Consider the following 230,686-nt stretch of genomic DNA (forward strand, 5'->3'; position numbering starts at 1 on the left):
ATACGGTTTATTATGGTTTTTTACTGCTGATGGCCGGCATACCTTTTTATGTATGGAGCGTATATAAAAAAAATACCGTCGCTGATCGCCAATAACCACAAACCGAGTTTTAACCCGGCAATTTACACCTCTGCATCAATGTTAAAATTGTTACACAATTAACATTTTACAAATAATGATTTTGGATGTTTAACTGATAATATTAAATCAAAACAGCCATGAAAAATCTAACTTTTATCACAATTTTACTGCTGCTTTCAACCATAGCTGCTAAGGCCCAGGAAGTAAAAAAAGCGCAACCCGACAGCATAATCAGGGTTATCCCTGTTGGCGATCCCCGGCATTCATCTTATTTGTATACTATCGGCGATAAATTGCGCACCAGCGATGAGGTAGCCGTCAGGCTGATGGCTTACGCACCATCGGCCACCGAATATCATGCTGCTAAAAATAATATTACATGGGTTTATGTCTCGGGCGCAGGGTTTGCGGTTTCGGGGCTTGCGGCTGTTATTGAATTTGCCAATAACAATAAAAACGCGGGCGCTGCATCCGCCATTGTAAACGGCCAGGCTGCTATCGTTTACCAGCACCATAGTTTAACAGGGGCTTATGTTTTTACCGGAATGGCAACGGCTTTTTTGGTTTCGTCTATAATCAACCTTAGTAAAGCTGCGTTTCATAGTAATAAAGCCATTAAGTTGTATAACCAGCGTTTTGAGTAGGTTGAAACACGAAGATTAAGTTTAAACTGGTATAGTTAAACATGTTTGAAAAACTATGTTCTACCGTAAATTCTTATATTTGTGTATAAAACTTAATAATTATAGTGATGACAACGTTGATTATTGAAATTCCTGAAGCTGAAGTAACTGATATATCAAACTTTGTAAAATCAAGAGGTGGTAATATTTTTAATGCGAATGCCGGCGATGAAAATTCAACTATTGATGAGTTGGAATCGCTAAAAAGAGGCTTAAAGGAAGCACTTTTAATAAAAGATGGGAAATTAAAATCTATTCCATATTCCGAACTTTGGAATGAATAATAGAGTTGAAGTATCCCCTGAATTTATTCGTGACATCAAGCCTCTCGCGAAAAAATATCATTCGCTGAAAGAATCTGTTGATAATTTGCAAAGGCAATTGATCGAAAATCCTTTCCTCGGAGATTCCTATGGAAGCGGTATATTTAAAGTTCGTTTGGCTGATAAGAGTAAGGGAGGTGGCAAAAGTGGTGGGGTTAGAGTATTGTACTATCATCTGGAAAAAACCAGTACCGGCATTGTTATCCTGTTAACCAATATTTATACTAAATCTGAGTTAGGAACAATCAGCAAAAAGGATGCAGTTAAGCAATTGGACGATATTATAAGAGAATACAAATCGGATAATGTGGTCAAAAATGGTTGGTAAAATCATTGTAACTAACAGGCTATCAAATAAATACATTGAGTTAATTGAAAATGGTTTCAATTGACTTTTTTCGTTTATGAAAAGTGTTAAAAAAACGCGTGTTGGGCCTGCGGTAGCCTGACAGTTATTGGCTGGGGTAAACGCAATGACAGGCAGCGGTTTAAGTGCAAATCCTGCGGCATGATGTTTACCCGATCGAACTCCGGGGTCGCTTACAGCAATCAATTTATTTGGTTTGAGAAGTGGGTCAGCGAGCGGCAGGTTTATAAATACCTGGTTCGTGACAGTGGATTATCGCAAAGCAGCATACAGCGCTTGTTCCATTATTACCTGGAGCAGGCACCTGAAGTACGGATTAAAAGCAAGGTAAAGGCACACCTGCTGATTGATGCAACTTACTTTCCAAACGATCTTTGTCTTGTGCTTTACTACGATCATGATATCCGTTATACCCAGCTTTACCGGATGACTGATCAGGAGCGCTATGAACAAATGCAGGAGGATCTGGAGAATCTAAAGAAGCTTGGTGTTAATATAGCTAGTATCACCTGCGACGGGCACAAAGCACTATTAAAAGCTATCCGTAAAGTCTATCCAAATGTATTGATCCAGCGATGCCTGGTACACATTAAACGCCAAAGCCAAACCTGGCTTACAAAGAATCCTAAGGCTCCGGTTGCACAGCAACTGTTATACTTATCCAAACAAATCACTTATTTAAGGACCTATGAACAAAGCAATCAATGGCTGGCAGATATTTACCACTGGTATGAAAGAAGTAAGTTCTATGTTAATGAGAAAGCATTTAACCCGGATACCGGCAGATATTGGTACAGGCATAAGATGCTGCGTCAAACGGCAAGCCTGATTATTAAAGCGATACCCAATATGTTTCACTACCTGGATGATCCGCAAATTCCTTATACTACCAATCGCCTTGAATCATTCTTCGGACATCTGAAAGAAAAGCTCGACGTTCATCGCGGCCTGCGGCCAAAAGCCAAACGAAACTTCATCAAATGGTATCTGCATTTTAAGAATAACGGTAAATGAGTTTTCTTAGCCATTGGAGGAACCAGCCAATAAAAAAAGCCGGTCCGATGCTTCGGAGCGGCTCTGGCTTTATTCCTGTAAATCATATTGCTGACAAGTTGCCCTCCGGCAGCGCCTGTTTCCTCTTCTGATCTACAAGGCCTATTTAATACTTTTTCTGCAAATTATCACCAACCATTTTTGACCACATTACCACAAATCGAGAAAATAATATCTACCCAAACACTTCCGTTTCTTCATCATGCAATGCCCAAACCATATAGGGGTGGGTATCAGCATGGTAAATTTCGCCCCTGGCGGAGATGCCTATAATGCCTGCAAAGCCGTCAAATGGCTTTAATTCATTTAGTGTTTTTTCAGCAGCCAAGGCAATTGGCATCCCATCGGTAACACGGGTTACAATAGTTGACGCGACAGCGCCACTCACAATATCTTCACCTACGCCGGTGCATGATACCCCCGCCGATGCGTTTGCATAGTTGCCTGCTGTGGTTGCAGAGTCGCTTACCCTGCCGGGGATCTCGAAGCCCTTGCCGCCGGTTGAGGTGGCCGCTGCTATATTGCCAAAAACATCAAGCGCCACACAACCTACGGTACCTAAACGGATAGAATCACTAAGCTTTTTATCATATTCCTTTCGGCGCTGGGGTGTTTCGGGGTTATAATGTTCAAAGCCGTTTTCGCGGGCAAAGTCTTTTGCGCCTTTTCCGCTTAAAACACGGTCGTCATAATGCAATAGCTTTTCGGCAATACAAATAGGGTTTTTTACATCCTCCACATTGATCACCCCCGAAAAACGCATGGTTTTTCCATCCATTAAAGATGCACTGAGCCGGATCTTGCCATCGCTTTGTATTTGTGAGCCCGTACCCGCATTAAACAATTCATTATCCTCCAGTAAAGCCACTGTATAAACGGCAGTTTCAACGGCAGTATGGTTTTGAAGGTGTTTATAGCCCAGTTTTACAATTTCAGACAGCGCTTCCTGTTTCGCTTTTTTTATTTCCTGGTTAGTTTGCGATTCGCTAAAAAAACCTCCGTGGATGATTAGTTTCATTGTTGTATAGATGTGAGATATGAGACGTGAGATATGAGATGAAAAAACGCAGGGTATATCATATCTCACGTCTATAAATTATTTTATTCGATAGATTGGAGATAAAAAACGCAGGGTAATCTCATATCTCACGTCTCACATCTCACATCTATTAATTGTCGTCAGGCGCAAGCGCACCATCAACTTTAACGGATTTTTTGATTATTAATTGGTATTCCGCCAGATCGAATTTATCATAAATTGACATAACGCTTACACGCATGTTTTTGATGGATACGGGCGAGCCCATTTCCACATCATAAATATTGGTTTCGGCCATTTTACGGCCGTTAACCAGGATAGTAAGGCCCGAGCCGATGGCTTCCATCATCGTACCTCCGGTAATCAGCAACCCGGCGTCTTCACCCAAGCCAATGCCCAGCATGCCCGGGTTACTGGCCACTGCGTACAGCAGCCTGCCAATGCGGCCGCGTTGCACAAAATGGGTATCAATAATTACCGAATCAATAAAACCTAAGCCGGCGGTCATTTGTACTTCGCCTTTTATCAGCGCTTTATGGCTTTGGCCGCGATAGATCATATTGGTTGATGCTGCCGCCGCTCCGGCAGACGTGCCTGCCACCACAAAATTTTCATTGTGATAACGGGTTTTCATGATCTGCAAAAACTCGGTCCCCCCAAATATCGAACTTAACCTCAATTGGTCGCCGCCGCTAAACATCACCACATCCGCTACCCTTATCCGTTCCAGGAAATCTTCACGCTTTGCGTCCTCGCGGCTGCGGATATCCAGCACGCCCACATTACGAACATGTAACTGATTAAAGGCCTCGATATATTCAATACCCACTAATTCAGGGATCTGCGATGCCGTAGTGATCACCTCCACCACCGAATCATGTTGCTTTGCCGATTCGGTAATAATGCGTTTTAATATTCCCTGCTCAAAAAACTTAAGATAATTCGGTTTAATAATATTTTCCTGCGAACCCAGGTTAGTACCCATATCCACCGCTCCGCCTATAATTATCAGTTTACCTTTAGGGATGATCATTATTTAAGTTGATTAAGTTAGATTAGGTTGATTAAGTTAGATTGAGTTGAGGAGGATAAATATTTTGTATAAAAAACAACCACTCACTCAGTCAACTATTCACTTAATCAACTTAACACAATACAAATTAAAATAAAAAGTGGCACAAAGGCAGGCTATTATAAATAATAATACCTTTTTTATGCCAAAAATTTTATTAGATTGTTAAGTTGTTTAGTTTTAAAAGAAAATTGACCCATCTATTAATTAGCACGATATCCATGAAGATTGAAAATATACAAGTACTGCGCGGCCCGAATATCTGGAGTGTAAACCGTAAAAAATTGATCCAGATGCGTTTGAACCTCGAAGAGTTGGAGCACAAACCTTCCAATGCCATCGAAGGTTTTTACGAACGGCTGGATAAACTGATGCCGAGCTTGTACGAGCACCGCTGTTCGCCGGGAGTGCCCGGTGGTTTTTACCAGCGGCTTATTGCAGGTACCTGGATGGGGCATGTGGTGGAGCATGTGGCGCTGGAGATCCAATCACTGGCCGGCATGGAGACCGGCTTTGGCCGAACCCGCGAAACCAAAACACCCGGGGTTTATAATGTGGTGTTTACTTATGTTGAAGAAAAGGTAGGCGTATACGCTGCAGAAGCTGCAGTGAAGATAGTGGAGGCCGTTATTAAAGGAGAAGATTATAACCTGGAGCACGATGTGCAGCAAATGCGCGAGATCCGCGAAAATACCCGCCTCGGCCCGAGTACAGGCTCTATCGTGGAAGAAGCTATCGCCCGCGATATCCCCTGGATCAGGTTGAATAACCAGTCGCTGGTGCAGTTAGGCTATGGCAAAAACCAGGTTAGGTTCCGTGCCACCATGACGGAGAAGACCAGCAGCATTGCCGTTGATATTGCCAGCAATAAGGATGAAACCAAACGCATGTTACTGGAGCAGGCCATTCCGGTGGCCAAAGGCATTACCATTTCTTCCATTGAGGGCGTTGAGGAGGCGATCCGCAAAGTAGGCTTCCCGCTGGTATTTAAACCACTGGATGGCAACCATGGCCGTGGTATCTCCATCAATATCCGCGACCGGGAAGCAGCTGTAGCCGCCTATGAATTTGCATCGAAGATCTCCCGGCGGGTTATTGTTGAACGCTTTGTTACCGGTTATGATTTCAGGGTATTGGTGATTGATAATAAAATGGTTGCCGCCGCCCTGCGCGACCCAGCCCATGTAAAAGGTGATGGCATATCGACCATTAAACAACTGATAGACAAAGAAAATGAAGACCCGCGCCGCGGCTATGGGCACGAAAAGGTTTTAACGCTGATCAGTATCGACCGGGATACACTCGACCTGATCGAGAAAAAAGGTTATACATTGGATACCATCCCAGCAAAAGGCGAAAAGGTTTTTGTAAAGTCAACCGCTAACCTGAGTACAGGTGGCACTTCTGTTGACGTAACCGACCATGTACACCCGCATAACGTTTTTATCTGCGAACGGATCAGCAAGATCATCGGCCTTGATATTTGCGGCATTGATATTATGGCCGAAAACCTTAGCGAGCCGCTTACAGAAACCGGCGGGGTGATCCTGGAAGTGAACGCTGCCCCCGGCTTCAGGATGCATATAGCGCCCAGCGAGGGCCTGCCCCGCAACGTAGCCGGGCATGTGATTGACATGCTGTACCCTCCGGGCAAATCGGCCAGGATCCCTATTATAGCGGTTACCGGCACCAATGGTAAAACCACCACTACGCGTTTGATAGCACATATCGTCAAAAACAATGGCTACCGTGTTGGCTTTACCACCTCCGACGGGATCTACGTACAAAACAACATGCTGCTGAAAGGCGACACCACCGGCCCCGTAAGCGCCGAATTTATTTTGAAGGACCCCACCGTGGAATTCGCGGTGCTGGAAAGTGCCCGCGGCGGGATATTAAGAGCCGGCCTGGGCTTTAGCTTTTGCGATATAGGCGTGGTAACCAATATACAGGAGGACCACCTGGGCCTTGCAGATATCCACACCCTGGACGACCTTACCCGGGTAAAAAATGTAGTGGTCGACTCCATAAAAAAAGATGGCTGGGCGGTTTTAAATGCCGACAATGAATATTGTGTGCGCATGGGCAAAAAGGCGCATTGCAAAGTGGCCTATTTCAGCATGAACGAGGAAAACCCGGTTATCAAATCGCATTGTAAAAAAGGCGGTATTGCCTGTATTTACGAAAATGGTTTTGTAACCATACAAAAAGGCGACTGGAAGATCCGCGTGGAGCGCACCAGCCTCATCCCGGTTACTTTTGGCGGCACCGTACCTTTTATGATCGAGAATGTGCTGGCAGCGACGCTGGCTACCTTCCTGCATGATTTTAAAACAGAAGATATCAAGATCTCGCTGGAAACCTTTATCCCTTCGGCAGCGCAAACACCGGGCAGGATGAACATCTTCAACTTTAAAAACTTCCGCTTTATGATAGACTTTGCCCATAACCCGGCAGGTTTTAAAGGCATCAAAGCGTTCTTACAGCATATCGATTCCCCGCTGAAGATCGGCATCATTGCCGGCACAGGCGACCGGCGCGATGAAGATATCCGCGAACTGGGCAAACTCTCCGCCGAAATGTTTGACTACATCATCCTGCGCCAGGAAAAGCACCTGCGCGGCCGCACTGCCGAAAATATATTGACTTTACTGATAGAAGGCATTGAATCTGTTGAGATAGATAAGAAATTTGAGATCGTACCGAATGAGGTAGACGCTATCAAACATTCCATGAGCATTGCCGTGCCGGGAGCTTTTATTGTTGCACTGAGCGATGTAATTGACAACGCCATCGAAACCGTACAAAACTACCAGGAGCAGGAGAGGAACGGAACGTTTGAGGTGTGATTTTTGATTTCGAAATCCGAAATTCCCTTGCCGTCCGTCCGGTTTTGAATAGCGACAGGCTGGAATTAATACGGACATAGGTAGATTTTAACGATAAGCTTAATGTTATAAGAAACCAGCATCCCGGTTTGTTGGTGACAGCGCCATCAAAGGCAAAAGAAAATAAATATGGAAACTAAAGATTGGATTACTATAATAACAGTTATTGCAGCAATAGCCGGTTGGTTTATTAATGGGGTGTTGAATAGAAGAAATGAAATTGCAAAGAAAAGACTTGATTATGGAGTGAATGCTCTCCTTTTGTATGTTAAAGTAAAGCTTTTAATCGACTTTAACCCCGCACCATTTACTGATCCATCTTTTCTTCCTCTTTTGCAAGAAACCCGGCTTAATTTTCAACTTTATTGTGATCGCAATGAAATAGCTCAACTCGAAAACTTTATACAATGTGTCGAACAACAAAACGTACAAGGAGCCAAGGATGCCTTAGGTTAAACTTAACCAATTAGTGCCAAAAGGAATTAGACGAAAGTTAAATATAAAAAACTAAAAGAGTCGTTTCTGACCTCGTTTGTATTGTCAAATAGCGCAGGAAAACAAGCGGGCGGACGATAATTAAAGGCCCGATTTTAATTATTTAAGGGAGAAATTCAGATAGATCAATCCTGTTGATTATCAATTGCTTCACTGATGGTTTGTATTTTTTCCTTCAGTTCGGGCAAGTCGTTTTTGGCTATTTCCCATACCAATTGAAGGTTTACCCCGAAATATTCGTGTATTGAAATATTTCTAAAACCAATAATAGGCTTCCAAGGAATGGTGGGATATGAGGATTTTAATTCATCCGTCATTGCATTGCATGCCTCTCCAATAATTTCTATTTGTTTGATGGTAGCAAAGCGTTTCTCAGAATTCCCTGAAAACTGTTCAAATGAAACATCTGACAGATATACCTCAATTTCGCTAATAGCATCAAGTACATGCTGCAACCTAACCTTATCGCCCAGCCTACCTTTCATAAATTAGCACCTTGTCCTTGTCAATAAATGGTTTAACGTATTTGGATAGACCTTCATAACTCACTACCTCTACTTTTTTATTCAATAGGTTTTGAAGTTCATCACTATAGGTAAAAAACTGCATTCCGATAGGTTTGGAATGATCGAGTTCTACCAATATATCAATATCACTATTTTCATCAGCTTCGTTTCGGGAATAAGAGCCAAATAGGTAAGCTTTTTTAACAGGGAGACCGGAAAAAAAGCTACGGATTGTTTTTAAATGCTTTGACGATAGTTTCATTTAAACAAATATAACTTTTTCACAACGAATTAAATTATGGAACTTGAGTTACTATAAAATATAAACTAAGGAATTACCTTAGCCCCCGCTATGCCCCAACTCGATATTATTTACCAGGACGATCACCTGGTTGCCATTAACAAACCGCATGGTTTACTGGTGCACCGCTCGCCCATTGCCAGCGATGCTACTGAATTTGCCCTGCAATTACTGCGTGACCAGTTGGAACGGCACGTATTCCCGGCCCACCGGCTCGACCGTAAAACCGGCGGGGTATTGTTGTTTGCTTTAAGTAAAGACGTAGAGAAACTGATGCAGCAGCAGTTCCAGGAGAATAGAGTGGATAAAAAATACCTGGCCATTGTTCGCGGGTTTACAGATGATGAAGGAGAAATTGATTACGCGCTGCGCAAAGAAAACGGCACCCTGCAGGAAGCTTTTACCCGCTATAAAACCCTTGCCCGCGCCGAACTGGATGTACCGCTGGGCAATCACCCTACATCACGTTATTCATTATTAGAGGCTAACCCGGCTACCGGGCGCATGCACCAGCTGCGCAAACATTTCAGCCATATCTTTCACCCTATCATCGGCGACCGTACCCACGGCTGCAACAAACAAAACAAATTATTTAAGGAGCGCTGGCAGCTGGATACCATGCTGCTGCATGCTTCGCAATTAAGTTTTGATCACCCGGTTACCAAAGCGCCAATATATATTAAAGCGCCCTTGCAGGAGGAGTTTTTGCGGGTGATGGGGATTATGGGGTGGGATTTATTAAGATGTAAATAAAAGTGTTAAATTTGTGTTGGACAATTAACCGGGTTTGATTATGACAACTTTAACCATTGATATTCCTGACAATAACAAAGAAGAAATTATAGCGCAATTGAAGAAACTCGGTGTCAAAATAAGGGAATCAAAATTGGCTAAATTGGATCAACTTACAAAAGAAGATTACCAAAAACATTTTACTCATCAGTCAAAAACAAATCGTAACAATGTTTTAAAATATCTATGAACATTCGTCAACGGGATATCATAGAAATAGCTTTTTATACCGGTAAAAAACCCGAAGCACATCCTGCAATAGTTGTTTCAACTGATGCCATTTATGAAATTGAAGGCTTCTTTTGCGCTATACTTCTTTCCACTAAAAATATCTTTCCTGAGTTTACTTACGAAGTCAAACCGGAAATGATCAATAGTCCGCGCAATCAGCGAACCGGATATGCTGTATGCCACATGGTTCAGCAGTTCTATCCTGAAGATGTTATTACAAGAACGGGAGCATCCTTAAAAACCGAAACTTTTTTAAAGGTAATTGCCAAAGTTCAGGCAGTAGTTTTCGGCATTGGCGAATAACATCAAATATCCTCTGTCCAATTTCACATTTTTTTGGTTTTTAGCTTTACGAAAACCAAAAATGCCCGGAATTACCCGGGCTTTAATACAAAAACAAAACTATTCCGTCAATTAAATTTCACATCTATATAACCTTCGGCATGTGCATTAACCGGTATGCCGCCGCCATTTACGCTGCCGTTGATGTGGTGTTTATCCCAGTTACCGGTAAAACCACTTATATTTTGCGGGTGCTGGTTGATACCTTCGCCCCTGATCTCCAGGTCAAGGCCTTGTTTTACAGGCAAACTTAACCTGATACCGCCGGAGCTTGCATTCAATTTAACGTATTTACCTACTGCATCCATCTGGGCGGTCAGGTCTCCGGCACTGGTGCCGGCCTCCAAACTGCAGCGCATGTGTTTCAGGTCGATGCCGCCGCCTGATGTGCCGGTTACCAGTTCACCCTCAATATTACTGCCTTCAATGCCTCCGCCGCTGGTATGTGCGTTAATATCGCCTTTTAGCCCTTCCAGGATCAAACCGCCACCCGATGTAACCAGCCTGATCTTTCCGCTGCAATTTTTGGCGATGATGCCGCCGCCGCTGGTGCTCAGGTCAATATCTTCGCCGGAGTTGGAAACATCAATGCCACCGCCCGAAGTATGCCCATGCACCGAGCCGCTTAGGCTTCGTAGTTCTAAGCCACCTCCGCTGGTTACAAAATTTTCATTCCCTTGTAAATGGTCCAGGCTAATGCCACCGCCACTGGTCTTCAAGTCGGTTGAAACATGCTCAGGCACAAATATCTTAAAGGAGATACTTAGCGATTCGCGCCAGTTGGTAAAATTATGTTTGTTTTTTACCATAGCGCTTAATTCGTGCCCGTTAACTAAAATATCCATATCATAATCTTTCTCAAGCCGTTTGGCTATCTCTTCCTTCGATAGCTGATGGCCGTTATTTCCCCGGATGTAAACTTCCACCCTTGGCTCCTGCCCGGTTGCGCCGCTAACGGATATACCACCCGCCGAAGTAGATACGATTACGCTGTTGATGGCATCGCCGGCCAGTGATTTGGTTAAATACGGGGTTTTGTTGTCGCCATCCTGGGCCAGGGCAACCATGCTCTGGCAGGCAACGATGAATAAGGTTAAAAAAGTCTTCATAATTTGTGTGATTTAATTAAAAGACTTTGGTTTGTGCCGCTGCGTTGCATTAACAACCATTTTTTATTTTAGGCACGCTGGCAAATAGGTTTAATCCTAATAATATTATACTTTTAAAAACCGATTATGATTAACCCCTTTTTTAAACCGCCATGGATAAAGTTACCGAACTCGCCAAAATGATCGACCACTCACTGCTTCACCCTACCATGACGGATGAAGATCTGTACCAGGGCTGCCTGCTGGCCAAAAAATACAATGTGGCAACGGTTTGTATAAAACCTTATGCTATCAAGGAGGCATTGGAATGGCTGCGGGGATCGGATGTGCTGGTATGTGCCGTTATCGGTTTCCCGCAGGGCAACAGCACCACGGCGGTAAAAGTGTTTGAAACAGAACAGGCCTGTATAGATGGCGCGCAGGAAATTGACATGGTAGTAAACATCGGCAAGGTTTTGGGCGAAGACTGGGCTTATGTGGAGGAGGAGATTGCCGCAATTGTGGCCGTCACCAAAAAGCACAAAGCTGCTTTAAAGGTTATTTTTGAAAATGATTTTCTGCCGGATGATCAATTCAAGATCAAACTGTGCGAAATATGCAGCAAGCTGAAAGTGGAATTTGTAAAAACCAGCACTGGTTACGGCTTTGTTAAAGGCGGGGATGGTAAATACTCCTACGAGGGTGCAACTGAACATGACCTGGTGCTGATGCGCATACACGCTGCGCCCGAAGTGCAGATAAAAGCTGCCGGTGGCGTTCGCACGCTGGACGACCTGCTAAAAGTAAAAGCACTGGGTGTTACACGTGTTGGCGCAACGGCTACTGCCGCCATGCTGGAAGAAGCGAAAAAACGTTTCGGCGGTGAAACGCCGGATACTGCATTTTTGAATACGCAGGTTAAAGGAGGGTATTGATTTACGATTTTAGATTTACGAATTACGATTTTGAAGGATTCGATCTATCTAAAATCACACAGCCTTTTGCTGTCCGTCCGGTTTTAGGTAAGGACAAGTAAATCTATATTCGGACGCTGCAACATACTGACAAAACAGTGTCAGTACTTTTATCAATTTAACGCCGTATCTTTGTATTAAACATCATCCCAAAGGTTAAACAGCTTTAAAAACGTCCGCTTCTGTTTTCAACTGTCGCTACTCCAAACCGGACGGACGACAAAAAGAGTTTACGGTTTACGAATTTGGAATTACGATTGGCCTTATCAACCAAATCTAACATCTTAAATCAACTGGTTTTTCCCGCAAAAGAAAAGTCAAAGTCTATTATACTATTAGTAGGCTATTGGGGAAGTATTTTCTAAAATACTCATTTCTTTTTTTTCGCAATCAAATAGTTAAAGTTGATGACTGCGGGATTAAAGCATATCGCACAAAAAAGCGTTCCGTATCTCACCCCGGAACGCCTCCAACATTTTTTGATATTTTAATGCCGATACAACTAAACCTCAGATACCATTTTTAAGGGCACCCAAATCCTTTATTTATGCAATTGATTTTTGCGAATCAATTGTTAAAACATCATTTATAAACCCCACTGGTATTATTGCAATTTAAGCCAACCGGCGATTTCCTATTTGCCGGTAAATCAACACTATTTGCAGTATAATATTTATAAAATAAACGCAATTGCATTAGAGTTGCTAATTGTTTAATGAATATTTAAAATAAAAAGGTTGTTATATTACTTAAAAACTTGTTTATCAATATATTAAAAAAAGTAAGCGTTAAATAAATATAATACTTATTTAACGCTTGATAGTATTTATTTAACATTTTAGGGTTGTGTGATAAAACAATAGCAAAGCATATTAATTGTCGTCCGTCCGGTTTGGGGTATCAGGGCAAGCGAACATGTGCGGACAAGCAGCAGGTTGTATGGAAGCCGGCTTACAGAAAAATGAAAACCCAAATAATAAAAGGCGTAAATTTATTTAGGGATGATCGGATCAATCGTCCGGTGCGTTTTAACCCTACCGGTATCTAAAACCGGACGGACGGGAATTAATCCTTTACTTCTATCGCCGGGTTTATCTCTTTAAGGCAGCTGATCAATTCATCCGTATTTAAGGGCGATATCAATAACTCATCCCATTTATTGTATTTGATCACAATGCCTTTTAGGGCGATGGAGGCTTTCATCCCCACGTAACCACGACTGGTTTTATCAACTTCGCGGATTGCGGCGATGGGGATACTTCCCCTGATGAATGCCGATCTGTAATACAGCTTTTCTTCTTTAATTACATAAAAGGTATCAAACCAAAGCCATAAAAAAATGGCAATTACCGCAAAACAAATGATCGCACCGGCGTTAATAGCCGGCGTAAAAGCTTTAATATGTTTGTCGTACATAGCGATGCCCGACACCAGCAGTAAAAAAATAATGATATAAATAATAAATGCTCCCTTTTTGGCAGGATATTTCATATGGGTTGGAAAAGATTTTCGGAAAGATAATAAAATATTCTGCCAATGGCTATTGGCCCCCAAAACCGATTATTAATTGAACCCGGATAAACATGCCGGATCATATCTACACGCTGAAGACGGCCCTAAATTAAATCCTTCAGGTGTTTGTAATTGGATTTAACCGTGTCGAGCACCTCATCCATGCGGCCATTCAGCATCATTTTAGCCATGGATAAGGTCATCCCTTTCACCTGTTCAAATTCAACTTTTGGCGGCATCGCAAGCGCGTTAGGGTCGGTCATGATGTTAACCAACGCGGGCCCCTTATACATAAAGGCCTCTTTAAGTGCCTGCTTTACATCATCCGGATCGCTGGCTGTGATGCCTTTCATCCCCATTGCCTGGGCAACCAGGGCAAAATCCGGGTCAAACATATCAGTTTGCCAATCGGGTATGCCTGCTACTTCCATCTCAAGTTTTACCATTCCCAGCGAGCGGTTATTGAAAACGACAATTTTTACGGGCAGTTTGTATTGGGTGATGGTAGCCAGATCGCCCAGCAGCATAGATAAGCCGCCATCGCCGCATAAGGCGATCACCTGCCTGCCCGGGCAAGCCAGCGCAGCACCTATAGCCTGCGGCATAGCATTCGCCATAGACCCGTGATTAAATGACCCAAGCATTTTGCGCTTACCCGTCGCCTGGATATACCGGGAACCCCATACGCACGACATGCCCGTATCCACCGTAAATATGGCATCGTTTGCCGCAAGTTCGTTTACCAGGCTGGCCACAAATTCAGGATGGATATTTCCTTTTTTGCCCCGGTCATCCACATAAGTCTGCATTTTTTTCTTTACCTCGTCATATACCCTTAATTGAGCTTTTAAAAAACTGTCGTCTTTTTTCTGCCCAATCATTGGCAACAACGCTTTTAAGGTATCTTTTACCGATCCACACAGTCCCATGCTCACTTTTGCCCTGCGGCCTATGCGTTCAGGGCGGATCTCGATCTGCACAATTTGGCAATCCGTTGGCATAAACTGGGTGTATGGAAAATCTGTCCCCAATAAAATCAACAGGTCAGATTCATGCATACTATTGTAAGCTGCCGGCAAACCCAGCAAACCTGTCATCCCTATTTCGTTGGGGTTATCATACTGGAGATCCATTTTCGCCCTGAATGAGTAGCCTACCGGCGCATTTAGTTTTTGCGAAAATGCTACCACCTCGTCATGCGCATCAGCAGCGCCAATACCGCAAAAAATGGTTATTTTATGATGACGGGCAACTAACGCGGCCAGCTGATCAAGGTCTGCAGCGGATGGTTTTATTTCTGCAACGGGATTAAATAACTGCATGGCGGTGGATGATTCTTCCGCATCAACTCCCGTCAGATCGCCGGGTAATGCTATTACCGCCACCCCTTTTTGATTCAGCGCCGCCTGGATTGCCCCCTGCATCATTCGTGGAAACTGCTTTGGCGTGGTAGCCACCTGGTTGTAAACACTGCAATCGTCAAATAATTTGATGGTATTGGTCTCCTGGAAATATGCTGTACCATATTCAAAGCTGGAAATGGTTGAAGCGATGGCGATCACTGCAGCCCCTGAGCGGTTGGCATCATACAACCCGTTGATGAGATGTACATGGCCGGGGCCGCTGCTTCCCGCGCAGCAGGCAAAACCATTTAACTGGGCCTCGGCGCCCGCGGCATAGGCGCCGGCTTCCTCATGCCGCACATGGATCCATTGGATACTGCCTTCGCGCCTTACCGCATCGTTTACATTATTTAAGCTATCGCCCGTTACGGCATAAATTCTTTTTACCCCTGCATTTACCAGCATTTCAACCAATTGATCAGCTACACTCTTTGCCATAATTATATTATATTTACGTATCCATTATCCTAACCAAATAAATTGACATGGGTTTTAAATATTGAAATTTATGGGGCAAATAGTTATTGTGGCTTACAAACCAAAGCATGGCAAGGCCGAAGCATTAAAAGCTTTAACCAAAACCCATGTACCGCGCCTTAAAAAAGAGGGCCTGGTGACAAATCGTAAGCCAATAATAATGGAAGCCGCAGACGGCACCGTTATAGAGGTTTTTGAATGGCTATCACAGGAGGCCATTAACAATGCCCACCATAACCAGGCGGTCATACAAATATGGGCGGAGTATGCGGAGGTTTGTGAATATGTGCCTTTAAATACTTTACCGGAGGCAAATAATATTTTTGCAGGATTTATTTCAATAGATTGATGATGAGCGAACCGATAAAAAATATCAACCTGAAATTTAACTGCCCGGTCGACTGGAACAGCATGGAGGCTTTGGCCGACGGCAGATATTGCTCCCACTGCCATAAAAAGGTTTATGATTTAACCAATTCAAAACAGGATGAGTTTTTAAAACTGCTTGCCGAAAACAGTAACAATATCTGCGGCAGGTTCAGGCAGGAACAAATGGCCTCAAAACATCCCGTTTTGCCTGGCTGGAAAAAATGGCTTTCGGCCGCCATGGTTTTGATCGGCATTAATGTTTTCAATAACAAGGCCTTTGCACAAGGATCACCGGTAAAAATAACACATCAAAACACAAAAGCTAAAGAACCTGAAATTGTTGTTGGTGGTGTGGGCCCGGCATCGCCGATGCCAGAATTTCCGGGAGGGGATGCGGCTTTTGCAGCTTTCCTTACCAAAAATATCCATTACACAAAAAATATGAAAAACGGGCGGGTGATCATTTCTTTTACGGTGTCAGCAAAAGGCGTTTTGACGGATTTCAAGATTGAGAGAGGCGTAAGCCCGATTAATGATAATGCGGCCATAAATGCGCTAAAATTATCGCCGAAATGGACACCGGGGAAGCTAAATGGCAAACCTGTAGACGTAAAGTATATGATACCGGTAAATTTTCAAAAATAATATCAAATGTCTATCCAGTTGCCATCTTCAACAATAATGCCGATCAGTTCGTCAAGCGCATTTGTTGAGGATATGTTTTTCTTCACGGCTTCTTTACCCCTATACAAGGTTACTTTTCCCGGGCCGGAACCTACATAACCATAGTCAGCATCGGCCATTTCGCCGGGGCCATTTACAATACAACCCATAATGCCGATTTTTAAACCTTTAAGGTGACTTGTACGGCTGCGGATCATCTGCGTGGTTTCCATCAGGTCGAACAATGTACGGCCGCAGCTGGGGCAACTGATGTATTCGGTTTTTGAGATACGTGAACGGGTGGCCTGTAAAATACCGAAGGCTGTTGAGGTGATCACTTTGGTTTCAACCTCCGGGGCATCAATCCAGATCCCGTCGCCAAAACCATCAACCAGCAAAGCGCCGAGATCGGTGGCGGAGTAGAGTTGTAGCCTGGTAGCAGCCCCCTCTAAATCTCCCCCGCCCATCGGCGGAGAGACTTTTTTATCGTCTTGTACCTCTAAACTTTCGGACTTTCGGACTTTCGGACTTTCGGACTCAAAAGAATAATCTCTTTTAATGATAACCGGTACATCCAGCCCCAACTCCTCCATCTTAAAAAAGAAAGCGCGCTGGTCGGCCATGCCATGCAGCTCATCAGTCTCCAAAACAAATATCAGCGAGGTGTCAAATGGCAAGGCGCCAAAATCATCCGAATCAATATCGGCGTGTTTTAGCTTTACCAGGTTTAAGGCTGATGAACGATCGGCTGCGTTTACAAATTCGTTCAGTGTAAATACCGGGTGGCACATGGTTTTATCCGCCAGTTTTAACCAGGTGGCATAATTGTATAACTGTTTTAAATTGCCGGGAAAATTAAATGACGGCAAACTATCTGCCAGGTAAACAAAATCAACCGATTGGTCGGCCATGTTGTATTTATCCAGCAAAGGAGCGTACAGGTAACCTGCATCATTCAGCACAGCAGGGTCTTTTAAATTTTTATTTGACAGATCAATAACCACCCTCGGCACCATATGCCCGCCAATAAAAGTGTTGGCTTCGTAAGTTGCACGGCGCTTATATTCGTAGGGATTGTGCGCCTGAGGTGTATTTTGACCATGGTCCATGGTCCATGGTCCATGGTCTTTTGTTCCACGGCTTCTCGCAACGTATCGATTAACAAGGGCAATCGCCACCGGCGCTTCTGCTTCAGGTTCTTCCGTAAGGGATACACGTACAGTATCACCCAGGCCATCTTCCAGCAGGGTACCGATCCCAACTGCTGATTTAATGCGGCCGTCTTCGCCGTCGCCGGCTTCGGTAACGCCCAGGTGCAGCGGGTAGTTCATTCCTTCGGCAACCATGGTTTCTACCAGCAGGCGGTAAGCCTGCACCATTACCTGCGGGTTGCTCGATTTCATGCTGATCACCAGGTTATAGTAATTCAGCGTTTCACAAATCCGCATAAATTCCATCGCCGACTCTACCATGCCCTGCGGGGTGTCGCCATAACGGCTCATGATCCTGTCGCTCAGCGAGCCATGGTTGGTGCCGATGCGCATAGCCGTGCCATATTCCTTGCAGATTTTTACCAATGGGGCAAACTTCTGGTAAATGCGTTCCAGTTCGCCCTGGTATTCAACATCGGTATAATCTATCTGGTCGAATTTCTTTTTGTCGGCATAATTGCCGGGGTTTACGCGCACTTTTTCCACTATCCTTGCGGCAACTTCGGCAGCGTTTGGGGTGAAGTGGATATCAGCCACCAAAGGCGCTGTATAACCCCTTGCCCGCAGTTGTTTTTTGATCTCGGCCAGGTTTTTTGCTTCCTTAATACTTGGCGCGGTGATGCGCACATATTCACAACCCGCTTCAATCATCCTGATCGACTGCTCCACCGTACCGATGGTATCCATGGTATCGGTGGTGGTCATGCTTTGGATGCGGATGGGGTTATTGCCGCCCATCGGCACATCGCCAATGGCCACCTCGCGCGTTACAAAACGCGAATATTCGGTTAGCGAATTACAATAACGGCCCGGCAGCGTTTTGATGGAAGCAGTATTCATAGTACAAAAATACTAATTTGGTTTGTTGTTTGGTTTGTTGGAAGGTTGGAAAGTTGTAAGGTTGTGATGTTGGACATTTCCCAGACTTGCGGAGTTTTAAAACTTTAAGTCTGATACATTATTTTTATAGTGAAGACCACAATGCAGATTCAACCAAATTGCTGCGGGGCAAACTTAAATACAAACTGGTTAGGCAGAAGTAAATTTTAATAGTGGCCTTTTAGAGAAAGAATGTAGATTATTTCATCTTCTACTTCATATACCAATCTGTGCTCTGATGTGATCCTTCTTGACCAAGCGCCGGAAAGACTATATTTTAATGGTTCAGGTTGTCCAATGCCCTTAAATGGATCTTCGCTAATAGATTCGAGCAATTCTTTTATCTTTTTTACGGCTTGCCTATTGCCGGATCTTCTGAAGTAATCCAGGTCAACATCTGCCTGTTTGGTAAACCTGATGATCACAGATCGGCAATATTAACCTCTCTCGTTTCACCTCTCTTAACCTGTTCGCGGCTTTCTTGTATTTTAGCCACAAATTCAGGGTCGTAAGGCGATTTCGCTTCTTCAAAAGAAATTTTAAAAGCTTTCATAAAAGTCTTTATGATTGTTAGCTGCTCCTTGTCTTTGGGGTGGACGATCAATGTTGCCATATACAAATTTATATATTTTTTATCAAAGTGATGATTTACGCCGATACCTATTTTCATTTCACCCCAACCCATTCTTCTTAAAATACCTTTTTACCAGCAAGTTAATAAACCGCTTTAAATACATTTCATTTAAAAACGTATTCGACCAATTATCAAACCTGCGGCACTGGATGCCCAGGTAAAAAAAGTATAATGCCACACCCAGGTGGGGGATGATGCGCCTCTCTTCGGCAGTTAGCCCGGTAACCGATTCATAGCCATTTAAAAAAGCTTCGGTTTTTAATTTGCATTCGGCATCATCTTTTTCGGTGCTGTTTAATTGCAAAATATAATAGGCCACGTCATAACACAGCCAGCCGTTGCCGCAAAAATCAAAGTCAAAAAGAGTGATACCCGCTTCCTGGTCGATACTGATATTATCAAACCAGATATCCATATGTACGGCGCCTTTTCTCAGTTGGCTTTCATCAAAGTGCGCAAATTCATCAAGCAGGTATTTTTGGGCCGATACCATAAAATCCATCTCGGCCGTGCCGGAAGGCAAAAACTTTTTTAGCTGCTCAAATGAATCTTCCATGATCTCCTCTGCCGAATAGCTTACCCTTCCAAGTTTAATACCATTGGTTAACCGGTGCATCCCTGCCATAATTACACCGGTTTGGTAATGCAGTTCAATCGGGAAATTGAGCAGTTTTTCGCCTTTTGCGAAAGTGAACAATACCCCAAAGCGCAGCCCTTCAGGTGCTTTAAGTTCTTCGATATATTCTCCGTGTATATTCAGCAGGGGATACGATACCGGCACATGATTTGAATGCAGCAAATTCAATAACCGGATCTCTTCCAGAATTTCTGATCTGGTTCTCCAATTCAGGCTATAAACCCGGTATACAAATTTACTGGCGCCATCGTTTATTAAAAAAGAATCGTTGATGCCCGTTTTTAAAAGTGTACAAACAGTATCCGGCCTTAAATTATATTGTTGCCTGATAAATGAGCCGAGGTGAAATGGAGAAAAGGTAGAATTAATAACAGACAGCATATTTAATCAGGCACAAAAAACTTTCTAAATCCGGCATTCCGGACTCCGCATTAAACAATTCTAAAAAATCCGGCATCGAACATCCGACATCCGAAATACCTTAAGATTGAATATAACTCTTCAGGTGTTCAATGGTTTCCTCATGCGAAAGGATGGTTTCCGTTACCACGTCGCTGATGGAGACAATACCGCAGAGTTTGTCGTCTTTGGTAAAAACAGGCAGGTAGCGGATATTATTTTCGCTCATTACGTGCATGCAGGTTTCAACCGAATTTTCGGGGATCATACGGGGGAAATGGGTACTCATGATCTCCCTTACCTGGGTTTCCAATGAAGATTTTCCCTGGAGGATCACTTTGCGGGCGTAATCGCGCTCGGTGAGCAAGCCGGCATATGCGCCATCCTCAGTAATCACAACCGAGCCAATATTTTTGTCGGACATTAATTTCAATGCGTCTAACACCGTGGTACTGCCATCAATGGCGACAACGCTGCTCCCCTTACGGGTAAGGATATTGGAAACTTTTTTCATGATACTGAGGTGCTAAATTGGTGAATTGCCTTTATCAAATATAAAAGAAAATAAAACACAAAACATTAAAATGATGTTGAATTGTTTCAGAAATTATAGGAGAGGGACTCGCTGGCAAGTTGTTGCGTTTTCAATTGTTAAGGCAAACTGCATTTTTCATATTAAATTAATATTTTAATCAGAATGAAATTTTATAATTGGAAATGTAACATTTGTATTTGTTTTTTTGGTATTGATGAAAATGAATTTACATTCGAATTTCATGCCCCCCTCATGATTTGATATTTTACTTTCCTGATGCAAAAAAAGATACTTAAATGCTCTAAGTGTAATGCTCCGTTACACTATCAGAAACCAAGAAATTGGTTTGGCCGTAACCTCCTGTTTTTTTTACCTGTTAAACGTTATTTTTGCGCCAGGTGCCTGAAAGACCGCTATATGCTGATTTCAAAAGAAAAGTTAAAAGAATACAGGCGGGTGTAATTCAGGCAGAAAAGACTGAAATTATAAGGTATAATTATAAAAATAAACTTGTTATACGCCAACAATTGCTGTTACGCTATGTTATAATATGGGTTTAGCCTTTATTATATAAATATGCGTATGATTAAAAAGATAACCTTTCTCTTCCCTTTTTATTTTTTTTATATGTACACGGCCGGAGCTTCACCGGTCAAATGCTATTTGAAAGCTATGGACGACTCCTCGGCATTCAAAAAAGCCGATTCAGGTTTAACAAAAGCACGGCGGATAAAAAACCGCGAATTTAATGCCATATTCGAGCAAAACCTGGCTGTATCTTCTGCCGGCCAGGAGTTTTTTACCCCAAAAAAAACATTGCTGGTGGCCGACCTTTCACCAAATTTTGTTCTTGTTAACACCCCTAAATTACCTTTTTTCTTTGTGGCCGATGCGCGGATAAACCTTCGCCTCTTTGCATCGCATGGCGACCCGGTAAAATCGCCGAGCTATATGCCAGGTGGCACATTATATTTCAGAATCAACCGCGACTATTATAACCCGCGCTTCATATCAATATCTTACACCCACCATTCTAACGGTATTGAGGGGCCTACATCAAACTCCAACGGTACTATTAATACTGACAGCGGAAAATTCACAACTAATTTTTATACCCTTACCTACCACACTGGTAAACGACTGGATATCGGCAACCTCATCATTACACGCTATGATGCGCTGGGGATAGAATTGCATGCCTATCTTATCGGTTTAGGCTATACCTATCCACTGAAAAACAAATATGGGTTTGTGCGAATTAATGGCAATTGGCGCTATAATATTGCACGTGCGAATAGTGATCCGGTTGATCCGATAAAAAAAATTTACAGCAACTGGCAGCGGTTTGACTTCCAGTTCACCTATATCGCAGATAAAATCTACAACTATACTACCCTCGACGTAAAAAAAAGACTGAATGTTTCGCTAAAATACTACTACCAGTTCCCCTTTATGCAAAACGTTTCTTTCCTGGCGGGACTAGGATATCGAGGACAGGATGAATACAATATTTTTTTCAGAACAGCTATGCCTATGCTACTTTTGGTATTGCCGCAGGTTTGTCATTCAATATGCACCCTAAGGAGTAGTTTTGGGTGGGTTGAGTTGATTATTTGTCTTTCGTTAATCAGGCAATTGCGTTGTCTGTAAATTCCCGTGCAGGCGTTGTTTTATGTGTTAACCCATTCAACCACTCACTTAACCAACACCGCCATCCCACACCCCACGTAACACTTCTATTATAATTGCGATAAAAATTGTAAGTTTTGCAATCCAAAAAAAAATTATACTAATTTTACTATCCGTCGTAGCCCTTTATTTGGCTGCCTTTATTTTTCAAAACCAACAAAAAAATGAAAAGACTCTTGTTAGTTATCCCGGCGTTAATTGCCGTAAATTCACTGAAAGCACAAACGGTTAGCTTGTTTGATGGAAAAACCACCACCGGCTGGCATAGCTATTTAAAAACCGGGGCCGGTGCATGGAAAGTTGTTGACGGCGCCCTTCAGCTTGACCCGAAAGCACCTGACCAGGGCGACCTGGTCACCGATAAAGAATATGAGAATTACGAACTATCATTAGCGTGGAAGATTGCAGAGGGCGGCAACAGTGGTATCATTTTCGGTGTTCATGAAGATCCTTCTTTAGATGCTACTTACCTTTCCGGTATTGAGATGCAGGTATTGGATGATCAGAAAGCGGAAGATAACAAACTCGCTACGCACCGCGCCGGCGCTTTGTATGACATGAAGGCCCCGGCTTATCCGGCAAAACCTGCCGGCAACTGGAATAAGGTAACCATCAAAAAACTGAACGGGCACCTTACCTTTTGGCTGAACGGTAAAAAAGTAATTGATACCCAGATCGGCAGCGCCGAATGGCAGGAAATGATTAATAAAAGCAAATTTAAAACCTGGAAAGATTTTGCCGCCTATCCCAAAGGCCATATTGCTTTGCAGGACCATGGCGCCGTAGTTTCATTTAAGGATATAAAAATTAAAGAATTGTAATTTAGAGATTTGAGACTGGAGATTAGACGTTTGGCAGGAACAAAATACTGCCGGCTTTTTCTAATCTCCAGTCTCTAATCTCCAGTCTCTATCATCACATGAACGATATTCAGATTAAAAAATCAGCTACGCTGTATGACGCCATTGTTGTTGGCTCAGGGGCGGGTGGCGGTATGGCCGGCTATGTTTTGGCGCATGCCGGTTTAAAAGTATTAATGTTAGAAGCCGGCCCTTTTTTCGATCCGGCCAAAGATTCAATGCAGCTAAAATGGCCCTATGAATCGCCACGCCGGGGGGCAAGTACCAACACCCGTAATTTTGGCGATTTTGACGGCGCTTTCGGCGGCTGGGACCTGGAAGGTGAACCCTATACAACAAAAGACAAAACTGAATTTTACTGGTTCCGCTCGCGGATGCTGGGCGGCCGTACCAACCACTGGGGGCGCATTTCGCTGCGGATGGGCCCTAATGATTTTAAAGGACATCACATAGATGGTTTAACGGACGACTGGCCGATTACCTATGATGAGGTTAAACCTTTTTACGACAAGGTTGACCGAATGATAGGCGTTTACGGCACCGTTGAGAATTTACCCAATGAACCTGACGGCATTTTCCTGCCACCGCCAAAACCGCGGTTAAACGAGCTTTATATTAAAAAAGGCGCTGCAAAGGCAGGCGTAAAAGTAATCGCCGGGCGTGGATCGGTACTTACTGAAGCGCTCCCAAACAATAAGGACCGCGGCGCTTGCTTCTTTTGCGGGCAATGCGGCCGAAGTTGTAAAGTTTATGGCGATTTTTCGGCTTCATCGTGCCTGGTGATCCCTGCCATAAAAACAGGAAACCTGAAGGTGATCCCGAATGCCATGGTACGCGAGGTGCTAACCGATATTAACGGCCTTGCCACCGGTGTTTCGTATATCAATAAAGATGATATGCAGGAATACCAGGTATCGGCCAAAATAGTGATCCTTGGCGCCAGCGCGGGCGAATCGGCCAGGTTGTTGCTTAACTCCAAATCAGCTGCTCACCCCGGTGGTTTAGCCAATAGCAGCGGCGTGGTGGGTAAATACCTGCACGATTCAACCGGCTCAAGCGCCGGCGGCTGGCTGCCGCAATTGCTGGACCGTAAACGGTACAATGAAGACGGCACCGGCAGTATCCACATCTACGGCCCCTGGATGAGTGATAATAAGAAACTTGATTTCCCCCGCGGCTACCACATTGAATTTGGCGGCGGCATGGGTATGCCCGAATATGGTTTTGGCTTTGGCATGCAGGATATGAACGGTAAGGTACCGGGGCGTGATGGGAAACCGAAAGAAGCGGGCGGTTTCGGCGCTTCCTTAAAGGATGATTACCGTCGTTTTTATGGCACCGGTTTCGGCATGGCCGGCCGTGGTATGGCTATTGCCCGCGAGGATAACTATTGCGAGATTGACCCTAACGTGGTAGATAAATTTGGCATCCCGGTTTTGCGCTTCCATTACAAATGGAGCGATTATGAAATTAAACAGGCCAAACACATGCAGGAAACATTCCAATCCATTATGCATGAGATGGGGGCGATTTACAGCCCGATGGAAGGCCCTGAAACTAATTATGGCCTGGAGGCGCCCGGCCGCATCATCCACGAAGTGGGTACAGTGCGTATGGGCGACGACCCCAAAAAATCGGCATTGAATAAATGGTGCCAGGCGCATGATTGCAAGAATTTGTTTGTGGTTGACGCCTCACCATTTGTGCAGCAGGGTGACAAAAATGCAACCTGGACCATCCTTGCGCTGTCAATGCGTACGGCAGAGTACATCCTGGAGCAAAGAAAAAAATTGAATGTTTAATTTGTTTTAAATATTATTGACACAATGAACAGACGCGATTCTCTTAAATTTTTAGGTATTGGTACGCTTGCGGCTGCCAGCCTGGTTGAGGCCTGTAAACCTAAAAATGAAAAATTAGCAGAAGATACAACCAACAAGGCTGCCGGGGCCGATGAAGCCGGCCGCCTGCCTAACGAAATAGCCCGGGATAAAAAATTAAACGAAGCCAAATTCTTTAATGAGCACGAGATGGCGACGATTACCATTTTGGCTGATATCATCATTCCAAAGGATGCCCGGTCAGGTAGTGCCTCGGATGCAAAAGTGCCCGATTTTATTGAGTTTATAGTTAAGGATATGCCCGAGAACCAAACGCCAATGCGCGGCGGTTTGCGCTGGCTCGACCTGCAATGCCTTAACAGGTACAGTAAAACCTTTGCCGAAGCAGCTTCGGCACAGCAACTGGAGATCGTTACTGCCATTGCCTATCCCAAAAAAGCAAAACCCGAAATGCAGCAGGGGGTATCGTTTTTTAACCTGATGCGCGATTTAACAGCTACCGGTTTCTATACCAGCAAAATAGGGATAGAAGACCTGGGCTATGTGGGTAACTCGCCCAATAAGTGGACAGGCGTTCCGGCCGATGTGCTTAAACAGTACGGCATGGAGGATGTTTAATCGGATAAAGAATATCTTTTATAATAACACAAAGCTGGTTCCTATTGATAACCAGCTTTTTTTGTTTATTTTTGGTTGATAAGACCAATTATATTACTGTGAGAAAAACTTTAGCATTCCTTTTTTGCGGGGCCGCCGCATTTTTTTTGGTATCGTGCTCCAAAAGCAACACCGTGAAACCAGGGCCACTGGTAATTACACCCCCGCCTGCCCCGGTAGATTCAAACTGGTCGTTTGAAACAACCCCGGTATTCTCTGATGAATTTAATTATTCAGGCACGCCTGATACCACCAAGTGGGGATACGACCTTGGCGGCGGCGGATGGGGTAACCAGGAAATGGAGAATTATACCAATTCTCTTAAAAATGCATATGTTAGTAACGGCGTGCTGCATATCAGTGCGCTTAACGAGACGGTTGGCACCAGCAACTATTCGTCGGCCCGGATGGTTTCAAAAAACAATGGCTGGCTGAAATATGGCCGTATCGAGGCCCTTGCAAAGCTGCCCGCAAGCCCGAAAGGCGCATGGCCCGCTATCTGGATGCTGCCTAACGATTACGTTTATGGCAACTGGCCAAACTCCGGCGAGATCGACATTATGGAGCAGGTGAGTTTCGACCCCTTAAATGTGCATTTTACAGTGCACGACCAGGCAGCCTATGGCGCCAACGGACATTCCGCAACAACAACCATCGCTACAGACACTTCGGCTTTCCATAAATACCGGGTAGACTGGACACCTTATGCGATCAGGGGTTATTATGATGATGTAGCGATGTTCACCTACGTGAACCAGGGAGCGGGTTCAGCCTCGTGGCCATTTGATCAAAAATTCCATTTGCTGATGAATATAGCGATAGGCGGAAGCTGGGGTGGGTCAAACGGCGTGGCAACAAACGTTTGCCCGGCAACCATGCAGGTTGATTATGTGCGTTTTTATAAAATGATCCATAAGTAATACTATTTTCTCGAACCTTTAAAGGTCAAATTATAAATAAAATTATAGCTACCCTCTTTAACGCCTGCGTTAGAGAGGGTGGTCGAGCGAAGCAATGACCGGGTGAGTCTACCCCGCGGACATTACCGCCAATGCATGGCGGCGAAAACTCACCCCGGATTCGCTCCGCCTGCCGGCAGGCTCTCCGACCCTGTCTACGGCAAGCCGTAAAGAAGGTGAATAAATCCTTATATTTTTTACCTTTTCTGCCGCTGTCTTTATTTTCTCCAAATAAAAACTTTTTAAAATATTTTAAAAAGTTTTTATTGTTTACTATTTCAATTATATTTACCATTCATTATAACCTGATAATTAAGCTATGAAGCATTGTATCGTCTTTCTTTTAACGGCATTAAGCTGCATTAACCTTGCTGCCAAACCCAAAGATGCACCGGCATTTAACGCGCATGATTTGAGCATCACCTGGGAGCCGGTTCAAAACAATTATAAAACACCCGACCAATCCTTAAACGCCATTACCATTACCAATAATGGTAAAAACACTTTCCCGGCAACAGGCTGGAAAATGTATTTTAATTGTGCAAGGCTGATTGCCACGGCTACGATAAGCGGCAATGCCAAAATTGATTTTGTGAACGGCGACTTGTTTAGCCTAACCCCTACCGCTACCTTCACCGAAATTAAGCCGGGGCAATCCCTGCGGATCGAGTATATCGCAGATGAGCCCGTAGTAAATATTACCGATGGCCCGGATGGCTTTTATGTGGTTTGGGACAGCCAGCCCGATAAAGGATACAATACGGGTGCATGGAGCTTAAAACCTTTTAAACCCAATTATGTAGGTTTGATAACCCCTGCTATTATTTATGATCAGAATAAAAATATTCAGGATATACCGGAGCAACAGTTAACTAAGGTGTTTCCTACGCCGGTGAGTTACAAGGAGACTGGAGGTTTTTTTACAATGATAGCGATTCATCACATTGTTACTTCGGTAAGTCCTAATGAATTCAAAAATGAAGCGGACTATGCTGAAAAATTATTAATCAAGTTATTTGATAAAACCGATCATCAAAAGCCAACATTATCAATCATAAAAGGGGAAATTGACTTTGAAAAAGACCCAAGTCTCCCAGCTGAGGGGTATTATTTAAAGGTTGCCCCTGATGCGATTTATATCGCAGCTTCGACGCCAACAGGGGCATTCTACGGTATCCAATCTTTACTGTCACTTATCCCGGCATCCGCCTACGCCCGTCCTCAAAAAGAAATACAAATCCCCTGTGTTGAAATAAAAGACGAACCCCGTTTTTCCTACCGCGCCTTTATGCTGGATGTCGGTCGTAATTTTCAGCCCAAAAGCGAAGTTTTCCGGATACTGGATGTGATGGCCTTATACAAGCTGAATGTATTTCATATGCATTTAACAGAGGATGAAGGCTGGCGGCTGCAGATCCCGTCGCTGCCGGAACTAACGGAAGTTGGCGCCAAACGAGGGCATACGCTGGATAGCAAGCATTTTTTGCCGCCGTCGCATGGTTCCGGCGGTGAAATTGAAAACAAAACAGGTACCGGCTTTTATACGGTTGCTGATTTTATGGAGATCTTAAAATATGCCGATAAACTGCATATCCAGGTGATCCCTGAATTTGAAGCGCCGGGCCATGCCAGGGGCGCCATCAAATCAATGGATGCACGCTATGACCGCCTGATGGCCGAAGGAAAAAAAGAAGAAGCCTGGAAATACCGCCTGAGCGACCCCGACGATAAATCGCAATACAGCACCGCGCAATACTGGACGGACAATGTGATCAACGTTTCGCTGCCGTCTACCTACAACTTTGTGGAAACCGTGATGGATGACGTAGTGAAAATGTACAACGAAGCCGGTGTACCGCTCAAAACCATCAACTGGGGTGGCGATGAGGTGCCAAAAGGCGTTTGGGAGCAATCTCCGGCTTATCTGAAGCTGAAAGCAACCCATCCCGAGATACAAAACACCGGCGACCTGTGGTATTATTTTTATGGCCGGGTGAACCAGTTAATGAAAGCAAGGGGCCTGTACACTTCCGGCTGGGAAGAAATGGCACTGCGGAAAACCAAGCTCGACGGTAACCCGTTTTATATACCCAACCCTGATTTTATGCCCGAGCATTTGCAGGCCGAAGTATGGAACAACACCCTGGGCGGTGGCAACGAAGACCTGGCTTACAAACTGGCCAATGCCGGTTACAAAACCGTGTTAACGCCGGTTACAAATTTGTATTTTGATATGGCGCATTATAAATCCTTCGATGAGCCGGGCTACTACTGGGGCGCTTTTGCGGATATCGACAAACCTTTCTCCTTTATCCCTTTTGATTATTTTAAAAACGCAAAAGTCGACCGGGATGGGTTGCCCCTTAACCGGAATATCTTTATCGGTAAACAACGCCTTACCGACTATGGCAAAACCAATATTTTAGGCCTGCAATGCGCCGTTTGGGGCGAGAACATCAAAAGCACCGAGCGCCTGGAGTATATGCTGCTGCCCCGCCTGTTAGGCTTTGCCGAGCGTGCCTGGAGCAAGGACCCTGACTGGGCAACCGAACCAAATACCGCAAAAAGCGACTCGCTGTACCAAATTGCCTGGGTAAACTTTGTTAATGTTTTGGGTAAAAGGGAACTGCCGCGCCTGAGTTATCTGGATGGCGGCTACAACTACCGCGTGCCGAAACCGGGCGTTGTGTTGCAGGATGGCAGGTATGCAGCCAATATCCAGTTCCCCGGGTTAACCATCAGGTACACTACCGACGGCACGGACCCGGATGCTAAAAGCAAGATCTATAACGATGCTGTTACAATAACAGGAAACGCCGTAAAGTTCCGCGCCTTTGATACTAAAGGCCGTGGGGGCAACGTTTCAGAACCAGTTACTCCATAAAAACAAGCAGTAGGAGCGTTTTGTGGGCGCTTCTACTGCTTACCAAAAAAGCTAATTCAAAATTTGTCATTTCGACGAGGAACGAGGAGAAACTATCTCTTGAGCGGGATGAGCCTGGGCTATGCGAGCGAAAAATCTATACACATGCTACTCCAGCTGTGCATGGCGGACAAGCGCGTGTATAGATTTCTCCCTACGGTCGAAATGACAATTTTATTATTCCCCCTAAAACACCACGTTAAACCCAATATAATAATTGCGCGGTGCTGCTGCATTATAATAGCGGCTGCCAACGGCATTAAGGTCGTCGCCCAGGCTGTATTTCTGGTTTAACATATTTTCGGCCCCGGCATACAGTTCAAAGCGGCTTTTAGTATTGAATTTATGCTGCCAGCCTACTTTTGCGGCCACTAAGTTATAATGCGGGGCGTATACGGTATTGCCGTCATTCAGCGGGATACGGGCAGTGTAGTTGTGTTCGATAAATAAATATAAATACCGCGGGAATTTAACCTGAAAACTGGTCACCACCACCTGTTCAGGCACGCCGGTTAACTGGTTGCCGGCGTAGCTGTTGCTGGCATCATGATAATCACTGCTGAATTTAAAATGATCAAGCGTAACAGACTCATTAAACTGCAGCCCCCGGATAAAGTCCGAATTGTTTGGGCGGATGATCCAGTCGGTAAAATATACCTCAAGCCCCGGCTGGTTAGTACCGCCCGCGTTGATGTAATAGGTTGTTTCATCCGCGTTAAAGCGCGGAACAATGGCGTTATTAATACGGTAATAAAATACCGATGCATCCAGGAACATCGTTTCATCGGTATTGCGGAGCCGGAAACCGGTTTCATAGTTCCATCCATCTTCGGCACCCAGGTTAGGGTTAATGGCATGGTCAGTCGGGCGGATTTCCGCTGTGGTCGGCGTTGAATACCCCCGGCTAACGGAGGCCCGCCAAACAAAATCATTGGTGATCTGGTAGGCCAGCGCTACTCTCGGCATTAACTGGGGTTTAAAATAGCGGTCGGTATAAGCGGTTTCAATATTCGGGAATACGTTCAGGAACTTGTAATCATAAAAATTGAGGCTCAGGGCCATTTCAAGATGAAAGCGTTTGGCGATGTCAGCCACATAACGCCCAAAGAAAAAATGCTGGTTGGTGTTGATCTTGTCCAAAGTCTGGGCCGTGTCTCTTACCCCGTTCCTGTTCCCATAATTGTTGATATCCGAATTGGTTTGCTGCCATTCCACCCCGAAATTGGTTTTCCATTTATAATTCTTCAGCGTATCGCCGGTGTATTCAAAATAGGTGCGAAAACCAAAAGTGCCCTCGTAACGCTGGCCGTAATTGGTGATAAACGGGTTGGCAAAATCAACATAAGTGCCAAAAACCGACAGCACATTCCGAAGATGTTCATTAAAATGATATTCATTAACCGCGCCGCCAAAAAGCACTTTCTGGTAGATCCCTGCTTTTTGCTGAATGGCCCCGGGCGTAAATTTTGTGGGGATGCGGGCCTGCCGCGGATCGGCTTCAAACTGGGTGAGGGTGAGACCGCCCGGTGTTTCATAATTCAGATCCGAATAAAAGCCCAGCAGCCTGAACTGGTCGTTCTTGTTATAGGTCCAGTTATTAACCGCCTGGATATAATGGCGCTGCATATAACTGTGCTGCCTGTAGCCGCCATAGCTTTCATAAGCCTGGTTTAAATTCAGCTGGGAATTTCCCGATTTATTTTGCAAGGCGGTGTTCTCATGCAAAAGGCCATATGACCCGCCATTTAAACCTGCTGAAAGATAATTACCATCAGCATGATGATTAACGGGGCTCAGCAAAACTACCCCGCCCGAATTGGCGCCAAACAGGCTTCCGTCCGGGCCTTTTAACACTTCCATGTTATGGATACTGTTAAAATCAATGGCGTTCAGGTAGGTATTGCCACCGGCATCGGTAAGGGGGATGTCATCATAATAAATCTTCACATCGCGCACCCCGAATGGCGAACGCAGTAAGCTGCCCCTGATGGATAAACGGTAACTGCCGGGCGAACGTTCTTCGGCCCTTACCCCCGGCTGGCTGTTGAGCACCGAAATAAATGAATTATCAGGCTGTACATTTAACTGTTGCTGGCTGATCACACTTACAGAAGCCGGAACAGTTAAAACAGGCTGTTCAGACAGGTAGGCTTTTATAGTTACCGCCTGCAGATTCCGCGAAGTATCGTTTTTTGCAGTATCCTTTTTGGTTTGGCCGGCAACGCCGGTCGCGACAGCAAAAATTAAAAACAAGGAGGTGTATATTTTTACCATAGGCTAAATTGAGGGGAGCAAAAATAACTTTTTAATGATATAAAAGTAATTGAAAGAAAGCATTTTAATTGTAACCACACTGATACGTTTTATTCAAAAAAACCAGCCTTAACATAGGTTAAAAGTGCTAATTTTGAAATATTACTATATGAGGTAGTTACTTCCTGATGCGACCAATTACTTTTAGGATACTTTTAATTTTAATTTCGGTATTGCTTTCCTTTCATACTTATGGCCAAACTTGCACCGGCAGTTTAGGTGACCCGATAATTAAGGTTGATTTTGGAGCAGGACCCAACCCCGGCCCGGCACTATCGGGGCAGCAAACCAACATGACTTATTTAAATACCAGTTGCCCGAATGACGGGCAATATACCATTGCAAACAGTTCGGGTAATTGCTTTGGAGATGCCTGGGTTTTTTTGAACCAGGATCATACCGGGAACCCAAACGGCTATATGATGATAATAAACGCATCAAATTTGCCGAGCATTTTTTTTACACAGCAAACCAATGTGGGCGACCTGTGCCCGAATACCAAATATTATTTTGAAGCCTATATTACCAATCTTAACCTCCCCACGATTTGTAGCGGCAATCCTATACTGCCAAACATTACTTTTACTATAGAAACAACCGGCGGAGTTTTACTTGCACCCCCTTATAATACGGGAGATATACCGGCAACAGGCAAAGTTGATTGGAAACCGTACGGCACTTTTTTTACCACCCCGGCAAATAGTAACGAAGCGATTGTAGTGAAAATGCAAAACAACGCGCCAGGTGGTTGCGGCAATGATTTTGCCCTGGATGATATCACGTTCAGGGCATGCGGCCCGGTAATAGTGGCAGGCATTGGCTCAACCGGCGGCCCGCAACAAAGCTCGCTATGCCAGGGGGATAATGGTTTGTTTAACTTTAACACCACAGTTGTTGGTGATGACAGCCCTGTTTACCAATGGCAATCGAACGTTAACAACGCCGGATGGACTGATATTACAGGCGAAACAACGGCTTCTCTCCAGGTTCCCTTTAGCAATGCAGTTACGGGAGTTTATCAATACCGGGTTGGTATTGCCAATGGCTCCAATATCACGTCTCCCACTTGCCGGGTTTATGGCTCCCCTTTAACTGTAACGGTGAACCCGTATCCGGTTGTCCCGGCAATTGCCAACCAAACCGTGTGCGAAACGTATCCGGTCACTTTAACGGCATCCGGCGGGGCGTCCTATACCTGGACGGGGCCTGGCATGCAGCCAACGGCGCAAAACCCGCTGGTCATCAACAGTGCAACCCCTGCCAATACCGGAACTTATACGGTTGTTGCTCTGTCAGACAAAGGATGCAGTGCGCCGCCTGTGCAAACATACGTAAATGTAATACCCAAAATAGTGCCGGGTGTTAGCCCTGATGTAACCATTTGCGCCGGTGAAACCACCCAGCTTTCCTCATCAGGCGGCAAATATTATAAATGGGTACCTTCTAACGGCCTCGACCATCCGGACACCCCAAACCCGGTAGCATCCCCCCTGCAAACAACCACCTATACGGTTCATATAAGTAATGATGGCTGTGCCGACAGCTCCAAAACGGTAACCGTAACCGTGAATCAAAACCCGGTGGCAAATGCCGGGAATAACAGGGCGATATTTGAGGGCCAGTCAGTTAAATTAGATGGTGTTATAAAGGGAGATAATATTACAGGCTTTTTCTGGTCGCCGTCAACGTTTCTTGATGACCCCAAATCATTAACTCCCGTTGCTACCCCAACAGATGATATTACCTATACATTAAACCTCACGTCCTTGTCCTGTGGTACCTCAAGCAGCAATGTTTTTGTAAGAGTGTATAAAAAAATAACTATCCCCAATGCCTTTTCGCCCAATAACGACGGCACAAATGATTACTGGAATATTAATGCGCTGATAACTTATCCGGATTGTTCGCTTGTTGTTTATAACCGCTACGGCCAGCAGGTTTACCAAAGTACAGGTTACTCAAAACCATGGGATGGTACCTATAACGGTTCGCTGCTACCTCCCGGCACCTATTATTACATCCTCGACCTGAAAAACAACACCCCCAAAATCTCCGGGTGGGTGGTTGTCGTGCGGTAAAAAGCCTGTTCGCCCGAACAAATTGATACAATATGCCGCCGCATGTTAAACCAACCGCTTAAATAGTTATTTTTGAACTCCAGCTGTTCAAAGCTTTAAAACCAATACGGCCAATTTTGTGAAACCACTTTTGCTGTTTATATTCCTGGCATTTACATTACAGGTAAATGCGCAAAGTGAAACCTGTACCGGCAGTTTAGGCGACCCGGTTATTAACCAGGATTTCGGCTCGGGCACAAACCCCGGCGCCAGGTTGCCATTTGGGGTAACCGATATGACTTATACGGCAAATAACTGCCCGACGGACGGTTCCTACACCATCGCAAGCAGCCTTACCGCCGCCAACAATACGCATCCATACACCTGGTATAATGTGCCGCATGACCATACCTGGTATACCAATGGCAACAAGCCCGACGGCTATATGATGATCGTTAATGCATCCTATGCGCCCAGTATCTTTTTTACGCAAACAGCCAACGGGCTTTGCCCCAATACGAAGTATTTTTTTTCGGCCTATATCCTTAATTTAATGATTCCCGGCCCGATTACGGCCAGTTATAACCATCCCGATATCACCTTTTCCATTGAAACCACTGACGGGGTAGTGCAGAAAACCATCAATACCGGGCCCATTCCTGCCAGCGGTCAAAATGTTGGCTCAACAAATTGGGTGCAATATGGCGCATTTGTTACTACACCTGCCAATGCTACGTCACTGGTGGTTAAGATGGTGAATAATGCACCCGGCGGTAACGGGAACGACTTTGTACTGGATGACATTACTTTTCGCGCCTGCGGCCCCATCATCCTTTCAGGGATCGGATCGATAACGGGCGGCAGCAATACGGCCATTTGCCAGGGCACCCAAACAAAATATAATTTACAGGCATCCGTTATAGGCGACAATAGCCCGGTTTACCAGTGGCAAACAAGTTATAACAACGGGACCTGGAGCGATGTTACCGGCAGTAATTCGGATGCCCTTACTGTTAACTTTACCGGCGCCGAGCCGCCTGGCATCTATCAATACCGCATGGGCGTGGCAAACGGCTCGCTGATTACCGACGCGGGTTGCAGGGTATATTCAACACCGGTAACCGTTACGATAAACCCGATGCCGGTTGTCCCGCCAATACCCGACCAAACGGTGTGCGAGACTTACCCGCTCACACTGACGGCATCCGGGGGCGCTTCCTACACCTGGACCGGCCCCAATATGCAGCCAACTTCGCAAAACCCGCTGGTGATCGACAATATCACCCCCGCAAATGCCGGCACCTATACGGTAGTCGCCGTGTCCGACAAAGGCTGTCCGGCACCGCCGGTACATACCGTAGTTACCGTAACACCCAAAATAGTGCCGTCAATAAGCCCGGATGAAAGCATTTGTGCGGGAGAAACCACGCAGTTATCCTCATCGGGCGGCAAGTATTATAAATGGAAACCCTCAACAGGGCTTGACCACGATGATACACCGAATCCCGTGGCATCGCCGCTGCAAACTACTACCTATACGGTTCATATCAGTAACGATGGTTGCGCCGATAGCACAAAAACAGTAACGGTAACGGTAAACCAGAACCCAGTGGCAAATGCCGGAAATGATATCGTGCTCTTTGAAGGACAGTCGGCAAAATTAAACGGGACAATAAAAGGTGATAACATCACCGGCTTTTCGTGGAGCCCGGCTACCTTTTTGAGCGACCCAAATTCACTGAACCCGGTCGCATCGCCGACAGACAATATTACCTATACGCTTACCGCAGTATCCTTAACCTGCGGCAGTTCAAGCAGCAAAGTTTTTGTAAGGGTGTACAAAAAAATTGTAATACCCAACACTTTTTCGCCAAACAATGACGGCATCAACGATTACTGGAACATTGGCGGCCTGGTAACCTATCCCCAAAGCGCCCTCCTGGTTTACAACCGTTACGGGCAGCTGGTATACCAAAGTACCGGCTATGCAAAACCCTGGGATGGCTCAGTCGATGGCTCGCCGCTGCCCGCAGGCACGTACTATTACATCATCGACCTTAAAAACAATACACCAAAGCTATCCGGCTGGGTATTAATCGTGAGGTAAAAGTGCCTAAAACATTTAATACCGAAAAGGCATCTATTTACCAAAAAAATAACTAACGCCGGCTTGTTTAAGTACATTGTTTAAACCGAAATACCCGCCTTTTGTAGCCGCTGTTGATGTATAATAATTGAAATATATTTCCCAGTTCCTTTGTATCCTGAATCCGGCTTTAAATAGAAAAGCATTATTAAGCGTATTAAAGTAAAAGGACTCCTGCGGAAAGCCAGGATCGGGCGATGATGTGTTTTGACTTTGAAAATAGGGCTTACTGAAGTTAAAATAGGTTAGTGCAAAACCAACACCGAGATAAAATTTAAAGTTTGGCGCATTGTAAAAATTATACATGGCTTGCGGTGTTAAAAAAACGCCCAACTGGTTATAGGATGCCCTGGCATCAACATAAGGGCTAACCCTTAATTTATAAAGGGCATTAAATTGCGAAGGGTTAACAGACAGATCAACCCTAAACTCGGCCCTTCCATTTGGATCGGGGATAAAATCCAGCCCGAAGGCCACTGCCGGCTGATACGAATTGTATGGGATGCCGCCGGCAATAGAGTAGGAAGACTGAGGCGAAGACGTGGTATTTGACATGCTCAGGGCGGCGCTAATATAAAACGCCACCTTTCCATGATCGGTATATTTCTTTTCAAAATCTACTTTTGACACCTGGTTTATCCGGCTTACAATAGTCAGCAAGTCGCCTTTTTCATAATTTGCCGTTTGCAGGCGGGCTGTTGTTTTATCATCCAGCATGTTGTATTTGTTCGCCAGTGCAAATAATTGTTTCTGGTAGGTGTTTTCATTCACCGTTCTGCCGCCGGGGTTAGCCATATCATAATAGATACGATAAACCAATTCGGCTGGTGTAAAAGCAGGTGTTTCGCCTATGTAAAAGCGCGTTTTCAGTCCGTCTGTATAGGAATAAAGCGCCAGGTTTTTGCCCTGCTGCAATACCCTTAAAAAAACTGTTGCAACTTTAACGCTGGTGTCACGACCTTCGCCCAGGTGCAGCGTATTGGTAACATCGGTACTTATGGAGCAGGTGTACTTTTTATAGGCTGCCAGCCCTGTTATGCTGAAATAATTAATGTCATTTAACATGTAGGTTTTCCGCTCTTTGTCACCGGGTGATGTTTTAAACGAGATTTCTTCGGGGTTTGAGTCCCAGTCCTGGTAATCAATAAATCCGCGCAGGGTATCGCCTTTTGCTACCACCACAAAGCCGGGTTTATAATTGCTTTGTGCATCCGAAAAAAACGGGACTAAAATAAAAATCAATAAAATTTTGCTGAGGTATTTCATGGGGTTAGGGTTAGGGGTTAATTTGTGATATAATAAACAGTTTGGTGCGCGTGTTAGTGGCTGTTATGTACAGCCAGGTCGTGAACAAACCAAATAATAACTACTATTCCTCCAATAACGGCAATTGCCTTTAAAAAGCCGCTTGGTTTACGGGGATTATTTTTGGTTTGATCGGCTGCCGAAATACTGTTAATTAAACCGGCTGTATTTTGCAGGGCAGCCTCTTTGTAATCGGTTGCCTGTATTTGCTTTTTTAAAGCCTGATTCATTACACCGGCTTTAACAGCCTGGTTATAGAGCTGCGATTTAAAAATGTTTTCGTACGATGTTCGGTCCCAGCCGTTTTCTTCTATACTGTTGTAATAAATCCGGTATACCAGTTCGGCGGGTTTTTCAGCATAGTTTCCGGCGATAAAAAATCGGGTCTTCAGGTTGTCGGCGTACGAAAACAACAACAGGTTTTTACCTTCCTGCAATACCTTTAAAAATATCTTATCCATACGGTAGCCCGAATCGCGCCCTATAGCAAGGCGTGTAATGTCGGTGATGTCCGTTGAAACAGGCCCGCCATAGGCTACGAATTTGGCCAAATGGCCCACCGCAGCGCTAAAAAACCTGATACTATCGGGCGTCAGCGCCACTGCAGTTCCTGATGTGCTGGTTTTAAACAGTATCTTATCGGGGTTATTGTCCCACTCCGCATACTGGATATATCCGCGAACGGTATCACCCTTCGTATTGACAATGAGGCCAGGCTGGTAATTGTCCTGGGCATGCAAAAAATAGGGGATCGCAAAAAAGATCCATGACAGGTTTAATAAAAGGCGCATTAATTTAGGTGGTTATGATGTAAAGATAATTTTTTTATCATCGTTCAAATAATCAAGACTAAAAATAAATTGAAATTTCAGCTCAAAAACTATTTTAATACTGCTACTTTTAACCATGCATCATGAACAACATTTAAAAAGCTCAGACACTATACGCGATATTGTAATCGGCATGTCCGACGGGTTAACTGTACCTTTTGCCCTGGCGGCAGGGTTAAGCGGCGCTGTAAATTCATCGGGAATTGTTATTACCGCCGGCATAGCCGAGATTGTAGCCGGGTCCATCGCGATGGGCCTGGGTGGCTTTTTAGCGGGCCGCACCGAAGCTGATCATTATCATTCGGAATTAAAGCGCGAATATGATGAAGTGGAGCGCGTACCTGAACAGGAAAAAGCGGAGGTTAAAGAAGTATTTGCTGATTTTGGATTGTCGCCGGCATTGCAGGACCAGATTGCCGATGAAATGGCAAAAGACAAAGATAAATGGGTTGATTTTATGATGCGCTATGAACTCGGCCTTGAAAAACCCGAAGCAAACAGGGCATCGCAAAGTGCCATTACCATTGGTATTTCCTATATCGTAGGGGGATAATCCCGCTGTCACCTTACTTTTTTGTAAGCGAATCGCAAATAGCATTATACTATTCGTGCGCCATTACCATGGTTTGCTTGTTTGTTTTTGGCTATTTTAAGAGCAAAGTAACCGGGCAGCCGGTGTTTGCCGGGGCTTTAAAAGTATTAATTATAGGCGCAATTGCCGCCGCCGCCGCTTTTATAATGGCAAAATTGATAAATGGAAAATAGTCCGAAAGTCGGGAAAGACCGAAAGTCCGAAAGAAGAAAGGAGACGGACCTGAAGACCAATAGCATCGCGGGAAATGGAATATGCTAACGTCAAAAAATCAATAAGCAATGAATTTATCCAGCTGTTCTTCGGTAAACTGAAGGGTATCTTTTTTAAACAGATCGTTATTTGCATCGAATTCCTGTTTGATGGAAGAGATGTGGATTTTTAAGGGCATCACATGCAAATTCAAATAGTGGCAAACCCCTGTAAAATGATCAATGCCCCTGATATTGCCGTACTTACCCGACGAAAGGCCTGTTAATGCTGCTTTTTTGTCGTAAAAACTTTGCGGGAAATCGCAGGCATCAATAAATGTTTTTAAAACTCCGGGGAAGCTGCCATTGTATTCCGGGATGATAAATAAAAACTTTTGGGTATTGGTAACTATTTCCTGGATGGCGGCAAATGCTTCGCTCCGTTTTCCGTACAGATCGGTTTCAATAATATTGGCGGGCAGCTGATCCATAGACAAAATGCCGGCCTCCAAACCTTTTTCTCGAAGTCTTTTCTGATAATATTTAGCCAGTTTAAATGTTGAACTCCCCGGTCGGTTAGTGGCGGATATAATAGTAACCATGTATTAATTAGTGAATTAGCAAATTAGTGAATTAGTGATTAGTTCAGTTTTTTACCCGTCAACCGAATATTGTCCAAAAATCTCACCAAAAACAAAAGTAAATCATTAATTCACTAACTCACTAATTCATCCATATTTTCTCATTCACTAATTCACTAAATCAATAATTCAGTAATTAATTTTGTTTGTAAATAAGCAAAACCTGTGGATTTCCGAATTATTTAAAACCGTATCTTTATCGCGGATAAAATACGATACGAGGGAAGAATCATTCATTCGAATTTTCGTTCACCAGTGAACCTTTTTATAAAAATTGTTTAAATATAAAATGAGTAAAATTATTGCTTTAGCCAACCAAAAAGGGGGTGTTGGAAAAACTACTTCGTCTATCAACCTGGCTGCAAGTTTGGCCGTGTTAGAATATAAAACGCTATTGGTTGATGCCGATCCGCAGGCCAATTCAACCTCGGGCATTGGCTTCGATCCGCGCAATATAAAGGATAGTATTTACGAGTGTATCATCAATAATATTGATCCGCGTGATGCCATTCAAAAAACGGAAACACCGAACCTCGACCTGCTGCCCGCGCATATCGACCTGGTTGGCGCCGAGATAGAGATGATCAACCTGGTTGACCGGGAATATAAAATGAAGGCCGTATTGGACGTAGTTAAGGACAATTACGATTTCATTATTATTGATTGTTCGCCATCGCTGGGTTTGATCACCATCAATGCATTAACTGCTGCCGATTCGGTGATTATCCCCGTACAGTGCGAGTATTTTGCATTGGAGGGATTAGGCAAATTGCTTAATACCATCAAGATCGTTCAATCCCGCCTGAATACTAACCTGGAAATTGAAGGCATCCTGCTTACCATGTATGACGTGAGGCTCCGGCTATCAAACCAGGTGGTTGAAGAGGTAAGGACCCATTTTGAAGATATGGTATTTGACACCATTATACAGCGTAACACCCGCTTAAGCGAGGCGCCAAGTTTTGGCATATCTGTAATTATGCACGATGCAACCAGCAAGGGCGCCATCAATTACCTGAACCTGGCCCGCGAAATTATCCGAAAAAACGGTTTGGTGAAAGCTGAACCCGAAGTTAACATAGAAACAGTGTAAATAATGAGTACAGAGAAAAGAAACGCTTTGGGAAGAGGGTTAAGCGCACTGCTGAATGATTCTGAAAATGTACAACAAAATAAAAGTCATGTTTCAAACGCACCTGAGGTAAATAACCCGGGGTCGGTAAATGAGATAAAATTAGCTGAAATTGAAACCAACCCTTTTCAGCCACGTACTGATTTTGATCAACAGGCTTTAGCCGAACTTGCCGACTCAATAAAACTGCAGGGCCTGATACAGCCTATCACTGTTAGGCGCATGAGCGCGCACAGTTACCAGCTCATCTCAGGCGAGCGCCGGTTCCGGGCATCAAAACTTGCCGGTTTAACCCAGGTACCGGCTTATATCCGCACGGCAAACGACCAGCAAATGCTGGAAATGGCGCTTATTGAAAACATTCAGCGTGAAAACCTGAACGCGATAGAGGTAGCCCTCAGCTTTCAGCGGATGATTGAGGAGTGTAACCTTAAACAGGAGGAACTGGGCGATCGCGTAAGCAAAAACAGGTCGACCGTAACCAATTACCTGCGCTTGTTAAGATTACCTCCCGCAGTACAAGCATCTGTACGCGACGGGCAGATCAGCATGGGCCATGCAAAAGCCTTGTTAACGCTAGAAGACCCAACCCAACAAATATTTTACCACCAGCATATTATAAAGCAGGGCTTATCCGTTCGTATGACAGAAGATCTGGTACGGAATGCGCAACGGCCGCCCGTTAAAAAGGACGATAAAAAGCCGGAGCCAGTTTCCTTTCAGGTGCAAAAGATACAGGACGACCTGGCATCCAAGTTTAGCACACGTGTTAAGCTAAAGGTGAGCAGCCAGGGAAAGGGAACCATCGAGATCCCCTTTTTATCGCAGGAAGACCTGGGTCGTATCCTCGAAATTATGGATTGGTAATACGCCTATCGCATTTAGCGAATGGTTTTTTAATGTAAAACATGCTTAAACATTTGTCAGTAGTCTGCTTTTTGGTGCTGTTCGCTTTTAGCGCGATGGCTCAAAAACCAGATACCATATCAAAAGCTGCCAAAAAAGCCGGCAGCAAGGATACCCTGATATCAACCCGGAAGGACACAATAGCCGAAAAGGAATCTATCCCCAAAATAAAAAAGGAAAAAGTTTTTCACCCGGATAGTACCCATAGCCCGCACCTTGCAGTGATGCATTCGCTGATGGTACCGGGATGGGGGCAGGTATATAATCACCAATGGTGGAAAGTGCCCCTTGTTTATGCCGGGCTGGGGCTGTTGGTTGATGCGATCATTTTTAATAATACCAATTACAACGAATTTTTAGCCTTATCAAAATACAGGGAATTCGGCACCACACCCAAAGTGGGGGATAAATATTATGCCGATGCGATTTTATATTCGCAGGTATCCAGCCAGGCGCTGTACGATGCAACGGATGGCTACCGCCGTAACCGCGACCTTTGTATATTAGGTTTTGTGGGCGCATGGGCCATCAATGCCATTGATGCCTATATCGACGCCAAATTCATTCACAGCTTTACAGTAGACAATAACCTGTCAATGCAGGTAAGCCCTACCCTAATTAACCAAAACATGTTTGCCCAAAATTTTTCAGGTTCAAATATTCCCGCTTTAAAAGTTACCTTTACATTTTAATACAGCCATTCCAGGGAAATTGAATTTCTTTGCCGGCCATAAAGTATTTATTGAGAATGAAGATAGCATTATTAGGGTACGGAAAAATGGGCAAGATCATTGAAAAAATTGCCACCGACCGTAAACACGAGATCGTATTAAAAATCGATTACAATAACCTGGACGAACTAACTACCGAAAACCTGGCCAAAGCTGATGTCGCCATAGAGTTCAGCACGCCCGGAACCGTGCTGGGCAATATCAAACAATGTTTTAATGCCGGTGTTCCTGTTGTGGTGGGTACAACGGGTTGGTACAACCAGTTGCCGCAGGTAAAACAAATATGCGAAGACGGCGGCCATACGCTGCTGTATGCTTCCAATTTCAGCATCGGGGTAAATGTATTTTTTCATGTAAATAAGGTGTTGGCAAAACTGATGAACAATTATCCTTATTATGATGTACAGGTGGAAGAAATACACCATGTGCAAAAACTGGATTCGCCCAGCGGAACAGGCATTACTATTGCTGAGGGCATTATTGAAAACCTGGACCGTAAAAAAGAATGGGTAAACGTACTTACCACCGATGGCGACGAAACAGCGGACGATAATATTGCCGCTGATCAACTGCTGATAGAATCGTTCAGGATCGACAGCGTACCGGGCACCCATACCGTGCTTTATGATTCGGAAGTTGACACCATTGAATTTAAGCACACAGCGCATAACCGCAACGGTTTTGCCGTGGGTGCAGTAATGGCTGCGGAATGGATAAGTGATAAAAAAGGCTTTCATTCAATAGAAGACATGTTTAATTTTTAGAGAAAGAATCAGGAATCAAGAGTCAAGAACCAAGTTAAAAAAGAGGATTATATATAAGCTCCAAATTTTGTCTTGATTCCTGACTCTTGGCTCATGGTTCTTTTTATTCATAAATAATCCCCAATATTGTAAAATGAACTGGAAATTCTGGAATAAGAAAAATACGCCAAAAAACACAAATAAGAAGAAGAAAAGCGCTACCCGCGAGTGGGTTGACGCGATAGTTTTCGCGGTAATAGCGGCTACGCTGATCCGCACTTTTTTTATTGAGGCATATGTTATCCCTACCCCATCAATGGAGAGATCACTGCTTGTCGGCGATTTTTTATTTGTAAGCAAAGTTAATTATGGCGCACGCACGCCCATGACACCAATCGCTTTCCCCTTCGCCCATCACACGATGCCATTAACCGGCACCAAAGCATACTGGGATGGGTGGGAACTTTCCTATCACCGCCTGCCCGGCTTTAGCAGCGTAAAACGGGGCGATGTGGTCGTATTTAATTACCCCGCCGATACCATCAACAACCGGCCCGTGGATAAACGCGAGAATTATATTAAACGCTGCCAGGGCATATCGGGCGATACCGTTAGTGTGGTTGACGGGCAGGTATATGTAAACCGCAAGGCTGCTCCAAACCCGCCTGGCGAACAGATGGAATATACTTATCATACTGTCGGAGAAGATTTGAACCCTCAGATCGAAGACGACCTGCAAATTACACTATATGAAGGGCATTCAGCCAAGGCAATGACACAGGCTTCGGCCAATGTTTTGAAAAGTTATTCCAATGTAAAAGACTTTGCGCCGATTATTGCAAAAAAAGGGATTCCCGACCTACAATATCCGGTTTTTCCGAAGAGCAGTACTAGCATCATTGATGTAAAACTTACTCAAAATCCGCCGGAATATCATTGGAATGCAGATAATTATGGTCCGATCATCATACCTAAAAAAGGCTGGACAGTAAAACTGGACAGCATGACCTTCCCGATCTATGAGCGTGCTATTAAGGTTTATGAAAACAATAAACTGGAAGTTAAGGGGACGGATATTTATATCAACGGTGTAAAAACCGATAGCTATACCTTTAAAATGAATTACTACTGGATGATGGGCGATAACCGCCACGATTCGGAAGATTCACGTTACTGGGGCTTCGTTCCGGAGGACCATATTGTGGGGAAAGCCTTGTTTGTATGGATGAGCTGGGATGATAACGCCTCTTTCTTCCACAAAATACGCTGGAGCAGGCTGTTTATGGGGATCCATTAATTGGTTGATTAAGTGAGTGGTTGATTGGGTTGGAAATGGTAAATTTAATGACTATTTTATTGAACTTAATCAATTTGACAGGCTCTATAATGAATTATTCGGGTGATTACATAAATATGAACCGGCAATTCTTGAATTGCGGAGAAAATATCCCGTTAGGGATAACCCCTTTGTAGAAAAATAAGAATAGATGTTATTGCATCGCCGCACGGTAAATTCACGACAAAAACACCGGGATAAGCATGATGATGATTTATCAAAGGATTTGACAATTTGAACCTATTTGTTAATACATTTTAATTGCCTGACAGATTATAAGGGTAGCCCGCCAACTGGCGGACAAAACATAGCGATGAATGTTGTTCCTACAAAGCGGTAGACCCTACGGGTTATAGAATTAGGTCACACGTGTAAAGCATCATTGAACTATCTGATCTAACCCAATCAACTAACAAAATGCAAATCGGCAGCTACATCGGCGTACTCATTCTTGCCTCTCCAATTCTCTTGCTTGCCCTCGCCGGGTATTGGAAATTATTCCAAAAAGCGGGACGCAAAGGTTGGGAGGCGCTGATCCCCTTTTATTCAGGCTACGTGATGCTAAAGATCAGCGGGCGACCTGTTTGGTGGTTGATCTGGCTTTTTCTGCCATTGGCCAGCACTATTGTCGGGGCCGGTATCCTGGTTGATTTTATCAAGTGTTATGGAAAATATACCGCAAAGGACCGCGCCAAAGCTATACTTTTAGGTTTTATTTACCTGCCTAAATGGGGCTTCGAAAATAAAACGGTCTATCTTGGCCCCTCAGCATCGCCAGGTTTCAGGAAGGGGCACCCTAAAAGCAGGGCGGTATCCTCCGTTATCGCCTGGGGACAAGCCGTGTTTTTCGCGGTGTTCGCCGCCATGTTCATCCGTACGTTTTTTATCGAAGCTTATGTGATCCCAACAGCCTCTATGGAAAGGACGCTCCTGGTGGGCGACAATATTTTTGTAAGCAAGTTAAACTACGGGGCAAGGATCCCGATGACCCCCATCAGCTTTCCTTTTGCTAATCATACCCTGCCAAATACTAATTTCAAATCGTATTGGGATGGATTGGAATTACCTTATTTGCGTCTGCCGGGTTTCAGCAGCATAAAACGCGGCGACGTAATTGTATTCAATTACCCCCAGGACACCATTGATAACCGCCCGGTGGACAAACGCGAATTTTATATTAAACGTTGTGTGGCTATTGCAGGTGATACGTTGAATATAATCAACGAACAAGTATTTGTAAATGGCAAAGCACAGGCCGGCCCGCCAGAAGAACAGCTGGAATATTCTTACAAGCTCCACGGCAGGGAGGTTTCCCCTGATGTTTTGGAGGAGTTGCACGTTATTACCTACGATGGGCACCAATATCCGTCTATGACCAAACAATCGGCAAGGCTACTGCGGGGATATTCCAACATCGAGTCCCTCAAACCTGTTTTTTCACCGAAAGGTTTTTCAGAAGATGTTTTCCCGCGCAGCAGTACCAGCTCGATGCATGTGTTGCTTACCAAAACCATCCCCGATTATCATTGGAACGTAGACAATTTTGGACCCATCATCATCCCAAAAAAAGGCTGGACCGTAAAACTGGACAGCATGACCTTTCCGCTTTATGAGCGGGTGATTGAAGTTTACGAGCACAACAAGCTGGAAGTAAAGGGAACGGATATTTTTATCAACGGCAAAAAGATAAATACCTATACCTTTAAAATGAACTATTACTGGGTTTTGGGTGATAACCGCCACGACTCGGAAGATTCGCGCTACTGGGGTTTTGTGCCCGAGGATCATATATCAGGCAAAGCCATATTTATCTGGATGAGCTGGGACAGCGATGCGCCGCTATTTAAAAAGATAAGATGGGAGAGGATACTCGGGGGGATCAAGTGATTTGTTTGATAAAAAGCAATGTCGAATAATGAATTTTGAATATCAAACACCGAAGTTTCTTACTTCATTATTCGATATTCAGCATTCGATGTTCGATATTAATCCTTCGCAGATTTAAATTCCCCCTTTAGGGGGTTAGGGGGCTGTCGAACTTTACCGCCAATCCCTTTAAATCATTCCATACGGCGTCCACAATCGGGATGCCGTTTTTCTTTCTATCCGCTTCCGCTTCCAGTTCCGGTTCGCCGGGGATGATCACTTTTTGATTTGGGTCGACAGTGGAGGCTGATTTAAACCGCGCGATCCAGTTATCCATATTAGCTTTAAATTCATCCAGGGGACGAAACCCATCCACGCGCATGGCGCCCACAAAATGGCCTATACCTAAGCCGACCGGGTCATTTGGTGGCTCTAAAAATGCCACAAATGGCGGCACCCATGGACCGTAGTTGGCACCGGATAATACTGCTGAAAGAATGTCGACCGTAGCACTCAGCCCAAAACCTTTGTGGCTGCCATGTTCCTTGTTGCCGCCCAGGGGTAAAAGCGAGCCACCTTTTTTTAAAGCATGGGGGTCTGTGGTAATATCTCCGTTGGCATCCTGGATCCATCCTTCGGGCACCTGTTTGCCTGATCGCTGGGCGATCTCGAGCTTGCCATTGGCTGCCGCAGAGGTCGCCATATCTACCACTACCGGGGGATAATTTCCTGCCGGGAAAGCGTAACAGATGGGGTTGGTGCCCAATAAACGTTCGTTGCTGAATGTGGGGGCCACCAAAGGGCTGGCGTTGGTCATCGCGAAGCCGATCATATTTTTTTCAACCGCCATTAAGGAATGGTAACCGGCAATCCCAAAATGATTGGAATTTCGAACCGATACCCATCCCGAGCCATATTTTTCTGCTTTTTCAATGGCGAGGCGCATCGCAAAAGGTGCAACCACCAGCCCAAGGCCGGCATCGCCGTCAACCGTGGCCGTGGTAGGCGTTTGATGCACAATGGTGATATTGGGATTGGGATTGATCCGTTTCTTCTCCCACAGGCGCACATAACCCACCAGGCGCGCAACGCCATGCGAGTCGATGCCGCGCAGGTCGGCCTGTATCAACACATCTGCGGCAAGCCCCGCGTGTTCATCGCTACAGCCCATGGCAAGGAAAACGTTTTGGGTAAAAGTACGGAGGGCCGATTCAGAAATTAGCATACCGCAAATATAGTATGTTTTGAATTATACAATCCCCCATGCCGTCCGCCCATCAGGGAAATCGCGTTTAAAACTTGTCGCTTAAAATGTGGCTAAAGCCTTTGTCTTTTTGTTGACTTTTTCCGTTCCTTAAAAGGAACGGAAATGAATTTTAGAAGTATCGTTTTTCATTCATTGCCGTTGGCTTTAGCCAACTGGTAAACTGAAGCAATAAAAATGGCTTTAGCCTCAATTAAATATGCCCGTCTTTTTTAAACGCGATTTCCCTGGTCCGCCCATTGGCGGATCGGCACCTCACTTGCTATGTATACGCCGTGCATGTGTCCGCCATACGGGCTACCTGTCATGCGCCCACCTGTCTTGCGTAAACCTGTCCGTGGGGTCCTGAAACAAGTCCAGGATGACATGGAGGTTTATATTTCTACCTGTTTTAAAAACGTCAACCCTTCATCCCACTCCCCATAGCCGGATGATACATTGATGTGCCCCGCATTACCTACATTTATAAATGCACTTCCCCAGCTATCGGCAAATAATTTTGCGCGCTCAGCGGTTACATAAAAATCATTGGTACTTGAAACAACAATGGACGGGAAAGGTAGTTTTAAAAGCGGCATCGGCGAAAAGCCATTAGTTACGGTTGGAAAACTTTCCGCTTCGGAATCGGCCGGTGCCGCCAGTAAAGCGCCTTTTATTTTAACATTGAATTTTTGCGCCCAATAAGCAACGGCAGCGCAAGCAAGGCTGTGGCTTACCAGGATCACGCCGGCCGGGTCATACCTATTTACCGCAATGTTAATATTTTCTATCCAATCGGCACAAACAGGCGTTTCCCAATCCGATTGTTCAACGCGGGTAAAATTATATTGTTTTTCCCAAATGGATTGCCAATGCTGCGGCCCTGAACCGCCCAGGCCAGGGATGGTGAGGATGGTGGAGTTAAAATGCATAAATAATAATAATAACGTGTTTAGCGATTGAAAACCCGATACTAAAAGTATCAACTAATTGAAAACATGAGCGTTATTGTAACTCCCCTCTCGAGAGGGGGTGTGCTGGCCTGTGTTGTGGCGGGGGTGTGTTGGCAGCATACTCGCTAACACACCCCTCCACCCCTCTCAAGAGGGGAATCGCACAGGCCCGGCTTTAAACCCCTCCTTTTTCTCTATTTTTAATCTCTAAACACGTTAATAATAGCGTTTTTATTCTGTCAGCACCGTAAACTTAAAGTCCAGCGGTTCAAAATTACGAATGAGCTCATCGATAAAGCTTTGCCCCCATTTAACATAAAACAGGCCGAAATTTTCGTTACGTTCCTGCAGGCTGTCATGTGGGAAAAGATCAGCTTTGATATGTTCCACCTGTTCAAGCCGGGTATGGTAGTTTATTTTTTCGGCTTTTACCAGTTTCTTTTCCAGGTTCTCCATGGCATGTTTCAGCCGGGCCTGAACGGCGGCAGCAGAATTGGCCAGTGTTGGGTCGATTTTATGTGCGCGGAGTTTTATCTTCTCAAAAATGCAGGATAACTCCCTCCATTCTTCGGTTAAATTCAAAGTGTGTTCGCTATGTTTTTTAACCCAGTTGTTTTTGATGAGATCGGCGCTTTTAAACAACTCGGCAGGCGCCAGATCCATGCGGGTTATCTTTGCCGCAGTTTCCTTTGAGATGACGAGGCCGGAATTCCGCAGGATCAGTATCGGGAAGTCAACTTTATAATGATCAAAATTCGATTTCAGCTCCAGCCAGTAAACCACTTCGGCACCCCCGCCTACGTAGGCAATATTGGGTAAAATACATTCCTGGTATAAAGGGCGCATCACCACGTTAGGGCTAAACCTTTCGGGGAATTCGCTGATCTCCTTCTTTAATTCCGCTTCTGTAAAACTGATCGCGCTGTTCAAAACCTGGTAGCGGTCGTTTTCAAAAACCAACCTTTCGCGCAACCCGTCCTGTAAATAAAAAAGTTTATTTCGCGCGGGTTTACCTGTATGTGTACGCCCAACTCCTGCAGTTTATCGTTGGTGGCGCTGATATTTTTAAAACTGTTTTGCTCGATTATATCGCGCTCCATTACCGGCGCGAACTGCTGCTTAAAACGGTGATCGTCAGCATCGATGATTACTAATCCGTATTGCCCGAATAGCGCATTAACCAAATAACGGGTGGCATCAGCCAGTTTATCAAAACCGGCATAGGCATGTTCAACAATATCGGCCAGTTCACCGGCATGATGATCGATCCCTAAAGCGCCTTTGTACTGGTTAAGCGCCTGCCGCATCGTATCTGGATTGATCCGCCCGGTAGCACCGGAGGCCTCGTACCACCAATGCACTTTTTTACCGCCGATATGGGTATAATTGATCTCCGCAAAATCATGATCTTCGGACGCCATCCAATAAACCGGCACAAAGTTTTTAGCGGGGAATTTTTCTTTTAGCTGCCGCGATAACTTGATGGCGGTTACAATTTTGTAGATAAAATATAATGGGCCGGCAAAAATATTGAGCTGATGACCGGTGGTAATGGTGTAAGTGTCAGGCGATTTCAGCAGGGAAATATTATCCAGCACCTCAACCGGGTAATTATCCTGGTGTTGGTATTGTTCCAAAAGGATATCATGCAATAACTGGCGGTCGGCAACAACTGTTTTGTTTTTCAATAGCGCTGCAAAGCCATCCAAATCAGGCCGGTAACTATAAAATGGACGTAATTCCGGAAGATCTTCCAGGTAATCAATAACCGTTTGTGAAAAATAACCGGTGTCTTTATAGTTTATACAGGCTGAGTCCATCTTTTGATTTCGGAGTTCGGATGTTCGAATTCGGATTGAAGCCAGAGGATATTCGAAACATTTTTCACCCTCTTTACGCGAAGCGAAGAGAGGGTGAACGAGCGCAGCGATGTTCGGGTGAGTCAACCCAGGCGGACATTACCGCCAATGCATATCGGCGAGTCTACTCACCCCGACGGCGCTACGCTGGTCGGGCCTCTATTCCGCAAGCGGTAAAGAGGGTTGTTGTTATGGTCTTATATTTCGAATACTCAGGGCTTAAAAACACTTACTCGTTTTATCCTTTATGTTAATGCAAAGCCCGAATTTAGATTTTTAAAATGCTAAAACAGAAACCGGGCAGCTAAAAATGGTTTATTTTACAATATGTCCATAAAGGTCGAAGTCCTGGGCGGTATCTATCTTTACGTTTACAAAGCTGCCGATGGTGGCGTAATCAACTGTGGCGTCAATTAAAACTTCGTTATCCACCTCCGGCGAATCATACTCGGTACGGCCAACAAAATAGTTTCCGTCTTTCTTATCCACCAACACTTTGTAGGTATTGCCTATCTTTTCCTGGTTTTTATCGAACGAAATGCCCTGCTGGATTTCCATAATGGCATCAGCACGCTGCTGTTTCACTTCGTCAGGCACATCATCAACCAGCGCATAAGCATGCGTTTTTTCTTCATGTGAATAGGTAAAGCAACCCAGTCGGTCAAATTGGGTTTCTTCCACCCATTGCTGCATTTCTTCAAAATCCTGCTCTGTTTCGCCGGGGTAACCGGTGATCAGCGTGGTACGCATGGCAATGCCGGGTACTTTATCACGGATCTCGTTGACCAGGTCGATTGTTTTTTGTTTGGTGATGCCGCGGCGCATGGATTTCAGCATTGTATCGCTGATGTGCTGTAATGGCATATCCATGTATTTGCAGATGTTGTCGCGTTCATTCATCACCTCCAGGATCTCCATCGGGAAACCTGAGGGATACGCGTATTGCAGCCTGATCCATTCAATGCCATTCACATCCGAAAGTTTGCGCAGCAATTCGTCCAGGTTACGTTTGCCGTACAGGTCGAGGCCGTAATAGGTAAGGTCCTGGGCAATTAATATCAGTTCTTTAGTGCCGTTCTTGGCCAGATTTTGGGCGTCCTTCACCAATTGGTCAATCGGCTGGCTCAAATGCTTGCCACGCATCAATGGTATGGCGCAAAACGAGCAGGGGCGGTTACAACCTTCAGCTATTTTAAAATAGGCGAAATGCTTTGGCGTAGTTAACAGGCGTTCGCCAATCAGTTCATGCTTATAATCAGCGCCGACAGAAATTAACAGGTTTTGCAGGTCATTGGTACCAAACCAGCCATCAACGTTTGTGATTTCGGCTTCCAGTTCGGGCTTGTACCGTTCAGACAGGCAGCCGGTAACAATCACCTTCCCTACCTTGCCCTGGTCTTTTAACTCGCTGTATTGTAATATGGTATCGATAGATTCCTGTTTGGCATTATCAATAAAACCACAGGTGTTGATGACAATGATATCATCGCTTCCGGCTGTTTCCGATTCATGCACCACGTCAAAATGGTTGCCTTTCAGCTGCCCCATCAGGATCTCGGAGTCGTATATGTTTTTTGAGCAGCCCAACGTCACCACGTTGATACGTGGTTTGCTTTTGGGTATTGGCTCGATGATTGATTTTGTTCTCATTGTTTCTCGGCAGCCCCCTCTAAATCTCCCCCGGTAGGGGAGACTTTAGCTGCACTCCTTTTTTAAGCCCTCCCTACCGGGGAGGGTTGGGTGGGGCTTATTGCTTAAACAGGCTATCCACAAACGCCTGCCGGTCAAACAACTGCAGATCATTCATGCCTTCGCCAACCCCGATATATTTTACAGGAATTTTAAATTGATCAGAGATGCCTATCACTACACCGCCTTTTGCCGTGCCGTCAAGCTTGGTTAAAGCAAGTGCATTTACGGCAGTGGCTTCGGTAAATTGTTTGCATTGCTCGATGGCGTTTTGCCCGGTTGAAGCATCCAGTACCAGCAAGATCTCATGCGGCGCGCCGGGTACCACCTTTTGCATCACGTTTTTGATCTTGGTGAGCTCGTTCATCAGGCCCACTTTATTGTGCAAACGACCTGCAGTATCTATTATCGCCACATCATCGCCATTGGCCACCGCCGAGCGCAAAGTATCGTATGCTACAGAGGCCGGATCGGAACCCATGTCCTGCGCCACTACTTTTACGCCTACACGCTCGCCCCAAAGCTGGATCTGTGAAACAGCTGCCGCACGGAAGGTATCCGCCGCGCCCAATACCACTTTACTGCCTGCCTGTTTTAATTTATGCGCCAGTTTGCCAATAGTAGTAGTTTTACCCACGCCATTTACGCCCACCACCATAATTACATAGGGCTTATGACTGCCATATTCAAAATTATGAAAATCGTTGCTGTTATTTTCGGCCAGGAGTTGCTGAATTTCATCCTTCAGCAATTTATTCAGTTCACCGGTACTTACATATTTATCGCGTAATACACGTGCCTGGATACGCTCAATGATCTTAAGGGTAGTTTTAACGCCTACGTCCGAAGTTACCAGCACTTCTTCCAGTTCGTCTAAAACGTCGTCGTCAACGGTTGATTTACCGGCGATAACTTTAGTGATCTTTGAAAAAAAGTTATCCTTGGTTTTTTCCAAACCGGTATCCAGCGCCTCCTGTTCCTGTGGCGTGCTTTCCTTTTTTTTGAAAAAATCGAATAATCCCATGTTTTTGATGTGCGGATATGCGGATGTGCAAATGTGCAGATTTTAAATGGGCAGATGAATGGATGCGTTATTTTTATTCATTTGCACATCCGCACATTTGCATATCTGCACATAAAAAAAGCCTTCTCGTAAAACAAGATGGCTTTTATATTTTGATCAAAATTACCGGATTATAATTTCCCGGCAATCGCGTCTTTCACAAAATCGTTAGCAACGATCTGCTCTTTGAACGAGTAAGCACCTGTACGTGGTGATTTCACCATGGTGATTACTTTTGAATAATCTTTGCCTTTACCTGCTACTTTCAGTGTTGCAACTACTTTCTTTGCCATGTCTTTTTAATTATTGAGTTAGTGAACCTGCCTGTCGGCAGGCAGGTTAGTGAGGTGGTGATTTTATTGAACTTATTCAACCCAATCAACCATTCAACTTAATCAACCAAATTATTTAATTTCCTTATGAACTGTTACTTTACGCAAAACCGGGTTGAATTTTTTCATTTCAAGCCTTTCGGTTGTGTTTTTCTTGTTCTTGGTGGTAATATAGCGGGACATACCAGGCATGCCGCTTGTTTTATGCTCGGTGCATTCTAAAATTACCTGAACCCTGTTGCCTTTCTTAGCCATCTTTTTATTTATTGAATTAGTGATTTATTGAATTAGTGATTTGGGGCGTGGTTAAAATCTTAACTACTCACCATTCACCGCTCACAACTCACCTACTAAATATACCCTTTTTTTACAAATTTATTGATACAGGCAGTGATCCCATTTTTGCTGATGGTTTTTACTGCTGATGTGGAAACCTTTAAGGTAATCCATTTATCTTCCTCAGGAATATAAAACTTCTTAAGTTTCAGGTTCGGATGGAATCTTCTTTTGGTCTTAACGTTTGAGTTAGAAACGTTATTTCCTACTAAAGATGCTTTTCCTGTTAAATCACAAATTCTTGACATGACAAATCTTTTTTAGCTCCTTTTCTCAAAAGAGTTTGCAAATATCAGGATTTTAAGTTGAATAGGCAATAGTGATTTGAAAAATATTTTTAAAAAAGTCCGGAAGTTGGAAAAGTCCGGAAGTCCGGGAGAAACTACAGGTCACGTTTTTTGGAAAAACAGCCTTATTTATACAGAAATTGGATATGGTTCCAGATCTGGCTGACCGAAAATATACCGATCAGCTTAATTATTGTATACCGTGATTTGTTGTAAATTTTAAGAGTTCGCTATAATTGAACAATGTCATTTTTTCAAATGCTCTGGTAAGGGATGTTTACGCAAAAACGCAGCAGCCTTTTCTTCTTTTTTTATGAAAAAAGGTTCATCCGCATAACTCCTGACTTTATCGGTTACGATAATATTATATTCCTTTTCTTTAATGGATGCTTTCTTGACTGTGGACATAATAACCCCTTTCCTTTATCTCAAATATACCTCATTATTTTCTTTTCACCAAAAATGCTTCATAATTTACGTTGATCCTGAAATCCTGCCAGGAGTCGTCCTTATAACCCCAGACATCAAAATCCAGGCTGATTGCTTCCCATAATCGAGCAATTCCCATTTGATAAAGCCTTGTTCTGGCAGCAGTGCTGCTTTCAGCATAAATAAAATGATTGCCATAATGATCACAAAATGCATTAATAGTGTTAGCAACGGTGAAAGCTTAAGCTCAATCGGTGTGATCGTTGACCCATTGGATGAAGATGCGGTTACCTTTTACAAAAAATTCGGATTTATCCTGCCGCCCTACTGCGGGAAGATGTTACTGCCAATAGCGGATGTGGCGTTATTGGGGTTGTGATTTGCAGCTTGTTTTGGCATTGGCCAGGGCATTTAAATATTCAAACTAACTACCTGGCATACTTGGCATTGATAAGCCCCTTTATGAATGCCATTAACGGAATATTGGATAATAGCACACCGTCCTTGTAAAAATGACCAAACTGGTCAAAGCAATATTCAGTTTGCTTTTCCTTATAATTCAGGGTGATAACACCCCTGACATCGATGTTTTTGTACAGTTTTTCCTTCGTGAAGTATTTAAGCAGGCTATTTATTTCAAAAACAGCGTCAAAATTATCCAATGATTTAGTTTGCTTTGTACTTTTGAAAGTATCCTTAAATTGATCACAGCCAACATCTACAATTGTTTCCGTATTAAAATCCTCCCATTCAATTTTAACTGAAATCAGCTTTTTTGTTTGAGAGAAAGCTTTGCCGGTTATTAACGACAAGACTAATGGGAAGATGAAAAATAAGGTTTTGGCTTTCATTTATTCGATATGAAACATTATATCGAATATAGCGTCTTTTTTTTACAATCTGGAATATTGCCCAGAAAAACACAAAAAACCACTCACAAAATATTGTCAGCACTCAAATTGCTAATTATCAATATTTTATATCTTTGCTGCAGGGTGTTGTACGTGTTGCGCAAGGCAACAAATTTCTACTCCAACCCCTGATATTCCATAGGCTGAAAAGGCAATCGTCTATGAACTTTTGCCTATAGTAATTACACTGGATTATTTTTAGACGGGTATCCGGAGAAAAGCAACCGGTGGACTTTTTAAATTATTTTAAAAAGTATTGTTTTATTGCCCTGTTAATACAAAAATTACTAATTTACGCCCACCAATTATTGTATAAAATGAAGACCCCGTTAAAAGTTACCTCCTTTGAAGAATACCAGGACGTTTACCGCAAAAGCGTAGAGCAACCCGAAGAATTTTGGGCAGAGATCGCTGAAAATTTTTTGTGGCGAAAAAAATGGGATAAAGTACTGGAGTGGAACTTTAAAGACCCCAGCATTAAATGGTTCCGCGGTGCGAAGCTGAACATTACCGAAAACTGCCTCGACCGTAACCTGAATGCCCTGGGCGATAAACCGGCCATCGTATGGGAATCAAATGATCCTCACGAAGATCACCGCATTTTAACCTACCGCCAGCTTTATGATAAAGTTTGCCAGTTTGCCAACGTGCTAAAAAATAACGGCGCCAAAAAAGGCGACCGGATCTGTATTTATATGCCGATGGTGCCCGAACTGGCCATTGCGGTTTTAGCCTGCGCCCGTATCGGTGCGGTGCACTCCGTAGTATTTGGCGGTTTTTCATCGCAGTCCATTGCTGACAGGATAAAAGATGCAGAATGTAATATCGTGATCACCAGCGACGGCGGCTACCGCGGCACCAAGGAAATCCCCCTTAAAAATATTATAGACGACGCATTGGTACAATGCCCGTCGATCAAACGCTGCATCGTACTTACCCGCAGCCGCACCCCGGTATCCATGATCAAAGGCCGCGATGTTTGGTGGGAAGACGAAGTTAAAAAGGTAGAAACACAGGGAAACCCTGATTGCCCGGCCGAAGAAATGGATGCCGAAGATATGCTGTTCATCCTGTACACTTCCGGTTCAACCGGCAAGCCAAAGGGAGTGGTGCATACCTGCGGCGGCTATATGGTTTACACCGGCTATACTTTTGCCAACGCGTTCCAGTACAACCAGGGCGAGGTTTATTTTTGTACCGCCGACATTGGCTGGATCACCGGGCACTCTTACATTGCCTACGGTCCGCTTACACAGGGTGCAACCGTGGTAATGTTTGAAGGTATCCCATCATGGCCTACCCCCGGTCGTTTCTGGGATATTGTAGAAAAATTCAAAGTAAACATATTATATACTGCGCCAACCGCCATCCGCTCGCTGATGAGTTTTGGGGATGAGGTATTAAAAGGAAAAGATTTTAGTTCGATCAAAAAACTGGGGTCCGTTGGCGAACCCATCAACGAAGAAGCGTGGCACTGGTTTGATGAAAAGATAGGCCTGGGCCATTGCCCGATCGTTGATACCTGGTGGCAAACTGAAACCGGCGGATTTATGATCTCGCCGATTGCCGGGATCACCAAAACCAAACCTGGCTACGCCACCCTGCCGCTGCCGGGTATACAACCTGTTTTGGTTGATGAAAACGGAAAAATTATTGAAGGCAATGAGGTAAGCGGCAACCTGTGTATCCGTTTCCCATGGCCTGGCATGCTGCGCACCACTTATGGCGATCATGAACGCTGCCGCACTACTTATTTTGCAACGTACCCCGACCTGTATTTTACAGGCGACGGCTGCCTTCGTGATGCCGATGGCTATTACCGCATTACCGGCCGCGTGGACGACGTGCTGAATGTTTCCGGTCACCGGATTGGTACGGCCGAAGTGGAGAACGCCATCAACATGCATAGCAGCGTAGTGGAATCTGCCGTAGTAGGTTACCCGCATGATATCAAAGGCCAGGGCGTTTACGCTTTTGTGGTTTGCCCCAATAAACATGGAGACGATGAACTGGCCCGTAAAGATATTATGATGACGGTTACCCGCATCATCGGCGCTATTGCCAGGCCGGATAAGATCCAGTTTGTATCAGGCTTACCAAAAACACGTTCGGGCAAGATCATGCGCCGCATCCTGCGCAAAATTGCCGAAGGAGATACCAGCAATTTAGGGGATACCTCTACCTTGCTTGATCCGGCTGTGGTGGAGGAGATAAAGGAAGGGGCGTTGTAAGGAAGATTTTAAATAACGGAGTGAAATCCTTAAATTCGAAAATAGGAAATCAACATTATTCAAAATGTCTATATTAACCATCCACCCGAAAGACGAAGCCCAGGAAACGGCATTAAAAACAATTCTTGATGGTTTTGCTGTCCGTTACGAGATAGAACCTGATGAGACCGAGTACCTGATGTCAAGCAAAGCAAATGAAATTGCACTGGACAAAAGTATAAAGCAGGCTGAAGAGGGCGATGTAGTAAAAATAGCCCTCGATGATTTATGGAAATAACTTTTACCAGAGAAGCCAGAGAACACTTGGAATACTGGAAGAAAAGCGGGAACATATAGATAAAAGAGAAAATAACAAGCCTGCTGAATGAAATTCAAGTCACGCCGTTTGAAGGTACAGGCAAACCAGAAGCTCTGAAATATAAATAGAGCGGATATTGGTCACGGCGGATAACGAATGAACATCGAATGGTTTACAAAGTTGAAAATGAAACTATAACGATTGTTCAATTGCGTTTTCATTATTAATAAATCGAAGATTATTTTAAACAAATGATGTTTAGAGGTGTTTTATGTTTACATCTTAAATAAAAAACATCATGGATAAGTTAGAATTAAAGGGCGGCTGGAACCAGGTAAAAGGGAAAATAAAACAGGCATATGGCGATCTCACCGATGATGACCTGATCCACGAAGAAGGGAAAGACGATGAAACACTCGGGAAACTCCAGGCCAAAACGGGCAAATCCCGCGATGAGTTGGTCAAATGGATAAACAGCTTATAATATTTGAAAGGCTCCGGTAAAACGGGGCTTTTTTTATTTGAAAATATAACTTAAATCAAAGCTAAATCCGGGAATGACTAATGAATGAAGCATTTCGTTCTGCTGGGCCTTTTGGTGTAAATAATAAATGCCATCCTTTAATGCATATAAGCTGGCATTTTTTGCAATGGGATCAAAAATGATATATTCTTTGACACCATATTTTTCATACACTTCTTTTTTCTGGATAAGGTCATAATAGGCATTTGAAGGGGATAATATCTCAATGGCCATATCCGGAGCCCCTTCAACACGGTTCTTTATAATTTCACCCACGCGTTCCTCAGATACATACAAAAAGTCCGGTTGAAATATATTATTTTCATCAAACACCACATCCATCGATCCGGCGGTATAAGCCTCTTTTTGTTGGCTCTCTAAAAAAATGAGCATTATTTTAGAAAGTCGGGCAACAATGGCCTGGTGAAAAGGGTTTGGTGAGGGTGACATAATGAGTTCATTATTGATCAATTGAAAAGGGGCACCTTCTTCCAGTTGCATATAATCATCAGCGGTGTATTTCTTTTTTCTTTCACCCTTAAGCATAAATCAAATATGACTAATTTTGCGTCAAATGACAAAAATACATCCAACCATATTGGTGGTGAACGACGACGGCATTACCGCCCCCGGCATTAAATGCCTGATGGAGGCCATGCAGGAACTGGGCCGCGTAGTGGTAGTTGCGCCGGATAGCCCGCAGTCGGGTATGGGGCATGCCATTACCGTCGGCAAGCCATTGCGTTTTGATAAGGTAGATATTTACGAAGGGATTGAAATGTACAGTTGCTCGGGCACCCCGGTTGACTGTGTAAAACTCGCTGTTAATAAAGTATTCAAGGGCCGTAAACCCGACCTTTGCGTTTCGGGCATCAATCACGGTTTAAATAACTCTATCAATGTTCTCTATTCCGGCACCATGTCGGCGGCAGTGGAGGGGGCTATTGAAAGCATCCCTTCCATTGGTTTTTCTTTGGACGACTACACGCTGCAGGCTGATTTCTCGCATTCCATCAAATATGTTAAGGAGATCGCGGCACAGGTTTTAAAAAACGGCTTGCCCGCAGGAACATTGCTGAATGTAAACTTCCCGGCTACCCCTCATATTAAAGGCATCAAGATATCACGCCAGGCAAACGCCAAATGGGCCGAAGAGTTTGACGAGCGCATGGATCCGCATAAGCGCCCTTATTACTGGCTTACCGGTGTTTTCCAGTTAAACGACGGCGGCGAGGATACTGATGTTTGGGCGTTGGAAAATGGTTATGTATCTGTCGTACCCGTTCAGTTTGATATGACGGCGCACCATGCCATACCTTTACTGCACAGCTGGACTTTTAATGTATGATGGAAGAAAACAATATGTTCAGCAAAAATAGTTACCTGGCCGGCGCCCTGATAGCCCTGGTATTTCCGGCAATATCTTTAGTGGCAGCCTACCTGTTAAAAGATAGCATGTTGCTCTTTAATAAACCTGCACTGCCCTACCTGGTAGCCATAGTTTTAAACCTCATCATTATGCGTCTTTTGTCAAAAAAAGAAACGGTGAAAACTGTTAAAGGCATCATGATCGTTACTTTTATATTTATAATCGTCCTTTTTATCTTAAAACAGCACCTTTTTAGATGAAATATTACCTGGTAGCCGGCGAGGCCTCGGGCGACTTACACGGCGCCAATTTAATGAAGGCCCTGAAAGCGCAGGACCAACAGGCGGAGTTCCGCTTTTTTGGCGGCGACCTGATGCAGGCCGAGGGCGGCACCATTGTAAAAAACTACGCCGATATGGCCTTCATGGGCTTTATTGAGGTAGCTTTAAATCTACGTGAGATCTTTAAAAATATAAAAACCTGCAAGGATGATATTATATCCTGGCAACCGGATGTATTGGTACTGATAGATTTTCCGGGCTTTAATTTAAGGATTGCTGAATTTGCCAAAAAGAACGGCATTTTGGTTTGCTTCTACATTTCGCCAAAGGTTTGGGCATGGAACCAGAAACGGGTTCTTAAAATAAAGCGCGTTATCGACCACCTGTTTTGTATCCTGCCTTTTGAGGTCGATTTTTATAAAAAATGGGGCATGGAAGTAGATTATGTAGGCAACCCGCTGCTGGATGCCATCGATGCCTTTAAACCCTCAACGGTTTTCGCAAAAGAATACAACCCGGCGGGCAAAAAAATCATTGCCCTGCTTCCCGGCAGCCGCCGGCAGGAGATCAGCCGGTTATTGCCTGAAATGCTGGGGGTAACGGAGCAGTTCCCCGATCACCAGTTTATTATTGCCGGGGCGCCGTCGTTTAAAAAAGAATATTACGACCAGTTTACCCACCAAAAAAACATTCCGGTCGTTTTTAACGCCACTTACGACCTGTTAAATAATGCCGATGCAGCGATTGTCGCATCGGGTACCGCTGTGCTGGAAACCGCTTTATTTCATGTTCCTGAAATGCTGGTTTACCGGGGGCACCCTATTTCTATCGGTATTGCCCGGGCGGTAGTGAAAATACGGTATATCGGGCTCGTTAACCTGATTATGGATAGCGATGTGATCAAAGAATTCATACAAGAGGATTGTAATGCACAAACCATCAAAGCCGAGCTTGATAAGCTGCTGAATAATAAAGCTTACCGCCAAAAAATGATGGACAACTATAACCTGCTGGATGAAAAAATGGGGCAACCCGGCGCATCATCCCGAACCGCGGGCCTAATCATCAAATATGCCTCAAAAAATAGCGCCCTGCAATTTGCAAAGCGCTATCGTTTTGATAGATGATGTAAAATATATGTAGTTAACGGTATATGATGATCAGGCCGCCGATAAATTTGAATTTACCATTGCCTGTTGTTTGCTTAGTAAAAATGATTTCAGATCATTTGTCAACAAATTCTTCAGTTCGTTATCAAAACGAATTAATAATTTTTTTGCTGATGGTTTTTTAATCGTTTTCATAGGCTTGTAATTTAATTTTGGTGTTCTGTTAAATTAGTTTCTATTATCAGTTTTAGTTTCTTCTGTTGTCAAATTATCTTTCCTGCGTTTGGCCTCCTTATACTGACGCAACAATTGCTCCTTGTCCCTTTCATCGGTAGTCATGGCAGGGTTCACAGGGTTTTCCCATTCTTTCTCTTCACTATCGCGATGTTTTTTATCTTCAGGGGCCATAATTTATCGTATTTGAAATGATTTATTCCAATTCAGTGCCAAAAAACAGGACAAACAACAAACAAACTGAAAAAAATTACCCATACGGCTTTTTTCTGTAAAAAAACGCGCTTTCTATAAAGCAATAGCCCCCGGCCGCCCGGTTATTACGCAACTATGGTGTACAAAATTTTAGTACACCTGTTGTGTACAATAGTCACTCCATAGGTGGCTCAGGCTGTTTTTGGTTGATTAATGAAATGGATAAGCAGTGTAATTAAAGAAAGAATGGCCCCAATGGCGCATACACCGTTCCACTGATAATTTTTCCAAAGCTGGGTAGCTAAAAAGGTACCTGCAGAACCTCCCAGGAAATAGGTAACCATATAAATAGTATTGATCCGGTTGCGCGCTTCGGGCCTTAAAGCAAAAATGATGGATTGGTTGGAAATGTGGGTAGCCTGCACGCCCATATCCATCACGATAACTCCAATGATCAACCCAACAATACTGTGTGCAGAGAAATAAAATATAATAAAGGAAACGATGATGAGCAGGATGGTAAAGCCCGACAATTTGTAAGCATTCATTTTGTCGCTCAGCCGCCCCATTAATCCCGCAGCGACAGCCCCGGCAGCGCCAACCAGGCCAAATTCACCGGCAACACCGCTGCCCATATTGAAGTTAGCCTTCAGTAAAAAGACAATGGTTGACCAAAAAGCGCTGAAACAGGCAAAGCATAAAGCACCGCGCAAAGCTGCAATTCTCAACTGCGGTTCGTCCCTCACCAGTTCAACCAGCGAACTCATTAACTTTCCGTAGCCGTCTTTATGCCCGGGCTCCACTTCGGGTAAAAACAAACCGATCATCAGCCACATCACCAGCATAATGCCGGCCGCTACATAAAATACCGCCCGCCATCCAAAATGGTCGCTTATTACCCCGCTGAACGTTCGGGATAGCAGTATGCCTATTAACAGGCCTGCCATAATAGTGCCTATCTTTTTGCCTCGTTCCTCCGGTTTGGCCAGGTGGGCCGCCATTGGCACCAACAGCTGCGGGATCATAGATGACGCTCCTAAAAAAAAACTGGTGCAAACCAGCAGGTTAATACTCTGGGCAGTGGCCGTTAAAACGAGGGATAATACGATGAAAGCAAAGATCACCATCATCATCCGTTTACGTTTGAGCATATCGGCCAGCGGAGCCAAAAAAAACATCCCGGCAGCGTAGCCCAATTGAGTAAGCATGGATACCTGCCCGGCTTTTGCACGGGTGGTATGAAAAGTCCGGGCTATATCTTCAAGCAGGGGCTGGTTATAGTACAGGTTGGCCACAATTAAACCGGTGGCTACCGTCATTATCCATAATGTTAAAGCAGTTAGCTCAGGATTTTTTTTTACAGGGGCAGCAATTGACATGAATTTTTGCGAATCTTCCCGCAAAAATGTTAAAGCATTTTTAGAATGATGTTTGATTTAAGCAATTTTTTTGGCCTGCACTTAAATTTTTAACTTCTTTTAACAGCTTAACGAATATTAAATGGATCGTTCTGCCGTTTTTTTATCAGAAATTGCGCAGGCAAAGCGATCATGTTATTTTTTAATTGCAGTTGATAACTCTTAATTGTTTTAATAAAAGCATCACTTTTTTGAAAAAAATAGCGAAAAGTTGCATTAAATCACAATAAAAAGGCAAAAAAATGGTTAATAATTCAAAGTTTAGCGTTAAATTTTAGCTTTACTTGAGTTTTTTTATATTTTATTTGAAATAATTGAAAATAAAAATGATGAAAAATCAATAAATATTAAAATTAACAACCAAAAATTGACACAAAGCAGCATTTTTTTACCCACATTCATTTTTTTTAAAAAATTATGATATTTCTAACAAAATGTTTGTATTTTTGACAATCAAATAGGAGCAACAAGCATTTTTACAAAAATATTACAAAAAAAATTGCTCTTATTTTAAATGTTAGTGTTACATTTACACCGTAATACAAATACATAAAAAAGTCTTCTCATAATTTAGGTTTATAATTGGTTAGTAAAGGCCCCTGCCCATCAGGGGCTTTACTTGTTTTATAGGGTTTTTGTAAGCATCCGCTAATTTTAAAGGATCATGACGAAAAGTTGGGGGATAAGTACTTTTAGGCATATATTTTAGCGAGTCTAAACAGAAAGAAAGTAGTATCTCTTACGCCCCTTGAAGTAGCCCTGAAAGCTTTGACTTTTGCATTGAAGGATTCGGCAGAAGCATTTGTACTTCTGTTATCGAAGAAGTTTAAGATGGATTCATAATGCTGATGAACGGATCTCGCTACCGTTTTAAAGGCATCAATACCTGCAGCCTCCACATCGTTATACCAGATTGCCAGCCTTTTAAAGGCGACCTGCTTACTTTTGCAGATCGTAAATATTTTACCCAGTCTGATAGCAAGGTTATAAGCTTTCAACAGTTCCGGATACCGTGGAAAAAGCAAATCGGCCCTTTCCTTTTGAGAAGCAGTCCATTTAGACTCATGTTTGAATAACAGATACCGGCTTCGGGCCAGTAATTGCTTTAACGTATCTCCATTGCTGAATACTTCGGGCTGAAAGGATTGTTTGTTTTTCCGGGCTTCCTCAATCGACTGGCTTTCTGCGTCAAGGGCTTCCCAGCGGTATTTTATTCTTGCTTCCTGTACAGCATCATAGGCTAATTTTTGTACATGGAAACGGTCAATTACACGGATGGCGTTATTAAAGCATCTCCTGACAGCTTTGATCATATTTGCCGCCATGTCCATTGTCACCTCTTTTACCCGGTTTCTTTTTCGGACAGGTATGCGTTCCAATACAGCTATGATCTGCTCTGCCTGTGTACCTTTCAGCATCGCTACAATAGCTTTTTTACCACCTTTAGCTTCCTTATTGGTTACAATGGTATATAGCTCACCATTGCTAAGGGCTGTTTCATCTATACTAAGCGAGGGACCGATGTTATCTTCAAACAACATCCATTCATCCGCATGGTCTTTCTGCCCCCAGCTATGGAAGTCACTCAGGAAATCTTTGTATTGCTGCTGCAACTGTTTGCCGTCAACTGTATATAAACGGCCTAATAAATGGCAGCTGATCGGGTTATTATCCAAATATACCTTTTAAAAAAGTGCCGAATTCCGTTGTCATTCGCGCCCCTTTTCTTACTAAATTCCAGTCTCTTGTAATAATCTCACCGCTTGCTTTTACTTCCCACCTCCGCCTTTTAATGCATAGCGCTACTTTATGCCCGCGGATAGGAAAGTCCTGAATGCTCACTTCAGGCAAAAAACCTTTTGATTCCAATTGCGATTTTTCGTAACCCGCTGGCGGAAGGTTCTTTTCTTCCAGGTATATATTCAATTGTCCGCTATCTGATGAACGGACATCATTAAGTTCAAAGTATTCTAAAAGCCCTTCGGGAAGAATCAGACGGACTAGCGTTTCGTATGCAGTTGACAAGTGTTATTGTTTTTTATTCTTCCTGCAAAACAAATACTTTTTAATCAATCCCCCAATTATTCTGCTTGACCCATTTTAAATCCAAAGCCATTCCCCTGATCTTCCGCAAAAATCGTCCCGGCCGATACAGATATAAATTGTGATTTAGGGTGCTGATTTATCTCAAAAGGTAATAGCTTTACCGTGTATTAAATTATTTAACAAAAATTTGTTTCTACTTTAAATAGCTACCTCTGTTTATGTATTTAAAAATTACACGCCTCGCGTTAACCTTCCTTTCGGGTTTAATTTTACCGGCCGCCGCTATGGCACAATCATCAAAAAAGGATATAACCATTAATGCGTCCGGCATACAAATGGTGCTAAATTACGACCACCAGGCCAGCATCACTTCGCTAACTGTTGGCGGGCAAACGGTCATCAGTGGCGCGGGTGGCGTTTTCACTTCGGTAACTATGGATGGTACTGTTTATTCTTCGCAACATTTAAATACATCGCCTGTACTCCTAAAAACAAAAAACACCATTAAACTCAACGGCATTCAATACGGACCGGTCACTGAAAACTGGACTTTTACTATTTCAAGTCAAAACATCAAATGGCGTATTGAAAGAAGCAATACAAAAGCATTGAAGGTAGACGAAGCTGCTTTTCCGGCTTTCAATTTCGATAACATCAATACCTGGGAAGGCGCTTACCAGGGTTATGGCGGGCTGGCCTGGTTTTACCTGTTTAATGAAAAATTGTGCACTTATGGGATCCACACACGTTCATCGGATTTCTGGAACAGCAAAAACAACACTGGGCTTAATATAACTGTTGATGCCCCGGGCAAAAATGTTTGTATGAAATACAGCCGCACCAACGGAGATAAGCTGGCCTATACCATTGGCGTTTCAGACAAAGAGATGCAATATAAAATGGACACTGGCACCAACAGGAGAAGATTTATCAGGCAACGGACAGACGTATGGGCACCTTATATCATCCCGGCAGGAAAAAGTTATCAAACCATAAAACTAAGCTATTTTAATTTTAACCAAAAATACGGCCGCGGAAAATTAAAGGGCATTGACAGCACAGCGGTGAGCGCGGTTTTAAATACTATTGCCAGGATAGGCGTTATTGACTCGCTGCATTTTGGCGGCAACAGCTGGCATACCCCTTACGGCCCGATCTGCCTGCATGAACAATATATTGGCCAGCTGGGCCTCGGCATAAATGACCCCAAGTATCTGAAAGGCTACCAAAGCTGCCTGGATTTTTACCGCGATCATGCCATTAAGCCGGACGGCCGCGTTTACCCGCGCTGGGCCTATACCAATGAAGATGCTATGCCGGGAAAATTTAATCAATATGGTTTTTACGAGGCCCAATGGGGTATTTTGATGGACTCCAACCCCGACCTGGTGACTAATGTTGCCGAACTGTATGATATGTCGGGCGATAAAACCTGGGTAAAAACGCACCAGTTATCCTGCGAAAAAGCTTTGGACTGGATCCTGAAACGCGACAGCAACCATAACGGGCTGGTAGAAATGATGACTAATGATCAAAGCGAAAAAAAGAGCAGCGACTGGATAGACATCATTTGGGCTTCCTACGAAAATGCTTTTGTGAATGCGAAACTATACCACGCATTGGTAAAATGGGCAGCTATTGAGCGGTTATTAAATAACAATACCAAAGCAGGCTATTACGAAGACTTTGCTGCCCGGCTGAAAACCAGTTTCAATAAATCGACTAAAGATGGCGGTTTTTGGGATGAAGAAAAAGGATGCTATGTGCACTGGATAGCTAAAGATAAAACGGTACACGGTACCAACATGGTTACGCCGGTAAACTTTATGGCGATTGCTTACGGCATTTGCGATGATGGTGCGCGGAGAAAGACCATCCTGGATAATATAGAAACACAGATGCAGCAGGAGAAACTCTTTTTTTGGCCCATAGCTATGACTACTTACGCCCCGGGCGAAGGAAACGGGTGGCAGTTCCCTTTCCCTAATTACGAAAACGGGGACTTGTTTCTATCATGGGGTTCCATCGGCGTAAAAGCCTATGCGGCATATAGCCCTGCACTGGCCCTTAAATATGTAAAAAATGTATTGAACCAGTATAGCAAAGACGGCCTTGCGTTTCAGCGTTATGGCAGGCTGAAACAGGATGGTTTGGGTGACGATATCCTGTCGGGCAATAGTTTGGCAATAGTGGGCCTGTACCAGGCGATATATGGCATCAACCCCGAGTATAACCGCCTTTACCTTGACCCGCATATTACGCCTGAACTGGAGGGCACCAGTTTAAATTACAGATTCAGGAACGAACGCCTTGTTGTTAACCTTGAGCATGATAAATATGCGGTTAGTAATAGCAGATTTAAAATGGTTGCCCAAACGGATTTTGGATTTTTTGCCACCAAAACCCGATTGAGCTATTTTAATGGCAACAATGCTAATGCTGCTTTACAAATTACCTCGGCAAAACCGTTAACCATTGAAATAAAAAACTGGGATGCAAGTAAAATGGAATGGCTGCAAACATCAGCCCCTTCATCATCGCCGGTAACATATACCGTCCATCAATTAAAACCCAATTCAGCTTATACTTATAGTGTAGATGGCAACTTTGTTAAAAGCATACAGAGTAACACATCGGGGGATCTGGTTATTAGCCGGAAAAGCTCCGCGGGAACTAAATTAATAACCATCTCGTCCAAAAAATAGACTCATTAACTATATTTAATTAAAATTAACTCCGTATTTGTGGAAACTATTGATAACGCCCAAAAGCTAAAACAGGCCCGAATGATCTTTTGGTTAAATCTTTTATTATCAGTGTTCGCGCTGGCTATTTTTATAAAATCGCTGGGCGGTAATGAAGTCTGGAAGATGATAAGTTCGGGAGTCGGTTTCGCGCTCATATTTGGTTTAACAGTTATCTTATTTCTCAGGATACTTCAGTTAAAAAAGCAGGTAAATAATTGAATCTGCGGACACCTGGCTGTTGCTGCAATTTGAGTAAAATCCAAAAGCGTTTTTTTGCCGTTGTAATTACTAATTTAGTGCTGTTTAAAGCTTAACTGACATTACAGGCAATATCATGCGAAAAACGATACTTACAACGCTCAGTATTTTTATGCTGACAGGCCAGCTCATGGCGCAAAACGTTACCAGGGAATCTATAAAGTCGGCTGAAAAAATGCTCGACCTTAATTTTACTGATGCGAAGCGCGATTCAATGACCGACATCCTGTCGAAGAACATCAAGACATACGCCTTTCTGCACAGCCAGAATTTTAAAAATGATGTACCGCTGCCATTGGCTTTTAATGTCGACCTGCCCGGTTTGGTTGTGCCCAAAAAGCAATTGCCGGTTTATTTTAATATCCCGGCAAATGTGGAGCTGCCGAAAAACAGCAACGATCTTGCTTTCTACAGCATTCCGCAGCTGGCATCCTTAATTAAAAATAAAAAGATCAGCTCCGAAAAGCTTACCCGCTTTTACCTTGACCGTTTGAGAAAATACGGCCCGGTACTGCATTGTGTTATCGAACTGACAGATACCATCGCCATTGCCCAGGCAAAAAAGGCTGATGCCGACCTTGCCAAAGGCATTTACCATGGCCCGCTGCATGGCATCCCTTATGGCATAAAAGACTTGTTTGCCGTTAAAGGCACCCATACCACCTGGGGAACACCTCCCTATAAAGATCAAATTATTGATGAAACATGTTTCGTGGCCCAAAAACTGCAGGCTGCCGGCGCGGTGCTGGTTGCCAAACTCTCCCTTGGCGAGCTGGCCGAAGACGACGTGTGGTTTGGTGGCTTAACCCGCAATCCGTGGGATATCAGTAAAGGCTCCGGCGGCTCATCTGCAGGCTCATCATCCGCGACCGCTGCAGGCCTCGTGCCATTTGCAATCGGCACCGAAACCTATGGTTCTATTGTTGACCCATCGATGCGCTGCGGAGTTACCGGCTTAAGGCCCACCTACGGCAGTATTGCCCGCACCGGCGCTATGGCACTTTGCTGGACATCGGACAAAGTAGGCCCCATCTGCCGCTCGGCCGAAGAGGATGCTATTGTGTTTAATTACATCCATGGCACCGATAAAAAGGATGCTTCGGCTATTGATTTTGCTTTTAACTATACCGGCTCTGTCGATATTAAAAAATTAAAGATCGCCTATGTAAAAAACTATATCGACACCCTGCCGGAGAACAGCACCGAAAAGCAAACGCTGGCCACACTCAAAAAAATGGGTGCAACCGTAACCGGCATCAATTTCCCGGATAATTTGCATGGAGATGAGACATTGTCGTTAATTATCGGTGTTGAGTCTGCTGCAGCATTTGACGAACTTACCCGCACCAACCAGGATGACCTGATGGTACAGCAGGGTAAAGATCGCTGGCCGAATACTTTCCGCACGTCGCGTTTTGTACCTGCGGTGGAATACCTGAATGCCTGCCGTTACCGGTACCAGCTGATGGCGCAACTAGATCCGCTGCTGGATAAGTATGATGTGATCATTACCCCGCCGGAAACCGGCGACCAACTGGCTATTACTAACCTAACCGGCAACCCCTCTGTCACTTTACCCAATGGCATGTTAAAAAACAATATGCCTGCCAGCATCAGTTTTATTGGCAAACATTTTGGTGAAGCAAAGCTGCTGGCCTTTGCCAAAGCTTACCAGGAATATACCGGGTATAATTTAAAACACCCGGCAATGTTTAAATAAAACAGTTTATTAAGGGTTTAGTCAGTAATTTTATCAAAACAAGTAAATTTTATGAAAGCATTTTTGGGTATGGGCCTTTTAGGCTCAAATTTTGTTAAAGCGATGATCAATAAAGGCGAACAGGTACAGGTTTGGAACCGTACCGCCAGCCGTGCAAAAGTATTGGAAGCATTTGGCGCAAAAGCTTTTGACAGTGCCGCTGATGCTGTTAAAGGCGCGGATGTAGTACACCTTTGTGTGAAGGATGACGCGGCTGTTGACCAGGTTTTGGAACAAGCAGCTCCCGGCTTTTATAAAGGTGTTTATATTATCGACCATACCACTACCTCAGCCAAAGGCGCTGTTGAGCGCACCAAAGCATGGAAGGCACGCGGCTTTATTTACCTGCATGCCCCGGTGTTTATGGGCCCGCCAAACGCATTGGCAAGTACAGGCACGATGCTGGTTTCGGGCGACCAAACCGTGATCGCCAAAATGGAACCTGAACTTTCCAAAATGACAGGCAAACTGCTTAACCTTGGCGATGTGGAAGGCAAAGCGGCAGGCATGAAACTGATAGGCAACCTGTTTTTAATTGCGCTTACCGGTGCGCTGTCGGATACGCTTGCAATGGGCAAGGCGCAGGGGATCACCGGTGATGATATTTTAGGACTGTTTGATACCTGGAACCCAGGCGCCATGACAGTTGCCCGCCTAAAAAGAATAATGGCCGGCGGTTTTGATGACCCTTCGTGGGAGTTAAGTATGGCCCGCAAGGATGCCGGCCTGATGATGTCAGCAGCTAACGAAGGCGGGACAGATCTGCTGGTGATCCCGGCCATTGCTGCTGAAATGGATAAATGGATTGAGCAGGGACATGGCGATAAAGACTGGACCGTGTTTACCAGCCCCAATATTTAAGAATTTTATTTTTTATCTATCCATAGCCCCGGTAATTTCCGGGGCTTTTTGCATTCAAAAGTTCAAATTATACAAGCTTTATTTTTGTTTTAATAAGTGAATTTTTTATGTATTTTTAGAAATATCAATTATAACCACCAATGGATAGCTTTTTCTGCGAATGAGGTATTTATTTCTTATTCTATTTTCCTGGTTGCAAATTAATCATACAGGGCAGGACCTATACCTCTGTAAAAATGCCCGGATCGCTATTTTTTCCGGCGCTCTTATCGAAGATATTAATGCAGTAACATCATCAGGACTTTCGATTTATAATGCTGCCAGCGGCGAACTGGATTTTAGTGTAGCCATTAGTTCTCTGCAGTTTGAAAAGTCATTCATGCAGCAACATTTCAATTCAGACTATATGGAAAGCGATAAATACCCGCGGGCCATTTTTAAAGGAAAAATGCTGGAACATATTGACGTAACCAAAGATGGCGACTATCCCGTAACGGTAAACGGCAGGCTATCGGTTCACAATATCACGCAAAACCGCACCATTCAAGGCAACGTTGCTGTAAAGAACGGCGTAATTACCATGACATCGGAATTTATTGTAAAATGTGCTGACCATCATATAGATATACCACAGATTTTATTTTACCATATTGCGGAAAACATCAAGGTTACCGTATCGGCTACATATAGCCCATACAACAATAACCCACCAAAATAAATTTAAACCATGAAAACGTTTATTATAACAGCAGCCTTTTTAATGACGTGTACCGGGTTAATAGGCCAGGCAACTGACACTTCTAAAGCCACGTCGTTAACTGATTCGTTATTCAACATGATGGACAAGCCAGCAAAAAACGAGCGTGTTATTGTATTTGATGCTTCAAGGCTAATTTTATCGCAAAGCAGCGAAACCGTAAAAAAAAATAATTTTAATTTTTTGGTAATACACCGGTTTGGCGATTTTGCCGGACATTTGGGTGGCGGAAAATATTTTTACGGTATTGATGCAGTGGCCGACGTATATATAGGCTTCGAATATGGGCTGAGTAACGATCTGAATATCGACTTCGGCAGGTCAACCGTACCCCTGGTTGGTGGATTGGTTGACGTTGAGTTGAAATATGCCTTACTGCATCAAAACACCGGCGGCGGTTCGCCCATTGCGATCACCGTGCTTGGACAAACCGGCATTCGCACATATAATTCATTTAATAGTTTTGGCGACAGGCTTTCGTATTTCGCCCAGGCTATTTTTGCGCGCAGGTTTTCGCCCGATTTTTCTTTACAGGTAGCGCCTTCAATCCTACAAAACAACCTCCCGATCCCCGATCTGACCGGAAATTCGCAGGCATTTGTATCATTATCCGCAACGGCGCACCTAAAAGTGAGTAAGCTGATGAGTATCATTGTGGACTATGCACACCCTTTTTCATCATTCAGGAACGGAACCAACGGCTTTAGCGACCCGCTTGGTTTGGGTCTGCAGGTGGTAACCGGCGGGCACGTTTTTACCGTTAACGTCACTAATGCCCGGGCCGTGTCTGAAATTAACTATTTGAGCAATACAACTTCTGATCTTTCGAGGGGACAATACCGGCTGGGGTTTACCATATCAAGAATGTTTGATTTCAGCCACAAAGAGAAATACAACCCGCACAGGTAGCGCCGGCTAAAACTCTGTCACTCAACAGTAACCATATCCATTTCGTTCACTTTTTCATTGTTTTTCATCAAAACCTGGTCGAGCTCGGTGGATGATATTTCGAGCATCCTCAAAAACTCTTCCCGCTCCTGCTCATTGGCTTCCTTAAGCAGATCTATCAGCGCAAGTATTGAACAAAGCGGTTTGCGTAACTCGTGTGAGTTGGACCAGGCGATATGTAAAAGCACTTCGTTTGACGTTTTGATCTTTTGATACGCATCTTCCAGTTTCCTTTCCTTTTCAATCAGTTCCGTAATATCAGTGGCCATTACCAGGTGACAAGGCTCGTTGTTAAACATTACAGGGTACGAGACAATGGATACCATAAATGTTTCGCCTGATGCCTTTACATGCTGCCAGATACCCGCTAAGCGTAACTTATCCATTTCGTCGTCCAAGTCTTCTGTCAGCAACTCATCTGGGATCTTATAATGAATATCGTCGATGTTCATTTTTAAAAACTTGCGGCGGGTATGCTGATATTTTTCAACGGCAGCATTATTTACCTTCACAAAACGCATTTGGCCATTATAAATCCATAGCGGGTTGGGGTTACTTTCAAACAACTGCCTGTATTCCTCTTCTGATTTAGTGATCTTATGCTGCTGTCTTTTAATTTTGACATATAAAACATAACTGATAATAACGACGAACACCAGGTCGTTCAGGCTCCTGAATGAATCCTGTTCGGTAGGCGCCAGGTGCCTGTAAAAAAAAGTAATAATCGGGTTGCTGAACAGTGCCCAGCAAACACCAATGACCAAAAACGTCAGAGGGATTTTTACCGAATTAAATGTTTTCAATGTATACGCTATGTTTTTCTGTCCCTAATACGCAAAACGGCTTGTTTAAGTTTAGTTTCAAATACCCGCTCCCATCATTCAACGGCCAACTTGTTACAACCTATTGATGTTACGGTTTGTTGAATAGCATTGGTTGCCACGTGGTTAAAAAAAAGTGAATATTTTCCTTTTGAGAAACCCGCAAACATCCTTTACCCGGTTGCATTAGCTTATTCGCTGTTGTTATTACCCAAATACCAGTTAACCCCGTTATATAACCCTAATTCAACCACCAATGAGCTAATGACATTCCCATTGCCGTTTTTGCTATGAGTTAAAATATCTATATTAGCCCAAAACAAGCTGCTGATGATATGAAAATAGCCACCTATAACGTAAATAGTATCAATGCAAGGCTCCCGGTGGTGCTGCGCTGGCTGAGTGAAACCGCACCTGATGTGGTATGCCTGCAGGAACTGAAGGCGCCGCAGGACAACTTCCCTGAAAAAGCATTGGCGGATGCCGGCTATAACGCGCTTTGGCACGGCCAGAAAAGCTGGAACGGGGTAGCTATATTGGCGCGAAATGCGGATATTACCGAAGTGAGGCGTGCGCTGCCGGGCGACCCCGAAGATGAACACAGCCGCTATATTGAAGCCGTAGTAAACGGCATTACCGTTGGCTGCCTTTATTTGCCCAATGGTAACCCGGCACCGGGCCCTAAATTTGATTATAAGCTGCGCTGGTTTGAAAGGCTTACGCTGCATGCGGCCGATCTGCTGGCAGCAGGCAAACCAGCGGTACTAACCGGCGACTATAATGTGATGCCCACTGAACTGGATGTTTACAAGCCCGAAAAATGGGTAGATGATGCATTATTCCGCCCGGAGACCCGGGCTGCATTTAAAAAGCTGGTAGACCTGGGCTGGACGGATGCTGTGCGGAAACTTTACCCCAATGATAAAATCTATACTTTTTGGGATTATTTCAGGAATGCTTATGGCCGTGATGCCGGTTTAAGGATAGATCACTTTTTATTGACCCCTGACCTGGCCGAACGCCTTACAGGAGCGGGCGTTAACCGGGATGTAAGAGGCTGGGAAAAAAGCAGCGACCATGCCCCGGTTTGGATCGAGCTGGCTTAAATTCCATATTCTGGAATTTAAATTCTAAAAATGGGATTCTATTGCAACCAGGTTGGCGCATTATGCTATATATCAGCCTATTGTCAACATGGCATCCGTTTAGCTCCGGCCTTGCAAAATAATATATAATGCAAGAATCATCAAACATCAGCAAATCCACAACGAATAATACTTCGTTGTGGGAAACGGAAAAAATGGAGTATATCAACTCAATAAGTTGCCTGAACCAAAAAATGAAAGATCTTTCCTGGATCCAGTCGAATTTCATCCGCGATCCGCTTTTCAGGATCAAATGTATTCTTCGTTTGATGCAGGAAAAAAATACAGACATGGAATATGTAGGTTCGATGCTGCAATGTTTAAGTATGTCGGTGAAAGAATTGGACTCATCGCTCAGATACCTGAAAGAAATTACCGAGTTAGACGGAAATAAATATTAAATGCCGTACATTCAAAAAAAGGCAGGCACTTTTTTTTGAAAATTTCATTTTATTGAAATTTTAATAACTTGCGGTTCATAAATCTAAATGACTGCAATCGTACCCGCACGCAATTATGGCCTTGATATTTTAAGGGTTCTGTCCTGTTATATGGTTATCCAGGCACATGCGGGCGAATTTTATTATATCGGCAATGGCGAAGCAGTTTTAAATACAGCTGACGCCCACCTGGGGGGCTGGTTGAATTCATTATGTATTTCATCGGTACCAATGTTTGTGATGCTTTCCGGCTTTTTCCTTTTCCCGGTAAAAGACACTCCCTCCTTTTTTAAAAAACGGCTGAGCAGGGTGGCCATTCCATTTGTTTTATGGTGCGTATTTTATGCCCTTTACGCTTACTTAAGGGGATATACTACCTTAAATGCATCTATTATCAATGTCATCCAGATCCCTGTAAATTATGGGGCAAAGGTTGGGCACCTTTGGTTTGTTTATATGCTTATCGGTATTTACCTGTTTGCCCCTGTTATTTCGCCCTGGGTACAAACCGCCAGCCGCAAAAGCATGGAGTTATACCTTATTTTATGGACGATCTCCCTCACCCTTCCGTACCTCCATTTAATTTTCCCTGAGATCTGGGGCGAAGCTTTCTGGAACCATACGCCGATGCTGTACTATTTCTCGGGATTTTTGGGATATGTTATGCTGGCCAATTATATCAAGCGGTTCCATATGGATTCGCGGCGCTGGCATTATGTTGCCGGGATCGCCCTTTTAATTATTGGTTACCTGGTTACCACCCTGGTTTTTTTACACCGCTTGGATACCGAAAAATGGGTAAAGAACCTTATCCTTTCCTGGAGCTTTGATACCATTAACATCGCCATGATGGCGGCAGGGCTGTTCCTGCTGTTTAAAAATGTCCACTTCAAAAACACAAATTCATTTCCGGTAAAATTATTGGGCGACATGGCTGCAAAAAGCTATGGTATTTACCTCGCCCATATCATTGTTTTAAATGCTGTGCACTCAATTTTGGCCAGCCGTTTAACCCATTGTGCTGTTAAAATTCCAATTATTGGGATATGCGCCTTTATCATTACCTATTTTATCATCAAGGCGCTGTCGTATCTTCCCTACAGCAAATGGATAACAGGCTAACGTTACCACTTAAAATTATTACCATCTTATTCCAAATTTCTTTAAATTGATCACCTCTAATAATTTAACGAAATGACCGATACAACCGTTACGCGCAACTATGGACTGGATATTTTGAGGGTGATAGCCTGTTACATGGTGATCCAGATACATACCGGCGAGTTTTATTATATTGGCGACAGGGGTAACGTACTAAATACCCTTGATGCCAATTGGGTTTGCTGGTATAATTCGCTATGCCGCATTTGCGTGCCGCTATTCGTCATGATCTCGGGATTTTTTCTTTTTCCCGTAAAAGATGCCTCTGTCTTTTTTAAAAAGCGATTCAGCCGGGTAGCCATACCATTTATATTGTGGTGCGTGCTGTACGCCTTCTATTTTTATTTTAGGGGCGATGCAACTTTAAATGCCACGGTCACCAATATCGTGCATATCCCGGTAAATTACGGAGTAGAGATCGGGCACCTTTGGTTTGTTTATATGCTTTTGGGGATCTACCTCTTTGCTCCCGTGCTGTCGCCCTGGATACAAACCGCCAGCCGCAAAAGCATGGAGTTTTACCTGTTGCTTTGGTGCATTGCTTTTTGTATCCCATATATCCATTTGATATTTCCTGCAATTTGGGGCGAGGCATTCTGGAACCATACCCCCATGCTGTATTATTTTTCGGGCTTTATGGGTTATGTAGTGCTGGCCAATTATATTAAAAGATTCCATATGGAGCCGGCACGATGGAACTATGTTGCAGGTATTGCGCTGCTTGTCGTGGGATACGGTATCACGGCCGTTGGATTTTCAATGCGGCTTCCGACCGAAAAATTTGTAAACACCCTTGAGCTTACGTGGAGTTTCGAAACCATCAATATTGCGATGATGACTGCCGGGGTTTTCCTGATGGTGAAGAACATTCAAATAAAAAATACCGGTTCGGCTATTTTAAAGCTGGTAGCTGATATATCCGCTAAGAGCTATGGTATTTACCTGGCCCATATTATGGTGTTAAATGTGGTACATGCTTTTTGGGATGGCCGCCTCGCCAGCGCCGCCGTCAAACTGCCCGTTATTGCTGCGTGTACCTTCGCAATTACTTTTATAGTTATTAAAATACTGTCGTTTATACCTAAAAGCAAATGGCTGATCGGCTAAATAAGGCAATTTTTTTCGGGAAACTATCGGATATCAAATTTGCAATGGCCAAATTTACGCGTTAAAAGCTTGCACCGGAATATTAAAAGTAAATAGCGCATGGCGTTTTATTTATTAGAAAAAACTTTTAATTTCACAGTTGCCATAAAGCTTTTATCAACAGCATGAAATACCTGGTTTACATTTTACTATTTTACGTTACAATTTCTGAAACGGCCTCCGGTCAAAAGATTGAACTGATCAATTCAGGCGAAACCATCAAACGCGGCGCAGTGCTATATGATTCGGGGCAATATAAAAGCGCACTCATCGAACTAAATAAAGTAAACCGGAGTGACACCAACTATGTGTGGTCGGTTTATGAGAAAGCGCTCACTTGTGAAGCCGACAGTCAATACAGCCAGGCTATAAAATACTGTGAAGAAGGTTTGGCGCTGAAAGAGCAGCGCGAATATGAAGCTGAACTTTATAACACTTATGGCAACACCCTGAACGAAATGGGCCAGCCTGAAAAAGCATTAAAGATTTTTGATGCGGCGCTTGCCCGGTATCCTGTTTACTCCCTGTTTTATTATAACAAAGGAGTAGTCATGCTTGGCTTGAATAAATTGGAGGAAGCTGAACATTTGTTTCAGCAATCGCTGGTTATTAACCCCTATATGTATAGCGCCCATTTCCAGTTGGGCGTGGCTGCTTTAAAGCAGGGCAAAATTATCCCTGCTTTTTTGAGTTTAACCGGCTACCTGCTGGTGAACCCCCAGGGCAGGTTCTGGCAAAAATCTGTTAATTTGCTTAACCAGATTTCAAAAGGCACGGATGAGATCCTTCAGCTTAAAAACAAACGGACGATCAGCCAATCTGAAAATTACCAGGAGGCGGAGGATATTTTGCTGTCGAAAATAGCGCTTGACAATGCTTATAAACCCGTTACGTCACTGGATGATCCTATTTGCAGGCAAATACAGGCCATGTTTGAAAAGTTGGAATTTAAGGATGACGATGGAGATTTCTGGATCCAATATTACCTCCCCTATTATAAAAAGGTGTTTAACGAGGGAAAGTTTGAACCCTTTATTTATGAAATATTTTCGAACGTCAAACTTCAGGTAATACAGGATTACACTAAAAAGAACAAAAAAACACTGGAAGCTTTTACAAATGATGCCGCAGATTACTTCAACAACATACGTGCAACAAGGGTTTTGAAGAAAAAAGACAGGGATACGGTTAGCCGCCAGTACTATTATGAAAACGGCTTGCTATTTGGAAAAGGCTTATTGGTAAATAACGGGAAAACACTGAACGGCTATTGGGAGTTTTACTACCCGCAGGGCACCATAAAGAGCAAGGGTATTTTTGATGCCAGGGGCGAACGTGATGGCACCTGGCTGATCTATTTCCGATCAGGAAAATTGAAAGCAAAGGAAACTTCCGCCAACGGGAAGCTGGAGGGCTTGCAGGAGTATTATTTTGAAAACGGCAACCCATCCTCGACAGAAAACTACACCCACGGCGACCCTGACGGCCTTGTTACTACTTATTATTATGGCGGCTATACCCGGTCAGTTACCAGGTATAAAGCCGGGAAGAAGGACGGCGAAGTGAAAAAATATTTTTCTAACGGTAACCTCGAATCAACAGATACCTATTTAAACGGTGTGCAAAACGGTACCTCAAAGGCTTATTTTAAAAGCGGCGCACTGAAAGAAGTTGAACAATACAGCAATGGCAAAGCAGAAGGCCCTTACAAAGCATACCATGAAAACGGGACTACTGCTACCGAAGGGCAAAACATAAAGGACAATGCCGAAGGTGAATGGAAATATTATTATGACAATGGAAAATTGCAGGAAAAGCGCAATTATGTAAACGGCCTGGAGGATGGCATTCATGAAGAATATTACGAGGGCGGACAATTATCCGCCAGCTATCAAAGCAAAAAAGGCAAAGAAAATGGCGAATCGGACCTGGTTGATAAAGACGGGAAGGTTTTTGGAAAATATATTTATGATAACGGGATCGTTAAGTCAGCCAAATACTTTGACAAATCAGGCGCCCAGCTAAGCACCGCCGAAAAGATTGACGATATATTTAATATCATTACCTATACACCTGATGGCCATAAAAAGGCGCACTTATATTATAATAAAAAGGGCGACCTGGACGGCCCCGATACAACTTTTTATACTTCGGGTAAGATTGCTGCAGTAACTTATTACAAAAACGGGAAAGAAAATGGCATCGCAGTATCCTACTATTTAAACGGGACGAAAAAATCCGAAGTAGGCATGACGGACGGCAAAGAAAATGGCCTGTACACGGGTTATTATTTAAACGGCCGGCCCGAAACCTCAGGGTGGTTTACTGACGGTGAATGGCAGGGAGAATGGCAATTTTACGATGAAGCAGGCCGGATAACCACAAAGTCCTATTACCTGGATGGCGACCTGGATGGCTACAAAGAGCTTTTTCATCCTGATGGAAAAAAATATACCGAAGAAAAATATAAAACCGGCTGGCTTGAAAAATTAACACAATTTGATGATGCGGGCCACGTTATGGCTGTTGATTCCCTTCCAAAATCATCAGGTAAATATACGCTGGTTTACCCCGGCGGGAAAACAATGGAACAAGGCAGTTATGTAAACGGCGAATTTGAAGGTCCGTATAAAACGTATTATTTTGACGGCAGTTTAGAAAGTAGTTACTTTTATAAAAAGGGCGTTCGCGACAGTTCCTTCGTGAGTTATTATTACGGGGGAATAAAAAAATCGGAAGGCTTGTATAAAAACGGCAGCAAAACCGGTGTATGGCGGGAATACGACGATGCCGGCAAATTAGCCAGCACTTTGCAGTATGAAAATGATGCATTGAATGGCGCAAAAACATACTATTTACCCAATGGAAGCAGGTATATTGTTTCCGTGTATAAAGATGACCTGCTTGAAGGGACTGAACAGCGCTTCGACCCTGATGGAACGCTGGCCTACGAGGTTTATTTTGAGGGCGACAGGGCAAAGGCCTATTCGTACCTGGATAAGGATGGCAAATTACTTCCGCCAATCCCCATCTCCAGTGTAAATGGGGTGATGAAATCCTATTATCCGAATGGTAAACCGTCAAGGGACTGTATCTACGATGACGGGAAGAAGAACGGGCTCGAACTGGTATATTACAATAATGGCCAGCTGTTATCAGCAGACACTGCCTCGTACGGGTTGTCAAATGGTGTTTACAGGGAATATTATAAAAATGGGAAACCAAAATCTGCATACCGGTATACCATTGATAACGCTGATGGCGTTTGCAGCGACTTTGATGAAAATGGCGTATTGAAAATGGAAAAAACTTATAATGTGGGGATGAGTGATGGCCCGGCAAAATATTATGAAAACGGCAAACTGGTGAAAACGATGATCTACCGGGACGGTACACTTATATCTTCTAAAAATGAAAAATAAAAAAAAACTATTCATATTTTTTACCGCAGTTGCCGGACTTACAGCATGTTCAACTGTTTTAAAGGCCCAGAATTTTGAAACGATACGAAAGCAATTCCCCGACGAAAAAGCGGTGATGTTAAACAGGACGCTGGAATATAATATCGACCTGAAAAACGGGCGGCCCAATGTTGAAAGCCACGAACAGCAGCAAATAGAATATTTGCTTGGCACGGCCACCGCCTTTATGGGTAAATATGGTTTCTCGCACAGTGATTTTCAGCAACTGGTATCGTACGACGCCTATACCCTAACGCCAGATAATAAAAAGCTGAAAGTAAGTGAGTTTAAAACCGGAACCGATAAAGAAAGCTTTGTTTTTTACGACGATGTTAAAGAAACAACCTTCAACTTTCCGGCGATAGAACCCGGCGCGATCGGCAATCTGCAGGTTTCCTGGAATAATACTGACCCGCACCTGCTCTCCCCTTTTTATTTTACCGATTATATGCCGGTAGTAAACAGCGAGCTGAAAATAACAGTTTCAAAAGACATTTCCTTAAAATACCATCTTATAGGGCAGGATACCAGCAACGTATCGGTTAGTGTTGAAAGTAAGCACCATAACAATATTTATACTTTCCTCTATAAAAACTGCCCTGCGGATAAAAGGTATCCTGACGCGCCGGGCTTTGCCTGGTATTCGCCGCATATTGTGTTTTATATAGCCAATTATAAGGATGACAAGGGCAACCTTGTGCCCTATTTATCCAATGCTGATGACCTGTACAGGCTCAATTACAGTTATATCAAATCGGTAAATCAAAGTATCAGCCCTGAGCTGAAACATATTGTTGATTCATTAACAACCGGTTTAACGCGGCCGGATGATAAGGCAAGGAAAATTTACCGCTGGGTACAGCAAAATATAAAGTACGTGGCTTTTGAAGACGGCATGGGCGGCTTTGTTCCGCGTGAGGCAAGCCTCGTATGCAGCAGGCGTTTTGGCGATTGCAAGGATATGGCTAGTATTTTAACCGAAATGAACAATGCCGCAGGCGTAACAGCTTATTTTACATGGATAGGCACCCGCGACCTGCCTTATAAATTCAGCCAGGTACCTTTGCCAATTGTGAGTAACCACATGATCTGTACTATTAATTTGGATGGAAAATACATCTTCCTGGATGGAACCGACCCCACCTGCGTATTTGGCTTAACACCGGCAGGTATACAGGATAAAGAGGCCATGATCGCTATAAACGATAAAGAGTACAAGATTCTGCAGGTACCCGTGATGGATAAAAGTAAGAATTTAGTTACCGATACTACCTGGCTGGAGCTAACCCCAACCGGTATTAAAGGTAAAATAAAGAAGTCATTAAGCGGTTACCCCGCGATGGATATGTATGGAAAACTGCTGTACTGGAACAGCAGAAACATAAAGGAGGATATGAAAAACGAGTTTAGCCGGGGCTCAAATAAGTTTCAGTTAGATACTTTTAGTGTAGAGAGGAAGCCCGTTTGGGACGAAATTTCATTAACGGGCGAATTTACCCTCCCCGATTATGCAAAAAAAGTAGGGAAAGAGTATTATTTGAACCTTAACCTTTTCAAATTTTTTGAGCACGAAGAAATAGATTACCCTAAAAGAAAAGTGCCGGTTGAAAGTAGTTTTAAGTCGGTACGAAAGTACGTTACCATGCTGAAAGTGCCTGAGGGCTACGCGGTGAGTTACCTGCCCCAGGGAAAATCGTTCCATAATAATGTTTGGGGTTTTGACCTTAAGTACGAGCAAAAAGGAAATTGGGTGATCCTGAAGCAGGAATTTGATAACGACGACCTTACACTTAACAGCGATGAATTTGAAGCCTGGAACAAAGTTCTGCAAAACCTTTTCCCTTTATATAAAGAAACACTAAGCCTTACAAAAAATTGAATAAATGAAAAAGCAATTTCTTCCCCTGATAATATTTCTAGTAACCGGTCAGTATTTATTTGGCCAGGCTCCGGATATTGAAAAGGAAACATGGTCTGCTAAGCCGCAGATCAATACGCTGGATAATAAATACAGCAAGGAGTCGGCAGTGATTATCTACGACAGCCGGCGCGTGGAGTTTGCCGACCAGGCTAAGGAGGAAATCGCCGAATATTATACCATCCATAAGATCATACATATCAATGACGACAGGGGCATAGAAGATTTTAATAAAATTTACCTGGGCATCAGCGAGAAATCAGACATTGTGGATATCAGGGCACGTACGCTGCTGCCCGGCGGCAAGATCATTGAGCTGGACCAAAGCAATATCAAGGACCTGAAAGAGCAGGATGGCAATGTATACAAGATCTTCGCGATGGAGGGTTTGGAAAAGGGTTGCGAGATTGAATATTTTTATACTTATAAAAAGCCCGCTACTTTTTTTGGAAGGGAGGTGTTGCAGTCGATATTTCCTGTGCTTGAATCGAAATTTCAGATCATCGGGCCAAAACGTTTAAAGTTTGAGATCAAGCCTTATAATTTTACCGCGCCTGCATCAGATACAGTGATTAAGGATAAGCGGTTTACACAGGTAAAACTTAAAGCAACAAGCGGCGTTGAAGAGGAAAAATATGCTTCGTACGATGCCAATTTGATGCGTGTTGAATTTAAATTATCCTATAATGATGCCACCCGGAGCGGTGAACGCCTTTTTACGTGGAATGAGCTGGCCAAACGAGTATTTGGTATTTATACCTTATATACTGACAAGGAAGTAAGCAAAGTTGCCGAACTGGTAAGCAGTAATGGCTGGGACAAGCTTGCCGATGAAGTAACAAAAATTGCTGCCGTTGAAAACTACCTAAAAAAGAATTTTGCCTATAATGAAGAACTAAGCAGCGAAGATGGCAATAAACTGGAAACCGTACTGCAAAATAAAACAGGCGGTACCATAGGCACCCTGCGTTTATACAGTTTGATATTTAAGGCTTTGGACATAAAATTTCAGTTTGTGCTAACCGGCAACCGAAACAACTATATTATCGACAAGGACTTTGAAAACTGGAACAATTGCGAAAATCCGTTATTTTATTTCCCCGCTGAAAATAAATTCCTGGCGCCTACCCGGCCCGATTACCGGTATCCCTGGATTTTCCCTGCCTGGGGCAATACCAACGGCCTTTTTTGCAAAAGCACTTCGCTCGGCAGCTTTTCAACGGCCATTGCCGAAATAAAAGACATTCCGCTGGAAGATTACACCAAAACATTTGAAAACATCGACACAAAATTAGAGCTCAACACCAGTGCCGACTCACTTACCATTGATGCCAGGCAGACTTATGCCGGCTATGCCGCAGTAAATTTGCGGGATGCTTTTAATTTTTCGAATGATGAACAAAAAGGAAAAATCGTTAAAGAACTGGCAAAATCCGTTTCAAGCTCCGAACATATAATTTCCTCGGAAATACTAAACCAGGATTTCGAGAGTGCCGGAACAAATATCCCCCTGGTTTTACACACCGTAACCAAATCGGGCGAATTGATTGAAAGCGCCGGGAATAAACTGTTATTAAAAATAGGCATGGCCATAGGCCCGCAGGTTGAAATGTACCAGGAAAAGCCAAGACAGGAACCTATTGACATGGATTTTGCACACGTTGAAGAAAGAAAAATAGATTTTATCATCCCAAAGGGATATGCCATAAGCAATCCCGACGATTTGAAGATCAACGAAACTTATAAGGAAAATGGCGAATTAACGATGGGCTTTGTTACCGATTATGTGATTAAAGGGAACGTGCTCTCCATCCATATCATGGAGCAATACCGTCGCACATTATATCCTATGAACCAGTTTGAACAGTTCAGGAAGATCATAAACGCCTCATCAGATTTTAATAAAGTGGTGCTGGTGCTGGAAAAAAAGGGATAGCCTGCTGTTTAATATCCAAATTAAACCCCATTTTATTAATTTCACTTTCGTTGTTTTAGTCACACGTGCCCGGCGCCTTTTGCACCGGGCACGTGTGCTTTTACATGGAAGCAACCTTTTTTACCTGTTATTTAATAGGGGAATAATGCACTTGGTATATACAAAACGTGTGTTGGTGTAATTATTTTGACAATCTGCAACCCGAAGGCTAACTTGTTAACTTAAAGGCAAAACCTCTGCCTTAAAAAGAGGCATCTATTAAACTAAAGAAATTATGTTATGAAAACGGAAATGAAACCCTTATCCCGTGGTGAAATGAAAAAAGTACTTGGAGGCGTAAACTTTACGATCTGGAATTGTGCCGAAGGACAACAATGCTCCAGCACGGATCCAAGTGTGAGGTGCGGACTTACTTCATGCACCAATACGGGCGTTAGATGCAATAATACAGCTTGCGTTTAATGTAATGGCATCAAAACACTTAAAGCCTTCTCCTGGCAACAGGCCGGAAGGCTTTTTTTTGTGCAGAAATAAACCTACAACTCTTCTGCGCTTCAATACTCCAGCCATCTATGTAGCTTCAGGTTAATTCTTGTGCCTTCGGTATATTTGCCAAACTGGTCGTTCAAAACGCGGATGGTGATGCCTTTATGCTCCAGCAACAGGTCTTCATAGCAACCCTTAAAAAGCACCTGTTTAATTTCCCAATCGTTATTGGTCCAGGTTTTAACGGTTTCAATCCACTCGGGGTAAATCACCACATGCTCAGCCCTGGTTTTCAGGCCGCAGGCTTTAGCCTCATCACGGGTTAAAACTGTACAATTGGTAAGCAGCCGGGCGGTATAAAGATTTGCAGGGTTTTGGTACATGGTTTTGGGATTTCCTGATTCCAAAATTTCGCCATCCTTCAGCACCAGTAATTCATCAGCCATGGAAAGCACCTCGGCAGGATCGTGCGATACGATGATCACCGTTAAGCCGGTATCTTTAACAATTTGCCTGATATCGTGTTGCAGCCCTTCCCTGAAGGAGGTATCCACCTGGTTAAAGGGTTCATCAAGCAACAATATTTCGGGGTTTACGATAATAGCCCTCGCAATTGCCAAACGTTGCTTTTCGCCGCCGCTTAAATTAGCCACCTGCTTGCCGGCAAGGTTAGTTAGGCGCAGCTGCTTAAGTATATTTTCCGTTTTTTCCGTTTTGGCTTTCAGGTCGGTACTGGGCAGCATTATGGCTATATTATCCCAAACTTTGGCATAAAGGTTCAGGTCATCAGTTTGCTGGGCAACCATTTTCATCGCATCGTGCCCGGGTATCAGTTTTTCATTCGGCCCCCAAACACGTTCGCCTTTAAACCGCACCTCGCCGCTATCCGGCGACAGCAAACCATACAGTAGTTTTAACAGGGTGCTTTTGCCGCTGCCGCTTTCGCCAATAATAGCGGTGATCTTACCCTGGGTTATGGTAAGATCCGTTGTTTTTAACCCCGAGGTTTGTGAACCCGGGTAGGTTTTGGCAACAGAGATGGCCTGTAAAAATGGTGTATCTGACATCGCGGTAAAGATACACGAACAAGGTATTAGGCAGACTGATTTTTTTGCAGAAATATTTAAGCGGCAAGCTACAGGATTGCAGGACCGGGCCAGCAATAAAAGCGCACAGCTAACTCACCCGGACTTTGCCGGTCATGTCCGTCCGCTCTTTGGTTAGCGATAAAGAATAAAAAAAAATTTAAACTACTTAAGCAACAAATTTTTAGGCATTATTTTTTTTACCGCAGGTATTGATCCCGAACGGCAGGTAAAGCGGGCAAAAGCTGATAAAACTGGTCAGTATAAAAACACCCGAAAGTACCAGTAAAACGATCTCCAGCGTGCCGCTGAGCCAGTCGGTTGTGAAATAAATGGCGATGATGGCTAATGCAACCAGGATCCTTAATATACGGTCGGCAGCGCCCATGTTCTTTTTCATGACGTGTGATTTATTGTTAATGCTAAAGATCTTCATTTATCACCCATCATTTCGGAACATTTGTTACACAGGCTACAAAAGCTCAATGGTATTGCGGCCCAACCGCACCAGGTTTTTTTCTTCCATGGTGCGCAGCAGCCTGCTGATGGCTTCGCGATGGGTATGCAGTTCGTCGGCTATTTGCTGGTGGGTGATGCTGATCTTTTTGGTGCCTGCGGCCCTGCCCCTTTGCTGCAGGTAATGCAAAACCTGTTTATCCATATTGCTAAAGGCAATCAGGTCAACTACCTCTATCAGTTCGGTAAAACGCTGGCCGTAGGTGCTGTTCACAAACATTTTCCATTCCGGGTATTTAAACCAGTCGTCAATTAAATTTACGGGCACCTGTAATACTTCGGTATCATCTTCGGCTATCGCCTTCACCGCGCTGATCTTATCGGCCTGGCAGCAGTTGATGGCCATGGCGCAGGTTTGCCCCGGATAAAGGTGATATAAAAATATTTCTTTATCGCCGCCCCCCTGCCTGATAATGCGTAAAACCCCTTTCAAAACAATCGGTACAAAAACAACTTTATCACCGGGAGAAATCAGCGTTTCCCCGGCTTTGATGGTTTTTGTACGGGTAAACCGTTTTATTTCATCTAAAAGCTTGGGATCAGTAAAAGGGAGCGGGTTCATTTATTGTTTGATTTGGCGCAGGTAAAAATACAAAAAGGGGGCGGCACTTACCACAATTGGTTGCAACTGAAATTAAACCTTGTACAAACCGGCGGATACCTTCTCCACCAGGGCTTTGCTGAAATGCCGGGAGCCAAAAGCCATCATCCTGTTTAAAAAGCCGGTAATGATCTCGGGCTTTTTATTAAACAGGCCTTTTAAACCTATTTCGGCCACTTTTAGCGGGGGCATGTTAAATTTTTCGGCGATATGGGCGATGGCATCCATACCGGCGCGCGCCACAAAGCCGGTATCAGTGGGCCCCGGGCAAAGGCAGCTTACCGAAACTGGTGTATCTTTCAATTCGTACCGTATGGCGCGGCTAAACGATAAAATAAAAGCCTTGCTTGCCGAATACAGGGCCAGCGTAGGCACCGCCTGGTAAGCGGCTGTGCTGGCCACGTTTAGGATGTACGATTGCTGCTGCGATTTCAATGCAGGTAACAAATAGTGGGTTAACTCCACTACTGCGTTGATATTTAAGTTGAGCATATTCATTTGATCAGCAAGGCCCAGTCCGTCAAAATGCCCCCAAAGGCCGTAGCCCGCGTTATTTACTAAAATTGACAAAGGTACCGCCAGGCCGGTATACCAATCAGCCACCTGCTTTGCCGCGCCGGGTACAGAAAGATCAATGGTCAGGTATCGGGCCTCAACCTTATACTCCTGCTGAATGGCTGCCGACAGCTGCTGTAATTCCGTTTGTGACCGCGCGACTAACAACAGGCTGTATCCTTTTTGCGCCAGCAACAGGGCGATAGATTTTCCGATGCCTTTACTGGCACCGGTTATTAAAGCATAGTTTTCCATGGTAGCTGGGCTATTGAAAATGGCCTGCTGCAAGTTTAGCAAATTAAATGCCGTTAAAAATGACGCTACGGGCTTAATTATGTTTTGATTGCCGGGATTTTGTCATTTTTGTTTAAATTCATTTAATCATGATTGAAATACATGAAGAAGTATTGGTTCGAAAGGGAGCTTCCTAAATCTCAGAATGATCTGATCAGGTGCACAGGTGGCCGGTGCTTTGGCAGCGGGGGCAGTTGTTTTTATTTATCCGTTAAGTAAACAGACAGGCAATGCTGAAAAGTTGTATTTTTAATCCGTTACCCGTAAACACAGATTTCGGTGCGGTTGGCATAAACCAACCGGCAAAAAGAATAAATCAAAAGGCTTTAGCCTGCTTAAATTGAACAAATCACAATGACCAATCGCAGATCATTCATCAAAAACACCGGCCTGCTGGCTTTATCACTTCCGCTTTTAAAAAGTAATTTACTTGCCTCATCAACCCAAAAGAAACTTCCGGCTATTGGTATCCAGCTGTATATGGTGAAAGAAGATATGGCGAAGGACCCGGCGGGCACATTGGCACAGCTTGGCAAAATGGGCTATACCCAAATTGAAAGCTATGGCGGCGATAAGGGCATATTTTGGGGGATGACTAATAAAGAGTTTAGTAAACTGGCGAATGATAATGGCTTAACCCTTATATCCAGCCATTTTGCGGGCAATGAAGAAGATTTTGAAAAGACGGCTGCCCTGGCGGCAGAGATCGGCATGAAATACCTCATCTATCCATGGAAAGGGCCGCAAAAAGACATTGATGCATTTAAAAGGATAGCTGCCGAGTTTAATGACTATGGCGCCATTTGCCAGAAGAACGGCATTAAATTCGCCTACCACCCGCACGATTATCCGTATAAACCCGTAAACGGGCAGTTGCCCATTGATGTTTTGCTGGCCAATACCGATAAGGAATTTGTGGACTTCCAGATGGATTACTACTATACCGTTACGGAGGGGCAGGACCCGGAAACCTATATTAAAAAATATCGTCCGCGTTTTAGGTTGTGCCATTTGCGTGACGTGTTAAAGGAGCGTTTACCTGCAGGAAGCGAAGACGAATCGGCGTGTGACCTGGGGCAAGGCATTATTAATTACCCGCACCTGCTCTCCACTGCTTTGGATAATGGCATGGAATATTTTTTTGTGGAACAAAGCCGGTTTTACCACGAGACGCCGCTGCAAAGTGCCAGGGTTAATCTGGATTATTTGAAGAATTTGAAACTTGTTTGATACAAACCCGATGATTGAAAAACAACTCAAAATAAAGATCAGGATCTGGCTGGTGCTGTTCATCGCAGGCCTGGCATTAAGCGGCATCACCGCTTTTCCTATCCAAACAGAACTGGCGTTTTTATCGCGCAACTCGGCTTCGTTTCCGGCGACACTGGGCAACTGGATCAATACTGTTTATAATGCAGTTAAGGTAACAAACGCAAGCTATCCCTACCTGGCTTATGGTACCGACTGGCTGGCCTTCGGCCATTTGGTGATCGCAACAGTTTTTATCGGGCCGCTTATTAATCCTGTAAAAAATATCTGGATCCTGCAGTTTGGGATGATCGCCTGTGTAATGGTTTTTCCGCTGGCCTTTATCGCAGGGCCTATCCGCCATATCCCCTTTTACTGGCGACTGATTGATTGCTCATTTGGCTTTTTCGGCTTTTTCCCGCTGTATATCTGTTACCGGAGCATCCGCAAGCTGGAGAAAATGCAGGAAGGGAAACGATAGATCAACCCGCAAAGACCAGTAGCGTTCATCGCCTTGGTGTCGTGTCAACCATAAATTGACCAATCGCCAATCTAAAAGTTCATTGGACGCAAAAAGCACAAAAAGGGTTTACAAAAGGTTTACACATTTAAGAATTTAAATTTTGTAAACATCTTATAATGAGTTATTTATGAGCGTTTGGATTATGACAGGGTTTACACTATTTTACATGACCTCACCCGGTATTTTTAAGCCGTTATGAAAAGGCCTGGATACTACTTTATAAAAGACATGACACTAGTCCCTGACATTTATTTTAAAAATTTATTTATGGAAAACCACACCCGCCTGCATCTTTTATTCAGATTTATAAAGAATTAAAGAAATGCACGTTATTAACTTATATAAACCTGAACAAATATGCCTTTAGCCTCCATCAAAATATCCCGTAACCTGCTTGTTTTTGCTTTGCTGTTTTGTTTTTATAACGCAGGCGCGCAGGTAAAATATGATGCCATTAGTTTCCGCATCGATTCACTGGCTAACATCGGCCTGCCGAAATCAGCGTTAAAAGAAGTGGATAAACTGGATAAACTGGCCCGGAAAAATGACAATGCGCCGCAACAGGTCAGGGCAGTAATTTACCGGATGACCTTTCAGTCATACCTGGAAGAAGACGCTTTGGCGGCCATTATCAGCCGGCTGAGAACGGATATTGATAAAGCGGCGTATCCCGTTAAACCCGTATTGCAATCGCTGCTGGGGCAAATGTACTGGAACTATTACCAGCAAAACCGCTACCAGTTTGGCCAGCGTACCCGGCTGGAAAAACCGGATACTGACTTTGCCAAATGGGACCTGCAGACCCTCATCACCCAAACCGGCCATTTGTATGATCTTTCCTTAACCGATGCCGCAAAGGAACAAACCACCCCCATCAGCGTGCTTGATGGTGTTCTGGAAGGCGACAGCACTACCCGCTACCTGCGACCTACATTGTACGACCTGCTGGTGCAGCGTGCTTTTGATTTTTTCCTGGCGGATGAGGCGGGCCTAACAAAACCCAAATTGCCATTCTCGCTAAATGATCCACGGTTTTTCGGTGACAGCCAGGCTTTTGCGGACCTGCTGATTAAAACAACCGATACCGCTTCAACAGCCTATAAAGGCCTGAAATATTTACAGCAGGCAAGTAAGTTCCACCTCGGGCATCATGATGAAGAGGCCCTGGCCGACCTGGATCTGCAACGGCTGAAGTTTTTATACGCCCGGTCTAATGTGGAGCATAAGGATTCTTTGTACCTGTCCGCTTTGAAACAAATTACGGAACATTTTTCCGCAAAGCCGATCAGCAGCGAAGCGCTGGTTTTACAGGGCCAGTATTACCAGGGATTAGATAGTTTGGCGATGGCTTACGGTTTTTTTAAGAAAGCGGCAGCGGCATATCCCAATAGTTTAGGCGGCAAAAACGCGGCTACCCTGATGCGGCAAATTGAAGAAAAGGAGCTTTCGGCAACGGTGGAGGAGGTAAACAGTCCTGACAAACCGATACTAGCTCTGCTTAATTATAAGAATTTAACCGGCATGAAGTTAGCTGTTTACCGCCTGAGCGAATCTCAATTAAATAGCTATACCACTGGTTTTAGCCCAGATTACTCCAGGCAGAAAATATCCGGCTATCACCTTGACTATTTGAAAAAACTGGCGCCTGTTCAAGCCAAAACCATTTTCTGGACGGATTTTAAAGACTTTAAAAAACACAGTTTGGAGTTTAAGATAGATGCATTACGCCCGGGCAATTATGTTTTATTAATTACTGATACATCAGGGCATTTGGAAAACCTGACCGGGCTAAGTAGTTTCAGGGTAAGTGGATTAGCTTATAATGCAAGGGCAAATCCCGATAATGTCATCGAGGTCCGTGTGATGGACAGGGAAACTGGAAAACCCTTAAGTGGTGTTAAAATTAACTTAGAAACCAGAAATAACAATTATAATAGCTCGACTAAAAAAAACGAATGGGTTATTGTTGATGCGGAAGGCTTTTCGGATAGGAACGGCTTATACAAATCGGCTAAATTTTCTTCAGGTTATGGGATGTCCGTTAGTTTGACGGCTAATGGAGATACACTAAAGGATAAATCAAAATATATAAACGGCGCACGTGATGATTCATCGGACGACGGCGAACCAGACGATAAAACTATTTTTTTTACAGACAGGCAGATCTACAGGCCGGGCCAAACCATATATTTTAAAGCGTTGCAGCTGCAAAGCTTGCACGGTAAAAGCAAAATAATGGCCGGCAAAAACGTGGAGGTGCAGTTTTGGGATGCCAACAATAAACAAGTTTCAGCGGTAAAATTAAAAACGAATGATTTTGGCACAGTTGGCGGCAGTTTTATCATACCGCAAAGCACATTAGGTGGCAACGTAGCTTTAAAAACGCAGGACGGCGAAATAGAAGTTAAGGTTGAGGAATACAAACGCCCGACTTTCCAGGTGAAATTTTTACCCGTTAAGGAAAGCTATAAGTTAAATGATTCTGTTGTCATAAATGGAAACATTACAGCTTTTTCGGGATACGGCTTATCGCAGGCCAAAGTGGCTTACAACATCGTACGTTCCCGAAACGGAGACTACACTAATTATAAATTCATTCGGGGTGTTATGCGCCCCAATTATAATAATGATGTTGATACGGAGATCAAATCAGATACGATAACATCCGACGACCAGGGGCATTTTCAAATAAAGTTTAAGGCCGTTACTGCGGATTCAATTGACGTAAACTCGATAAATTACAACTATGCCATCAACGCTGATATAACAGATGCCAGCGGTGAAACCCATTCAGGCGAAACAACGGTAATTATTGGGAACAACAATATTAAAATTGATAACTATTTACCGGAACAGGTATTTGCAAAAGACTCACTTAAAGAGGAGATAAAAATAACCAACCTTAACGGGGAACCACAAAAGGGAGAAATAAGAGTTGAAGTATACCCATTAAAGGGCCCGGATAGGGTTTTCAAAAACAGGCTGTGGCAGGGTTGTGATCAGTTTATTATAAGCAAGTCTGATTTTAGGGTCGATTTTCCGGGATACGCATATGCAAAAGAAGATGTGGTGGAGCTATGGAACAAGCTTGGGAGGGTAATTAGCTTAAACCTTAAACTTGACACTTTAAAACCCGGTATTATCAACCTTTCTGCTTTAGGCAAGCAGCCATCGGGAATGTACCAGGTCATCTTACACGCCACTAATGAAAAGGGGGATACCTCCTCAGTGACTAAATATATTAATTTGATTGCCGATCAACCTAAAATAATAAAGATTGATAAATGGGTGATCCCGGTTCTCAATTATATTAAGCAGGGGGATACGGCAAGCTTCTTGGTTGGGACAGATCAAAAGATCAATGTGCTGATGGAGCATTTTAATGGGCCAAAACTCATCTCATCAAAATGGATAACCATTAATAAAGGCCAGCAGAACATTAAGATACCTATTGATAGTGCCGAAAAGGACGTTGCTGTACAATTTATGATGGTATTTGAAAACAGGACCTACGCCAGTTACCAGAAAATATACATTGCAAACGCCGAAAATAGCCTTAAAATAAAACTGCTTACTTTTAGGGATAAACTGCAACCGGGCGAAAAAGAGCAATGGAAATTAAGGGTCAGCAACCAAAATAATGAGCAACAAGCGGCTGAAATGGTAGCGGGTTTGTACGATGCCTCCCTTGATGACATTACACCCGCAACAAATTGGAACAACGCGCTTGAATTGGAGGGAGGAGGAATCCCGAATTATTATGAATGGAATGTTTGGGATTTTATCCGCCCAGTAAAGACATTGCCGGTAAATTACTTGTATACTAGTTATGAATTGCTGAGCCGCAGTTATGAACGCCTGAATATGTTTGGTTATAACTATTACGGAGGAAATAATAATGGTTATGAAAATTATCTGAAGAAAGTAAACGCCGGCAAAACAAATGCCGATAATAATAAGCGACTGCAGGAAGAGTATTTAAAAAATGCAGCCCGTGTAAAAAACGGATATGATATTATTGGCAGGGTGATCAGCGCTGATGACAAAACAGAGATTCCCGGTGTTACTGTTAAAATAAAAGGAACCAGCATAAGTACGCAGACCAATTCAGCAGGTTATTTTAAAATACGTGTGCCAGTTAACGGAACGTTGGCTTTTTCTTTTGTCGGTTATAAACCACAGGAAGTAATTACCGCCAAAGCCGGAAATATTTCAGTAACCTTAAATCCTTCATCAAACGCGTTGAACGAAGTAGTAGTAACCGCATACGGTGTACAAATGAAAAAGGAATTAACGGGCAGTGTTTCGCGGGTAATGATCAGGGGCATAGCCTCCCCAAGTGCAGCTATGGAGCCTGACGATACATTGGCAGGACAGGCATCGGGCTTTGTGGTAATGCGCGAAATCCGAACTGCTCCCGGCGTTAAGTTTGATAAAGAATTACTGATTAGAAAACCCATCATCCCCCGCACCAACTTCAACGAAACAGCATTCTTTTACCCGCAACTGCACACGGACGAAAAAGGACAGATTCTGATTGATTTTACCATCCCCGAGGCGCTTACCCGCTGGAAATTCAGGAGCTTTGCCCATACGCAGGATTTGAAGACCGGGTATATCGAAAATACGGTTGTCACCCAAAAACAATTGAGCATCAGCGCCAATACGCCAAGGTTTTTGCGGGAGGGCGATACCATTACCATTTCGGCGCGTTTGGCCAATTTAACTGCCGGTACTTTAAAGGGCAAGGTGCAAATGCAGCTGTTTAATGCGCTGAATATGCAGCCTGTTTCACTGTTTGTGAATAAGGCTGATGCCGAACAAACCTTCGAAGTTGCCACTAATACTAATAAGGCGGTGTCCTTTAGGCTGGTGATCCCGGCGGGGCTGGACGCGTTGGATTATAAACTCACAGCTGATGCAGGCAATTTTACCGACGGTGAAGAAAATACTTTACCGGTGCTGCCCAACCGTACACTGGTGACCGAATCGATGCCGATGATGGTACGGCCAGGGCAGACCCGGGAGTTTACCTTTGATAAACTGGTAAACCAAAGCAGTTCGACCTTAAAAAACAAAACACTCACGCTGGAATACACCCAAAACCCGGCCTGGTATGCAGTGCAGGCGTTGCCCTATATGATGGAATTTCCGTACGAGTGTTCGGAACAGGTGTTCAGCAGGTATTATGCAAATAGCCTGGCCACTAACCTGGTGAGTAAAATGCCCGCCATTAAACAGGTTTTTGAGCAATGGAAGATGAGCAACAGTACTGAATTGCTCTCCAACCTGGAAAAGAATCAGGAGTTAAAATCAACCCTGCTGGAAGAAACGCCCTGGCTGCGCGACGCGGTGAGCGAATCGGAACAAAAAAAGCGCATTGCTTTACTATTCGACCTGAATAAAATGAGCGATGAGCTAAAAACGAACCTGGATAAACTGCAAAAAAGGCAATTGCCCGATGGCAGCTTCACCTGGTTTGGCGGCGACAGGGGCGACCGCTACATTACCCAGCATATTGCCGAAGGCATGGGCGAGTTATATCATTTGGGGATAGGAACTGACGATGCGGAATTAAAACAAATTTCGGATAACACCCTCAAATATTTGGATGATCAGTTAACCTCGGATGAAAAACTACGGAAAAAAAATAAGGATGGTATTTGGCTTTACGGCGACCTGGAGATTCACGCCTGGTTTGCCCGCAGCTACTTTTTTAATAAACCCCTTGACAAGGGTTTGAACGCTGCCCTTGCCAATTATTTAAAATGGGCTGCGGAGGAATGGAAATTCCGCAATGTGTATGAGCAGGGGATGATCGCCTTAACGATGCAGCGCTACAAAAAACCAGACGTTACCGCACAGATCGAACGTTCCTTGCTGGAAACCGCGCAGCAATCCGACGATATGGGCATGTACTGGGCAAAAAACCAGCAGGGTTATTTTTGGTACGAGTCGCCTGTTGAAACCCAAAGCCTGCTGATTGAGCTGTTTACCGAAGCCGGCAATAATACCAAAGCCGTTGACGAAATGAAGATCTGGCTGTTGCGCAATAAACAAACCAACGACTGGAAAACCACCAAAGCCACTGCGGCGGCCTGTTACGCGCTTTTATTGAAAGGCAGTAGCTTACTGGCCGACACAGGTCAATCGGCTATCAAACTGGACGGTAAAACGCTTGAAGAACTAAAACCGGAGATAAAGGCCGATGCCGGAACAGGCTATCTCAAAACCAGCTGGGCCGACGAGCAAATAAGACCTGCACTGGGCAAAGTAGAGATCAAAAACAACAGTACCAGCATCAGTTGGGGAGCCCTGCACTGGCAATATTTGGAGAATTTGGACAAGATCACTTCGTCAGCAACCAATATCAAACTGGAAAGAAAATACTTTATCCAAAAACAAACGGATGCCGGGCCGGTATTAACCGCTGTTGACGCTACCCATAAACCCAAAACGGGCGACCTGCTAAAAGTAGTAGTTTACCTTAATGCCGAACGTGATTTTGAATATGTGCAGCTAAAAGATCTGCGTCCTGCAGGTACCGAACCGGTTGATGCTTTATCAACCTATAAATACCAGGATGGCTTATCCTATTACCAGGTAACCAAAGATGTAGCCACCAACTTTTTTATCAGTTATTTAAACAAGGGCAATTATGTTTTTGAGTACCGGCTAAGGGTAGCGCAGCCGGGCAATTTTTCGACAGGGATAACCTCGGTACAATGCATGTATGCGCCTGAATTTAACGCGCACTCGCAGGGAGGAAGGATGGCGATAAAGCCATAACCTGCCCGGTGCTATAAAAGGCAGCCATAAAAGTGCTTTTTTTGCCCGCGTGCTACTACGGAATTTGCTGCGTAAAACTACGTGACATTACGCAGTTGTAAATCCCCGGTTAATTTATTAATTGTTGAAAATAAGCATATTGTGGAATTTCTGTTGCTTTTTCCGGTCATTATTGTGCGCTTGTATAGTTTGAAATTATGACTAATTAACATTAGTTTTAGCAAACTATTTAAACCACAACAATTAAGAAAATGGAAAACAGAAAACCACACCTTACCGGCCGGGAAGGCAGCCCGATCGATTTAAAAGTTGCCGCCAGCTGGACAAAACATTACCGCGACAGGCACCCCGGAGAAACCATCTCCCAGTTTTTTGGAAAAGAGATCCTCGAAAAAATCCTCTCACAGCCAGGCTGCCTGGGCATCCGGTTTTATTATGCCTATGACGAACCGCGCGGCGGAAAAAAACATTTGATTATTGCAGGCGCCATGGCTGATGGTACCGACCAGATCCATACGGAAGCATTTGAAGCAGAAGCTGCTGTTGCACCAGGCGCTGCACCGCTGATGGGCGGACCGGCTCCCAAAATATATACCGTGGGTGAAATGTCAACTCCATGTCCTGGTTCCCCCGGATGCCCAACCAATGTTTTAACAGGGACAATAGATTAACCTAACGTTACAGTACCGGGCTATGTCAGCAGCTTCTATTTTGGATAATTTTTCTACCTATTCGGGTGTTTTACCAGTAATAGCCTGGTTGTACAATTACAAAAGCCTGGATAAAGTATTGAAAATAGCAGGTGTATTTTTCCTGATAGCATTTTTAATTGATCTCATTCTTGAACTAATGACAATGATGAAGGGGGTGGTTAACAACATGCCCCTGATACATCTTTTTATTGTGATCAATATTTTGTTTTTTACCGCTATTTATTACTATGCCTTTTTTAAGCCATCGGTAAAAAAAGCAATTATAGCGCTGGCCGGCCTGGCACTGCTCATCGTTATATTTAATATTATTTTTGTTGAAGGGATATGGGAATATCCCTCATTGTCCATCACAGTATTAAGTGTGTTGCTGATCTGTTTTTCGCTGGCTTATTTTTACCAACTCCTAAACAGGCAGGAATTTATACATATAGAAAAGCAAGGCTTGTTTTGGATAAATTCAGGTGTGCTTTTCTACTTTGCCATTAATATATTTTTGTTTATGCTTTTTAAACACTTTAGCAAGGATGAGAAGCAGGAATATTATATGATACATAGCACCAGTAATACCATTGCTAACATTTTATATACAGTCGGACTGCTTTGCAAACCTCAGAAAATCACTTAATACCGGCGCTGATTAAAACTGCGACCCCAGCTGCAACCGAAAGTAATTTAGTCCCGGTACTAATTACAGGCACGATTGTAATTGTTATCCTGCTGATTTTTTTATTTTTTTTCGTGATCATCTACCAGCGGAAAATGATCAAAAATCAGGTGGAGTTGCGTAAACTGCACGATGAAAAGCAAACCGGGTTATTGAACGCCGTTTTTGAGGCACAGGAAGGCGAACGCAAAAGGCTGGCCGAGGACCTGCACGACAGCGTGGGGCAGGTACTGTCAGCCATAAAACTTAACCTGCACCGGCTGGAGAAAAGCTGTACAACAGAAACCACCCAGCCCCTGATGGCCGATACCCGCAAATTGGCAGACGAGTGCATCAGCGAGATCCGCAATATCATTCAGAATGTACTGCCACCGGTGCTTACTGATTATGGGCTGCTTGAAGCGCTGGAAGGGCTTTGCGTTAAGATTGAACAAAATACCGGGGTGAAGGTAAACCTGAAAAAAAAACTGAACGGGGTACGGTTTAAGCCCGAGATCGACCTTGCTTTTTACCGCATAGCGCAGGAATTGTTCGGCAATGCCATTAAACACTCGGGGGCTACTGTCATCCATTTAACGCTTACCACGCAGGATGGCTGGCTGGTAATGGAATTTAAGGACAACGGAAAAGGGTTTGATATGGCCAATGTAAAACATGGGTACGGCTTGAAAAACCTGGAAAGCCGTGTAAAATTGATCAACGGGGAAATTAATATTTATACAAAGCCGCAAAGCGGCGCAATAACTATTATTAGGGTAGCGCTGCCAAATGAGGGTAATTAGTTATATTTATTGAATTCTTTTTATAACGATATGAAAAAGATCAGGTTAGCTATAGCAGACGACCATAAAATCTTCAGGAACGGGTTAAAAGCCACCCTGGAAGATTGTGCTGATTTTGATTTGGTAATGGAAGCATCAAATGGCAAGCAGTTAATTGCCCAGCTTGCAGCCACAACGCCGGATGTTATTTTGATGGATATAAAAATGCCCGAAATGGATGGCATTCAAACTACCGCCTGGGTAAAACAGCATTTTAGCCATATCAAGGTATTGGCGTTATCTATGTTTAATGAAGACAAATACATTGTGGATATGATGAAGGCCGGCGCATCGGGCTACCTGCTTAAAAATGCCGAGCCCGAGGAGATCATTGAAGCGGTATCAACCGTATTTGCAAAAGACTATTACTTTAACGAACACCTTTCCATCACCCTGATCAAACAGCTGGCAGGCAATACGCAGCCGGGCAATGCCCCCCAATCGCTGGCTGATTTCAACGAACGCGAAATAGAAGTTTTAAAACTGGTTTGCCAGGAATACTCCAACCAGGAAATTGCCGATAAAATATGCCTCAGCGTGCGCACCGTTGAAGGCTACCGAGCCCGCCTCTTCGAAAAAACCCGCTCCAAAAACCTTGTCGGCCTGGTGATCTTCGCCGTTAAGACGGGGATTATCAGCGTTTAAGTCCTGAGTCGAAAGTCTTGAGTCTTAAGTCGCATTATTCTTTACTCGAAAATCCCCTATTCTTATTTTACGAATGGTCGCGCAGTTCCATTGTGCTTTTTTGACTTAAGACTTTCGACTCAAGACTTTAGACTTCCAAAGAAACCTTCTCCCCGATCTGCTGCCTCCACATGGCATAGTACAATCCTTTTTGATTCAACAGGTCGTAATGCTGACCTGATTCGATGATATGCCCTTTTTCCAGCACGAAGATCTTATCGGCATGCATAATGGTGGAGAGCCTGTGGGCGATCAGTATCGTAATATGGCTCACCGATTCGGATACATCGCGGATGGTATCGGTGATCTCTTCTTCGGTGATGGAATCCAACGAGGAGGTAGCTTCGTCAAACACCAAAATATCCGGCCGGCGCAACAATGCACGCGCAATGGAAAGCCGTTGTTTCTCGCCACCTGAAACTTTTACGCCACCTTCACCGATCACGGTGCTCAGGCCTTTGTCCGCCCTTGCCAGCAGGGTTTGGCAGGCGGCGCGCTGTAATACGTCCATACACTCCTCGTCGGTAGCGCCAGGGCGCACAAACTGCAGGTTCTCGCGGATAGTGCCCGAAAAGAGCTGGGTATCCTGGGTTACAAAACCAATTTTTTCGCGCAGCTGATCAAGGTCAATCTCCTTGCTTAAGGTGTTATTGTATAAAATATCACCTTCCAGTGGTTGGTAAAGGCCTACTAATAGTTTAACCAGGGTAGTTTTGCCTGATCCTGAGGGCCCTACAAAAGCAATGGTTTCGCCGGCTTTGGTTTCAAAGTTAATATGGTTAAGCGCGTTGCGGTTCGCAGTTAAGTGTTTAAAGCTTACGTTATCAAATGCCAGTTTATGCACTTTTTCCAATAGCACCGGTTTTTCTGGTTTTGGGTCGATGGGCGTATTCAATATCCCCTCGAAATTAGCCAGGGAAACCTGTGCCTCGCGCCACGACTGGATCACTGTGCCCAATTCCTGCAAAGGATTAAACAGAAAGAAAGAGTAAAACAAAAACATTAAATAATTACCCGGCGTTAGTGTGCCTTTAAAAATTAGAACTAGCAAAACCAACACCATGCAACTGCGCACAAAGTTTACCGTGGTCCCCTGTACGAAACTCATGCTGCGTACATATTTTACTTTTTTTAATTCAAGATCGAGGATTTTATAGGTAGTATTATTTAAGCGTTCAATTTCCTGCTTTACCAGGCCCAGGCTTTTAACAAGTTCAATATTTCTTAATGATTCGGTAGTTGAACCGGCAAGCGCAGTAGTTTGCGAGACGATATTTTTTTGAATGGTTTTTATCCGTTTGCTTAATGCAAGGCTTACAAACATAATAATTGGAATGGCAGCAAAATAAACCAGCGTTACCATATAATTTACCTTTAAAGAGTAAACGATAACGAACACCATCCCGATCAAACTCACAAAAAGAACGCTGATGAAGGAGGTAATAAATTTCTCGCTATCCAACCGCACCTTTTGCAATATGCCCAGGGTTTCGCCGCTGCGCTGGTCCTCAAAAACCTGGTAAGGTAGTTCAAGGGAGTGTTTTAGCCCGTCGGCATACATTTCGGCGCCGGTTTTCTGGGTGATAATATTGGTAAAATAGTCCTGGAAGTTTTTGGCAATGCGCGATACCATAGCGGCGCCTACAGCCAAACCAATCATACCCAGCGCGCCATAAAAACGATAATCAAAAGAATGTACCTGGTGGTCTTTTGGAACGATGTATTTGTCCATTATTTTACCGGTGATCATTGGGTCGAGAAGTGAAAAGCCAATGTTAAAACCCGCAAGAGCAAGGGCAAGGACTACCACCCAGCGGTGTTTCTTTAAATAGGACAGGAGTATTTTCATGCTGACTATGAGTGTTTTTCAACAAAAATAAAAAAGCAAACGGGTATTATGGAATGTTCGGTTTAATTTGACATTTTACGTATTTTTAGTCTGGATATCTTCCGTCATGCGAAAGCTCGTTTTATTTGTGTTTCTATCGGTATTTTTTGTTGCAAAATTATTTGCGCAGACCGACACCTCCGCGTTTAGATTTCTAAATCACCTGGTTTTTAAAAATGGCAAAGCGAGGATAACGATAAAGGCCATTTACAGGGATTTTCACCGGAGTGGTGACGAACCTGAGTTTCTTAAAATGAGCCAAAAGAAAAAGCTCCGGTACAAAGACTATTTTCTTAGCTGCTGCGGGGGGAGTGCCATTAGTTTTAGGTTGCCAGCGTCATCGGAACTATATGATATAGTCATGCGACAGGGCATCCAATTCGATATTAACCATAGTAAACCGGGCGACGTTATGTATTTAACCTGCCTGGTATTCGAGGGTGAGAAACAGTATAACGGCGACCCTTTCCTTGTGGTAACCAATATTTCTGACAAGGCAGACTAAAAATAAAAAAGCCACTTCTATCCGAAATGGCTTTTAATAAATTATGTGTTTGACCGGTTTTATACCGTCATAATATCTTTTTCCTTCGCTGCGGAAAGACTATCCACTTTGATGATATAAGCATCAGTTAACTTTTGAACTTCGGCTTCGCCAACTTTCATTTCATCTTCTGATACACCTTCAGTTTTTAGTTTCCTGATCTTTTCATTTGCCTCTTTACGGATATTGCGGATGGCAATTTTGCCGGTTTCAGCTTCAGCCTTGGCTTTTTTTACCAGGTCGCGGCGGCGTTCTTCGGTTAACGGCGGTACGTTGATGCGGATGATCACACCGTCGTTTTGCGGGTTAACGCCCAGGTTGGCTTCCATGATGGCTTTTTCAATAGGCCCCAGCAGTGATTTTTCCCATGGCTGTACCACAATGGTACGCGCATCAGGTGTGTTTACACTGCCCACCTGGCTCAGCGGGGTTGGGCTGCCATAATAATCAACATAAATATCATCCAGCATGGAAGGGCTGGCCTTACCTGCGCGGATCTTTAATAATTCGCCATCGCAATGGTCAATGGCTTTGTCCATGTGCGCTTTGGCATCGTTAACTTGTTTTTTAATGAGTTCGCTCATCGCTTCAGAATTTTGACAAAAATAGTAAAAAGGTTCAATTTACAATTACTATTTGCTGAACGGTTGAATAAGGGAAAAAGTGTGTGGAGAATAACGTGTGACCACCATACTTTTCAAAATATACCGGGATGATTATCTTAAATAAATAAATTACTGATATCCAAATGCTTTCGAAACATTATCTAATACCGCTGGTTGTACAGCCATGAGAAGTTTAGTTTATATTATAGTGGTTGTGCTGATCATCAGCTGGCTGCTCGGGGGCTTTGCCTTCCACGTGGGCGGCGATGCCATCCACATCATTATTGTAATAGCCGTTATTTTGTTATTATTTAACTTATTTGGCAACCATTCCGATTCGTACAGGCGCAGGTGGTGGTAACAAGCAAAATCTGTTTCAAATCGATATTTTCCTTGTGTCCATAGTGATGCCTTCGTGCACTTGGTGGTTAATTTTTACCACTAAGTGCACGAAGATTTCGCAAAGATCACGAAGCGGAGGGGGCAAAGATCTTATTTTAATATAGTTTTCAGTGTGTCACACAAAAATTCTATCTCCTCTTCAGTATTATAATAATGGACCGATGCCCGTACAATGCTGGTTAGGTGGTGTTTATTCATATAGATAAGGGTTGATACCGCTTTGCCGACCGATACATTGATCTGTTTTTCACCCAGCAGGTTTTTTACAGTCGCGCTGTCCATCCCTTTTACGGAAAAGGTAACAATGCCGCATTGTTGGTCCCCTGCGTCGTGAACGGTTATGCCTTCTATATTTTCCAGCTGGTTGCGCAACAGTCCGGCTAAATATTGTATGCGCAGCCAGATCCTGTCTACACCAATATCAAGTGCATATTCCACCGCTTTGCCAAGGCCGAGAATCAGGGCACGATTTTTTTCGTAAAGCTCGAAGCGGCGCGCATCATCGCGCACTTTAAAATCATCTTCCGAAACTGAGGCCGCAGTGGAGCCGTCGATAAAGGTAAGTTTTAACTGATCCTGTACCGCTTTTCGCACAAATAAAAAACCCGTCCCGCGTGGTGCGCGCAGGTATTTGCGACCGGTTACCGCCAGCATATCGCAACCGATCTCTTTTACGTCAACCGGAATTTGCCCGGCACTCTGGCAGGCATCTACCAAATATAAAATACCATGTTTGCGGGCTATTTGGCCAATCTCCACAACCGGGATCATCCCGCCGGCGGTTGAAGGGATATGCGTAACCGCAATGAGTTTGGTTTTTGGCGAAATGGCTGCTTCCAGAGCCTCCAGTGAAAAATTACCATATTCATCATTGAGGATCACTTTAAATTCGATACCCAATGTTTTTTTGGCGTTTAATAAACCGATCAGGTTGGTTACATATTCCATTTCGGTAGTAAGCACCACGTCGCCCGGTTTAAAATCAATGCCATTAAATGCCAGCATCCATGCGGTGCTGGCGTTTTCAACCATGGCTATTTCCTCTTTTTCAGCATTAATGAGGCGGGCTACCAAATCGTAAGTGTTATCTAATTGTTGTTTGTATTTGGCCTCAGTTTCGTAGCCGCCGCATGCGGCTTCTTCAAGCAAATAGTTGATCACCGTATCTACCACCACGTCAGGCGGCAGCGAGGCCCCCGCATTATTGAAGTGGACCTTTTGCGCTGTCCCTTTTGTTGCAGCCCTCAATTGTTGTATCTCTTGTTCGCCGATTAAAGTCGAGTCCATTTTATTGGTAATTTGTTTAAAACAAAGTAAAAAGATCTAACAATAATAAAACAGATGCAGAAGTTGTAATTTAAAGCATAACAGATCAGGTGGTGCTGCTTATTAATTTCTCATCCGATGATGGATAAGCAATAGCTGTAATGGAAGGACAAAATTTTAAATGAACATTTTATTCCAGCGCGTGAGGGAACTGTTGCGACACCAGTTTTTCAACCGGGTAGCCCATGGCTTTGCAGCGGGCAACAATTTCATCGTAAAGCTTTTTGTCCATATGCGGTTTGCGGCTCATGATAAACAGGAAACGGTAATCTGGATGGCCCACCACAGCCCAGGAATAATCAGGGGCAAGGTCTATCAGCCAGTAATCTACCTTAATTGGCCATATAAACTGGGCTTTCATCTGCCCGTCGCGGGTGTTTTTATCAGGAAATATTTTGGAGTGAATGGTGCGGATTTTATTGTCCTCGTCGCGGCAGGTGGTTGCCACATCATAGTAGCCATCACTATTAAGGTTGTAATGGGTGGTGGTTTCACGGCTGCCCTTATCAAACAACGTTGGGATAGAGTAAAGAGAATACCAGGTGCCCGAAAAGTTTTTCAGGTCGACCTTACTTACGGTTTTATTAGGCACGCCCCCTGAAAAAAGCGACAGACAGGCCGCCAGCCCTATGCAGAATATTTTCATACCGGTTTTTTAGATAAGTACGGAATTGAATTTAAAGGGGATTTTGCCGCTAAAAATTTTTATCGCAATAGGTTAAAGCAACCACCGTACTACCTGGTTCAGATCTACTACCGGCCATTATTTTAGCTACCGGGGACTAAGCGCTAAACAAGCAAACTTTTAAATAAAGTTTTACTATTTTTGACCCATCAAATAAAAAAACATATGGATTTTCCGGCTGGATTAAAATACACAAAAGACCACGAGTGGATTAAAGTAGAAGGCAATGAAGCCACGATAGGCATCACCGAATTTGCACAGCGCGAATTGGGCGACATTGTTTATATTGATATCAACTCGTTGGGTAAAGAAGTTGCCAAAGATGAAGTTTTTGGTACGGTTGAAGCGGTAAAAACCGTTTCGGACTTGTTTATGCCGGCTGCCGGTACTGTTAACGAGCTAAACCCTGCGCTTGACAAACAGCCGGAACTGGTTAATTCTGATCCTTACGGCGAGGGCTGGATGGTTAAAGCTACCCTGAATGACGTTGCTGATCTGGAGAGTTTATTATCAGCCGAAAGTTATAAATCACTCATAGGCGTTTAAAAAGACGTTGAAAACAAACAAGGCCCGCTGTTTTGCGGGCCTTGTTTGTTTATTTCGACGGGAGGCACTGTAAACGAGCGCCGTATTTCTTTAATTAGCCCGGAAACAATTCACCGGGATAGTAGCGTATAACAGTTGATGATAATGATGGACCTATTGAACAACATTGGGCGCCGTAATGAGTTTTAACAGTTAGCTGTTTGACAATGCCTGCCGGATTTTTTATCGGGCTTTAAACGGAATTTAGAACAATAACCCGTAGCAGTATAAATTATGAAAAAAAACGCGTTAATAATTATTGGCTTGTTGTGTTTAATCTCTATGTCATCATGCGGTATATTTAAAGGCTGCGGGTGCCCTAAATTCGGATCGGTTAAAACCCGGCCGGCCGGAAACACCGTATATCACAGTTAAAAAAATGACTTTGGGCACATTTAAATGTGACGAAGATCACGTAATCTTATTTGGATTAAATTTAAATAAGCTCTATCTTTGACTAAGATTTTAATTAATTATGACGCTTTCAGAACTTGTACCAGGCCAAATGGGAATTGTAAAAGAGTTTACAGACCTTGAAATGTCAGTAAAATTGATGGAAATGGGATGCTTGCCCGGTGAACAGGTTACCGTAGCACGTATTGCCCCTATGGGCGACCCGATTGCCATCAATGTATCTGGTTACCAGCTTAGCCTTCGTAAATTTGAAGCATCGACCATTGTTTTGCAGTAGTTTTTAGCCTCTTGAAAACCGATCTGAGAGTTGCACTTGTAGGAAACCCAAACACCGGTAAATCAACTCTTTTTAACACATTAACCGGCTTAAATCAAAAAATAGGAAATTTCCCCGGGGTAACTATTGATAAAAAAACCGGGTACGCTACACTGCCTGACGGCCGCACTGCCGAAATTATCGACCTGCCCGGCACTTACAGCCTCTATCCGAAAAGCCAGGACGAATCCATTGTATTTTCCATCTTAGCAGACAAAGCCAACCCGCTTACACCCGACCTGGTTGTTGTGATTATTGACGCCACCAACCTGAAGCGAAACCTGCTGCTTTATACACAGGTAGCCGACCTGAAAATACCGGTCATCATCGCGCTGAATATGATGGATCTGGCTAAAAAAAGCAACATCGAAATAAACGTCGATCTTTTTGCCAAAAAGCTGGGTGTCCCCGTTGTTCCGATTGCGGCAAGAAAGGGTGAGGGAATTGAAAAATTAAAAGAAGCCATCACCTTTGCAAATAAAATCGCTTTACAGTCAGAGTCAATTGACGTTCAATCCATCGCTCCGGAACTGATCGCGCAGATCAGCAGCGAGTTTAAAATTGGGAACCCATATTATGCACTGCAGCTGGCCCACCAGCACGAGACCATAAAATTCATTTCGGCAAGCGAGAGCGACCGCATTGAAGAAATTGAACATGAGTTTTCTTTCCATTCGCAAAAGGCGCAGGGTAAGGAAACCATCGCCCGGTATAATTTTATAAACGAGCTCCTTTATGATACCGTAAAGATCCCCGAAACAGCTAAAGATGAAACGGTAAGTAACAAAATAGATAAGGTGCTAACGCATCGTGTTTTCGGGCTGTTCATCTTCATGGGCATCCTTTTGTTTATGTTCCAGTCCATTTTTGCCTGGTCGGCCTACCCGATGGAACTTATTGCCGATGCTTTTGTTTGGGTGCAAAATGCATTGCACAGCCTGTTGCCTGCCGGCCCGTTAACGGGTTTGGTTGTTGACGGCGTTATTGGTGGTTTAAGCGGCGTAATGGTATTTATCCCGCAGATCGCCATTTTGTTTGCCTTTATTTCCATTTTGGAGGATACGGGCTATATGTCGCGGGTTACGTTTATGATGGATAAGCTGATGCGCAAAGTTGGCCTGAACGGGAAGTCGGTAGTGCCGCTGATCGGCGGTTTCGCCTGCGCGGTGCCTTCTATCATGAGTACCCGCACCATTGAAAACTGGAAAGACCGGATGATCACCATAATGGTTACGCCATTGGTAACCTGTTCGGCCCGTTTGCCTATTTACACTTTATTGATAGCGCTGGTTGTACCTAACCGCAATGTTTGGTGGATTTTTAATATGCAGGGCCTGGCGCTTACGGGGATGTATATTTTCAGCCTCGTTTCAGCAGTCGTTGTGGCCTTTGCGTTTAAACTGATACTAAAAGGGCGCGAACGGGGATATTTTATTATGGAGCTGCCTGTTTACCGCATGCCCCGCTGGAATAATGTTGCCTATAGCATGTACGAACGTTCAAAAGCCTTTGTGGTGCAGGCCGGCAAGGTGATCATTGCGATATCGGTGATATTGTGGGTCCTCGCCTCCTATGGCCCGGGTGACCGTTTTGTAAAGATCGAACAAAAATATAGTCAGCCTGAATTCCGGAAGCAGCTTACCCCGGATGAGCGGGTTAAAGCCATTAATTCCGAGAAACTGGAAAACTCCTACGCCGGTGTGCTGGGTCATGTTATTGAGCCTGCTATAAAACCGCTTGGATTCGACTGGAAAATAGGCATCGCACTAATTACCTCATTTGCCGCGCGCGAGGTGTTTGTAGGCACCATGGCCACTATTTACAGTGTAGAAGGCAGCGCCGAAAAAATGGAAACGGTGCAGAAGAAAATGAAATCGGCAAAAGATCCGCAGACGGGGCAACCTGTATTTTCGTTAGCAGTTGCATTTTCGCTGATGATGTTTTATGCCTTCGCCATGCAATGCGCCAGTACTGTTGCCGTGGTTTACCGCGAAACCAAAAACTGGCGCTGGCCGGCTGTTCAATTTGCCTATATGACGGTTTTGGCCTATGCTGCAAGTTTTATTGCCTATCATTTGTTGAAATAAAAGGCTATCGGCAACCCTCTTTTTTGCTTTAAAAACTAAAATCACCACCGGTCTTATAGCTCCAGGTACCGTTTAGGTTCAGGGTATAAAATTTGATGGTTCTTCCACTCAACACACCCATGACCCCTGTTTTAAGGTAACAAATGCCATCGGTGTTATTCGGGCTGATAAAGTCGCGGCCCGGGATATAGGTCCAGGCTCCCTGGTCGTTGATCGAATAAAACTTTACTGTTTTTCCTTTCCTGATCCCGACATAGTTACTGATGGGGCTGAACGCTTCGTCAACATCTGATGGGATGATAAAGTCTTTTATAATAGAACGCGTCCAGCTTCCGTCTTTATGCGTGTCATAAAACTTCACTGTTCTTCCGTTTCTTACCCCAACGGTTGACATGCTGAATGAAAATATATCGTCAATTTCAGCGGGGCTTGTAAAGTCTTTGCCCTGGCTGTAACTCCAAATTCCCTGCTCATTTGTCATGTAAAACTTTACCGTGTTCCCATTTTTGGCGCCTATGTAAGGGCCGGTGAAGTGGAATACCCCGTTAATGCTTTCAGGGCTTACAAAATCTTTTCCGGGGCTGTAATTCCAGGTTTTTTGATCCTGGGTCTCGTAGAATTTTACAGTGCGGCCTTCCCTTATCCCGATGAACTTATAGTTAAAAAAGAATACCTGCGGATTTGATGAATTTTTGCACCCCGAAAATATGAGTACAATAATTGCTATTGAAAAGGCTATGGCGGTTTTTTTTATCATAATCAGGATTAGTTGGTTGCGCTAAATTGAAATTCCAAATTTAAAAGGTGGCTTATATGAATTAATAATAATTCCGGCTGCAAGAATAAGTTTTTATTTAAAAAGTTTAAAATTGCTTTCATCTTCCTTTTGCCGGTGTTTTATCCTTTCGTGCCAAACCCCTATCTTTGTAACGAGGTAAAAATTGGATAAAGTAAAAATTCTTGAAACCTATCTTCCGCCTGATGCTGCGCCGCTCATCGGCCGGTGGATAGACTACTTTAAATGCGAATTTAAAATTTCGCGCAACCGCAATAGTAAGTTTGGTGATTACAGGCCCCCGCATGACGGTAAAGGGCATCGCATATCTGTTAACTACGATTTAAACCAATATGCTTTCCTGGTTACTACCGTACACGAATTTGCGCACCTGCATACCTGGAACGAGCATAAGCACAAAGCCAAACCACACGGTACCGAATGGAAGAACAACTTTAAAAAAATGATGCAGCCTTTTTTTGAAAAGGACATTTTTCCATCAGATATTAAACAGGCTATCACCGGCTATTTGAATAATCCCGCGGCGTCAAGCTGTTCTGACCTTACACTATACCGGTCATTGCGCAAATATGATGCGCCGAAAGAAGCTGTACATACGGTTGAAAAGCTGCCAATTAAAGCAATCTTTAAGCTCAAGGACGGTCGGGTCTTCCGGAAGGAAGAGAAACTGCGCAAGCGCTATAAGTGCGTTGAAGTTAGTTCAAAACGGGTTTATTTATTCAGCCCGGTGGCTGAGGTCGAGTTGATAAATGAGTAAGCATGATAATGCGGGTAAAAGCATTCAATCTTATCATATGGATAGCATAATTATTAATAACACAGTTGATTTTGTGCAGCAAACCCTTAAAAATGCCGAAGGCGGGCATGACTGGTGGCATATTCACCGGGTTTGGAAAAATGCAAAACTTATTGCTGAAACAGAAGAGGCCGATTTACTTGTTGTGGAACTGGCCGCGCTGCTTCATGATATTGCCGACAGCAAATTTCATGGAGGTAACGAAGAACTGGGCCCTGCAATAGCAGGTGATTTTTTGCGCGGTATAGGCGTCAGCGAACCTGTTACTGAACACGTGCAGCAGATCATCAGGCATATTTCTTTTAAGTCGGGTTTTGATAAGAGTGATTTTCATTCAATAGAGCTGGATATTGTTCAGGATGCCGACCGCCTGGATGCCATCGGTGCAATCGGTATTGCCCGTGCCTTTAGTTATGGCGGATTCAAAGGCCGCGAGATCTACAATCCAGAAATCAAGCCGAATTTGAATATGACGAAGGAGGAATATAAGAATTCCACGGCACCTACCATCAACCATTTTTACGAAAAACTGCTACTCCTTAAAGATAAAATGAATACCCAAACCGGGAGAAGATTAGCTGAACAAAGAAATAGCTTTATGGAAAGCTATTTAAAGCAGTTTTATTCGGAGTGCTAATTTATACTTTTGTACAGCGTAGTTGCATGGCTATTTAAAATCAGCAACTTTATTTGTATGGATAAAATAACAGAGCAAAAGCTGGTAAATAAAAACATCAACCCTACAGCTATGCGCTTGCTGGTACTTGATTTTTTATTAAGCCAAAGCGCTGCTATCAGTTTAAGTGATATAGAAAAAGGATTAAGCCCCGCTGACCGGATCACCATTTACCGTACATTAAAAACTTTTGAAGAAAAGGGGCTTGTACACGCCATCGACGATGGAACAGGCTCGCCTAAATACGCTTTGTGCTTAGATGAATGCAACCCGAATGAGCACCACGATATGCATGTTCATTTTTTTTGTGTTACCTGTAAAGAAACCTTTTGTCTTCCCGACTCCAAAATACCCGGCATAACCTTACCCGCAAAATTTACCCCTCAGGAAATGAACCTGCTTGTAAAAGGGGTTTGCAGTAATTGCGTTAATTAATGCAATGCCATTGCACTATCTTAAAACTTACCTTCGCAGTAAATAATTTTTGGCAAAACAGATGCTGGTTTTGCAGGTTGATGATTTAACTTTTCATCTCCGGAAATTGTCAGTTTGTTACTGTGCAAAAAGAGGTATTGCCCGGAATATTTGATTAACAACAGTCTTTTCTTAAAAAGCATCTTTTGTAAAACATTTTTTAGACATGTCTAAAAAATTATTAGTTTTGTTTAAATTTATAATACAGGCAGTTGCTGTGTTTACACTGAAACAATATCCAGTTTAAATTGAAGATATAATTTGCACCATTTTAATATGAAAAAACAACTGTACCCATTTATATTTCTGATTACTATTATTCAGACAGCTTTTGCACAGGATACTGTTAAACAAGAGGATTTTAGTTTTCATTTTCAGCAAACTATTATTACACAGGATAAGCCGGGCTTCCATGCGGCTTATAGCGGGCAGAACAGCCTGTCGGCGCTGAATGAAACGCAAACATCCCTCACAGCCACTTTTTTTGGTAACGCGCGGCTTTGGAAAGGCGCACAGGTTATTTTTGACCCGGAGCTTTCAGGCGGGGCCGGCCTGAGCAAAACATTGGGTGTGGCTGGTTTTCCAAATGGCGAAACCTTCAGGGTTGGCAGTGTACAGAATAAAATTTATATCGCCCGTTTGTTCTTTCAGCAATACTTTGAGTGGGGTAAAGAAAAAGACACGCTTGAAAGTGATCAGCTGCAGTTAGCCGGGTTACGGAGCAAACGGTATTTCTCTTTCGGTATCGGCAAGTTTAATATGGGCGATTTTTTTGACCAGAATAATTTCAGCCACGATCCCCGTTCGCAATTTATGAACTGGGCACTGATGGACAATGCCGCCTGGGATTATCCCGCCAACACGCGCGGTTATGTTTTGGGTGCCTATACTGAATTCGGTCAACCGGCCTGGACATTGCGGTTTGCTTTTACCATGAATGTTACCCAGGCAAATTCATCCACCTGGGATGCCAAAATTGGCAAAGCCAATACGCAAACCGTTGAATTTGAAAAGAGGTATACTATAGGCGGCGAAAAAGGTACCTTACGCATTTTAGGCTTTTTAAATAATGGCAAATTTGGAAACTACGAACAGGCCATCGCATTGAACTCCGCAGCACCGAACGTTGATACCACGCAGGCCTACGGACGCCATAAAGTCGGATTCGGTGTAAATGCGGACCAGTACCTGACCAAAGATTTTGGCGTATTCGCCAAAGCCAGTTACAACGACGGCCATACCCAAACCTGGTTTTTTACGGAGATTGACCGCTCTTTTACCTTTGGAGGGCTTTTAAAAGGAACCGGCTGGAAAAGAAAAGACGATGAAATGGGCCTGGCTTTTGTTGCCAATGGACTTTCTGCACCACACCGCCAATATTTGGCAGATGGCGGCTATGGTTTTTTAATAGGCGATGGGAAATTAAACTATGCGCCTGAGATGATTGCCGAATTTTATTATAAGCTGAATGCCTACCAAAATAAATTCTTTTTAAGCCCTGATTACCAGTTTATCATCAACCCGGCCTATAATCACGATCGCGGACCTGTAAATGTATTTTCAATCAGGGCGCATATCGAGTTTTAAATGTCCTTTTTAGATTTACGAAGTTTCCGAAACTTCGTTAGTCTATTTGCCAACGTTAAATTTTGTTAAACAGGCAACCTTCCTTTCACTTTTTTGTCAAAGGAAATATAGCGGTTAATTATTTTATAAAAAAGTTCGTTATTTGGCCATATGAAGAGATTCCTTTTTCCCCTGTTTGCAATTATCGTTTTCAGTACTTTTTTTGCCGATGCTCAAAACACTGTAACCCGTTCTGCAATCACTTTTAAAATTAAAAACCTGGGCATTTACACCGATGGCACCCTGGGAGGCTTACAAGCCGATATTCATTTTAATCCGGCCGATCTTTCTTCAAGTACGATAAAGGCAACGGTTGATGTTAATACGCTAAACAGTGACAATGAAAGCCGGGACGAACATGTAAAAAGCGCCGACTTTTTTGATGCGGCCCATTACCCTACCATCACCCTGAAGTCAGTTGCTATTAAACATAAAAGCGGCAATAACTATTCAGGGCAGTTTAACCTCACCATTAAGGATAAAACCAAACTAATAGATATCCCCTTTACCTGCGTGGATAAAGGGAGTACTTTAGCTTTTAATGGCGCCTTCAAACTAAACCGCCAGGATTACGGGATAGGCGGCAGCAGTATGATCCTTTCTGACGAGGTGATCATCGCTATTGATGCGGAAGTCACCAAGCAGCGGGCTGAAGCCTCACGCTAGCTTTCGCCGGAGTCATCAATTGGAAAACTGTTGGAGCCAACCAAAAAACTAATCTCCAATTAACCAATCTCTAACGGCTAAACATTAACTTTACAAGTATGAAATTCAGAATACTTGTATTGATCAACGCCGGCGCGGTGGCTGTCACCCTATCAGCAGTAAATTATTATTTTCAGCATAGCTGGTATTATGTGGGCATCACCTTTTTTGTTACCATTATTACCAGTTTTATAATTTTCTATTACCTGATAGAAAAATACGTTTATTCGAAAATAAAGCTCATTTATAAATTGATCCATAATTTAAAACTCGGCCGCGACCTGCGCGATGCCCTTGGCGAGCAGCTGAGTTCTGACCCGATAAACGATGTTGAAAAGGAAGTAAAGGAGTGGGCCAGGGAAAAGAAAATAGAAATTGATGAACTGAAAAGGCAAGAGAAATTCCGCAGGGATTTTCTTTCCAACATTTCGCATGAATTTAAAACCCCGCTTTTTGCCATACAGGGTTATATTGAAGCATTGCAGGATGATGAATTTGAAGACAAACAGCTGGCGCGTGATTTTTTGGCAAAGGCAGCAAAGAATGTCGACAGGCTGAGTTACCTGATCAAAGATTTGGACGAAATATCTAAACTTGAATCAGGCGAGATCCCGATTAACCTTACCCGGTTCAAAATAAACGACCTTATAAAAGAGGTTTTTGAGTCGATGGAAATAAAAGCCAAACAACATAACATTAAATTAATATTCAAACAAAAATATGATGAGCCGATACTGGTAAATGCCGACCGCGAAAAGATCCGCCAGGTGCTGGTAAACCTGATCGACAACTCATTTAAATACGGAAACGAGGAAGGAAATACGTCTGTTAGCCTCTTTGAATTGCATGATCAGGTGCTGGTTGAAGTAACCGATAACGGCATCGGAATTGAGGAAAAATACCTTCCCAGGCTATTTGAGCGGTTTTTCAGGACAGATAGCAGCCGTTCAAGGCAGATAGGAGGGTCGGGTTTAGGGCTGGCCATAGTGAAGCACATTATTGAGGCCCATGAGCAAACCATTAATGTGCGAAGCACCGAAGGGTTAGGCTCCACTTTTGGCTTCACGTTGCAAAAATCCAAGCAGAGTTTACCTTTCCCTAACATACCTGTTCTAAAAACTTAACATTAACTTAACATTGCAACGTTACCTTTGCGCAAATTCACTAAAAAAATGTCACTTAACAGCATCTTCCAGTACTTCACCCCGAAGGATAAAAAAGTATTTTTTCCATTGTTTGAACAGGCAGCAAATAACGCTGTTGTGATGGCAACCATATTGGTTGAGGCTGTTAATACCACTAACCCGGCCACCCGCGAGGACCTGATCAGGCAAATTGATAAATTAGAAAACAAGGGTGATGAAATAACCCATCAACTTTACCTCGAGTTGGGCAAAAACTTTATCACGCCCTTCGATCGTGAAGACATCCACCAGTTGGCATCGGCGATTGACGATGTTGCCGACAATATACAGGGTGCTGCAAACAGGATGAGCCTATACCGGATTGATGATTTTAATGAGCACATAAAAAAGCTTTCAGATTTAATTTTACAGGGCAGTATTGAACTGGAAAAGGCCATTAAGGAATTAAGGGACCTGAAAAACAAGCGTAATATAGCCGATTCATGTATCAGGATAAACAGCATTGAAAACCAGGCCGACCATATTTTTGACCGTGCCGTTGCCGACTTGTTTTTGTATGAAACGGATGCGATCCGCCTGATCAAATATAAAGAGATCCTGTCTTCGCTGGAAACAGCTACCGATATGTGCGAAGATGCCGCAAATGTAATGGAATCTATTTTAGTTAAAAACGCATAAGCAATAAACGATGACCCCCATACTTATTGTTGTTATTTGCCTTGCCCTGCTGTTTGACTATACCAATGGCTTTCACGATGCGGCCAACTCTATTGCTACCATCGTTTCAACCAAGGTGCTTTCGCCTTTCCAGGCGGTGATGTGGGCTGCTGCTTTTAATTTCCTGGTTTACTTTTTTGTTAAAGACCATAAGGTAGCCAACACGATATCGAAAATTGTTAACGCACATTTTGTAACTATGAATGTGATCCTGGCCGGGTTGATTGCAGCCATTAGCTGGAACTTAATTACCTGGTGGTTTGGGATCCCTTCAAGCTCGTCGCATACGTTAATCGGCGGTTTTGCGGGCGCCGGTATCACCAATGCCCTTTATATGGGTTCAAGTGCGTTAAGCGCTGTAAAAATGAGTTACGTTTTAACCATCCTTGCCTATATTGTACTGGCGCCGGTTATTGGATTGATCATCGCCTATATTGTAACCGTATTGATCCTGCATATCTGCAAAAAAGCCCGCCCCGCTACTGCCGAGCGTTGGTTTAAACGCCTGCAACTGGTGTCGTCTGCGGCATTAAGCTACGCGCATGGGGGCAATGATGCCCAAAAAGTAATGGGTATTCTTTACGTTGCGGTATTTACGGCTCACGTTATTAAACAGGGCGACCCGATGCCAAACTGGATCCCCCTGGCTTGTTATTCTGCCATTGCGCTTGGAACCATGAGTGGCGGCTGGAAGATCGTAAAAACAATGGGCTCAAGAATTACAAAAATAACTCCTCTTGAAGGTGTAAGCGCTGAAACCGCGGGCGCGTTAACCCTGTTCTTTACGCAGTATTTTGGTATCCCTGTTTCAACAACACACACCATTACGGGGTCAATCATTGGCGTTGGCTTAACCAAACGGTTATCAGCAGTGCGCTGGGGGCTAACACTCAATATCATATGGGCCTGGGTAATCACTATTCCTGTTTCAGCAATTATTGCAGCAATAATGTTTGCCCTGTTAAGGACATTTTTACCAGGGTAATTAACCTTTTTCAATGGTGAAATTTGGGGGTTTATTAAAACTAATCAAACCAAATCATTATCATTGCCTTTGAAAAATCATTTACCAGCTACCCATGAAAACACTACTATTGCTTGTTCCAGTCCTTTTTTTTTCGTTTAGTTTTTCCGGAAATAAACAAATCCCAAATACTACGGAGAAATTCCAGTTGCAATTGCCTTCAACTTCTGAAATCGGTAAAGGGCTGAAAGATGCCTTGCTTCAGGGCACCTCGAAAAGCACCGACCAGCTTTCGGCTGTAGACGGTTTTTTTGGCAACGCAGCCATAAAGATCGTTTTTCCGCCGGAAGCGAAGAACGCCGAAAAAACACTCCGGGGACTGGGCTTTAATAAACTGTGTGATAATGTTATCCTCTCGTTAAACCGTGCCGCCGAGGACGCCGCCAAACAGGCAAAACCGATATTTATCGATGCAATTAAAAAAATGACACTTCAGGATGTTGACAAAATTTTGTTTGGTCCGCAGGATGCCGCCACCCAATATTTTAAGCAGGCTACTACCGCGCAATTGGTCTTGGCTTTTAAACCTGTGATAAATGCCAGTCTGGCTAAAGTAGGTGCTACAAAATACTACGGCGATGCCGCCAGAGAATACAATAAACTTCCTTTTGTAAAAAGGTTAAACCCCGACCTTAGCGACTATGCCACGCAAAAAGCGATTGATGGTTTGTTTTACCAGATTGCATTGGAAGAATTAAATATCCGGAAAAATACCGGGGCACGGTCAACCCCTTTGTTGCAAAAAGTATTTGCTTTTGCCGACAGCAAGAAGCATTAAAAAACTTAGTTGGTAAACCTGATCCGCAAATAAACCTGTTCCGGCCTCCCGGAAGAATTTCCGGCCCATTGCGGCCCGTTTTTAACCAGGTCAGTTGCTTTTCTATCCGTGGCCGGGCTAATCCCTTTTATTATTTTAATATCGGCAATGCCGCCATTTTTGTACACCATAAAAGATAGTCGTACTATCCCAATTTTTTGATCAGGCGAAACCGCATTTGTTTTTAAATATTTTTTGTATCCACTCCAACCATTCTTTGGGTGAGCCTTTACCACGGCAGTATCCTCATCAGCTTCTTTATTCTGTGCGGTATACCCCGTAACCACCACTTCACTTAAAGCACCGCTGCTTGGCGCTAAAGCGATATTTTTAACCGAGTCGCGGTTATTGGCGCTCACCTGGCGTGTTTGGTACCCTACTCCTGCAATAACCAGCTTGCTCCGGCTGCTGTCAGCCTTTAGCTGAAACCGCCCCTCAGCATCCGTTTTGGTAACTTTACTGGTACCGGCAACTTTTACTGAGGCGCCCTGGATGGGCAGGCCGTCATCCTGCGCTATAACTCTGCCCTGTATGCTTTGATTGTTTAAAAGCTGGTTCAGTGCCAGGCCGCCTGCAACCCCGCCACCGCTGGCAAGTTTGTTCAAATCGCTTTCCCGCGCGTTGTTATTGTGAATGGTTACCCCGGGCGCTTTACCCGGTAACTGTTGAACCGTGAGTTTTTTATCAGCACCTGCCACCAACGTGCCTTTCCTCACAAATAATGAAGTATCGATAGGTGGCTTTGCCTTATATTCCATCACAATCATTTCGTCAACCGGTGTTGAATCCGCGGGCGCCAGATTCCCTGCCTTGCTGTTGGCTGCAGGTTTGCTGACCACCAAATCCCGCACTCCCGGCGGCTTTTCCCTAACAGCCTGGTCGGCTGCAATAGTAGGGGTCAATGTGCGGGCTGATTTTTTGAAGATGCTTGCCGTTTTATCTTTTTCAACGGGTTTTATAGGGGTGGCACCCGGTGGTTTTACCAGATCGGCAGGTGCGCCTGCAGGTTTTTGTATAACCAAATTGGTTGCCAGCACTTTTCTTTTATATAAATTGCTGTTGGTTTTGTTATACCACCATATGCCCGCAGCACAAAACAACAGTAAAGATGCCGCAATACTTAAATAACGAAAAGGAACTATCCTTCCTGTCTTCGGTTCAATGCGGCTTTTTAACCGCGCTGACAATTCATTAAGCTGTTTTTGCTGATCCCCCTTTGCCGGTCCGTAGCCCTCCAGAGCATCCATTAAAAACGGATCATCCTGTGCCCGCCGTTCCAGCTGGTGCATAGCCCTGGCATCAAGTTCCCCGTTCAGGTACTTCCTTATTTGCAATATGTCGGCTTCTCTTTTATGCACTATTCTTCTCCAGGCAAATTTTAAGGTTACGTTTCCCGTTCTGGATGTAACTTTTTACATCATTTAAGCTAAAACCGGTGCTGTCGGCAATTTCCTTGTAGCACTTCTCGCTAAAATAAAATAAGTTAATACTTTGTTTTTGATTCGCGGGCAGCTTTTCCATACACAATTCCAGCGCTTTAAGGGCTGCTTCGCGGTCACCAGTATCAGGATGCAATTCAGGGGTAAATTCCATAAAATCATCCAAATTAACCATCTCCATCCTTTTTCCTGACCGTAGCTGCATCAAACAATAATTTCTGCTCAAAACATAAAGCCAGCTGCGGAACTGTTTGATATCGTGCTCTTTGGCCTTGCTTATTAACTCTTCAAAAATCCCCATCACAGCGTCCTTTGCCAGTTCTTCGTCCTTTAAATATTTCAGGCAAACGCCGTAAATCAAAGGCATTTGTTTTTCAAACAATTGCCCCAAAACCGAAAGGTCACCACTTTCGCGGTAAAGTTTCAGCAGCTTAACATCATCTGCTTCCTGCAGGTTTTTTGGCCGGGTAAAAAAAGTCATTTATGGGGCGACTAAAATAAACGTTTTTAATGGTTAATAAAAATGGAGCGTTGTGATGAATTAGCGGGAATTTATATTTTCCCAATGTGAAACAGAATTTCCACACACCATTATAAGCTAAATGCGATAATAACACTAAAGTTAACCACGGAAATAATTATTATCCTAAAACAATAATTATAGAACAAATGTTGATGGTTAAGTACGCTGGCATACTGTTTGCCTTACAATTAACAAGTACTTGAAATAGCATTTTATAAAATAAAAGCGTTAATTTTAACAACTGAATAACCTGCGAAGCAAAACCCTGATTAACCATGTGCAAACTTGTTGTTATTGATGATAACCCCACAGATCACTACATTATGCAAAGGTTATTGCATAATAACTATAACTGTGAACAAGCCACGTATACCTATGATGGCCGCTTAGTTTTAGATTACCTGGAACAAAACAAAGAAACAGGCTCACTGCCGGATTTGATTTTACTCGACCTTGACATGCCCGAACTTACCGGCTGGGAATTTCTTGACGAACTGGAAACGTTTAACAGTGGCGCAAAAAAAAGAGTACAGGTACACATCATGAGTTCTTCCATCCGGTCAGCTGATGTTTTTCATTCAAAAAAATACGCCTGTGTAAATTCGTTCATGACCAAACCCTTATCAAGGGACCTGGTGAACAAAATTTGTGAAGAGGCGTCGCCGGGCCGCAATGTAGCCTGATTTTAAAACAGAAAATTATTTTTGAGCAATACCTTAAGCAAGGAGGGCTGTGCTAAGCCCTCCTTTGCTGTTTTTATCCTACTGGCTTTTGCCTCTTGATTCCCAATTCTTTTCCCTTATTTTTACTGCCGCAATGGCCATCCGAAATAAACTATACTTCGCCTCCGACTTTCACTTAGGTACGGGTACATACCAAAAATCACGCGAACGCGAAGACCGTTTGGTGCGCTGGCTCGATAGCATCAAACACGATGCTGCCGAGGTGTTTTTAATGGGCGATGTTTTTGATTTTTGGTTCGAATATAAAACGGTGGTGCCAAAAGGGTACATTCGCTTTTTGGGTAAACTGGCCGAGCTGGCCGACGCCGGCATAAAACTCTACCTTTTTAAGGGCAACCACGATATGTGGATGTTTGATTATTTTGAAACAGAACTTGGCGCCACCATCATCAGCAACGAGCTGGTGATTGAGCGCAGCGGCAAAAAGTTTTACCTGCACCACGGCGACGGCCTGGGCCCCGGCGATAACTTTTACAAAATGCTGAAGAAGATCTTCCGCAGCAGGCTTTGCCAATGGCTTTTTGCCAGGATTCACCCCAACCTGGGGGTAGGGATTGCCAATTACTGGTCGCGTAACAGCCGGATAGCCAACGAAAAAAAGGAAGACCACAAACCAGGGCAGCAGGAATGGCTGGTGGTTTATTGCCGGGAGGTGCTGCAAACCCAATTTTATGACTACATGGTCTTCGGGCACAGGCATATGCCCCTGGATATTCAGTTAAACCCCGAAACCCGCTACATCAACCTGGGCGAATGGGTGTTAAGCAGCACCTATGCAAGTTTTGACGGAGAAACGGTGACATTGCATTACTTTGAAAAGTAGCGCAAACGAAAATAAATCCATATAATTTCATGCTGATTTTAACCCGTAAATAAAATTATTTACCTTTCGCCTCAAACAAACTTTATCAGCGTGTTGGTTAAAACTTTTGGCAGTGCAGTATATGGTATCGAGGCGATCACCATCACCATGGAGGTAAATATCAGCGGGGGCGGCAAACCCTTCTACCTCATCGTAGGCCTGCCTGACAATGCCGTACGCGAATCCATGCAACGGATAGAGGCTGCGCTGCAAACCAATAATTTCCGCATGCCACGGCAAAAAATCATCGTCAACATGGCGCCTGCCGATATCCGCAAAGAAGGCTCGGCATACGATCTGCCTATAGCCATCGGCATCCTCGCCAGCTCAGGCCAGGTAGAGAATGAAGATCTGGATAAATACATCATCATGGGCGAACTTTCGCTGGATGGCGGGCTGCAGCCCATTAAAGGCGCCTTACCCATCGCCATTCAGGCCCGTAAAGAGGGTTACAAAGGTTTTATCCTGCCCAAACAAAACGCCCGCGAAGCGGCTATTGTAAACGACCTGGAAGTGTACGGCGTGGAAAGCATCAGCGAAGTGGCCGACTTTTTTAACGGCAAAACGCAGCTCACCGCCGAAGTGGTAAATACCCGCGAAGAATTTTATAAAAGCCTTACCAGTTACGACAGCGATTTTAGCGAAGTGCGCGGCCAGGAAAACATCAAACGCGCGCTGGAAATTGCTGCGGCAGGCGGGCATAATGTGATCCTGATCGGTCCGCCCGGAGCGGGCAAAACCATGCTGGCCCGCAGGCTGCCCTCTATTTTGCCTCCTTTGAGTTTACACGAATCATTGGAGACCACCAAGATCCATTCTGTGGCCGGTAAGCTGGCCGCTGCGGATGCTTTGGTTACCACGCGGCCCTTCCGTTCGCCGCACCATACCATCAGCGATTTTGTTGTGTTTTAGTATTCGTCTGATTATCAAGGTTAAACTATTTTATGTTACGCCTATTTTGTTTCAGCGTTTTTCCTTTGAGACCAACAATCTTTGGTTTACCTTTGTGTCAACAAAAAGATAAATAGAGAGCTTTCAATTTTATCTCAATTAAGTGTTTGAATGAACCTCAAACCACCTCATTCTATATCCATAGAAAGGTTAAACTATTTAGATATAATTATTCACAAGTATCTAATTCACTATTTCAAAATGTAGTGGTTCACCTGTAAATATTTCCTTTATAATTTCCCCTGACTTATCGGGGTGGGTTTAATGTGTCTTTAAATTATTAACAACAAAATAAAATTATGAAATCGAAACAAATGGAAAAATTCATCTCAAAACTAGATTATTTCAGTTTGATAAAATTTGACGAATTGTATATGCAACGGAAATATATGTTGATAGGTGAGTTTTGGACAATAGATGAAGTTAAGGAGCAATTGTCATATTACTTAGATGGTTATATGGTGGACTATTTAGTAACTATTGGACAATTGGATTATTATCCCGATGGATTTGAGCATAAATTCGATCTAGAGGACGAATTGTTTCTAAAATTTTTAGGTGTGCCGTCTGTCAGTTATTTATTAGATGGCTTATTTGAAGTTCATGCTAATGATGGACGCACTAATATTGATGAGGTTGTCGATTTCGCTTGGGATGATTATTGCAAATATTATCATGATGTAATGGTAAGAGACAATAAATTAGGTGTGATTTTGGAATAATTTATATTTTTTATATCAAAAGTGTCATGTGACATTATTCAAAAGATAATGTCTTTTTTTTGTTCCAAATTCCGCAATGTGGTTTATCCTCCTTATAATAGCCCTATAAATAATTATAATCATGGAAATATTAAAATCTGAAGCTGTAAAAACATTATTAGAGGCTAACAAAAGTGTAAACAGGGAAACACTTTACAAAAAAGAATTAGACTCTTTAAAACCAGGTGAAGCCATCCGACTAAAGACAGAAGATTGGTTAATTAAAACCACCCCCAGTGCTTATTACTACCGTTACAATAAAAATCAAGGTAAAAAGGTAGTAACCGTGAATAAGTTAAAGGATGGCTTTTTAATCACAAAAAATTAATGTCTGACAAGGAACGTTAGCTTCTTATCTAAATAGATGAGGAGCTTTCGGGCTGCTCGGAATTATCGTCAATAGACAAGCCTTTAAGTAATTCTGATACATTAATGTCCAAACCTTTACACACTTCCAAAAGATACAAATAAGTAGGATTCAATTTTCCCATTTCTACCCGACTTATTGACTGAGCATCCTTACGAATTGAATGCGCTAATGTCTTTAAAGTCAATCCCTTTTCAAGTCTAACCTTTTTAATTCTCTCGCCTAAAATTACCAAGTCTGGGTTTCTTTCTTTAGGGTCAACCATAACTGGAAATTTCCTGATATTAAAAATATTTTCAATCAACGGATACGTTGATAAAGGAAATCTCCTTATGTTAGCTTAATTCAAAAATTTTCAATCTAAAACACACAACAAATGAAAAAAAAAGAAATTTCAGCATTTAAGAATCTGTTTTTATTTAAGGCAGGACAAGTAATTTTAACAATAGCCGTGACCGGGCTAGTATTTAGTAGTTGCCATAACTCATCCAAAGATTCAACCAGTAGTAACGCAGATAGTTCGGCTGTCACTAAACCCACAGCGGTTGATGTTATTTCTCAAATCAATGATTTGGACTCTTTAAATTACATTTTTACAGCTCGTCCAGATCAAGTAAAAAACCAGTATATGGATAAAACCATTAGTGTCACTGGTAGTATTGACAAAGGAGTCTTTAAGTTTTATAAACCAAGTGATAACGGAAACGGACGTCAAATGGTATCCTATTACGGTATAGAGACGGATTTGAAACAGTCTGATTTCTCTAACATTGTTCCTAATCAACCAGTAACTTTCTTTTATAATAAAAACGCAAAGAAATTTATTGAAGAAATTACTACCCCTGATTCAGAATTTAAACTATTAACCAGTATATACTCCGCATTCTCAAATTCAAGTGAAAAAAGGGATATAATAAAAGGTTTGGGTAGTAACGATGCTGAAACAAACGCATCATTAAAAAAAGACGCTTTAGAAAGCCTGGCTACATTGAAAACCACATTTCCAACCACCTATAAGTCATTGATGGATGGTGACTTTGTAGTGGGTGATCATTATGTAACTGGTGCGCCGGTAATGGATTTTATAGTAATTGACCAAGTTATGATACAAGGTAAAGTATTAGATATGTATCAAAATAGCTTGAACAAAATAATGTTTAAGTTGATGGGTGCTAAAGTTGTTAAAACAAAACGTTTAATTGATTTAGATAAGCTACCCGTATTTATCCCAAAGGTTAGCGGATCAACTGATAATACTACATCCGATACTCCAGCAAATTAAAATCAATCTTACTACAAATAAGATAACCCCCATGAGAGAGGGGGTTATCTTATATTAAAATTTTGTTAAACTGTAATAGCCACAACTTGATCTGACAGTCGGGTGGTTTTAAAGATTGTCAGATGGAATTTGTGAATATAATATTTTCTCGTCTAAATGCATTGACTCAGATTCTTCTGAGCCCTTTTTGTGAGGGCTCTGAAGAATCTGGTCTTCGGCGAGTCTCTCCAATAACTTTTCCTGGGCCATCGGAATACTGCTGGTGAAAGTTTGCATCGGTGTTTTACCGAAGCAGTACTTGCCACTGTGAGTCCTTTCATTGTTGTAGTTATACATCCACCTGTCCAGATCAGCTTGCAATTCAGCTATGCTTCTGTATATTTTTTTGCGAAACGCAATTGCATAAAACTCATCCTGAATGGTCCGGTGGAACCGTTCGCAAATACCATTGGTCTGCGGGCTTTTGGCTTTAGTTTTGGTATGGTCGATGTCTTCGATTGCCAGGTATAACTGATACTCATGTTGTTCCCTTGCACCGCAATATTCGGTCCCTCTATCGGTCAGTACCCTCAATAAACGGAGTTCGTGTTGCTCATAAAAAGGCACAACTTTATCATTAAGCATTTCTGCCGCAACCAGTGCATTTTTACGGTCATACAGTTTGGTAAAGGCTACTTTAGCGTAGGTATCAATAAATGTCTGTTGGTAAATATGGCCGACACCTTTAATGTTGCCGACGTAGTAGGTATCCTGAGCACCTAAGTAACCGGGATGATGTGTTTCTATTTCACCATGAGCTTTCTTTTCTTCTTTGGCTTTCTCTAAAGCAATAACCTGCGCTTCTGTCAATACTAATCCTTCTTGTGCTGACTTGGCTTCCAGCGCTTTTAAACGAAGTTTAAAGGTATGCAAATCGTGGCGTAACCAGATACTTCTTACGCCACCGGGAGACACTGATATGCCTTGTTTTTTTAACTCGTTGGAAACCCTTAACTGGCCTAAAGCAGGTTGCTCAATCGCCATCTCAACAACGGCTTTTTCAACGTGTTCTTCCACACGATTCTTTAATACTGGCTTCCTGCGGCTGATTTCCTGAAGGGCCAATTCTCCGCCCTGGTCGTAAAGTTCTTTGAAACGATAGAAACTATCCCGTGAGTAGCCCATTACTTTGCAGGCCTGTGATACGTTTCCTAAATGCTGGGCAAGCTCCAATATGCCCAACTTGTTTTTGATGATCTTCGCTTGTGTTGTCATAATACTAATCTCAGTTACGTGTTTTAATTTTTCGTAACTGTCAGATTAAGTTTTGACTATTTCAGTTAAACCTCATCTAGCCAAGCTGTCTTTTTAGCACCATGATAAACAAATTGATAATTGCGTAAAATGTTTACTCCAATAATGGCATCATATTCGACCCTTTTTGATATATCTTTTCTATAAACTAAGGTTCGAAAGCTAGTCCAATTAGTAGACGGTAATTTCATATCTACAATTGCAACCTTCGATTTACCGTCACCATCTAGTGACGAAGTCCCCCCTTCCGCCAATTGATTATCATTAAATTCAAGTTCGTCAAATACACTAGGACATAATAAAGTTATTTCCGCACCGGTATCAATCAAAGCATTACATGTTGCAGTTTTTCCAGTGCCAGGATTGACTACTGATATTTCACAAATCACCAAGCCGTTTGTCAGGACTTTTAAGTTATAACTCATTTCGTATTACAATTAATGTTCAAACTTAATAGAAGTTATAACTATTAAATCAAAATCTTATAGTTATAACTTTCTTTCGTCATCAATCCCGTAGCACTTTGTTTTAATAGATAATTAAGTAATCCATTTTTGGTAGTGCTGTTTGATATATTTTGGATCTTATAATTAGGTATTTTTTTAAAAGCAGTATTGATATAAAATTCTAATTGTGGTTCATACAAAGAGGTATTAATTATACAATGTGCATGTAGCCCCAAGTTCCTGATAAATGAACTTGAAACATCGTTTTTTGAAATGATTCCACCATATTCAATTATAAAAAGGTAGTTGATGTATTCAAAGCTGTTTTTATAATCAGCATTGATAGTGTTAAATAGATTATTAGTTAGTTGAAAATTTAAATCTTTAACGTTGGTGGTTGGAATACCAGTTAATGTTAGAAGGTATAGGTTTTTATTTTGAGACAGATTGTTAAATGCTCGTGTAATGTCTGTTTTATTGTCGGTGGTCTTTGACTTCCTTATTAGTTTATTCTTATTCATTATATTACTATTATTTATTTATCTATTAAGCATATTCAACCAATCAATCATCTAAAACGGTTTAAATGATTGATAGATTAGGCTCATTTAACTATCACTTTTATTCCAGAGTGTGATTGTCGGTCATAGAGTGTGATACCGGTTATAGAAGATACTATAATAAACTCATTATTTGTATTGATTCAAAATTCTTATCCTATTAATTTGGGCATCTAATATTTGCAGTTCTATTCTCTTTAATTTCTTTTTCCAACTACTAGTGAGTGTATCATTATATTCCTTCAGTTTAATCAACCGCTTTTGTTGAAGGATCGTCAATTTGTTACTCATGTTCTTTTAGTAATGATTCTATTAATGATTTTATAGTTGATAAAGGAAAAAGCTTTTTGTTCTGAACATTAACAATCTCGTCTTTTGGAAGAGGATAAGCATCCAATAGTTTTTGTATTTCAGATCTGTTCAATTGTAAATGTTCCCTTAACAGGTAACCATCTAAATATTTCTTTCCATCAATTAAATAGTAGATTTCCATAGGTAAGGGTATTTTTTTTCTTGATCAGCAAAGTATTTTTTATTTCCTCAATAGAATCATTTTCATCTTCGCTATCACTTTGTGTTGCTTCGTCCTCGTCAACTGGCGCAGTCTTTTTATCTTCCTTTGTTTCCTTCGGGTCCTTGTCGTTAGGGTCTTTGGAGTTTTGAATGAAGGCTTCAAATCTCTGAATGTGTCTTGGTTTAATTTTCATGGTTACATATTGATTTTATACGATATGATATATATCTAATATCCCTGTCTCCCTTGAATAAATTTTTTCAACGATAGTAGTTTAATTGTGTTTACACGAAAGCCTCCCAGAACTCACCTATTGTAGTTTAATTATGTTCAACGATGATAGGGAGAAACAAAAGACATAAATTGTGCTTCCCTTTTATTCATAACTTAATGTGTAGCATATTAAGTTGCCCACATAATGGCTTTTTATGAGGCAATATGGGCGTTTTGCTTTATTTTTATTGTGACATTAAAAACAAAACAAAATGAGAGTAAAATATAATAGGACCTCTACAATTCAGCAATCAGGAAATCGCTTTACAGCAGATACCGATATATACGACTTAACGCTACATGACAGAATATCCGGAAAAATTTCTTGCGCGGATCGTCCGAAATTTAAAGAACTAGTCACGCTGATAGAGGCTGGTAAGGTCGATGAATTGGTAGTAGAAGAATTTAGTAGATTAGGACGTTGCACATCAGATGTAATTTCTACGTTAGCATGGTTAGATGAAAAAGGTATCAATGTTGTTATACGAAATAATGGACTTCAATCAAGACCTAATGGTATTAAGAACCCAATATGGTCGATGATTTCGTCGGTGATGGCCTCAATTTATACATTAGAGCTGGAAAATATAAAAGAACGCACAGCCGTAGGTCGCATGATTTACGTTCAAAACGGAGGGAAATTAGGCAGGCCAAGTGGATCAATCGAGAATGATAAATCATTTTTAGAAAAACCTAAATCTATTCAAATTATGAAAGGTATAAGGAAAGGCTTAACAATTCGTGAAATCAGTAAGTTAAATTCTGTTTCTTCTTCAACGATTATTAAAGTTAAATCGCTCATGGAAGCTTAATAAAAATTAGGCGGATTCCTCTCTGTTTTCTTCAACCTGTCTTAAAAGAATTTCAATTCCTTCTTCTCTAGTCATAATGTTCCCTAATTCTTTTAAAGACTGTTCATCATTATAAATCCCATTAGAGTCATTCCATGATAACCAGTCAATTATATCATTTCTACTCATACCATTGACGAGAGCTATCAATTGCTCTTCTGAAATACTTGTCAGTGATTCACGTTTATAATAATTCCAAATACTCATTTGTTTTTTTATAAGCAAGATACGGACTAGATTCTTGGATTTTGAATTAACTGAACTTTAATTTAAATAGTCACGTCTATAAACTTAAGCAACAAACTCATTTGATTTCTTGGTTTACCCTTTAATAATGGAAATTGAGTGTATAAATGTTAATTTGTTATAAACTTTTGTAGGGGGCATTTAGCGTGTTTAGATATTTTAATCTATATTAATCGGTATGTTTGTTTGAAAATTATTTTTTATGGCATTAAATGCAGTTTCTCTTTTTGCTGGCGGTGGTGGTTTGGATTTGGGTTTTTCGGCTGCAGGATTCAACATAATTTACTCAACAGATATTGATACCTACTCATGTGAAACTCTAAAATTAAATCAAGGTCGGCAACCCTATTATAATGAACATTTAGTTGAAGCGACCGATGTTCGGTCTTTGGATAGTAAAGATATACTTAACAAAATTGCCAGGACAAAAGAAGATATAGATTTTATAATTGGAGGTCCACCCTGTCAGGCGTTTTCAGTTTTTGGAAAACGTAAAGGATTAGAAGATCCACGTGGAAATTTAGTATATGAATATGCAAGAATTATCAACGAACTGAAACCAAAAGGTTTTCTGTTTGAAAATGTTTCTGGGTTGAAAACAATTCATAATGGCGATTTATACAAAGAATTGATAGAAGTTCTTTCTTTTAACGGAGAATATACCATTAGTGCTTTCGAGTATGATGTTGCTAATTATGGTATTCCTCAATTTCGGTCTAGAATAATAATAATAGGGACTTCAAATGGTGTAGAAGCCAGCCGAATGATACAAACCCATAAAGCCAATCAACCGGGATTGTTAAATAATTTACGTCCATATACGACAGTTAAAGATGCGTTGCGCGAATTGCCGCTTCCAACCGAAGGAAGTGCTTATAATCACATCGGAAGAGAACATAGCCAAAGAATTATTGACAGGTATAGAGGACTTGAATTCGGCGAACGCGACCCTTTAACTCGAATAAATAAACTACATCCAGCTAGACCTAGTTATACAATTATCGTTGGTTCAGATAAAGGTGGTGGTAAAGGACATGTTCATCCGCATTATCCTCGAGAAGTTACACCAAGAGAAAGTGCTCGAATCCAAACATTTCCAGATTGGTGGGAATTTTATGGCACGGGTAGACATGTAATTCGGCAAGTTGGGAATGCTGTCCCACCTTTATTTGGTAGTTTGTTAGCAAGTCATGTAAGAAAAGAGGTTTTTTTGATGACGATGTTGCCGGCTATGATGAATTAACAGAAATACTAGACCTATCATATCTAAATGTTAATCAAGGATCTTTTCAGTCATAAAATACATTCTAGTAGTGATGACTGGCCGTTAAAATTAATTGAAATAGCCAGTGTATTTGCACGCTTTGACGGATTACCATTCGATAGGTCAGCCATCGAAGAAAGTTTTAAATCAATTAGCCCAAGAGCTTCAATTGTAGCGAGAGACCCATCTAAATATCGGGATGAGATAAGTGCATATCCCGCCTACTTAGGTTTATACCGTTTGGAAAAAGAAAGCGGAAAATGGATTTTACGTTTAAGTGAAACAGCCAAGCGATTTCTTATAGGGGAAGAGCCTAATGTTTCTGCTTTCATGATTTTACAATTGTCAATGTTTCAATTTCCAAATGGCAATGGGGCGAGCTTTTCGACTAATAACGTAAGGTTACAAAATAATGCAAGTGAACGGACATTAATGTTTATCCAAAATGGAATACATTTATCTCCTTTTAGATTAATATGTAAAGCATTAATAGCTGATTCGATTATTAACGGAATTGATTCTCTACATCCGAGAGTATCCGTAGACGAAATTTCCATTCTGTGTAATGATAGTAGAATAAACAGAAGTGCCTCTCCAGATATTGAAGATGTAGTTACCCTATTAAATGGTATTAGAAAGAATGATATTCCTCCAATACCGGGCTTCGAGCGTAGACTTCATATCCTTAACCACACCGATTTAATTGAGGTTACAAATGGGTGGATATATTTAAGGCCAGCGTATTCACCGGCAGATGAAGCTCGTCTTGTAAAATTATTGACATTGGTGAGTTCAATCGACCTGCAATTTGACAAATTTGATTCGATACAAACGCATAATGACCTTCAAAATGCGATAGGCGGTGGTGAATGGTCTAAATATTTCGATGGGGTAGTTCAACTACCGTCTGATCTAGTTCAAGAGGTAGCAGGTGAAATAATTCAGGGCAATGCTATTCCTATTTCAATTTCAGCAAATGAAACAGATGAATTAGTTGCTGATAATAAGGCAATAGTATTTAAATATCCATTGCGTGAAAGAGGGTCAGAACCTTCTTACAGCAATGAGGGTGCTTATCGAAAAAGTGTGTTGGCAGACCCGGAGGTCACACGTGTTAAACGGCAAAAAAGCAACTTGCAACATAAGATTCTTATGTCGCAATTAGATGAACATTTAAGGAAACTGGGCGCTACACCAAAGGAAAATGAACATATTGATTTATATGCGGAATTATCCGCCGATACAGGATTCTTATTTGAGGTAAAAAGCGTTCATTCAGAAAATCTGTTAAGCCAAACTCGTAAAGGTTTAAGTCAACTATATGAATATCGGTTCAGATATTCCGAAGATATATTAAAGAACTCAACACTATGTTTGGTGTATCCCTATGAGCCTACTGAAATAAATTGGCTTCAAGATTATCTATGTGTTGATAGAGGAATAGCAATAGCGTGGTTTGACAACGAAAATTTTTGTTTTCCAACCTACTGTCAACCAAAACTCGGCCAGTTAAAAAGTGCATAATATCGATTATTCATCCTTTCGCACGTGATAAATTGAGTTATAAGTGTGACCAGTTTCCGCGTGCTTGTGATTTATTTGACCGATTAACAATCGTTCTCCGACTATTCCTATCCTATGCCCATTAGGTTTATATCCAATCTCATATTCTTTATCCAAAAGAACATCAGTTAGCTTATCAAGTTTGTATCGAATATAAATCGCATGTTTCGGGGTTATTTTAATTCCACTAATTAAAGCTCTAATTATTGATTGCTTTTCCTCGAAATTAAGAGACGTATCTTTGATTTTTTCCGTAAAGTTCTCTATTACTTGTAATACTGACTCTTTTTGGTGCAACGAATTTAATTTGCTTAGGAAGTGGTCTTTATTACCCTGATTGTGAGATAATTCATTTAGATACTCCATTCTTAATGGATTATATTCAATATCAGTCAACTTCCCCTCATTGTAGCGTCGATTTAAATTTAATAGGTTTTTATTCAATTCTTCAATTTCTTTCTCACTCTTATGTAGCAAATCTTTAAAGGTTTTTATGTCGTCACCTTCCTCCATATTTTTAAAATATTCTAAAACATTTTGCTTTATTTTTTTTACTTCACTCCAAACTAAATCATCCAAATATTCAATAGAAATGCCGTTTGTCCCACAGAATTTCCCTTTATATCTTTGACTTAAACAACAATAAGCGTTGTCTCTTTTTATATCAATTCTTTTTTACCATAAAAGGACTGCCCACACTGACCACATTTAATTAATCCTTTCAAAAGAAACTTATTTACCGTTGCCCCGCTCTTGCTATATGGGGCTTCTCTAAAGTGTTTTTTGTCTTCTATCAAATTTTGAACAGTATCGAAAACTATTGGATCTATAATGATGGGGGATTCCACAGTCAATTCTCGGTATCTTCTCTGCCCCTTATAAATTGGATTTTTCAACATTCCTAAAACAGTTTTATCTCGCCACCTAAAGTCATCGCCTGATTTAATCACTTTCCCTTCCGGAATAACCTCTCCATTTGCTTTTCTCCTTTCACCTCTTTTTATTGTCATTTGGCCATTCTGAATTAGGTTTCGTCTTGTTGGTATCTTGTTCATGTTTAAATAGTCAGCAATCACAAACGTTCCTTTTCCATCTATATACATTTTAAATATTAACTCAACTACCTTCGCTTCTTCTGGATTTATAACCAACAGTTTTTTTACCTTTTTATAACCATAGGGCAAAAGCGGACCTCCGCCAGCGTTGCCCTCTTTCGCACTTTGCACAAGTGCTCTTTTTATTTTTATTTGAGTTTGTATCCGGTAATAGGAACTTGTTAAACCTTGAATTCTTGACATGAATTCAATATTTGGATCTTGTAAATTTAATTCACCCGAAGGCGTAAATATTTTGATTCCTGAAGATTTGAAAATTGATATGATTATTTGAGGTTCTTCATATTTTCCGTCCCTACTCCATCTATCTATATCAACTGAAAACATTCCGCCTAATTTTCCAGCATCAACGTCCAACATAAGTTGTCTCATACCAGGTCGGTCTAAATAGCTAATCGAACCGCTTTGAGCAGAATCATCATAGATGGTATAAGTCCATCCTAGTAAATTTGCTTTACTAATTCCGCTCTCTCTCTGTTCATGTGTAGAAATTCCTTCGTTAGCTTGCTGTTGTGTCGAAACTCTTATGTAAATTCCCAAATGATTTGGCAGTGTTTTAAGCTTATTTTTAGCCATATTGAAGTATTTTGTGTCAAATATAACTGTAAATCAGACGGAAACAAAAGATATTCAAGGGATGTGGCCCTGGTAGGCGGAGGCAGCAACCCCCAGCCCGGCGAAATCTCGCTGGCCCATAACGGCGTATTGTTTCTGGATGAACTGCCTGAATTTAAACGCAGCGCCCTCGAGGTAATGCGCCAGCCGCTGGAAGAACGCCGGGTAACCATTTCCCGCGCCAAGTTTACTGTCGATTACCCCAGCTCATTTATGCTTGTCGCAAGTATGAACCCCTGTCCCTGCGGCTATTTTAACCACCCCGAGAAGGAATGCGTATGCCCGCCGGGCGTAGTGCAAAAATATTTGAGCAAGATCTCAGGGCCCTTACTTGACCGCATCGATCTGCACGTAGAAGTTACCCCGGTAAACTTTAACGAACTGGCCAGCGACCGCCTCGCCGAAAAAAGCGAACTTATCCGCGACCGGGTGATTAAAGCCCGCGAGATCCAGGCCGAACGCTTTGGCAGCCGGCCAGACCTGCATGCCAACGCCCAGATGAGCCCCCAAATGGTGCGCGACATCTGCAAAATTACCCCTGCCGGCCAAAACCTCCTCAAAAAAGCCATGGAAAAACTCGGCCTGTCCGCCCGTGCATACGATCGCATTTTAAAAGTTGCCCGCACCATCGCCGACCTAGCCGGCAGCGAAGAAATCCAACTGGAGCATTTGGCGGAGGCTATCCATTTCAGGAGTTTGGACAGAGAGGGCTGGGCGGGGTAGGTTTGAATAATGAACACCGAATTTTGAACCTGCCTGCCGGCTGGCAGGTAATGAATGTCGAAGTGATACTTCGGCGTTGGACATTCGAAATTCATTATTCGATATTGTTTTCAGCTGTACGAAAATATCGTACAGCTGAAATTTAAAGTAGTAAAAATTCGAAGTTATAGATAGAGATATGGGAAATTGTCCGAAAAAATCAGACAGTTGGAACATGCATAGGCCTTCAAAGTGCTGGGATGAGTTAGTTACAATTTGTAACTGACCAGGATGCCCACGGATGTGGTAGTAGTGGAGACATAGTCTCCGGGCATAGTTATCCGTAGTGGGACACTGTGGACCAGGTAAGTAAAATGAAACGATGAGACATAGGATAATCATAGTTCTCTTCTTCACATTAGCGCTGTTTAGATTAACAGCGAATGCCCAGGATTTTGTAAAAACAAAAGAGGATAACGACAGTAAAAAAGATGCAAAGAAGTTTACACTCAGGTCCATGGATGGTAAAGTTCAACAGGTTCATTTGGTGCCGGATTACTTCAGGCATATTTTAAGAATTAGCTGCTTAAAGGATACCATAACCGATTATGATTTCTGGGGAGTGCCGGTTGAAACGCGCATCTTAAACAAACAATTCCTGGAGATCAAATATGCCGTCAGGGGAGGTTCGGGTATCGGTGCCCAAGATATAATGCTTTTATGCGTCAGTAATAACAAACTGTGTGAATCTCTGCACGCGCAAAGATTATTAACAGGGGAATCAGGCGACGGACAAGAAAATTATAACATAAAAATTGTCGCGCTGGAAGGCGTTAATAATAAGACTTACAAACTTATTGTGGATGTCCATGATGCCCGTAATTCAAAACGCGATCCCGCGGCAGATTATAATTACAACAACCAAACTACTTTGAGTTTTGATACAAACCGGAATGTTTTTTACAGCATCAAACAGGATTTGTATAATAGTTTTATCAATATGTACAATCCCAAAAATCATAAAACCTTTAAAAAACCAATTGGGGGCAATTTCCCTGCAAGTATTTTAGGCAAGGAGACCTACTACTTTATAAAAGGCGGATGGTATCAGTTTGCAGACAATAAGGATTTGTATCCATATGCGGCAGGTACGACCAAATGAGAGTTGATGGCGGGAGTTGTATATTTCAGGAGTTTGGATAGAGAGGGATGGGCGGGGTAGTGTATTAAAAACTAATCTTAAAAGAGCAGCAAAATGGAACTCAATAAAAACAAACGAATTGTAATAATTTTTACCGCGATCTTTCTCGGATCGGTATTGGCGATTTACCTGCTCGATAAACCAAATGGTTCAATCATAAATTACCTGCCCTACATCAATGGGGCTGTTTTTCTTATGGTCGGCATCTTTGCCTTCCTGCTTACCTTTAAGTTTTATAAACCAAAATATAAAACGGCAGAGCAGGCATTGAGAGTTGATAATTTACTCAAATCATGGGGTAAATTGGGAAAGTTTGGTTCGATCTTTATGATCCTGTTTGGCGCTTATAATTTAATCTGGCACGACGCCAATATGTACCGTCTCAGCAGTCGGGTTGAAAATAACAAATGGACCGAAAAGGATAGGGAAAAACTCTTAAAGATCTACATAAACGGCTTGAGTTCAAAAGACAAAAAACATCCCCAATTAGTGGTTGATTATAGTACCTGTTCGGTAGATATGATAATGAAGCGGCTGACCAGGCAGCAATATATCGATGATTTTGCTTTGCCGAAAGACGAACAAAATAATATTTTCGAACCTATCGTTAAAGATTGCTCCGATACTTACCATCGTCGCGTTGATAGTGCCGATAATAAGCAGAAATAAATAATTTAACCCTATGCGAACTGCAAGATATATTGTAATTATCATGGCGCGGCTAATAAGTTCCTCTCCAACTGGAGCATTTGGCAGAAGCCATCAATTTCAGGAGTTTGGATAGAGAGGGGTGGGCCGGGTGATTTGAATATCGAATGCTGAATATCGAATAATGAAGTTAAATTTCGACATTGGAAATTCAACTTCATTATTCGATATTATTTTCAGATGTACGATATTTTCGTACATCTGAAAATTAAAGCAGTAGAAATTCGAAATTATAGATATGGATATGGGAAATTATCCAAAAAAATCGGACTGTTGGAATAGGCAAAGGCCTCCAAAGCATTGAAATGAGTTAGTTGCAATTTGTAACTGACCAAAATGCCCATGGATGTGGTAGTAGTGAAGAAATAGTCTCCAGCCATAGTTATCCGTAGTAGGACACTTCGGACAGCGAGGTTGATGGCTTTACTAAATAAAGCATGCCGCGTCTCAAGCGGTAAAAAATACAAAGGTTAATGTGCATTATAGAATAAAAGCGCGCAATCAGCAATAAACTAATATGAACTATAAAATACTTTTAAACTTAGGCGTCGGATTGATTTTGTTCGGATGCAATTCTAATATTAAATCTAACAATCAAAAAAAAACAGACGCGGCTGTTAAAGCAAAAGTTGCGGCAAGAACTGGAACTGAAGAGGTAAAATTCACTGATAGTAATAAAAACAAAGAGGAGATCCAGGCGCTTACCAGGCAGATGCTTAAATGGGCCGGCACTAAAGGTGCAATTGAATTGCTCCCGGCTTTAAGCAAAGACAGCATTTGTGTTGGATTTGATTTTGATAAGGAAAAGCTGAACCTTGAGAAGCTAAGGAAAACAGAATTTTTCGCTGACGAGTTCATAGATAACTATGACCATATTATCCATACACTCGACAAAAAAATAAAAAACAACGAGTTCGGGAAGTGGAATGTTTATGAACTCCCGACATTTAATTTTGCTAATGATGCGAGCCCTTGGTGTTCGTGCCAGGATAACCTATCGTGGGATAAAGTAGCGGTTGAAATTGTAAAAATTGATGATGATAAAGGAGAATTGAAATGGAACTGGGGTAAACTTGATCCCGGTACAGATCAAAGCTGGAAAGATTTTTCCTACCCTTTTAGGGTGGTAAAAGTGGATGGCAAATGGAAGATCTCCTATTTGCAAGGTTTTGATTATAACGAAAGCATTAAATGATGGTGAAATAAAGCCCGTATTTGCTGCGGAGGAATTTTCGTCCCCGCAGAAGACCCAACGGGAAAATACTTGATCAACCAGCAAACTATTATACGCGCCGCTGACGGATAGCTAATTGCCACTGCTACATTCGCTTCAATTTTGCCGCGAAGAAAATGACGCAGATCATATTTTATTCGCCGCGTTAATAGTACATTCAATCACTTAATACTTTAATCGTGAACCTGTACTACCTTTCCGTCCCCGCAGGGTCTCTCGCAGAGGACCCTGCGCCGCGTACCAGGTGGAGGAAATTGCTTATTTTTAAACCATGATCGGCACCCGGCATGAAATAATCGAAGATACCTGGTTTGTCACCTTTACCCGCCACGACTGGCTGCCTCTATTTGAGTTAACCGACTCCTATGACCTGGTTTAGAAATGGCTGAAACTAATCGACGACAAATACCAGATTAAAACAACAGGGTTCCTCATCATGCCCAATCATGTTCACGCACTGCTTTATTTCTCCAACCTTAATGTGAATTTAAATATCATCATAGCCAACGCCAAAAGGTTTATGGCTCACGACCTGGTAAAGCGGCTGAATGATCAGCAGCGTACAGATGTGTTGAATTTGTTGGCAGCGGCATGTACTGAAAAAGAGCGTATTAAAGGCCAATTACATAAAGTATTTGAGCCCTCGTTTGATGCGAAACCGGCTTTTACAATTGATTTCTTGTACCAAAAGCTGGATTATATTTGTCATAACCCGGTTACAGGCAAATGGCGGCTTTGCCAGGAATTTACAGATTACCCGCATAGCAGTGCTGCATTTTACGAAACAGGCATTTCGCATCCATTCGTAAACATATATGATTACCGGAAATACTGGTTCGATTGATCGAAATTTGATGTATATCCAGCGCAGGGTCCTCTGCGAGAGACCCTGCGGAGACAGAAAAGTAATCATGTGATTCCGTTACTGTTTCAAACTCGTTAATTTTTCCCAGATGTTCCTCTAATTTCTTTTTGGTCGGGTTAGTTAACGCCAATAGTAAAAGGACAGCACCAACGATATTCAAAACACTAATTTTCATTGCTATAGGGCCTGTCAGGGTAATTAAACAGATCAACGTTAAATCGGCTCAAATATTCCCCTTCTTCATCTCCTCTACCGCGTGATGCGCCGCCCTGGCCGCAAAGGCCATGTACAAAATCGAAGGGCTTTGATTGCCGGTACTCGTCATACACGCCCCATCAGTTACAAAAACGTTATTGCAAAGGTGCATCTGGTTCCATTTGTTGAGTAGGGATGTTTTGGGATCGTTCCCCATCCGGCAGCCACCCATTTCGTGGATGTCCAAACCCGGCGCCTGGTGCGTATCCTTTTTGGTGATTTTTTTTACACCTGCAACCTCCAGCATTTCGGCGCTTTGCGTTAAAAAATCGGCCACCATTTTATCGTCGTTATCATCATAACCAATAGAAGTGATCAACTGCGGGATACCCCAGGGGTCTACCTGGTCGGTACTCAGGCGGACATGATTGGCTTCTTTGGGAATGGTTTCGCCCTGCATAAACATCCCTGCATACCATGGCCCCGGTTCGGTGATGGCGTCTTTATAAATTGCACCAATACCATCCCCACCTTCTTTATAAGCCGGACCCCGACCAGAAAACACAAAAGTTAAAAACCCGCCCAGGTAATCGGTATCCTGTTTGTGCAGGTTGCGGTAATTGGCTATAATAGGATTGGTTGGGTTACGACCGAAGTAGTATCTGTCCTCAAAACCGTCAACCGTCCCTCCCACGCTCGCCCGGTAATTCTGGAAGGCCATAAATTTGCCCAGCAGGCCATTGTCATTCCCCAGTCCATTAGGAAAGCGGTGCGATTTGGAATTGAGTAAAATCAAATTACTGTTTAAACAGGCCGCGTTTAAAAATATCACCCTAGCATAGTAAGTAACTTCCTGTTTGGTAATGGCATCTATGATTTTAACACCCGTTACCTTTCCTTTTTGCTCATCATAAATAATGGAATGCACTACTGAATGCGGCCTAACAGTAAGATTACCCGTTTTTTTGGCCCATGGCAATGTGGACGAAACTGAGCTAAAATAGCCGCCAAAGGGGCAGCCCCGGTAACAAAGGTCGCGGGCATAACAATGGTCGCGTCCCTGTTGTTTGTGGATCTCCTGCGGACTGGTCAGCTGCGCCCAGCGGGTACGCACCATAAACCTGTCTTTATAACGGGCACTTATTTTACGCTGAATGTCCTGTTCAACACAACTCATTTCAAAGGGCGGCAGGTACTCGCCATCGGGCAGCGCCTCGAGCCCATCCTTGCCGCCGCAAATACCCGCGAACTTTTCCACATGCGAATACCATGGCGCAATATCTTCATACCGAATGGGCCAGTCGATAGCATAACCATATCGCTGCGGCGCCGAAAACTCAAAGTCGCTCCAGCGCTGGCAGGCCCGACCCCAGGTGATGGATTTCCCACCTACCTGGTAGCCCCGGATCCAATCGAATGGTTTTTCCTGGATGTAGGGATGTTCCTTGTCCTTCACAAAAAAATGCTGTGTTGCTTCGTCAAAAGCATAGCACTTACCCACTACCGGGTTTTCTTCGAGGATCTTCGATGGCTCCTGTAACCGGTGCTCAAAATCCCAGGGATCTTTCATCGCCGTGGGGTAATCCTTAATATGTTCAACATTGCGGCCGCGTTCAAGCACCAGGGTTTTCACCCCCAGGTCGCATAATTCCTTGGCCGCCCATCCGCCACTGATACCTGAGCCGATGACGATGGCATCGTATGTAGTTGTTTCCATAAGCCCCCTATAATTTGCGTAGCACTCATGAGTGCTAATAAAAAACAAATAATGACACGAATAATCTCCCCCGGTAGGGGAGACTTTTTTATTTTAGTTAAACTATAAAATAAACTTTCTAAAGCCCTCCCTACCTGAGAGGGTTGGGCTGGGCTCCCTAATTCAAAAATATCTCATCCAAAAACACCCATCCCGGCTGCTTTTTTACCGGGTCCCAAACCGGCAGGTTTTGTATCGGTTTGGCTATAATTTTTAAGCAGGATAATTTCCCCGATGCAGCCAGTTTACATTCCATACCCTTCAATGTAAACGGATCATTTTTCTGAGGTGCCGGCGGTTTCACTGTGCTCAGCAATTTCAGGTGAGCTGCATCCGCTCCGCCCCAAACTTCTATCCCGATGGGTAAAAAAATCTGGCTGCCCATATTCCGCATGCAGTTCAGCGTAACGGTATGCAGATCGACAGGTTGTTTAAACTGCATATAAACCACCAGGTCTTTTTGCGAGCCGATCCATTTCCCATTGCCAAAGTTGTTACCTCCAAGGTCCTTATCAATCAACGTTTTTGCCCCATCGCCACTGTATTTTTCATTCGGCCCGGCTATAAAACTGATGCTATCAGGCGTATAGGTGCTTTTATAAAAGTTTACCTGTAAAACGTCGCTCCCATACCAGCCCGGTTTATAGGCTTTTGCTTTGATGTTTGTATTTTGGGCGATGATTACCCCTGGTTTATAAAGCATTGATTTCACGCTATCCGGGTCAGTTCCGTCCGTCGTATATCGGATGTCTACCCCCTTTATAGGGTGCACCAGTTCAAGCGCTACCGGTTTGGTGATCACAAAAGCTGTATTTTTTACCTGGGGATCATTGAGCCTGATCGGCTTGCCATCGTCCTTAAACCCTTTTATAAAATCGATTTTGGGGTTACTTTTTTGCAGACCGGCAATTTCATTTTCAGGCAGGCCCGTATCCCATAAGGCTACTTTGGTTAGGGTTTTAAGATCAGAGATCGCTTTAATACCTTGCAAATCTAATTTTGTGCCGGCCAATGAAAGCGTTCTCAGGTACTTGAGCGATGATAATACTTTTAGATTGGCGCCCGTAACATCGGTAAAGTTGAGATTTAATATCCGCAAATTTTCAAACCCGGCAATCGTTTTCAGTTCCGCATCTGTTACAGGCATTTTGTTCAAATCAAGTGATACCACCTGCATCTTTATGCCACTCAATTCCTCCAGCATTTTTGGCTGATAGGTTTTTTTGTTATAGATATTAACGCCAAGTGCCGGTGAATTTTGCGCCCATGGATAGATTACCCGGTAATTATTGTTGAGCTGTTTGATGGTTTTGTCATCCGCCGCCGCGAAATCAAATTGCTCTTCCGTTTCTTCCGCCGGTTTTAAATAGTTTGCGGCAATTATCCGTAAAGAATCACTGGCCGGCAAATCAATCACCTTCTTTTTAAAATCAGCGTTTTCCTTTATCCACAGGTACAGCAGATTCATTTCATCAGTGGTTAACTGGGGTTTGCCGGATGGTGGCATGTGTTTCTTCTCACCATCGGGCATATGGATGCGCTGCAGCAGCAAACTCAATTGCGGCTGGCCGGCAACAAACAGTTTGCCATCTTTGCCACCTTTTAGCAACGCTTTTTCATCCGTCAGCCGCAGCCCACCTTTGGTTTTATTAGGGTTATGGCAGCTATTACATTTGTCTTCGAATATCGGTTCAACCACATCCCTAAAAACCAACGCTTTATCAATCGGTACCAGTTTCTTTTCCGGATGCCAAACCGGGGCCAAAATAAAATTTTCGCCGTGGGTGATGTCAGCACCGTAATGCCCGGCAACCACAAGGCAAAGCACCACCGCAACGGCCCCCGACCTTGCAATTTTTTGGTTATACCATCCCTTGCTCCTGCACCAGTAAATCAATGTCGAAACAAAAACAACTATAACGCCAAACCATTTGTGCCACTGTACGGTGTCGCCGTCATAGCCTTGCTCCTTCGATAAAAACAGGCCCATAATTGCCGTTAAGCCAGCAAACAAAGCGCCGGTTAGCCATAAGTAGGTGGTAAACTCCTGGTATAATTTTTCTGTGCTGAATCTTTCTTTAAACCTGAAAAATTCCAGCACCATCGCCATAATCAATACAACTATGGGAAAATGGATAATGAGCGGATGTATCCTGCCCACCGGCTGGAGCCATTGCGGAATGACTATGCCACCGCCAAATAACAGGAAAAAGATGATAAATATGTTCAGGGCGAATAACAGGTTTTCAGCAAAACCTTGGTAGCGGGTTTTTATCATCTAATAGTTATAACTTAAATTCTGGCGTATTTTTTAAAGTCTCATCAAATATCCTTCGCATTATTGTGGCGAAAGCCTCTACCTGCTTTTCACTTTATCCGTCCCTTAAAAGGGACGGCAATGAATTTATTTTCAATTCATTGCCGTTGGCTTTAGCCAACGGGTTACCATCAAACCCGCAATGGCTTTAGCCAAATTCGCGTATTACACCCTGGTAAATTTATAAGGATACACCTTGCCCGATGCCCACTGCGCCACATACAAATTCTCGTCGTCATCCACACAAACATCATGGGGGTTTAAAAATATCTTTTCGGCCTGGGCCATAGGCTGCAGTACGCCATCCTTGTAAACCGGTTCGGTGCCACCTAAATTGGATACGACCTTATTATTCTTGTCCAAAATGGTGGTAAAGCCAGAGTTTTCGTGGTTTAAATCAGGCGAACGTAATACGGCGGCGTATAAATGATCGCCTTTTATTACCGGCCGGCAAACGCAGGCCCCCGGCAACTTGATGATCTCTATCAATTTACCATCCAGGCTGAACCGTTTAAAACAATTCCGTGTGCGGTCGGTAATTAAAAGCGTGGGTGTAGCCTGCCTGCGGTCTATCAGTATCCCGTGAGCGTTATCAAAATGTTCGTCGCCATCGCCCCTGCCACCCCAAAAATTGATCAGCTTGCCATTTTTATCATAATGCATGGTATATTGTGCACCGTAACCGTCCGCAATAAAAATATCGCCGTTGGTGTCAATCGTGGTTTCGGTAGGGATAAATTCCTCCGCTTTTTTGTATCTGCCGGTTTCAAGCGGCACATCAATGGTCATCAAAATGCGGCCATCCATGGTGGTTTTATACACCTGGTGTTTTACGGTATCTGTTATAAATAGAAACTCCGTACCATTTTCATTTACCAAAGTCAAGCCATGTGCGCCCGGGAATTCATGCCCCCAGGTATCCAGCAGCTTACCCGATTTATTGAAGATGAGCACATTGTTCTTTGTCTCGTTAGTTAACAGCAAAATCCTGCCTTTCGAATCCTGCACCATCTCATGGCAATCATTTACCGGGTTTTTCATCGGGTCGGCTTTTGCCCAGGCGGTATCCATCCGGTAACGCATATTGCCGTGTCCATACACCGGTCCGTCGTTTTTTGCCAGCAAATCCTTCGTAATAAAAAATGCTGCCGAAAAAGCCGCTGTTTGTTTGATGAATTTTCTTCTTTCCATGACACGATTTTTATGATTTTAAAGATTTTTATGATTCCTGTTGCCTGAACTATTTATGATAGGTTTTACGGATCGCCGCCGATTAAAAAAAATCCTGCTAATCCATAAAATCCTAAAAATCGTGTTCAGACTAATATTCCCTTTACCACATTCCCCGCCACATCCGTTAAACGGTACCTGCGGCCCTGGCTTTTAAAGGTTAATTTTTTATGGTCGATACCCAACTGGTTCAATATCGTTGCATGAAAATCATGCACATGCACCGGATCCTTAATAATATTATACCCAAACTCATCCGATTCGCCATAAACTAAACCCGGCTTAATGCCGCCGCCAGCCATCCAAATGCTGAAACAGCGCGGGTGATGGTCGCGGCCGTAGTTGGCTTTTTCCAGTTTGCCCTGGCTGTAATTGGTCCGGCCAAATTCGCCGCCCCAAATCACCAGCGTTTCATCAAGCAGGCCGCGTTGTTTCAGGTCGGTTACCAGCGCTGCGGAGGCCTGGTCAACATCTTTGGCCTGTCCGGCCATTTCCTGCGGCAGGTTGCTGTGCTGGTCCCATCCCTGGTGATACAATTGCACAAAGCGCACACCGTTCTCCGAAAGTTTGCGCGCCAGCAAACAATTAGCTGCATAGGTACCCGGCACCAAACAATCCGGACCGTACATTTTTACAATATCATCCGGCTCTTTGGATACATCCATAATCTCAGGCACTGCCGATTGCATCCTGTAGGCCATTTCGTATTGCTGGATCTTGGTGCTGATCTCCGGATCGCCAAATTCTTTATAGGATATGTCATTCAGTTCGGCCAGTTTATCCAGCATCTTGCGGCGGTCGCGGCGGTCAATCCCGTCCTGGTCATTCAGGTATAAAACCGGATTTTCGCCGCTGCTAAACTGTACCCCCTGGTGAATTGAATCCAAAAAGCCATTACTCCAAAGTTTTGAATATACGCCCTGCCCGTTGCCCTTACCTTTTGACAGTAAGACAGTAAAAGCAGGCAGGTTTTTATTCTCGCTACCCAGGCCATAGCTCACCCATGAGCCCATGCTGGGGCGGTTACCCTGTTGCGCGCCTGTTTGGAAAAATGTTAAGGCGGGGTCATGGTTGATCGCCTCGGTATACATCGACCGGATGATACAAATATCATCCGCAATTTTACCAATATGCGGAAACAGGTCACTCACCCACGCTTTTGATTCGCCATATTGCTTAAAATCATAAAAAGAGCCTATTAGCGGAAAAGATTTTTGGTTAGCGGTCATCCCTGTTAAAATCTGGCTACCCCGAACGGATGGCGGCAACTCCTGCCCCATCATCTCCCGCAATTTCGGTTTATAATCAAAAGACTCCAGCTGTGAGGGCGCCCCATCCTGAAAAAGATAGATCACCCGTTTAGCTTTAGGAGCAAAGTTGGGGATCCCCGGCACAAAATCAGCCTCACTGTCTGACCCTATCCCGCTGAAAAGATCAGGGATCAGCAAAGAGCCAAGCGCCATACTGCCCAGGCCTAAACTCAACCTTGATAAAAAACGCCGCCTGTTAATATTGAGGCGATGCTCTAAAAAATCTTTTTCCATAGATCAGGTTTTTGTAATCGCTTCTTCTAAGTTATAAATAGCATCCACCACTTTCATCATCGCCGCCAGGTTAACTTTATTTAAATTGTCCGGCAAGGGATATTCGCCCACGTTCAGCACTTTCCCGGCCGTTTGCAAATCCATTGCTTTTAGTTCCTCGTTATAATAACTATCCAGTATCGCCTGCTCCTTATCGTTTGGTTTACGGCAGATGATCAAGCGAAACGCTTTGTATACTTTTTCCTTTGAAGTGCTTTTTTCCTGTAATAGTTTGGTGGCTAAAACTCTTGCCGCTTCCAGCACAGTTGGGTCGTTTTCCATTAGCAAGGCTTGTAAAGGCGTATTTGTTCTTAGCCTTTTTACTTCGCATTGATCGCGGTTGCTGGCATCAAAAATGGCCATCTCAACCGGTGGAACCGTGCGTTTGATCAGCGTGTACATTCCCCGCCGGTACAAATTCGGGCCATGCACCTGCCTGTAATTCGCCAGTATCCCCCGGCCGGAAGTAGCGTTTTCCCATAAGCCCGCCGGCTGGTAAGGGTTTACACTGGGGCCGCCAATCGTCTTGTTCAGGATCCCGCTGCTGGCCAATACCATATCCCTTACAAATTCGGCCGGCAGCCTTGAACGCGGGCCACGGGCCAGGTAGGTATTATCCGGATCGATCTTTAATTTATCGGGGCTTACTACTGCCGATTGCCGGTAAGTTGCCGACATCACCAGTTGTTTTACCAGCCTTTTGATATCCCAGCCGTGGTCCATAAAATCAACCGAAAGCCAGTCCAATAATTCCGGGTGCGATGGCAAATCGCCCTGCATCCCAAAATCTCCAGAACTTTTAACGATCCCTTTACCAAAAAACTCCTGCCAGGTTTGGTTTACAAAAGCCCGGGCCGCAAGGGGGTTCTTCCGGCTGAATAACCACTCCGCCAAACCCAGCCTGTTTTTAGGGAGGCTGCTGTCAAATGGTAATATAGCTTTTGGCGTACCGGGCTGCACTTCATCACCATGGGTGTCATAATTGCCGCGCTTTAAAACATAGGTTTTACGGTAAACCTCACTGTCGCCCATTACAGATACAATGAGCTTACCGGTATCCTGCTTATTTACAAATTTCAGGATGCCTTTTACATCATCATTGGTCACCTGCATCATCGGCCTTTTTGCATAAGTCTCAGGGCCGCCAACGGTGCTTTGTATGCCGGGTTCCTTCACCTGGTTAAAAAAAGCAAACAGCTGGTAATATTCCTTTTGCGAAAAAGGGTCGTATTTATGGTCGTGACAATGGGCACACTCAATGGTAACCCCCAGCAGCGCTTTACCAAAGGTGTTGGTACGGTCGGTTACATAAGCTACGCGGTATTCCTCATTAATCACACCACCTTCTTCTGTAATCTTGTGGTTCCTGTTAAAGCCAGTTGCCAGTAATTGTTCTTTGGTGGCATTGGGCATCAGGTCGCCCGCCAATTGCCAGGTGATAAATTTATCATAAGGCAAATTCTCATTAAATGCATGGATCACCCAATCCCTCCATGGCCATTGTGTGCGGTAATTGTCATCCTGGTAACCGTGCGAGTCGGCGTATCGCGCCACATCCAGCCAATGCAAAGTCATTTTCTCGCCATAAGCCGGGCTTTTCATCAGTTCGTCAACCACTTTCCCGTAAGCATCGCTGCTTTTATCAGCCAAAAACCTGTCCATCATGTCCAGGCTGGGTGGTAAACCTGTAAGGTCGAAGCTTACGCGCTTTAGCAGGCGCTCCTTATCCGCTTCCGGATTAGGTTTCAAACCATATTGCTCCTGTTTCTGAAGAATGAAATTATCTATCGGGGTTTTTGGCCAGGCTTTATCCTTAACTTCAGGCAGGGGGACGACTTTTGGGGGGACGAATGCCCAATGCTTTTCAAATTTAGCGCCCTGTTTGATCCATTTTTTTACCAGGTCAACCTCGTGTGGCGTTAGCCGCTTCAGGTTTGAGTTTGCCGGCGGCATCATTTCGGTGGTATCATTGGTAGATACCCTCCTGAACAGTTCGGACATTGCCGGGCTGCCCGGTACCAGTACATGCGCATTGGGATCATCCTTTAATGCTTTAAAGGCACTTTCGGGCATATCCAGCCTCAATCCGGCCTGGCGTTTGCTGGCATCCGGCCCATGGCATTTATAGCATTTATCTGAAAGTATGGGGCGGATGTTGAAATTATAGCTTACCACATCCGGCATCTGCTCATCAATATTTGAGGGATGATTGCAGGCCCAGAACATGCCCAAAATGCTTGCAGCGCACAAAATCAACAACAAGTACAAATGCCGTCGCATAATTTAGTTTAATAATGAGGTATTACCGGTTTATAACAAAAAATAAATTTAAATAATAAAATGTGAATTTAACATTCGTAAGAAAGATAATACAAAAACATTTTTAAATTTGAATTGAAACCTTAACCAAAATTCAATGAAAAACGACGAACTGCCCGACAAGCCCCTAAGCGACGATCCTGAAGAAAATCTGCGTATGGAAAATGAATTGCTGCGCTTAAAACTAAAAGCTGAACTGGGCGCAGAATCACACCATATCTCCAATATCGATCCCGGAATTGAAAATGAATTCCTGAAAAACGTATTAGCCTTTGAGCAGAATTTCGCCCATGCAAAAGCAGCAAAAGTATTCGACCTGGTTGGCAAACCTGCCTTTATAAAAGCGGTGGACCTGACGGATGAGCAGTTAGAAGCCGCGTTAGAGGAAATCACCGGTCTGCTGTCCGAAAACAACATTGAAATATATTTTGGCGACAATGACGAGTATGACAATCGTACAAAATACTGTTTTATTACCGAAGAACTGTTTGATCACGAAACCACCTTTATGCCGGTGGCTGGCATGACCACCTGTTTTGACTACGAGGAATTTCATCCCAATCACAGAAAGGATATCGAAAACAGGGCGATGGGATTTTTGTCTGAATGGTTTAAAAAAAGCCTTAATGAAAAAAGCTGGGAGCTGGCCAATGAATTTATTCTGCCCGACCGGCACATATTAAGCAAGGCCGACGTTGCTGCGCAATTAACCCGCATTTTTGATTCCTATACAGCGTTCAAAGATGAGAAATACAAGATCTTTGATATCGGCTTTCAATTGACTGATGACACCGGCATAGGCCATGCGGAAGGCGGCGTGCGTTACGATGCGGTTTTAGAGAGTGGCGAAATTGTCAAATTTGGCGGCCCATTTAAATTGTATATGACCTACGAAGGCGGCTGGTGGAGTATATTTCATATTGTTTTTCCGGGGTTCGAGTATTTTTGACAGGGCGTGTGCGATTTCATATATTTGATACAGGCTTTCGATTGTGTCATCGAACCGCTTTAAAATCTCCTTCTATGAAACGCTTTTTCCTTGCATGGATATTCTTTTTTGCAATAACGGGTTTGCTTTCCGCAAAACCGGGGGCCTTTAACACCAAAGCGCCAGCAAAAGCCTTACCACGAATTGCTATCGCCGGGCTTGGTATAGAATCGAGTACTTTTTCGCCCGCGCTTACGGATGAGGCCGCCTTCCATGCAAAATACGGGGCCGAGATCTTCTCTAATTACCCGTTTTTGAGTGCTGATTCATCGCTCCGCCGTCGTGCAGAGTGGTTCCCGGCATTAGTGGGCCATGCTTTGCCGGGCGGAGCAGTTACCCGTGAAGCCTATGAATCGCTGGTAAAGCAAACCCTGGACCTGTTAAAAAAAAACGCCCCCTATGACGGCCTGTTTTTTGATATTCACGGTGCCATGAGCGTAGTAGGGCTGGATGACCCGGAGGGCGATTTCATTGTAAGGATCAGGAAAGTGATTGGCAAAAAAACGATCATTTCAACCTCGATGGATCTGCACGGCAATGTTTCCTGGCGTTTGGCAGAGAATACGGATTTGATCACCTGCTACCGTTTGGCCCCGCATGAAGACGCCATGCAAACCAAACAAAGGGCTGTGGAAAATCTGATCGGACGAATTGAAAGCGGCAAAGGAAAACCCGCTTTTAAAGCTTATATCCCGATCCCCATTTTACTCCCCGGCGAAAAAACAAGCACCCGTATTGAACCCGCGAAAAGTGTATACGCCGCTGTGGCGCCGGCATCGGTACAGCCCGGCGTTATCGATGCCGCCATTTGGGTAGGTTATGCCTGGGCCGATGAGCCACGCAATCATGCGGTGGTGATGGTAACCGGCGACGACAAAAAAACAGTAACGCAAACCGCCGGAAAGCTGGCACAAAACTTCTGGAATGCCCGCGATGGCTTCGCATTCGTAGCGCCCACGGGCACTTTAACCGAAGCACTTGACCAGGCTTTGGCCAGCGATAAACATCCTTTCTATATCAGCGATTCGGGCGATAACCCCACAGCCGGCGGCGCTGGTGACGTCACCTGGACGTTAAAAGAGATTTTGGCCCGAACTGAATTTAAACCAGACAACGGCCCATCGCTCATCTACGCCTCAATACCCGGGCCTGAACTGGTTAAAAATGCCATTGCCGCGGGTGTGGGCAAGCATGTGGAAGGCTATGCCGGCGCAAAGGTTGATTCGCGCTATGCACCTCCCCTTTTTATTTCAGGTACGGTGGAATCAATTGTAAAAGGTGATATAGATGCAGAGGTTGAAGTGGCCGTTAAAGTTGGCAGTGCACATATCATCGTCACCCAAAAAAGAAAGCCATACCATCATGAGGCAGATTTCACCCGACTGGGCCTCAATCCACGGAAGGCAGCTATAGTTGTAGTAAAAATCGGTTACCTGGAACCTGAATTATATGCCATGCGGGCCGACTGGATCCTGGCGCTAACTCCGGGTGGCGTTGATCAAAACCTGGAGCGTTTGCCTTATAAACGGATCCAGCGCCCCATGTTCCCGTTTGATAAAAAAATGGCTGAGCCTGATCTTTCAGCTAAGCTGGTACCCTCTTCTGATAAATTGTAATTTCCGAAACATCGGGACCACAAAAAAGCCGGTAATTTTAATGATTACCGGCTTTTTAAACGATGGACTATTGACCAAAGCTTTATTCTCTATTGTTATTTATGGATTTATCATTCTAATAAGGCTGTTGCCGGTGTCCGCAACAAATACCCTTCCATACTGATCTACTGCAACGCCCTGCGGGCTGTTAAAAGTGGCAGTAGTTAATGCACCGTTTTCCGACCCTTTGGCTCCTGAACCTGCATAAGTGCTTACCACGCCCGCCGGGGTAATTTTTCGGATCAGGTTATTATCTGAATCTCCTACAAATAAATTCCCGCTCGCATCAACGGCTATACCTGCAGGCCCGTCAAAAGAGGCCGAAGTACCGGTACCATTTGCTGCGCCGGCTGTACCGCTGCCCGCAATAGTGCTTACGGTACCGTCGGGCAAAATTTTACGGATCAGGTTATTCCCTTTATCTGCTACATACACATTACCACTTGCGTCAACTGCTAAGGCCTGTGGTTGATTAAACGATGCTACGCTTCCGGCGCCATCGTTCGCCCCCCTTACACCCGTACCTGCTAAAATACTTTTTACGCCTTTTGACGTTATCTTAAAGATGATGCTCAGGCCGCTGCTGGCCACGTAAATATTGCCGCCGGCATCAGCGGCAGTGCCCACCGGCGAGCTTAAACCAGTGGCAAAAGTAGTTGCCACGCCGGATGTATTGATTTCGCGAACAGCACCATTAGACTGATCTGCCACAAAAACATTGCCGCTGGCATCAGCACAAACCCCTGCCGGAAAATTAAAACTAAGAGAGTCTTTACCGTTAGAAAATCCCGGAGAAGTAGTATGATTCAAAGAGTTTACAACTCCCTGGGGCGAAATAACGCGTACCAGATTATTCTGTTTATCGGCAACGAATATAAACCCGTCGCTGCTTATACCTATCCCCGTTGGGAAGTTGAATTCAGCCTGGGCTTTTGTACCGTCAGCCGCGCCGGCTTTGCCGCTGCCCGCAAATGTGGTTACCGTGGGCGTGTTAACAATCGGACCAATGGGTTGTGTAGCAGTATCGCTTTTTTTACTGCAAGCCGAAAAGAAAAATGCGGACGTTAAAAACAAAATAAAAGGTCTTTTCATATTTAAATATTAATTTAATAAAGGTAATTCTTTTGTGTTTAGCGCTTTAACGCTTAAAACAACAGCATTATATATAATTTGGTTTATTGGATTACGTGGCTTGCTATCAAAACGCGACAGTTTTTAGCATATTAAAAACGCCTGCAAATAAATAATATTTTCAGGCGTTACCGAAATTATTGTTGATCTTCTTTTTAAAGGCTTGTTTCAATTTAAATATAATCGGGCGCGAACCGCAAATCCGGGTGTATAAAAAAAGCCTTCAGCAAAAGCTGAAGGCCCGGAGTTTTAAATTTATCAGGGCAGGTTTAACTGACCTTAATGCTTCCTTTCGTTAAAAGTTTAACGTCAGCTTGGTAAATACGCGCATGCCGTTGAAGCCCATTTGAACAGCTTCAAACGGACCGCCTGATTCGCTGTCGCCAAATGAACTGCCGGTAAGCGGGTTAACAGAGCCTTTGATCACGTTGGTATCCGGGTGAACATTAAATAAGTTATCTACACCCACCGTCCATAACACGGTTTTGTTAAGTTTTAATGAGGCGTATAGGTCCGTCGTTATTTTCGGCGAAAAATCAAAAATTTCCGGTACCGGCGCGCCGCTTGCATCCAATGCTACATAAGGGAAGAAAGGATCCGGCGCATTTGCAGGGGCGCTGGTTTCGCCAAAGCCCAGTTCTTTCACATCGCCATAGTAGGTAAACCGGGTGCCGAAGGAAAGCTTTTTAACCCCATATTCAAGATTCAGCGTAAATTTAGCTTTTGGTGCACTTGCTTTCAGGAAATATTGTTCCCTGTCTGAAAAGAAAGTAGCACTGTCATAAGCAGAACCCTTAAAGGTGGATGGAATGTTGATCTTATCGATAGTAAGCCCCTGAATATTACCGGCTAACAATGCACTGAAGTGACTGCTTTCCCAGCGTTTTTTGTAATCGATCACAAAATCAATACCCTTGTTGGTGGTGTTAACCGCATTGGCAAAAAATTGTGCATCACCGATACCCTGGGAGGCTAATATGTTATTCAGTTGTGGGCCGAGCGCCGAATCACCCTGCGCGTATAAACCGGATATAACGATCCTGTTTTTTACCTTGATTTCGTAGGCATCAACAGTTACGGCCAACTCAGGCGCAGGCTGCCAGGTAAATCCTAAACTGTAGTTGGTTGAGGTTTCCTGGGTTAATTTCGGAATGCCCGCGGTCCTGGCAACATCAGAATAATTAGGAACCAGTTTAGTATACACCAGGTTACCGCCAATTACAGTAGTGTTGGTATTACTAAAGTTGAGCTGTTGAAGCGAAGGCGCCCGGAAACCTGTGCTAACTGAACCACGAACGTTAAAATTGCTGGCAAGTTTATAACGGGTGGCAAATTTCTGGGTTGAAACAAAGCCGAAATCAGAATAATTCTCAAAACGTTCAGCAATATCAATTACCCACTTTTTGGTAACATCAAATGATAATTCAGTATATGCAGCTTCATTTGTTCTGTCAACCACCGAGGCATCGCTTGGCTGATAACCAGGGTAACCCTCAGAACCTGATGCCTTCGTAGTACCATCCGGCAGCGTGGCAGAGCCCTGCAAATAAGAATTCAACTCGCCTGCATACAGCTGATAGCGCTCGTACCTGAATTCAGTACCGAACGAAAGCTGTAATCCCTGTCCTATGCCTTTAAACCTTTTGGTAATATCACCATTAAAGGTATTTTGTAAAAAGTTAAAACCACCGTCGTCAAAACGGGTTTGTATGGGCTGGCCCGGTACATAAGGCAATGAAGCATTAAAGGTTTTATTTCCCCAGTAGTGAAAATCATTTCTCCCCACGTTATTGCTGATATCCCAATCCCAATCGCTTTCAGTAGTGCCTTTGAAACCGGCAGCAGCTGACAGGTCTTTAATATAAACATCCTCCTCCGGATCATAATAAACGTTATTCGGATCATAGGGTGTGCCCGGAGGAGCATCTATCTTCATTATTCCGGGAACGAAAACAAGGTCGCCATTGGCATCTGTCGGGAATTTTGTAGGGTTTTGACGCAAGCCATTATTATAGTTCCAGCTCCTGGTATAGGCATAAACGTTGGAGTGTTTATAATTATAGCCGCCAAATGAGTAAAAGGTTGTTTTTGTGCCTTTTATCGGAATCTCCAAATTGTACATGCCGCCGCCTGATACAACCGAGCCGTCGCCAAATGCACGGCGCTCACGTGCAACCGGTTGTGCTTCCAATGTATTTGGATTGGTTTGCCAGTTGGTATCGCGTATAGCCCTAAAGGTTTTGCCCTGGTTTTCATAATTGGCGCCAATATTTAAAAAGCCGCCATTTTTGCCGATTGCAAAACCATAATCGGCACCAATAGAAACCGTTTTACCGTCAAACTTACTGCCTGTATAATACCCGTAAGGGTCAACATTGTTCAGCGTATTATATTTCTGGTCGTTATACCCGCTAAAACCGCCGGTAACATTCAGGTGGTTAATATCTTTTTTCAAAACGATGTTGATAACGCCCGCGATCGCATCCGACCCATATTGTGCCGAAGCGCCGTCGCGCAAAATTTCAACGTGATCAATTGCCGCTTCCGGAATAGCGTTTAAATCTGTCCCGCTGTTGCCACGGCCGCGGGTGCCTACCTCATTCACAAAAGCCGACAGGTGACGGCGCTTGCCATTCACCAATACCAGGGTTTGGTCGAAACCAAGTCCACGTAAACTGGCAAAATCAATTGCATCCGAGCCGTCGCCGCCGCTCTGTTTGTTGTAGTTAAATGACGGAACAGCCTGGTTTAGCTGGCTCATCAGGTCGGGCTTAGCGGTAGTCTGGTTGGCCTGGTTTGCATAAACCACGTCCACAGGCACTGCCGACTCCATTTTAGTACGGCCCGCTCCACGGCCACCTACAACAACAACCTCATTTAAGGCCGATGCTTCAGAAACCAGTTCCACGTCCAATACCACATCGGCATCAATTATGGTAATTTTTTTAGTTAATTTTTGATAGCCGATGTAGGAGAAAGTAACCGTATAGCTTCCTTTTGGGAGTTTAACGGAATATTTACCGTCAACATTGGTGATGGTACCACCAACGCCGGATACGCTTACTGACACACCGGTCAGCGTTGACTCTTTATCAGAAACCTTTCCTGACAATAAGCCTTGCGCTTGTACGCCGGCTACTGATAGGAGCAGCAGCAGTACAATTAATTTGAGAGTTTTAATGTAAAGTTGTTTCATTTTTCCTGGGGTTTAGCATGGAATTATTCAATTAATAAATCAGATTTTTTGCAATAAAAAACACCTTAATTTTTTAGATTTCACATAAAGTCATCGTTAGCAAGCACCATTTAAACAGGTGGCAGCCTTTATTTGGGGCGTGTACTATGATTTCGGGGAAATGGCTCCGGGCGAATAGAATGGCCGGTTACGGAAAAAAAAATGTAAATATTGCGGCATAGTTTGGTTGTTTAGTTTAATGTTTTTGTTAATTAATTGGTAAATTAGAAAATATTTTTAATATTTTATCATTTAATTAAAAAAAATACTGTTTTTGATGTGAAGATTTTAATAAAATGTACACTATACATTAAAATTTTCAAAAAAAGGCGGTAAATTATTGCCAAAAATCGATTTATCGGTTCAATTTCATGGTTTTAGATTGAATAATATCATCATTTCGTTAAAATAATTATTTATAGATTTAATAATTTAACTAAAAACCTCAAAAGAGCCGCAATATATTGTTCGTTTAGATGAATTTCCGCAAAATTAAAATCCCGGCTTACCGCCGCTATTCAGCAAAAGCTGATCAATGCAATACGGGCAAACGCTGGCAACCCGATGTTTTAAAAAAATATTGCACTTTTACTTTAAATTAAAAACCATTGCCCATCCAATCGTTTCGTTTTAATAAAACCCGCCTTGCGCCAACGCCAAGCGGTTTTTTGCACCTGGGTAACATTTTGTCTTTTATTATTACCGCAACCCTGGCAAGGAAAACGGGCGCCAAAATATTATTGAGGATAGATGACCTGGACCAGTTGCGGGTAAATCAATCCTTTATCAGGGACGTTTTTGATTCACTTAATTTTTTGGAGATCCCATGGGATGAAGGCCCGCGTGATAGCGCTGCATTTGAATCCGGCTATTCACAAATTCATAGGATGGGGCTTTATGAAGAGGCCCTCCGGCAACTGGCCGGTGACGGGAAAGTTTTTGCCTGCACCTGCTCCCGAAAACAATTGATAAATACGGGCAAATGCAGCTGCATTAACCTGCAGATCCCGCTGGATTTTGAAAACGCAGCCTGGAGGCTGATTACGGATAATAAGCAATTGGCCATTAAAAGTATTACAGGCGAAGGTATCCCAACTGAATTGCCGGTTGAAATGCGGAATTTTATAGTAAAGAAAAAGGACGGGTTCCCTGCTTACCAGCTTACCTCGGTAATTGACGATCTTTTTTATGGAATCGACCTGGTAATCCGGGGTGAAGACCTGTGGACATCAACAATTGCCCAGCATCAACTTGCGATTGCTTTGGGGAAAGATCAATTCGCCGGACTCGCATTCTGCCATCATCCCTTGTTAAAAGCGCCAAATGGCTTGAAACTGTCCAAATCTTCAGGCGCCACCTCAATAAAATACCTGCGCGAAAACGGTAAAACTCCTGCTGATATTTGTATGCTCATCGCTGCAAACCTCAACCTTAACGAAACAGTAAATAGCTGGCAAGAGCTTGGTAAAATTTTGACCAGGGATATTTTTGACCGCTAACGGCGGACTTTTTAAAACAAACTTTTTTCGCTACCTCATTCCCGTACTTCGGCCGAAGTTGATGACCAAATAATAACGTTCGTTTTTCTGTAACACAGGCATTTTCCCAATCCGCTCAACCTGGCTGCATAAATAGTATCTGCTATCGAAGTACCGTCACATATCCCGACAAAACGTGCTGCCCGTCAAAGTGGGGATTGATGACATAGTAATAAACGCCCGTCGGTACCGGCTTTCCATTTATCGTACCATCCCATGCTTTTGGATAACCAATTGAATGAAATACCTTTTGGCCGTAGCGGTCAAATATATCCACGGTAGCATTTATATAGGCAATCAACCCGGTTATTTCCCAATAGTCATTAATCCCATCGCCATTAGGCGTAAAAGTATTATTGATCTTTAATATGGGCGCCACTTTTACAAAAACAGTATCCTGGGCAATACAGCCCCTTATATCAGTTACTGTTAAAGTATACCTGCGATCGACGGTGCCGGTAACCACCGGATTTTTCAAGGTGATATCGTTAATATCAATATTGGGCGACCATTGGTACTTTACATTAGGGTCGCTTACTGTAGGGTTTAAAGTTATAGTAGATCCGGTTAAAACATACACCGTTCCGCCTGCAAAAACCGTAGGTGGGGGGATGAAATTTATTTTCATTTCATCGGTAGCGATATAACATTGTCCCGGGTTATTCGCAGTTAAAACCAGGGTAACTGATCCATTTTTAATATCGGCAGCCGATGGCGCATAAGTGGTATTTAACTGCCCCGGGGCGCTAAATGTACCTGTTCCTTTTGAACTCCATGTACCCCCGCCCGGTATGGTAATTGTACCGGCTACCGGTATATTTGCATCCTGCGAACAAACATCCTGGTCAGGGCCGGCATTTACTGCCGGAAGCGGGCCAAAGCTCACTGTCATAGAGCTGGAAGAAACACTGCAGTTGGCGCTGGTTGAGGCTAAAGTAAGCACTACCGAACCCGCTGCCTTATCTGCGGCCGAAGGCAGGTACTGGGCCTGTAAATTGGTGGCTGACGGCGAAAAAGTACCGGTACCGGCAGTACGCCATATACCTGTACCCGTGCCTCCTGTTATGGTGCCCTGCAATATGATATTGGGAGCCACAATACAAACCAACTGGTCGGGGCCTGCGTTGGCTACCGGCGCGTCATTCACCGTCACAACGGTTTGTACCGGGTTGCTGGTGCAACCTTTGTAAGTGAACACCATGGAGTATGCCCCGGCAGCGCTTTGCGTAACGTTGGCAATATTCGGGTTTTGGTCGGCGGAGGTAAACCCGTTCGGGCCTGTCCATGCATAGGTGGCGCCGGGTAGCGGGGTTGCAGTTAAAGTTATCGTACTGCCAACACAAACCGGTGTATTACTTGAAACGCTTACTACCGGCAATGCCGGGTTAACGGTTGCCGTGTATTTAAAAGGCACTCCAGGGCATCCGTTTCCGGTTGGTGTTATCAAATAAACTACATCAACCGGATTAGGCGTCGTATTAATCAATGATTCAGTTATTGTACCACCCGTTTGATTATTTACGGCCGGGTTACTTATTCCTGCCACCGCGGCCCTGCTCCAGCTATAGGTGGCAGCGGGCTCATTTGAAGTGATCACATAATTTTGCGGCACCCCGGTGCATGCTCCCCCGGTCGGCGAACTACTTATTACAGGACCAGAGTCAAAAGTTATTGTCACGGGGCTGGTAGAAATAGTACAATTATCTTTACTTGTAGAGGTCAAAGTAAGCACTACCGACCCGGCAGCCTTATCCGCGGCTGAAGGTGTGTATTTCGCCTGCAGGTTGTCTGATTTAGAAAAAGTACCGGTCCCGGCAGTAGTCCAGATACCTGTTGTGGTACCACCTGTCACACTTCCGTTTAACGAAACAACCGGGGAACCAATACATACCGTTTGGTTAGGGCCTGCATTTGCCACAGGAAGCTGGTCGATATTAACCACCACCGGAAAAGGGATGCTTGAACAACCTTTAACTGTAAATGTCATGGAATAAACACCGGCATCGGCATTGGTAACATTGGTAATATCCGGATTTTGTTTGGTGGAGGTGTAGCCGTTCGGGCCTGTCCACAAGTAGGTGGCGCCGTTTACCGGCGGGGTGCTTAAATGTATTGTACTGCCTATACAAACAGGCGAATTGCTGGTAGCCACCGCTACCGGCAACGGAGGGTTTACACTTACAGTATATCTGAAGGGTGTACCCGGACAGCCGTTTGCAATAGGTGTGATTATATACACAACGCCAATTGTACTGAACGTTGTATTAATCAAGGTTTCGTCTATAGTGCTTTTCGTTTGGTTTGAAACTGCCGGGTTACTTATCCCGGCCACTGCCGCGCGGCTCCAGTTAAAAGTAGCTGAAGGTATATTTGATGTTAATACATACCCCTGCGGCGAACCGGTACAAGCAATTCCCGCCGAAGCGCTGGTGACTACCGCTTGCGGATAAACCGTCATGACCATGCTCGTTGGGGCGCCTGGGCAAGTTGCCGTGGCAAAATTAAAATTATACGTTACATCAATAGGGGCATTTGTTATATTAAATAAAACTTCCCTGATGGTTGTTGCAGTTTGGCCGGAAACTGCCGCGTTGCTGATGCCCGGCACTGCTGCCCGGCTCCAGGAGAAGGCCGCTACCGGCACATTAAACGTTACTGCATAAGCTGCTGTATTATTGTCACATACGGTAGCCGTTAGTGGGCTGATAACTGCAGGCGTTGGATAGACAGTAACCACATAGTTTAATGGCGGCCCTGAGCAAGCGCCGGAAATTGGCGTTATTACATAAGTTACGTTAACGGCGTTTATGCTTGTATTGATAAGTGTTTCTGCGATCGTCGAAGTGACTTGATTATTGACTGCCGGGTTACTTATGCCGGGTACTGCGGCCCTGCTCCAGCTAAAAGTCGCTGTTGGCACGTCAGACGTAATGGTATAATTCTGTGGCACCCCGCTGCAAATAACCCCTTTGCCACCGCTTGTTATATTTGGCACCTGGGTTACGGTAACGTCAACCCGGGTGCGGGCGCTTATACACCCGTTAACTGTTGTTTGAACGAAGTAAGAAGCAGGGGCATTCAAAGCAGGAGTAGTATATGTATTTGTATTCCATAACAGGTTACCGCCGATGGCTGCGTCATACCATTGGTAGGTACCCGCCGATCCGCTTGCAGTAAGTGTTGCTCCTGAGCCTATGCATGTCTGCGCGGGTGCAGCTATCGGTGCAGCCGGTACGGCATTAACAGTTACGGTAACCGCAGTGCGGTTGCTTGTTACCCCGTTAACGGTGGTTTGTACGTAATAGGTAACGTTAGCATTCAAAACAGGGGTTGTAAAATTTGGCCCGGTTGAAAGCAAAGTACCTGCAACCGCCGCGTCATACCATTGGTAGGTGCCGCCGGGTGCAGTCGCGGATAATGTTGCACTGCTGCCGGCACAATCATTAATACTTTGCACTGTAGGGCTGGCCGGCAACGGGCTGAAATTAATAGTAACAGAAGAGGACACAGGGCCGCACGGTCCCGGCGGATCAGTAGATGTTAAGGTAAGCCTGGCAACGGTTTCGCCCGGGCCGGGTGTATATACAGCATTTGGCAGTGCCGGATTGGAAAAGGAGCCGGTACCTCCGGACCAAGCGCCTGTCGTAATACCGCCGATAATACTACCGGCCAGCTGAACCTTGCTTCCCGACGGAACAACTTGGTTGGGACCTGCGTTAACAAGCGCCGAGGGGTTGATGGTTACATTGAACGTTGCACTACTTGCCGGGCAGGCTGCACCAAAGCCAACGATGGTATTTGTAATTGTATAATTACCCGGCGCACTTTTACTGAGGTCTATTTCTCCCGTGCTCGTATTTACAAAAACCAATCCGGCAGGCGATGAACTGAAGGAACCACCTGCCGACCCTACCGGGGAAACAGGCAAGGGATTTACACCAAACTGGCAAAAAGGCTGATTATAAGAAAAAGATGCACTCAATGCTACTCCGATCACAATTTTAGCAGAAGTTACACCGGCACAGGCTCCGTTTCCGGCAAAGGATACGGTATATGTACCAGGCACGCTGCCTGCTACATTAATTTCGCCTGTAGCAGTACTTACAAATACCAACCCGGCAGGTGCGGCACTGAAGACCCCTCCATTGGGGTTATTTATTACGGGGGTTTGATTTGCCCCCGAAGAACAAAATGTACCCGAAGAATATTGAAATTGCGGATCAAATAATGTAGTTATAGAAACAGTAACAGCTACCCGCTGACTGGTACATTGCCCTAATGTGCTTTCTGCATAGTAGGTTGTATTTGCTTTTAATGCGGGTGTCTTATAGGTATTGCCGCTTGCCAGCAAATTACCCCCGGCAGGGGCGTCATACCACTTTACGGTTCCGGTTGCGCCTGTGGCAGTTAAAATTGCCGGGGTACCGGGACATACCGATACCGGGTTTAAAGTTGGCGCTACAGGTGAGGGGTTTACCGTAACCTTAACCGCAGTACGTGCACTGGTACAAGTTGCCGTAGTTGATTCCACATAATACGTAGTAGTGGCGGCTAAAGCCGGGGTAACAAATGCCTGGGTTGTCGCCAATAGATTTCCGCCGGCCGCCTGGTCGTACCAGGAATAACCACCCGGTGAGCCAGAAGCAGAAAGCGTGGCAGGGCTCCCCGCACAAATTGAGGTGGCCTGCGCCGTGGGCGCAGCTAGCGCGGGGGTTACTGTAACTGTAACTGCAACCCTGGGGCTCACGCATCCCCCAATAGTGTTTTGCACATAATAAGTAGTGGTGTTAACCAGTGGCGGAGTTGTAAAACCGGCACCGGATGCCAGCAGCTTTCCGGCAACTGCCGCACTATACCATTGATAAGTACCTCCCTGCGAAGTTGCAGTTAAAGTTGCTGTTGATCCTGAACAAATTACCGCCCCTCCGGCTGTCGGAGCCGCAACCTGCGGGCTTACTATTACATTTATGGCAGACCGGGTGCTTATACAACCTAAGTTGTTGGCCTCTATATAATAAGTGGTTGAATTACTTAAAACCGGCGTGGTGAAAGTAGCGCCTGTTGCCAGCAGATTGCCGCCTGTCGGGGCATCGTACCAGTCAAAACTTGCAGCTCCCGATCCTTTGGCGGTTAAAGTAACACTGCTTTGGTAACAGGTGTTAACCGTTTGTGATATAGGAGGAGCAGGGGGCGAATTAACGGTTACAAGCACCTTAACACGCGGACTTTCGCAAGTATTTATTGCCGTAGATACATAATAAGCGGTGTTTACAAATAACGGAGGCGTAGTATAATCCGGACTCGAAATTAATGGAGTACCACCCGCCGGCGTATTGTACCAGTTAAATATGCCGCCATTTGCACTGGCATGCAGGTTAGCTGACGACCCTGAGCAAACTGATACATTTGCAGCTGTAGGCGCCTGGGGCACGGGGGTTACTGTTACTGTAACCGAAGTGGGATTACTTTCACATCCGTTGGCGGTTGAAGTAACGTAGTAGGTGGTATTAATGTTTAATGCAGGCGTTGTAAAAGTAGTCCCCGTGGCCAATGGTGTGCCGTTTGGCGCATTATACCATGTTAGCGTGCCGTTGCCGCTTGCTGTTAAAATGGCGGCATTGCCCGCGCAAACCTGCACGCCGGCTGCTACCGGCTTAACGGGTAAACTCACACCCACCGCCGTCCGTGGACTGGTACACCCCCCGATAGTTGTTTCCACAAAAAAAACCGTTGTAGCGTTGATAGGAGGCGTAGTAAAGGTAGCACCGCTGGCTAAAAAATTCCCTCCTGAAGGAGCATCATACCATTGATAATTGCCGCCCGGCGCAGTTGCCTTAAGTACGGCCGGGGTATTGGCGCAAACCGTTACCCCGCTGGCCGTTGGTGCGTTTGGTGTAGTAGTAACTGCAATAGTTATGCTTTTTTTTACCGGCGGGCAGCCTGCGCTTTTATCACTTACGGTTACCGTATATGTACCGGCTTTATTAACAGCGATGGAGGAAGTTGTTTCGCCTGTATTCCATATGTAAGTAAAAGGCGCTGTTCCGCCTGATGTTGTTGCGGTAAGTGTTACATTATATCCTGAACAAATACTTGGAGCCGACTGATTTATGCTAACGTTTAAAGTGCATGGCTGCGCATATCCCTTTATTCCGAGTAATAAAAACAAATATAATAATACACGTATTTTCATAAACCTCAGCGGGTTTTTTAAAATGTTTTTCAATAATATACTCGTCAAAAAAAAAGCGATGAATTTTTCTTTCGACGGGTATTTTTCATTTCAGCCTTCGGTAGATAATAGCAGTAACAGGCCTTACAACTGTAAAGCTACCATTTTAACGTAAAAACCAGGAAAAATGTTCAGGTATTAAAAAAATGATTCTCCGGCAGGAAATACCTTTTTTGTTAAATAACAATTGAATAATAGCGTCTTGAAGAAAAAAAAGTTATAAACTGAATTTTTGGCGTACCCTACAATAAACTTATGATACCCATAAATAATTTGTTTTTTAATATTTAATTTGGCAAAATAAACCCGCTGATAAAATTTACCGGTTGATAACTCCTGTACGCCTGCAAACATTTTGCAGCGGGCTAAACAAACTTTAGAAGATCTGCTACTAAAATTATTTTTTATGCGACTATTAATTGCCACCACTTTGATATTATGCACTTTCCTCAGGGGCCTGGCACAAGTTACGCCTTCAGGGATATTTTCCGACCACATGGTGTTGCAAAGGGGGCAGGATATTCCTGTTTGGGGGCGGGCCGCAACAAAAACAAAGGTAAAAGTAACTATCGACGGACAATCGGCCAGTGCAACGGCTAATGAAAAAGGAGCATGGAAAACGATATTAAAACCGATGATAGCAGGCGGCCCTTATGTGATGACTATTTCTTCAGGAAAAGAAACGTTGGTTTATCACGATGTAATGGTTGGCGAGGTTTGGATCTGTTCGGGCCAATCAAACATGGAGTTCCAATTAAGGAATGCCCTGGGATATAACTTTGAACAAAAAAATGCTCCCTCACAAACCATCCGGCAGTTCAGGGTTACCGATAAAATGAGCCTTCAGCCTGAAACCGATATAAAGGAAGGCAATTGGGTAAAAGCAGATACTAATACCGTTGGAGATTTTACCGCCGTGGGGTATTTTTTTGCCAAACAATTGAGTAAACAATTAAATGTTACCGTAGGCTTAATTTACAGCAATTGGGGTGGAACACTTGCAGAGGACTGGATCAGCAAGGAAGCCATGTTGAATTCGCCTGAGTTGGGCGAAGCTGCAAAAAACATTCCCGATACCTGGGATGGGGTAAAACAAAGGATAGATAAACAATTAAAAGATTGGGCTTATAACAAAAAACAGGTTACCAATTATTCAGCTGAGCAGCTTGCCGGCGAGCCGGCCGCTTTTTTTGGCGACTGGCAAAAAGCAAGCGCCCCTGCATCATGGGAATGGACCGGCAAATTATATTCCTACCGCGGCGAGGGCTTTATGCAGCATACAGTCAAACTCGACAGCAGCTATGTGGCCCGCCACTCTGTGCTTAGTTTAGGACAAACTGATGCTGACCTGGAGTTGTATGTTAATGGTAAATTGATAAAAAAAGGCGCTTCATCGGGCAATTTCCAACTCGACCTGCCAGCCGGAACCTGGAAACCGGGCGATAACAGTGTGTTGATCAATTTGCAATCCCGGCAAAAAAACCCATCGTGGTTTGGGATGGGTTTAACCGGCGGCGCTAATGACCTGTACGTCCGTTTTGCAGATACGACCATTAACCTGGCTGATAATAACTGGTATGTGATGCCCGATTTGAGCAAGCCATATCATTTTGATTTTTTACCAAATAATACTGCTTTTTCGCTATATAACGCAATGATCAGCCCCTTAATACCCTATGCAATAGCAGGTGTTATTTGGTACCAGGGGGAATCAAATGCTGATAAAGCTTTCCAATACCGCACAACTTTTCCGCTGCTGATTACCGATTGGAGAAGTAAATGGAACAGGGATTTTCCTTTCCTGTTTGTTCAGCTATCCTCATTTGGCGGTATGCAAAACAGCAACATTGGCAGCAACTGGGCCGAACTAAGAGAAGCACAAACAATGACGTTGCAATTGCCGAATACCGGCATGGCAGTAACAACCGACATCGGCGATGCGCTAAATATACATCCCCGGGATAAAGCGGACGTGGGCTTAAGACTTGCCAGCAAAGCGTTGACCATGGTATATCATTTACAAGGCTTTGCGGAAAGCCCTTTGTATACTTCGGCTGACTTTTCGGCGGGATATGCTATTGTTAACTTTAAAAATGCAGTCAACGGGCTGATGGCAAAAGACAAATATGGATATATTAAAGGATTTGAACTTGCCGGGGCCGATCATAAGTTTTATTATGCCCAGGCGGGTATCATTGATGGCGGCAAAGTTAAAGTTTGGTGCAGCCAGGTACCGAAGCCGGTGGCAGTTCGTTATGCCTGGACAGATGCGCCAATTGAAGCAAACCTATACAACATGGAAGGCTTTCCGGTTGGCCCGTTTCGCTCAGATAGCTGGAAGGGGACAACAGAAGGTAAAAAATTTGAATAAGTATAATTATGAGGCGAAATATATTTAATATTTCTCCTCATAATTGCTTTTGTGCGACATATTAACAAATGTTATTTAAACAACTAAAATTTAACCGCACATAAATACAGCGAATTGTAATATTAATGTAACTTTATCGACCGTCAGCAAACAGCAGCTGCCGGTTTTTTTATGATTTTAGTTATTAAATTTTTTACCTTTTGATACGCTTTTATCATATTTTAAGTTTAATAGAACACGAATAAAAAAGATAATTTAAACACTGCGTGATTTTTACTGTTATTTAAAACACCCCCCGGAAAATTTGTTCATGAAAAAAAATTGTTTCATCCTATGTTTATTCCTTCTTTGGTTTACACAGGCCATGGGCCAGGGAAATTGGGAATTAAAAAAAGATGAAGACGGAATTGCAGTTTATACCCGTAAACCGGCAAAGGGCAATTTAAAAGAATTGCGGGTAGTATGCGAGCTGGAAGCCACTAAGACCCAACTGATCAACACCCTGCAAAATATCGGAGATTATAATAGCTGGGTTTATTCGAACAAAAAATCAGAAATTATTAAAACGGTAAACCCGATGAATATTATTTATTATTCACAATCCCGTTTACCTTGGCCCATAAAAGACCGCGACCTGATTGTTCAACTTACCATTGCCCCGGGCCAGGATGCTTTAAATATCCAGGCAAAAAGCCTCCCCGATTACCTGCCAAAAGAAAAAGATTACGTGCGTGTGCCCTACTCGTTAGCGGTATGGAAAGTAACCCAAACCCCGGCAAATAAATTAAAGGTTGATTATACTTTTAGCGTAGACCCAGGCGGAAGTATCCCTGCATGGCTGGTAAATGCTACCATAACGGTAGGCCCGTATAACTCATTTTACAAACTTCGCGAAATATTAAGGGCCCAGAAAAGTCCCGTGATCAATTAAGAAACATTTCTATTTCATTGGCCTAATTCGCTTTACAATACGCCATTACCGCTTTAAATACCAGTGCCCGGATGGCATTAACGTTGTAATATTCTTTGTTATCAATAAGTCCCATTTGCTGGCGGTTGATGAGTAAAATGATAGAAACGTCTTTTGAAGGCACCACACAAATGCTTGTCCCGGTAAAACCGGTATGGCCAAAAGTCCCTTCGGGGCCGTTTTTCATAAATGAGTTTTCGGGGTCCATCATCCAGCCTAAGCCATTGTTAAATTTGTCTTTAGTTAAAAAGGCATTGATAGTGTTTTCCGAAATAAACTGCACATTGCCAACCTTGCCTTTGTTCATCAGCATATCAACCAACTTTTGTATATCATCCACCGTCGAAAATATTCCTGCGGCGCCTGCAACGCCTTTTTCGGCATACCAGGCGTTGCCATCATTCACTTCTCCCTTTAAAATATAATGGCGCCAGCCGTTCCATTGGTCGTGTTTAATTTCTTTAAACTGGTAGCCAAGTTCCGGGTCATACACCATTCTGTGTTCGTAAGGGTTGCCAAAGGAGGTTGATGCTATTTTAAAATCCCTGCTCTTTTGCAGCGGGTTATACATGGTATGTGTCATCCCTAACGGTTTAAAAATGTTTTGTTCTTCAAACTGATCAAGAGATTGGCCAGAAACCACTTCCACAATCTCGCCAAGAACCGTAAAACCGAGGTCGCTGTATTTACGCTGTGCACCAACCGGGAAAGCCAGGGGCAATTCGCCAATCAGTTTAAAAGTCTCCTGTTTATTGCCGGCGCGATAATATAAGGGATACCACTCATAAAGCCCCGCCGTATGGGTTAAGAGGTGGCGGATGGTGATGGAGGCCTTGTCTGGAGTGGTAAATGCTTTGATATATTTCCCAACCGGGTCGTCCACTTTAATAAGGCCCTTATCAACCAATAACATAATTGAGGTGGTAGTACCAACCACCTTAGTAAGCGAAGCGATGTCAAACATATGCTCCGTTGTCATTTTTTCAGGCTCAGCCAAAAGTTCGTGCCGGTAATTAAATTTTTGGGCAAAGCCGTAGGCTTGTTTATAAATTACAGCATCGCCTCGCTTTATTTCGATAACTGCACCGGGGATTTTACTGTCATTCACCTGGCTTTGCAGGATACTGTCAATTCTGTGTATAATCAGCTGCTGCGAATTACCGGCGTTATTTACTTGTGCGCCAACGATGCCTGTGGTCAGGAAAGACCCTATTAATAAAATGATCAGTTTATGAATAAATTTAGTATCCTGCATCTTATAGATTCCCTTTATTAAATTATTGTGAGTTCGATTAACAATTGGATATCATTGTGGTGTGCCCCATCGGGGCTACCGCTTTGTAGAAACCAAATACCCAGGATAATTGCCATGTCAGTGGCTACCCTTCGCAAATTGGGTAGCCGCTGACGCGGCAAAAATAACGTTTGAATATCGTGCTACAAAGCGGTAGTCCGCCACGAGGCGGAGCAATTGTTTTTTGTCTCGAACTAACTAAATTATTATTTAGCGGATTTGGGTTGATAACCGGTAATCGGCCCAACAGTTTTCCGCAGCAGTAATTCGTCGAAGCCAGGCTTTATAAAATCTTTGAGTTCGCCTATCAGCTCGAAGCCAAATTTTTTGTAAAGTTGAATGGCCCCTTTATTAAACGAGCTAACACAGATAAAAATATTGGGTGAATACGTTAAAATACGATCCTGGCAAAACCCGAGTAATTGCGTCCCGTAGCCCTTACCCCGATAATGTTTATTTATGGCGAGGGTTTGGATATAGCCCTTAAAAGTTCCCTGCGGCTGCATAATGACGAACCCCATTATTTCAGTTTCGTTTTTCATCAAAAAAACCTCCCTGAATGTGCCGCCAAAAGCCTTTAAACAATCCTCATAAGCAATACCCAATGTTATCCAGGGATCTGTAGCCGCCATGATCACTGCGCAAGCCGCAAAATCCGCGGGGTTAGTTGTAAATTCAATATTGAATGGGGTATCAGGCTGCGACATGATTCTTCTTTTTTATCAATACCAAAAATAAAATAGTCAGCACAGCATTTACCAGGATATTCATGAAACCGAAATCAAATTGAAATTCACTGATAAAAAATACATTCAGTCCCCAGGTAACCAGCGCGGCACCCACGCAGGCTATCGGTACAAATTTTTCAGTTAACTGGATCTTGGAGAACAGGCCCGTTAAATACAGTCCCAATATCGGCCCGTAGGTATAACCGGCTATTTTAAAAATGGTGTTAATAATGGCGCCCTGACTGCTCCAGAAAGCCATCACAATAAAAAACATTACCACGTTAACACCAAGCAGCACCCGGTTTTTGATTTTCTTTCTCTGCTCAACCGGTTGGTTTTCAATATCCATAAAATCATAGCTGAAGGCGGTGGTTAAGGCGGCAATACAGGCATCGATACTGGCAAAAGTAGAAGCGATAACCCCGATGAAAAAGGCAATCGCTCCTATCTGCCCGAAATAATGCAGCGTTAAAAATGGGTACAGGCCGTCGGTGTTAACAATTTGCCCGTCGGCCCGGTCGAGTTTGATGCCATGCCTTTCCACAAAAATATAAAGCAATACGCCCAGGCCCAAAAACAGGGTTTGCGCGCCGGCTATAAAAAAACTGAAGGCCAATACGTTTCGTTTGGCGCCTTTTACGTTGTTGATGGTTAATGTTTTTTGCATCATACTCTGATCGAGGCCCACCAGGGCAACAGTTATGAGCAATCCCGAGATAAACTGTTTAAAAAAGTTGGAGCCTGAATGCGCATCCCAGTCAAAAAGTTTGGCGTAAGGGTGATGAACGATAGTGCTCGCCATACCGCCAACAGAAAGGCCCAGCGAATTTTTGATGGTGACGATGGAAACGATCATCACCGTAATTAAAAACAGCGATTGCAGGGCATCGGTCCATACAATGGTTTTAATACCAGATTTATTGGTGTATAGCCAGATAAGGATCAATACAATAATGATAGTAAAAAAATAAGGAATGTGCAGGCTGTCGAAAAAAGCATATTGCAGAATTTTAATGGACAACAACAACCGTAGCGCCGCCCCAAAGCTTTGTGATACGAGGAAAAACAGCGAGCCGGTTTTATAGGTAACATTGCCAAAGCGGATGTTTAAATAAGTATAGATAGAAACCAGTTTTAGCTTGTAATAAATAGGCGTGAGCACAAATGCGATAAACAAGTAGCCAACAATAGTGCCCAGGATAAATTGAAAATAAAACAGGTTGTTATTGCCAACATTGCCGGGAATTGAAACCAGCGAAACCGCCGAAATACCCGAACCGATCATCCCGAAGGCCACCAAAAACCAGGGGGAAGATTTATCGCCATCAAAAAAACTGTTTGCCTTATTATGCCGGGATGTTAGCCTGGAAATGACCATTAACAGGCCGAAATAAGCGAGGATAATGAAAAGAATTAAAGATGCACTCATTTATTTAGCATAAAGGCGTTTGGCTAAGATACTAAAAATGCATATCGTGCAGCTCCTCAAATATTCACCATTAGTTTATTTAGCTAACGTGTTTCCAGAATAAAAAATAGAGAAAAGGGCAGATTTTAAAGCCTGGCCTGTGCGATTCCCCTCTTGAGAGGGGTGGAGGGGTGTGTTGACGAGTATGCCCACTAACACACCCCCGCCACAACACAGGCCTGCACGCCCCCTCTCGAGAGGGGAGTTGTCATAATGCTCATATTTGCAATTAGTTATAGTGCTTAAATTAAGGTTTCCCAATCACGAAACAAGTCTATCTATTAAAATACAATTCAATTTCTCTAACGACATTTTCAAGCCCTTTTTCATTATTGATTTGCTGACCAATTTTTGCAACATTTCTTTTTACATCGTCTGCCTGAACATATTTTAATGCTGCCAAAAGTTTATCCAAATTGAGCTTTTTAACTGGAATATGAACGCCCAAGTTCATTCGTTCAATTATTTTACCCCAGGTTGGCTGGTCGGTGTAAAACGAAATTATAATTACCGGCAAATGGTTTCTTAGCATAGCCGCCAAAGTACCTGCACCGCCATGAAATATTCCTGCTTTGCATTTTGGTAAGATTGCCTCGTGATTTACATATTTTGTTACGAAAAGATTTTCGTGAACAGGCAGATTATCAAATAAGCCCCAGCCTGTACAAAACAAAACACGTTCATTGGTTTTTGCCAGAATGTCATTTAATATAGATACAAACTTCGCTGTGTTGCCTACGCCATTGCTCCCAAAGCCCATATAAATTGGTTTTTCACCTGCTGTTAGCCAATGGTTTAATGCCTGTGGAATTTCATCGGGCGGATGGTTTTCCCTATAATGTTTTGGAACAGTTAAAAAACCGGTTATCTTATGATTTTCGTCCCAGTCTTTTGGTTGCGGGATCAGCGTTGGGCTTAAGCAATATAGATCCAGCAACTTTTGTTTGCCTATATGAGTAACCAGGCTTTCTTTTAAAACCGGCAGCCCTAACTCCTCCCTGAATTCGACAGTTTCTTCTTTTATAAATTTCCAATAAAACGCATAAGCTAATTTATAAGTCAGCTTATTATACCATGGAAAATTAAGAAAATCAAAATCGGCTAAAGGGAATTCGCTTGTAGGAACAACCGGCGGCATGAAATAGGTAAAGGCGATTTTTTTGTTTTGTTTTTCGGCAATAGCGCTTGTAATCTGCAGCGTTGCAAGGTTTGCTATGATAAAATCCACCTTATCAAACCCGTCCAGGTAGCTTTTACGCAAAGGTGTTTTTATGTCACGAAGTACTTCAAAAAAATACTTCATCAGTTTGATGGTATTTTCGGATCGCAGTACGCTTTGCCCTAAGGGCGAATTCATCCCTTCTTCTGCATTACCGTAAAGCGGATGAAAAGCAATACCAAAACCTTCAATCAATGAGGCAAAATTTTCGGGCGCTGCTATAGTTACCCGGTGCCCCTTAGCCATCAAACCCAATGCCATGGCAATATACGGCTGAACATCGCCACGCGTTCCGTAAGTGAAAATTCCTATGTTCAATTGGGTTTATTTAGCCGTTAGGTTTTGCCATAATTGCACAGCTAAATTATAAAAGAATTCCATATAAAATCCTTCTATTCACTTGGTCCATTCCGGCATCTTTCGTAACGCATGGTGATATGGCTGTTATATTATTTAAACGTATTTAAGCTAATCAGTGGTTCGGATATTATTTTTGCAGCTCATTTATTGCTAATTTGCATGCCGTATCAGCTATATGAAAAACAAATTTGAACCATTCATCAACGAGAAAGGTTTCGTTATCCTTGACGGTGCAATGGCAACCGAATTAGAATCGAGGGGCGCCCACCTCAACCATGCTTTATGGTCGGCAAAATTGCTAACGGAAGATCCAGAGTTAATAAAACAGGTGCATTATGACTATCTGCTGGCTGGCGCCGATGTTATAACTACCGCCAGCTACCAGGCAAGTTTCGAGGGGTTCGCCAAAAATGGATATTCCACTGAACAGGCTGTTGAATTGATGGAGCTAAGTTCGAAACTGGCTTTTGAGGCGCTCGATGAGGCAATGAAAGTAATGCCGCGCAAAGTTAAACCACTGATAGCCGGATCGGTTGGCCCTTATGGCGCTTCCTTAGCTGATGGCTCCGAATACCGGGGCAATTATGGTGTAAGTATCGAGTTCCTGAAATCATTCCACCGCCAGCGCATGAAAGTGCTCATTGAAACCGGCGTGGATCTTTTGGCTTGCGAAACTATCCCCTGCCTGGATGAAGCCATCGCATTAAAAGAGGTATTGGCGGAATTTCCGGGCACGCAGGCATGGATCAGTTTTAGCTGTAAAGATGATAGACACATCAGCAGCGGAGAAGATTTTGCGGATGCGGTAAAACTGTTAGATCAAACCGACCATGTAATTGCCATCGGTATTAATTGTACCGCACCGCAGTATATCGAATCGCTGATAAAAATTGGCAAGGCAAATACCAGCAAAGCAATTTTGGTTTATCCCAATAAAGGCGAAGTGTATGATGCCGTTGATAAAATATGGCTGCCCTCAATAACAAATCATGCGCATTTTATTGATGATGCAAAGGTTTGGTATGCGGCAGGATCAACCATTATCGGCGGTTGCTGCAGAACCACGCCGGCTGACATTAGCCAGCTAAAACAGCTGAGCTAAGCTTGCTCAATTTAAAATCGCTCACAAAGGCATCGATTTGCTCCTTATCAATCCCCGGCATGCAAATAATATGCGCCCAATCGGAGCCTGAAGCCAGCTGCCATTTTTTGATGAGGGCTTTATCTGGCTTGGGAATATTTACCGTTAAAGCCGATGGGTTTCGCCAAACTGCCGGTTCAACCTCCCGCAACATTTCTTCGGCATAAGCTGCAACCTCCAGGCTTTTTCGGGTCCTTTTTCTTAAGCCCTCTACACCCAGTTTTTTAATCACATACCACAAAAATAGCGGTGTATGCCCGTTGCGTGAGCCGGATATGGTGGTATCCATAGTGCCGATATAATCAATTGACCGTGCAATACGGTCGCGGTGGTTCTTTTTAGCGATCACCATTCCGCAGGGAATAAGCGAGCCAAAAAACTTATGGCCGCTGATAGCAATACTGTCGGCGCCGTCAGCAAAATCAAATGCCGGCCTCGGTTCCATAAAAGCTGCATAACTTCCGGCCAATGCGCCATCCACGTGGATATAATGATGCTGGATGGCAAGCCTTTTAAATATGGCTTTCATTTTTCCCACATCATCACGTGCTTCGGTCATGGTGGTACCGATGTTGGCGAGGATGATCACAGGCATTTGGCGGTTGATGCTGATGGTTTTCTCCAGGTCATCATAATCAATCTCCCCACTATCCTGCGACCGGATAGTGATGTTGGGCATATTGAGCAAATGCAGGTTCTTTTGGACGCTGTAATGCGTGGCTTCCGAATAATAGACGATAGCTTTGGGATAGAGTTCCCTGGCAAGGTAGAGGCCATACAGGTTCCCCTCCGAGCCGCCATTGGTAACATATCCCCACCAGTTATCTTCCTCCGCCCTGAATAATTTGGAGAAAAATTCTATCACTTCTTTTTCCTGTTCCCTTGATCCAACGGTATAGGTAGATGGTATAAACGGATCGCCAACATTATTTAAAGGATACTTGATAAAAGGGAGCAGTTCGCTGAAATCAATATCTTTAGCAACAGGATATCCCAACGTCATGGCAGATTTCGCCCCCATCTCTGCCAGCAGTTGTTTTAAAATATCACTGGTGTCATCAATCAATAAATCCTTTTCCATATTATAACTCCTTAATCTGGGCGATCAATTGCTGCAAAACATCTTTGGCATCGCCAAAAAGCATGGATGTATTCGGCATAAAAAACAGCCCGTTTTCAATGCCGGCATACCCCGGCCTCATGCTTCGCTTATTCACAATAACCATTTTTGCTTTGGTTACCTGCAATATCGGCATGCCGTAGATCGGGCTCGACGGATCATTTTCTGCAGCAGGGTTAACCACATCATTGGCACCGAGAATAAGCACCACATCTGTTGAACCGAATTGCTCATTCGCAGGTTCAAGCTCCAGCAGGTCATCATAGGATACATCTGCTTCGGCCAATAACACGTTCATGTGTCCCGGCATACGGCCTGCTACCGGGTGAATGGCATATTTTACCTCGACACCATTATTCTTTAACGCCTTTTCCAGTTCGTGGCAGGTATGTTGCGCCTGGGCAACGGCCAAACCAAAACCCGGTACGATGATCACTTTATGGGCATAGCCCATAACCATGGCGGCATCGGCAGCGCCAATTTCTTTATAAGTCCCCTGCGGGCCTTTATCACCGGCAACGGCTGTCGCGCCGCTCCCAAACGAGCCGATCAATACATTTTGTAACGAGCGGTTCATCGCCTTGCACATTAAAATGGTTAATATGGCGCCGGCCGACCCTACTAAAATACCACCGGTAAGCATCACCGGGTTATTGTATAAAAAACCTCCGAACGCAGTTGCAATGCCCGTAAATGAGTTTAACAACGATATTACTACGGGCATGTCGGCGCCACCTATCGGCAGCACAAAAAACACCCCATAACTTAAGGCAAGGGCCAAAATAATATAAAACAGAGTTAGCGAAGAAAGGCCGATACCAAAGTTTAAAAAACCGCCCAGCACCACGATAACCGCCAGGATTGCCAGGTTGAAGATATGCTGCCCTGAAAAGGAGTGATCTTTAACTTTACCGCTAAGTTTGCCATAAGCAATCATGCTGCCCGAAAAAGACACGCTGCCTATTACCATACCGGCCACAATTACCAGCAGGCGCAATGGTTCAGGCTCACCCGTCATGTGGCCAAATTCAACAATGGAGATGAGCGCGGCACATAAGCCACCCATGCCGTTAAAAATACTTACCATTTCGGGCATGGCGGTCATTTTTACTTTACGGGCCGCTAGTGTGCCGATGACGGTGCCGATTACCAATGCCCCGGCAATCCAACCGTAATTATGCAGGTGTTCGCCATTTAACTGGTAAAAAAAGAGTGTTCCGAAAATGGCGATTGACATACCGGCAGCCGATACAAGGTTACCCTTGCGTGCCGTTGCCGGGTTTGATAACATTTTTAGCCCAAGGATAAACGATACGGAACCGATGAGATAGCAAATTGATAAAATATATGTTTCCATGTGTTAGCCTTGTTTTTTTGAATTCCCTTTTCCTGTTTTAAACATCTCCAGCATCCTGTCCGTAACCACAAAGCCGCCTACCACATTCAGCGTGCCAACGATGACTGCTAAAAAGCCCAATGTTAAGGCCAGGTAGTTATCGGTTGACGCCTCTCCCATAACAATGATGGCGCCGATAATAATCACCCCGTGAATCGCATTCGCGCCGCTCATTAGCGGGGTATGCAATACGGAAGGAACCCGTGAAATAACTTCTATCCCTAAAAAAATGGAGAGGATAACGATATAAAATTGTTCAAGATTGTTGTGTATGAAGCTGAGTAACGTTTCCATGAATTTGATTTGCATTGATGATTTTGGAAATAACTTTTCCGTCGTTAGTGATACAGGTGCTGTTGATGATATCGTCCTCAAGGTTAAGGTCGATACTGCCTTCTTTATTGATAAGCAGCTTCAGGAAGTTAAGCATATTGCGACCATAGGCCCTGCTTGCATCCGAAGGCATGGAAGCTGCAAGGTTGGAGTTGCCGATGATGCTGACATGATGATGAACTACCGTTTCGTTATCTTTTGTAAGTTCGGAATTGCCGCCTGTTGCAGCGGCAAGGTCGATGATAACCGAACCGGCTTTCATGTTTTCAATCATTTCTGTGGTGATCAAAACGGGGGCCTTTTTGCCAAAGATCTGGGCGGTAGTAATTACCACATCGGCTTTTTTAATACTGTCGGCAATTTTTTGTTTTTGCCTTTGCTGAAAATCCTCTGTCTGGGTAACTGCATAGCCACCGGCTTTTGAGGCATCGGCAGCGCCTTCAACTTCCACAAATTTTGCACCCAGGCTTAAAACTTCTTCTTTGGCTGCAGCGCGGGTATCAAATACCTCAACCACCGCGCCTAACCTCCGGCAGGTGGCTACAGCTTGTAAGCCCGCCACGCCCGCACCCAGAATTAATATTTTTACAGGTGGAATACTGCCGGCAGCGGTCATCATCATCGGGAAATACCGGGGATAAAGCGACGCCGCCAATACCGCAGCCTTATACCCGGCAATATTTGATTGCGAACTTAAAACATCCATACTTTGCGCCCTGGTGGTACGGGGCAGCATATCCAGGCTAAAAACGGTATTATTTTGCTGCAACCATTCATCTACCACTTCGGGGTGGTAAATGGGCTGGTAAAACCCGATAAATACTTTGTTTTTTACTGATCCGGGTACATCTTTATAATGAATCCCCAGCACCATGTCAGCTCCGTCAAAAATATCAGCTCTTGATTTTATTTCAGCTCCGGATGCTTTGTAATCATCATCCAGGCAAAACGATTTTGACCCGGCCCCCTGTTCAACCCAAATCGTATGCCCGCTTTTTATTAAAGCGGCAGCCTCAACGGCCAGCAGGGAAACCCTCGTTTCAAAGAACGGTTCCTTTAATATTCCTATTACCATAAATTTATAAAAGTTAGGCTTATAATGGTGAAAATGCAGATAGATCAGCAATAATGTAAACTTAGCAATTTACCCGATTTGTCACACGCCTTTTTACCAAAATATTCTTATTGTTACATTAATTTCTTTATTCCAATACCTTAACCTACAGGCATAAATGCCTCTGCTTTCCAGCTGGCCATGTCTTCATAGGTTTTCCATCGCAGGTTAACCTGTTCCTGGGCAATTGCCAGCAAATGCTCTGCTTCCTCGGGATGTGAAGCCCGGAGCGAGGTATACCGCATTTCATTCAAAGCATAATCTTTAAACGCTACCATTGGGCGCGGAGAATCCAAAACAAACGGATTCTTCCCAGCTTCGCGGAGTGCCGGATTATACCGGATCAATGGCCAGTAACCGCTGTCCGCAGCCAGTTTTTGCTGATCGAGGCCTTTTTCCATATTAATCCCATGTGCAATGCAATGGCTGTAAGCCAATATCAGCGATGGCCCGTTATAAGCTTCAGCTTCGCGCATGGCTAATAAAGTTTGCTGCGGGTTGGCACCCATAGCCACCTGCGCCACATAAACATTGCCGTAGGATATCGCCTGCAGGGCCAGGTCTTTCTTCCCAACCTTTTTACCTGATGACGCAAATTTGGCGGTTGCAGCGGTTGGAGTAGCTTTTGACATCTGCCCGCCCGTGTTGGAATACACTTCAGTATCAAGCACCAAAATATTTACATTGCGCCCGGTTGACAGCACGTGGTCGAGACCGGACGAGCCGATATCATAGGCCCAGCCATCCCCGCCAATCAGCCAAACTGTCCTGCGCACCAACTGATCGGCAACCGATAACAGCTTTTGCGCAAGCGGGTTATTTAAAGCTGACAATCTTGCTTTTAAAGCCTCCACCCTTTTGCGTTGCTGTTTGATCTCTGATTCCAGCTGCTGCGGCGCATGTAATATGGCGTCTGCCAGTTCAACCCCGACAAATGGCTTCATTTCTTCCACCAGCATTTTCGCAACTGCCAGTTGTTTATCCGTAGAAACCCGCATCCCGAGGCCAAACTCGGCATTATCTTCAAACAGGGAGTTTGACCATGCCGGCCCCTTATTATCTTTATTAACCGTCCACGGCGTAGTTGGCAAATTACCACCGTAGATGGACGAACAGCCTGTGGCATTGGCCACCAACAGACGGTCGCCAAACAGTTGGGTGATCAATTTGATATAAGGCGTTTCACCGCAACCGGCGCAAGCACCCGAGAATTCAAACAAGGGTTCAAGGAATTGTGATCCCCTTACCGACGAAAAATCAACTGCGGCCCTGTCATTTACAGGCAACTCCTCAAAAAAGCGGATATTTTCCCTCTCAGTCATCGCATCGGGTTTTACCCTGAGATTGATCGCTTTTTCGTCTTTGGTACCCGGAATAATTACAGGGCAAACCTGGGCGCATAAATTACAACCGGTACAATCCTCAAAATAAACCTGCAGCGTATAACGTGTTTCCGGGAAACCCCGCGCATTGATCGGTGCCGACCGGAATCCTACAGGCGCTGTTTCAATATAATCCTTGTGATAAAATTTGGAGCGGATAACACCATGCGGGCATACAAAACTGCAATTTCCACACTGGATACAGGCATCGGGCTGCCAAACTGCTACTTCATCCGAAATATTTCTTTTCTCCCATTTGGTGGTTCCGCTTGGGTAAGTGCCATCGACCGGCATCATGCTCACAGGCAATGAATCACCCTGGCCCGCCAAAAGCACCGAAGTTACCTTTTGCACAAACTCAGGCGCTTCTGCCGGAACGGTGGCCTGATTCGCTATCGTACTGGTAACATGGTCCGGAACTTTTACTTCGAATAAATTTTCCAGGCTATCGTCAACTACTTTAAAGTTTTTCTTTATAACAGCTTCGCCTTTGGATTTATATGATTTTTTGATTGATTTTTTGATCTGGGTGATCGCTTCATCAAAGGGTAGTACCCCTGAAAGCGCGAAGAAGCATGTTTGCATCACCGTATTGATGCGCTGGCCGAGACCCGAAGCATCGGCAACAGCATTAGCGTCGATCACATGGAATTTTATTTTCTTTTGGATGATCTGCTCCTGCATATCGCGGGGCAAAACGTCCCACACTTCATCTTTATTATATGGGCTATTGAGCAGGAAAACAGCCCCTTCTTTTGCACGCTGCAGTAAATCTGTTTTACCTACAAAATTAAATTTATGACAGGCTATAAAATCCGCACGTTCAATCAAATAAGGCGCCCGGATACGTTCCTTACCAAAACGCAGGTGCGAAACGGTTTGTGCTCCGGATTTACGGGAATCATAAACAAAATATCCCTGCGCATTAAGGTTCGTTTCCTCACCAATGATTTTTATGCTGTTTTTATTTGCGCCCACGGTACCATCGGCGCCGAGGCCAAAGAATAAGGCGCAAACCCTGTCGGCAGGCTCAATGCTGAAACTGGTGTCGTAAGTAAGGCTGGTATGGGTAACATCATCATTAATGCCGATGGTAAATCCATTTTTGGGCGATGTAGCTTTTAGTTCGTCAAAAATCGCCTTTACCATTGCCGGGGTAAATTCTTTGGAGGACAGGCCATACCTGCCGCCAACTATTTTTGGCATTTTGGGGATAAGGCCATTGCTGAATGCATTATATAAGCCGGTAACAATATCCTGGTATAAAGGTTCGCCACCAGCCCCGGGTTCTTTATTACGGTCGAGTACAGCTATTTTTTCTGTTGAAACGGGCAACGCTTTAAGCAAATGCTCCAAAGCAAAAGGACGGAAAAGCCTGATCTGGATCACGCCTATTTTTTCGCCTTCGGTTTGTAGCCTTTTTACCGTTTCAATAACCGTTTCGGCGCCGGAGCCCATGATAACAATGATCCTTTCGGCCTGCGGGTCGCCAAAGTAATCAAAGGTTTTATAGCGACGGCCGGTTAGCCTGCCGAATTTATCCATCTCCTCCTGAACAATACCGGGAGTTGCCGAGTAATATGGGTTTACAGTTTCGCGCGCCTGGAAATACACATCCGGGTTTTGAGCCGTTCCGCGTATAAAAGGATGGTCGGGGTTAAGGCTGCGCATCCGGTGTGCGAAGATGAGGTCATCGTCAATCATCTCGCTGATCTGGCTATCGGGGATCAGGCTGATCTTATTGATCTCGTGCGAGGTACGGAAACCATCAAAAAAATGGATGAACGGGATCCTTGATTTTAAAGTGGCCGCCTGGCTGATCAAAGCCATATCATGCGCTTCCTGCACGGAGGCTGATCCGAGCATCGCAAAGCCGGTAGTACGGGCAGCCATTACATCGGCGTGATCGCCAAAAATAGAAAGCGCCTGTGCCGCAAGTGACCTGGCAGCCACGTGGAAAACCGTTGAGGTAAGTTCACCGGCAATTTTATACATGTTGGGCAGCATCAGCATTAATCCCTGCGAAGCGGTAAACGTGGTGGTAAGCGCACCTGTTTGGAGTGCACCGTGCACCACACCGGCAGCGCCGCCTTCGCTTTGCATTTCAATTACTTCGGGCACATTGCCCCATATATTATTCACGCCGCCCGAACTCCACTCGTCCGCAAATTCCGCCATGGTCGATGCCGGGGTGATGGGGTAAATGGCGCAAACTTCATTCACCCGGTAGGCTATGTGTGCTACTGCTTCATTGCCGTCAAGGGTTTTTACAACAGGTTGGTTATCTGACATTTTTATTTCGTTTTAAAGGATTGGGGTATTAATACCCTTCTGCCATTTCAATTGCATGGCAAGGGCACTGCTCGTAACAGGTGGCACAGCCCGTGCATATATCATAATTAAACTGGTAGCGCTTGCCTTTGCCCAGCTTTATGATCGCTCCTTCCGGACATGAGCCGAAACAACCATCACACTCAAAACAATTGCCGCAGGACATACATCTCTGCGCTTCAAAAAGGGCTTCTTCCCGGGTTAGGCCAGCTTTTACTTCATCAAAGTTGCCCGCTCTCAGTTCGGCCGGCAGTTCGGCCTGTTCTTTTTGCGGGGCCTGGGTGCTGTACCAGCGGTGCAAACGTTCGTAATTTACCACGTCGTGCTTTGGCGCGGGCATATATTGTTCCTGGGTCAAAAAGCCATTGATATAGCGGGCCGCTTTTTTACCATGCCCTACGGCAATGGTTACACTCCGCTCACCCGGTACCATATCGCCGCCGGCAAAAATCCCCGGGCTGCCGGTCATCATATCCGGGCCAACTATTACCGTACCATCCGGCTTAAATGCTATCCCGGGCACATTACGTAAAAAGCCGGTATCCGCGTCCTGGCCTAAGGCAAGGATCAGGTTATCGGCTTCCAGTGTTTCAAATTGCCCGGTAGGCACAGGTTTACCGTCCACAATCTTCATTACTTCGACAGTGAACGTCTCTCCATCCATCTCCTTTATGGTACGCAGCCAGTTAATCTTTACGCCTTCATCCAGGGCTTCCTGTGCTTCAAAATCATGTGCTGACATATTTTCGCGGTCACGGCGGTAAATGATCATCGCTTCGGGCACGCCCAGGCGTTTTGCGGTACGGGCAGCGTCCATGGCCGTGTTGCCGCCACCATATATGGCCACCCTGCGGCCAAGCTGCGGGGCATTGCCTTCTTCCACCTGTTTCAGGAAAGAGACCGCATCGAGTATCTTACCTGCATCCCGGCCAGGAATATCAATTTTCTTTGAAAGCTGTGTTCCGATGGCGATAAATACGGCATCAAAATTCCCTGCTTCTTTTTCGCTTAAGACTTTATCAACTTTATGATTAAAAACCATGGCAACACCCGTGTCCCTGATGCGCTCCACTTCCTGCTCCAATTCCCTGCGCGGCAACCGGTAAGCCGGAATGCCAAAATGCATCATGCCGCCGGCTATAGGGCCCGCTTCGCGGATCTCGGTGTAATGCCCTAACCGCGTCAGGTGGTATGCGGCTGACAGGCCACTGGGGCCGGCGCCTATAATCAGCACGCGTTTACCCGTTGGTGCAGCAATTCCTTCAATTTTCCATTTGTTTTTAATCGCTTCATCGCCTAAAAAACGCTCAACCGCATGGATGCTCACCGTGCTGTCGATGTGGGCACGGTTGCATTGCTCCTCGCAGGGGTGATAACAAACCCTGCCGCAAACGGCAGGCATCGGATTATCGGCCATCAAAACCTGCCATGCGGCTTCAAAGTTTCCACCCTGGGCCAATGACAACCAGGCCTGGATATTTTCGCCGGCCGGGCATATTTTATTACATGGAGGTAACAGGTCTGTATAAACAGGGTGCTGCTTTCTAACCGGACCTGTACCCTCTCCGTGGCTCCTGAGATTAGGAGGGTAAGTAATATCATTCATAATATAAATTTATATAAAGCACAACCCGTTTTATGTGTACAGCGTCATGAATAATAGTGACTTTGGTCACTTATCAAGGCACAGGGGTGAACTTTTTAAATTGGCCGTAAAAAGAAAATAAGATCGCCCGGGAGGGCTGTCAAAATGGGCCAACTATGTGACTTAGCTCAAATACCCGGATGATCTGTATCATTTAACAACGGATTTGGTTTAGTATCTTAGCTTTTTATATATATAAATATGTGGTGGCAATACATGCTGGTTTTTTTGGGATCATTCTTATTTGATGTGGTACCCATACCTTTTCCGCCGGCTTTTACCATTATGGTTTTCCTCCAGATTGAATTCGGGTTAGATATATGGCTGGTTATCGTCATCGGCGTTATCGGGTCAATCCTTGGAAGATATATTCTTACCTTATACATTCCTTTCCTGGCGGGCAGGATATTTAAAAAATCAAAAAATGACGACGTACAGTTTTTGGGCGAAAAAATGAAGGAAAACGGATGGAAGGGCCAGATGGCTATACTTGCTTATACTTTACTCCCCCTGCCTACCACCCCCTTATTTTTGGCCAGCGGCATGGCCCGGATTAAAGGCATTTATATTATCCCCGCTTTTTTGGTTGGCAAATTTACCAGTGATGCCATTACCGTCCATTTGGGGAAATATGCCTCTGAAAATATTGAATCTATCATGAAAGGCGGCTTTTCATGGCAATCAATAACCAGCCTGGTGCTTGGGCTCTTTTTAGTTGGTGCAGTTTTATTTATTGACTGGCGTTCGCTTATCCAAAGGAAGAAATTCAGGTTAAATTTCAGGATATGGAAGCGCAAAGAAGTTATAAACGATATAAATAATACGGTTTAAGCCTTTTAAAGACCAGGGAAATTATAAGTAAGCCTGAAACCCTGGATAAGTTTGGTGAACTTGCCAAAAGCCAGGCCATAATCCAGCCTTATTAATGTTCGTTTTACGCCTACGTAAACTTCCTGATATGCAGGCAGGGTTCCCTGGGCAAGATAAGAGCCTCCTATGATCTCTTCAAGGTGAAGTTTTTTGATCAGCGGAACACGGCTGAATAATATCCCGGTAAAATTATGTTCAGCATGTGCTTCAAAAAAAGCTTTATCGGTGCTGTAGGTATAGTAATTTAAAAAATGAAAGCCACCGGATGAGGCATCATAAAAAAAACTTTGCCCGCCGTGAAAATGGTAATAATCCGGGTAATAAAGGTTCCGGGTGTTTAAAAATTTACCGGCGGAAAATAAAAATGCGCTGTACCCGTAAATCCCCATTTTTAACCCGTTCATGAAGACGTCGGCCGAAACCATATCATAATCCGCAACTGATCCGAACGCAGGTATACCCTTACGGTAATTTAGCCTCAAAATGGGGTATTTAGGTGCCAAAATAAATTTACCTTCGGGCGTTATTGCGTATTGCTGATTAAATGTGAATGTGACCGATCCGCGAAGGGTTAGCGCACGGTAATGCGGAAACAAAGGTGTTTTGGAATTGGGATCAATCGGGTTATTTGACGTAATAGCTACACTGTCCCTGTTAAAGGTATGCGTGGTGGTATTAAATAACGAATTTCTGTTTGCATATTCGAACTCCCCGTTTAATAAAACGCCATTTGCAATTTCTCCGCTCGTCCCCGCCATAACGAACCTCGACTGGTAAAGTTTAAGATAGTTGTTCCCAAAATACAGGGTGCTTAAAGAATTTAGGAATAAGCTTAACGACCCGGTATTGTTAAGATCAAGAAAATCTGTGCCGGCACGCATGTAAACATTAGCCTTGCGGAAGGAGTTGTATACATAATTAGCGAGCACATTGGCATTAAATTGGTGATCTGCGAACCCATACCTTATATTGGGTATAATAGAAAGGTTTTTTTGCCTTTCGTATATGTGGGTATATTTAACTTTAAAGTCGGCACCCCAGCCTTCTACTGTATTATAAAAGAAAGTATTGAAAGGTGATGGAATTGAAATTGATGTACTGTTATTGTAATTACTAATGGTATACCCCCAAAGCAAATAAGGTAATAGCCTGAAGCGGTTGTTCTCGCGCTGAAGGGAATCGGTTAAGGCGGTATTTGGTTGGAAACCTGCAGCAGGTTTGCCCATAGTATAAAGCTTTTCTTCGCCATGGGTAAGTATGAGCGGCCTGTTTTGCTCCCAGAACCGGTTGTCTTTCCGGTAATCTTTAACAGGATAATAAAACTTCGCCACATCGCTTTCCTTCTTTAGGGTATCCGGGTGAATATCCTGGTATACATGCAGTAATAGGCCCGAATATTTAAAACCTAAAAAATTGCCGTAATAATTAAACTGCATGGCCTGGGTTAGCCAGTTGCCATCAGCCACCGGTACATATTGCTGATGAATACTAACTGAATCAATAAAATCAATATGGGCATCAAGCGACAGCCGCAGTTCGGCTGCGTACAGCAACCATTCTTTATCAACAATATAAATTGTGCCGCTAAACAGATGCTCATCTTTTCGCATAGGCGATACGCTGATCTTGTCGATCAAATAGCTGTGATCAGTAAACTGCGCTATTAATTTGTACCGGTAGTATTTTATGGCCCGGGCTGATAATGGCGAGATGAAGGCATGTTCATTAAACCCGTTCAGGTATAAATTATTTTGATAAAAATCGATGTGCAACTCGGGCACCTTATTGAAATTGAAAATATCCCGGCTATTTTTAGTAATGATACCCGCGGTTATTTGTGATCCATCATAATTTTTTGACGGTATTTTAAAAGATGCCAGTGATTCCGAAAAGTTAATAATACCCTTTCTGTCGGGGCTCATGTGCATTTGATAAGCCACTATATTTTTTATTAATTTTTTTGGCACAGCGGTTAACCGCTGCAATTCGCGCGAATAAAGTGTACCTGAATATGCAGCAGGTTTACCCGGGATATTTTGCCGGGCTATTACCTGGCTAATAATAGCATCTGCATTGTCAACCGAAAGGTTGGTGCCTGCTACGCGCGATAACTGAATATCAAGGGTGACCGGGCTGCGTTCAATATTTATTGTTTTCACTAAAGGTAAAAAACCAGGTGAGCGAAAATCGACGGTATAAATACCCGGATCTAAATTCAGGCGGTAAGCACCCTCTTCATTTGTAAAAGTGCCTTTGTGGATACTATCTACCCAAACCGAAACAAAGGTGATATGATTACCCTTATCATCAGAAATGATTCCGCTAAGCCCGGCACTTTGCGCCGAGACTTTTAAGGAAAAAATAACAACCAGTATAGAGATGCAGGCAATTCGCATGAGTTAGTTGTTAAGGGTTTAAACGGCATGTGCCACCAGGATAATAAAAACCGGCGTCATAAAAACAACATTGCTTTTCGATACAAAGTACTTTAATAAAGCTTGTTTTAATATGATAGCGGGCAGCGATAAAACTGATGCCCATCATAAATAAAAGGCAAAAGGGTGTCCCCCGGTTTTAAATCTTTTCAGTTTCCCGGAGGCTGGCCGGGTATATATCAATTTTTGAAAGCAAAAAAAAGCCTTTGATCTTCCGACCAAAGGCTCCTTCAATTTATAGTTTAGCTTAGTTATACATTTTTCCGTAATACTCATCCACCATACGGCCCGAGTCGAATTCAGGCACTATATCAGTTGCCGCTTTTCGTATAATGGCATGCCATTTCTTTTCATCTTCATAGTACATTGGCAACACCACATTTTCAAGCGCATCCATCAGGTTGTTAGCCTCAATATGATTAGTTTCATCATTCCAAAGGCCTTGTGTTGCCGGTTGTATTACAAAACTATTTACCTGGTCGACGGCAAATTCAGGCACCCATCCATCGGGCAATGAAAGGTTGATACTGCCATTAAACGCCGCAGTCATTCCGCTGGTACCCGAAGCTTCACGGTACATGCTCGGGTTATTCAGCCAAACGTCTGAACCCTTTTTTACAAGTGCCGAAAGGCCGAGCTCATACCCGGTGAGCACTGCACAATTGGCCAGTGGTTTGGCCCTGCGGATGATCTGGTTAAACTGCTCTATCGCCCCAAAATCTTCAGGATATGGTTTACCTGCCCAGATCACCTGTACCGGGTGCTTACTGTTAAATATCATTTTGATGAACCTGTCCCAATCGCGCATCATCAGGTCGGCGCGTTTGTAACCGGCGAAACGCCGCGCCCAAACAATAGTGAGCACATTTTCATCAAATATTTTACCACATTGGTCAGCCACCACTTTAAAAAGATCTTTTTTCATTTCCTTTTTTCGGGCTGCAATGGCGGCATCTGAGTTACCGGCCAACGCTATTTCCAGCTTTTCGTCTTTCCAGTAGGTTTTATTTTGCGCGTTGGTAATTGCTATAATATCGCAGATCCCTTTATTATCCTTCCACATATCCCTGGCCACTTCGGCATGCATTTTTGATACGCCATTGGCCTTATGCGCAAATTTTAAGGCAGCAACCGTGTAGTTAAGGTAATCGCCCTCCATCCCTAAGATGTGTTTTACCTCATGCGACTGCAAGTGATAAAAAAACGACATCTCTTTTAACAGGTCATAGCGGTGCGATTCATTACCGGCAGCTTCGGGTGTGTGGGTGGTAAATACCACTCTCTTTTTAACCTCATCCAGATTTTGAAATTTTGAATACAGGTAAAAATTCAGGGGCAGCGAATGGCCCTCGTTCATATGGTAAATATCCCGCTCCAATCCCAGTATATCCAGCAACATGGCGCCGCCGATACCTAATATAATGGACTGGGCTATGCGGGTTGCTTCATTTGAATCATACAGGCGATAAGTAATAGAACGGGAAGCTTCATCATTTTCGTTCAGGTTGGTCGTCAGCAAAAATAATGGCGCCGAACCGAATGTTTCGGGCTTTAACAGATAGGCCTTTACATGTACAGGGGAATCATGCACCGGCACAGTGAACATAATGCCGGTATCCTGCAAAAAAGCGTATTGCTTTTCAACATACATCGGTTTCATATCGGCGTTCATGTCGCGAAACTGATCATAATAACCATATTTCCACAACATGCCTATACCAACCGTATTTTGTTTTAATTCGTAAGCGCTTCGTAAATGCGAACCCGCTAAAAACCCTAAACCCCCACTATAGATCTTTAGCGCCTGGTCGATAGCAAACTCCATAGAGAAGTAGGCAACTGCTTTATTATATTTTGGATCGGGTGTGTACCCAAAAATTTCTTCTTTTGATATCATAGTATTTATTTAACCTTTTTTAAGGTGGCAATATTAGGACATATAAACGAGAATTAAAACCCGGATACACCTAAAATTACCCTTTAAACTTCCAATTAAAATATGTCGATTTTATTGAAAATCAGTAATATAATTTAACTTGTTGTTATAACTTTAACACCAGGGTATTGTTTTCAGGGTTCATTCTAAAAACCGCACCGTTAAGCGGAACTGAGAATGAGCCTCTAACTGCTATCGCCTTATACTTCATCCCTTCAAATACGGCGGCGACCTCATGAGCTGAGATTTTTTAAATGGCAAACTGGCGTTCGGGCCGGTTGCGAGGTCGAGATACCAATCAATCGTATTATTACCTGAAACCGTAATTTTTAACTCCTGCTCCGTTAACGCTATTTTAAGGACAGCGGCAAAAGATGTTAAGGGCCACGAAATCTTTAATTTTCCGGGTGTGGCATCCTCTACTACCGGGTCTTTTCCTTCCAGCAATATTTCTTTTCCATCTTTTATCGCTTTAAATTGCAGGCCCGCAATCTTCCCCGCCGAACTCCAGATATAGCCATCAACCAAAGGCAACGTAAAAAAGGTACATTCGTTTGAAGTGGCTGCATTTGTTTCGTAAACGGAAGGAAATTTTTGGTTAAATAAATGAATATCCCTGAATTTAAGGGTATTGTTTTCCCAAAGCAAATTAGCCCGGTAAAACCGGCTGTCGAACCAAACTGTTTTCCGGTTACCGCCGTCAATATCTTTGGTTACCGTTTCCGATGTTGCCGGCGTTACTTTATATTTTTTTCGGAACCACATTCCCGAAGCAGCCAGCGTTTCCACTTTTATTTTGTGTTCAGCCTTTAGCCTGGCTATTAGCGGCATTTGAATTTCAAACCCTTTGGCCATGGCGTCCCAGGTAAATGAATTTTCCTGTCCGGCCTGGGTATACGCAAATTCCATTGAAGCGCCCCTGGTAAATTCTTTAAAGAACCAGTTAACCCAGGTAGAATCACCTCCGGCATGCTCATATACGGGTTCAAGGGTGGTAACGCCCTGCCTGGCGCTGCCCAGGCCATTATCATACTGCCTTACAGGGTCGCTGCCAAGCATCCTGAAAATGGGAACGGGGATCTGCCCTGCCTCGTCCTGGGCAGGCATGTATGAATTAATTTTGCTGGGATAATACGCCTGGTTCCAGTAGCCGCCCCATAAAGTGTACCCATCCGTACCGTATTGGTCTTTGCAATTTGCTGATGCTACGATATGATATTTTTGATACATATAATTAAGCGTATGGGCATCAATAAACCACGAGGCAACTGATTTGGGGTAGTATCCAAAGATCTTCCTGAAATCACGCATATACACATCGGCAAGTTTTTCGCGCTCTGCCGGACTATATCCTGTAGAGAAACCAATGTTGGCCCGCCAGTCCCAGGGGTAACGGCCACGCCATTTTAAACCGGCCCGCTCCACCAGCGGTTGCGGAATTTCCCACCAGGCGCCAATTTCGCAGGAGTCCCGCGGCAAACTTTTTAACAATTTTTGATAACGGGGATCGAGCAGGGCATCGTATTGCAATAAAAAAGTACCGCCGAGTTTGTACTTTTTCATGATCGCTACCTGTTTTACAACGGTTTGATAAAGTACGTCTTCGGTGATCTTCGGATCCCGGGGTTCCAGCAGCCGGATAAAATTTACAATGTTCACTATTTTAGGGTGATCAATACCTTTCGCAAGTATACCAGGATGCCTGACTGTAGTTGTAAACGATAAAACCGGGCTTACGCCCGCCAATACCAATACCACAAGCCAATACTTTTTCAAAAAAAAACGGTTTTTTAATTTAGTTACCCGTGCATTGTTGTTTAGCATAAGCGGCAAAATTGTTTACCTGCAATTATAAGCCATTTAAACACAAAAACAGGCCGATTGCCCCCATTTTACCACGCGCAAAAAGTTTATTTTTTTTTCCTTATTGTTATTAAGCGGGATTCAACCGGTTAAAAGCAGCCTGTATTTCCTCATGTGTTCCATTAGCCATTGCTGCGCTAAAGCCAAATGTAATTTCAGTTTTGCCTTCCTTTAATTGCTCAAAAACGGCGTCGACAAAAGCGCTTACCGGAGGTTGTGTATCATGTAAACCTTTGCCGCCAAGATCAGTATTAAGCGCAGGCGGGATCAATTCGATCACCTCTATGTTTTTTGCTTTTAGTAAATAGCGCGATGACAGCGTAAATGAATGAAAGAATGCTTTGGTGGCACAATATACCGGCACTTTGGCAAACTGCACAAAAGCCAGGCCTGAGCTCACATTGATGATCGTGTTCAAAGACGGCAATTTGCTGAAAAGACCGGTTAGGTGAACGGGTGCTTCAATGTTTGTGATGATCTCATCTTTAGCACGCTGGAAGAAATTATCATCGCTGATATTCATCCATTGTTGTATGCCCGCGTTGTTTACCAGTACATTTAAATCGGGATGGTTTTCGGCAACCCAATTGTATAATTCAACGCGCTCCTCTTCAACACCTAAATCGCACACTTTGGTGATTACTGATGGATGTTTTTCAGCAACTTCTTTTAAAACCGATTCCCGTCTGCCGCAAACAATTACAGTATTGTTTTCCTGTATAAATCTTTCAGTAAGCCCCAGCCCAATGCCGCTTGCACCGCCGGTGATCAGTATTTTGTTGTTTGATAGTTTCATTTTCTTAATCTTTTTATGATACAAAGATGCAGCAAAAACCAGGCTAGCTGTTTGCAAATATCAATCTCATGTTTGCAAAATTCAAATAATAGCGTTGCGTAAAAATTGCCGGATACAGGTCTCCTACCAGTAGGTCTTTCGCCAATCGGCTTGTTCAGGCGGGGTTAAAAATGTCCAGGCCACTATGCGGCTGGTTTTTTGCCCATGCATCATGCTGATGGTTTTTACATCCAGCGCGTTTACTGCTTTCAGTGCTTTATAAATAACAGGGAGCGTATCTTTTTTGGAAACCAGGGTCGAGAACCACAAACATTGCTTTGCCACAAGGGCGCTTTGCTCCACCATGCGGCGTATAAATCCGGCTTCGCCGCCATAACACCATAGCTCCGTTTTCTGTCCGCCGAAATTTAAGGCTGCGTTTTGCTTAGCGATCCCCAATTTTTTCCATTTGGTAGCTGCGGACAGCTGTGCTTCCTGTAGGGATGCATGAAAGGGGGGATTACAGATAGTAATATCAAAACCCTCGCCTTCTTTAATAATTCCTTTAAAAATATTTGCTTTATTAGTTTGTAAACGGAAGATGATCTTATCCTTAAAGCCTTCGTTTGCTGCCAGAATCTCTTTGGCCGCCCTGATGGCCGCCGGATCAATATCTGTGCCCACAAACCGCCAGCTGTACACACTGGCGCCAATCAGGGGATACACGCAATTAGCGCCGACGCCAATGTCCAGCACATTTATTTTTTTACCCCGGGGGATTTCGCCATTATTTATTTCGGCTAACAGGTCAGCGGCGTAATGGAGATAATCTGCCCTGCCCGGTATTGGCGGGCAAAGATAACCTGCCGGGATATCCCATTTATTAATGCCGTAAAACTGTTTTAGTAAAGCCTTATTGAGCACTTTCACCGCATCCGGGTCGCTAAAATTAATGGATTCCGCATCAAACTGGTTCAGCTTAACAAAGCGGCGCAGTTCGGGCGTACCTTTCATCAGCAGCTTAAAATCATACCCTTGCCGGTGCGAGTTGCGGGGATGCAGGTTTTCTTTTTCGGCGGGGGTTTGTGTTGGAACAGCTGACATTGGTTAAATTAAGGAAGCGGAAAACACTTCTGGTGCAAAGCTACAAAAAACGGAACAGTAAAAGAGAACGTGTTGTGCGCGCAGCGACGTGATAATACAGATCCCAAACCTGACCTATTATTTACCATTTAAGAATTAAAAAACCAGATTTGCGCTTTGCGACATCACCTACTTTATATTCTAACAGGTAAAAATATGTGCCGGATTGTTGCTTTTTGCCATTTTTATTGGAATGCCCGTCAAAAACCGTTGTAATGTTGTCGTATCCAATCGTCTCGAAAATTACTTCTCCGGCTTTATTCATGATCGTTAATTTATTATCAGGGTAAGCAGTAATTCCGTCGATCATCAAAAAATCATTAATACCGTCCCCGTTTGGTGATACTGCCTGATGTATTTTTATTAGATCCGAAAGCTGCTGGTTATCAAACGGATCTACAACACTTACCGGCACATAAATGCTGTTTGCAGCCGGCATTGCCCTGGTAATAATCAAAGTATATGTTTTTGATGTTGTTCCATTTTGTGCAGTTGTTTTTATTACAATAGTATCAGATCCAACGGCTAAAGGAACAGGAGCTGACGCAAGGCCTGATTTTACAGGTATATTGTTTATTGTTATGGTCGCATTTGTATCCGCGGTTGCCGGTGTCAACGTCATTACAGCAACAGCATTGGCCACAGAAGCCGCATAGCCGGTTGTTGTAGCCGAAAAAACCGGCGATAACGTCCCCGAACTTAATTGAAGCGAAACAAGGTTAGCATTTGAGCTTTTTACACGGGTTACAGTTACCGCATAGGTTTTTGTGGTAACGCCATCCTCGGCCTGTGTTGTCACGTTAATAATATTGGGGCCAACTATTAAAGGAATCGCTGTAGATGACGTGCCTGATTTTACCGGCATATTGTTTACCATTACTGTTGCCGTAGAGTCGCTTACTGTTGGTGTAAAAGCTATCGACGTTACATTGTTAGCTACAAAGGAGGCATAACTGGTTTTTGTTGTTGCAAAAACCGGCGTCAGCGTCCCCGTACTTAAGGCCAAACTGGCAAGCCCGGCATTTTCTGAAGGCCCGGCTCTCGTTAATATTACCGTATAAGTTTTCGTTGTTATTCCGTCCTGGGCAGCAACCACTATATTGATCGTATTTGAGCCGATAGACAATGGAACTACCGCAGATGCCATACCAGAAAGTACAGGCAAGCCGTTAACTGTTATTGTTGCCGTCGCATCACTAACGGTTGGGGTCACGTTAACTGAGGCAACGGTATAAGCTATTGCTGCCGTGTAGGCAAACCGTCCGGGCGCAAAAGCAGGGGTTAATGTCCCAACATTCAATACCATGCCGGCAAGGCTTGCATTTGCGGATGGAGCCGCTCGCGTTATCACTGCGGTGTACGCTTTGGTTGTTATCCCGTCCTGCGCAGTAACAGTTGTAGTAACAGTATTTGTACCTACGGACAAAGCAATTGCCGGTGCCGCTGTGCCTGATGGTACTGCGGCACCATTAACTGTTATTGTTGCTGTAGCGTCGCCAGCAGTTGGCACCAGCGTTAACGAACTTATCGTAAATGGCACTTTCGCTGTATATGCTACCCGTCCGGACGCAAAAACAGGCGTCAATGTAGCATTGCTTAACGTAAGGCTGATTAGGTTCGCATTAGTGGATGGCGCAGCCCTGGTAACGATGATAGTATACTTTTTAATTGTTATCCCATCCTGGGCCGTAACGGCGGCGGTAACGGTATTAGCACCAACGAATAATGGCATAAAAGCCGTTGGTATACCCGATTGCATCGGCGTGCCGTTTACTGCTATTGTTGCCGTGGTATCAGCGACGGTTGAGGCGACGGCAATTGAGTTCACGGCGTAGGGTACTAAAGCTGTATATGCAAACCTCGTCGCTGTAAAAACCGGTGTTAACGTGCCGTTGCTTAATGTAAGCCCCGCGAGACTTGCATTGACCGAAGCAAGCCTGGTTACTGTAATAGTATAGGTATTTACCGTTATGCCATCCTGTGCGGTTACCGTAACGGTAATGGTATTCAGCCCGGTGTTTAAAGGAACAGGGGCCGATGCCGTACCTGATTTTGCCGGAACACCGTTAATTGTTACAGTAGCGTTTGCATCAGTAGTTACAAGGGTTATTGTTGTTGAGGCAACCGAATTGGCGACCGAAGCTGAATAGGCTGTTGTTGCTGGCGCAAAAAGGGGCGAAAGTGCCGCAGAACCTAAACGAAGGATGTAAAGCGCGGCATTTGCAGATGGCGCGAGCCTGGTTATCGCAACTGTATAGGTCTTCGCTGTAATTCCATCCTGGGCGACCACTGTTATCGTGATCACGTTTTGGCCAATTGAAAGCGGGACGCTAGCTGACGCGGTACCGGATATCACGGCAAGTCCATTAACTTTAATATTTCCCGTTGTATCGCTTGCGGTTGGTGTTATTGTTATTGACCCCACCGAGTAGGCCACTGTTGCAGTATAAGGAAATTTGGCTGCCGAAAAAACCGGTGTTAAGGTACCGCTGCTAATTTTAAGGTTTGCAAGGCTTGCATTTGAAGATGGTGCAGCCCTGGAAATAAGTAGCGTAGTAGTTTTAATAGTGATCCCATCCTGGGCTGTAACCGTAGTGGCGATTGTGTTTGGCCCCACAGATAACGGGATATCAGGTGACGCGGTGCCAGGCTGCACCTGGGTTCCATTTACGGTTATCATCGCCGTCGTATCACTACCCGTGGCTGTCAATTTTACTGAACTTACATTATAAGGTACAGATGCCGTGTAGCTGTATTTTGATGTTGAAAAAACGGGCGTTATTACCCCATTGCTTAATGTAATTCCAGCAAGGCCTGCATTTGCCGAAGGAAGCCTGCTTACAACTACCGAATATGTTTTTTCCGTGGTTCCATTCTGTGCGGTTACCGTTATACTAATGCTATTTGGGCCAATGTTTAAAGGAATGGGGGTCGAAGCCTGGTTAGATATTACTGTCACACTATTTATTTTTATTGCAGCATTTATGTCGGCGGCAATAGGTATCACAGTAATGGAGGCCATGGTATTGGGAACGGACGTAGTATAGCCGGTTGTAGCCGTTGAAAAAATCGGCGAAAGCGTACCCGCGCTTAAATGGAGTGCAACAAGGTTGGCATTTGCCGCTACTGCACGGTTAACGGTTAGGGTATAGGTTAAGGTAGTAGTTTTATCTTGCGCTGTTCCGGTTATATTAATAATATTCGGGCCAATATTTAATGGAATTGCTGTTGACGGCATGCCTGATATCACCGGTATATTATTTACGGAAATTGTTGCTGTGTTGTCGCTTGAAATTGGGGTAACAGTAATTGAGGTTATGCTATTAATTACTGATGCTGCATAACTGGTTTTTGTAGTTACAAAAACCGGCGTTAAAGTTCCGGTACTTAAGGTCAAGTCTGCAAGTCTTGCATTCACAGATGCTCCGGCCCGTGTTATCAACAATGCATATGTTTTCGTAGTTAACCCGTCTGCTGCTGTCACTGTAACAGCAACGGAATTTTGACCGAAAGATAAAGGGATGTCTATTGATCCCGCACCTGTCATCATGGAAATGCCGTTAACGGCTATTGTTGCATTTGCATCATCTGCAGTTACACTTAATTTAACACCTGAAACATCATAACCTACTGATGCGGTATAGCTGGTAGCATTCGCTGCAAACGCCGGCGATATAGTGCCGCTGTATAATTGAAAATCTGAAAGATTTGCATTTGCAGAAAGTTTCCTGGTTACGACCAGTGTGTATGTTTTAATTGTACCGTCAACCGCGGTTACCGTAATATTTACCGGATTGGGACCAACGACCAATGGAATATCTGCCGATGAGGTGCCCGTTTCTACCGGGCTGCCATTAACAGCAATAGTTGCCGCAGGATCGTTGATAACCGGGGTTAATGTGAAAGAGGTTACCGAATTGTCAACCGATGCATTATAACTAAATATCCCTGTCCGGAAAATTGGGTTTAATGTACCTGTGCTTAACCTAAGGCTGTCAAGCCCATTAATAATACTTACCCGAGCAGCAACTATTGGTGATATCCCGCAGGCTCCGTTTACTGCCTGAACAAAATAGGTTTTATTTGCGGTTATAGGGGAGGTTATAAATGTAGGGCCGGAAAACACAACGGTAGTTGTGTCCAAAGAATCATACCAGTTATATTCATTATTACTATTAGGCGAAGCAACGGCCAGGGTGGCCGGGTTGCCACTGTTGATTTGTATCAGGGTATCAACCAAAACCGGGATCTCCTGGTTTGAAATATTTATTTTGATAACGTTACTAAAAACAGGTACCGTGTAAGCACCTCCATTATCGCCTCCAATTTGCCCCGCCAGGTTATATCCTGCCTGTGTATAATGCACGGGGTTAACAGGATTGAGAAACCCATTGGCTTCAGTAAAATCATTAGCGTCCCTGAATACAACCATGGTATTGGGGTCCGATTTTCCGATAGCCTCCTGTGTTGCCTGTACCTGCAACCCACCCGTTGTACTATTGGCTACTCTGAAAATATAAAAAGGCAAACTGTTATTGGCGATCCTGGTTCTGAAATTGGCGATCAAATTCTGCAAAGCTTCCCGGTACATCCCTATCGTAATATTTCCCAGTGTTATATTGTTACTATCCCGTTCGCCCTGGTCCCACAAAACACCTTTAACCTGGGTGGTCCAGCCGGCATTTTGTGCAGCAGCCACTCCCTTATTTAATAATAAAACAGCATTGGCGACTAAATTTCCAGTTACATCCCAGTTCCCGCTGCCATCATCAATAGAGGCAACTTGCGACGAAGAAACAACGGATGCCGGTACAAGGCATACTTTCCGGCCGGTTCTGTTATAATAAGCAACAGCAAAAGCTGCCCACATTGAACCAGTATTGCCGGTGTTGATTGCCTGGTTGGTGACGGGCACAAACGCGCCTTTGACATATTCCCAGCAAATACCTGCGGGAATGGGTGTTTGCAGTGAAAGACGTCCCGTACCAAAGGCATTGCTTTGGCCTCCTATTAAAAAAAAGTCAAGGCTATTGGCATCTACTGTAGCTGAAGCTGCGCCCGGCGGCCCTGAAAATGCAAGCCGACGGTACCAGGTTGTTTGGCTGACCGGCGGAGGGTCAAAATTGGTGCTATTTGCCCCTTCAATGGTAGTAAAATGAATACTATCTGTCGAGCTTTGCCACTGATAACTATAAGTTCCATTCCCCCCGGAAAGCGTGCCGCCGGTTATTACGTCCGGATCGCCAGTCAAACAAAACCCTGTTACAGATGGCGCAACGATAGTATTGCCGGTAACCGGTATTTCCACAATTATTTTCACCGTATTGCTTATTACAGGTGTAGTACACGCTCCCGATGTAACGACCCTGTGTAAATAAGTAGTTTGGTTTAATAAGGGTGGATTTGCAAGATCCTTGCCTGTAGCTCCGCTTAGATCAGTGAAATTAAGGTCGTCAGTAGAAATTTGCCATTGGTAAGTATAGGTGCTGCCACCTGATGGAGTATTGCCTGCAACAACTCCGGGAACGGAAGGTGCATTAAATGTGATAACTGCGGGTGCTGTTATCGTGTTATTGGTAACTGGCTGAGAGATTGTTATTACAACTATATTACTTATCGATGTGGCAGTATCACTACCCGAAGTTACCAGCCGCCTGTACCAGGTGGTTTGACTGATTTGCGTAGGAGCAAAATCAATACTGCTGACGCCCGAAACGGTGGTAAAATTAACACTATCGGTAGATGTTTGCCACTGATAGGTATAAACGCCGCTTCCATCAGATGGTGTACTGCCGATGATATTCCCTGGGTTTCCGGTAGCACAAAAAATGGTAGCTGCAGGTGCAGTGATATAATTTCCGGTAATAGTATAGTAATGCCGGCCATCGCTCGCCATCAGCGAGTTAGTTACTCCTATTTGGAGTACTATAAATAGGTATACGGCAATTTTTTTCACTAACAGGCCAATGTGGGGAATACAAATTTACATTTTAAAAACTGTCAATCAATGCAGTATAAACAGTTTAATATATTTAAAAAAGGTACCTGCTGAAATTGTTATCGCGCTCTGCCACAGCTCAATTACCTGGTAACATCCCCTCCTTTAACCATTGCTGTGGTAACCCTGTGGCAAGTTCCTTCTGCAACCAGTTATTTACAAAACTCACTAATTCGACATCGCTGTGAATCCACATTGCCTTATCGCTTTTAGTTATCGTCCCTGCAAAGCTACGGCAAAGCTGAGGGTATTGCAGGGTCTTCAAATCGGCCTCGGTATCATCCGTTACCATTACATCGGCATGGCCGACTACTATCTCGTTGAAAATCCCAATGTTATCGGGAAATATCTGTAAGGTCGCTGCGGGAAATAACGAGCGCGCTACTGATTCATTTGTTCCGCCTTTGTTTTCGATTAAACGGACGCCAGGTTTATTTACGGCGTCCGGCATCGAGAACCGGGCACTGTCTGCTCTCCGGCAAAGAAAAGTCTTTCCACCCGAGTGATAAGAAACAGAAAAGCTTGCCATGGCAGCCCGTTCAGGTGTAATGCTGATCCCTCCGAGGGCAACATCGAAGGAATCGTTCCGCATATCTTTAGCCAGGTTTGCCCAGCTCGTTTTTACAAATACCGGCTTAACACCCATGGCTGAAGCCAGCGCGCGGCCCATTTTGATGTCGGCGCCATAAAGCGAATCGCCTTTGCTCATTGCAAAAGGGGCATAATCACCGGGGATGCCTATTCGTAAAATTCCGGTTTTTTGGATGTGATCTAACCTTGACGTTGAATCATGTAATACGTGCTGCTGCCCGTGGGCTTTGGACAAGAACGACAGCGTGAAAGCTATAGTTAAAAGCCAAAAATATTTGTGAAACTTCATCTTGTCATCTCAAATAGAAAATACTTTTTAAAAATAGAGATATTTATTACTGAGCCTTCATCAAAAAGCCAATCTTTTCATGTAAAATCAAGCCAAGCCTCGTAATATCTCTAACCTGTTACCCGGCGCGTCTGGCGACAAAAAGTCGGGGATTGTATTTTCATTTCTTCTGGGGCGGCCAAGAAACTCAACGGGCCATTCAGTCAATCGCTCTTCCTTAATGTGTACATATTTACCCGGTTCGGGTTCATCAATGTATTCTCGTTGCAGAATAAGCGCCAGAGGCTCTTCTGTACCGGGGTTCTCGTCCGAAAACTCGAGAGCTTCCTCGTAATTATCAAAAACATAATAATAGTCGTCACCATCTTCGGTGTCAGGAGCTCCTGCATGCGGGTGACACCAAACCCGGTACTCCAACACCGCGTCCCAAACATAACCTCCTCCTGATTTAACCAGCGCTGGATATGTACCAACTAGTTCCTTATTTTTAATATCCGGATATTTTGACATTTAAACTTTGTTTCATCTTAAACACAGTTTCGCTAAATTATCAAAAGAAAAATAAAAAACTATTTAGTACTTCATTGAACGGCTTTTTAATTGAGATATATTAATGGGTCCTATAATCAATGCGCCCTGCTCTGTTCGCTATCCGCCCCGCCGGTTTCGCGTTTTTGAGGGGTATTGGCTGATTTACCGAAACTATAGGTAAATGCAAGCCTTGCCACCTGTGTATCCAATGTATTGTGAAAACTTGCCCTGGCATCCGCAATATTGGTAATGGTACCGCTCGGGCTAAAGGATTGCAAAATATTCTGCATGGTTAGCTTGATGGTGGCTTTGTTGTTCCATATCTTCTTCTGAATGGCTGCGTTAAGCATGCCTTTGGGCAAAGTGACAAACTGTCCGTAAGTGCCGCCGGTATCAAAAAAACCGCTTAACTCTGCACTCCAGGTGGGTGATAGGGTAAACTGATTATTGCCGTTGCCTGATACCGTGACCTGCGACTGGTTAAGATAGCCGGTATAAAATGCGCCCTGGTAGGTATTTTTATATACCTCGGCATACAGGTTAACCGACCACCATTTAGTTGGCTGAAAGTTGGTATTGACCGAAAGATCCAGCGTTTTTTGTTGCCCGATATTGCCCTGGGTGCTGATAAATACATCGCCGTTTCTATGAATCGTTTCGCCCTGCACATCGGCAGTATAATTATAGGCCAGGGCGATGGTAAACAGGCTGCGAAAACTGTAGGCCAGTTTATAATTATCGGTAAACTGCGGCTTAAGGAAGGGGTTTCCGGAGAATTGCGTAAACTCATCTACAAAAAAAGTAAAAGGGTTTAAACTCCCGTAATTCGGCCGTCCCACACGGCGGCCATACGATGCAACCAGCACGTTATGACCCGCCGTATCCAGGTTATAGGAAAAATATGCCGTTGGGAACAGGTCGGTATAATGATTTACAAATGAGGAATCGGCCCTTTGTGCATTACCCAGCTGGTGCCCGTCGCCATTGGTATTCTCTACCCGCAGGCCCGTTTGTATGGCAAACCGGCCGAAGTTTTTATTGAAGTTAACATAAGCTGCATTGATGTTCTCCTTATATAAAAACCTGTTGGTTTTGCTGTAATCTATGGTGTTTACGCCATTAACCACGTTAAAGTAATTGGCGGCATTATCGGTGTTTACATAGCTGCTTTTAATGCCGGCCTCCAGTTTTGCCTTGCCTTTAAGCGGGTGCGCATAATCGGCTTTTGCCGAATAAATGTTGATGGTAGAAGGTAAATCATCATTCAGCGTCGTTGAATTGGTTAACGTTCCATCCGGTAAATAGCTATTGTTTACAAAAAGTTGGTTACCGCCGGATATATCGCGGATATAATCCAGGTCGAAAGTGAGCTCCCTGCCAAGGCTATCAAACTTATGGGTATAGTTAAGGTTGATGCCGTTGCTGCCAAATTTATTTCTGGAGGTATTAAGGGTGGTAATGGTTGAATCCAGACCGCCGTTTTGGCCATACAGCAGGCTGTACACGGGGCTGTTGTCGTGGTCGCGGCTGATATCGCCGGTGTAAACTATGCCCCAGGTGGTTTTGGGCGATGCGTAAAAGTCTATCCCTGCTTTAATGTTGGTATTATAATTCGTCGGCCTGAAATAGGAAATATCTTTTAGCGACGAGGTACGGTTCCCGTTCGCATCCAGGTAATCCCGGTCTATTTCCAGGCGTCGCCAGGTGTGCTCCTCATCATAGGCCAGGTTAGCAAACAGGTTAACCTTTCCTGTCCGATAATTCAGGTTGGCATTCTCGCTGTTACGGCCGTAAAAGCCCTGGGCATAATTGCCCCCTAATACTGCATGAAAGCCTTTGATGGTATTTTTTTTGGTTTTAATATTGATTACGCCCGCATTACCTGCGGCATCATATTTGGCGGGCGGGTTATCCATCAGTTCGATCTGGTCAAGCGATGAAGCCGGCAGCGAGCGCAGGTAAGTAGCCAGGTTGGCGGCCGAAAGATAGGTAGGCTTATCGTCTATCATCACCATTACACCGCTTTTGCCTTTAAAGGTGATATTACCATCGGCATCTACCTGCACGCCGGGCGTTTTTTGCAGCACCTCCAACGCATTGGTGCCGGTATTGGAGATCAGCGCGCCCACATTAACTACCGTACGGTCAATTTTTTGCTGGATGAACGATTTTTTAGCGGTTACGGCTACTTCATTCAGGGTTTTCCCGGCTGCCGTTAAAATAAACGCAGGCAGATCAACAGGCTTTTGCCCGCTCACCACCACATTGCTGCCCTGGTAATTTTTATAGCCGATATAGGTGGCCCTTATCAGGTACGTATTGTCTTTTAAATTTTGAAAGGCAAAGCTGCCATCCCTGTTAACCAGCTGGCTGCTTATCACTGTAGAATCTTTTGCTAAAAGTAAGATCACCGTTGCGCCATCAAGCGGCTTTTTGGCCTCATCCAAAACTGAGCCGGTTATTTTACCGCCCGTTTGCGCCCTTGAAAAGTTGAATAACAGGAGCGTGAATAAGGTTAAAAAAATAGAAGTTTCAGTTTCATAGCTATAAGACGCCGGTACAGGCCGCGGTGTTACAGTAAATACTAATTAATTAGGAGTTTTGTTTTTGCACAACGGTTTACTGTTTACGTTGATCGGGGATGATGTATGTGCTGCGCGTTGAGACGGCGTTTATTATGGTGCAGAATTACCCTTCAATGTATAAAATATCTTTTTACCGCCTGTTAGCGCAGCTACCACCATTAGTCCGGCAGTTAACCCAAACGCAACGTTTTTGATGACCGCCGGCAGGCCCGGAAAAATATGATGGAGATATGCAATATGATGCGTGAAAATTCCGCCCGAAACTAAAATTAATGCGATTGTTCCGGTGATGGCCAGAATTTTGATAATAACAGGCAACGATTTAACTAATAAAACACCAAGTGCTGAAAAAAAGCCCTTGTTATGAAAACGTTTGATCAATTTATAGCCGGCATCATCCATTCTCACAATAATCGCAACGATGCCATAAACGCCTATCGTTGCCAGAACCGCAATCACCGAAACAGTTATGATCTGTATGACCAGGCCCTTTTCCAGAACAGTTCCCAATGCAATAATTACAATCTCGATGGAAAGAATGAAGTCGGTCATTATAGCAGATTTAACTTTTGCTTTTTCGGCATCCTTAGCATTTGATTCGTTTGTTGCAGCTACCTGGTGGCCTGCTTTTGACCGATGAAAAAAGTATTCTATTATTTTCTCAACTCCCTCATATGCCAAATAAAGCCCGCCTGAAATTAAGATGGCTTTAATAGCTACCGGGAAAAACACATTTAATAATAAAGCTACAGGAACAATAATAAGCTTATTAACTAAAGAGCCTTTTGTAATAGACCACAGCACAGGCAATTCCCGTGAAGATAAAAATCCGGTAGCTTTTTCTGCGTTCACCGCCAGGTCATCGCCTAATATGGCCGTAGTTTTACCCGCTGCAACTTTAGCTGACACCGCAACATCATCCATCAACGCTCCTATATCATCCAAAACCGCAAAAAAACCTGATGCCATACTTAGTGTAGTTGTTGGTTGTAAAATATAAATTAAAATCGATTTTGTGACATTAATGATAGCGTAATGAAGAACTTTAAAAAACGCCCGAAGGCTTTCGCTGTTAGGTAGCGGCCATAATCGGCCGGATAGCAATGATTGCAATGACAACTACCTTTTGAACGGGAGCATGCAAATTTGCCTCTCGTCAGCGACTTCAAACAACAAGCTATTATTATTTCAACAGCCTGCCTGCCGGTTATCGCGGGCAACGTCACTTCACAGGCCGCCGCTTAAGGCCCGCATCCATTATAGCGTAACGCTTTTAATTTAAAACTAATTGTTGGGTAAGGTGTTGATGGAATGTCCTTCGGGATTCGCTTATGCGGCGCTATATATAATAAACAACCCAATCAGCTTACTATTTAAAAAAAAATTCAGCACGGAAGATGACTATAAAACCCTACCCTTTTTATATTAAAGCAACCGCAGTGCTTATCGGCTTATATTACCTGGTAAACATTCTTAACCTGCTGAGCGGAATATTAATACCCTTTGCCTTTGCCGTCCTGTTCTCGGTATTGCTTAACCCTGTTTACAGCCGCTTACTGCGTTTTAAAATGCCGCGTGCACTGGCGGTAACGCTAACGGTATTAGTCGGTATCAGCTGCACAGCGCTCATCGGCTATTTGCTGAGCACCCAGGTAGCCCAGTTCGGGCAATCCTTCCCCATACTAAAAGTACGGTACGGACAGATGACGGACAGCCTGGAGCATTGGATCAGTTTCAAGTTCGGGGTGTCTATTCAAAAACAGGTGTTATTTTTTAAAAACGCCATTGACAGCAGCCAGGCCGCTATCGCCAGTATTTTGGGCACCGTGTTTGGTACCCTCAGTTTGCTGCTTATTATCCCCATTTATGTGTTTATGCTGCTGCTATATAAAAACCTGATCCTTAACTTCCTGTACGAGGTATTCCTGGAAGAACATTCCAAACGTGTGGGCGAGGTGCTTGCGCAAACCAAATCAGCCATTCAAAGCTATATTGTAGGCCTGCTGGTGGAAATGGTGATCGTTTCGTCGCTCAATTCGCTGGCCTTGTTTGTCATCGGCATTAAATATGCTATCTTATTAGGGGTCATCGGCGGCATCATCAATATCTTGCCTTATATCGGCGGTTTTGTTGCCATTCTGTTACCGGTTATCATTGCAACAGTTACTAAAGACGGCTATTCGGCACAGGTGGAAGTGATAGTAGCCTACCTGCTTATTCAATTTGTGGACAGCAACATAATTTTTCCGCGTTTTGTGTCCATTAAAGTGCAAATCAACGCGCTGGTATCTTTGCTGGCCGTATTTTTAGGAAACCTGTTATGGGGTATTGCCGGCATGTTTTTAATGCTGCCGATTGTGGCCGTGCTAAAGATCATCTTCGACAGGGTAGAAGACCTGAAACCCTGGGGTAAACTGCTTGGCGACGAAGTTCCTGTTTACCACATGGGCCAGGTTTGGGGCCGCCGTGGAAGGAAGAAGAAAGCCGTTGCTGGCCAACCACTCTCCGTATCAGATCCTTCCTGATATTACTGACCCAACGAAAAGCTATTTATTATTTCAGCAAGCCATCTTTATCTTAGCTGTACCGGCAATTATCGCCGTACTATTCACCTTTGGTATGCAGAAGGCGCCCAAACGCATAAGTAGATAGGCGTAAAAATACACCCGATAATTTTGACAGGGTGCCTGCCGGTGGCATCAATCGGAATGATGATCTGCCGATGCCACAATGCACCATTGGGGTAGTTAAAATATTAATTTAAACTTAACAATCATCGCTTTATACCATTAAAGCAAATTTGCTTATATTGGGACTTTACGAATGGTTTAATTGCACTGATATGAAGTTCCATGTAAAGAGTTTGTTATTGATGTTTGGCCTGTTGATCTTGCTATTCGCTATTTCGTGCAGTAAAAAAGCGCAGGATGTCCCAGGTTCACAAAATAATTTATCGATAACCGGTATCAGCAAAAGTTCAGGCGCTTATAACGCCAATATCATTATTACCGGCACTGGTTTCAGCACCGACCCGGCCGCCAATAAGGTTACCTTTAACGGTAAGCCTGGTACCGTTACAGCCGCTACTACTACATCACTTACAGCCACTGTACCAAAAGGCGCGGGCACCGGTAAAGTTGGTTTGACTGTTGGCAGCAATACGGTTGTAGGCCCGGCTTTCACTTATGTTTATACGGCGACGGTAAGCACGCTGGCCGGCAGCGGTCGCGATACCGTTGTTGACGGAACTGGGGTTAATGCCTCCTTCCATGGTATGTGGGCGATCGCTTCAGATAGTAAAGGTAATATCTATGCCCCCGACCCGCAAGCCAATGTGATCCGTAAGGTTACGCCCGCAGGCGTAGTGACAACCTTTGCGGGCAGCGGCCAATTGGGTTACGCTGATGGCAAAGGCCGTGCGGCCAGCTTTGGCACCCCGCAGGGCGTTGTGGTAGATAGCGCCGACAATGTGTTTGTTACGGACTGCTATTATAAATCGATAAGAAAAATCACCCCTGATGGTACCGTTACAACACTGGTAAATAAAAATGGCACCTTCGTGTTAATGGAAGCATTTACTATTGATGAGCACAATAACATGTACCTGGCAGATTTTAATACTTTATATAAAATAACCCCGGGTGGGGTTGTGAGCCCGTTAGTTGGTGTTTACGGCCCTGTGTTAGGCCTGGCAGTGGACCATAATGGCGTTGTTTACCGATCAGGCGGTACCGGCATTTTTTCCATAAATATGGCAGGAGGGTCATTACGTATTTATGCAGGCAACGAACAGGGAACCGGCTACGCGGACGGGCCTGCCCAATTGGCTAAGTTTTATTATCCCAGCGGGCTGGTTTTTGACAAAGCAGGCAACCTGTTTGTGGCTGATACTGATAATTGGCTGGTACGGGAGATTACTACCGACGGAAACGTGATCACAGTGGCAGGAAAGCAACCGATAGGATACCCCCCGATAGACGGCCCGGCCAGTGTTGCGACGTTTTATGCCCCTTTTGGCATAACAATCGATCCCCAGGGTAACCTTTATATACAGGACGAACTGCATGAGATCAGAAAAATCACATTTGAATAGCTTGCCTGAATCCATCTGAAAACCTTTTCAACAGACAGGTGCACTGTATTATTTAAAATGGATATTTTTATGGCATGTTAGACGAGACAACAGAGATGGAATTGTTACGTGCGGCAATGTGCTCCACCGGCATGAAAACGGAAGCATTTGATCTGTCATTGCCGCATTGGAAATTAAAGCAGTATAAAAAAGGCGAGTTTTATAACGAATATAAAAATGTTTGCAAACACCTCGGGTTCGTCATCAGCGGTGTGTTCAGGATCTATCGCGTAAATGAAAATACGGGTGAAGAAAAAAATATGCTTTTTTTTACCGACCATCAATTTGTCACCTCGTTCACCAGCTTCTTTAGTCAAACCGCTTGCGAATATTATACCGAAGCAATGACGGACTCCTATATTTTATATATCCATATCGATCATCTGAACGGGCTTTACGGGCAGTCACATCAATGGGAGCGGTTTGGCAGGATGATTGCTGAAACTGCTTTTCATGAGGTAATGCGAAGTACCGAAGGCTTCTTATTTAAAACCCCCGAAGACCGGTACCGGGATATGATGGAGAAACACCCTAATATTTTTAATTCAGTACCGTTGTATCACATTGCCTCGTACCTGGGCATCCGGGGGCCTTCGCTAAGCCGCATCCGCAAAAGATTGGTTGGTAAATAACGTATTCTTCCTACGCTCTTTTTTTTGTTTTTGCTTACCGCATATTTTTTTTCATGCCGATTTTCGATTTTAACCTGGGTTAAAATTATCCCGCCCGCTTAGCCCGATGTTTGTGCTGTCCTAAACAATTAGGCATCAAACAAAATGAAAACAGCAATATTAGCAATGGCATTGAGTGTAATAGGATTTACAACTCAGGCCCAAAAAACAAACAACAAAAATTCGGCAACCATAGTCCTTGTTCATGGCGCCTGGTCTGATGCAACAGCCTGGCAGGCTGTTGAGCCCTTATTAAAAGCACAGGGACATGAAGTGATTGCCGTTAACCTGCCGGGCCACGGCAGCGACGCAACTTCATTCGCAGGCATTAACTTACAATCCTATGTGGATGCTGTAAAAAACGCAATTGGCGACAGAAAAAATGTAGTTTTAGTGGGGCACAGTATGGCAGGTATAGTAATTAGCCAGGTAGCTGAGGAGATCCCCGGTCAAATTAAAGAATTGGTTTACCTGGCTGCTTACTTACCGCAAAACGGCGAAAGCTTATTATCACTTGCCAAACAGGATGCAGACAGCCATATTGGCAAATATTTACAAATAGACCAGGCCACTGGTTCGGCGAATGTTTCAAAAGAGGGTGTTATAGATGTATTTGCCGCTGATGCTCCGGCGCAAATCGGCAATTATTTGGCCGGCAATATTAAACCCGAGCCATTGGCGCCCCTTGCAACACCTGTTACCTTAACCGATGGGAAATTCGGCAGGGTTAAGAAGGTTTATATCCACACTACAGATGACCATGCGGTTAGCTTTACACTCCAAAAAATAATGGTGAAAAATAACGGCCATATCAGTAAAGAATATTCATTGCCCAGCAGCCATACCCCTTTTATATCGATACCCGATAAATTAGCGACTATTTTGTTGATGGAATTAAAATAAAATAGAAGACGTTAAAAATCAAAAGCCTCAAGTTTAAAGTTAGACTTGAGGCTTTTGAATAAATGCGGACGCAAAGGCTCCGATTTCGAATAATTCTATAGCGGATTTACAACTATTAATTGACTTGAAGTGTTTCAGACTATTTTAACCCGATCAGCCTGAGTTTATCAATTTAAAAACCATACATACCACCCGAAACGGAAATTTGCTCGCCCGTAATCCAGGCGGCATCGTCCGAAGCCAAAAATACAGCAGCCTTTGCAATATCTTCCGGCTGGCCTCTGCGACCGAGCGGTGTTTTGGCAATAAACATTTTTTCATACTCACTGCCGGCAGTAACGCCTGCACTGGCCGCACCTTCTGTGTCAGTAGCGCCCGGCAAAATTGAATTGATACGAATATTCTTTATACCCAACTCCTTAGATAAAGCTATTGTGAAGGCATCCAGTGCCGCTTTAGTAGCAGAGTACAACGAGGCATTTTGAAGAGGGTATTTACTTGCACCCGAACTGATATTGATAATGTTTCCCCCCTTATCGCCGAAAAGTTTCAGCGCTGCCTGGATAGTTAATACAGGCCCTAACACATTAACGTTGAAACTCTGGTGAAAATCTTCCGACGAAATTTGTTCAATCGGCGCATATCCTTGAAATACTGCATTATTTACTAAAATATCCATCGTTCCGAAGGCATTCTCAGTTTCTTTAAACAACCGGGTTACATCGGCTTGGTTCGATACATCGGCCTGTACGGCAATGGCTATACCGCCGTTATCGGTTATGGCTTTCACCACTTTGTCTGCGCCTTCTTTGCTGGAAGCATAATTTACTACAACCTTTGCACCTGCTGCCGCAAAATGTTTTGCGATTGCTGCACCTATTCCTTTTGAAGCACCGGTAACTACCGCTACTTTGTTTTTAACTTACTCATTTTGAAGATTATTTTAATTATTTAATGGCACGTTTGTAAACCCGCGCCAATGTGAAATCAATTATTTAGCCAAATAGCTCATGCCACCATCAACAAGGAGTTCGGCACCAAGCATAAACGAAGAATCGTCGGATGCAAGAAAAACTGCTGTATTACCAATGTCAGATGGTTGCCCGATCCGGCCTATCGGCATTTGACTTGCAAAGTGTTTTTTTACACCTTCAATTTGTGCTGCGGGAACAAACTTGTCAAACGCCGGTGTATCCGTTGTACCAGGTGTTATCACATTTGCCCTGATCTTTCTGTCTAAAAGGTCGCTTGAAAATCCTTTTGCCAAATAGATCACAGCCGCTTTGGCAGCACCATACAGCGTAAATGACGGATAGGCCCGGTGGGCAGCATTTGACCCGATCAAAATAACAGAACCACCATCATTCATATGGGGTAATGCTTTATTCACCGTGAAGTAAACGCTTTTCAGGTTCAGATCAATTGCTTTGTCAAAGTCGGCTTCGCCAATAGTTGCCACAGTTCCTACAGTTCCGGCACCAGCATTGGCTACAACCACATCTATTTTACCAAATCTTCCTGCTGTCGCTGCAAATACTCTTTCCAGGTCGGCAAGGTTGGTTACATCGGCATTTATGGCAATAAAACTACCTCCAAGCTTAGCCACAGCACTATCCAGGGTCTCCTGGTTTCTGCCGACGATAACGCCCTTAGCGCCTTCATTTTTAAATGCTTCAGCAATACCAAACCCGATACCGCTATTACCGCCTGTAATCACAGCAACCTTATCTTTTAATTTATCCATTTTTAATTTATTATTAAATTTGTTTCGCAAAGATACTATCGATAGTTTATATTTGTAACCATTATGGTTTATTCTGGTTACTAATAGGTAACTACAAAGTTTTAAAATATGAAAGACGAAAGATTTTGCAATTCGAATTGCCCGTTTACGAGAGCTATTGGCACTATTGGTAATAAATGGAAGCCGATAATTATAAATGTAATTGGCACCCGTACCATTCGTTTTGGTCAGTTAGATGCGATAGTACCACACATTTCAAGGAAAGTACTGACCGAACAACTCAAAGAGTTGGAAGAAGACGGACTATTGGAAAGATTGGCCTATAAGGAGCTACCGCCCAGGGTAGAATATAAGTTATCTGAAAAAGGCTTAGCTTTTTTGCCAATTCTAGAAAGTATAAAAGAATGGAATTGCAAATATGAAGTAGCTTTAACACCCAAAGAGACTGATAGAGTAACTTATGCCGAATAGTATAAAATCGAAACTTGACGGTGAACGGGAAATGGATGATCTCTTCGTCCCAGCAGGGTCTGTCGCAGACGACCCTGCGTCGAATTGTACAGTTAATTTGAAGGCTGCCCGAAGTGCTGAAAATGGATTTTATTACTTCCTCAATTGAGCATCCAGCGCAGGGTCCTTTTCAAGAGACCCTGCGAAGACAAAAAGCCGCTGGATCTGTTCCAGTTTCATACCGGAATTCAACAAATGGGTAGCGATGCTGTGCCGCAGGGTATGCAGGCCGATAGGTTTAGGAATACCTGCCTCTGTTTTTAGTTTTTGCAGCCGCCCAAACATTGTGGCCCCGCTCATGCGCTGTCCCCGGAGGCTCAATAGCAAAGCTTCTTCTTTCCGGTGAAGATTTTGCAGGTAGGGACGGCCATAGTTCAGATAGTTTTCCAGGTCGGTCTTTTGCTGGCCGGAAATTGGCACGTACCTCGCTTTGTAACCTTTGCCCTTACGAACGTGTATCAGGTCTTTATCCAGCAGGACATCAACCGTATTCAGGCTTATCCCTTCCTGCTTGCGCAGCCCGCAGCCATAGTAAAGTGCCAACATCGCTTTATCCCTCAACCCTAAAGTATTATCTTGTACGGCACTATAAAGCCCGCCAATCTCCTGTAAGGTCAGTATGCTTTTGATATTGGTGCTTTTGCCTTTGATCTTCAGGCTTGCGGTAAAGCTTTCCTGCCCGGTTTCGGCCAGGTAACGGCTGAACTTGCGGATCACCTGTAAATGCTTGCGGACATAGTTCAAACTCAAACCCTGCCCGTTGCGCCCTGTTTTATCCTGCAATTCTTCGAGGTAGGCCGATAGCTGTGTTTCCTGCACCCGGCTAACCTGGTTGCAATCCTGCCTTTCCAGAAAGCAAAGAAAACCGGTCAGGAGTTTGGGCATACTTCGCTGGCTGCCTTGTTCAAAGTTCAATATGCGCATCCACTCGCCGAAACCTGCCTGTAAACGGATATAGGTAGCGTTCTTTAGTGCAGGGCTTTCGCTTTCAGTATTTTCAGGGTGGCTTATGTTTTTCATTTAACCTGGGTTACTGCTTCTTTCACACTGGTTTTCTGTGCTTTATGTAACCCATCAGGACTTTGGGTTACTATTGGGGTACGGGTTACCCCGGCTGGCAGGGATTGTATATTTTCCAGTATGGATTTGACCATATTTTGCGCATCGTTTGATAAGTTTTCCAGGTCATCCCAGCTTTGTATCTTGTATTCAAAGCCTTTGTAGCGGCTGCCACGCGCTATTTTGATATAACCCATCCGTTCCAGTTCATACAGGTAACGGCCTAAACTGCTTGGGCTTAGCCTGAGCGCGGCACGTACTTCCTTACTGTAAAAGGTTTCGGTATCCTGCTCTTTCAGGTAGGCTTTCAGTTTTTCAAAGAATGAGCGGCAGGCATCGTTCAACTCGTCGCTCTTTTTAAGCAGGGTGGTTTCCAATAAGGAAAAAGCGGCCTGTATGTCGCTGGTCGTGCTTTCAATATACTGCTCCCCGGTATCCTTATCTGTTTTCAGTTCCCTTTGGTACTGGTGGTAATAGGTAATGGTTTCGATGAACAAAAGCAATAACAACATGGTACGCCGGGGCTTGAATACGGCCTCCGGCAGCGCGAGGTAAACGGCATAGGGATTTTTAACGGTGATAGGCTTTAACATCCGCTGCACGTTCTTCAAAGCCTCCCTTACTTTCTTTTCCCCGGCATGATCGACCAGCCCGGCGCTCATCCTGCGTTGGTAGTCCATAATTTTGATGTCCTGTTCCGGGCTGCCATCCATGTACAGCAGGATGCAACGGTTGGCATTGTCTTCATACATTTGCTCCCTGGTGGTACAGCCGCTGATACAAACAGGCCCTTCCACTTGCAGGGTGATCGTTTTCAGGTTGCCTTTGCTGTCTTTCAGGGTGACCGTTTTTGATATCCTGCGTTTGCTTTGCAGTTCCCTGATCGGGTATAGCACATTGTCCGCGCCGTCCATATCTTCAAGCAGCAGCAGTTTATATTTCAGTTCATCTTTGCCGAAATAATAAAAAGCATTCAGACTGAGCGTGGTAATTTCCAGCTTATCTTCTTCTGGAATGAGTTCGCCAACTTTCTCCTGTAACCAGGTCTTGCCGGTGCCGCTTGCGCCCAGGCATAATAAGTGTAATGGTGTTTCACGGGTCCTTGATGTATAAACAAGATAAGCGATCAGGGCGTTGGTTTCTTCACCTACGATGCCGCTTTGGCCGATGGCCTGCTTTGTCCTTTCCAGCAGGTTCGCTGATTTCAGGTATTGAATGGCCGCTTTACGCTCGGCTTCGGTAAGCTGTTTCTTTTCCGGCTGTTTGGGTTTCATGGCCTCCAAACGGTCAGAACGGTAGTTTTCCAATGCTGCAGTCAGGCCAGCGATGGCCGTGATTATCTCACGGGTACCGGTTTCCAGTGCATCGGCAGCTTTCTCGATCAGTTGCTCGGTTTGGATGCTGTTGTACAGGTCTAAGTTATGACGGAAGACATTTTTCTTCTTATCGGTACAAACTATCTTTAGTGTTACCTTTAAACGGTCAAATCCGGTCAGTTTGATGCCGCCCAGGACAGTGATGTGCAGCTTGCCATCTATGTACAATAATAGCTCCGGGTTGTCCTTAATAAGTTTAGGCGACACACTCATTCAATAATGGGATTTTTACAATACAATATTAATTACAATAATACAAATATGTATCATAAAAGCAAATGATACATATTTGTATTTCGCTATGCTATTTATGTTTCATTCTGCGTATTTTTGAACTTAGAGGGTCTAAGGCAAATGGGTATTGGAAATCGTATAAAAGAACTACGCAATCAAAAAAAATTGACACAGGCGGAACTGGCCGCGATGGTGGGCCTGACCTATATTCAGATTGGCCGGTATGAAATAGGGAAATCCGTACCATCATCCGATGTACTGCAAAAGCTTGCGCCAGCATTGGATACCACAAGTGATTATTTGATAAACGGCAGTCATGATGAGGCCATAGCAGCGCAATTAACTGACCGGGAACTGCTAAAGCAATTTAAAGAAGTAGAATTGCTAAGCCCCGAGGATAAGCACCTGGTCAAGACTTTTATTGATGCTTTTCTCACCAAAAGGCATATCCAGGAATTGGTCAAGTAAGACCGTATTTATAACGAGCAAAGCCCCTTAACGGGGCTTTATCATTTGCATTTATCTTGTTTTTTTCTTCGGTTTTACGGCTGTCTTTTTAGTTTTTACACTATCGGCAAATGCATACGGGTTGGCTTGTTGCGATTTCGGCGGGGCTGCCAGATAACGGATTATACGGGTATCATAGACCTTTGCTTTATAGGTCGTATCTTGTTTTGGCGTTTGCGCTTTGGCGGTAAAGGCCAGGCTTAGGAATAGCAGCAGGGTTAGGGTTTTCATCGTCTTTGTATATGTTTAATCTTTTTCAATTGTACATTACAGCTATCTAAAAGGCTCATTATATCTTTATCTTTTTGGAATATTTTGTTTTCCTTTATTACAGAGCGTACCGTATTTACTTCCAGATTTTCTACCGGGTATAAAGGAACCTTTTTACCATTCATTATATAAATATATTCATCTATTGTTTTTATTGTTGTATTTGTTGCACGATAGAAAATAAATAAGTCATCTCTGGGTTCTTCGAGTGAAATACAATACAAATAAATTTTCAAAACTATTTTAATAACACTTTTTGAAACACAGGATCGTCTCTAAACTGATCAGTATTACAGTTTTCCAAAGAGAATTTTTTTTCATATTTGAGCTTATCATACAAATTGATATCTTTTTCAAATTTTACTGTGTCGGAATAATTTTTAATTGAATTTATGCAAGAATTTGAATTGACTGTTTTACGAACAACGTTCGTTGGCTTATTCCCATGACATGAATAAAGTAATTGAATTACTATCATTAAAATTATATAGAGGTTCTTATTATTTGCGAGGAACATAATCAGTTGGATTAATTGTACAGCTAAGTTGTAATGTTCCTTTCAACGCTGAATATTTTATCTCTTTCTATTAAATTTAAACGAATTATCATACTGCTTTTTGATTTGCGAATTTTTTAGGAATACGGGGTTCTTTTTAATAAAGCTAATGACATCTTCTACATATAAATCTTCTGTATAATATCTTTCTTTACCATAATATAAATAAGCGTACTCAAAAATTATTTGGTTGGTAAGATTTGACATATCAGCCAAAACTGCGGCCCTTTCATGCGCCCAACCTTGTTTTAAATCATAGTTATAAAATTTGAGCATAATCAATACTATGGCTGACTGCATTTTAATTTCATGCCTATAGTCCTTTAAATGACAGTTTTTTATTACGTTATTTTTTTCTTTGTTAGTATCGTTGAGCAATCCTACATTATCTACCTTTAAAGTATCCGCAAATTCAGATAGCGCATCTAAACAATTTTTTTTCTGTATTATAATTTCGCTATTCCCATTTTTGCTCAATTCGGAAGGCGCTGAATGATTACATCCAATAAAGAGCATTGTAAACAGCAGTAAGAATTTAATTTTTTTATTGTGGTGGCACATATTTAGTTGGATCTATTGGATTTCCTATAGGTGTTTCTTTAACCGTGGTCGTTGTTACAGTTTCTTTTACATGAGTAAAAGGAATGGGAATACCCCATATTGTCATAGGCACTATTTTAGTTGTTGTTGTCTTTATGGGTTCAAATAATATAAAGCCCATATTTGAGAAACTTACACCATGAAAGGCTCCTGCCCATATAGAACCTGTTTCCTTATTATTTTTTTCGACAGGAGACACATAACCTCTTGCGCCAATAGTTTTAATACCTAAAGTTAGTGCTATATTTCTTGCAATATTGAGCGTTCCCTCCTTTTGGCCACCAATAACATTATCAGCATTTCCGGCATTGCAACTGGCAAATATCCAAATTGCATTTGATTTGAATTTGATAGTCCCCTTTTTCACCTCAGCGGCAATTTGGTCAACATTCGCGCCATAAACACCACCTCCTACACTTGAAGTATAAAAACCTTGATTATCATCTAAATACAAACCATTCGCACCGCTATGAGTATAACTTATAATAGCAGTAATACCACCTTGGGTTTTAGTAGCTTCTTTGAAAGCAGAAATAATACCAGGGCCGTTATGTACTGGCACAGGTGTAAAATTCAATTTGGTCAGTTTGTTCGCCCTGTCTTTAAAGGCAGCAACTACATCAGGTGTATATTCTGTATGCTCACCGCCATTACCAGCTATCGCAAGCTTTGCTTCTAAGCCATCAAGATCAATATTAGCTATTGGACTATTGCTTCCAAATTGATAAGGGGTTAATTCAGGATATGATTTTGTCAATGGATCAACACTCAAAAACCTGCCTACTCTTCCATCATAGATTCTCTCCCCATAATCCTGCGAGTTGCCTACGCCTTTTATCGTATTATCATTCTCCTTTCCATTAAATCCATACCTGTAACTACTATCTCCACCAAAAGTATATATTCTCCCCGGCATCAGCATCCCAAACGGATAATAATCCTGGGCTGCGGTTATATCAGCGGTGTAATAATCGATAGTGGTGCCGTTGCTGCTGTGCTGCAATCGCTTGTCGCTAATAGTAGCCATTACGTTGCCGAGGTGGTTATCCAGTTCGTACAGTTTTTTACCTACCGTGTCCCAGGGCAAAATAGAGCTGCCTGCGTCTGCAATATTCGGCATCCACATACCGAGACGGGATGAGCCGTACAAATCCTGTTCCCGCCAGTTGGTGCTGCCGTGGATATTGTCATACAGGGCCAGCGGGTTGCCCTGGGCATCCCTTACGTACCAGGTGGTAATGCCCAGTTCTTTTTTGCTTACCCGCTGGTTAGCGGTATTGTAGGCATAGGTGATGCTGTCGGCGCCTGCTTTATAAATTTTTAGTGGTTTGTTGTAAACGCTCCAGGTAATACTGTTCACCCCACCATTGCCGGTAATGCCCGAGTACGCATCATAGATCAGGTTGCCCAAAACATCATAGCGGTAATTGGTGGTATTGGTCTGGTTCCGCAGGTCGAGGTTATAACCGCTGCTGCTTATGGCATCATGGATATAATTCAGCCGGTTGTTTTTCAATTTGCCGCTGGTTAACGGATAGTGATAGGTCAGGCTGTCAATCGTTTGCGCCGTGGGCGATGCCCCGTTTCGCCCGTAGGTTTGAATATTCCCATTGCCGTCATAGGTTACGTTTTCCTGGTAATTCAGGCTGATATTAGTCCTGCTCCAGGTTGTTCCGTGGATGCCTGCATATTCCCGCATCTTTTTCAGGCGGTTCAGCTGGTCGTAATGGTAGGTATAGCCCACCGGGGTACCCAACTGGTTAATGGCCATGGTGGCATTGCTGATGTTGCCGTTATACAGGCTCTGCCCGGTGATGTCCCCGGTGGTCTGGCTGTATTGCAGGGTAAAGGCTTTGTAAGTAGTACCGCCTATCGGGCTGTAATCATTCGGATAATAACCCAGCGAGTATCCAAGGGCGTCTTTGGCCACTTTCGTACTGTCAAGCCCCATATCATAATACGAGGCACCTGTGGCGCTATTGACGCCTTTCAGCCAGCCTTGCAGGGTATAGGCATAATCCAGGCCCTGTACCGATGCGCCGTCATCGCCCAGCTCCACCCGGCGCAGCGGGCCGTGCAGGTAATAGTAATACCGCGCATCCAGGCTGCGCACGCTCGGCGGCAGTACGCTGCCCGTTAAGGTATCTACCACCGCCCGGTTGCTGCTTAACGCCCCGGTAAGGCGGTTATCCGCATCATAGCTGTAGGCATAGTAAAACTCATCGGGCTGCCCGTCCTGGTAGCGTACAAAGTTTACCTTGCCGCTCACCAGGTCATATTCATAGTCCACCCGTTTCAGGCCCGCATTCGTACTGTTTACATAAAGGCCGTCCAGTTGCTGCCAAAGCCTCGTGACATTGCCGTCAATATCGTAGCTGTAATAGGTCGCCCGCAATGCCGGGCTGCCCTGGGTTTCGGTATAGGTGCTGGCGGCAACCCTTTTACGCAAATTGGTTTGCGTGTAAATACTGGCGATGCCGTTCGTATGCCCGCTCAGCGTATCCATAGGCGTATCGTAATGGGTACCGGTGATCTGGCTATTGGTTCCGAATGTCATGAACGTGGCCAGTTTGGCGTTCGAAATGTAATTGGCGCTGCCAATGGTAACCGTGTCTCCGTTTTTCTGGCCCACTTCGTTGATCCTGCCCAGGGTATCGTACAGCGTATAGCTGTAATTATGCAGCGGGTTTTGCTTGTCGTTCTGCGATAGCACCAGCCGGCTCAGCAAATCATACCAGTAACGGTTATAGCCGCCGTCGGGCGAAAGCTGCAGCGATACCTGGTTGGTGCCATTGTAGGTATACGTCGTGGGCATGCCATGGGCGGGATAGGTATCATAATAAGCGGTTTCCCTGGTAGAAGTGTCGTTAACGGTGGTCTGGCTGCCCGTCGCCGGCACGTTAAAGCGGAACCATCCTGCATAGTTTTTATCCGCCGCATCAAAAAAGTACTGGCCTACATCCCTGGCTATTGTGGACGTGCTTAGCAGGTGCCGGTACAAGCGCATATGCTTCAGCATCTGCAGGCTGTCAGGAACTACCGTCCGGGCACCGGCTGTTTTAATCGTCGTTAACCGTGTACCGTTCAGGTACAACTGTGGCGAGGCGGGCCCTTTCCCCAGCGTATCGCCCTGGAAGACCACCATGGCAAAAGGGTTCAGCGGCTGCAGGGCACGGATGCCCGCTTTATAATGCCAGGCTGCCGAACCCGCCAGCGGCCATACATCCACGCTCAGCGTATCGCCGGCAATCCCCGCCTGGAACTGGTATTTACTGTCGGCCGTGGTTGCCACAAAATGGTAGCGCGGCGTGCCGCCATTATACAGCCACAATTCCACCGCACCGTGCGGCGCAGAAAGCACCGCAGAAAGCGTATCCGTGGCCGCCGTTTGGTTGGAATTTACCGCCGGGCCGTGATATACCACTGTTGTGGTATCTGCATCCCTTGCCTTGTCGATATAATTGAACAGCATGGTGCTCACCAGGTTTACCCCTTCAGGCGGCACGGTGCGCACCAGGTTATCTGCCTGGTCATAATAGTATAAGGTGTAATGGTACAGCTGCTCCAGCGAGGACAGGCCCGCACTGGCCTGCGCCAATGAGCAGGTATTTTCATAATCGGCGATAAAGGCCTGCCGGTTGGTGGCGATGTAGTTGTTCCAATCCACCAGCCCGCTGGCCACTATCGTAGAGAGTTGATTTTTTACACAATCATAAGGGTCGGCATTTACGCTGGCATAGGGCATCTGGTTGCACAACAGCCCTGAATGGCTGCTTTCGTACGCGGCATACTGGTCATACGCCAGGGAAAAGCCGAAGTACTGGTTCATGAAATTGGCAAAGATGGTAGTATAGTTGGCGTCGGTGGGCAAAAGTGTACGCCCAAACCGGGCATTAAGGGTATCTTTTGCCGCCGCATATGCCGAAGGGGTAATGCAACCCGTTGCACCCGGGTCCAGGAAAACCGGCAGGGTAACGTCATGCGAAAGCATGAACTTGCAATTGTTACAGGAATTATGCAGCGCGGTGACATCGGCGGAGCTCAGCGTCATGGCGTTGCCGTAGGTAGCCACCAGGTAATCATATAATGATTGTCCTGCAGCGCCGGCAAGGCTTTCAAGATGGGTAATAAGCGTACATAATGAAGTATTGCTGGTGCTGATCGTTTTCGGTACCGACTGCTGGTAAACCGAATACGGGTATGGCGCATCAATCAGCCATGGGTTAAGCAGTGGCGTGAAACTTCCCCCATGCAGGACGATACTTTTTATTGCCGCCCCGAAGTTCGCGTAGGTTCCGGTCACCCCCGGCGGCAATGTGCTGGCGCCCATGGGGTGTGTCTGATCGCCGCCGGCGGAACAAATCGAGATCAGCGCATTGCGCAGACTCGTTATGGTGGCCGGAGTAGCCCCGGCTGCATTGAGCCCCGCCTGCAGGCTGCTGATCCAGGTTTGCGCCGTCCCTGCGCAGATATCCTGCCTGTTGTTGTATCGCTGCTTTGGTTGGGTTGATCAGTTTGGAACTGTCCGCCAACGTCGTCAAGCTATCTATCGGCCCAGTGATGCCAGGCGTGATCGCAGGGAAACGTGGCGATTTGACGACAAGCGCGGTATCACAGGGACCGGGCGCCGGTTTCTGCGGATTGCTGTAGGTATAGCCGGAACATTTGGCCATGGTGCTGCTTACGTTACTCGCATTGGTCAGCGAATTGATGCAAGCCCCGTCGAGAGACAGGTACCCATAGTGGCAGGAAGGGCAGCTTAGCCGTTCAGGATAATTGTAGGAAGCCGTGTCTTTTCCGGCCTGTATAGTAATCGTACGCGGTATGGTAAATGAAGAGCCGGAACATGGCACTTCGGTAAAATTAATAGTGACCGTCACCGGGTTGACGGCATTAACTGGCGTGCCGCTGCTGTTTTCAAGGATCACACTGGTCGTGCGTTGCACAAAGGTGGCCAGGCTGCAATCATTTCTGAGCGTTCCGCCGTTTGAATCGCTTACGTGCACCACCCAGGTCGGGTCGTTGCCATATTTCGGTAAGCCACCGCAATACACCGCGTTCACCCTGATGGCGCTTACCGGGATTCCGTTCGGTACACAGATGATTTTTTTCGAGTCGCCTGTATTGAAATAAACGGTAGTTGTAAGGCCCGTGGTTCCCGGCGGATAGTAAAGCGTAACGGCAACTGCCGAAGTAAGCGTGCCCGGGTTATGGATCACCGCTACAGTTTGCTTGCCGGTGCATGGCGTAACGGTGGTGTCAGTATTCAACTGCACACTGAAATCAGTAACCAGCGGGCAGTTCCCCGGGAAAGGGTTGCCGATGGGTTGTCCCACGGCGCACTTGCTGCCGCAGGTATCGGCGATCAATTTATTGTAATATTTTTGCTTGGCCGAAAAATAGAGTTCGCGGTAAAGGGTCCATCCCCTGTCGGGCACACGGCAGGAGGCATTTGGCGTGCAGTACCAGTTGTTCGGTGGGGACGGATAAGTATTCATATTACCGCTGGCATCCTGGCAATACAGGCTGTAATCTTTATACTGCATCAGGTCTTTATTTGGAACGGTCGCCGCAAAGCCCAAAACCCTCTTTGAATAAAACATCAGGTCGCTGTCCATTGCGGCTTTATAGGATTGGCCTGCACCTCCGGTCTTGAAAAAGGGGTCACCGGCAAGCAACCAGTCCCCAGCGGCAGTGTCCACATAATGGATCGTACCTGTTCCATTTGGAATATTCACCTGGGCCGCCGTGTTGATGTCCTGTTGCATCAGTTCGTCCCAGCTGTAATAGCCTTGGTGGTGCTGGCAAAACTGCAGCTGGCAATACTCGGGGTGGTAGCGTACAAATGCCCCGGCCCAGGAGGGGTTCCAATACGCTATCAGCTGTGCGAGCGTAAAGGTCGCATCATTGGGCGAGGTGACCGTTCCGTCAGGCAAAGTAAACTGGTGGTGAACGTATGCCGTATCGGTTTTTGGTTTTACCGGGAAGATAATCCTCCAGTTAGCTACAGTATTGCCCGCCAGCGTATCGGCAATTGCGTTCGCGCCCGGTTCCAGCCGTTTACCCGTACTGTCGGCAAAAAGAGCGTACTGACCGCCTGGCGACACATCGGCCGTCATCAGTGTTTCCTCGCCCGCACAGGGCGATGGGTACGAGCAGGTCGCGCTGATCGAATCGCAATGGCTCTTCAGTTGTGTATACAGCCCGCCCGCCCAGGTACTGAAAGCGCCGACGGTAGAGCTGGCGGTGTCAGCGCCCAGCGCACTAAATTGTGTTTTCAGCATGGCCACAAAATCTGAGGACGTACCAATGGTCAGCTCACAGGTGTGGCAATCCTGGTAGCAGCCGGAAAGTTTAAGGCTGTCCAGGTAATGTTTTTTAATGTAATCAAATTGCTTTGCCAGGTAACCGCTGTCAAGGCTTTTGGCCACGAAGGCATCTGCATAAGCATATACCACATTTTGGTCGTATGCCAGGCGGATCGTTACATTGTATTCGCCGGGATGGCCCACCGGTGTAAGTATCGTTTTATTGAAACGTGTGGTATCAGCCGGGTTGGCGGTCAGCGAGCCTACAACCGTGTCCAAAGAAGCCACGGGGCTGCCACAGTCATCCGTTATTTTTGTGGTCAGGTGATAGCTGCAATTGCTGCAGATCTTAAATGTGCCCGGATAATAGTCGATCAACCGCTGCATATTGAACTTCAGGGTATCGGTGGCTGCTACAGAGGCCAGGAAGGTCGTGTTCGCTGTAAAGGTTAATGCGGTCGCATCGTAGGTAAAGTCGGTCGGTTTCAGCAGGCGGGTGCTGGTCAGCTGCGGCCGGATATAGGACGGCAAGGTATCTACGGTGCTGGGTGAAGTCCCCGTCAGCGCAGTAGCAATCGTTTTCCCGCTGGCGTTCAGGTAAGAAATACTCATCTGCCCGTTCGGATCAACGACCATGTTCCTTAGGTAATGTTCGGCATAACCCGCATCATTGGCAAATAACTGGTCAAGTTCCCATTGCTGCGGCTTGCCGTAGTAATACCTGGTGGTTTTGCTCAGTTGCGGCGATCCTGATTTACCCGGCTGGAAGGCCAGCCCCACGCCACCCTGAGATTTGATGCGCCCGGTATTATCGTTCGTGTACTGCGTCACCGAGAGCGGGTAGCCGCCCGCATCGGGTATATACCGGTTATCAAGGTTGGCCGTAATAAACTGGTTGTATTTTGAATAATATCTCGAAGCGCCGGCAATGTTATCCAGCGTGTCAGGGTTCAGCTCGCAGGCCACTGCGGTGGTGCCAATTACATTTTTATAGGCATAGGGCGTTGTCGTATGTGCCAGGTTAAAGTTGGGGATAAAATGCAGGTAAGCGGCGCCCGTTTCCTTGAAAGGCGCCGGCAGAATGCTGGCAGATGGCCTGCCAAAGTAATCATAGATATTCTCCTGCGCAATGGCTACCATATCCGTATTATTAAGGGTAACCGTTTGCCGCCCGCGCAGCGTGCCGTCAAAATAGCTGATCACCTCCTTTTTTTTGCCCTGTTCGGCATAGGCTGCAGAATACTGCCAGTTGATCAAGGGTTCGTTCCAGTTCAGTTTAACGATCGCATATGGGGTTAAATTACTGGAATAATCCCAGTTGCCTGCCTGCCGTATTCCAAGGGCCGTATATCGCACCTGCCGCACCCGCACCAGCTGCAGGCTGTCCGTCGACATTAACGATAACATACATGCTGTGCTGCTTTGGGTAAGCCGGCTGGTATTATTGATGAACACCTGAGCCAGTGTATCCAGAATCCCGGTCGTCGTGTCCGGGTTGTTCATGTTGGTATTGATGAATGTCCAGTGGTCATTTCCATCATTGATCGTCGTCCACTCCACATCATATTCGTCTGCACCGGGCAAAGCTGTCCAGCCAATGTTCATCTGCCTGCCGTTTGTTGCCGGGGTATAAACCGGCGAAATCGGCGTGGATGCAGTGAAAGGGTAAATCCGGTCGATTACAATTTCGCCGCTCAGTTGCACGGAACCGGCCGACGGACTACCGGTAACGGTGTTGATCGTAACCTGCATTTTCCAGGCGTTGGCAGGAGAATATACTGCCAGTCCCCTGTATTTGGCGCCCTGACCCGGCGTATAGCCCACCGCCAGCGTTGTGGTTACGGTAACGGGTGTGGTGGGCGCCGTATAAGTATAATAAACGACCGTGAAGTTGACTGAATAAGTAAAACTGGTGCTGATATATACATTATCCAACAGGTTCAGCGCGACGGTATTTCTTACCGTTCTGCGGCTTACTCCACTTAAGGCATAATTGGGGTCCTGCACGGTAAAAGTTTGGCCTGCGGTGAACGGCCCCGCCAGCGAATCCCGGTAAATATCGGTTTTTGCATAACAGCGCGGGGCTGTTGCCAGGCTAAAGAGGCCCGCAACTATAAATAACAACAGATGTGCTGTTTTTTTCATCGCTTTTACATTTTGGTCAACCGGTAGTTTTTAAAACTTTCTGTAACCCGCGTTTTTCCGCCAATCGTCCTGATCACTTTGTCTTTGGTCAAATAGTTGCCTAAGGCTGCCGAACGGTCCCATTGACTGATATGAACATCCACCACCTCTTCTGTATTCCTGTTCGACGGGTCCCTCACGTCCGTCAGCCGCATAAAGAGGCGTTTTATCTTCAGCGTGTTTTTATCAAAGGTGATGGCATATTGCTTACAACTGATATGGTGCTCATTGACGAGCGAAATGGTCTGGTTATCGCCCCTGATGAGGCTGGTTAACGCATAGTGTTCCGACCGCAGTGTCTCGTCCACATTGATCGGTTTCAGCGGGCCCTGGTCGTAGTTCACCTGCTTTTGGGCAGACATCATGATGTTTTTGTTCTGGTGGTCGATGTAAAGATATACCCCCTGGCCGTTAATGGTTTCCGTAGTACCCAGCCGGTAGTAAAACTGATCGCCATGCTTAGAAAACAAAAAGACGACGTTTTTGATCTCCAGTGCGGGATTGGTGGGGTTGGCAATATTGATCACCCCTGCCAGCGTGTAATCGCCACGACAGTCCTTTATCTGGTCGCACAACTTTTTAAAGGTTTTAAGGGTATCGTTAACCGGCGCACTATTTACAGCTTTGCCGGTCTGCCCATAACCCCGGCAGGCCGCTGAAAGCAGCAACATGATCAAACCTGTTTTTAGTATGTACTTTTTTTCGACCATTTCCTGAATGATTAATTGCTTTTTTTGTAGGTCGACCGGCTTTCTTTCAGCGTCATGACCCCTTTTTCAGTTTCCTTCTTAACCCTTATCAATAACCCTTCGTCATCGTATTCATAAAAAGTGGCAAACCCGTTTTCATCTATTTCTGCCATCAGGCGCATCGTCCGGGCATCGTAGGCATAGGTTTTCATCAGCGCCTGGAAGGGGTGCATCCGGATATCATCGATATAAATGGTGAACCCGCTGTTCGGCAGTATGGAAATATTCAGCGTAGGGGCGTGGCCCAGCGTCGCCAGGTTCATGGTACCCTCTATTAATTTCCAGCCTTCTACAACGGCTTTGCATTTCAGGGGAACCGTATTCCCGTTAATGCTCAGCGACAGGTTGACGTTTTTGTCGGTCGGACGGCCGTCCCGCACCCAGGCGTCAAACAGGTATTGTTTGCCGGGGTAGGGCTCAAAGCCGTTGGGATAAAGGCCGGCGGTAGTTTGAGTTATATACTGTTTTGATGCATCAATACCCAGGTAAGGGTTTACTTTTTGATGCAGTGTGTCGATGATCGTTGAAAGCGTCACGCCATCCGAAGGTAACAAAGCGCTGTAATTGCCGCTGTGCGCTGTCATATTCGAAGCGAGTTGTTTAATGGTTTTACCGGTGGCAGGTTCAATAAATTCACGCCGGTTGCAGGTATCGGTTGCCGTACCGCTGCCCGGCACGAAATAGCTGTCTTCAAAGCTGGCGGCATAGATCTCCCTGTTCATGGCGTTGGAAGCCACGGCAGCAGGCAACTCGCCGTTGAAATCAAAGTTAGCGGCGCTGAACCGACCGAGCGCATCGACGTTCTCCTGTTGCTGTCCGTATTTATCATACAATGTGACCGTATTCGCGGTCACCCAGGAGGTGCCGTTGGTATTCAATACCCACTTCTTCGCGCCGGTATTGAAATACCAGTAGGGGTAAAACGTTTTCAGATACCCCGCCTTTTTTACCGTGATCGCGGCGCTGGTCATTGCACCGGCAAAGGAATAGTTCCGGTTCTGCTGGAAAACTTTGGTCTGGAATGGACGCCAGTTGCCGAGGAAACCGCTTATATAGGGATTGATCGTGGTTTGAAAATTAGGCGTGCAAATTTGCATTGGACTTCCACATTGGGTAAAATGGTATACCTCATTGCTGTCTACGGTTCTGAAGCTCTGTATATTTTGAATGCCTTTCAGGCTTTGTGTCGAGAAAATGATTTTTAACGAGTCAATCGTAAGTGAAGGGTTTAACAATGTAGCTGCTGTGTTATTATATATTTCGAGTCCTGCCGTGGCGGGATTATATGGGTCACCGGCATTCCCACGATTCATGAAACGAACTTTAATGACATGGCTTCCAGATGTGAGACTAACAGGCACTATATGCCAATAGCTATAGGATGATTGTGAGGCGGTATCTGCCGTGATCACGGGTGTGGGTGAGCCGTCCAGAAACACTTGTATGCCATTGTCAGCTGCATATCCGAAGAAATATGTTTTTGCAATTGTAATATTCAGACAGGTCTCGAAACCCATCCAGTTGTCTACATCAGCAAGTGGGTCTTCGGCAAACCATATTCCAGCTCTGTGGTTTATCGACCCTTTCCAAAGGGTGTCTGTCCTCAATACCGTATCTCCCGGAGAAACTGTTTGAATTAACGCTCCATTATGACAATAAAGCGTATCTGTATCGCCCTTCCACATTGTAAAAACGTAAGACGTATTTTTAACTGCAATGTTCGGTTTAGCCATTCCCCAACTCTCATCAAACGTCGTCGCCGAAGTATTGATCACTTTAAGAGCTGCAAGGTTTGCCGTAGACAATAGGTTCAATTGATTGCCTGCCGTAATTGGGTTGCTCAAGGTCACCAGCGATGAGGTATTCGCCGTCAGCATATTCCTGTACCCGGATCGTACCACTTTAACAAGCGACGGGAAAGTGTACCCTGTTTTCAGAATGCCATTCCGGTCGATCAGCTTCATCGTAGTACCGGAACCCGACGCCGCCAGGTTGTTGATCACCCAGTACATATTCCCTGAACCGGTATCCAGGATCTCATCGCCTGCCTGCAGATAGGTCGTAAAACTGGTCAGTTCGCCGTTGGTATTTGTTTTTAAGCCGCTCAATACGATACCCAGGTTCTGGTAAGCGGCCCCCATGCGCGTGTATACCCAATAGGCGGGTATGTTGACCGAATAGATATACTGTTGAAATTCGTTTTGGGTACGGGTGATGAGCGGTTCACCGGTCATCTGGTCAAAGGCCAGGTTTTCGGTGGCGATGGTCGAACCGTTTTCTGTTTTGACCACTTTGGTCAGTATGCCATAGTTCTGAATAACCTTCACTGCGCATACCGAACGGAACAGCTTGTAATCGTCATTGTCATTTACCGGTAAATGCGGCAGCCCGAAAAACGGCCAGAAGGGCACCGGGAAAATATCGCCGCCAACATTGATGGTCTGCCCGGTATTGCTGGTTTCCTGCTCGCGGAAATCAGTAAAAAAGTCCACGTCCTGACCCAATATTTTCGGTGTGACCAGCATTGTTGCAGGATCGATTACATTGACTTTATTATTCAGGGACATTGTCCCGCCGTTATTCTGTGATGAATAGTAATATTGGGTCGCTGAAATGATGGCGCCTGCCTGGTCGTAAACCGTTGTTGCTTTCGTCTTGCCCTGCATGTCATTGAGCTGAATAGCATAGCCCTGGGAATAGCACAGTTCATCATCGCTGTTGCTCCTGGTCAGTGAATAATAACTCCCGTTCCTTTCAGGCGAAGGGATCAGCGGCAAAACATTTACCACGACGGGGAAATCCTTAAAGGTATAATATTCATTAACGATCGAGCCTGTCAACTTCGATGCTGCGCCGGTCTGGTCAAGATCATTTACCGTCACTTTGCTGTAACAGATCGAAGGCGCCGGGTAAAAAGATTCGCCAAACGGCGTCTCCAGGTCAAAATAATTATTGATCGCGCCTTTAATGTTTTGCATATACGGTACAGGCTGTTTCAGGGCATTTTCGTCGTTCCCGACAGAGGGCTCGTAAGCAGCTACGCCGCTGCTGATGGTTTGACCATTATCAGTTGTGGTATAGGTATAGGACTGCCCGTAGGGGACATTGGCGGAACTCGCATTAACGCTTTTCCAGTTGTCCCAGATCTGTATTTTCTTCACCCGCGCCGGACCGCCTAGCTTAAACCCATTGGTCTGGACAAGCTTTACATAGCTTTGCCCGAGGACAACCTGGCTGGCGTAGCCACGCGAGTCGGCTTTTTCGTAGAACCCTTCCCGTAGTTCGCTCAGGTTCCTCGCCGCGTTGACAATAGCGGATACTGCTGCCAGTACACTGTTATTTTGTGTGGCAATACGGTTTTCGAAACCCGGGTAGGCGTAGCGCGGGTACTCATTTTTCATGCGCTGCCAGGCGCAGATACTGATCGGGCCTGCCGTGACGCTCCCGGCAGTGACCGGCGTGAAGATCACGCTGGCGTGGCCGGAGACGACTTTTACGGTGTCGATATGGCAATACGTCGGCACGGCATCGTAAGGCAGCGTGTTCCCGCTGATGTCATTTGGCGTCATCATATTCACATAAAGCTTGGTATACATATAGGCCGATCCGTTCAGATAAGTATTTTCAAACCATTGTGTTTGCACACCGTCCGATGGGGGCTGTGAACCGGTGCGAATATCGAGCCGGAGCCCGTGTACTTGTTTAGTCAGCTTTCTGGTAGTATCGTTTAGTTGGGATGAATTCCAGATCAACGATTCGATAGGCGTCATCGCCATGGCCTTTTGGTTCTGGACATAGGCATAATCGCCTGATTCGTAGGTGATATTGATGTAGCCGCCGGTCGGCAGGGTGATCTGGCTGAGCTGCCAAAGGGCGCTTGCCGAGTCGCGTTTGGCTTTGTTCTGATCAGCATATGGATATTGCTCGTTATCCAGTTTGTTCGCGTTTTCTGAAGGATCCTTGTATATACCCCACCGGTCGGTTTGTAAATTACCATACCCGGGTGTTATGTGGCCACCATTAGTTTGCGTGTTGTACTGAAAAACATAGGGGTGAAACATGCCTTTTGTTGAGTTTCCATATTCAAAGTAAACGCGTTTTAACGTAAGTTTACCGCTTTTCGTGGGATCGGTGCTGCCCAGGTCAGCTGAATTCTTTACCCCGCGGCAGAGAGAATAATCGTATTGAAATTTGACGATCTTGATCGGTTTGCTCATATCCGCCTTGGAATAAAGCCTGATCTGAACAAGGCATTTCTGCACATTGGCCAGGTCGCGGCCCCCGTTTTGCCAGTTGAGCGCTCCCAGGGCATCACTACGGTTAGCGGTGATAAAATACGCGATCTTTGTTTTTGATTCGATGGATTGAATATACCATATCTCCTTTTTGCCGTACACGATACTTCCTTTGTCATCGTCAGGGTCGGCAAGCAGGCATCGGTTCGGCGTCGCTTTGAGGTAAGGCGTGCGCCACTTATAAGGATAGCTGACCTTGGAATAATTGAACTTGATGGCCGTGCCCAGGTCGTCATCGGTGATGCCGTCCCCTGTCTTATCGACATAATCCGGCGACAGGATCGCCGTCAGCAGGAAGCTGGTGGCATAGGCGGGTTTGCGTTCACGGTGATAATAATGATCGATACCGTTCGGGTCGCCTGTAGGGCTGGTTATGCCGGGCGGCGTGGTGACCAGGTGATCCGTGTCCCGTCCGCCGGTATCTATCGCAAAGGAATATTCATCCTGCGAAATATTATATACAGGAATCCCATATACCATTCTTTTACCGGATTCATCGGTAGCAGTGATCTGGGAGATATGATGTGGTTTATGAATGCGAAGTGAATCCACTTTCGTCGAATCGAACCTGGGAAGGCTGGAGAGCGGGACCGGCGAGGGGAGCAGCATGTTGACTCCGGAGGTATTAATAAACGCATAATTATTAATCAGCTTATATAGGCCACCCTTGGAGGCCTCTACAGCGGTCAGGTAGCTGATCACCGTCCTGTTTGGCCTGAGGGAGGTTTTGGCGATTGGTGAATTGACGGGCACATTTGGCGTACCGTAAAGATTGCCGGTCTTCCGCAAAGCGTTTGTTGCAGACATCCCCTGTATGTTCACTTCCAGCGGCTGGGTACCGGCCAACCGGTTATCCATATCCTGGTCTTCGATGTTTTTTTCACCGATCACCCGAAAATACACATGTTCCGCTTTCGGATTGGTGGTGCTGTCCTGTTGAAAGTCGCCATTTGGCAGGTAACTGTTATTATTTGTCCATTTGCGTGTAGTTGTTTTGCCATTCTGGTTATAATTCGTGATGCCGCCGTGAAACCAGGCCCCGAATCCCAGGTCACCGCCCAGGGTGGACGAACTGGTGACATCTGCCTCCTGGTTGTCAAAGAACGCGCCTGACCCGCCGCGATATAGCCGGAATTCGCCGCTTCCCGTTTGGCTGGTAAATGACCAGATATCGGGCGTATGTACCGGCAATGCAATATTCGGAATGCCGGGGACCATCGGGTTATCCTTTTCACGAAAGAAGTCCATTACCGCGTCCTGATTGTTGATCCCACGTTCTGCATATAAAAAACCAAAGGCTGGTTTGATGTTATAAATATTCTGTACCTGCCGTACGTTTTGATAGCCGGTGCCTCCAAGGGAACCGAATATACCGACAGCAGCGCCGCCGACGTCAAAACTAAAGGAGCTGTAAGTGGATGAGTAGGGGATCTTAATGGTCGGTGATATAGGCTCCGTGTTATAGGTAATCGTAGAGCCGGCAACGTTGTAGTTTGCACTGCCGGACTCCGGGTCCCAGTCCAGTGTATTAAAATTGAATTCCTGGTCATAATTTGATGCCCCGAAACTTTGACCTAAAGTAAGCCCTTTCAGCCCTGCCCGGGTATTGTAACCAAAAGATGCGGACCTTCCGGAATTAATCGTAAAATTATCGTCGGCATTTGCTTTTACAGACATGGAAACATAGGGTGAAATGCTGGCGTCGACGCCTGATTGCGTGTTGGACAATACCCCGGCCCCCAATCCTGCGGTCAAAAGCCCGTCATTTGGCGTCGAAATGGAGATACCGGCATTTACGCCAAGTTCGGCGCCGATACCGGTATAATTGTCGTTAAAGATGCCGAAAGTAAAAGATCCGCTGGCGTGGGCGATCCCGAAAGCTTCGGTTTTTGCGGTCAACCTGCCGCCTACGGTTACTTTTGGTTTGACATAATGGTCCGTTTCAACAGCATCACCGGAGAAGTCATCAGGTAAACCCCTGACTTGCCGGTTGATCGCCCCTGGATTGCAGCTCCAGCCCTCGCCAACCCAACTGGCTTCATCGTCCATGCCGGAACCGGACTGGTAACTCAGGTTGATGGGATAACCATCAATATCCAGCAAAGGAATATTGTATTTTAAGCCCCCTGAAGACAGGTCTACCATATCCGATACGGTCGCGACCTGAAACCCTTTGGTCTCCGGTTGCGCAGGGCCGCTGGTTAGCGCATAGGAAAAACATGGCAATAATAGATTTATCCCCAGGATGAGGAGCAGCGTTATTGCAATTTTTCTTCTATGGATTAAGTATTTTGCCATAGGAAGCTTAGGTTAAGTTTTGTTAAGGTCTCAGTCCGTTAGTTTTATCGTATATTTCTTTTTGTTCAGGTATTTATCAAGATATATAAAATTCCATTTTTGTTCGTCAAAATGATCAATGTCGAAAGTAACCAGATAATCAAAGCTAACTGACAAGCCATTTGCCACGGTTTGGGTTAACTGCGAATAAACTTTTACCGCGCCCTTCTGAAGATAAAAGCAGCTATCCATCCGGTATAACAAATTCTCTTTCGACCGTTTTAAACTGGTTCCGAATTTTTCCCTGTCCGGAATGATCCGCGCTGCAAAACTAAGGTCCCCTGCCACAGCAGGGCTGGAAATATCCGCCAGTTGTACCGTCAGTTCTTTGTCGCCGGTTTGCCGCAACATATTTTTATGACTGCAGGCAACAAGAAAAATAAAAATCAATAACGTGATTAAGGGCTTTAGTTTCTCCATTGTATATCGTAACAAAAAGTTATGTATAACACCTGGAATACAACAAATAGATCAGTGACAGGTCAGGTTATTGTATTGTTTAGTGAAGATAAATATTAAAAATAAAAATTGCAAGTTTTTTTTATCAATAAATAAATACAAGCAAAAACTGAAGGCTGAAAAAAAAAATGTTTTCTTTTAGAAAAAATGTATATTTAAAACAGCAAAAAAAGATGCAGAATCCGGTCCGGAGGTTCATACAACTCAATCGGATGGATTGAATTTTGGTAGCGCCCAACAGAACGTTTGTTCCCCGGCACTTTTTGCCGATAATATTTAACCAACCTTTCACAATTTATCCTTTATGCCTTGTCAACTATTTTCCGGCCGAAATCTAAAAAGAATAAGCCCTAACAACAGCTTTTTCAGTATCGTCGTTCTTATCACGATCCCGTTATTGACCTCAATGGTATACCCGCTCCGGGCAGAGCCGCGCCGACAGGCAGGGGCGGCCTTACCGGCCACTTTTTCCGTTTGCAAAATGGTAGCAGATAATATGGTTATCCAGCGGGGTAAACCTTTGCAATTGTCAGGCCAGGCTCCGCCGGACCTGGCAGTAAAGATCAAAGTAACCTGGAACAAAAAGAGAATGCAGACAACTGCTGATTCAACCGGGAACTGGCGCCTTGAAGTACCTGTCGGCGGGGCGGATGGCAGGCCCCAAACCATCGTTTTTGAAGCGTCCGGATTCGGCGATATTTCTTTCAGCAATATCCTGATCGGGGATGTTTGGGTATGTTCCGGACAATCCAATATGGTCATGCCCCTGGATTCCGTTTCGCCATTTAAAGGGGTGCTCAATTTCAGGGAGGAGATCGCCGCGGCCGCTTATCCTGCGATACGAGTGCTCGACGTCCAGGAATATCAGAATGCTGCGATGTCCACGGGCTCCCCCTTTTCGTGGAAAGTATGCTCTCCGGCAACAGCGGGCAACATCAGTGCGGTCGCGTATTACTTTGCACGAAAGATTCATAAAGACCTGAATATACCTGTAGGAATCATTGTTGCTGCCGTCAACGGTTCCTGCTGCCAATATTGGGCAAATGTAGAAACGATAAAAAGCGATCCTGTGTTAGCCGCTGAATACCTTTCCGGCAGCTCGTCATTATACGAAGGAATGATCCGGTTTTTAACGAATCTTTCGATAAGCGGTTTTATTTGGTACCAGGGGGAAAGCAATAAAAACGACGCCCCAGACAACTATGCCAGGCTCAATGCTGCGCTGATAAATGGCTGGCGGGCCAAGTTTAACAAGGACCAGCTCCCTTTCTATTATGTCCAGCTGGCGCCATTTACAGAAGAGTATGCGAACATTCTTGCCTCAGGCACTCAGACTGCCCCCGTTGTTTATGCGAAATTCAGAGAAGCGCAGGCGAAAATCCGGTCGGTTCCCGGCACCGGCATGGCGGTTGCAATGGATGTTGGTGAATTGGATAATCATCATCCCCGAAATAAAAAGCCCGTTGGCGAACGGCTGGCGCTGCTGGCCTTGAAAGAAACATACAGGAAAAACGTCCAATGCTACGGGCCCCAGTTTGCATCATTTGCGGTACTCGATTCCGTTATTACCGTACATTATCTTGAAGGTACGGCACAAAAGCTGAATACCCTTGACCACCAGTCTTTGGCCCAGGTATTTTATATTGCGGGAACCGATCATGTTTTCAGGCTGGCTAAAGCAACAATACATGGTAATACGGTTCAAGTTATTGCACCGGCCGGAACACCTTTTCCAATTCTGGCAGTTCGGTACGCCTTTACAGATGTCGCCGTGACTAACCTGCAAAACGGAGCCGGTTTGCCGGCTGAACCTTTCAGGACGGATAATTGGAATAATTGACGAGAATGTTGCACGGGATAATGGGATACACTCTCACACATTGGGGCTGCGATGGCATAAACAA

The 230,686-nt window shown here is 44.2% G+C and carries 183 protein-coding genes and 7 pseudogenes (1 of these 190 only partly in view); 97 read left to right on the forward strand and 93 right to left on the reverse strand.

Annotated features, from left to right (window positions below):
* The 5 genes and pseudogenes from MgSA37_RS23905 to MgSA37_RS23925 form a co-directional block, all read left to right on the forward strand.
* A protein-coding gene (locus MgSA37_RS23905) for an amino acid permease (RefSeq protein ID WP_096355732.1) crosses the window boundary here: on the forward strand, positions 1-95 show its end. The gene continues 1,231 nt to the left of window position 1, outside the view; 95 of the gene's 1,326 nt are visible here — the last part of the coding sequence; its start codon lies beyond the left edge, outside the window; the stop codon is at positions 93-95.
* Between the two features lie 123 nt (positions 96-218).
* Positions 219-725 carry a hypothetical protein gene (locus tag MgSA37_RS23910; protein WP_096355734.1) on the forward strand — a complete coding sequence of 169 codons (507 nt, stop codon included), beginning with the start codon at positions 219-221 and terminating at the stop codon, positions 723-725.
* 107 nt (positions 726-832) lie between these two features.
* Positions 833-1,048 carry a hypothetical protein gene (locus MgSA37_RS23915; protein WP_096355736.1) on the forward strand — a complete coding sequence of 72 codons (216 nt, stop codon included), beginning with the start codon at positions 833-835 and terminating at the stop codon, positions 1,046-1,048.
* Entirely contained in the window at positions 1,041-1,415 is a 375-nt protein-coding gene (locus MgSA37_RS23920) for a hypothetical protein (protein WP_096355738.1), read from the forward strand. Before MgSA37_RS23915 ends, MgSA37_RS23920 begins: the two co-directional genes overlap by 8 nt.
* A gap of 111 nt (positions 1,416-1,526) precedes the next feature.
* Positions 1,527-2,468: pseudogene (locus MgSA37_RS23925) on the forward strand (IS256 family transposase, variant Zn-binding type); the annotation flags it as partial.
* 214 nt (positions 2,469-2,682) lie between these two features.
* Here the strand turns inward: MgSA37_RS23925 and MgSA37_RS23930 are convergent.
* Positions 2,683-3,525 carry an isoaspartyl peptidase/L-asparaginase gene (locus MgSA37_RS23930; protein ID WP_096355740.1) on the reverse strand — a complete coding sequence of 281 codons (843 nt, stop codon included), beginning with the start codon at positions 3,523-3,525 and terminating at the stop codon, positions 2,683-2,685.
* 151 nt (positions 3,526-3,676) lie between these two features.
* The gene (locus MgSA37_RS23935; protein ID WP_096355742.1) at positions 3,677-4,579 is read right to left on the reverse strand and encodes a cyanophycinase; all 903 of its coding nucleotides are present in this window, start codon (positions 4,577-4,579) and stop codon (positions 3,677-3,679) included.
* A gap of 260 nt (positions 4,580-4,839) precedes the next feature.
* On the opposite strand from MgSA37_RS23935, the gene cphA reads away from it, so the two are divergent.
* Both cphA and MgSA37_RS23945 read left to right on the forward strand, forming a co-directional pair.
* Positions 4,840-7,467: a cyanophycin synthetase gene (gene cphA, locus MgSA37_RS23940; RefSeq protein ID WP_096355744.1), complete on the forward strand. Its 2,628-nt coding sequence runs from the start codon at positions 4,840-4,842 to the stop codon at positions 7,465-7,467.
* A 168-nt stretch (positions 7,468-7,635) separates the two neighbouring features.
* The gene (locus tag MgSA37_RS23945) at positions 7,636-7,962 is read left to right on the forward strand and encodes a hypothetical protein (protein ID WP_096355746.1); all 327 of its coding nucleotides are present in this window, start codon (positions 7,636-7,638) and stop codon (positions 7,960-7,962) included.
* Positions 7,963-8,126: 164 nt separating this feature from the next.
* Here the strand turns inward: MgSA37_RS23945 and MgSA37_RS23950 are convergent, their stop codons facing one another.
* Together MgSA37_RS23950 and MgSA37_RS23955 are read right to left on the reverse strand one after the other, a co-directional pair.
* Entirely contained in the window at positions 8,127-8,486 is a 360-nt protein-coding gene (locus tag MgSA37_RS23950) for a HepT-like ribonuclease domain-containing protein (protein WP_096355748.1), read from the reverse strand.
* Complete coding sequence (locus MgSA37_RS23955; protein ID WP_096355750.1) at positions 8,476-8,769, reverse strand: nucleotidyltransferase family protein; 294 nt, start codon at positions 8,767-8,769, stop codon at positions 8,476-8,478. Before MgSA37_RS23955 ends, MgSA37_RS23950 begins: the two co-directional genes overlap by 11 nt.
* Before the next feature lie 90 nt (positions 8,770-8,859).
* Between MgSA37_RS23955 and MgSA37_RS23960 the strand changes: the two genes are divergently transcribed.
* From MgSA37_RS23960 to MgSA37_RS23970, 3 genes are read left to right on the forward strand one after another with little or no spacing between them, the layout of a single operon-like run.
* Positions 8,860-9,561, forward strand: coding sequence for a pseudouridine synthase (locus tag MgSA37_RS23960; RefSeq protein ID WP_096355752.1), 702 nt, complete (start codon positions 8,860-8,862; stop codon positions 9,559-9,561).
* Between the two features lie 40 nt (positions 9,562-9,601).
* Complete coding sequence (locus MgSA37_RS23965; RefSeq protein ID WP_096355754.1) at positions 9,602-9,790, forward strand: hypothetical protein; 189 nt, start codon at positions 9,602-9,604, stop codon at positions 9,788-9,790.
* Positions 9,787-10,134 carry a type II toxin-antitoxin system PemK/MazF family toxin gene (locus MgSA37_RS23970; protein WP_096355756.1) on the forward strand — a complete coding sequence of 116 codons (348 nt, stop codon included), beginning with the start codon at positions 9,787-9,789 and terminating at the stop codon, positions 10,132-10,134. The genes MgSA37_RS23965 and MgSA37_RS23970 overlap by 4 nt, the downstream gene beginning before the upstream one ends.
* Before the next feature lie 107 nt (positions 10,135-10,241).
* On the opposite strand, the gene MgSA37_RS23975 is transcribed toward MgSA37_RS23970, so the two are convergent.
* Positions 10,242-11,282 (reverse strand): DUF4097 family beta strand repeat-containing protein, encoded by a 1,041-nt coding sequence (locus tag MgSA37_RS23975; protein ID WP_096355758.1) that lies wholly within the window; start codon positions 11,280-11,282, stop codon positions 10,242-10,244.
* Positions 11,283-11,434: 152 nt separating this feature from the next.
* Between MgSA37_RS23975 and deoC the strand changes: the two genes are divergently transcribed.
* Positions 11,435-12,196: a deoxyribose-phosphate aldolase gene (gene deoC, locus MgSA37_RS23980; RefSeq protein WP_096355760.1), complete on the forward strand. Its 762-nt coding sequence runs from the start codon at positions 11,435-11,437 to the stop codon at positions 12,194-12,196.
* Between the two features lie 1,104 nt (positions 12,197-13,300).
* Here the strand turns inward: deoC and MgSA37_RS23985 are convergent.
* Positions 13,301-13,726: a PH domain-containing protein gene (locus MgSA37_RS23985; RefSeq protein WP_096355762.1), complete on the reverse strand. Its 426-nt coding sequence runs from the start codon at positions 13,724-13,726 to the stop codon at positions 13,301-13,303.
* 125 nt (positions 13,727-13,851) lie between these two features.
* Complete coding sequence (locus MgSA37_RS23990; protein ID WP_096355764.1) at positions 13,852-15,588, reverse strand: thiamine pyrophosphate-dependent enzyme; 1,737 nt, start codon at positions 15,586-15,588, stop codon at positions 13,852-13,854.
* 70 nt (positions 15,589-15,658) lie between these two features.
* Between MgSA37_RS23990 and MgSA37_RS23995 the strand changes: the two genes are divergently transcribed.
* Both MgSA37_RS23995 and MgSA37_RS24000 read left to right on the forward strand, forming a co-directional pair.
* Entirely contained in the window at positions 15,659-15,976 is a 318-nt protein-coding gene (locus MgSA37_RS23995) for a hypothetical protein (protein ID WP_096355766.1), read from the forward strand.
* Positions 15,976-16,641: an energy transducer TonB gene (locus MgSA37_RS24000; protein ID WP_096355768.1), complete on the forward strand. Its 666-nt coding sequence runs from the start codon at positions 15,976-15,978 to the stop codon at positions 16,639-16,641. Before MgSA37_RS23995 ends, MgSA37_RS24000 begins: the two co-directional genes overlap by 1 nt.
* Before the next feature lie 2 nt (positions 16,642-16,643).
* On the opposite strand, the gene ispG is transcribed toward MgSA37_RS24000, so the two are convergent.
* From ispG to MgSA37_RS24025, 5 genes are all read right to left on the reverse strand, one after another.
* Positions 16,644-18,710 carry a (E)-4-hydroxy-3-methylbut-2-enyl-diphosphate synthase gene (gene ispG / locus MgSA37_RS24005; RefSeq protein WP_096355770.1) on the reverse strand — a complete coding sequence of 689 codons (2,067 nt, stop codon included), beginning with the start codon at positions 18,708-18,710 and terminating at the stop codon, positions 16,644-16,646.
* Positions 18,711-18,916: 206 nt separating this feature from the next.
* Positions 18,917-19,174 (reverse strand): Txe/YoeB family addiction module toxin, encoded by a 258-nt coding sequence (locus MgSA37_RS24010; protein ID WP_096355772.1) that lies wholly within the window; start codon positions 19,172-19,174, stop codon positions 18,917-18,919.
* Positions 19,171-19,419, reverse strand: coding sequence for a DUF2683 family protein (locus MgSA37_RS24015; protein ID WP_157750704.1), 249 nt, complete (start codon positions 19,417-19,419; stop codon positions 19,171-19,173). The genes MgSA37_RS24010 and MgSA37_RS24015 overlap by 4 nt, the downstream gene beginning before the upstream one ends.
* A gap of 1 nt (position 19,420) precedes the next feature.
* Positions 19,421-20,401 (reverse strand): phosphotransferase, encoded by a 981-nt coding sequence (locus MgSA37_RS24020; protein WP_096355776.1) that lies wholly within the window; start codon positions 20,399-20,401, stop codon positions 19,421-19,423.
* A gap of 100 nt (positions 20,402-20,501) precedes the next feature.
* Complete coding sequence (locus MgSA37_RS24025) at positions 20,502-20,933, reverse strand: CBS domain-containing protein (protein WP_096355778.1); 432 nt, start codon at positions 20,931-20,933, stop codon at positions 20,502-20,504.
* Positions 20,934-21,626: 693 nt separating this feature from the next.
* On the opposite strand from MgSA37_RS24025, the gene MgSA37_RS24035 reads away from it, so the two are divergent.
* The 6 genes from MgSA37_RS24035 to MgSA37_RS24065 all read left to right on the forward strand — a co-directional run bounded on the left by MgSA37_RS24035 (position 21,627) and on the right by MgSA37_RS24065 (position 29,844).
* Positions 21,627-22,604 (forward strand): hypothetical protein, encoded by a 978-nt coding sequence (locus MgSA37_RS24035; RefSeq protein ID WP_157750706.1) that lies wholly within the window; start codon positions 21,627-21,629, stop codon positions 22,602-22,604.
* A gap of 203 nt (positions 22,605-22,807) precedes the next feature.
* Entirely contained in the window at positions 22,808-23,464 is a 657-nt protein-coding gene (locus MgSA37_RS24040) for a 3-keto-disaccharide hydrolase (protein ID WP_096355784.1), read from the forward strand.
* 98 nt (positions 23,465-23,562) lie between these two features.
* The gene (locus MgSA37_RS24045; RefSeq protein WP_096355786.1) at positions 23,563-25,305 is read left to right on the forward strand and encodes a GMC family oxidoreductase; all 1,743 of its coding nucleotides are present in this window, start codon (positions 23,563-23,565) and stop codon (positions 25,303-25,305) included.
* 24 nt (positions 25,306-25,329) lie between these two features.
* Complete coding sequence (locus tag MgSA37_RS24050) at positions 25,330-25,962, forward strand: gluconate 2-dehydrogenase subunit 3 family protein (protein ID WP_096355787.1); 633 nt, start codon at positions 25,330-25,332, stop codon at positions 25,960-25,962.
* A gap of 98 nt (positions 25,963-26,060) precedes the next feature.
* Positions 26,061-26,921 (forward strand): glycoside hydrolase family 16 protein, encoded by an 861-nt coding sequence (locus tag MgSA37_RS24055; protein WP_232010725.1) that lies wholly within the window; start codon positions 26,061-26,063, stop codon positions 26,919-26,921.
* Positions 26,922-27,279: 358 nt separating this feature from the next.
* Entirely contained in the window at positions 27,280-29,844 is a 2,565-nt protein-coding gene (locus MgSA37_RS24065; protein WP_096355791.1) for a family 20 glycosylhydrolase, read from the forward strand.
* 225 nt (positions 29,845-30,069) lie between these two features.
* Here MgSA37_RS24065 and MgSA37_RS24070 read toward each other — a convergent pair whose 3' ends face one another.
* Entirely contained in the window at positions 30,070-32,157 is a 2,088-nt protein-coding gene (locus MgSA37_RS24070; protein WP_096355793.1) for a TonB-dependent receptor, read from the reverse strand.
* Between the two features lie 167 nt (positions 32,158-32,324).
* Here MgSA37_RS24070 and MgSA37_RS24075 point away from each other — a divergent pair, with 167 nt between their 5' ends.
* Both MgSA37_RS24075 and MgSA37_RS24080 read left to right on the forward strand, forming a co-directional pair.
* The gene (locus tag MgSA37_RS24075; protein WP_096355795.1) at positions 32,325-34,274 is read left to right on the forward strand and encodes a gliding motility-associated C-terminal domain-containing protein; all 1,950 of its coding nucleotides are present in this window, start codon (positions 32,325-32,327) and stop codon (positions 34,272-34,274) included.
* Positions 34,275-34,392: 118 nt separating this feature from the next.
* Positions 34,393-36,360, forward strand: coding sequence for a gliding motility-associated C-terminal domain-containing protein (locus MgSA37_RS24080; RefSeq protein WP_096355796.1), 1,968 nt, complete (start codon positions 34,393-34,395; stop codon positions 36,358-36,360).
* A 33-nt stretch (positions 36,361-36,393) separates the two neighbouring features.
* On the opposite strand, the gene MgSA37_RS24085 is transcribed toward MgSA37_RS24080, so the two are convergent.
* Positions 36,394-37,665, reverse strand: coding sequence for a hypothetical protein (locus MgSA37_RS24085; RefSeq protein WP_096355798.1), 1,272 nt, complete (start codon positions 37,663-37,665; stop codon positions 36,394-36,396).
* A gap of 53 nt (positions 37,666-37,718) precedes the next feature.
* Complete coding sequence (locus MgSA37_RS24090; RefSeq protein WP_096355800.1) at positions 37,719-38,495, reverse strand: hypothetical protein; 777 nt, start codon at positions 38,493-38,495, stop codon at positions 37,719-37,721.
* 172 nt (positions 38,496-38,667) lie between these two features.
* Here MgSA37_RS24090 and MgSA37_RS24095 point away from each other — a divergent pair.
* A pseudogene (locus MgSA37_RS24095) lies at positions 38,668-39,299 on the forward strand (VIT1/CCC1 transporter family protein).
* Between the two features lie 98 nt (positions 39,300-39,397).
* Here the strand turns inward: MgSA37_RS24095 and MgSA37_RS24100 are convergent.
* Positions 39,398-39,919 (reverse strand): NADPH-dependent FMN reductase, encoded by a 522-nt coding sequence (locus tag MgSA37_RS24100; RefSeq protein WP_096355802.1) that lies wholly within the window; start codon positions 39,917-39,919, stop codon positions 39,398-39,400.
* 328 nt (positions 39,920-40,247) lie between these two features.
* On the opposite strand from MgSA37_RS24100, the gene MgSA37_RS24105 reads away from it, so the two are divergent.
* The 6 genes from MgSA37_RS24105 (at position 40,248) to lepB (MgSA37_RS24130) (ending at position 46,693) form a co-directional block, all read left to right on the forward strand.
* Positions 40,248-41,051 carry a ParA family protein gene (locus MgSA37_RS24105; protein ID WP_096355804.1) on the forward strand — a complete coding sequence of 268 codons (804 nt, stop codon included), beginning with the start codon at positions 40,248-40,250 and terminating at the stop codon, positions 41,049-41,051.
* A 3-nt stretch (positions 41,052-41,054) separates the two neighbouring features.
* Positions 41,055-41,957, forward strand: a complete 903-nt coding sequence (locus tag MgSA37_RS24110) for a ParB/RepB/Spo0J family partition protein (RefSeq protein WP_172885370.1) — start codon at positions 41,055-41,057, stop codon at positions 41,955-41,957.
* Positions 41,958-41,998: 41 nt separating this feature from the next.
* Positions 41,999-42,688, forward strand: a complete 690-nt coding sequence (locus MgSA37_RS24115; protein ID WP_157750710.1) for a DUF5683 domain-containing protein — start codon at positions 41,999-42,001, stop codon at positions 42,686-42,688.
* Positions 42,689-42,744: 56 nt separating this feature from the next.
* Complete coding sequence (dapB, locus tag MgSA37_RS24120; protein ID WP_096355810.1) at positions 42,745-43,491, forward strand: 4-hydroxy-tetrahydrodipicolinate reductase; 747 nt, start codon at positions 42,745-42,747, stop codon at positions 43,489-43,491.
* 133 nt (positions 43,492-43,624) lie between these two features.
* Positions 43,625-44,767, forward strand: coding sequence for a signal peptidase I (lepB, locus tag MgSA37_RS24125; RefSeq protein ID WP_096355812.1), 1,143 nt, complete (start codon positions 43,625-43,627; stop codon positions 44,765-44,767).
* A 456-nt stretch (positions 44,768-45,223) separates the two neighbouring features.
* Positions 45,224-46,693: a signal peptidase I gene (gene lepB, locus MgSA37_RS24130; RefSeq protein WP_096355814.1), complete on the forward strand. Its 1,470-nt coding sequence runs from the start codon at positions 45,224-45,226 to the stop codon at positions 46,691-46,693.
* 127 nt (positions 46,694-46,820) lie between these two features.
* Here lepB (MgSA37_RS24130) and MgSA37_RS24135 read toward each other — a convergent pair whose 3' ends face one another.
* The 11 genes and pseudogenes from MgSA37_RS24135 to MgSA37_RS29815 all read right to left on the reverse strand — a co-directional run bounded on the left by MgSA37_RS24135 (position 46,821) and on the right by MgSA37_RS29815 (position 55,083).
* The gene (locus MgSA37_RS24135; RefSeq protein ID WP_096355816.1) at positions 46,821-47,897 is read right to left on the reverse strand and encodes an Ldh family oxidoreductase; all 1,077 of its coding nucleotides are present in this window, start codon (positions 47,895-47,897) and stop codon (positions 46,821-46,823) included.
* A gap of 413 nt (positions 47,898-48,310) precedes the next feature.
* The gene (locus tag MgSA37_RS24140; protein WP_096355818.1) at positions 48,311-48,847 is read right to left on the reverse strand and encodes an RBBP9/YdeN family alpha/beta hydrolase; all 537 of its coding nucleotides are present in this window, start codon (positions 48,845-48,847) and stop codon (positions 48,311-48,313) included.
* Positions 48,848-49,099: 252 nt separating this feature from the next.
* A complete protein-coding gene (locus MgSA37_RS29845; RefSeq protein WP_455429671.1) occupies positions 49,100-49,531 on the reverse strand; it encodes a hypothetical protein in 432 nt (143 codons plus the stop codon).
* A 105-nt stretch (positions 49,532-49,636) separates the two neighbouring features.
* Positions 49,637-50,688, reverse strand: a pseudogene (bshC, locus tag MgSA37_RS29810) (bacillithiol biosynthesis cysteine-adding enzyme BshC); the annotation flags it as partial.
* Between the two features lie 354 nt (positions 50,689-51,042).
* Complete coding sequence (gene rimO, locus MgSA37_RS24150; protein WP_096355820.1) at positions 51,043-52,377, reverse strand: 30S ribosomal protein S12 methylthiotransferase RimO; 1,335 nt, start codon at positions 52,375-52,377, stop codon at positions 51,043-51,045.
* A gap of 97 nt (positions 52,378-52,474) precedes the next feature.
* Positions 52,475-53,440 (reverse strand): signal recognition particle-docking protein FtsY, encoded by a 966-nt coding sequence (gene ftsY, locus MgSA37_RS24155; protein ID WP_096355822.1) that lies wholly within the window; start codon positions 53,438-53,440, stop codon positions 52,475-52,477.
* Between the two features lie 170 nt (positions 53,441-53,610).
* Positions 53,611-53,772, reverse strand: coding sequence for a DUF4295 domain-containing protein (locus MgSA37_RS24160; RefSeq protein ID WP_096355824.1), 162 nt, complete (start codon positions 53,770-53,772; stop codon positions 53,611-53,613).
* A 111-nt stretch (positions 53,773-53,883) separates the two neighbouring features.
* Positions 53,884-54,066 carry a 50S ribosomal protein L33 gene (gene rpmG, locus MgSA37_RS24165; RefSeq protein WP_067063463.1) on the reverse strand — a complete coding sequence of 61 codons (183 nt, stop codon included), beginning with the start codon at positions 54,064-54,066 and terminating at the stop codon, positions 53,884-53,886.
* Between the two features lie 95 nt (positions 54,067-54,161).
* A complete protein-coding gene (gene rpmB, locus MgSA37_RS24170) occupies positions 54,162-54,395 on the reverse strand; it encodes a 50S ribosomal protein L28 (RefSeq protein ID WP_096355826.1) in 234 nt (77 codons plus the stop codon).
* A 285-nt stretch (positions 54,396-54,680) separates the two neighbouring features.
* The gene (locus MgSA37_RS28415) at positions 54,681-54,842 is read right to left on the reverse strand and encodes a hypothetical protein (protein WP_157750712.1); all 162 of its coding nucleotides are present in this window, start codon (positions 54,840-54,842) and stop codon (positions 54,681-54,683) included.
* 34 nt (positions 54,843-54,876) lie between these two features.
* Complete coding sequence (locus tag MgSA37_RS29815) at positions 54,877-55,083, reverse strand: DUF6934 family protein (protein ID WP_375782357.1); 207 nt, start codon at positions 55,081-55,083, stop codon at positions 54,877-54,879.
* Here MgSA37_RS29815 and MgSA37_RS24180 point away from each other — a divergent pair.
* Positions 55,063-55,242: a hypothetical protein gene (locus tag MgSA37_RS24180; protein WP_157750714.1), complete on the forward strand. Its 180-nt coding sequence runs from the start codon at positions 55,063-55,065 to the stop codon at positions 55,240-55,242. The two genes, MgSA37_RS29815 and MgSA37_RS24180, sit on opposite strands and share 21 nt — an antisense overlap.
* A gap of 49 nt (positions 55,243-55,291) precedes the next feature.
* On the opposite strand, the gene MgSA37_RS24185 is transcribed toward MgSA37_RS24180, so the two are convergent.
* Positions 55,292-55,714, reverse strand: coding sequence for a hypothetical protein (locus MgSA37_RS24185; protein ID WP_096355830.1), 423 nt, complete (start codon positions 55,712-55,714; stop codon positions 55,292-55,294).
* Between the two features lie 377 nt (positions 55,715-56,091).
* Here MgSA37_RS24185 and acs point away from each other — a divergent pair, with 377 nt between their 5' ends.
* The 4 genes and pseudogenes from acs (at position 56,092) to MgSA37_RS24205 (ending at position 58,787) form a co-directional block, all read left to right on the forward strand.
* Positions 56,092-58,005 (forward strand): acetate--CoA ligase, encoded by a 1,914-nt coding sequence (gene acs, locus MgSA37_RS24190; RefSeq protein ID WP_096357721.1) that lies wholly within the window; start codon positions 56,092-56,094, stop codon positions 58,003-58,005.
* 64 nt (positions 58,006-58,069) lie between these two features.
* Positions 58,070-58,282 carry a hypothetical protein gene (locus MgSA37_RS24195; protein WP_096355832.1) on the forward strand — a complete coding sequence of 71 codons (213 nt, stop codon included), beginning with the start codon at positions 58,070-58,072 and terminating at the stop codon, positions 58,280-58,282.
* 71 nt (positions 58,283-58,353) lie between these two features.
* Positions 58,354-58,530, forward strand: a pseudogene (locus MgSA37_RS24200) (Txe/YoeB family addiction module toxin).
* 71 nt (positions 58,531-58,601) lie between these two features.
* Positions 58,602-58,787, forward strand: a complete 186-nt coding sequence (locus tag MgSA37_RS24205) for a CsbD family protein (protein WP_096355834.1) — start codon at positions 58,602-58,604, stop codon at positions 58,785-58,787.
* Positions 58,788-58,820: 33 nt separating this feature from the next.
* On the opposite strand, the gene MgSA37_RS24210 is transcribed toward MgSA37_RS24205, so the two are convergent.
* Entirely contained in the window at positions 58,821-59,372 is a 552-nt protein-coding gene (locus tag MgSA37_RS24210; protein WP_096355836.1) for a Uma2 family endonuclease, read from the reverse strand.
* 28 nt (positions 59,373-59,400) lie between these two features.
* Here MgSA37_RS24210 and surE point away from each other — a divergent pair, with 28 nt between their 5' ends.
* From surE to lpxB, 3 genes are read left to right on the forward strand one after another with little or no spacing between them, the layout of a single operon-like run.
* Positions 59,401-60,174 (forward strand): 5'/3'-nucleotidase SurE, encoded by a 774-nt coding sequence (gene surE, locus MgSA37_RS24215; protein ID WP_096355838.1) that lies wholly within the window; start codon positions 59,401-59,403, stop codon positions 60,172-60,174.
* Positions 60,171-60,455 (forward strand): hypothetical protein, encoded by a 285-nt coding sequence (locus MgSA37_RS24220; protein WP_096355840.1) that lies wholly within the window; start codon positions 60,171-60,173, stop codon positions 60,453-60,455. Before surE ends, MgSA37_RS24220 begins: the two co-directional genes overlap by 4 nt.
* A complete protein-coding gene (gene lpxB / locus MgSA37_RS24225; RefSeq protein WP_096355842.1) occupies positions 60,452-61,603 on the forward strand; it encodes a lipid-A-disaccharide synthase in 1,152 nt (383 codons plus the stop codon). The genes MgSA37_RS24220 and lpxB overlap by 4 nt, the downstream gene beginning before the upstream one ends.
* A 33-nt stretch (positions 61,604-61,636) precedes the next feature.
* Here lpxB and MgSA37_RS28420 read toward each other — a convergent pair whose 3' ends face one another.
* From MgSA37_RS28420 to MgSA37_RS24245, 5 genes are all read right to left on the reverse strand, one after another.
* On the reverse strand, positions 61,637-61,780 hold the full coding sequence (locus MgSA37_RS28420) for a hypothetical protein (protein WP_157750716.1): 144 nt from the start codon (positions 61,778-61,780) through the stop codon (positions 61,637-61,639).
* Positions 61,781-61,813: 33 nt separating this feature from the next.
* Entirely contained in the window at positions 61,814-61,993 is a 180-nt protein-coding gene (locus tag MgSA37_RS24230; protein WP_096355844.1) for a hypothetical protein, read from the reverse strand.
* 212 nt (positions 61,994-62,205) lie between these two features.
* Complete coding sequence (locus tag MgSA37_RS24235) at positions 62,206-63,333, reverse strand: MFS transporter (protein WP_096357723.1); 1,128 nt, start codon at positions 63,331-63,333, stop codon at positions 62,206-62,208.
* A gap of 791 nt (positions 63,334-64,124) precedes the next feature.
* The gene (locus MgSA37_RS24240) at positions 64,125-65,108 is read right to left on the reverse strand and encodes an ISAon1 family transposase (RefSeq protein WP_096353619.1); all 984 of its coding nucleotides are present in this window, start codon (positions 65,106-65,108) and stop codon (positions 64,125-64,127) included.
* Positions 65,101-65,457: an ISAon1 family transposase N-terminal region protein gene (locus MgSA37_RS24245; RefSeq protein WP_197705996.1), complete on the reverse strand. Its 357-nt coding sequence runs from the start codon at positions 65,455-65,457 to the stop codon at positions 65,101-65,103. The genes MgSA37_RS24240 and MgSA37_RS24245 overlap by 8 nt, the downstream gene beginning before the upstream one ends.
* A gap of 239 nt (positions 65,458-65,696) precedes the next feature.
* Here MgSA37_RS24245 and MgSA37_RS24250 point away from each other — a divergent pair, with 239 nt between their 5' ends.
* From MgSA37_RS24250 to MgSA37_RS24275, 5 genes are all read left to right on the forward strand, one after another.
* Complete coding sequence (locus tag MgSA37_RS24250) at positions 65,697-68,183, forward strand: alpha-L-rhamnosidase-related protein (RefSeq protein ID WP_096355846.1); 2,487 nt, start codon at positions 65,697-65,699, stop codon at positions 68,181-68,183.
* A gap of 376 nt (positions 68,184-68,559) precedes the next feature.
* Positions 68,560-70,203: an amidase gene (locus MgSA37_RS24260; protein ID WP_096355850.1), complete on the forward strand. Its 1,644-nt coding sequence runs from the start codon at positions 68,560-68,562 to the stop codon at positions 70,201-70,203.
* A gap of 51 nt (positions 70,204-70,254) precedes the next feature.
* Entirely contained in the window at positions 70,255-71,103 is an 849-nt protein-coding gene (locus MgSA37_RS24265; RefSeq protein ID WP_096355852.1) for an NAD(P)-dependent oxidoreductase, read from the forward strand.
* Positions 71,104-71,296: 193 nt separating this feature from the next.
* Positions 71,297-71,821 (forward strand): YceI family protein, encoded by a 525-nt coding sequence (locus MgSA37_RS24270; RefSeq protein WP_232010726.1) that lies wholly within the window; start codon positions 71,297-71,299, stop codon positions 71,819-71,821.
* Between the two features lie 9 nt (positions 71,822-71,830).
* Positions 71,831-72,769: a DUF5777 family beta-barrel protein gene (locus MgSA37_RS24275; protein WP_096355856.1), complete on the forward strand. Its 939-nt coding sequence runs from the start codon at positions 71,831-71,833 to the stop codon at positions 72,767-72,769.
* A gap of 17 nt (positions 72,770-72,786) precedes the next feature.
* On the opposite strand, the gene MgSA37_RS24280 is transcribed toward MgSA37_RS24275, so the two are convergent.
* Complete coding sequence (locus MgSA37_RS24280; protein WP_157750717.1) at positions 72,787-73,611, reverse strand: PAS domain-containing protein; 825 nt, start codon at positions 73,609-73,611, stop codon at positions 72,787-72,789.
* A 353-nt stretch (positions 73,612-73,964) separates the two neighbouring features.
* Between MgSA37_RS24280 and xth the strand changes: the two genes are divergently transcribed.
* The 7 genes from xth to MgSA37_RS24320 all read left to right on the forward strand — a co-directional run bounded on the left by xth (position 73,965) and on the right by MgSA37_RS24320 (position 84,836).
* Positions 73,965-74,735 carry an exodeoxyribonuclease III gene (gene xth, locus MgSA37_RS24290; RefSeq protein ID WP_096355862.1) on the forward strand — a complete coding sequence of 257 codons (771 nt, stop codon included), beginning with the start codon at positions 73,965-73,967 and terminating at the stop codon, positions 74,733-74,735.
* Between the two features lie 128 nt (positions 74,736-74,863).
* Positions 74,864-75,175 carry a hypothetical protein gene (locus MgSA37_RS24295; RefSeq protein ID WP_096355864.1) on the forward strand — a complete coding sequence of 104 codons (312 nt, stop codon included), beginning with the start codon at positions 74,864-74,866 and terminating at the stop codon, positions 75,173-75,175.
* Between the two features lie 87 nt (positions 75,176-75,262).
* Positions 75,263-76,336 carry an acyltransferase gene (locus MgSA37_RS24300; RefSeq protein ID WP_096355866.1) on the forward strand — a complete coding sequence of 358 codons (1,074 nt, stop codon included), beginning with the start codon at positions 75,263-75,265 and terminating at the stop codon, positions 76,334-76,336.
* A 72-nt stretch (positions 76,337-76,408) separates the two neighbouring features.
* The gene (locus tag MgSA37_RS24305) at positions 76,409-77,482 is read left to right on the forward strand and encodes an acyltransferase (RefSeq protein WP_096355868.1); all 1,074 of its coding nucleotides are present in this window, start codon (positions 76,409-76,411) and stop codon (positions 77,480-77,482) included.
* A gap of 164 nt (positions 77,483-77,646) precedes the next feature.
* Complete coding sequence (locus MgSA37_RS24310; protein WP_096355870.1) at positions 77,647-80,943, forward strand: hypothetical protein; 3,297 nt, start codon at positions 77,647-77,649, stop codon at positions 80,941-80,943.
* Positions 80,933-82,861, forward strand: a complete 1,929-nt coding sequence (locus MgSA37_RS24315) for a DUF3857 domain-containing protein (protein WP_096355872.1) — start codon at positions 80,933-80,935, stop codon at positions 82,859-82,861. The genes MgSA37_RS24310 and MgSA37_RS24315 overlap by 11 nt, the downstream gene beginning before the upstream one ends.
* Before the next feature lie 4 nt (positions 82,862-82,865).
* The gene (locus tag MgSA37_RS24320) at positions 82,866-84,836 is read left to right on the forward strand and encodes a DUF3857 domain-containing protein (RefSeq protein WP_096355874.1); all 1,971 of its coding nucleotides are present in this window, start codon (positions 82,866-82,868) and stop codon (positions 84,834-84,836) included.
* A 554-nt stretch (positions 84,837-85,390) separates the two neighbouring features.
* Here MgSA37_RS24320 and MgSA37_RS24325 read toward each other — a convergent pair.
* From MgSA37_RS24325 to MgSA37_RS24340, 4 genes are all read right to left on the reverse strand, one after another.
* A complete protein-coding gene (locus tag MgSA37_RS24325) occupies positions 85,391-86,389 on the reverse strand; it encodes an ABC transporter ATP-binding protein (protein ID WP_096355876.1) in 999 nt (332 codons plus the stop codon).
* A gap of 202 nt (positions 86,390-86,591) precedes the next feature.
* The gene (locus tag MgSA37_RS24330) at positions 86,592-86,807 is read right to left on the reverse strand and encodes a YgaP family membrane protein (RefSeq protein WP_096355878.1); all 216 of its coding nucleotides are present in this window, start codon (positions 86,805-86,807) and stop codon (positions 86,592-86,594) included.
* A 72-nt stretch (positions 86,808-86,879) separates the two neighbouring features.
* A complete protein-coding gene (locus MgSA37_RS24335) occupies positions 86,880-87,485 on the reverse strand; it encodes a Crp/Fnr family transcriptional regulator (RefSeq protein ID WP_096355880.1) in 606 nt (201 codons plus the stop codon).
* A 72-nt stretch (positions 87,486-87,557) separates the two neighbouring features.
* Positions 87,558-88,334 (reverse strand): SDR family NAD(P)-dependent oxidoreductase, encoded by a 777-nt coding sequence (locus MgSA37_RS24340; RefSeq protein ID WP_096355882.1) that lies wholly within the window; start codon positions 88,332-88,334, stop codon positions 87,558-87,560.
* Between the two features lie 393 nt (positions 88,335-88,727).
* Here MgSA37_RS24340 and MgSA37_RS24345 point away from each other — a divergent pair, with 393 nt between their 5' ends.
* The 7 genes from MgSA37_RS24345 (at position 88,728) to MgSA37_RS24375 (ending at position 99,776) form a co-directional block, all read left to right on the forward strand.
* Positions 88,728-89,603, forward strand: a complete 876-nt coding sequence (locus tag MgSA37_RS24345; protein ID WP_096355884.1) for a sugar phosphate isomerase/epimerase family protein — start codon at positions 88,728-88,730, stop codon at positions 89,601-89,603.
* Between the two features lie 10 nt (positions 89,604-89,613).
* Positions 89,614-90,102, forward strand: a complete 489-nt coding sequence (locus tag MgSA37_RS24350; RefSeq protein WP_096357724.1) for a hypothetical protein — start codon at positions 89,614-89,616, stop codon at positions 90,100-90,102.
* Between the two features lie 399 nt (positions 90,103-90,501).
* Positions 90,502-96,933: an alpha-2-macroglobulin family protein gene (locus MgSA37_RS24355; protein WP_096355886.1), complete on the forward strand. Its 6,432-nt coding sequence runs from the start codon at positions 90,502-90,504 to the stop codon at positions 96,931-96,933.
* Positions 96,934-97,184: 251 nt separating this feature from the next.
* A complete protein-coding gene (locus MgSA37_RS24360; protein ID WP_096355888.1) occupies positions 97,185-97,604 on the forward strand; it encodes a hypothetical protein in 420 nt (139 codons plus the stop codon).
* Positions 97,605-97,626: 22 nt separating this feature from the next.
* Complete coding sequence (locus MgSA37_RS24365) at positions 97,627-98,271, forward strand: hypothetical protein (RefSeq protein ID WP_096355890.1); 645 nt, start codon at positions 97,627-97,629, stop codon at positions 98,269-98,271.
* Between the two features lie 134 nt (positions 98,272-98,405).
* Positions 98,406-99,092 (forward strand): sensor histidine kinase, encoded by a 687-nt coding sequence (locus tag MgSA37_RS24370; RefSeq protein WP_157750718.1) that lies wholly within the window; start codon positions 98,406-98,408, stop codon positions 99,090-99,092.
* Positions 99,093-99,122: 30 nt separating this feature from the next.
* A complete protein-coding gene (locus MgSA37_RS24375; RefSeq protein ID WP_096355894.1) occupies positions 99,123-99,776 on the forward strand; it encodes a response regulator transcription factor in 654 nt (217 codons plus the stop codon).
* A gap of 127 nt (positions 99,777-99,903) precedes the next feature.
* Here the strand turns inward: MgSA37_RS24375 and MgSA37_RS24380 are convergent, their stop codons facing one another.
* Positions 99,904-101,664, reverse strand: a complete 1,761-nt coding sequence (locus tag MgSA37_RS24380; protein ID WP_096355896.1) for an ABC transporter ATP-binding protein — start codon at positions 101,662-101,664, stop codon at positions 99,904-99,906.
* 106 nt (positions 101,665-101,770) lie between these two features.
* On the opposite strand from MgSA37_RS24380, the gene MgSA37_RS24385 reads away from it, so the two are divergent.
* Complete coding sequence (locus MgSA37_RS24385; protein ID WP_096355898.1) at positions 101,771-102,208, forward strand: hypothetical protein; 438 nt, start codon at positions 101,771-101,773, stop codon at positions 102,206-102,208.
* A 59-nt stretch (positions 102,209-102,267) separates the two neighbouring features.
* Here the strand turns inward: MgSA37_RS24385 and frr are convergent, their stop codons facing one another.
* Complete coding sequence (gene frr, locus MgSA37_RS24390) at positions 102,268-102,831, reverse strand: ribosome recycling factor (protein ID WP_096355899.1); 564 nt, start codon at positions 102,829-102,831, stop codon at positions 102,268-102,270.
* 205 nt (positions 102,832-103,036) lie between these two features.
* Here frr and MgSA37_RS28425 point away from each other — a divergent pair, with 205 nt between their 5' ends.
* On the forward strand, positions 103,037-103,213 hold the full coding sequence (locus MgSA37_RS28425; RefSeq protein WP_157750719.1) for a lmo0937 family membrane protein: 177 nt from the start codon (positions 103,037-103,039) through the stop codon (positions 103,211-103,213).
* Between the two features lie 131 nt (positions 103,214-103,344).
* Here the strand turns inward: MgSA37_RS28425 and MgSA37_RS24395 are convergent, their stop codons facing one another.
* Together MgSA37_RS24395 and MgSA37_RS24400 are read right to left on the reverse strand one after the other, a co-directional pair.
* Entirely contained in the window at positions 103,345-104,541 is a 1,197-nt protein-coding gene (locus tag MgSA37_RS24395) for an aminotransferase class V-fold PLP-dependent enzyme (protein WP_096355901.1), read from the reverse strand.
* Between the two features lie 169 nt (positions 104,542-104,710).
* Positions 104,711-105,226, reverse strand: a complete 516-nt coding sequence (locus MgSA37_RS24400; RefSeq protein ID WP_096355902.1) for a lipocalin family protein — start codon at positions 105,224-105,226, stop codon at positions 104,711-104,713.
* Between the two features lie 204 nt (positions 105,227-105,430).
* On the opposite strand from MgSA37_RS24400, the gene gcvH reads away from it, so the two are divergent.
* The 3 genes from gcvH to feoB all read left to right on the forward strand — a co-directional run bounded on the left by gcvH (position 105,431) and on the right by feoB (position 108,667).
* Positions 105,431-105,811, forward strand: a complete 381-nt coding sequence (gene gcvH / locus MgSA37_RS24405) for a glycine cleavage system protein GcvH (protein ID WP_096355904.1) — start codon at positions 105,431-105,433, stop codon at positions 105,809-105,811.
* Positions 105,812-106,325: 514 nt separating this feature from the next.
* Entirely contained in the window at positions 106,326-106,541 is a 216-nt protein-coding gene (locus tag MgSA37_RS24415; RefSeq protein ID WP_096355907.1) for a FeoA family protein, read from the forward strand.
* Between the two features lie 11 nt (positions 106,542-106,552).
* Positions 106,553-108,667 (forward strand): ferrous iron transport protein B, encoded by a 2,115-nt coding sequence (gene feoB / locus MgSA37_RS24420; protein ID WP_096355909.1) that lies wholly within the window; start codon positions 106,553-106,555, stop codon positions 108,665-108,667.
* A 28-nt stretch (positions 108,668-108,695) separates the two neighbouring features.
* Here feoB and MgSA37_RS24425 read toward each other — a convergent pair whose 3' ends face one another.
* Complete coding sequence (locus MgSA37_RS24425; protein WP_096355911.1) at positions 108,696-109,424, reverse strand: hypothetical protein; 729 nt, start codon at positions 109,422-109,424, stop codon at positions 108,696-108,698.
* A 184-nt stretch (positions 109,425-109,608) separates the two neighbouring features.
* Here MgSA37_RS24425 and MgSA37_RS24430 point away from each other — a divergent pair, with 184 nt between their 5' ends.
* The 9 genes from MgSA37_RS24430 (at position 109,609) to MgSA37_RS24470 (ending at position 117,404) form a co-directional block, all read left to right on the forward strand.
* The gene (locus tag MgSA37_RS24430; RefSeq protein ID WP_096355913.1) at positions 109,609-110,220 is read left to right on the forward strand and encodes a SprT-like domain-containing protein; all 612 of its coding nucleotides are present in this window, start codon (positions 109,609-109,611) and stop codon (positions 110,218-110,220) included.
* 37 nt (positions 110,221-110,257) lie between these two features.
* Complete coding sequence (locus MgSA37_RS24435; protein WP_096357726.1) at positions 110,258-110,896, forward strand: HD domain-containing protein; 639 nt, start codon at positions 110,258-110,260, stop codon at positions 110,894-110,896.
* 57 nt (positions 110,897-110,953) lie between these two features.
* A complete protein-coding gene (locus tag MgSA37_RS24440; protein ID WP_096355915.1) occupies positions 110,954-111,370 on the forward strand; it encodes a Fur family transcriptional regulator in 417 nt (138 codons plus the stop codon).
* 315 nt (positions 111,371-111,685) lie between these two features.
* Positions 111,686-112,996 carry a carbohydrate porin gene (locus MgSA37_RS24445; RefSeq protein WP_096355916.1) on the forward strand — a complete coding sequence of 437 codons (1,311 nt, stop codon included), beginning with the start codon at positions 111,686-111,688 and terminating at the stop codon, positions 112,994-112,996.
* A 150-nt stretch (positions 112,997-113,146) separates the two neighbouring features.
* The gene (locus MgSA37_RS24450) at positions 113,147-113,701 is read left to right on the forward strand and encodes a YceI family protein (protein ID WP_096355918.1); all 555 of its coding nucleotides are present in this window, start codon (positions 113,147-113,149) and stop codon (positions 113,699-113,701) included.
* 98 nt (positions 113,702-113,799) lie between these two features.
* Positions 113,800-114,864 carry a sensor histidine kinase gene (locus MgSA37_RS24455; protein WP_096355920.1) on the forward strand — a complete coding sequence of 355 codons (1,065 nt, stop codon included), beginning with the start codon at positions 113,800-113,802 and terminating at the stop codon, positions 114,862-114,864.
* A gap of 48 nt (positions 114,865-114,912) precedes the next feature.
* Positions 114,913-115,563 (forward strand): DUF47 domain-containing protein, encoded by a 651-nt coding sequence (locus tag MgSA37_RS24460; protein ID WP_096355922.1) that lies wholly within the window; start codon positions 114,913-114,915, stop codon positions 115,561-115,563.
* A 10-nt stretch (positions 115,564-115,573) separates the two neighbouring features.
* Complete coding sequence (locus tag MgSA37_RS24465) at positions 115,574-116,587, forward strand: inorganic phosphate transporter (RefSeq protein WP_096355924.1); 1,014 nt, start codon at positions 115,574-115,576, stop codon at positions 116,585-116,587.
* Between the two features lie 94 nt (positions 116,588-116,681).
* The gene (locus tag MgSA37_RS24470) at positions 116,682-117,404 is read left to right on the forward strand and encodes a DUF4197 domain-containing protein (protein ID WP_096355926.1); all 723 of its coding nucleotides are present in this window, start codon (positions 116,682-116,684) and stop codon (positions 117,402-117,404) included.
* A 5-nt stretch (positions 117,405-117,409) separates the two neighbouring features.
* On the opposite strand, the gene MgSA37_RS24475 is transcribed toward MgSA37_RS24470, so the two are convergent.
* Both MgSA37_RS24475 and MgSA37_RS24480 read right to left on the reverse strand, forming a co-directional pair.
* Complete coding sequence (locus MgSA37_RS24475) at positions 117,410-118,801, reverse strand: carboxypeptidase-like regulatory domain-containing protein (protein ID WP_096355928.1); 1,392 nt, start codon at positions 118,799-118,801, stop codon at positions 117,410-117,412.
* A complete protein-coding gene (locus MgSA37_RS24480; protein ID WP_096355930.1) occupies positions 118,794-119,363 on the reverse strand; it encodes an RNA polymerase sigma factor in 570 nt (189 codons plus the stop codon). Before MgSA37_RS24480 ends, MgSA37_RS24475 begins: the two co-directional genes overlap by 8 nt.
* Positions 119,364-119,680: 317 nt before the next feature.
* Between MgSA37_RS24480 and MgSA37_RS24485 the strand changes: the two genes are divergently transcribed.
* From MgSA37_RS24485 to MgSA37_RS24505, 5 genes and pseudogenes are all read left to right on the forward strand, one after another.
* Positions 119,681-120,088 (forward strand): response regulator, encoded by a 408-nt coding sequence (locus MgSA37_RS24485; protein WP_096355932.1) that lies wholly within the window; start codon positions 119,681-119,683, stop codon positions 120,086-120,088.
* A gap of 133 nt (positions 120,089-120,221) precedes the next feature.
* Positions 120,222-120,971, forward strand: a complete 750-nt coding sequence (locus MgSA37_RS24490) for a UDP-2,3-diacylglucosamine diphosphatase (RefSeq protein ID WP_096355934.1) — start codon at positions 120,222-120,224, stop codon at positions 120,969-120,971.
* Between the two features lie 90 nt (positions 120,972-121,061).
* Positions 121,062-121,907: pseudogene (locus MgSA37_RS24495) on the forward strand (YifB family Mg chelatase-like AAA ATPase); the annotation flags it as partial.
* A gap of 353 nt (positions 121,908-122,260) precedes the next feature.
* Positions 122,261-122,683, forward strand: a complete 423-nt coding sequence (locus tag MgSA37_RS24500; RefSeq protein ID WP_096355936.1) for a hypothetical protein — start codon at positions 122,261-122,263, stop codon at positions 122,681-122,683.
* Positions 122,684-122,804: 121 nt separating this feature from the next.
* Entirely contained in the window at positions 122,805-123,050 is a 246-nt protein-coding gene (locus MgSA37_RS24505; protein WP_096355938.1) for a hypothetical protein, read from the forward strand.
* Positions 123,051-123,078: 28 nt separating this feature from the next.
* Here the strand turns inward: MgSA37_RS24505 and MgSA37_RS24510 are convergent, their stop codons facing one another.
* Positions 123,079-123,393 carry a helix-turn-helix domain-containing protein gene (locus tag MgSA37_RS24510; protein ID WP_197706039.1) on the reverse strand — a complete coding sequence of 105 codons (315 nt, stop codon included), beginning with the start codon at positions 123,391-123,393 and terminating at the stop codon, positions 123,079-123,081.
* 72 nt (positions 123,394-123,465) lie between these two features.
* Here MgSA37_RS24510 and MgSA37_RS24515 point away from each other — a divergent pair, with 72 nt between their 5' ends.
* Positions 123,466-124,371: a hypothetical protein gene (locus tag MgSA37_RS24515; RefSeq protein ID WP_096355942.1), complete on the forward strand. Its 906-nt coding sequence runs from the start codon at positions 123,466-123,468 to the stop codon at positions 124,369-124,371.
* Between the two features lie 108 nt (positions 124,372-124,479).
* Here MgSA37_RS24515 and MgSA37_RS24520 read toward each other — a convergent pair whose 3' ends face one another.
* The 4 genes from MgSA37_RS24520 to MgSA37_RS24540 all read right to left on the reverse strand — a co-directional run bounded on the left by MgSA37_RS24520 (position 124,480) and on the right by MgSA37_RS24540 (position 127,377).
* The gene (locus tag MgSA37_RS24520; RefSeq protein WP_096352439.1) at positions 124,480-125,625 is read right to left on the reverse strand and encodes an IS481 family transposase; all 1,146 of its coding nucleotides are present in this window, start codon (positions 125,623-125,625) and stop codon (positions 124,480-124,482) included.
* Between the two features lie 65 nt (positions 125,626-125,690).
* Complete coding sequence (locus MgSA37_RS24525) at positions 125,691-126,089, reverse strand: aspartyl protease family protein (protein WP_096355944.1); 399 nt, start codon at positions 126,087-126,089, stop codon at positions 125,691-125,693.
* Positions 126,090-126,133: 44 nt separating this feature from the next.
* On the reverse strand, positions 126,134-126,631 hold the full coding sequence (locus MgSA37_RS24530) for a hypothetical protein (RefSeq protein WP_096355946.1): 498 nt from the start codon (positions 126,629-126,631) through the stop codon (positions 126,134-126,136).
* A gap of 509 nt (positions 126,632-127,140) precedes the next feature.
* Positions 127,141-127,377: a hypothetical protein gene (locus MgSA37_RS24540; RefSeq protein ID WP_096355950.1), complete on the reverse strand. Its 237-nt coding sequence runs from the start codon at positions 127,375-127,377 to the stop codon at positions 127,141-127,143.
* A 292-nt stretch (positions 127,378-127,669) separates the two neighbouring features.
* On the opposite strand from MgSA37_RS24540, the gene MgSA37_RS24545 reads away from it, so the two are divergent.
* Positions 127,670-128,269 (forward strand): recombinase family protein, encoded by a 600-nt coding sequence (locus MgSA37_RS24545; RefSeq protein WP_096355952.1) that lies wholly within the window; start codon positions 127,670-127,672, stop codon positions 128,267-128,269.
* 6 nt (positions 128,270-128,275) lie between these two features.
* Here the strand turns inward: MgSA37_RS24545 and MgSA37_RS24550 are convergent, their stop codons facing one another.
* Positions 128,276-128,515 carry a hypothetical protein gene (locus tag MgSA37_RS24550; RefSeq protein WP_157750720.1) on the reverse strand — a complete coding sequence of 80 codons (240 nt, stop codon included), beginning with the start codon at positions 128,513-128,515 and terminating at the stop codon, positions 128,276-128,278.
* Positions 128,516-128,756: 241 nt separating this feature from the next.
* Here MgSA37_RS24550 and MgSA37_RS24555 point away from each other — a divergent pair, with 241 nt between their 5' ends.
* Complete coding sequence (locus tag MgSA37_RS24555; protein ID WP_096355956.1) at positions 128,757-129,797, forward strand: DNA cytosine methyltransferase; 1,041 nt, start codon at positions 128,757-128,759, stop codon at positions 129,795-129,797.
* Positions 129,798-129,824: 27 nt separating this feature from the next.
* Positions 129,825-131,342, forward strand: a complete 1,518-nt coding sequence (locus MgSA37_RS24560; protein WP_096355958.1) for a hypothetical protein — start codon at positions 129,825-129,827, stop codon at positions 131,340-131,342.
* Between the two features lie 6 nt (positions 131,343-131,348).
* Here the strand turns inward: MgSA37_RS24560 and MgSA37_RS24565 are convergent, their stop codons facing one another.
* The gene (locus MgSA37_RS24565; RefSeq protein WP_096355960.1) at positions 131,349-131,960 is read right to left on the reverse strand and encodes a hypothetical protein; all 612 of its coding nucleotides are present in this window, start codon (positions 131,958-131,960) and stop codon (positions 131,349-131,351) included.
* Between the two features lie 80 nt (positions 131,961-132,040).
* Positions 132,041-133,072: a recombinase family protein gene (locus tag MgSA37_RS24570; RefSeq protein ID WP_096355962.1), complete on the reverse strand. Its 1,032-nt coding sequence runs from the start codon at positions 133,070-133,072 to the stop codon at positions 132,041-132,043.
* 60 nt (positions 133,073-133,132) lie between these two features.
* Between MgSA37_RS24570 and MgSA37_RS24575 the strand changes: the two are divergent.
* The 5 genes and pseudogenes from MgSA37_RS24575 to MgSA37_RS24595 all read left to right on the forward strand — a co-directional run.
* Positions 133,133-133,834: pseudogene (locus MgSA37_RS24575) on the forward strand (YifB family Mg chelatase-like AAA ATPase); the annotation flags it as partial.
* 361 nt (positions 133,835-134,195) lie between these two features.
* Entirely contained in the window at positions 134,196-134,975 is a 780-nt protein-coding gene (locus MgSA37_RS24580) for a hypothetical protein (RefSeq protein ID WP_157750721.1), read from the forward strand.
* A gap of 93 nt (positions 134,976-135,068) precedes the next feature.
* A complete protein-coding gene (locus MgSA37_RS24585) occupies positions 135,069-135,683 on the forward strand; it encodes an MFS transporter (RefSeq protein WP_096355966.1) in 615 nt (204 codons plus the stop codon).
* A 556-nt stretch (positions 135,684-136,239) separates the two neighbouring features.
* Positions 136,240-136,917 carry a hypothetical protein gene (locus MgSA37_RS24590; RefSeq protein ID WP_096355968.1) on the forward strand — a complete coding sequence of 226 codons (678 nt, stop codon included), beginning with the start codon at positions 136,240-136,242 and terminating at the stop codon, positions 136,915-136,917.
* 475 nt (positions 136,918-137,392) lie between these two features.
* A complete protein-coding gene (locus MgSA37_RS24595; protein ID WP_096355970.1) occupies positions 137,393-137,800 on the forward strand; it encodes a hypothetical protein in 408 nt (135 codons plus the stop codon).
* Between the two features lie 244 nt (positions 137,801-138,044).
* Here the strand turns inward: MgSA37_RS24595 and MgSA37_RS24600 are convergent, their stop codons facing one another.
* The 5 genes from MgSA37_RS24600 to MgSA37_RS24620 form a co-directional block, all read right to left on the reverse strand.
* Positions 138,045-139,733 (reverse strand): GMC oxidoreductase, encoded by a 1,689-nt coding sequence (locus MgSA37_RS24600; protein WP_096355972.1) that lies wholly within the window; start codon positions 139,731-139,733, stop codon positions 138,045-138,047.
* Positions 139,734-139,890: 157 nt separating this feature from the next.
* Complete coding sequence (locus MgSA37_RS24605; protein ID WP_096355974.1) at positions 139,891-142,050, reverse strand: c-type cytochrome domain-containing protein; 2,160 nt, start codon at positions 142,048-142,050, stop codon at positions 139,891-139,893.
* A gap of 204 nt (positions 142,051-142,254) precedes the next feature.
* Positions 142,255-143,280, reverse strand: a complete 1,026-nt coding sequence (locus MgSA37_RS24610) for a 6-bladed beta-propeller (RefSeq protein WP_096355976.1) — start codon at positions 143,278-143,280, stop codon at positions 142,255-142,257.
* Between the two features lie 125 nt (positions 143,281-143,405).
* Positions 143,406-144,863: a DUF1501 domain-containing protein gene (locus MgSA37_RS24615; RefSeq protein WP_096355978.1), complete on the reverse strand. Its 1,458-nt coding sequence runs from the start codon at positions 144,861-144,863 to the stop codon at positions 143,406-143,408.
* A 3-nt stretch (positions 144,864-144,866) separates the two neighbouring features.
* On the reverse strand, positions 144,867-147,182 hold the full coding sequence (locus tag MgSA37_RS24620) for a PSD1 and planctomycete cytochrome C domain-containing protein (RefSeq protein ID WP_096355980.1): 2,316 nt from the start codon (positions 147,180-147,182) through the stop codon (positions 144,867-144,869).
* 136 nt (positions 147,183-147,318) lie between these two features.
* Between MgSA37_RS24620 and MgSA37_RS24625 the strand changes: the two genes are divergently transcribed.
* Complete coding sequence (locus MgSA37_RS24625; protein ID WP_096355982.1) at positions 147,319-148,170, forward strand: hypothetical protein; 852 nt, start codon at positions 147,319-147,321, stop codon at positions 148,168-148,170.
* Positions 148,171-148,244: 74 nt separating this feature from the next.
* The gene (locus MgSA37_RS24630; RefSeq protein ID WP_096355984.1) at positions 148,245-149,825 is read left to right on the forward strand and encodes a M81 family metallopeptidase; all 1,581 of its coding nucleotides are present in this window, start codon (positions 148,245-148,247) and stop codon (positions 149,823-149,825) included.
* A gap of 99 nt (positions 149,826-149,924) precedes the next feature.
* Here the strand turns inward: MgSA37_RS24630 and MgSA37_RS24635 are convergent, their stop codons facing one another.
* Both MgSA37_RS24635 and MgSA37_RS24640 read right to left on the reverse strand, forming a co-directional pair.
* The gene (locus MgSA37_RS24635; RefSeq protein ID WP_096355986.1) at positions 149,925-150,956 is read right to left on the reverse strand and encodes an NHL repeat-containing protein; all 1,032 of its coding nucleotides are present in this window, start codon (positions 150,954-150,956) and stop codon (positions 149,925-149,927) included.
* Positions 150,957-151,290: 334 nt separating this feature from the next.
* Positions 151,291-154,191: a TonB-dependent receptor gene (locus MgSA37_RS24640; protein WP_096355988.1), complete on the reverse strand. Its 2,901-nt coding sequence runs from the start codon at positions 154,189-154,191 to the stop codon at positions 151,291-151,293.
* 647 nt (positions 154,192-154,838) lie between these two features.
* Here MgSA37_RS24640 and MgSA37_RS24645 point away from each other — a divergent pair.
* Entirely contained in the window at positions 154,839-155,729 is an 891-nt protein-coding gene (locus MgSA37_RS24645) for a glutamate--tRNA ligase family protein (RefSeq protein ID WP_096355990.1), read from the forward strand.
* A 142-nt stretch (positions 155,730-155,871) separates the two neighbouring features.
* Here the strand turns inward: MgSA37_RS24645 and MgSA37_RS24650 are convergent, their stop codons facing one another.
* Positions 155,872-161,961, reverse strand: a complete 6,090-nt coding sequence (locus MgSA37_RS24650) for an Ig-like domain-containing protein (protein WP_157750722.1) — start codon at positions 161,959-161,961, stop codon at positions 155,872-155,874.
* A gap of 445 nt (positions 161,962-162,406) precedes the next feature.
* Between MgSA37_RS24650 and MgSA37_RS24660 the strand changes: the two genes are divergently transcribed.
* Positions 162,407-164,371 carry a sialate O-acetylesterase gene (locus MgSA37_RS24660; RefSeq protein ID WP_157750723.1) on the forward strand — a complete coding sequence of 655 codons (1,965 nt, stop codon included), beginning with the start codon at positions 162,407-162,409 and terminating at the stop codon, positions 164,369-164,371.
* Between the two features lie 310 nt (positions 164,372-164,681).
* A complete protein-coding gene (locus tag MgSA37_RS24665; RefSeq protein ID WP_096355998.1) occupies positions 164,682-165,302 on the forward strand; it encodes an START domain-containing protein in 621 nt (206 codons plus the stop codon).
* Between the two features lie 22 nt (positions 165,303-165,324).
* On the opposite strand, the gene MgSA37_RS24670 is transcribed toward MgSA37_RS24665, so the two are convergent.
* The 4 genes from MgSA37_RS24670 to MgSA37_RS24685 all read right to left on the reverse strand — a co-directional run bounded on the left by MgSA37_RS24670 (position 165,325) and on the right by MgSA37_RS24685 (position 170,368).
* Entirely contained in the window at positions 165,325-166,596 is a 1,272-nt protein-coding gene (locus MgSA37_RS24670) for a serine hydrolase domain-containing protein (protein ID WP_096356000.1), read from the reverse strand.
* A 245-nt stretch (positions 166,597-166,841) separates the two neighbouring features.
* Entirely contained in the window at positions 166,842-167,342 is a 501-nt protein-coding gene (locus MgSA37_RS24675; protein ID WP_096356002.1) for a GNAT family N-acetyltransferase, read from the reverse strand.
* Positions 167,329-168,792, reverse strand: coding sequence for a sodium:solute symporter (locus tag MgSA37_RS24680; RefSeq protein WP_096356004.1), 1,464 nt, complete (start codon positions 168,790-168,792; stop codon positions 167,329-167,331). The genes MgSA37_RS24675 and MgSA37_RS24680 overlap by 14 nt, the downstream gene beginning before the upstream one ends.
* Before the next feature lie 313 nt (positions 168,793-169,105).
* Complete coding sequence (locus MgSA37_RS24685; protein ID WP_096356006.1) at positions 169,106-170,368, reverse strand: glycosyltransferase; 1,263 nt, start codon at positions 170,366-170,368, stop codon at positions 169,106-169,108.
* A gap of 217 nt (positions 170,369-170,585) precedes the next feature.
* On the opposite strand from MgSA37_RS24685, the gene mmuM reads away from it, so the two are divergent.
* A complete protein-coding gene (gene mmuM / locus MgSA37_RS24690) occupies positions 170,586-171,512 on the forward strand; it encodes a homocysteine S-methyltransferase (protein WP_096356008.1) in 927 nt (308 codons plus the stop codon).
* Here mmuM and MgSA37_RS24695 read toward each other — a convergent pair.
* The 6 genes from MgSA37_RS24695 to MgSA37_RS24720 all read right to left on the reverse strand — a co-directional run bounded on the left by MgSA37_RS24695 (position 171,487) and on the right by MgSA37_RS24720 (position 180,833).
* Positions 171,487-172,632 carry a histidine decarboxylase gene (locus MgSA37_RS24695; protein ID WP_096356010.1) on the reverse strand — a complete coding sequence of 382 codons (1,146 nt, stop codon included), beginning with the start codon at positions 172,630-172,632 and terminating at the stop codon, positions 171,487-171,489. The genes mmuM and MgSA37_RS24695 overlap by 26 nt on opposite strands.
* 1 nt (position 172,633) lies before the next feature.
* Positions 172,634-174,028 (reverse strand): NAD(P)(+) transhydrogenase (Re/Si-specific) subunit beta, encoded by a 1,395-nt coding sequence (locus MgSA37_RS24700; RefSeq protein WP_096356012.1) that lies wholly within the window; start codon positions 174,026-174,028, stop codon positions 172,634-172,636.
* 3 nt (positions 174,029-174,031) lie between these two features.
* Entirely contained in the window at positions 174,032-174,361 is a 330-nt protein-coding gene (locus MgSA37_RS24705; RefSeq protein ID WP_096356014.1) for an NAD(P) transhydrogenase subunit alpha, read from the reverse strand.
* A complete protein-coding gene (locus tag MgSA37_RS24710; protein WP_096357728.1) occupies positions 174,324-175,475 on the reverse strand; it encodes an NAD(P) transhydrogenase subunit alpha in 1,152 nt (383 codons plus the stop codon). The genes MgSA37_RS24705 and MgSA37_RS24710 overlap by 38 nt, the downstream gene beginning before the upstream one ends.
* A 140-nt stretch (positions 175,476-175,615) precedes the next feature.
* Positions 175,616-179,188 (reverse strand): pyruvate:ferredoxin (flavodoxin) oxidoreductase, encoded by a 3,573-nt coding sequence (gene nifJ, locus MgSA37_RS24715; RefSeq protein WP_096356016.1) that lies wholly within the window; start codon positions 179,186-179,188, stop codon positions 175,616-175,618.
* A gap of 28 nt (positions 179,189-179,216) precedes the next feature.
* Positions 179,217-180,833 (reverse strand): NAD(P)-binding protein, encoded by a 1,617-nt coding sequence (locus MgSA37_RS24720; protein ID WP_096356018.1) that lies wholly within the window; start codon positions 180,831-180,833, stop codon positions 179,217-179,219.
* Between the two features lie 240 nt (positions 180,834-181,073).
* Here MgSA37_RS24720 and MgSA37_RS24725 point away from each other — a divergent pair, with 240 nt between their 5' ends.
* Positions 181,074-181,703, forward strand: coding sequence for a hypothetical protein (locus MgSA37_RS24725; protein ID WP_096356020.1), 630 nt, complete (start codon positions 181,074-181,076; stop codon positions 181,701-181,703).
* 5 nt (positions 181,704-181,708) lie between these two features.
* Here the strand turns inward: MgSA37_RS24725 and MgSA37_RS24730 are convergent, their stop codons facing one another.
* The 10 genes from MgSA37_RS24730 to MgSA37_RS24775 form a co-directional block, all read right to left on the reverse strand.
* The gene (locus tag MgSA37_RS24730) at positions 181,709-184,138 is read right to left on the reverse strand and encodes a DUF5686 family protein (protein ID WP_096356022.1); all 2,430 of its coding nucleotides are present in this window, start codon (positions 184,136-184,138) and stop codon (positions 181,709-181,711) included.
* A 286-nt stretch (positions 184,139-184,424) separates the two neighbouring features.
* Positions 184,425-186,074, reverse strand: a complete 1,650-nt coding sequence (gene glgP, locus MgSA37_RS24735) for an alpha-glucan family phosphorylase (protein ID WP_096356024.1) — start codon at positions 186,072-186,074, stop codon at positions 184,425-184,427.
* Between the two features lie 246 nt (positions 186,075-186,320).
* Positions 186,321-187,889: a hypothetical protein gene (locus MgSA37_RS24740; RefSeq protein ID WP_197706040.1), complete on the reverse strand. Its 1,569-nt coding sequence runs from the start codon at positions 187,887-187,889 to the stop codon at positions 186,321-186,323.
* Positions 187,890-188,046: 157 nt separating this feature from the next.
* On the reverse strand, positions 188,047-188,772 hold the full coding sequence (locus MgSA37_RS24745) for an SDR family oxidoreductase (protein WP_096357730.1): 726 nt from the start codon (positions 188,770-188,772) through the stop codon (positions 188,047-188,049).
* A gap of 123 nt (positions 188,773-188,895) precedes the next feature.
* The gene (rlmF, locus tag MgSA37_RS24750) at positions 188,896-189,855 is read right to left on the reverse strand and encodes a 23S rRNA (adenine(1618)-N(6))-methyltransferase RlmF (protein WP_096356026.1); all 960 of its coding nucleotides are present in this window, start codon (positions 189,853-189,855) and stop codon (positions 188,896-188,898) included.
* Positions 189,856-189,976: 121 nt separating this feature from the next.
* Positions 189,977-195,790: a cadherin-like beta sandwich domain-containing protein gene (locus MgSA37_RS24755; protein WP_096356028.1), complete on the reverse strand. Its 5,814-nt coding sequence runs from the start codon at positions 195,788-195,790 to the stop codon at positions 189,977-189,979.
* A gap of 181 nt (positions 195,791-195,971) precedes the next feature.
* The gene (locus tag MgSA37_RS24760; RefSeq protein WP_096356030.1) at positions 195,972-196,772 is read right to left on the reverse strand and encodes a transporter substrate-binding domain-containing protein; all 801 of its coding nucleotides are present in this window, start codon (positions 196,770-196,772) and stop codon (positions 195,972-195,974) included.
* Positions 196,773-196,859: 87 nt separating this feature from the next.
* Positions 196,860-197,282 (reverse strand): GCN5 family acetyltransferase, encoded by a 423-nt coding sequence (locus MgSA37_RS24765; RefSeq protein ID WP_096356032.1) that lies wholly within the window; start codon positions 197,280-197,282, stop codon positions 196,860-196,862.
* A gap of 116 nt (positions 197,283-197,398) precedes the next feature.
* On the reverse strand, positions 197,399-199,828 hold the full coding sequence (locus MgSA37_RS24770; protein ID WP_317046645.1) for an outer membrane beta-barrel protein: 2,430 nt from the start codon (positions 199,826-199,828) through the stop codon (positions 197,399-197,401).
* Between the two features lie 150 nt (positions 199,829-199,978).
* Positions 199,979-200,857, reverse strand: a complete 879-nt coding sequence (locus MgSA37_RS24775; protein WP_096356036.1) for a DUF808 family protein — start codon at positions 200,855-200,857, stop codon at positions 199,979-199,981.
* Between the two features lie 428 nt (positions 200,858-201,285).
* Between MgSA37_RS24775 and MgSA37_RS24780 the strand changes: the two genes are divergently transcribed.
* The 4 genes from MgSA37_RS24780 to MgSA37_RS24795 all read left to right on the forward strand — a co-directional run bounded on the left by MgSA37_RS24780 (position 201,286) and on the right by MgSA37_RS24795 (position 205,594).
* Positions 201,286-202,413 (forward strand): AI-2E family transporter, encoded by a 1,128-nt coding sequence (locus MgSA37_RS24780; protein WP_096356038.1) that lies wholly within the window; start codon positions 201,286-201,288, stop codon positions 202,411-202,413.
* Positions 202,414-202,730: 317 nt separating this feature from the next.
* A complete protein-coding gene (locus MgSA37_RS24785) occupies positions 202,731-203,981 on the forward strand; it encodes an IPT/TIG domain-containing protein (protein WP_096356040.1) in 1,251 nt (416 codons plus the stop codon).
* Positions 203,982-204,055: 74 nt separating this feature from the next.
* Positions 204,056-204,652, forward strand: a complete 597-nt coding sequence (locus MgSA37_RS24790) for a Crp/Fnr family transcriptional regulator (RefSeq protein WP_096356042.1) — start codon at positions 204,056-204,058, stop codon at positions 204,650-204,652.
* A gap of 144 nt (positions 204,653-204,796) precedes the next feature.
* The gene (locus MgSA37_RS24795; protein WP_096356044.1) at positions 204,797-205,594 is read left to right on the forward strand and encodes an alpha/beta fold hydrolase; all 798 of its coding nucleotides are present in this window, start codon (positions 204,797-204,799) and stop codon (positions 205,592-205,594) included.
* A 172-nt stretch (positions 205,595-205,766) separates the two neighbouring features.
* On the opposite strand, the pseudogene MgSA37_RS24800 reads toward MgSA37_RS24795, so the two are convergent.
* Together MgSA37_RS24800 and MgSA37_RS24805 are read right to left on the reverse strand one after the other, a co-directional pair.
* Positions 205,767-206,501: pseudogene (locus tag MgSA37_RS24800) on the reverse strand (SDR family NAD(P)-dependent oxidoreductase); the annotation flags it as partial.
* Between the two features lie 84 nt (positions 206,502-206,585).
* On the reverse strand, positions 206,586-207,338 hold the full coding sequence (locus tag MgSA37_RS24805; protein ID WP_096356048.1) for an SDR family NAD(P)-dependent oxidoreductase: 753 nt from the start codon (positions 207,336-207,338) through the stop codon (positions 206,586-206,588).
* 108 nt (positions 207,339-207,446) lie between these two features.
* Between MgSA37_RS24805 and MgSA37_RS24810 the strand changes: the two genes are divergently transcribed.
* Positions 207,447-207,809, forward strand: coding sequence for a winged helix-turn-helix transcriptional regulator (locus tag MgSA37_RS24810; protein ID WP_096356050.1), 363 nt, complete (start codon positions 207,447-207,449; stop codon positions 207,807-207,809).
* Between the two features lie 132 nt (positions 207,810-207,941).
* Here the strand turns inward: MgSA37_RS24810 and MgSA37_RS24815 are convergent, their stop codons facing one another.
* Both MgSA37_RS24815 and MgSA37_RS24820 read right to left on the reverse strand, forming a co-directional pair.
* The gene (locus tag MgSA37_RS24815) at positions 207,942-208,868 is read right to left on the reverse strand and encodes a tyrosine-type recombinase/integrase (RefSeq protein ID WP_096356052.1); all 927 of its coding nucleotides are present in this window, start codon (positions 208,866-208,868) and stop codon (positions 207,942-207,944) included.
* Entirely contained in the window at positions 208,865-210,490 is a 1,626-nt protein-coding gene (locus MgSA37_RS24820) for a hypothetical protein (protein WP_157750725.1), read from the reverse strand. The genes MgSA37_RS24815 and MgSA37_RS24820 overlap by 4 nt, the downstream gene beginning before the upstream one ends.
* 147 nt (positions 210,491-210,637) lie before the next feature.
* Between MgSA37_RS24820 and MgSA37_RS24825 the strand changes: the two genes are divergently transcribed.
* Positions 210,638-210,985 carry a helix-turn-helix domain-containing protein gene (locus MgSA37_RS24825; protein ID WP_096356056.1) on the forward strand — a complete coding sequence of 116 codons (348 nt, stop codon included), beginning with the start codon at positions 210,638-210,640 and terminating at the stop codon, positions 210,983-210,985.
* 51 nt (positions 210,986-211,036) lie between these two features.
* Here MgSA37_RS24825 and MgSA37_RS24830 read toward each other — a convergent pair whose 3' ends face one another.
* The 7 genes from MgSA37_RS24830 to MgSA37_RS24870 all read right to left on the reverse strand — a co-directional run bounded on the left by MgSA37_RS24830 (position 211,037) and on the right by MgSA37_RS24870 (position 228,743).
* Entirely contained in the window at positions 211,037-211,255 is a 219-nt protein-coding gene (locus MgSA37_RS24830) for a hypothetical protein (protein WP_096356058.1), read from the reverse strand.
* A gap of 613 nt (positions 211,256-211,868) precedes the next feature.
* Positions 211,869-212,411 carry a hypothetical protein gene (locus tag MgSA37_RS24845; RefSeq protein ID WP_157750726.1) on the reverse strand — a complete coding sequence of 181 codons (543 nt, stop codon included), beginning with the start codon at positions 212,409-212,411 and terminating at the stop codon, positions 211,869-211,871.
* Positions 212,395-216,780 (reverse strand): RHS repeat domain-containing protein, encoded by a 4,386-nt coding sequence (locus tag MgSA37_RS24850; protein ID WP_096356066.1) that lies wholly within the window; start codon positions 216,778-216,780, stop codon positions 212,395-212,397. Before MgSA37_RS24850 ends, MgSA37_RS24845 begins: the two co-directional genes overlap by 17 nt.
* The gene (locus tag MgSA37_RS24855; protein WP_096356068.1) at positions 216,674-220,903 is read right to left on the reverse strand and encodes a hypothetical protein; all 4,230 of its coding nucleotides are present in this window, start codon (positions 220,901-220,903) and stop codon (positions 216,674-216,676) included. The genes MgSA37_RS24850 and MgSA37_RS24855 overlap by 107 nt, the downstream gene beginning before the upstream one ends.
* 5 nt (positions 220,904-220,908) lie before the next feature.
* The gene (locus MgSA37_RS24860; RefSeq protein WP_096356070.1) at positions 220,909-221,652 is read right to left on the reverse strand and encodes a hypothetical protein; all 744 of its coding nucleotides are present in this window, start codon (positions 221,650-221,652) and stop codon (positions 220,909-220,911) included.
* Positions 221,653-221,663: 11 nt separating this feature from the next.
* On the reverse strand, positions 221,664-228,284 hold the full coding sequence (locus tag MgSA37_RS24865; protein WP_096356072.1) for a hypothetical protein: 6,621 nt from the start codon (positions 228,282-228,284) through the stop codon (positions 221,664-221,666).
* Positions 228,285-228,314: 30 nt separating this feature from the next.
* Positions 228,315-228,743, reverse strand: coding sequence for a hypothetical protein (locus tag MgSA37_RS24870; RefSeq protein WP_096356074.1), 429 nt, complete (start codon positions 228,741-228,743; stop codon positions 228,315-228,317).
* Positions 228,744-229,263: 520 nt separating this feature from the next.
* On the opposite strand from MgSA37_RS24870, the gene MgSA37_RS24875 reads away from it, so the two are divergent.
* Positions 229,264-230,622, forward strand: a complete 1,359-nt coding sequence (locus MgSA37_RS24875; RefSeq protein ID WP_157750727.1) for a sialate O-acetylesterase — start codon at positions 229,264-229,266, stop codon at positions 230,620-230,622.
* The last annotated feature ends 64 nt before the right edge of the window (positions 230,623-230,686 follow it).

This window comes from Mucilaginibacter gotjawali (assembly GCF_002355435.1).
Taxonomy (GTDB): Bacteria; Bacteroidota; Bacteroidia; order Sphingobacteriales; family Sphingobacteriaceae; genus Mucilaginibacter; species Mucilaginibacter gotjawali.

Excerpts from the sequence above, each read along its gene's own strand:
- MgSA37_RS23910 (WP_096355734.1), top strand. The coding sequence starts at position 219 with ATGAAAAATCTAACTTTTATCACAATTTTACTGCTGCTTTCAACCATA.
- MgSA37_RS23915 (WP_096355736.1), top strand. The coding sequence starts at position 833 with ATGACAACGTTGATTATTGAAATTCCTGAAGCTGAAGTAACTGATATA.
- MgSA37_RS23920 (WP_096355738.1), top strand. The coding sequence starts at position 1,041 with ATGAATAATAGAGTTGAAGTATCCCCTGAATTTATTCGTGACATCAAG.
- MgSA37_RS23930 (WP_096355740.1), bottom strand. The coding sequence starts at position 3,525 with ATGAAACTAATCATCCACGGAGGTTTTTTTAGCGAATCGCAAACTAAC.
- MgSA37_RS23935 (WP_096355742.1), bottom strand. The coding sequence starts at position 4,579 with ATGATCATCCCTAAAGGTAAACTGATAATTATAGGCGGAGCGGTGGAT.
- cphA (WP_096355744.1), top strand. The coding sequence starts at position 4,840 with ATGAAGATTGAAAATATACAAGTACTGCGCGGCCCGAATATCTGGAGT.
- MgSA37_RS23945 (WP_096355746.1), top strand. The coding sequence starts at position 7,636 with ATGGAAACTAAAGATTGGATTACTATAATAACAGTTATTGCAGCAATA.
- MgSA37_RS23950 (WP_096355748.1), bottom strand. The coding sequence starts at position 8,486 with ATGAAAGGTAGGCTGGGCGATAAGGTTAGGTTGCAGCATGTACTTGAT.
- MgSA37_RS23955 (WP_096355750.1), bottom strand. The coding sequence starts at position 8,769 with ATGAAACTATCGTCAAAGCATTTAAAAACAATCCGTAGCTTTTTTTCC.
- MgSA37_RS23960 (WP_096355752.1), top strand. The coding sequence starts at position 8,860 with ATGCCCCAACTCGATATTATTTACCAGGACGATCACCTGGTTGCCATT.
- MgSA37_RS23965 (WP_096355754.1), top strand. The coding sequence starts at position 9,602 with ATGACAACTTTAACCATTGATATTCCTGACAATAACAAAGAAGAAATT.
- MgSA37_RS23970 (WP_096355756.1), top strand. The coding sequence starts at position 9,787 with ATGAACATTCGTCAACGGGATATCATAGAAATAGCTTTTTATACCGGT.
- MgSA37_RS23975 (WP_096355758.1), bottom strand. The coding sequence starts at position 11,282 with ATGAAGACTTTTTTAACCTTATTCATCGTTGCCTGCCAGAGCATGGTT.
- deoC (WP_096355760.1), top strand. The coding sequence starts at position 11,435 with ATGGATAAAGTTACCGAACTCGCCAAAATGATCGACCACTCACTGCTT.
- MgSA37_RS23985 (WP_096355762.1), bottom strand. The coding sequence starts at position 13,726 with ATGAAATATCCTGCCAAAAAGGGAGCATTTATTATTTATATCATTATT.
- MgSA37_RS23990 (WP_096355764.1), bottom strand. The coding sequence starts at position 15,588 with ATGGCAAAGAGTGTAGCTGATCAATTGGTTGAAATGCTGGTAAATGCA.
- MgSA37_RS23995 (WP_096355766.1), top strand. The coding sequence starts at position 15,659 with ATGGGGCAAATAGTTATTGTGGCTTACAAACCAAAGCATGGCAAGGCC.
- MgSA37_RS24000 (WP_096355768.1), top strand. The coding sequence starts at position 15,976 with ATGATGAGCGAACCGATAAAAAATATCAACCTGAAATTTAACTGCCCG.
- ispG (WP_096355770.1), bottom strand. The coding sequence starts at position 18,710 with ATGAATACTGCTTCCATCAAAACGCTGCCGGGCCGTTATTGTAATTCG.
- MgSA37_RS24015 (WP_157750704.1), bottom strand. The coding sequence starts at position 19,419 with ATGAAAATAGGTATCGGCGTAAATCATCACTTTGATAAAAAATATATA.
- MgSA37_RS24020 (WP_096355776.1), bottom strand. The coding sequence starts at position 20,401 with ATGCTGTCTGTTATTAATTCTACCTTTTCTCCATTTCACCTCGGCTCA.
- MgSA37_RS24025 (WP_096355778.1), bottom strand. The coding sequence starts at position 20,933 with ATGAAAAAAGTTTCCAATATCCTTACCCGTAAGGGGAGCAGCGTTGTC.
- MgSA37_RS24035 (WP_157750706.1), top strand. The coding sequence starts at position 21,627 with ATGGACGACTCCTCGGCATTCAAAAAAGCCGATTCAGGTTTAACAAAA.
- MgSA37_RS24040 (WP_096355784.1), top strand. The coding sequence starts at position 22,808 with ATGAAAAGACTCTTGTTAGTTATCCCGGCGTTAATTGCCGTAAATTCA.
- MgSA37_RS24045 (WP_096355786.1), top strand. The coding sequence starts at position 23,563 with ATGAACGATATTCAGATTAAAAAATCAGCTACGCTGTATGACGCCATT.
- MgSA37_RS24050 (WP_096355787.1), top strand. The coding sequence starts at position 25,330 with ATGAACAGACGCGATTCTCTTAAATTTTTAGGTATTGGTACGCTTGCG.
- MgSA37_RS24065 (WP_096355791.1), top strand. The coding sequence starts at position 27,280 with ATGAAGCATTGTATCGTCTTTCTTTTAACGGCATTAAGCTGCATTAAC.
- MgSA37_RS24070 (WP_096355793.1), bottom strand. The coding sequence starts at position 32,157 with ATGGTAAAAATATACACCTCCTTGTTTTTAATTTTTGCTGTCGCGACC.
- MgSA37_RS24075 (WP_096355795.1), top strand. The coding sequence starts at position 32,325 with ATGCGACCAATTACTTTTAGGATACTTTTAATTTTAATTTCGGTATTG.
- MgSA37_RS24085 (WP_096355798.1), bottom strand. The coding sequence starts at position 37,665 with ATGAAATACCTCAGCAAAATTTTATTGATTTTTATTTTAGTCCCGTTT.
- MgSA37_RS24090 (WP_096355800.1), bottom strand. The coding sequence starts at position 38,495 with ATGCGCCTTTTATTAAACCTGTCATGGATCTTTTTTGCGATCCCCTAT.
- MgSA37_RS24100 (WP_096355802.1), bottom strand. The coding sequence starts at position 39,919 with ATGGTTACTATTATATCCGCCACTAACCGACCGGGGAGTTCAACATTT.
- MgSA37_RS24105 (WP_096355804.1), top strand. The coding sequence starts at position 40,248 with ATGAGTAAAATTATTGCTTTAGCCAACCAAAAAGGGGGTGTTGGAAAA.
- MgSA37_RS24110 (WP_172885370.1), top strand. The coding sequence starts at position 41,055 with ATGAGTACAGAGAAAAGAAACGCTTTGGGAAGAGGGTTAAGCGCACTG.
- MgSA37_RS24115 (WP_157750710.1), top strand. The coding sequence starts at position 41,999 with ATGCTTAAACATTTGTCAGTAGTCTGCTTTTTGGTGCTGTTCGCTTTT.
- dapB (WP_096355810.1), top strand. The coding sequence starts at position 42,745 with ATGAAGATAGCATTATTAGGGTACGGAAAAATGGGCAAGATCATTGAA.
- lepB (WP_096355812.1), top strand. The coding sequence starts at position 43,625 with ATGAACTGGAAATTCTGGAATAAGAAAAATACGCCAAAAAACACAAAT.
- lepB (WP_096355814.1), top strand. The coding sequence starts at position 45,224 with ATGCAAATCGGCAGCTACATCGGCGTACTCATTCTTGCCTCTCCAATT.
- MgSA37_RS24135 (WP_096355816.1), bottom strand. The coding sequence starts at position 47,897 with ATGCTAATTTCTGAATCGGCCCTCCGTACTTTTACCCAAAACGTTTTC.
- MgSA37_RS24140 (WP_096355818.1), bottom strand. The coding sequence starts at position 48,847 with ATGCATTTTAACTCCACCATCCTCACCATCCCTGGCCTGGGCGGTTCA.
- MgSA37_RS29845 (WP_455429671.1), bottom strand. The coding sequence starts at position 49,531 with ATGGATCTGGCGCCTGCCGAGTTGTTTAAAAGCGCCGATCTCATCAAA.
- rimO (WP_096355820.1), bottom strand. The coding sequence starts at position 52,377 with ATGAGAACAAAATCAATCATCGAGCCAATACCCAAAAGCAAACCACGT.
- ftsY (WP_096355822.1), bottom strand. The coding sequence starts at position 53,440 with ATGGGATTATTCGATTTTTTCAAAAAAAAGGAAAGCACGCCACAGGAA.
- MgSA37_RS24160 (WP_096355824.1), bottom strand. The coding sequence starts at position 53,772 with ATGGCAAAGAAAGTAGTTGCAACACTGAAAGTAGCAGGTAAAGGCAAA.
- rpmG (WP_067063463.1), bottom strand. The coding sequence starts at position 54,066 with ATGGCTAAGAAAGGCAACAGGGTTCAGGTAATTTTAGAATGCACCGAG.
- rpmB (WP_096355826.1), bottom strand. The coding sequence starts at position 54,395 with ATGTCAAGAATTTGTGATTTAACAGGAAAAGCATCTTTAGTAGGAAAT.
- MgSA37_RS28415 (WP_157750712.1), bottom strand. The coding sequence starts at position 54,842 with ATGTCCACAGTCAAGAAAGCATCCATTAAAGAAAAGGAATATAATATT.
- MgSA37_RS24180 (WP_157750714.1), top strand. The coding sequence starts at position 55,063 with ATGATCACAAAATGCATTAATAGTGTTAGCAACGGTGAAAGCTTAAGC.
- MgSA37_RS24185 (WP_096355830.1), bottom strand. The coding sequence starts at position 55,714 with ATGAAAGCCAAAACCTTATTTTTCATCTTCCCATTAGTCTTGTCGTTA.
- acs (WP_096357721.1), top strand. The coding sequence starts at position 56,092 with ATGAAGACCCCGTTAAAAGTTACCTCCTTTGAAGAATACCAGGACGTT.
- MgSA37_RS24195 (WP_096355832.1), top strand. The coding sequence starts at position 58,070 with ATGTCTATATTAACCATCCACCCGAAAGACGAAGCCCAGGAAACGGCA.
- MgSA37_RS24205 (WP_096355834.1), top strand. The coding sequence starts at position 58,602 with ATGGATAAGTTAGAATTAAAGGGCGGCTGGAACCAGGTAAAAGGGAAA.
- MgSA37_RS24210 (WP_096355836.1), bottom strand. The coding sequence starts at position 59,372 with ATGCTTAAGGGTGAAAGAAAAAAGAAATACACCGCTGATGATTATATG.
- surE (WP_096355838.1), top strand. The coding sequence starts at position 59,401 with ATGACAAAAATACATCCAACCATATTGGTGGTGAACGACGACGGCATT.
- MgSA37_RS24220 (WP_096355840.1), top strand. The coding sequence starts at position 60,171 with ATGATGGAAGAAAACAATATGTTCAGCAAAAATAGTTACCTGGCCGGC.
- lpxB (WP_096355842.1), top strand. The coding sequence starts at position 60,452 with ATGAAATATTACCTGGTAGCCGGCGAGGCCTCGGGCGACTTACACGGC.
- MgSA37_RS28420 (WP_157750716.1), bottom strand. The coding sequence starts at position 61,780 with ATGAAAACGATTAAAAAACCATCAGCAAAAAAATTATTAATTCGTTTT.
- MgSA37_RS24230 (WP_096355844.1), bottom strand. The coding sequence starts at position 61,993 with ATGGCCCCTGAAGATAAAAAACATCGCGATAGTGAAGAGAAAGAATGG.
- MgSA37_RS24235 (WP_096357723.1), bottom strand. The coding sequence starts at position 63,333 with ATGACGGTAGCCACCGGTTTAATTGTGGCCAACCTGTACTATAACCAG.
- MgSA37_RS24250 (WP_096355846.1), top strand. The coding sequence starts at position 65,697 with ATGTATTTAAAAATTACACGCCTCGCGTTAACCTTCCTTTCGGGTTTA.
- MgSA37_RS24260 (WP_096355850.1), top strand. The coding sequence starts at position 68,560 with ATGCGAAAAACGATACTTACAACGCTCAGTATTTTTATGCTGACAGGC.
- MgSA37_RS24265 (WP_096355852.1), top strand. The coding sequence starts at position 70,255 with ATGAAAGCATTTTTGGGTATGGGCCTTTTAGGCTCAAATTTTGTTAAA.
- MgSA37_RS24275 (WP_096355856.1), top strand. The coding sequence starts at position 71,831 with ATGAAAACGTTTATTATAACAGCAGCCTTTTTAATGACGTGTACCGGG.
- xth (WP_096355862.1), top strand. The coding sequence starts at position 73,965 with ATGAAAATAGCCACCTATAACGTAAATAGTATCAATGCAAGGCTCCCG.
- MgSA37_RS24295 (WP_096355864.1), top strand. The coding sequence starts at position 74,864 with ATGCAAGAATCATCAAACATCAGCAAATCCACAACGAATAATACTTCG.
- MgSA37_RS24300 (WP_096355866.1), top strand. The coding sequence starts at position 75,263 with ATGACTGCAATCGTACCCGCACGCAATTATGGCCTTGATATTTTAAGG.
- MgSA37_RS24305 (WP_096355868.1), top strand. The coding sequence starts at position 76,409 with ATGACCGATACAACCGTTACGCGCAACTATGGACTGGATATTTTGAGG.
- MgSA37_RS24310 (WP_096355870.1), top strand. The coding sequence starts at position 77,647 with ATGAAATACCTGGTTTACATTTTACTATTTTACGTTACAATTTCTGAA.
- MgSA37_RS24315 (WP_096355872.1), top strand. The coding sequence starts at position 80,933 with ATGAAAAATAAAAAAAAACTATTCATATTTTTTACCGCAGTTGCCGGA.
- MgSA37_RS24320 (WP_096355874.1), top strand. The coding sequence starts at position 82,866 with ATGAAAAAGCAATTTCTTCCCCTGATAATATTTCTAGTAACCGGTCAG.
- MgSA37_RS24325 (WP_096355876.1), bottom strand. The coding sequence starts at position 86,389 with ATGTCAGATACACCATTTTTACAGGCCATCTCTGTTGCCAAAACCTAC.
- MgSA37_RS24330 (WP_096355878.1), bottom strand. The coding sequence starts at position 86,807 with ATGAAAAAGAACATGGGCGCTGCCGACCGTATATTAAGGATCCTGGTT.
- MgSA37_RS24335 (WP_096355880.1), bottom strand. The coding sequence starts at position 87,485 with ATGAACCCGCTCCCTTTTACTGATCCCAAGCTTTTAGATGAAATAAAA.
- MgSA37_RS24340 (WP_096355882.1), bottom strand. The coding sequence starts at position 88,334 with ATGGAAAACTATGCTTTAATAACCGGTGCCAGTAAAGGCATCGGAAAA.
- MgSA37_RS24345 (WP_096355884.1), top strand. The coding sequence starts at position 88,728 with ATGACCAATCGCAGATCATTCATCAAAAACACCGGCCTGCTGGCTTTA.
- MgSA37_RS24350 (WP_096357724.1), top strand. The coding sequence starts at position 89,614 with ATGATTGAAAAACAACTCAAAATAAAGATCAGGATCTGGCTGGTGCTG.
- MgSA37_RS24355 (WP_096355886.1), top strand. The coding sequence starts at position 90,502 with ATGCCTTTAGCCTCCATCAAAATATCCCGTAACCTGCTTGTTTTTGCT.
- MgSA37_RS24360 (WP_096355888.1), top strand. The coding sequence starts at position 97,185 with ATGGAAAACAGAAAACCACACCTTACCGGCCGGGAAGGCAGCCCGATC.
- MgSA37_RS24365 (WP_096355890.1), top strand. The coding sequence starts at position 97,627 with ATGTCAGCAGCTTCTATTTTGGATAATTTTTCTACCTATTCGGGTGTT.
- MgSA37_RS24370 (WP_157750718.1), top strand. The coding sequence starts at position 98,406 with ATGATCAAAAATCAGGTGGAGTTGCGTAAACTGCACGATGAAAAGCAA.
- MgSA37_RS24375 (WP_096355894.1), top strand. The coding sequence starts at position 99,123 with ATGAAAAAGATCAGGTTAGCTATAGCAGACGACCATAAAATCTTCAGG.
- MgSA37_RS24380 (WP_096355896.1), bottom strand. The coding sequence starts at position 101,664 with ATGAAAATACTCCTGTCCTATTTAAAGAAACACCGCTGGGTGGTAGTC.
- MgSA37_RS24385 (WP_096355898.1), top strand. The coding sequence starts at position 101,771 with ATGCGAAAGCTCGTTTTATTTGTGTTTCTATCGGTATTTTTTGTTGCA.
- frr (WP_096355899.1), bottom strand. The coding sequence starts at position 102,831 with ATGAGCGAACTCATTAAAAAACAAGTTAACGATGCCAAAGCGCACATG.
- MgSA37_RS28425 (WP_157750719.1), top strand. The coding sequence starts at position 103,037 with ATGAGAAGTTTAGTTTATATTATAGTGGTTGTGCTGATCATCAGCTGG.
- MgSA37_RS24395 (WP_096355901.1), bottom strand. The coding sequence starts at position 104,541 with ATGGACTCGACTTTAATCGGCGAACAAGAGATACAACAATTGAGGGCT.
- MgSA37_RS24400 (WP_096355902.1), bottom strand. The coding sequence starts at position 105,226 with ATGAAAATATTCTGCATAGGGCTGGCGGCCTGTCTGTCGCTTTTTTCA.
- gcvH (WP_096355904.1), top strand. The coding sequence starts at position 105,431 with ATGGATTTTCCGGCTGGATTAAAATACACAAAAGACCACGAGTGGATT.
- MgSA37_RS24415 (WP_096355907.1), top strand. The coding sequence starts at position 106,326 with ATGACGCTTTCAGAACTTGTACCAGGCCAAATGGGAATTGTAAAAGAG.
- MgSA37_RS24425 (WP_096355911.1), bottom strand. The coding sequence starts at position 109,424 with ATGATAAAAAAAACCGCCATAGCCTTTTCAATAGCAATTATTGTACTC.
- MgSA37_RS24435 (WP_096357726.1), top strand. The coding sequence starts at position 110,258 with ATGGATAGCATAATTATTAATAACACAGTTGATTTTGTGCAGCAAACC.
- MgSA37_RS24440 (WP_096355915.1), top strand. The coding sequence starts at position 110,954 with ATGGATAAAATAACAGAGCAAAAGCTGGTAAATAAAAACATCAACCCT.
- MgSA37_RS24445 (WP_096355916.1), top strand. The coding sequence starts at position 111,686 with ATGAAAAAACAACTGTACCCATTTATATTTCTGATTACTATTATTCAG.
- MgSA37_RS24450 (WP_096355918.1), top strand. The coding sequence starts at position 113,147 with ATGAAGAGATTCCTTTTTCCCCTGTTTGCAATTATCGTTTTCAGTACT.
- MgSA37_RS24455 (WP_096355920.1), top strand. The coding sequence starts at position 113,800 with ATGAAATTCAGAATACTTGTATTGATCAACGCCGGCGCGGTGGCTGTC.
- MgSA37_RS24460 (WP_096355922.1), top strand. The coding sequence starts at position 114,913 with ATGTCACTTAACAGCATCTTCCAGTACTTCACCCCGAAGGATAAAAAA.
- MgSA37_RS24465 (WP_096355924.1), top strand. The coding sequence starts at position 115,574 with ATGACCCCCATACTTATTGTTGTTATTTGCCTTGCCCTGCTGTTTGAC.
- MgSA37_RS24470 (WP_096355926.1), top strand. The coding sequence starts at position 116,682 with ATGAAAACACTACTATTGCTTGTTCCAGTCCTTTTTTTTTCGTTTAGT.
- MgSA37_RS24480 (WP_096355930.1), bottom strand. The coding sequence starts at position 119,363 with ATGACTTTTTTTACCCGGCCAAAAAACCTGCAGGAAGCAGATGATGTT.
- MgSA37_RS24485 (WP_096355932.1), top strand. The coding sequence starts at position 119,681 with ATGTGCAAACTTGTTGTTATTGATGATAACCCCACAGATCACTACATT.
- MgSA37_RS24490 (WP_096355934.1), top strand. The coding sequence starts at position 120,222 with ATGGCCATCCGAAATAAACTATACTTCGCCTCCGACTTTCACTTAGGT.
- MgSA37_RS24500 (WP_096355936.1), top strand. The coding sequence starts at position 122,261 with ATGAAATCGAAACAAATGGAAAAATTCATCTCAAAACTAGATTATTTC.
- MgSA37_RS24505 (WP_096355938.1), top strand. The coding sequence starts at position 122,805 with ATGGAAATATTAAAATCTGAAGCTGTAAAAACATTATTAGAGGCTAAC.
- MgSA37_RS24515 (WP_096355942.1), top strand. The coding sequence starts at position 123,466 with ATGAAAAAAAAAGAAATTTCAGCATTTAAGAATCTGTTTTTATTTAAG.
- MgSA37_RS24520 (WP_096352439.1), bottom strand. The coding sequence starts at position 125,625 with ATGACAACACAAGCGAAGATCATCAAAAACAAGTTGGGCATATTGGAG.
- MgSA37_RS24525 (WP_096355944.1), bottom strand. The coding sequence starts at position 126,089 with ATGAGTTATAACTTAAAAGTCCTGACAAACGGCTTGGTGATTTGTGAA.
- MgSA37_RS24530 (WP_096355946.1), bottom strand. The coding sequence starts at position 126,631 with ATGAATAAGAATAAACTAATAAGGAAGTCAAAGACCACCGACAATAAA.
- MgSA37_RS24540 (WP_096355950.1), bottom strand. The coding sequence starts at position 127,377 with ATGAAAATTAAACCAAGACACATTCAGAGATTTGAAGCCTTCATTCAA.
- MgSA37_RS24545 (WP_096355952.1), top strand. The coding sequence starts at position 127,670 with ATGAGAGTAAAATATAATAGGACCTCTACAATTCAGCAATCAGGAAAT.
- MgSA37_RS24550 (WP_157750720.1), bottom strand. The coding sequence starts at position 128,515 with ATGAGTATTTGGAATTATTATAAACGTGAATCACTGACAAGTATTTCA.
- MgSA37_RS24555 (WP_096355956.1), top strand. The coding sequence starts at position 128,757 with ATGGCATTAAATGCAGTTTCTCTTTTTGCTGGCGGTGGTGGTTTGGAT.
- MgSA37_RS24560 (WP_096355958.1), top strand. The coding sequence starts at position 129,825 with ATGTTAATCAAGGATCTTTTCAGTCATAAAATACATTCTAGTAGTGAT.
- MgSA37_RS24570 (WP_096355962.1), bottom strand. The coding sequence starts at position 133,072 with ATGGCTAAAAATAAGCTTAAAACACTGCCAAATCATTTGGGAATTTAC.
- MgSA37_RS24580 (WP_157750721.1), top strand. The coding sequence starts at position 134,196 with ATGAGACATAGGATAATCATAGTTCTCTTCTTCACATTAGCGCTGTTT.
- MgSA37_RS24585 (WP_096355966.1), top strand. The coding sequence starts at position 135,069 with ATGGAACTCAATAAAAACAAACGAATTGTAATAATTTTTACCGCGATC.
- MgSA37_RS24590 (WP_096355968.1), top strand. The coding sequence starts at position 136,240 with ATGAACTATAAAATACTTTTAAACTTAGGCGTCGGATTGATTTTGTTC.
- MgSA37_RS24595 (WP_096355970.1), top strand. The coding sequence starts at position 137,393 with ATGCCCAATCATGTTCACGCACTGCTTTATTTCTCCAACCTTAATGTG.
- MgSA37_RS24600 (WP_096355972.1), bottom strand. The coding sequence starts at position 139,733 with ATGGAAACAACTACATACGATGCCATCGTCATCGGCTCAGGTATCAGT.
- MgSA37_RS24605 (WP_096355974.1), bottom strand. The coding sequence starts at position 142,050 with ATGATAAAAACCCGCTACCAAGGTTTTGCTGAAAACCTGTTATTCGCC.
- MgSA37_RS24610 (WP_096355976.1), bottom strand. The coding sequence starts at position 143,280 with ATGGAAAGAAGAAAATTCATCAAACAAACAGCGGCTTTTTCGGCAGCA.
- MgSA37_RS24615 (WP_096355978.1), bottom strand. The coding sequence starts at position 144,863 with ATGGAAAAAGATTTTTTAGAGCATCGCCTCAATATTAACAGGCGGCGT.
- MgSA37_RS24620 (WP_096355980.1), bottom strand. The coding sequence starts at position 147,182 with ATGCGACGGCATTTGTACTTGTTGTTGATTTTGTGCGCTGCAAGCATT.
- MgSA37_RS24625 (WP_096355982.1), top strand. The coding sequence starts at position 147,319 with ATGAAAAACGACGAACTGCCCGACAAGCCCCTAAGCGACGATCCTGAA.
- MgSA37_RS24630 (WP_096355984.1), top strand. The coding sequence starts at position 148,245 with ATGAAACGCTTTTTCCTTGCATGGATATTCTTTTTTGCAATAACGGGT.
- MgSA37_RS24635 (WP_096355986.1), bottom strand. The coding sequence starts at position 150,956 with ATGAAAAGACCTTTTATTTTGTTTTTAACGTCCGCATTTTTCTTTTCG.
- MgSA37_RS24640 (WP_096355988.1), bottom strand. The coding sequence starts at position 154,191 with ATGAAACAACTTTACATTAAAACTCTCAAATTAATTGTACTGCTGCTG.
- MgSA37_RS24650 (WP_157750722.1), bottom strand. The coding sequence starts at position 161,961 with ATGAAAATACGTGTATTATTATATTTGTTTTTATTACTCGGAATAAAG.
- MgSA37_RS24660 (WP_157750723.1), top strand. The coding sequence starts at position 162,407 with ATGCGACTATTAATTGCCACCACTTTGATATTATGCACTTTCCTCAGG.
- MgSA37_RS24665 (WP_096355998.1), top strand. The coding sequence starts at position 164,682 with ATGAAAAAAAATTGTTTCATCCTATGTTTATTCCTTCTTTGGTTTACA.
- MgSA37_RS24670 (WP_096356000.1), bottom strand. The coding sequence starts at position 166,596 with ATGCAGGATACTAAATTTATTCATAAACTGATCATTTTATTAATAGGG.
- MgSA37_RS24675 (WP_096356002.1), bottom strand. The coding sequence starts at position 167,342 with ATGTCGCAGCCTGATACCCCATTCAATATTGAATTTACAACTAACCCC.
- MgSA37_RS24680 (WP_096356004.1), bottom strand. The coding sequence starts at position 168,792 with ATGAGTGCATCTTTAATTCTTTTCATTATCCTCGCTTATTTCGGCCTG.
- mmuM (WP_096356008.1), top strand. The coding sequence starts at position 170,586 with ATGAAAAACAAATTTGAACCATTCATCAACGAGAAAGGTTTCGTTATC.
- MgSA37_RS24695 (WP_096356010.1), bottom strand. The coding sequence starts at position 172,632 with ATGGAAAAGGATTTATTGATTGATGACACCAGTGATATTTTAAAACAA.
- MgSA37_RS24700 (WP_096356012.1), bottom strand. The coding sequence starts at position 174,028 with ATGGAAACATATATTTTATCAATTTGCTATCTCATCGGTTCCGTATCG.
- MgSA37_RS24705 (WP_096356014.1), bottom strand. The coding sequence starts at position 174,361 with ATGGAAACGTTACTCAGCTTCATACACAACAATCTTGAACAATTTTAT.
- MgSA37_RS24710 (WP_096357728.1), bottom strand. The coding sequence starts at position 175,475 with ATGGTAATAGGAATATTAAAGGAACCGTTCTTTGAAACGAGGGTTTCC.
- nifJ (WP_096356016.1), bottom strand. The coding sequence starts at position 179,188 with ATGTCAGATAACCAACCTGTTGTAAAAACCCTTGACGGCAATGAAGCA.
- MgSA37_RS24720 (WP_096356018.1), bottom strand. The coding sequence starts at position 180,833 with ATGAATGATATTACTTACCCTCCTAATCTCAGGAGCCACGGAGAGGGT.
- MgSA37_RS24725 (WP_096356020.1), top strand. The coding sequence starts at position 181,074 with ATGTGGTGGCAATACATGCTGGTTTTTTTGGGATCATTCTTATTTGAT.
- MgSA37_RS24730 (WP_096356022.1), bottom strand. The coding sequence starts at position 184,138 with ATGCGAATTGCCTGCATCTCTATACTGGTTGTTATTTTTTCCTTAAAA.
- glgP (WP_096356024.1), bottom strand. The coding sequence starts at position 186,074 with ATGATATCAAAAGAAGAAATTTTTGGGTACACACCCGATCCAAAATAT.
- MgSA37_RS24745 (WP_096357730.1), bottom strand. The coding sequence starts at position 188,772 with ATGAAACTATCAAACAACAAAATACTGATCACCGGCGGTGCAAGCGGC.
- rlmF (WP_096356026.1), bottom strand. The coding sequence starts at position 189,855 with ATGTCAGCTGTTCCAACACAAACCCCCGCCGAAAAAGAAAACCTGCAT.
- MgSA37_RS24755 (WP_096356028.1), bottom strand. The coding sequence starts at position 195,790 with ATGGCGAGCGATGGCCGGCATTACTATACTATTACCGGAAATTATATC.
- MgSA37_RS24760 (WP_096356030.1), bottom strand. The coding sequence starts at position 196,772 with ATGAAGTTTCACAAATATTTTTGGCTTTTAACTATAGCTTTCACGCTG.
- MgSA37_RS24765 (WP_096356032.1), bottom strand. The coding sequence starts at position 197,282 with ATGTCAAAATATCCGGATATTAAAAATAAGGAACTAGTTGGTACATAT.
- MgSA37_RS24775 (WP_096356036.1), bottom strand. The coding sequence starts at position 200,857 with ATGGCATCAGGTTTTTTTGCGGTTTTGGATGATATAGGAGCGTTGATG.
- MgSA37_RS24780 (WP_096356038.1), top strand. The coding sequence starts at position 201,286 with ATGACTATAAAACCCTACCCTTTTTATATTAAAGCAACCGCAGTGCTT.
- MgSA37_RS24785 (WP_096356040.1), top strand. The coding sequence starts at position 202,731 with ATGAAGTTCCATGTAAAGAGTTTGTTATTGATGTTTGGCCTGTTGATC.
- MgSA37_RS24790 (WP_096356042.1), top strand. The coding sequence starts at position 204,056 with ATGTTAGACGAGACAACAGAGATGGAATTGTTACGTGCGGCAATGTGC.
- MgSA37_RS24795 (WP_096356044.1), top strand. The coding sequence starts at position 204,797 with ATGAAAACAGCAATATTAGCAATGGCATTGAGTGTAATAGGATTTACA.
- MgSA37_RS24805 (WP_096356048.1), bottom strand. The coding sequence starts at position 207,338 with ATGGATAAATTAAAAGATAAGGTTGCTGTGATTACAGGCGGTAATAGC.
- MgSA37_RS24810 (WP_096356050.1), top strand. The coding sequence starts at position 207,447 with ATGAAAGACGAAAGATTTTGCAATTCGAATTGCCCGTTTACGAGAGCT.
- MgSA37_RS24815 (WP_096356052.1), bottom strand. The coding sequence starts at position 208,868 with ATGAAAAACATAAGCCACCCTGAAAATACTGAAAGCGAAAGCCCTGCA.
- MgSA37_RS24825 (WP_096356056.1), top strand. The coding sequence starts at position 210,638 with ATGGGTATTGGAAATCGTATAAAAGAACTACGCAATCAAAAAAAATTG.
- MgSA37_RS24830 (WP_096356058.1), bottom strand. The coding sequence starts at position 211,255 with ATGAAAACCCTAACCCTGCTGCTATTCCTAAGCCTGGCCTTTACCGCC.
- MgSA37_RS24845 (WP_157750726.1), bottom strand. The coding sequence starts at position 212,411 with ATGTGCCACCACAATAAAAAAATTAAATTCTTACTGCTGTTTACAATG.
- MgSA37_RS24850 (WP_096356066.1), bottom strand. The coding sequence starts at position 216,780 with ATGGGCGCCAGCACATTGCCGCCGGGGGTGACCGGAACCTACGCGAAC.
- MgSA37_RS24855 (WP_096356068.1), bottom strand. The coding sequence starts at position 220,903 with ATGAAAAAAACAGCACATCTGTTGTTATTTATAGTTGCGGGCCTCTTT.
- MgSA37_RS24860 (WP_096356070.1), bottom strand. The coding sequence starts at position 221,652 with ATGGTCGAAAAAAAGTACATACTAAAAACAGGTTTGATCATGTTGCTG.
- MgSA37_RS24865 (WP_096356072.1), bottom strand. The coding sequence starts at position 228,284 with ATGGCAAAATACTTAATCCATAGAAGAAAAATTGCAATAACGCTGCTC.
- MgSA37_RS24870 (WP_096356074.1), bottom strand. The coding sequence starts at position 228,743 with ATGGAGAAACTAAAGCCCTTAATCACGTTATTGATTTTTATTTTTCTT.
- MgSA37_RS24875 (WP_157750727.1), top strand. The coding sequence starts at position 229,264 with ATGGTAGCAGATAATATGGTTATCCAGCGGGGTAAACCTTTGCAATTG.